This is a genomic window from Mycobacterium sp. JS623, assembly GCF_000328565.1.
Taxonomy (GTDB): domain Bacteria; phylum Actinomycetota; class Actinomycetes; order Mycobacteriales; family Mycobacteriaceae; genus Mycobacterium.
The window spans coordinates 1,247,403-1,471,873 of sequence record NC_019966.1 but is presented as its reverse complement, the minus strand read 5'-3'; the positions used below and the strand labels follow the sequence as shown (position 1 = coordinate 1,471,873).

The 224,471-nt window shown below is 64.9% G+C and carries 226 protein-coding genes, 1 tRNA gene and 4 pseudogenes; 103 read left to right on the top strand and 128 right to left on the bottom strand.

Going from position 1 to position 224,471, the window contains the following annotated elements:
- Window positions 1-197 precede the first annotated feature (197 nt).
- Window positions 198-2,117 (top strand): ABC transporter ATP-binding protein/permease, encoded by a 1,920-nt coding sequence (locus MYCSM_RS07085; RefSeq protein ID WP_015305460.1) that lies wholly within the window; start codon window positions 198-200, stop codon window positions 2,115-2,117.
- A 137-nt stretch (window positions 2,118-2,254) separates the two neighbouring features.
- Here MYCSM_RS07085 and MYCSM_RS07080 read toward each other — a convergent pair whose 3' ends face one another.
- The 5 genes from MYCSM_RS07080 to MYCSM_RS07060 all read right to left on the bottom strand — a co-directional run bounded on the left by MYCSM_RS07080 (window position 2,255) and on the right by MYCSM_RS07060 (window position 6,382).
- Window positions 2,255-2,953 carry a hypothetical protein gene (locus tag MYCSM_RS07080; protein ID WP_015305459.1) on the bottom strand — a complete coding sequence of 233 codons (699 nt, stop codon included), beginning with the start codon at window positions 2,951-2,953 and terminating at the stop codon, window positions 2,255-2,257.
- On the bottom strand, window positions 2,950-3,783 hold the full coding sequence (locus MYCSM_RS07075) for a hypothetical protein (protein WP_015305458.1): 834 nt from the start codon (window positions 3,781-3,783) through the stop codon (window positions 2,950-2,952). The genes MYCSM_RS07080 and MYCSM_RS07075 overlap by 4 nt, the downstream gene beginning before the upstream one ends.
- A gap of 196 nt (window positions 3,784-3,979) precedes the next feature.
- Window positions 3,980-5,290 (bottom strand): GTP cyclohydrolase II RibA, encoded by a 1,311-nt coding sequence (gene ribA / locus MYCSM_RS37040; RefSeq protein WP_198345008.1) that lies wholly within the window; start codon window positions 5,288-5,290, stop codon window positions 3,980-3,982.
- A 79-nt stretch (window positions 5,291-5,369) separates the two neighbouring features.
- Window positions 5,370-5,492 carry a hypothetical protein gene (locus tag MYCSM_RS38695; protein ID WP_257720731.1) on the bottom strand — a complete coding sequence of 41 codons (123 nt, stop codon included), beginning with the start codon at window positions 5,490-5,492 and terminating at the stop codon, window positions 5,370-5,372.
- 182 nt (window positions 5,493-5,674) lie between these two features.
- A complete protein-coding gene (locus tag MYCSM_RS07060; RefSeq protein WP_041311466.1) occupies window positions 5,675-6,382 on the bottom strand; it encodes a CDP-alcohol phosphatidyltransferase family protein in 708 nt (235 codons plus the stop codon).
- 91 nt (window positions 6,383-6,473) lie between these two features.
- Between MYCSM_RS07060 and MYCSM_RS07055 the strand changes: the two genes are divergently transcribed.
- The 4 genes from MYCSM_RS07055 to MYCSM_RS07040 all read left to right on the top strand — a co-directional run bounded on the left by MYCSM_RS07055 (window position 6,474) and on the right by MYCSM_RS07040 (window position 9,324).
- Complete coding sequence (locus MYCSM_RS07055) at window positions 6,474-7,454, top strand: zinc-dependent alcohol dehydrogenase (protein WP_015305455.1); 981 nt, start codon at window positions 6,474-6,476, stop codon at window positions 7,452-7,454.
- 5 nt (window positions 7,455-7,459) lie between these two features.
- On the top strand, window positions 7,460-7,858 hold the full coding sequence (locus tag MYCSM_RS07050; protein ID WP_015305454.1) for a 6-pyruvoyl trahydropterin synthase family protein: 399 nt from the start codon (window positions 7,460-7,462) through the stop codon (window positions 7,856-7,858).
- Window positions 7,855-8,889 carry a glycosyltransferase family 4 protein gene (locus MYCSM_RS07045; protein ID WP_015305453.1) on the top strand — a complete coding sequence of 345 codons (1,035 nt, stop codon included), beginning with the start codon at window positions 7,855-7,857 and terminating at the stop codon, window positions 8,887-8,889. The genes MYCSM_RS07050 and MYCSM_RS07045 overlap by 4 nt, the downstream gene beginning before the upstream one ends.
- A 216-nt stretch (window positions 8,890-9,105) precedes the next feature.
- Entirely contained in the window at window positions 9,106-9,324 is a 219-nt protein-coding gene (locus MYCSM_RS07040) for a hypothetical protein (RefSeq protein WP_157681289.1), read from the top strand.
- Between the two features lie 30 nt (window positions 9,325-9,354).
- On the opposite strand, the gene MYCSM_RS07035 is transcribed toward MYCSM_RS07040, so the two are convergent.
- On the bottom strand, window positions 9,355-10,179 hold the full coding sequence (locus MYCSM_RS07035) for a class I SAM-dependent methyltransferase (RefSeq protein WP_015305451.1): 825 nt from the start codon (window positions 10,177-10,179) through the stop codon (window positions 9,355-9,357).
- Window positions 10,180-10,264: 85 nt separating this feature from the next.
- On the opposite strand from MYCSM_RS07035, the gene MYCSM_RS07030 reads away from it, so the two are divergent.
- Window positions 10,265-10,540: an ATP-binding protein gene (locus tag MYCSM_RS07030; protein ID WP_083906248.1), complete on the top strand. Its 276-nt coding sequence runs from the start codon at window positions 10,265-10,267 to the stop codon at window positions 10,538-10,540.
- Window positions 10,541-11,731: 1,191 nt separating this feature from the next.
- Here MYCSM_RS07030 and MYCSM_RS07025 read toward each other — a convergent pair.
- From MYCSM_RS07025 to MYCSM_RS07015, 3 genes are all read right to left on the bottom strand, one after another.
- A tRNA-Met gene (locus tag MYCSM_RS07025) sits at window positions 11,732-11,808 on the bottom strand.
- A 128-nt stretch (window positions 11,809-11,936) separates the two neighbouring features.
- Window positions 11,937-14,948, bottom strand: coding sequence for a UPF0182 family protein (locus MYCSM_RS07020; RefSeq protein ID WP_083906247.1), 3,012 nt, complete (start codon window positions 14,946-14,948; stop codon window positions 11,937-11,939).
- A gap of 80 nt (window positions 14,949-15,028) precedes the next feature.
- On the bottom strand, window positions 15,029-16,051 hold the full coding sequence (locus MYCSM_RS07015; RefSeq protein ID WP_015305449.1) for a YlbL family protein: 1,023 nt from the start codon (window positions 16,049-16,051) through the stop codon (window positions 15,029-15,031).
- Window positions 16,052-16,127: 76 nt separating this feature from the next.
- On the opposite strand from MYCSM_RS07015, the gene MYCSM_RS07010 reads away from it, so the two are divergent.
- Genes MYCSM_RS07010 through MYCSM_RS07000 form a run of 3 tightly spaced genes read left to right on the top strand, consistent with a single transcriptional unit; the run spans window position 16,128 to window position 19,778 of the window.
- Window positions 16,128-17,519: a zinc-dependent metalloprotease gene (locus MYCSM_RS07010; protein ID WP_015305448.1), complete on the top strand. Its 1,392-nt coding sequence runs from the start codon at window positions 16,128-16,130 to the stop codon at window positions 17,517-17,519.
- Window positions 17,520-17,573: 54 nt separating this feature from the next.
- Window positions 17,574-18,395 carry a hypothetical protein gene (locus MYCSM_RS07005; protein ID WP_015305447.1) on the top strand — a complete coding sequence of 274 codons (822 nt, stop codon included), beginning with the start codon at window positions 17,574-17,576 and terminating at the stop codon, window positions 18,393-18,395.
- Window positions 18,396-18,404: 9 nt separating this feature from the next.
- Window positions 18,405-19,778, top strand: coding sequence for a macrolide-binding ATPase MABP-1 (locus MYCSM_RS07000; protein ID WP_051073874.1), 1,374 nt, complete (start codon window positions 18,405-18,407; stop codon window positions 19,776-19,778).
- Window positions 19,779-19,838: 60 nt separating this feature from the next.
- Here the strand turns inward: MYCSM_RS07000 and MYCSM_RS06995 are convergent, their stop codons facing one another.
- The 3 genes from MYCSM_RS06995 to MYCSM_RS06990 form a co-directional block, all read right to left on the bottom strand.
- The gene (locus MYCSM_RS06995) at window positions 19,839-20,153 is read right to left on the bottom strand and encodes a WhiB family transcriptional regulator (protein WP_051073873.1); all 315 of its coding nucleotides are present in this window, start codon (window positions 20,151-20,153) and stop codon (window positions 19,839-19,841) included.
- A 155-nt stretch (window positions 20,154-20,308) separates the two neighbouring features.
- A complete protein-coding gene (locus tag MYCSM_RS37035) occupies window positions 20,309-20,524 on the bottom strand; it encodes a hypothetical protein (RefSeq protein ID WP_015305444.1) in 216 nt (71 codons plus the stop codon).
- A 135-nt stretch (window positions 20,525-20,659) separates the two neighbouring features.
- The gene (locus MYCSM_RS06990) at window positions 20,660-22,765 is read right to left on the bottom strand and encodes an ATP-dependent DNA helicase UvrD2 (RefSeq protein ID WP_198345007.1); all 2,106 of its coding nucleotides are present in this window, start codon (window positions 22,763-22,765) and stop codon (window positions 20,660-20,662) included.
- Between the two features lie 82 nt (window positions 22,766-22,847).
- Between MYCSM_RS06990 and mrx1 the strand changes: the two genes are divergently transcribed.
- Window positions 22,848-23,096, top strand: coding sequence for a mycoredoxin Mrx1 (gene mrx1 / locus MYCSM_RS06985; protein WP_015305442.1), 249 nt, complete (start codon window positions 22,848-22,850; stop codon window positions 23,094-23,096).
- Here mrx1 and nudC read toward each other — a convergent pair.
- Together nudC and MYCSM_RS06975 are read right to left on the bottom strand one after the other, a co-directional pair.
- Complete coding sequence (gene nudC / locus MYCSM_RS06980) at window positions 23,085-24,023, bottom strand: NAD(+) diphosphatase (protein ID WP_015305441.1); 939 nt, start codon at window positions 24,021-24,023, stop codon at window positions 23,085-23,087. The genes mrx1 and nudC overlap by 12 nt on opposite strands.
- Entirely contained in the window at window positions 24,020-25,123 is a 1,104-nt protein-coding gene (locus tag MYCSM_RS06975) for a potassium channel family protein (RefSeq protein WP_015305440.1), read from the bottom strand. Before MYCSM_RS06975 ends, nudC begins: the two co-directional genes overlap by 4 nt.
- 45 nt (window positions 25,124-25,168) lie before the next feature.
- Between MYCSM_RS06975 and MYCSM_RS06970 the strand changes: the two genes are divergently transcribed.
- The gene (locus tag MYCSM_RS06970; RefSeq protein ID WP_015305439.1) at window positions 25,169-25,564 is read left to right on the top strand and encodes a DoxX family protein; all 396 of its coding nucleotides are present in this window, start codon (window positions 25,169-25,171) and stop codon (window positions 25,562-25,564) included.
- Here MYCSM_RS06970 and MYCSM_RS06965 read toward each other — a convergent pair.
- A complete protein-coding gene (locus tag MYCSM_RS06965; protein ID WP_015305438.1) occupies window positions 25,561-28,785 on the bottom strand; it encodes an ATP-dependent DNA helicase in 3,225 nt (1,074 codons plus the stop codon). The genes MYCSM_RS06970 and MYCSM_RS06965 overlap by 4 nt on opposite strands.
- Window positions 28,782-31,895 carry an ATP-dependent helicase gene (locus MYCSM_RS06960; protein WP_015305437.1) on the bottom strand — a complete coding sequence of 1,038 codons (3,114 nt, stop codon included), beginning with the start codon at window positions 31,893-31,895 and terminating at the stop codon, window positions 28,782-28,784. Before MYCSM_RS06960 ends, MYCSM_RS06965 begins: the two co-directional genes overlap by 4 nt.
- 62 nt (window positions 31,896-31,957) lie before the next feature.
- Between MYCSM_RS06960 and MYCSM_RS06955 the strand changes: the two genes are divergently transcribed.
- Both MYCSM_RS06955 and MYCSM_RS06950 read left to right on the top strand, forming a co-directional pair.
- Entirely contained in the window at window positions 31,958-32,740 is a 783-nt protein-coding gene (locus MYCSM_RS06955; protein WP_015305436.1) for an alpha/beta fold hydrolase, read from the top strand.
- A gap of 1 nt (window position 32,741) precedes the next feature.
- Window positions 32,742-33,038, top strand: coding sequence for an MGMT family protein (locus MYCSM_RS06950; RefSeq protein WP_015305435.1), 297 nt, complete (start codon window positions 32,742-32,744; stop codon window positions 33,036-33,038).
- Window positions 33,039-33,107: 69 nt separating this feature from the next.
- Here the strand turns inward: MYCSM_RS06950 and MYCSM_RS06945 are convergent, their stop codons facing one another.
- The 3 genes from MYCSM_RS06945 to MYCSM_RS06935 all read right to left on the bottom strand — a co-directional run bounded on the left by MYCSM_RS06945 (window position 33,108) and on the right by MYCSM_RS06935 (window position 36,278).
- Window positions 33,108-33,962, bottom strand: a complete 855-nt coding sequence (locus MYCSM_RS06945) for a TIGR02569 family protein (RefSeq protein ID WP_041313411.1) — start codon at window positions 33,960-33,962, stop codon at window positions 33,108-33,110.
- A 36-nt stretch (window positions 33,963-33,998) separates the two neighbouring features.
- A complete protein-coding gene (gene moeZ, locus MYCSM_RS06940; RefSeq protein ID WP_015305433.1) occupies window positions 33,999-35,177 on the bottom strand; it encodes an adenylyltransferase/sulfurtransferase MoeZ in 1,179 nt (392 codons plus the stop codon).
- A gap of 75 nt (window positions 35,178-35,252) precedes the next feature.
- On the bottom strand, window positions 35,253-36,278 hold the full coding sequence (locus MYCSM_RS06935) for a DUF3152 domain-containing protein (protein ID WP_041313408.1): 1,026 nt from the start codon (window positions 36,276-36,278) through the stop codon (window positions 35,253-35,255).
- A 129-nt stretch (window positions 36,279-36,407) separates the two neighbouring features.
- On the opposite strand from MYCSM_RS06935, the gene MYCSM_RS06930 reads away from it, so the two are divergent.
- Window positions 36,408-37,094 carry a TetR/AcrR family transcriptional regulator gene (locus MYCSM_RS06930; RefSeq protein WP_041311460.1) on the top strand — a complete coding sequence of 229 codons (687 nt, stop codon included), beginning with the start codon at window positions 36,408-36,410 and terminating at the stop codon, window positions 37,092-37,094.
- Here the strand turns inward: MYCSM_RS06930 and MYCSM_RS06925 are convergent.
- Complete coding sequence (locus MYCSM_RS06925) at window positions 37,081-37,338, bottom strand: DUF3107 domain-containing protein (protein WP_015305430.1); 258 nt, start codon at window positions 37,336-37,338, stop codon at window positions 37,081-37,083. The two genes, MYCSM_RS06930 and MYCSM_RS06925, sit on opposite strands and share 14 nt — an antisense overlap.
- Window positions 37,339-37,553: 215 nt before the next feature.
- Between MYCSM_RS06925 and MYCSM_RS06920 the strand changes: the two genes are divergently transcribed.
- Window positions 37,554-38,291, top strand: a complete 738-nt coding sequence (locus tag MYCSM_RS06920) for a hypothetical protein (protein WP_015305429.1) — start codon at window positions 37,554-37,556, stop codon at window positions 38,289-38,291.
- Window positions 38,292-38,402: 111 nt separating this feature from the next.
- Here the strand turns inward: MYCSM_RS06920 and MYCSM_RS06915 are convergent, their stop codons facing one another.
- On the bottom strand, window positions 38,403-39,095 hold the full coding sequence (locus tag MYCSM_RS06915; RefSeq protein WP_015305428.1) for a ferritin-like fold-containing protein: 693 nt from the start codon (window positions 39,093-39,095) through the stop codon (window positions 38,403-38,405).
- A gap of 244 nt (window positions 39,096-39,339) precedes the next feature.
- Here MYCSM_RS06915 and MYCSM_RS06910 point away from each other — a divergent pair, with 244 nt between their 5' ends.
- The 3 genes from MYCSM_RS06910 (at window position 39,340) to MYCSM_RS06900 (ending at window position 42,557) form a co-directional block, all read left to right on the top strand.
- A complete protein-coding gene (locus tag MYCSM_RS06910; RefSeq protein WP_015305427.1) occupies window positions 39,340-40,803 on the top strand; it encodes a DEAD/DEAH box helicase in 1,464 nt (487 codons plus the stop codon).
- An 18-nt stretch (window positions 40,804-40,821) separates the two neighbouring features.
- Window positions 40,822-42,033 (top strand): Rv3212 family protein, encoded by a 1,212-nt coding sequence (locus MYCSM_RS06905; protein WP_015305426.1) that lies wholly within the window; start codon window positions 40,822-40,824, stop codon window positions 42,031-42,033.
- 191 nt (window positions 42,034-42,224) lie between these two features.
- Window positions 42,225-42,557: a hypothetical protein gene (locus MYCSM_RS06900; protein ID WP_051073716.1), complete on the top strand. Its 333-nt coding sequence runs from the start codon at window positions 42,225-42,227 to the stop codon at window positions 42,555-42,557.
- On the opposite strand, the gene MYCSM_RS06895 is transcribed toward MYCSM_RS06900, so the two are convergent.
- Together MYCSM_RS06895 and MYCSM_RS06890 are read right to left on the bottom strand one after the other, a co-directional pair.
- Window positions 42,532-43,269: an SDR family NAD(P)-dependent oxidoreductase gene (locus tag MYCSM_RS06895; RefSeq protein ID WP_015305425.1), complete on the bottom strand. Its 738-nt coding sequence runs from the start codon at window positions 43,267-43,269 to the stop codon at window positions 42,532-42,534. The two genes, MYCSM_RS06900 and MYCSM_RS06895, sit on opposite strands and share 26 nt — an antisense overlap.
- Window positions 43,270-43,313: 44 nt before the next feature.
- Window positions 43,314-44,117, bottom strand: a complete 804-nt coding sequence (locus MYCSM_RS06890) for a ParA family protein (protein ID WP_015305424.1) — start codon at window positions 44,115-44,117, stop codon at window positions 43,314-43,316.
- 50 nt (window positions 44,118-44,167) lie between these two features.
- Here MYCSM_RS06890 and MYCSM_RS06885 point away from each other — a divergent pair, with 50 nt between their 5' ends.
- The 3 genes from MYCSM_RS06885 to MYCSM_RS06875 are packed head-to-tail and all read left to right on the top strand — an operon-like array spanning window position 44,168 to window position 46,349.
- Window positions 44,168-44,779 carry an acid phosphatase gene (locus MYCSM_RS06885; protein ID WP_015305423.1) on the top strand — a complete coding sequence of 204 codons (612 nt, stop codon included), beginning with the start codon at window positions 44,168-44,170 and terminating at the stop codon, window positions 44,777-44,779.
- Window positions 44,776-45,873 (top strand): isochorismate synthase, encoded by a 1,098-nt coding sequence (locus tag MYCSM_RS06880; RefSeq protein ID WP_015305422.1) that lies wholly within the window; start codon window positions 44,776-44,778, stop codon window positions 45,871-45,873. Before MYCSM_RS06885 ends, MYCSM_RS06880 begins: the two co-directional genes overlap by 4 nt.
- The gene (locus MYCSM_RS06875) at window positions 45,870-46,349 is read left to right on the top strand and encodes a GNAT family N-acetyltransferase (RefSeq protein WP_015305421.1); all 480 of its coding nucleotides are present in this window, start codon (window positions 45,870-45,872) and stop codon (window positions 46,347-46,349) included. Before MYCSM_RS06880 ends, MYCSM_RS06875 begins: the two co-directional genes overlap by 4 nt.
- Here MYCSM_RS06875 and MYCSM_RS06870 read toward each other — a convergent pair.
- Window positions 46,304-46,729, bottom strand: a complete 426-nt coding sequence (locus tag MYCSM_RS06870; protein ID WP_041311457.1) for a hypothetical protein — start codon at window positions 46,727-46,729, stop codon at window positions 46,304-46,306. The genes MYCSM_RS06875 and MYCSM_RS06870 overlap by 46 nt on opposite strands.
- 39 nt (window positions 46,730-46,768) lie before the next feature.
- Here MYCSM_RS06870 and MYCSM_RS06865 point away from each other — a divergent pair, with 39 nt between their 5' ends.
- Together MYCSM_RS06865 and whiB1 are read left to right on the top strand one after the other, a co-directional pair.
- Window positions 46,769-47,716 carry a diacylglycerol/lipid kinase family protein gene (locus MYCSM_RS06865; RefSeq protein WP_015305419.1) on the top strand — a complete coding sequence of 316 codons (948 nt, stop codon included), beginning with the start codon at window positions 46,769-46,771 and terminating at the stop codon, window positions 47,714-47,716.
- Between the two features lie 258 nt (window positions 47,717-47,974).
- Window positions 47,975-48,229: a transcriptional regulator WhiB1 gene (whiB1, locus tag MYCSM_RS06860; RefSeq protein WP_015305418.1), complete on the top strand. Its 255-nt coding sequence runs from the start codon at window positions 47,975-47,977 to the stop codon at window positions 48,227-48,229.
- A gap of 143 nt (window positions 48,230-48,372) precedes the next feature.
- Here whiB1 and MYCSM_RS06855 read toward each other — a convergent pair whose 3' ends face one another.
- Both MYCSM_RS06855 and MYCSM_RS06850 read right to left on the bottom strand, forming a co-directional pair.
- Window positions 48,373-49,869, bottom strand: coding sequence for a sensor histidine kinase (locus MYCSM_RS06855; protein WP_015305417.1), 1,497 nt, complete (start codon window positions 49,867-49,869; stop codon window positions 48,373-48,375).
- 38 nt (window positions 49,870-49,907) lie between these two features.
- Window positions 49,908-50,123: a biotin/lipoyl-binding carrier protein gene (locus MYCSM_RS06850; RefSeq protein WP_006245864.1), complete on the bottom strand. Its 216-nt coding sequence runs from the start codon at window positions 50,121-50,123 to the stop codon at window positions 49,908-49,910.
- A 148-nt stretch (window positions 50,124-50,271) separates the two neighbouring features.
- Here MYCSM_RS06850 and MYCSM_RS39005 point away from each other — a divergent pair, with 148 nt between their 5' ends.
- The gene (locus tag MYCSM_RS39005; protein WP_006245863.1) at window positions 50,272-50,367 is read left to right on the top strand and encodes a 50S ribosomal protein bL37; all 96 of its coding nucleotides are present in this window, start codon (window positions 50,272-50,274) and stop codon (window positions 50,365-50,367) included.
- Between the two features lie 26 nt (window positions 50,368-50,393).
- Here the strand turns inward: MYCSM_RS39005 and rsrA are convergent, their stop codons facing one another.
- Both rsrA and MYCSM_RS06840 read right to left on the bottom strand, forming a co-directional pair.
- Window positions 50,394-50,699 carry a mycothiol system anti-sigma-R factor gene (gene rsrA, locus MYCSM_RS06845; protein ID WP_015305415.1) on the bottom strand — a complete coding sequence of 102 codons (306 nt, stop codon included), beginning with the start codon at window positions 50,697-50,699 and terminating at the stop codon, window positions 50,394-50,396.
- A complete protein-coding gene (locus tag MYCSM_RS06840) occupies window positions 50,696-51,361 on the bottom strand; it encodes a sigma-70 family RNA polymerase sigma factor (RefSeq protein ID WP_232425787.1) in 666 nt (221 codons plus the stop codon). Before MYCSM_RS06840 ends, rsrA begins: the two co-directional genes overlap by 4 nt.
- Before the next feature lie 198 nt (window positions 51,362-51,559).
- Here MYCSM_RS06840 and ybaK point away from each other — a divergent pair, with 198 nt between their 5' ends.
- Window positions 51,560-52,048: a Cys-tRNA(Pro) deacylase gene (gene ybaK / locus MYCSM_RS06835; protein WP_015305413.1), complete on the top strand. Its 489-nt coding sequence runs from the start codon at window positions 51,560-51,562 to the stop codon at window positions 52,046-52,048.
- A gap of 101 nt (window positions 52,049-52,149) precedes the next feature.
- Window positions 52,150-52,998 carry an SDR family oxidoreductase gene (locus MYCSM_RS06830; protein ID WP_015305412.1) on the top strand — a complete coding sequence of 283 codons (849 nt, stop codon included), beginning with the start codon at window positions 52,150-52,152 and terminating at the stop codon, window positions 52,996-52,998.
- A 30-nt stretch (window positions 52,999-53,028) separates the two neighbouring features.
- On the opposite strand, the gene MYCSM_RS06825 is transcribed toward MYCSM_RS06830, so the two are convergent.
- The 8 genes from MYCSM_RS06825 to MYCSM_RS06790 form a co-directional block, all read right to left on the bottom strand.
- Entirely contained in the window at window positions 53,029-54,192 is a 1,164-nt protein-coding gene (locus tag MYCSM_RS06825) for an NDMA-dependent alcohol dehydrogenase (protein ID WP_015305411.1), read from the bottom strand.
- Window positions 54,189-55,736, bottom strand: coding sequence for an aldehyde dehydrogenase family protein (locus MYCSM_RS06820; RefSeq protein ID WP_015305410.1), 1,548 nt, complete (start codon window positions 55,734-55,736; stop codon window positions 54,189-54,191). The genes MYCSM_RS06825 and MYCSM_RS06820 overlap by 4 nt, the downstream gene beginning before the upstream one ends.
- A 98-nt stretch (window positions 55,737-55,834) precedes the next feature.
- Window positions 55,835-56,119: a hypothetical protein gene (locus tag MYCSM_RS06815; RefSeq protein WP_015305409.1), complete on the bottom strand. Its 285-nt coding sequence runs from the start codon at window positions 56,117-56,119 to the stop codon at window positions 55,835-55,837.
- Window positions 56,079-56,945 carry an oxygenase MpaB family protein gene (locus tag MYCSM_RS06810; RefSeq protein ID WP_041311449.1) on the bottom strand — a complete coding sequence of 289 codons (867 nt, stop codon included), beginning with the start codon at window positions 56,943-56,945 and terminating at the stop codon, window positions 56,079-56,081. Before MYCSM_RS06810 ends, MYCSM_RS06815 begins: the two co-directional genes overlap by 41 nt.
- On the bottom strand, window positions 56,942-57,127 hold the full coding sequence (locus MYCSM_RS06805; protein WP_015305407.1) for a hypothetical protein: 186 nt from the start codon (window positions 57,125-57,127) through the stop codon (window positions 56,942-56,944). The genes MYCSM_RS06810 and MYCSM_RS06805 overlap by 4 nt, the downstream gene beginning before the upstream one ends.
- Before the next feature lie 89 nt (window positions 57,128-57,216).
- Complete coding sequence (locus tag MYCSM_RS06800; protein WP_015305406.1) at window positions 57,217-58,041, bottom strand: enoyl-CoA hydratase/isomerase family protein; 825 nt, start codon at window positions 58,039-58,041, stop codon at window positions 57,217-57,219.
- Window positions 58,038-58,637 carry a TetR/AcrR family transcriptional regulator gene (locus MYCSM_RS06795; RefSeq protein WP_015305405.1) on the bottom strand — a complete coding sequence of 200 codons (600 nt, stop codon included), beginning with the start codon at window positions 58,635-58,637 and terminating at the stop codon, window positions 58,038-58,040. The genes MYCSM_RS06800 and MYCSM_RS06795 overlap by 4 nt, the downstream gene beginning before the upstream one ends.
- A 39-nt stretch (window positions 58,638-58,676) precedes the next feature.
- On the bottom strand, window positions 58,677-59,468 hold the full coding sequence (locus MYCSM_RS06790) for an SOS response-associated peptidase (protein WP_198345006.1): 792 nt from the start codon (window positions 59,466-59,468) through the stop codon (window positions 58,677-58,679).
- Window positions 59,469-59,512: 44 nt separating this feature from the next.
- Here MYCSM_RS06790 and aroA point away from each other — a divergent pair, with 44 nt between their 5' ends.
- Both aroA and rsgA read left to right on the top strand, forming a co-directional pair.
- Window positions 59,513-60,787, top strand: a complete 1,275-nt coding sequence (gene aroA / locus MYCSM_RS06785; protein WP_015305403.1) for a 3-phosphoshikimate 1-carboxyvinyltransferase — start codon at window positions 59,513-59,515, stop codon at window positions 60,785-60,787.
- Window positions 60,784-61,773, top strand: a complete 990-nt coding sequence (gene rsgA, locus MYCSM_RS06780; RefSeq protein WP_015305402.1) for a ribosome small subunit-dependent GTPase A — start codon at window positions 60,784-60,786, stop codon at window positions 61,771-61,773. The genes aroA and rsgA overlap by 4 nt, the downstream gene beginning before the upstream one ends.
- A gap of 45 nt (window positions 61,774-61,818) precedes the next feature.
- Here the strand turns inward: rsgA and MYCSM_RS06775 are convergent, their stop codons facing one another.
- Window positions 61,819-62,058: a hypothetical protein gene (locus MYCSM_RS06775; RefSeq protein ID WP_015305401.1), complete on the bottom strand. Its 240-nt coding sequence runs from the start codon at window positions 62,056-62,058 to the stop codon at window positions 61,819-61,821.
- 233 nt (window positions 62,059-62,291) lie between these two features.
- Here MYCSM_RS06775 and MYCSM_RS38690 point away from each other — a divergent pair, with 233 nt between their 5' ends.
- Complete coding sequence (locus MYCSM_RS38690; RefSeq protein WP_257720730.1) at window positions 62,292-62,417, top strand: hypothetical protein; 126 nt, start codon at window positions 62,292-62,294, stop codon at window positions 62,415-62,417.
- A gap of 139 nt (window positions 62,418-62,556) precedes the next feature.
- Here the strand turns inward: MYCSM_RS38690 and MYCSM_RS06770 are convergent, their stop codons facing one another.
- The 4 genes from MYCSM_RS06770 to MYCSM_RS06755 all read right to left on the bottom strand — a co-directional run bounded on the left by MYCSM_RS06770 (window position 62,557) and on the right by MYCSM_RS06755 (window position 67,032).
- Window positions 62,557-63,786: a fatty acid desaturase family protein gene (locus MYCSM_RS06770; protein ID WP_015305400.1), complete on the bottom strand. Its 1,230-nt coding sequence runs from the start codon at window positions 63,784-63,786 to the stop codon at window positions 62,557-62,559.
- Between the two features lie 69 nt (window positions 63,787-63,855).
- On the bottom strand, window positions 63,856-65,037 hold the full coding sequence (locus MYCSM_RS06765; RefSeq protein WP_083906246.1) for a ferredoxin reductase: 1,182 nt from the start codon (window positions 65,035-65,037) through the stop codon (window positions 63,856-63,858).
- A gap of 71 nt (window positions 65,038-65,108) precedes the next feature.
- Window positions 65,109-65,606 carry a DUF6912 family protein gene (locus MYCSM_RS06760; RefSeq protein ID WP_015305398.1) on the bottom strand — a complete coding sequence of 166 codons (498 nt, stop codon included), beginning with the start codon at window positions 65,604-65,606 and terminating at the stop codon, window positions 65,109-65,111.
- A 16-nt stretch (window positions 65,607-65,622) separates the two neighbouring features.
- Entirely contained in the window at window positions 65,623-67,032 is a 1,410-nt protein-coding gene (locus tag MYCSM_RS06755) for a WS/DGAT/MGAT family O-acyltransferase (protein ID WP_015305397.1), read from the bottom strand.
- A gap of 187 nt (window positions 67,033-67,219) precedes the next feature.
- On the opposite strand from MYCSM_RS06755, the gene MYCSM_RS06750 reads away from it, so the two are divergent.
- On the top strand, window positions 67,220-67,696 hold the full coding sequence (locus MYCSM_RS06750) for an Rv3235 family protein (protein WP_015305396.1): 477 nt from the start codon (window positions 67,220-67,222) through the stop codon (window positions 67,694-67,696).
- A 71-nt stretch (window positions 67,697-67,767) separates the two neighbouring features.
- On the opposite strand, the gene secA is transcribed toward MYCSM_RS06750, so the two are convergent.
- The 10 genes from secA to MYCSM_RS06700 all read right to left on the bottom strand — a co-directional run bounded on the left by secA (window position 67,768) and on the right by MYCSM_RS06700 (window position 78,976).
- Window positions 67,768-70,578, bottom strand: coding sequence for a preprotein translocase subunit SecA (gene secA, locus MYCSM_RS06745; RefSeq protein ID WP_015305395.1), 2,811 nt, complete (start codon window positions 70,576-70,578; stop codon window positions 67,768-67,770).
- 108 nt (window positions 70,579-70,686) lie between these two features.
- Complete coding sequence (gene hpf / locus MYCSM_RS06740) at window positions 70,687-71,334, bottom strand: ribosome hibernation-promoting factor, HPF/YfiA family (protein ID WP_198345054.1); 648 nt, start codon at window positions 71,332-71,334, stop codon at window positions 70,687-70,689.
- Window positions 71,335-71,660: 326 nt separating this feature from the next.
- A complete protein-coding gene (locus MYCSM_RS06735) occupies window positions 71,661-72,290 on the bottom strand; it encodes a ComF family protein (protein ID WP_015305393.1) in 630 nt (209 codons plus the stop codon).
- A gap of 99 nt (window positions 72,291-72,389) precedes the next feature.
- Window positions 72,390-72,851 carry a QcrA and Rieske domain-containing protein gene (locus tag MYCSM_RS06730; protein WP_015305392.1) on the bottom strand — a complete coding sequence of 154 codons (462 nt, stop codon included), beginning with the start codon at window positions 72,849-72,851 and terminating at the stop codon, window positions 72,390-72,392.
- Window positions 72,852-72,865: 14 nt separating this feature from the next.
- Complete coding sequence (locus MYCSM_RS06725) at window positions 72,866-73,438, bottom strand: DUF6529 family protein (protein ID WP_015305391.1); 573 nt, start codon at window positions 73,436-73,438, stop codon at window positions 72,866-72,868.
- The gene (locus tag MYCSM_RS06720; protein WP_015305390.1) at window positions 73,431-74,087 is read right to left on the bottom strand and encodes a hypothetical protein; all 657 of its coding nucleotides are present in this window, start codon (window positions 74,085-74,087) and stop codon (window positions 73,431-73,433) included. The genes MYCSM_RS06725 and MYCSM_RS06720 overlap by 8 nt, the downstream gene beginning before the upstream one ends.
- Window positions 74,088-74,188: 101 nt before the next feature.
- The gene (lpqB, locus tag MYCSM_RS06715; RefSeq protein ID WP_015305389.1) at window positions 74,189-75,946 is read right to left on the bottom strand and encodes an MtrAB system accessory lipoprotein LpqB; all 1,758 of its coding nucleotides are present in this window, start codon (window positions 75,944-75,946) and stop codon (window positions 74,189-74,191) included.
- Entirely contained in the window at window positions 75,943-77,589 is a 1,647-nt protein-coding gene (mtrB, locus tag MYCSM_RS06710) for an MtrAB system histidine kinase MtrB (RefSeq protein WP_015305388.1), read from the bottom strand. Before mtrB ends, lpqB begins: the two co-directional genes overlap by 4 nt.
- Window positions 77,590-77,611: 22 nt before the next feature.
- Window positions 77,612-78,298: a two-component system response regulator MtrA gene (gene mtrA, locus MYCSM_RS06705; RefSeq protein ID WP_011778995.1), complete on the bottom strand. Its 687-nt coding sequence runs from the start codon at window positions 78,296-78,298 to the stop codon at window positions 77,612-77,614.
- 48 nt (window positions 78,299-78,346) lie between these two features.
- Window positions 78,347-78,976 (bottom strand): dTMP kinase, encoded by a 630-nt coding sequence (locus tag MYCSM_RS06700; protein WP_015305387.1) that lies wholly within the window; start codon window positions 78,974-78,976, stop codon window positions 78,347-78,349.
- Between the two features lie 131 nt (window positions 78,977-79,107).
- Here MYCSM_RS06700 and MYCSM_RS06695 point away from each other — a divergent pair, with 131 nt between their 5' ends.
- A complete protein-coding gene (locus tag MYCSM_RS06695) occupies window positions 79,108-79,464 on the top strand; it encodes a heme-binding protein (RefSeq protein WP_015305386.1) in 357 nt (118 codons plus the stop codon).
- A 344-nt stretch (window positions 79,465-79,808) separates the two neighbouring features.
- Here the strand turns inward: MYCSM_RS06695 and MYCSM_RS06690 are convergent, their stop codons facing one another.
- The 7 genes from MYCSM_RS06690 to MYCSM_RS06665 all read right to left on the bottom strand — a co-directional run bounded on the left by MYCSM_RS06690 (window position 79,809) and on the right by MYCSM_RS06665 (window position 85,861).
- The gene (locus MYCSM_RS06690; RefSeq protein WP_015305385.1) at window positions 79,809-80,216 is read right to left on the bottom strand and encodes a hypothetical protein; all 408 of its coding nucleotides are present in this window, start codon (window positions 80,214-80,216) and stop codon (window positions 79,809-79,811) included.
- A gap of 129 nt (window positions 80,217-80,345) precedes the next feature.
- Window positions 80,346-81,827 (bottom strand): adenosylhomocysteinase, encoded by a 1,482-nt coding sequence (ahcY, locus tag MYCSM_RS06685; RefSeq protein WP_015305384.1) that lies wholly within the window; start codon window positions 81,825-81,827, stop codon window positions 80,346-80,348.
- An 80-nt stretch (window positions 81,828-81,907) separates the two neighbouring features.
- Window positions 81,908-82,540, bottom strand: coding sequence for a TetR family transcriptional regulator AlkX (gene alkX / locus MYCSM_RS06680; RefSeq protein ID WP_041313391.1), 633 nt, complete (start codon window positions 82,538-82,540; stop codon window positions 81,908-81,910).
- A 17-nt stretch (window positions 82,541-82,557) separates the two neighbouring features.
- Complete coding sequence (locus MYCSM_RS06675; RefSeq protein WP_015305382.1) at window positions 82,558-82,737, bottom strand: rubredoxin; 180 nt, start codon at window positions 82,735-82,737, stop codon at window positions 82,558-82,560.
- Between the two features lie 83 nt (window positions 82,738-82,820).
- Window positions 82,821-82,982: a rubredoxin gene (locus tag MYCSM_RS35780; RefSeq protein WP_015305381.1), complete on the bottom strand. Its 162-nt coding sequence runs from the start codon at window positions 82,980-82,982 to the stop codon at window positions 82,821-82,823.
- Window positions 82,979-84,208: an alkane 1-monooxygenase gene (locus tag MYCSM_RS06670; RefSeq protein ID WP_041311440.1), complete on the bottom strand. Its 1,230-nt coding sequence runs from the start codon at window positions 84,206-84,208 to the stop codon at window positions 82,979-82,981. The genes MYCSM_RS35780 and MYCSM_RS06670 overlap by 4 nt, the downstream gene beginning before the upstream one ends.
- 174 nt (window positions 84,209-84,382) lie before the next feature.
- Window positions 84,383-85,861, bottom strand: coding sequence for an amino acid permease (locus MYCSM_RS06665; RefSeq protein WP_015305379.1), 1,479 nt, complete (start codon window positions 85,859-85,861; stop codon window positions 84,383-84,385).
- Window positions 85,862-85,917: 56 nt separating this feature from the next.
- On the opposite strand from MYCSM_RS06665, the gene MYCSM_RS06660 reads away from it, so the two are divergent.
- The 4 genes from MYCSM_RS06660 to MYCSM_RS06645 all read left to right on the top strand — a co-directional run bounded on the left by MYCSM_RS06660 (window position 85,918) and on the right by MYCSM_RS06645 (window position 90,568).
- Complete coding sequence (locus tag MYCSM_RS06660) at window positions 85,918-87,291, top strand: NAD(P)/FAD-dependent oxidoreductase (RefSeq protein ID WP_015305378.1); 1,374 nt, start codon at window positions 85,918-85,920, stop codon at window positions 87,289-87,291.
- An 81-nt stretch (window positions 87,292-87,372) separates the two neighbouring features.
- Window positions 87,373-89,286, top strand: coding sequence for an acyl-CoA dehydrogenase family protein (locus MYCSM_RS06655; protein ID WP_015305377.1), 1,914 nt, complete (start codon window positions 87,373-87,375; stop codon window positions 89,284-89,286).
- A 15-nt stretch (window positions 89,287-89,301) separates the two neighbouring features.
- Window positions 89,302-89,604: a hypothetical protein gene (locus tag MYCSM_RS06650; protein ID WP_015305376.1), complete on the top strand. Its 303-nt coding sequence runs from the start codon at window positions 89,302-89,304 to the stop codon at window positions 89,602-89,604.
- Window positions 89,605-89,629: 25 nt separating this feature from the next.
- On the top strand, window positions 89,630-90,568 hold the full coding sequence (locus tag MYCSM_RS06645) for a DUF808 domain-containing protein (protein WP_015305375.1): 939 nt from the start codon (window positions 89,630-89,632) through the stop codon (window positions 90,566-90,568).
- A gap of 87 nt (window positions 90,569-90,655) precedes the next feature.
- Here the strand turns inward: MYCSM_RS06645 and manA are convergent, their stop codons facing one another.
- From manA to MYCSM_RS06630, 3 genes are read right to left on the bottom strand one after another with little or no spacing between them, the layout of a single operon-like run.
- Window positions 90,656-91,882: a mannose-6-phosphate isomerase, class I gene (gene manA, locus MYCSM_RS06640; protein WP_015305374.1), complete on the bottom strand. Its 1,227-nt coding sequence runs from the start codon at window positions 91,880-91,882 to the stop codon at window positions 90,656-90,658.
- A 4-nt stretch (window positions 91,883-91,886) separates the two neighbouring features.
- Window positions 91,887-92,984, bottom strand: a complete 1,098-nt coding sequence (locus MYCSM_RS06635; RefSeq protein ID WP_015305373.1) for a hypothetical protein — start codon at window positions 92,982-92,984, stop codon at window positions 91,887-91,889.
- The gene (locus MYCSM_RS06630; protein WP_015305372.1) at window positions 92,981-94,366 is read right to left on the bottom strand and encodes a phosphomannomutase/phosphoglucomutase; all 1,386 of its coding nucleotides are present in this window, start codon (window positions 94,364-94,366) and stop codon (window positions 92,981-92,983) included. The genes MYCSM_RS06635 and MYCSM_RS06630 overlap by 4 nt, the downstream gene beginning before the upstream one ends.
- A gap of 117 nt (window positions 94,367-94,483) precedes the next feature.
- Here MYCSM_RS06630 and MYCSM_RS06625 point away from each other — a divergent pair, with 117 nt between their 5' ends.
- Complete coding sequence (locus MYCSM_RS06625) at window positions 94,484-95,179, top strand: class I SAM-dependent methyltransferase (protein WP_015305371.1); 696 nt, start codon at window positions 94,484-94,486, stop codon at window positions 95,177-95,179.
- A gap of 12 nt (window positions 95,180-95,191) precedes the next feature.
- Here the strand turns inward: MYCSM_RS06625 and MYCSM_RS06620 are convergent, their stop codons facing one another.
- Window positions 95,192-95,611 carry a DUF3499 domain-containing protein gene (locus MYCSM_RS06620; RefSeq protein ID WP_041313389.1) on the bottom strand — a complete coding sequence of 140 codons (420 nt, stop codon included), beginning with the start codon at window positions 95,609-95,611 and terminating at the stop codon, window positions 95,192-95,194.
- Window positions 95,612-95,741: 130 nt separating this feature from the next.
- On the opposite strand from MYCSM_RS06620, the gene MYCSM_RS06615 reads away from it, so the two are divergent.
- Complete coding sequence (locus tag MYCSM_RS06615) at window positions 95,742-96,164, top strand: metallopeptidase family protein (protein WP_015305369.1); 423 nt, start codon at window positions 95,742-95,744, stop codon at window positions 96,162-96,164.
- Between the two features lie 9 nt (window positions 96,165-96,173).
- Here MYCSM_RS06615 and MYCSM_RS06610 read toward each other — a convergent pair whose 3' ends face one another.
- Window positions 96,174-96,443 (bottom strand): WhiB family transcriptional regulator, encoded by a 270-nt coding sequence (locus MYCSM_RS06610; RefSeq protein WP_198345052.1) that lies wholly within the window; start codon window positions 96,441-96,443, stop codon window positions 96,174-96,176.
- A 425-nt stretch (window positions 96,444-96,868) separates the two neighbouring features.
- On the opposite strand from MYCSM_RS06610, the gene cofD reads away from it, so the two are divergent.
- Genes cofD through MYCSM_RS06595 form a run of 3 tightly spaced genes read left to right on the top strand, consistent with a single transcriptional unit; the run spans window position 96,869 to window position 99,767 of the window.
- Window positions 96,869-97,852: a 2-phospho-L-lactate transferase gene (cofD, locus tag MYCSM_RS06605; protein ID WP_015305367.1), complete on the top strand. Its 984-nt coding sequence runs from the start codon at window positions 96,869-96,871 to the stop codon at window positions 97,850-97,852.
- Complete coding sequence (locus MYCSM_RS06600; RefSeq protein ID WP_015305366.1) at window positions 97,849-99,219, top strand: coenzyme F420-0:L-glutamate ligase; 1,371 nt, start codon at window positions 97,849-97,851, stop codon at window positions 99,217-99,219. Before cofD ends, MYCSM_RS06600 begins: the two co-directional genes overlap by 4 nt.
- Entirely contained in the window at window positions 99,216-99,767 is a 552-nt protein-coding gene (locus tag MYCSM_RS06595) for an NUDIX hydrolase (protein WP_015305365.1), read from the top strand. Before MYCSM_RS06600 ends, MYCSM_RS06595 begins: the two co-directional genes overlap by 4 nt.
- 14 nt (window positions 99,768-99,781) lie before the next feature.
- Here the strand turns inward: MYCSM_RS06595 and MYCSM_RS06590 are convergent, their stop codons facing one another.
- From MYCSM_RS06590 to rfbD, 3 genes are read right to left on the bottom strand one after another with little or no spacing between them, the layout of a single operon-like run.
- A complete protein-coding gene (locus MYCSM_RS06590; RefSeq protein WP_015305364.1) occupies window positions 99,782-100,861 on the bottom strand; it encodes a sugar phosphate nucleotidyltransferase in 1,080 nt (359 codons plus the stop codon).
- Window positions 100,861-101,736 (bottom strand): glycosyltransferase family 2 protein, encoded by an 876-nt coding sequence (locus tag MYCSM_RS06585; protein WP_015305363.1) that lies wholly within the window; start codon window positions 101,734-101,736, stop codon window positions 100,861-100,863. Before MYCSM_RS06585 ends, MYCSM_RS06590 begins: the two co-directional genes overlap by 1 nt.
- A gap of 45 nt (window positions 101,737-101,781) precedes the next feature.
- Window positions 101,782-102,654 (bottom strand): dTDP-4-dehydrorhamnose reductase, encoded by an 873-nt coding sequence (rfbD, locus tag MYCSM_RS06580; RefSeq protein ID WP_015305362.1) that lies wholly within the window; start codon window positions 102,652-102,654, stop codon window positions 101,782-101,784.
- A gap of 67 nt (window positions 102,655-102,721) precedes the next feature.
- Here rfbD and MYCSM_RS06575 point away from each other — a divergent pair, with 67 nt between their 5' ends.
- The 3 genes and pseudogenes from MYCSM_RS06575 to MYCSM_RS39000 form a co-directional block, all read left to right on the top strand.
- Window positions 102,722-104,185, top strand: a complete 1,464-nt coding sequence (locus MYCSM_RS06575; protein WP_015305361.1) for an LCP family protein — start codon at window positions 102,722-102,724, stop codon at window positions 104,183-104,185.
- A complete protein-coding gene (locus tag MYCSM_RS06570) occupies window positions 104,182-104,886 on the top strand; it encodes a TIGR03089 family protein (RefSeq protein WP_085976604.1) in 705 nt (234 codons plus the stop codon). The genes MYCSM_RS06575 and MYCSM_RS06570 overlap by 4 nt, the downstream gene beginning before the upstream one ends.
- A gap of 7 nt (window positions 104,887-104,893) precedes the next feature.
- Window positions 104,894-105,019 (top strand): annotated as a pseudogene (locus tag MYCSM_RS39000) (multicopper oxidase domain-containing protein); the annotation flags it as partial.
- Window positions 105,020-105,046: 27 nt separating this feature from the next.
- On the opposite strand, the gene MYCSM_RS06565 reads toward MYCSM_RS39000, so the two are convergent.
- The 6 genes from MYCSM_RS06565 to MYCSM_RS06540 all read right to left on the bottom strand — a co-directional run bounded on the left by MYCSM_RS06565 (window position 105,047) and on the right by MYCSM_RS06540 (window position 110,793).
- Window positions 105,047-105,754, bottom strand: coding sequence for an SGNH/GDSL hydrolase family protein (locus MYCSM_RS06565; RefSeq protein ID WP_051073715.1), 708 nt, complete (start codon window positions 105,752-105,754; stop codon window positions 105,047-105,049).
- Window positions 105,755-106,096: 342 nt separating this feature from the next.
- Entirely contained in the window at window positions 106,097-106,843 is a 747-nt protein-coding gene (locus MYCSM_RS06560; RefSeq protein ID WP_015305358.1) for a class I SAM-dependent methyltransferase, read from the bottom strand.
- Between the two features lie 111 nt (window positions 106,844-106,954).
- Complete coding sequence (locus tag MYCSM_RS06555; RefSeq protein ID WP_015305357.1) at window positions 106,955-108,268, bottom strand: O-antigen ligase family protein; 1,314 nt, start codon at window positions 108,266-108,268, stop codon at window positions 106,955-106,957.
- Window positions 108,269-108,284: 16 nt separating this feature from the next.
- Complete coding sequence (locus tag MYCSM_RS06550; protein ID WP_015305356.1) at window positions 108,285-109,043, bottom strand: hypothetical protein; 759 nt, start codon at window positions 109,041-109,043, stop codon at window positions 108,285-108,287.
- A complete protein-coding gene (locus MYCSM_RS06545; protein ID WP_015305355.1) occupies window positions 109,040-109,756 on the bottom strand; it encodes an acyltransferase in 717 nt (238 codons plus the stop codon). The genes MYCSM_RS06550 and MYCSM_RS06545 overlap by 4 nt, the downstream gene beginning before the upstream one ends.
- A gap of 38 nt (window positions 109,757-109,794) precedes the next feature.
- Window positions 109,795-110,793, bottom strand: coding sequence for a YveK family protein (locus MYCSM_RS06540; protein WP_257720755.1), 999 nt, complete (start codon window positions 110,791-110,793; stop codon window positions 109,795-109,797).
- A gap of 505 nt (window positions 110,794-111,298) precedes the next feature.
- On the opposite strand from MYCSM_RS06540, the gene MYCSM_RS06535 reads away from it, so the two are divergent.
- The 4 genes from MYCSM_RS06535 to MYCSM_RS06520 all read left to right on the top strand — a co-directional run bounded on the left by MYCSM_RS06535 (window position 111,299) and on the right by MYCSM_RS06520 (window position 114,635).
- Complete coding sequence (locus MYCSM_RS06535) at window positions 111,299-112,030, top strand: class I SAM-dependent methyltransferase (RefSeq protein WP_157681287.1); 732 nt, start codon at window positions 111,299-111,301, stop codon at window positions 112,028-112,030.
- A gap of 110 nt (window positions 112,031-112,140) precedes the next feature.
- Window positions 112,141-112,827, top strand: a complete 687-nt coding sequence (locus MYCSM_RS06530; protein ID WP_015305352.1) for a YveK family protein — start codon at window positions 112,141-112,143, stop codon at window positions 112,825-112,827.
- A gap of 70 nt (window positions 112,828-112,897) precedes the next feature.
- Window positions 112,898-113,899 (top strand): cellulase family glycosylhydrolase, encoded by a 1,002-nt coding sequence (locus MYCSM_RS06525; RefSeq protein ID WP_015305351.1) that lies wholly within the window; start codon window positions 112,898-112,900, stop codon window positions 113,897-113,899.
- Between the two features lie 163 nt (window positions 113,900-114,062).
- A complete protein-coding gene (locus tag MYCSM_RS06520) occupies window positions 114,063-114,635 on the top strand; it encodes a putative colanic acid biosynthesis acetyltransferase (protein WP_015305350.1) in 573 nt (190 codons plus the stop codon).
- Window positions 114,636-114,665: 30 nt separating this feature from the next.
- Here the strand turns inward: MYCSM_RS06520 and MYCSM_RS06515 are convergent, their stop codons facing one another.
- From MYCSM_RS06515 to MYCSM_RS06480, 8 genes are all read right to left on the bottom strand, one after another.
- A complete protein-coding gene (locus tag MYCSM_RS06515; RefSeq protein ID WP_015305349.1) occupies window positions 114,666-115,412 on the bottom strand; it encodes an SGNH/GDSL hydrolase family protein in 747 nt (248 codons plus the stop codon).
- Window positions 115,409-116,638: a lipopolysaccharide biosynthesis protein gene (locus MYCSM_RS37030; protein WP_015305348.1), complete on the bottom strand. Its 1,230-nt coding sequence runs from the start codon at window positions 116,636-116,638 to the stop codon at window positions 115,409-115,411. Before MYCSM_RS37030 ends, MYCSM_RS06515 begins: the two co-directional genes overlap by 4 nt.
- 9 nt (window positions 116,639-116,647) lie before the next feature.
- Window positions 116,648-117,496 (bottom strand): glycosyltransferase, encoded by an 849-nt coding sequence (locus MYCSM_RS06505; RefSeq protein WP_015305347.1) that lies wholly within the window; start codon window positions 117,494-117,496, stop codon window positions 116,648-116,650.
- 19 nt (window positions 117,497-117,515) lie between these two features.
- On the bottom strand, window positions 117,516-118,667 hold the full coding sequence (locus MYCSM_RS06500) for a glycosyltransferase (RefSeq protein WP_015305346.1): 1,152 nt from the start codon (window positions 118,665-118,667) through the stop codon (window positions 117,516-117,518).
- 20 nt (window positions 118,668-118,687) lie between these two features.
- Window positions 118,688-119,980 carry a glycosyltransferase family 4 protein gene (locus tag MYCSM_RS06495; protein WP_015305345.1) on the bottom strand — a complete coding sequence of 431 codons (1,293 nt, stop codon included), beginning with the start codon at window positions 119,978-119,980 and terminating at the stop codon, window positions 118,688-118,690.
- 165 nt (window positions 119,981-120,145) lie between these two features.
- Complete coding sequence (locus MYCSM_RS06490; protein WP_015305344.1) at window positions 120,146-121,315, bottom strand: acyl-CoA dehydrogenase; 1,170 nt, start codon at window positions 121,313-121,315, stop codon at window positions 120,146-120,148.
- A gap of 28 nt (window positions 121,316-121,343) precedes the next feature.
- A complete protein-coding gene (purE, locus tag MYCSM_RS06485) occupies window positions 121,344-121,862 on the bottom strand; it encodes a 5-(carboxyamino)imidazole ribonucleotide mutase (RefSeq protein ID WP_015305343.1) in 519 nt (172 codons plus the stop codon).
- Window positions 121,855-123,072, bottom strand: coding sequence for a 5-(carboxyamino)imidazole ribonucleotide synthase (locus tag MYCSM_RS06480; RefSeq protein ID WP_015305342.1), 1,218 nt, complete (start codon window positions 123,070-123,072; stop codon window positions 121,855-121,857). Before MYCSM_RS06480 ends, purE begins: the two co-directional genes overlap by 8 nt.
- A gap of 127 nt (window positions 123,073-123,199) precedes the next feature.
- On the opposite strand from MYCSM_RS06480, the gene MYCSM_RS06475 reads away from it, so the two are divergent.
- Window positions 123,200-123,883 (top strand): GtrA family protein, encoded by a 684-nt coding sequence (locus MYCSM_RS06475; RefSeq protein ID WP_041311427.1) that lies wholly within the window; start codon window positions 123,200-123,202, stop codon window positions 123,881-123,883.
- Here MYCSM_RS06475 and MYCSM_RS06470 read toward each other — a convergent pair.
- From MYCSM_RS06470 to MYCSM_RS06445, 6 genes are all read right to left on the bottom strand, one after another.
- Window positions 123,814-124,356: a PH domain-containing protein gene (locus tag MYCSM_RS06470; protein WP_015305340.1), complete on the bottom strand. Its 543-nt coding sequence runs from the start codon at window positions 124,354-124,356 to the stop codon at window positions 123,814-123,816. The genes MYCSM_RS06475 and MYCSM_RS06470 overlap by 70 nt on opposite strands.
- Window positions 124,357-124,415: 59 nt before the next feature.
- Window positions 124,416-125,414: a GDP-L-fucose synthase family protein gene (locus tag MYCSM_RS06465; RefSeq protein ID WP_015305339.1), complete on the bottom strand. Its 999-nt coding sequence runs from the start codon at window positions 125,412-125,414 to the stop codon at window positions 124,416-124,418.
- A gap of 25 nt (window positions 125,415-125,439) precedes the next feature.
- Window positions 125,440-126,465 carry a GDP-mannose 4,6-dehydratase gene (gmd, locus tag MYCSM_RS06460; protein WP_015305338.1) on the bottom strand — a complete coding sequence of 342 codons (1,026 nt, stop codon included), beginning with the start codon at window positions 126,463-126,465 and terminating at the stop codon, window positions 125,440-125,442.
- 138 nt (window positions 126,466-126,603) lie between these two features.
- Window positions 126,604-127,521 (bottom strand): NAD-dependent epimerase/dehydratase family protein, encoded by a 918-nt coding sequence (locus MYCSM_RS06455; RefSeq protein ID WP_015305337.1) that lies wholly within the window; start codon window positions 127,519-127,521, stop codon window positions 126,604-126,606.
- A gap of 372 nt (window positions 127,522-127,893) precedes the next feature.
- Window positions 127,894-128,700 carry a biotin--[acetyl-CoA-carboxylase] ligase gene (locus MYCSM_RS06450; RefSeq protein WP_015305336.1) on the bottom strand — a complete coding sequence of 269 codons (807 nt, stop codon included), beginning with the start codon at window positions 128,698-128,700 and terminating at the stop codon, window positions 127,894-127,896.
- Between the two features lie 32 nt (window positions 128,701-128,732).
- Window positions 128,733-130,223, bottom strand: coding sequence for a sugar transferase (locus MYCSM_RS06445; RefSeq protein ID WP_015305335.1), 1,491 nt, complete (start codon window positions 130,221-130,223; stop codon window positions 128,733-128,735).
- 862 nt (window positions 130,224-131,085) lie between these two features.
- Here MYCSM_RS06445 and MYCSM_RS06440 point away from each other — a divergent pair.
- The 4 genes from MYCSM_RS06440 to MYCSM_RS06425 are packed head-to-tail and all read left to right on the top strand — an operon-like array spanning window position 131,086 to window position 133,877.
- Window positions 131,086-131,295, top strand: a complete 210-nt coding sequence (locus tag MYCSM_RS06440) for a hypothetical protein (protein ID WP_015305334.1) — start codon at window positions 131,086-131,088, stop codon at window positions 131,293-131,295.
- A gap of 58 nt (window positions 131,296-131,353) precedes the next feature.
- Window positions 131,354-132,994, top strand: coding sequence for an acyl-CoA carboxylase subunit beta (locus MYCSM_RS06435; RefSeq protein WP_015305333.1), 1,641 nt, complete (start codon window positions 131,354-131,356; stop codon window positions 132,992-132,994).
- On the top strand, window positions 132,991-133,236 hold the full coding sequence (locus MYCSM_RS06430) for an acyl-CoA carboxylase subunit epsilon (RefSeq protein WP_015305332.1): 246 nt from the start codon (window positions 132,991-132,993) through the stop codon (window positions 133,234-133,236). Before MYCSM_RS06435 ends, MYCSM_RS06430 begins: the two co-directional genes overlap by 4 nt.
- Complete coding sequence (locus tag MYCSM_RS06425) at window positions 133,233-133,877, top strand: Maf family protein (RefSeq protein ID WP_015305331.1); 645 nt, start codon at window positions 133,233-133,235, stop codon at window positions 133,875-133,877. Before MYCSM_RS06430 ends, MYCSM_RS06425 begins: the two co-directional genes overlap by 4 nt.
- Window positions 133,878-133,891: 14 nt before the next feature.
- Here MYCSM_RS06425 and MYCSM_RS06420 read toward each other — a convergent pair whose 3' ends face one another.
- Window positions 133,892-134,881 (bottom strand): NAD-dependent epimerase/dehydratase family protein, encoded by a 990-nt coding sequence (locus MYCSM_RS06420; RefSeq protein WP_015305330.1) that lies wholly within the window; start codon window positions 134,879-134,881, stop codon window positions 133,892-133,894.
- A complete protein-coding gene (locus MYCSM_RS06415; protein WP_041313366.1) occupies window positions 134,874-136,217 on the bottom strand; it encodes a nucleotide sugar dehydrogenase in 1,344 nt (447 codons plus the stop codon). The genes MYCSM_RS06420 and MYCSM_RS06415 overlap by 8 nt, the downstream gene beginning before the upstream one ends.
- A gap of 121 nt (window positions 136,218-136,338) precedes the next feature.
- Between MYCSM_RS06415 and MYCSM_RS06410 the strand changes: the two genes are divergently transcribed.
- The 3 genes from MYCSM_RS06410 to MYCSM_RS06400 all read left to right on the top strand — a co-directional run bounded on the left by MYCSM_RS06410 (window position 136,339) and on the right by MYCSM_RS06400 (window position 139,614).
- Entirely contained in the window at window positions 136,339-137,226 is an 888-nt protein-coding gene (locus MYCSM_RS06410) for a sulfurtransferase (RefSeq protein WP_015305328.1), read from the top strand.
- Window positions 137,223-137,639 carry a SufE family protein gene (locus MYCSM_RS06405; RefSeq protein ID WP_015305327.1) on the top strand — a complete coding sequence of 139 codons (417 nt, stop codon included), beginning with the start codon at window positions 137,223-137,225 and terminating at the stop codon, window positions 137,637-137,639. Before MYCSM_RS06410 ends, MYCSM_RS06405 begins: the two co-directional genes overlap by 4 nt.
- 178 nt (window positions 137,640-137,817) lie before the next feature.
- Window positions 137,818-139,614, top strand: coding sequence for an acetyl-CoA carboxylase biotin carboxylase subunit (locus MYCSM_RS06400; RefSeq protein ID WP_015305326.1), 1,797 nt, complete (start codon window positions 137,818-137,820; stop codon window positions 139,612-139,614).
- Window positions 139,615-139,665: 51 nt separating this feature from the next.
- On the opposite strand, the gene MYCSM_RS06395 is transcribed toward MYCSM_RS06400, so the two are convergent.
- Window positions 139,666-140,361: an SDR family oxidoreductase gene (locus MYCSM_RS06395; RefSeq protein ID WP_041311419.1), complete on the bottom strand. Its 696-nt coding sequence runs from the start codon at window positions 140,359-140,361 to the stop codon at window positions 139,666-139,668.
- Between the two features lie 16 nt (window positions 140,362-140,377).
- Here MYCSM_RS06395 and MYCSM_RS06390 point away from each other — a divergent pair, with 16 nt between their 5' ends.
- The 3 genes and pseudogenes from MYCSM_RS06390 to MYCSM_RS06380 all read left to right on the top strand — a co-directional run bounded on the left by MYCSM_RS06390 (window position 140,378) and on the right by MYCSM_RS06380 (window position 142,740).
- Window positions 140,378-140,689 (top strand): hypothetical protein, encoded by a 312-nt coding sequence (locus tag MYCSM_RS06390; protein ID WP_041311417.1) that lies wholly within the window; start codon window positions 140,378-140,380, stop codon window positions 140,687-140,689.
- Between the two features lie 178 nt (window positions 140,690-140,867).
- Window positions 140,868-141,502 (top strand): annotated as a pseudogene (locus MYCSM_RS06385) (bifunctional 4-hydroxy-2-oxoglutarate aldolase/2-dehydro-3-deoxy-phosphogluconate aldolase).
- A 2-nt stretch (window positions 141,503-141,504) separates the two neighbouring features.
- On the top strand, window positions 141,505-142,740 hold the full coding sequence (locus MYCSM_RS06380; protein ID WP_015305324.1) for an alanine racemase: 1,236 nt from the start codon (window positions 141,505-141,507) through the stop codon (window positions 142,738-142,740).
- 282 nt (window positions 142,741-143,022) lie between these two features.
- On the opposite strand, the gene MYCSM_RS06375 is transcribed toward MYCSM_RS06380, so the two are convergent.
- Window positions 143,023-143,565, bottom strand: coding sequence for a nucleotidyltransferase family protein (locus MYCSM_RS06375; RefSeq protein WP_041313363.1), 543 nt, complete (start codon window positions 143,563-143,565; stop codon window positions 143,023-143,025).
- Window positions 143,566-143,841: 276 nt separating this feature from the next.
- Here MYCSM_RS06375 and MYCSM_RS06370 point away from each other — a divergent pair, with 276 nt between their 5' ends.
- On the top strand, window positions 143,842-144,282 hold the full coding sequence (locus MYCSM_RS06370) for an STAS domain-containing protein (RefSeq protein ID WP_015305322.1): 441 nt from the start codon (window positions 143,842-143,844) through the stop codon (window positions 144,280-144,282).
- Here the strand turns inward: MYCSM_RS06370 and MYCSM_RS06365 are convergent.
- On the bottom strand, window positions 144,253-145,041 hold the full coding sequence (locus MYCSM_RS06365; protein ID WP_015305321.1) for an RNA polymerase sigma factor SigF: 789 nt from the start codon (window positions 145,039-145,041) through the stop codon (window positions 144,253-144,255). The two genes, MYCSM_RS06370 and MYCSM_RS06365, sit on opposite strands and share 30 nt — an antisense overlap.
- Window positions 145,038-145,472: an ATP-binding protein gene (locus MYCSM_RS06360; protein ID WP_015305320.1), complete on the bottom strand. Its 435-nt coding sequence runs from the start codon at window positions 145,470-145,472 to the stop codon at window positions 145,038-145,040. Before MYCSM_RS06360 ends, MYCSM_RS06365 begins: the two co-directional genes overlap by 4 nt.
- A 244-nt stretch (window positions 145,473-145,716) precedes the next feature.
- Between MYCSM_RS06360 and MYCSM_RS06355 the strand changes: the two genes are divergently transcribed.
- A complete protein-coding gene (locus MYCSM_RS06355) occupies window positions 145,717-146,733 on the top strand; it encodes a DNA topoisomerase IB (RefSeq protein WP_015305319.1) in 1,017 nt (338 codons plus the stop codon).
- On the opposite strand, the gene MYCSM_RS06350 is transcribed toward MYCSM_RS06355, so the two are convergent.
- Entirely contained in the window at window positions 146,730-147,890 is a 1,161-nt protein-coding gene (locus tag MYCSM_RS06350) for a glycosyltransferase (protein ID WP_015305318.1), read from the bottom strand. The genes MYCSM_RS06355 and MYCSM_RS06350 overlap by 4 nt on opposite strands.
- 179 nt (window positions 147,891-148,069) lie before the next feature.
- Between MYCSM_RS06350 and MYCSM_RS06345 the strand changes: the two genes are divergently transcribed.
- The 4 genes and pseudogenes from MYCSM_RS06345 (at window position 148,070) to mbp1 (ending at window position 149,558) form a co-directional block, all read left to right on the top strand.
- Window positions 148,070-148,276: a hypothetical protein gene (locus tag MYCSM_RS06345; protein WP_015305317.1), complete on the top strand. Its 207-nt coding sequence runs from the start codon at window positions 148,070-148,072 to the stop codon at window positions 148,274-148,276.
- 44 nt (window positions 148,277-148,320) lie between these two features.
- Window positions 148,321-148,772, top strand: a pseudogene (locus MYCSM_RS06340) (SDR family oxidoreductase); the annotation flags it as partial.
- A complete protein-coding gene (locus MYCSM_RS37740; protein WP_232425785.1) occupies window positions 148,773-149,180 on the top strand; it encodes a hypothetical protein in 408 nt (135 codons plus the stop codon).
- A 132-nt stretch (window positions 149,181-149,312) separates the two neighbouring features.
- Complete coding sequence (gene mbp1, locus MYCSM_RS06330) at window positions 149,313-149,558, top strand: microaggregate-binding protein 1 (RefSeq protein ID WP_015305316.1); 246 nt, start codon at window positions 149,313-149,315, stop codon at window positions 149,556-149,558.
- Window positions 149,559-149,613: 55 nt separating this feature from the next.
- Here the strand turns inward: mbp1 and usfY are convergent, their stop codons facing one another.
- The 4 genes and pseudogenes from usfY to MYCSM_RS06315 all read right to left on the bottom strand — a co-directional run bounded on the left by usfY (window position 149,614) and on the right by MYCSM_RS06315 (window position 151,402).
- A complete protein-coding gene (gene usfY, locus MYCSM_RS06325; protein WP_015305315.1) occupies window positions 149,614-149,922 on the bottom strand; it encodes a protein UsfY in 309 nt (102 codons plus the stop codon).
- A 181-nt stretch (window positions 149,923-150,103) separates the two neighbouring features.
- Window positions 150,104-150,198 (bottom strand): annotated as a pseudogene (locus MYCSM_RS38075) (flavodoxin); the annotation flags it as partial.
- Window positions 150,199-150,248: 50 nt separating this feature from the next.
- The gene (locus tag MYCSM_RS06320; protein WP_015305314.1) at window positions 150,249-150,641 is read right to left on the bottom strand and encodes a hypothetical protein; all 393 of its coding nucleotides are present in this window, start codon (window positions 150,639-150,641) and stop codon (window positions 150,249-150,251) included.
- An 80-nt stretch (window positions 150,642-150,721) separates the two neighbouring features.
- Complete coding sequence (locus tag MYCSM_RS06315) at window positions 150,722-151,402, bottom strand: PAS and ANTAR domain-containing protein (protein WP_041311413.1); 681 nt, start codon at window positions 151,400-151,402, stop codon at window positions 150,722-150,724.
- A gap of 72 nt (window positions 151,403-151,474) precedes the next feature.
- Between MYCSM_RS06315 and MYCSM_RS06310 the strand changes: the two genes are divergently transcribed.
- Window positions 151,475-152,041 carry a restriction endonuclease gene (locus MYCSM_RS06310; RefSeq protein ID WP_015305312.1) on the top strand — a complete coding sequence of 189 codons (567 nt, stop codon included), beginning with the start codon at window positions 151,475-151,477 and terminating at the stop codon, window positions 152,039-152,041.
- Here the strand turns inward: MYCSM_RS06310 and lat are convergent.
- Both lat and MYCSM_RS06300 read right to left on the bottom strand, forming a co-directional pair.
- Window positions 152,013-153,350, bottom strand: coding sequence for an L-lysine 6-transaminase (lat, locus tag MYCSM_RS06305; RefSeq protein WP_015305311.1), 1,338 nt, complete (start codon window positions 153,348-153,350; stop codon window positions 152,013-152,015). The genes MYCSM_RS06310 and lat overlap by 29 nt on opposite strands.
- Window positions 153,351-153,399: 49 nt before the next feature.
- Window positions 153,400-153,855 carry an Lrp/AsnC family transcriptional regulator gene (locus tag MYCSM_RS06300; RefSeq protein ID WP_015305310.1) on the bottom strand — a complete coding sequence of 152 codons (456 nt, stop codon included), beginning with the start codon at window positions 153,853-153,855 and terminating at the stop codon, window positions 153,400-153,402.
- 27 nt (window positions 153,856-153,882) lie between these two features.
- On the opposite strand from MYCSM_RS06300, the gene hglS reads away from it, so the two are divergent.
- The 10 genes from hglS (at window position 153,883) to nei2 (ending at window position 168,464) form a co-directional block, all read left to right on the top strand.
- Window positions 153,883-155,097: a 2-oxoadipate dioxygenase/decarboxylase gene (gene hglS, locus MYCSM_RS06295; RefSeq protein ID WP_015305309.1), complete on the top strand. Its 1,215-nt coding sequence runs from the start codon at window positions 153,883-153,885 to the stop codon at window positions 155,095-155,097.
- The gene (gene amaB, locus MYCSM_RS06290; protein WP_015305308.1) at window positions 155,094-156,650 is read left to right on the top strand and encodes an L-piperidine-6-carboxylate dehydrogenase; all 1,557 of its coding nucleotides are present in this window, start codon (window positions 155,094-155,096) and stop codon (window positions 156,648-156,650) included. The genes hglS and amaB overlap by 4 nt, the downstream gene beginning before the upstream one ends.
- Before the next feature lie 89 nt (window positions 156,651-156,739).
- Window positions 156,740-157,153 carry a hypothetical protein gene (locus tag MYCSM_RS06285; RefSeq protein WP_015305307.1) on the top strand — a complete coding sequence of 138 codons (414 nt, stop codon included), beginning with the start codon at window positions 156,740-156,742 and terminating at the stop codon, window positions 157,151-157,153.
- Window positions 157,137-157,880, top strand: coding sequence for a beta-phosphoglucomutase family hydrolase (locus MYCSM_RS06280; RefSeq protein ID WP_015305306.1), 744 nt, complete (start codon window positions 157,137-157,139; stop codon window positions 157,878-157,880). Before MYCSM_RS06285 ends, MYCSM_RS06280 begins: the two co-directional genes overlap by 17 nt.
- A complete protein-coding gene (locus MYCSM_RS06275; RefSeq protein WP_015305305.1) occupies window positions 157,877-160,246 on the top strand; it encodes a glycoside hydrolase family 65 protein in 2,370 nt (789 codons plus the stop codon). The genes MYCSM_RS06280 and MYCSM_RS06275 overlap by 4 nt, the downstream gene beginning before the upstream one ends.
- Before the next feature lie 93 nt (window positions 160,247-160,339).
- Window positions 160,340-160,990, top strand: coding sequence for a TetR/AcrR family transcriptional regulator (locus MYCSM_RS06270; protein WP_015305304.1), 651 nt, complete (start codon window positions 160,340-160,342; stop codon window positions 160,988-160,990).
- Between the two features lie 91 nt (window positions 160,991-161,081).
- Entirely contained in the window at window positions 161,082-165,743 is a 4,662-nt protein-coding gene (locus MYCSM_RS06265) for an ATP-dependent helicase (protein WP_015305303.1), read from the top strand.
- Between the two features lie 23 nt (window positions 165,744-165,766).
- The gene (locus MYCSM_RS06260; protein WP_015305302.1) at window positions 165,767-166,747 is read left to right on the top strand and encodes an NAD(P)H-dependent flavin oxidoreductase; all 981 of its coding nucleotides are present in this window, start codon (window positions 165,767-165,769) and stop codon (window positions 166,745-166,747) included.
- A 1-nt stretch (window position 166,748) separates the two neighbouring features.
- The gene (locus tag MYCSM_RS06255) at window positions 166,749-167,699 is read left to right on the top strand and encodes an SDR family NAD(P)-dependent oxidoreductase (protein WP_015305301.1); all 951 of its coding nucleotides are present in this window, start codon (window positions 166,749-166,751) and stop codon (window positions 167,697-167,699) included.
- Window positions 167,700-167,702: 3 nt separating this feature from the next.
- Window positions 167,703-168,464, top strand: a complete 762-nt coding sequence (gene nei2 / locus MYCSM_RS06250; RefSeq protein WP_015305300.1) for an endonuclease VIII Nei2 — start codon at window positions 167,703-167,705, stop codon at window positions 168,462-168,464.
- Here the strand turns inward: nei2 and MYCSM_RS06245 are convergent.
- On the bottom strand, window positions 168,411-169,571 hold the full coding sequence (locus MYCSM_RS06245) for a fatty acid desaturase family protein (protein ID WP_015305299.1): 1,161 nt from the start codon (window positions 169,569-169,571) through the stop codon (window positions 168,411-168,413). The genes nei2 and MYCSM_RS06245 overlap by 54 nt on opposite strands.
- Window positions 169,572-169,587: 16 nt before the next feature.
- Window positions 169,588-170,655, bottom strand: a complete 1,068-nt coding sequence (locus MYCSM_RS06240) for a ferredoxin reductase (protein ID WP_041311409.1) — start codon at window positions 170,653-170,655, stop codon at window positions 169,588-169,590.
- Window positions 170,656-170,724: 69 nt separating this feature from the next.
- On the opposite strand from MYCSM_RS06240, the gene MYCSM_RS06235 reads away from it, so the two are divergent.
- A complete protein-coding gene (locus MYCSM_RS06235) occupies window positions 170,725-171,408 on the top strand; it encodes a TetR family transcriptional regulator (RefSeq protein WP_015305297.1) in 684 nt (227 codons plus the stop codon).
- A 10-nt stretch (window positions 171,409-171,418) separates the two neighbouring features.
- Entirely contained in the window at window positions 171,419-172,198 is a 780-nt protein-coding gene (locus tag MYCSM_RS06230; RefSeq protein WP_041313352.1) for an enoyl-CoA hydratase/isomerase family protein, read from the top strand.
- Here MYCSM_RS06230 and MYCSM_RS06225 read toward each other — a convergent pair.
- Genes MYCSM_RS06225 through MYCSM_RS06210 form a run of 4 tightly spaced genes read right to left on the bottom strand, consistent with a single transcriptional unit; the run spans window position 172,167 to window position 174,478 of the window.
- Window positions 172,167-172,904 carry an SDR family NAD(P)-dependent oxidoreductase gene (locus MYCSM_RS06225; protein WP_442928523.1) on the bottom strand — a complete coding sequence of 246 codons (738 nt, stop codon included), beginning with the start codon at window positions 172,902-172,904 and terminating at the stop codon, window positions 172,167-172,169. The two genes, MYCSM_RS06230 and MYCSM_RS06225, sit on opposite strands and share 32 nt — an antisense overlap.
- A 38-nt stretch (window positions 172,905-172,942) precedes the next feature.
- Complete coding sequence (locus tag MYCSM_RS06220) at window positions 172,943-173,842, bottom strand: NAD(P)H-binding protein (protein WP_015305294.1); 900 nt, start codon at window positions 173,840-173,842, stop codon at window positions 172,943-172,945.
- Window positions 173,843-173,846: 4 nt separating this feature from the next.
- The gene (locus MYCSM_RS06215) at window positions 173,847-174,230 is read right to left on the bottom strand and encodes a DUF1330 domain-containing protein (RefSeq protein ID WP_015305293.1); all 384 of its coding nucleotides are present in this window, start codon (window positions 174,228-174,230) and stop codon (window positions 173,847-173,849) included.
- Window positions 174,227-174,478 (bottom strand): hypothetical protein, encoded by a 252-nt coding sequence (locus MYCSM_RS06210; RefSeq protein ID WP_015305292.1) that lies wholly within the window; start codon window positions 174,476-174,478, stop codon window positions 174,227-174,229. The genes MYCSM_RS06215 and MYCSM_RS06210 overlap by 4 nt, the downstream gene beginning before the upstream one ends.
- Before the next feature lie 551 nt (window positions 174,479-175,029).
- On the opposite strand from MYCSM_RS06210, the gene MYCSM_RS06205 reads away from it, so the two are divergent.
- Entirely contained in the window at window positions 175,030-176,841 is a 1,812-nt protein-coding gene (locus MYCSM_RS06205; protein WP_041313351.1) for a glycoside hydrolase family 2 protein, read from the top strand.
- On the opposite strand, the gene MYCSM_RS06200 is transcribed toward MYCSM_RS06205, so the two are convergent.
- Genes MYCSM_RS06200 through MYCSM_RS06190 form a run of 3 tightly spaced genes read right to left on the bottom strand, consistent with a single transcriptional unit; the run spans window position 176,807 to window position 180,900 of the window.
- A complete protein-coding gene (locus tag MYCSM_RS06200) occupies window positions 176,807-177,694 on the bottom strand; it encodes a pseudouridine synthase (protein ID WP_015305290.1) in 888 nt (295 codons plus the stop codon). The two genes, MYCSM_RS06205 and MYCSM_RS06200, sit on opposite strands and share 35 nt — an antisense overlap.
- Complete coding sequence (locus MYCSM_RS06195) at window positions 177,691-179,430, bottom strand: glycerol-3-phosphate dehydrogenase/oxidase (RefSeq protein WP_015305289.1); 1,740 nt, start codon at window positions 179,428-179,430, stop codon at window positions 177,691-177,693. Before MYCSM_RS06195 ends, MYCSM_RS06200 begins: the two co-directional genes overlap by 4 nt.
- 54 nt (window positions 179,431-179,484) lie before the next feature.
- Window positions 179,485-180,900, bottom strand: coding sequence for an NAD(P)H-quinone dehydrogenase (locus MYCSM_RS06190; protein WP_015305288.1), 1,416 nt, complete (start codon window positions 180,898-180,900; stop codon window positions 179,485-179,487).
- A 102-nt stretch (window positions 180,901-181,002) separates the two neighbouring features.
- Here MYCSM_RS06190 and MYCSM_RS06185 point away from each other — a divergent pair, with 102 nt between their 5' ends.
- Entirely contained in the window at window positions 181,003-181,479 is a 477-nt protein-coding gene (locus MYCSM_RS06185; protein ID WP_015305287.1) for a gamma-glutamylcyclotransferase, read from the top strand.
- A gap of 65 nt (window positions 181,480-181,544) precedes the next feature.
- Here the strand turns inward: MYCSM_RS06185 and MYCSM_RS06180 are convergent, their stop codons facing one another.
- The 3 genes from MYCSM_RS06180 to MYCSM_RS06170 all read right to left on the bottom strand — a co-directional run bounded on the left by MYCSM_RS06180 (window position 181,545) and on the right by MYCSM_RS06170 (window position 184,913).
- The gene (locus MYCSM_RS06180) at window positions 181,545-182,432 is read right to left on the bottom strand and encodes a hypothetical protein (protein ID WP_041311406.1); all 888 of its coding nucleotides are present in this window, start codon (window positions 182,430-182,432) and stop codon (window positions 181,545-181,547) included.
- Window positions 182,433-182,565: 133 nt separating this feature from the next.
- Window positions 182,566-183,735 carry an amidohydrolase gene (locus MYCSM_RS06175; RefSeq protein WP_015305285.1) on the bottom strand — a complete coding sequence of 390 codons (1,170 nt, stop codon included), beginning with the start codon at window positions 183,733-183,735 and terminating at the stop codon, window positions 182,566-182,568.
- On the bottom strand, window positions 183,732-184,913 hold the full coding sequence (locus MYCSM_RS06170; RefSeq protein ID WP_015305284.1) for a M20 family metallopeptidase: 1,182 nt from the start codon (window positions 184,911-184,913) through the stop codon (window positions 183,732-183,734). The genes MYCSM_RS06175 and MYCSM_RS06170 overlap by 4 nt, the downstream gene beginning before the upstream one ends.
- A gap of 57 nt (window positions 184,914-184,970) precedes the next feature.
- Between MYCSM_RS06170 and MYCSM_RS06165 the strand changes: the two genes are divergently transcribed.
- Window positions 184,971-185,765, top strand: coding sequence for a purine-nucleoside phosphorylase (locus MYCSM_RS06165; protein WP_015305283.1), 795 nt, complete (start codon window positions 184,971-184,973; stop codon window positions 185,763-185,765).
- On the opposite strand, the gene MYCSM_RS06160 is transcribed toward MYCSM_RS06165, so the two are convergent.
- Complete coding sequence (locus MYCSM_RS06160; RefSeq protein WP_015305282.1) at window positions 185,711-186,814, bottom strand: AbrB family transcriptional regulator; 1,104 nt, start codon at window positions 186,812-186,814, stop codon at window positions 185,711-185,713. The genes MYCSM_RS06165 and MYCSM_RS06160 overlap by 55 nt on opposite strands.
- 108 nt (window positions 186,815-186,922) lie before the next feature.
- Here MYCSM_RS06160 and MYCSM_RS06155 point away from each other — a divergent pair, with 108 nt between their 5' ends.
- Together MYCSM_RS06155 and MYCSM_RS06150 are read left to right on the top strand one after the other, a co-directional pair.
- Window positions 186,923-187,375 (top strand): MarR family winged helix-turn-helix transcriptional regulator, encoded by a 453-nt coding sequence (locus tag MYCSM_RS06155; RefSeq protein WP_015305281.1) that lies wholly within the window; start codon window positions 186,923-186,925, stop codon window positions 187,373-187,375.
- A complete protein-coding gene (locus MYCSM_RS06150; protein WP_015305280.1) occupies window positions 187,372-189,027 on the top strand; it encodes a phospho-sugar mutase in 1,656 nt (551 codons plus the stop codon). The genes MYCSM_RS06155 and MYCSM_RS06150 overlap by 4 nt, the downstream gene beginning before the upstream one ends.
- On the opposite strand, the gene upp is transcribed toward MYCSM_RS06150, so the two are convergent.
- Window positions 189,024-189,647 carry a uracil phosphoribosyltransferase gene (gene upp, locus MYCSM_RS06145; protein ID WP_015305279.1) on the bottom strand — a complete coding sequence of 208 codons (624 nt, stop codon included), beginning with the start codon at window positions 189,645-189,647 and terminating at the stop codon, window positions 189,024-189,026. The two genes, MYCSM_RS06150 and upp, sit on opposite strands and share 4 nt — an antisense overlap.
- A gap of 49 nt (window positions 189,648-189,696) precedes the next feature.
- Here upp and MYCSM_RS06140 point away from each other — a divergent pair, with 49 nt between their 5' ends.
- From MYCSM_RS06140 to MYCSM_RS06105, 9 genes are all read left to right on the top strand, one after another.
- Window positions 189,697-189,984, top strand: coding sequence for a type VII secretion target (locus MYCSM_RS06140; RefSeq protein ID WP_015305278.1), 288 nt, complete (start codon window positions 189,697-189,699; stop codon window positions 189,982-189,984).
- Entirely contained in the window at window positions 189,984-191,000 is a 1,017-nt protein-coding gene (locus tag MYCSM_RS06135) for a C40 family peptidase (RefSeq protein ID WP_015305277.1), read from the top strand. The genes MYCSM_RS06140 and MYCSM_RS06135 overlap by 1 nt, the downstream gene beginning before the upstream one ends.
- Window positions 191,001-191,019: 19 nt before the next feature.
- Window positions 191,020-192,468, top strand: a complete 1,449-nt coding sequence (locus MYCSM_RS06130) for a recombinase family protein (protein WP_015305276.1) — start codon at window positions 191,020-191,022, stop codon at window positions 192,466-192,468.
- A 284-nt stretch (window positions 192,469-192,752) separates the two neighbouring features.
- Window positions 192,753-192,926, top strand: coding sequence for a hypothetical protein (locus MYCSM_RS37025; protein ID WP_157681284.1), 174 nt, complete (start codon window positions 192,753-192,755; stop codon window positions 192,924-192,926).
- On the top strand, window positions 192,923-193,222 hold the full coding sequence (locus tag MYCSM_RS06125) for a hypothetical protein (RefSeq protein WP_015305274.1): 300 nt from the start codon (window positions 192,923-192,925) through the stop codon (window positions 193,220-193,222). The genes MYCSM_RS37025 and MYCSM_RS06125 overlap by 4 nt, the downstream gene beginning before the upstream one ends.
- A gap of 96 nt (window positions 193,223-193,318) precedes the next feature.
- Window positions 193,319-194,128, top strand: a complete 810-nt coding sequence (locus MYCSM_RS06120) for a hypothetical protein (protein WP_015305273.1) — start codon at window positions 193,319-193,321, stop codon at window positions 194,126-194,128.
- Window positions 194,129-194,463: 335 nt separating this feature from the next.
- The gene (locus MYCSM_RS06115; RefSeq protein ID WP_015305272.1) at window positions 194,464-194,721 is read left to right on the top strand and encodes a hypothetical protein; all 258 of its coding nucleotides are present in this window, start codon (window positions 194,464-194,466) and stop codon (window positions 194,719-194,721) included.
- A 397-nt stretch (window positions 194,722-195,118) separates the two neighbouring features.
- The gene (locus tag MYCSM_RS06110; protein ID WP_015305270.1) at window positions 195,119-195,403 is read left to right on the top strand and encodes a hypothetical protein; all 285 of its coding nucleotides are present in this window, start codon (window positions 195,119-195,121) and stop codon (window positions 195,401-195,403) included.
- A gap of 259 nt (window positions 195,404-195,662) precedes the next feature.
- Complete coding sequence (locus MYCSM_RS06105; protein WP_051073713.1) at window positions 195,663-196,373, top strand: hypothetical protein; 711 nt, start codon at window positions 195,663-195,665, stop codon at window positions 196,371-196,373.
- Between the two features lie 180 nt (window positions 196,374-196,553).
- On the opposite strand, the gene MYCSM_RS06100 is transcribed toward MYCSM_RS06105, so the two are convergent.
- On the bottom strand, window positions 196,554-197,534 hold the full coding sequence (locus MYCSM_RS06100) for a pentapeptide repeat-containing protein (RefSeq protein ID WP_015305268.1): 981 nt from the start codon (window positions 197,532-197,534) through the stop codon (window positions 196,554-196,556).
- Between the two features lie 597 nt (window positions 197,535-198,131).
- Here MYCSM_RS06100 and MYCSM_RS06090 point away from each other — a divergent pair.
- Window positions 198,132-198,368, top strand: a complete 237-nt coding sequence (locus tag MYCSM_RS06090) for a hypothetical protein (RefSeq protein ID WP_015305266.1) — start codon at window positions 198,132-198,134, stop codon at window positions 198,366-198,368.
- Window positions 198,369-198,395: 27 nt separating this feature from the next.
- On the opposite strand, the gene MYCSM_RS35760 is transcribed toward MYCSM_RS06090, so the two are convergent.
- Together MYCSM_RS35760 and MYCSM_RS37735 are read right to left on the bottom strand one after the other, a co-directional pair.
- Window positions 198,396-198,608 carry a helix-turn-helix domain-containing protein gene (locus tag MYCSM_RS35760; RefSeq protein ID WP_015305265.1) on the bottom strand — a complete coding sequence of 71 codons (213 nt, stop codon included), beginning with the start codon at window positions 198,606-198,608 and terminating at the stop codon, window positions 198,396-198,398.
- Window positions 198,609-200,390: 1,782 nt separating this feature from the next.
- Window positions 200,391-200,552, bottom strand: coding sequence for a hypothetical protein (locus MYCSM_RS37735; RefSeq protein ID WP_198345005.1), 162 nt, complete (start codon window positions 200,550-200,552; stop codon window positions 200,391-200,393).
- Window positions 200,553-200,682: 130 nt separating this feature from the next.
- Between MYCSM_RS37735 and MYCSM_RS06075 the strand changes: the two genes are divergently transcribed.
- On the top strand, window positions 200,683-200,946 hold the full coding sequence (locus MYCSM_RS06075; protein WP_015305261.1) for a hypothetical protein: 264 nt from the start codon (window positions 200,683-200,685) through the stop codon (window positions 200,944-200,946).
- Window positions 200,947-200,972: 26 nt separating this feature from the next.
- Entirely contained in the window at window positions 200,973-201,680 is a 708-nt protein-coding gene (locus tag MYCSM_RS06070; protein ID WP_232425730.1) for a DUF6308 family protein, read from the top strand.
- 34 nt (window positions 201,681-201,714) lie between these two features.
- Here MYCSM_RS06070 and MYCSM_RS06065 read toward each other — a convergent pair whose 3' ends face one another.
- The 6 genes from MYCSM_RS06065 to MYCSM_RS37015 form a co-directional block, all read right to left on the bottom strand.
- Window positions 201,715-202,698: a hypothetical protein gene (locus MYCSM_RS06065; protein ID WP_015305259.1), complete on the bottom strand. Its 984-nt coding sequence runs from the start codon at window positions 202,696-202,698 to the stop codon at window positions 201,715-201,717.
- The gene (locus MYCSM_RS38875) at window positions 202,695-203,240 is read right to left on the bottom strand and encodes a helix-turn-helix transcriptional regulator (RefSeq protein WP_015305258.1); all 546 of its coding nucleotides are present in this window, start codon (window positions 203,238-203,240) and stop codon (window positions 202,695-202,697) included. The genes MYCSM_RS06065 and MYCSM_RS38875 overlap by 4 nt, the downstream gene beginning before the upstream one ends.
- Window positions 203,241-203,398: 158 nt before the next feature.
- Window positions 203,399-203,614 carry an excisionase family DNA-binding protein gene (locus MYCSM_RS06055; RefSeq protein ID WP_015305257.1) on the bottom strand — a complete coding sequence of 72 codons (216 nt, stop codon included), beginning with the start codon at window positions 203,612-203,614 and terminating at the stop codon, window positions 203,399-203,401.
- Window positions 203,611-203,922 (bottom strand): helix-turn-helix domain-containing protein, encoded by a 312-nt coding sequence (locus MYCSM_RS06050; RefSeq protein ID WP_232425729.1) that lies wholly within the window; start codon window positions 203,920-203,922, stop codon window positions 203,611-203,613. The genes MYCSM_RS06055 and MYCSM_RS06050 overlap by 4 nt, the downstream gene beginning before the upstream one ends.
- Window positions 203,923-204,479: 557 nt before the next feature.
- Window positions 204,480-205,403, bottom strand: coding sequence for a hypothetical protein (locus tag MYCSM_RS06045; RefSeq protein ID WP_015305255.1), 924 nt, complete (start codon window positions 205,401-205,403; stop codon window positions 204,480-204,482).
- Window positions 205,400-206,101, bottom strand: a complete 702-nt coding sequence (locus tag MYCSM_RS37015; RefSeq protein WP_015305254.1) for a hypothetical protein — start codon at window positions 206,099-206,101, stop codon at window positions 205,400-205,402. Before MYCSM_RS37015 ends, MYCSM_RS06045 begins: the two co-directional genes overlap by 4 nt.
- Window positions 206,102-206,318: 217 nt before the next feature.
- Between MYCSM_RS37015 and MYCSM_RS06040 the strand changes: the two genes are divergently transcribed.
- On the top strand, window positions 206,319-207,827 hold the full coding sequence (locus MYCSM_RS06040; protein ID WP_015305253.1) for a serine/threonine-protein kinase: 1,509 nt from the start codon (window positions 206,319-206,321) through the stop codon (window positions 207,825-207,827).
- Window positions 207,828-208,015: 188 nt separating this feature from the next.
- Here the strand turns inward: MYCSM_RS06040 and MYCSM_RS06035 are convergent, their stop codons facing one another.
- Entirely contained in the window at window positions 208,016-208,606 is a 591-nt protein-coding gene (locus tag MYCSM_RS06035; protein WP_015305252.1) for a TetR/AcrR family transcriptional regulator, read from the bottom strand.
- 91 nt (window positions 208,607-208,697) lie between these two features.
- Here MYCSM_RS06035 and MYCSM_RS06030 point away from each other — a divergent pair, with 91 nt between their 5' ends.
- From MYCSM_RS06030 to MYCSM_RS06020, 3 genes are all read left to right on the top strand, one after another.
- A complete protein-coding gene (locus MYCSM_RS06030; RefSeq protein WP_015305251.1) occupies window positions 208,698-209,618 on the top strand; it encodes a metal-dependent hydrolase in 921 nt (306 codons plus the stop codon).
- A gap of 9 nt (window positions 209,619-209,627) precedes the next feature.
- Window positions 209,628-210,770: a DUF7802 domain-containing protein gene (locus MYCSM_RS06025; protein ID WP_015305250.1), complete on the top strand. Its 1,143-nt coding sequence runs from the start codon at window positions 209,628-209,630 to the stop codon at window positions 210,768-210,770.
- A 144-nt stretch (window positions 210,771-210,914) separates the two neighbouring features.
- On the top strand, window positions 210,915-211,502 hold the full coding sequence (locus MYCSM_RS06020; RefSeq protein ID WP_015305249.1) for a recombinase family protein: 588 nt from the start codon (window positions 210,915-210,917) through the stop codon (window positions 211,500-211,502).
- Window positions 211,503-211,585: 83 nt separating this feature from the next.
- Here MYCSM_RS06020 and MYCSM_RS06015 read toward each other — a convergent pair whose 3' ends face one another.
- Window positions 211,586-212,974 carry a hypothetical protein gene (locus MYCSM_RS06015; protein ID WP_157681281.1) on the bottom strand — a complete coding sequence of 463 codons (1,389 nt, stop codon included), beginning with the start codon at window positions 212,972-212,974 and terminating at the stop codon, window positions 211,586-211,588.
- Between the two features lie 638 nt (window positions 212,975-213,612).
- On the opposite strand from MYCSM_RS06015, the gene MYCSM_RS35195 reads away from it, so the two are divergent.
- Window positions 213,613-214,347, top strand: coding sequence for a DUF2510 domain-containing protein (locus MYCSM_RS35195; RefSeq protein WP_015305247.1), 735 nt, complete (start codon window positions 213,613-213,615; stop codon window positions 214,345-214,347).
- A gap of 47 nt (window positions 214,348-214,394) precedes the next feature.
- On the opposite strand, the gene MYCSM_RS06005 is transcribed toward MYCSM_RS35195, so the two are convergent.
- The 4 genes from MYCSM_RS06005 to MYCSM_RS35190 all read right to left on the bottom strand — a co-directional run bounded on the left by MYCSM_RS06005 (window position 214,395) and on the right by MYCSM_RS35190 (window position 216,765).
- Window positions 214,395-214,607: a hypothetical protein gene (locus tag MYCSM_RS06005; RefSeq protein ID WP_015305246.1), complete on the bottom strand. Its 213-nt coding sequence runs from the start codon at window positions 214,605-214,607 to the stop codon at window positions 214,395-214,397.
- The gene (locus tag MYCSM_RS06000) at window positions 214,604-215,104 is read right to left on the bottom strand and encodes a hypothetical protein (RefSeq protein WP_015305245.1); all 501 of its coding nucleotides are present in this window, start codon (window positions 215,102-215,104) and stop codon (window positions 214,604-214,606) included. Before MYCSM_RS06000 ends, MYCSM_RS06005 begins: the two co-directional genes overlap by 4 nt.
- 11 nt (window positions 215,105-215,115) lie before the next feature.
- Window positions 215,116-216,213 (bottom strand): GIY-YIG nuclease family protein, encoded by a 1,098-nt coding sequence (locus MYCSM_RS38060; RefSeq protein WP_232425728.1) that lies wholly within the window; start codon window positions 216,211-216,213, stop codon window positions 215,116-215,118.
- Window positions 216,214-216,348: 135 nt separating this feature from the next.
- Window positions 216,349-216,765 (bottom strand): hypothetical protein, encoded by a 417-nt coding sequence (locus MYCSM_RS35190; protein WP_015305243.1) that lies wholly within the window; start codon window positions 216,763-216,765, stop codon window positions 216,349-216,351.
- Between the two features lie 130 nt (window positions 216,766-216,895).
- On the opposite strand from MYCSM_RS35190, the gene MYCSM_RS05980 reads away from it, so the two are divergent.
- From MYCSM_RS05980 to MYCSM_RS05965, 4 genes are read left to right on the top strand one after another with little or no spacing between them, the layout of a single operon-like run.
- Window positions 216,896-218,872, top strand: coding sequence for an N-6 DNA methylase (locus MYCSM_RS05980; RefSeq protein ID WP_015305242.1), 1,977 nt, complete (start codon window positions 216,896-216,898; stop codon window positions 218,870-218,872).
- The gene (locus tag MYCSM_RS35185; RefSeq protein ID WP_015305241.1) at window positions 218,869-220,215 is read left to right on the top strand and encodes a restriction endonuclease subunit S; all 1,347 of its coding nucleotides are present in this window, start codon (window positions 218,869-218,871) and stop codon (window positions 220,213-220,215) included. Before MYCSM_RS05980 ends, MYCSM_RS35185 begins: the two co-directional genes overlap by 4 nt.
- A 2-nt stretch (window positions 220,216-220,217) precedes the next feature.
- On the top strand, window positions 220,218-223,346 hold the full coding sequence (locus MYCSM_RS05970) for a type I restriction endonuclease subunit R (RefSeq protein WP_015305240.1): 3,129 nt from the start codon (window positions 220,218-220,220) through the stop codon (window positions 223,344-223,346).
- Between the two features lie 46 nt (window positions 223,347-223,392).
- A complete protein-coding gene (locus MYCSM_RS05965; RefSeq protein WP_015305239.1) occupies window positions 223,393-224,184 on the top strand; it encodes an HTH domain-containing protein in 792 nt (263 codons plus the stop codon).
- Window positions 224,185-224,471: the final 287 nt, after the last annotated feature.

Genomic DNA, 224,471 nt, shown 5'->3' with positions numbered 1-224,471 from the left:
CAATGAATTCCAATTGCCGCGCTCGCCGCGCTTGTGGAAGGGGGCGCGCGCGGCGTCGTCGGCACCGACGAGCTGGTGCGCCAATTGAATGCGGCGTTCCGCTGAAAGCTGCGCGGCGTCGTCACAGGCAGTCGCTGCGGTAGCTTCGCCGCAGAGTTGCGCAATACGGGAGAACCCTGGGGTAGGAGAAGTCACCGATGAACGATCTGTTTACGTTCTCGATCGACTGGGCGCGCGCGCTGTTCGATTCGGCGATCTGGATCGCCAGGGCGTGGGCGATCGCCGCGGTGTGCACCCTGGTGGTGCTGGTGCTGATTGCGCGCTATACGACGTGGGGCCGGCAGTTCTGGCGCATCACCGGCGCTTACTTCACCGGCCCGCACAGCGTGAAGGTGTGGCTGTGGCTGGCGGCACTGCTGCTGTCGGTGATCGTCGGGGTGCGCCTCAACGTGTTGTTCAGCTATCAGGGCAACGACATGATGTCGGCGGCGCAGGCCGCGTTCACCGGCACCGGCGCAGGCAACGAAGCGGTCAAACAGTCTGGCAAGCACGGCTTTTATACCTCGCTAGGCATCCTCGCGATCCTGGCCACCGTGCATGTCGCTCGCGTCATGCTCGACCTGTTCATGATGCAGCGGTTCATGCTGGCCTGGCGGGTCTGGCTCACCGACCGGCTGACCGGTGACTGGTTGACCGGCCAGGCGTATTACCGCGGGCGCTTCATCGACGACCCGATCGACAACCCTGACCAGCGCATCCAGTCCGATATCGACATCTTCACCGCCGGACTCGGGCCGCAACCCAACACCCCGAACAACACCACGACAAGCACGCTGCTGTTCGGCGCGATCGACGCCGTGGTCTCGGTGATCTCGTTCACCGCGATCCTGTGGCACCTGTCCGGCAACTTGACGGTGTTCGGCGTCACCATGCCCAGGGCGATGTTCTGGATCGGTTTCGCGTACGTCCTCCTCGCGTCCGTCGTCGCATTCTGGATCGGCCGCCCGATCATCTGGCTGAGCTTCAACAACGAGAAGTACAACGCCGCGTTCCGTTACGCGCTGGTGCGGTTGCGGGATGCCGCGGAATCGGTGGCCTTCTACCGCGGCGAAGCCGCGGAGCGGTTGCAGCTGCATCGGCGATTCCAACCGGTGGTGTCGAACTACAAGCGCTACATCAACCGTATGATCCGCTTTTTCGGCTGGAACTTTTCAATCAGCCAGATCATCGTCCTGCCGCCGTGGCTCATTCAGGCGCCTCGGCTATTCGCCGGAGAGATCAAGTTCGGCGACGTCACGCAGTCCGCGACGGCGTTCGCCAACATCCAGAACGGACTGTCGTTCTTCCGCAACGCCTACGACAGCTTCGCCGGCTGGCGCGCGTCGATCATCCGCTTGCACGGGCTGGTGACGGCGAACGAGGAGGGTCGCGCGCTGCCGTCGCTGACCGTCACGCCCAGCAGGGACTGCCTGGTCGAACTCGACGACGTCGAGGTGCGTACGCCGGCCGGCGAGCAGTTGATCCGGCCGCTGGATCTGCGCCTCAACCTTGGGGACACATTGATCATCACCGGCAAGTCGGGCGTCGGTAAGACCACGCTGCTGCGCAGCCTGGCCCAGCTGTGGCCGTACACCACAGGCACCCTGCGCTGCCCCGGCGGCGCCAACGAGACGATGTTCCTGTCGCAGATGCCATATGTACCGCTCGGTGACCTGCGCGCGGTGGTGTCCTACCCCAAGGAACCCGGCGAGATTCCCGACGAGGAACTGCACCGCGTGCTGACCAAGGTGGCGCTGCCGCAGTGCTCACGGCGTCTCTCCGAAGCGGCCGACTGGGCCAAGGTGCTCTCGCCCGGCGAGCAGCAGCGCATCGCGTTCGCGCGCATCCTGTTGACCAAACCCAAGGTGGCATTCCTCGACGAGGCGACATCCGCGCTCGACGAGGGCTTGGAGTTCACGCTGTACGACATGGTGCGCACCGAGCTCCCGGACACCGTCCTGGTCAGTGTCACCCACCGCAGCACTGTCGGCCAGCATCACGAGGAGCATTTGGAACTGCTCGGCGACGGTGAGTGGCGGCTGAGCAGAGTAGAAGGCGGCGAACTCGCCCGCGTCTAATCCCGTCTAACCGCTGATCAGTCTGCGCGGCAAGCACTTTCAGCGCCTCGGAGGTCGGCGTTCAGGCGGTCCGCGATGGCCCGGGCTACCGCTGGACATGGCCAAACTTCGCCACCTCCATCGACACCCAAGCGAAGCTAGTGCCGACCCGCAGTCAGCTCGCGGATGCGCTCGGGGGTGGTGGCCTGTCGATATAGTTCCAATCGCTCTTTATTCCGGGCAGTAGCAGCGTTGTCTTCTGCGGTTAGGGGCGACCCACCAAAACCAGGTCTATGCCAAAGGTGCCAGGCCGGGCCATCGACCCACCGGGTGGGGCCTGCGCACACGTCGAAGGCGATCTTCATCGCCACGTCGTCGTACCAGGCCCCCTCGAAGACCTCGTCCCACTGGCCGATCGCGTCCAGCGTCTCGCGACTGACGACGTTGACGGCGCCGATGCTCTCACCGTTGTCCATGATGGATTCCGGGATGCAGTCGCGGGGCTCGATGTCGTGGGCGCGGACCCGGCCGGAGTCTTCGCGTGTGAGATAGCGGTACTGGATGAACGGCACCACCAGACCCGGGGCCGCTGCCGCCATCGCGATGGCCTGCCGTATCTGGCTGTAGGGCACCAGCATGTCGGCCTCTGCGAAAACGACCACATCCGCACCTACGAACCAGGCGCCGCGGTTGTATGCCTGCGACCTGTTGAACTGTGCGTCTCCCACCCGCCCGTCGTCGCTGAGCCAGACAGGCACATCGCAGCCGTCCCAATGCTCGATGACGCACCTCAGATTGGCCGGGCGCAGTGGGTCATTACCGCGGTCTCTGAAAGGGATGACGATGGCGACGGTCATGCTTCGAGATACTGCTGTCCGATTGCGGCGTAACGCTTCCGCCACAGTGACAACTGAGCATCGGTCAGATGGGCGTGCTGTGGGCCAAATGAAAGATGAGCGGTCAGGAACCCTTGAAAAATCAAGCGCGGCAGCATGTTCACCATGCCCTCATCGCCGATCTTGATTTTCGGGGTGAAGCTGCGGCCCGCGATATCCCCCGGCGATGGTGTCCCGATACGACGCGCAATTTTGCGGAGCATATGCCAGTCATAGCCAATCGTGTTGATTGACAACCAGTCGTGGGTCTTGATGAGTTTAACTGGTTGGCCGACCATTTCGCGCCAGTGCTTGAACATGTAGGTGTGGCTCATCGCGGCGTACTCACCGCTAAGGTGAACATCCAACAACGGCAAGGAAAGGGCCTCGAAGCCGCTCCACAACCCCGGCTCGGTGGGCGTGCACGCCCCGTTGTTAACGACCTTCGCGGTCACCACTGACGCGCGATTGACGTTCACGGCCTCAACAAACTCCCCGAACCTGCCCGTTTCAATGAATACGACGTCATCGTCCACCTTCACGAATAGGTGATCCCGGTACTCGGGGTTGTGAGCGTAGTGACGATATACGGCATTGAACCCCAACCACGGGGGGATGCCAAAATAGTCATTCAAGACGGTGATGCGTTCACCCTCGATGGCTCGCAGGTAAAGGTTGTCGTCGTCATTACGCGACAGATTCCACACGTGATATTGGACATTGGGATGCTCAGTAATGATGCGCCGGACTAGCGGCAGCTGGAGTTCCATGTTCTGCTTGCGGCCGGCGAACACGAACAGAATGACGTTCATCGACGTAATCCGAACAGGCGCGCTGCTCATGCAAATCGGGCCTGGCGCCGACTCGCCGCGACGGTGCCGGTATTCACATCGACCCTGGTGTCCGAATCGCCAAGGGGCTCATAACTTTTCGCCATGAACGTCTCGACGCTCCTACCTGGCACTTCTCGCCGGAAACCGACCCAGGCGTAACATCACCAAAACACACTCAATGGCAACGCGCAACGTCCCACGCAAGCAGGATGTCGTCGTCGAGCACGTATACCGACCGGTCGACAAGCCGGATCCCGTCGACCACGGTGGTGATCCCGAGTGTGCCCACTGCCTCGGTGCCGGCTCCGATTATCGTCGGTGCGATCCCGACCACTAGGCGATCGACGAGGCCGGCACCGAGCATCGACGTGATCACCCGGGCGCCCCCCTCCACGAGGAGCGTGAGCGTGCCAGCCCCCCGCAGTCGGGCCAGGGCGGCAGGAAGGTCGACGCCGCGGGGGCCGGACGGGACGACGTGGACGCGCGCCCCGCGCTCATGCAGGGCGGTCCGCCGGCCGGCCGACGCGCGCCGCGTCGTGATCACTGTGGTGGCCGCGTCCGGGCCGAGGATCTGCGCGGTGGGCGGCAGCCGAAGCGTCGAGTCGAGCACGACCCGCTGGGGCGACGCTCCAGCGACGAGGCGGACGGTCAGGAGTGGGTCGTCCGTCATCACGGTGCCCACGCCGACGAGTACGGCGTCGCACGCGGCCCGCAGCGCGTGCGAGATGCGGCGCTCAGCCTCGCCGCTGATCCATTTGGCATCTCCCGTGGACGTGGCGATGCGTCCATCGAGCGTTTGAGCGAACTTGAGCACGACGTAGGGCCGGTCCTCAGCGGCCCGTACCTCACCGAGCAGAGCGCTCGCGTCGACGGCCGGCTGGGAACCGGATTCCCAGGGTGTCACCGCCAACCCGGTCGGCCCCACATGGTCCATCCTGCGCTCTTTGGTGCGGAGGTAGCCGAGGTTGCGGGCGTGCGGCGCGGTCGGCAGCGGCTCAACCGCCACCACGTCGATTCCCGCGCGCCGCATGCCATCGACTTTCCTCGGGTTGTTCGTCAGCAGCCGCACGGACCGCAGGTCGAGCGCCGACAACACGGCGGCCGCGTTGTCGTAGGTGCGCCCGTCGACCGGCAGGCCGAGACGGAGATTCGCGTCGAGCGTGTCATGGCCCTTGTCCTGCTCGACGTACGTCCGCAGCTTGTTGATCAAGCCGACGCCCCGGCCCTCGTGGCCGGTGGCGTACACGAGCACGCCGCAGTCCTCGGCCGCGATCCGGCGCATGGCCAGCCGCAGCTGTACGCCACAGTCGCACCGCAGCGAGCCGAGCGCGTCGCCGGTGAGGCACTCGGAGTGGAGGCGGACGAGGGCACCGTCCTTTTGCTCCACGTAGCCGCGCACCATGGCCAGGTAGACGTGGTCGGTGGGGCTCTCGAAGGCCCGCACGTCGAATACACCCCACGGCGTGGGCATGGGGACACGCGCCACCTCAGTGAGCATGCAGCAACCGCGCGACGTGCCGTTTCGCCTGCTCACCAGCGACCATAATCAGGAGATGATGCCTTCGTCAGCCGCCGCTGTCGAGTTCGCAGGCCCACGTCAGATCCGAGTCGCCGCCGTCGCGCTGCCCGAGCCGGGGCCGGATGAAGAAGAAGCCAATGCGGGCGCCGCTAACGGCACTTGGTGCCAACCACGCCGAGGACCTTGAGGCGCTCCGATGATGGGATTCGTTCGTACACTTGGGAACTGGTCGGGCACGGCCAGCCGCGGCGATGTCGTGACGCGGTGATGGGTTCCGCGCGCTCAGTGATTCGCCGAGCGCCAAGAACGCCGTTCGGTCGCGACGCGGCGCCGCGATCGCGCCGCCGGATTTCAGAGGGATGCTTTGAGACCGAGAGCCCCCCAGACGCTGCGGCCGAACGACTCAACCAGCAGGCCCAGCGCGACAAGGAGCATCGCGGTGGTCAGGGCATCGGGCAGGATGTCGGCCGCCGCAACGGTCAGCATGACGCCCACGATTGCGGCAACCACCCTTTCCCACTGCCGGGGCCGCAGCGGACCGCGCAGCCACGGCAGCGCCCAACCGGCGGCCACGAACACATACCGGGCCAGACCCATCGCAAGCACCCACCAGCCCGACTCACGTGCGACGTACACGCTCAGGACCATGATCAGGAACGCGTCGACCTCCATGTCGAAGCGCGCCCCGAACGCCGAGGTGGTTTCGGTACGCCGAGCTACCCGGCCGTCGACACCGTCGAGCACCAGCGCCACCGTCGAGAGCGCGACGAGGATCGCGGCAGGTGCCTGGCGCCCGAACGAGTCCACGGTGAGCGCCGCGACCCCACAGGCGAGCACGGCGCGAGCCAGCGTCACCCTGTCGGCCGGCCCCAGTCTGACCAGGCCGTGACGCGTCAGCGCGCGAGCAAGCAGGGCGGCAAGGCCGACTCCGCAGGCGACACCGGCCAACCAGCCCGACGCGTCGAGGCCGGTGGTCGCCGCGAGGACACCAAGCAGCGCGAGCACGCAGACGAAACCGGTGAGCGGGCCGGTCGGGACCCAGCTGCGCACGCGACCCATCCGACGCACCGTGCCTCCGTATCTCAGGGGTACGAACAGTCATACGGTAAGGCGACGCCTCGATTCATCCGGGCGGAACAGGAGGGGACGGGTGCCGACGAAAGCGCGCGCGTTCTGGATCCGCGAACCCGGCCGGGGCGAGATTCGCGCCGTCGCTCTGCCGGAGCCGGGTCCAGGCGAGGTGCTGGTGCGCACCCTGCGGTCCGGGGTGAGCCGGGGCACCGAGGGGCTGGTGTTCCGTGGCGGAGTCCCGCAGAGCCAGTACGACGTGATGCGGGCACCGTTTCAGGAGGGCGACTTCCCCGGCCCGGTGAAGTACGGCTACCTCAACGTCGGCGTCGTCGACCGCGGTCCCGACGAGCTCCGGGGGCGCACCGTCTTCTGTCTCTTCCCCCACCAGACGGCGTACGTCGTGCCGGCCGACGCCGTGACAGTGGTCCCCGATGACGTCCCGCCCGAGCGTGCCGTCCTCGCCGGCACGGTGGAGACTGCGGTCAACGCCCTGTGGGACGCCGCGCCGCTGGTCGGCGATCGGATCACGGTCGTCGGCGCCGGCATGGTCGGGTGCTGCATCGCCCGGCTCGTCGGTGGCGTGCCGGGAACGCAGGTGACGCTCGTCGACGTGGACGACACGCGCGCGCACATCGCGGCCTCCCTCGGAGTCGACTTCGCGCTGCCCGAGGATGCCGTCGGCGGTCAGGACCTGGTGTTCCACGCCAGCGCGACGTCAGCCGGGCTGCAGCTCTCCATGGCGCTGCTCGCCGCGGACCAGACGGTGGTCGACGTCAGCTGGTACGGCGACCAGTCGGTCCAGCTGTCCCTCGGTGGCGCCTTCCACTCCGGACGCCTCGGCATCCGGGCCAGCCAGGTCGGCGACGTCGCGGTGGCCCGGCGCGGACGTCGTACCACCGCTGAGCGGCGCGCGCTCGCGCTAGACCTGCTCCAGGATCCGGCCTTCGACGCGCTGCTCACTGGAGCATCGACGTTCGACGAGCTGCCCGAGGTGATGGCCCGACTGTCCGACGGCCGGCTCCCCGCGGTCTGCCACACGCTGACCTACGACGAAGGGTAGGACCGATGTTCAGCGTCACCGTCCGCGACCACGTGATGATCGCGCACAGCCTCCGCGGCGAGGTGTTCGGTCTCGCGCAGCGCCTGCACGGAGCGACGTACATCGTGGACGCGACCTTCTCCCGGGTCGAGCTCGACTCCGACGACATCGTGGTGGATATCGGCGCGGCCACCGAGGCGCTGCGGGGCGTCCTGGCGGACCTCAACTACCGCAACCTCGACGAGGTGCCGGAGCTCGCGGGCCGCAACACAACCACCGAGGTCCTCGCGAGGCTGATCGCGGACCGGCTCGCCGACCGTGTCGAGAGCGGCGGGCTCGGGGACTCCGCGAGTGGGCTGGCCCGGATCGGGGTGACCCTGCGCGAGTCACACATCGCTTGGGCGAGCTACGAAAGGTCGTTGTGAACGAGGTGCATGTCGTGGTCCCGTGCGGGATCGACGACCCGCGGCGGCCGAGCGGCGGCAACGTGTACGACCGCCGGGTCTGTCGCGGGCTTGCTGCGCTTGGTTGGTCGGTCCACGAGCACACCGTGCCCGGCCAGTGGCCCCGGCCCGACGCGTCGGCCCGGGCGGCCGTTGCTGCGGCGCTGGCCCAAATGCCTTCTGGCTCACTGGTTCTCGTCGACGGCCTGGTTGCGTCGGTGGCGCCCGAGGTGCTGGAGCCGGAAGCAGGCCGGCTGCGCCTCGTCGTGCTCTTGCACATGCCGCGGGCCGAGCCGCGCGAGGCCGCAGCCCTGTCGGCCGCGTCCGCGATTGTGGCCACGAGCGAGTGGACCCGGCGGTGGCTGAGCGACCACTACGCGCTGCCCGGAACTCCCGTGTACGTCGTGCCGCCCGCCGTCGACGTAGCCGAAGTGGCGGCGGGTACCCCGTCTGGCGGGCGGCTGCTCTGCGTCGGAGGCGTCACCCCGCTCAAGGGCCACGACGTCCTGCTCGACGCATTGGCCACGGTCGACGACCCCGCCTGGCAGTGCGTCTGCGTCGGCGCGCTCGACCTCGACCCGGAGTTCGTCGCACGCCTGCGACGGCTGGCCAAGGACAGGGGTCTCGGTGATCGGGTGTGCTTCACTGGCCCGCTCACGGGCGACGAGCTCAACCGCGCGTACGCAGAGGCGGACGCCCTGGTGTTGGCCTCGCGCGCGGAGTCCTACGGCATGGTCGTCACCGAGGCGCTTGCCCGCGGTCTTCCGGTCATCGCCGGGGAGGTCGGTGGTGTACCTGAGGCTCTCGGCCTCGCAGCCGACGGCAGCCGGCCCGGCCTGTTGGTCCCGCCCGGCGACCCGCAGACTCTCGGGCAGACGTTGAGGTGGTGGCTCAGTGAACCCTGGGAGCGCGAGCGGCTCCGCGCGGCGGCCCGGTCCAGGCGACAGAGCCTCCCGGACTGGGCGCAGACCTCGCGCGACCTGTCGGCCGTGCTGTCCCAAGTCGCCGGGTGACCGGATGAACCCGCAGCGAGGTGATCCCCGTGAGACGGTCAGGGCAAACAAAGAGGCGATCGGAGGCGCCGCTATCAGCCGACGCATCTGGGCTTTAGCGCGCCTTGTTTCCCAAGGACTAAACGAGAACACGATGCACCCGAGCGCGGCGACGATCCGTACGCGGTCATGCTGCCGCCGCGGTTCGCTGACGGATTCGGCACCACCCGCGGGTCTATGCCTTCTACCTACTGGCTCGCTGAGGGCCGGGAGCCCTCGCCCTCGGCCTGGCCGGCGGCGGCCGTGTCTGCGGATCTGGAGGTCCCGCCGTTGGTCCGGATGCACGCCGCGTGCGTCACCGGCGACGGCCGCGGGAATGATCGGTCGACTGCGGGCCACAGCGGCGCGCACACGTTGGGCCTCCTGTGCGATGACGTGCTCGATGCCGTGGCGTAGGCCGCGAACTGCCCATCGACTTCCGAGCTGTCATCTCGGCCGCACCAGCAGATCCCGGTGGTGCACGGTGACAGACAGGTGGCCGGCGGATGCCTCGGCTAGGCGCCGCCTTGCGTACGCCGGAGCATGCGCCCGCAGCTCGGGTCGCTGCTCACATGCTGCGGCCAGCCAGCCGGTGAACCAGGCGGCCGCGAGAGCGGCGTGACCGGGGCCGAGCCGCCACGGGCTCGGGCGGACCAGGACTTCGCGGCCCAACCGGGTGAAGCCGTCGACCGCGGCGCCGACCGCGTCGGGACCGAGCAGCTTTCCGGCGCTTGTGGTGCGTCGCTGGTGGGCGTTGAACGCGTCAGTGACGCTTTGATCGAACGGCTCGGCCGGCGTCATCTCGACACGGCCTGTGACGCTGAGGGCGATCAGCACCGGACAATCCGCCCCAGCACAACTGGCGACGAGTCGTGCAAGCTCCTCGGCGGTCATCATGTCCAGCAACGCCGAGGCGGTGATGAGAGCTGCGCCCGCCAGCTCCACAAGCTCCATCCGGGTGATGTCGCGCCGACGAGTCTCCATCGTGACCGGCGTCCCGTCGGGGGCACTATCGGGCGGGTCTACGGCGGCAAGGGTGAGCAGCTCGTCGTCCCTGTCATACATCACCCAGTGTTGGGGTCCTGTAAGCCGCGCCGCGAGCCAGCGGGCCATCGACCCTGTGCCGCAACCGAGGTCGTGGATGGTCACCCCGCCGTGGGTCGGCAGGTACGACCGGACCTTCTCGACGAGCTCGGACGCACGGGCTGCCGCGTCGGCTGGCTCCCGCAGCCTCAGCCACCCGGAGCTGGCCCGGGCGGGTCCGGTCGTCATGTCGCCTCCGCCAACGCGTTACCCCTCATGAGCCGGTTACCTCGCCGCGCAGTGGACCAAACGCCAGCTACGCACTCAAACATCTGTGCGCAACGACACGCCCAACGTTCCTGACCGTCAAACAGCCTTTTTACAGTATTGCCCAGTGCCGCTGCACGCTTTCGACCGCTTCACCGGCGCCGACAGGACGCGCACCACCGGCAGCACCGGCCTCAGCGTGGCTGTCGTCGACACGCTGACCCACCGCAACCAGGGCACCGTCACCGCCCGCGACCACCCCGACCGCGGCGCCGAAGTCAGCATCCAGCTACCCGCGGCACCCTCGCCGCCGACGCGGGAAGAGCGGTTTTCACTTCGTTGAAAACTGGTGTGCCACATGGGCGTGTACTTGGGCAATGTCGAGTCAGGGCGAAAGCTCGAGTGTGAGAACCGGAACTGTGATGGTTGCTTTCATTTTGGCTCCATCAACAGGCGACAGACCGCGGCTGACGGAACACCAACTCGCGCAGCAGCGCGTTCTGACAAGAAGGATGACCCATGGAGCGGGAAACAGGGCGATAGGTCAATCCGGTTTCTCACCCTCGCTACTCGGCGGCAGCAGCGGCGGGACGTGACCGAAATGGTCGGCGGCCATCGCTGCTGCGAAGTACATGATCGCTAACGTCGCGCCGTACTGTGCGCCAACAAAATCGCCGTCGTCAGCGCATTCCAGCGCCTCCCGGCCAGCAGTCCGGGCTAGGGATCGAAATGAGGCCCCCCTGTGGCGATGTCCTGCTCCCACGGGTCGTCTGATGGTTGGTTGGTCATTCTCTGTCCCCGTCTCGGTGCTGAGCGTATTGAATTGCCTCATCGTCGGTGATCAGCCCGTAGCGGGCCAGCAGCTCGACCGGGTTGATGCCGAGATTTCGCGCCGCCGGGATGAGGCGGTCGGCGCGATCAGCTCACCCTTCTTTGCGAGGTCGTAAGTGGAGTGGGCTAACTCCAGAGCTTCGTAGATCTCGCCCTTTGGTCAGTGGCCGGTTGGCCAGGTAGGGCGTCGCGGGCGATGGGATCGGCATCGGGGTCGCAGTCATCGGCTCGGGGCTGGCGTTCTGGCAGGACTTCCCGCTCGAGTACGTGCTGGGTTGGGTTTGGGTGGGCCTTCTTTCAGTTGTTCGCCATGCGCCTAGGAACCTTCGGGAACGGGCGACTCAGAGAGAACTGACACTGACGGTTCGAGGCGTCCGGGCGGACACCGAGCTTCGCGTCCTTGAGGGGCGGGCACCGGTTCCGAACCTGACGAGGAGGTGCACACCGCGCTCGACCGAGCGCGGGCGAATGGATCAACTGCGGCTCCTTCACGAGCGTCGACAACACAAACGAGCCAGCCAGCTCGCTACGGCCGTCCAGCCTGACGTAGCAAATTGCTCTGTTGACTACAACTCGATTCTGCCCTTTCCTACCAGGCTGATTCGAGAGCATGCACGACGATCAGCAAAGGCCGATGTTCCCAAACACGTTCCCAACGGGCATGAAAATGGCCCCAGAGGTTCACCTCTGGGGCCATTTCCGCTGGTAGCGGGGACAGGATTCGAACCTGCGACCTCTGGGTTATGAGCCCAGCGAGCTACCGAGCTGCTCCACCCCGCGTCGGGTAAACGCAAGGTTACCGAAGGCGATGCCCCACTTCCAAATCGCCTGTTGCCGGGCTCGAGCGTGCGCAAATGTCCGCCCTACACGGTGTGTCGAGGGGCAGACACGCACGCTCGGCGTAGTCGTTACTTGGCGGATTGATACTTCTTCATCGCGTCGTCGAGCCTCTGCAGAGCGTCCCCGTACTGAGAGAAGTTGCCGCTCTGCTGGGCCTGTCGCACGTTGTCGAGCGCGGAGTTGACCTCTTGCAGCGCTGCGGCTTTGGCCGCCGACAACTGCACCGCGCTGGCATTCGGCGGCAGCGCGATGGGCGTCGGCACTTCGGGCGCCTGGCCCTGGCTTGGCGGCGGCGCGGCCTGCGGCTGACCGTCGGTGGGCGGCGGGGCGGCGGCCGGCTGCCCGTTCACCGGCCCGGCCGGCGCCGGACCCGTCGCCGTCGCGTCGGCACCCGGACCGAACAGCTCGGTCAGCGCGTCACGCACCGTCGGGCCGTACCCGACGCGGTCGTTGTACATCATCGCGACGCGGATCAACCGTGGATACGACGATGCCGCGTCACTGGCGCCCGGTGACGCGTACACCGGCTCCACGTACAGCAGACCGCCTTGGGCGACGGGCAGCGTCAGCAGATTGCCCCACCGGATCCTGTTCTGGTTGTCGCGGCCGATGACGCCGAGGTCCTGGCTGACCGCCGTGTCCGTCGTGATCGCGTTGTTGGCCAGCTTCGGGCCGTTGACCTGACCCGGGATGGTCAACACGGTGATCTTGCCGTACGTCAACGGGTCCGAGCTCGCGCTGATGTAGGCGGCCAGGAAGTCACGCTGGAACCGGTTCATCGCACTCGTCAGCTGGAACGACGCCGAACTGTCGTTGGACGCAAGGTCTTTGGCGACGATGTAGTACGGCGGCTGGAAGCTGCTCGCGGTCGGGTTGGGATCAAGCGGCACGTCCCAGAAATCCGAGTTGGAGAAGAACGTCACGGGATCGTTCACGTGATACTTCGCCAGCAGCTTGCGCTGCACCTTGAATAGGTCCTCTGGGTAGCGCAGGTGGTTCTGCAACTCGGGCGTGATGTCGCTCTTGGGCTTCACCGTGCCGGGGAACACCTTCATCCACGCTTGCAGCACAGGGTCTTTCTCGTCCTGCGCGTACAGAGTGACCGTGCCGTCGTAGGCGTCGACAGTGGCCTTCACCGAGTTGCGGATATAGGACACCTCTTTGTCGGGCGCCAGGCGGTTGAGCGCCACCTCGTTGGAGTCGAGGGTGGCCGACGACAACGACATCTCCTGCGAATACGGATAGTTGTCCAGCGTGGTGTAGCCGTCGACGATCCACACCATCCGCTTGTTCACGATCGCGGGGTAGACGCTGGTGTCGGTGTCCAGCCACGGCGCCACCGCCTTCACCCGCGCCGACGGGTCACGATTGAACAGGATCTTGCTGTCCGGTCCAATCGGGTTGGGGAACACCAGTTTTCGCTCGGAGAACTTCGCTGCGAACACCGCCCGGGCCAGCCAGTTGCCGATCGGCACTCCGCCCTTGCCGGAATAGGTGTAGTTCTTGGTTTCGGTGTTGGTCTCGTAGTCGTACTCGCGATCGTTGCCGCTCTTGCCGACGATCGCGTAATCATCCGGCGTGCTGGCGATGACGGGGCCGAAATAGACACGCGGCTGATCGAGCGGCGCGGGACCCGGTGAGATCACGCTGCCGTTGGCCCCGACCACGCTGGCCAGGAACTCGGGATAGCCGCCGTTCTGGTTGGGGTCGTTGGCGATTCCGCGCACAGTGTTTGCGGGCGAGGCGATGAACCCGTTGCCGTGGGTGTAGACGAAATGCCGGTTGATCCAGTCGCGCTGGTTGTCGATCAGCCGGTCGGGGTTGAGTTCTCGCGCGGCGACCACATAGTCCCGCAGGTTTCCGTCGGGCCCGTTGTAGCGGTCAATGGAGAGCTGGTCGGGGAAGGTGTAGAAGTTCTTGCCCTGCTGGAACTGCGTGAACGCCGGGCTGACGATGGTCGGATCGAGCAACCGGATATTCGACGTCGTCGCGCGGTCGGCAGCCACCTGCTGTGCGGTCGCCGGCGCATTGCCGCTGTAGTCCCGGGTCGTGACGATGTCGGCCGTCAGCCCGTACGCCTGCCTGGTGGCCGTGATACTTCGGCTGATGTACTCGCTTTCCTTCTGCGCCGCATTGGGTTTCACGTTGATCTGTTCGACGACCAACGGCCAGCCGGCACCCACGATCAGCGAGCTCAGCAGCAGCAGCACCACGCCGATCGCCGGAATGCGCAAGTCCCGCAACACGATTGCAGAGAACACCGCCACCGCGCAGATCACTGCGATCGCCATCAGAATCAGCTTGGCCGGCAGCACCGCATTGATGTCGGTGTAGCCGGCGCCGGTGAACGGCTTGCCCGATCGAGTGTGGCTCAGCAGCGAGTAGCGGTCGAACCAGTACGCGACGGCCTTGAGCAGCATCAACAGGCCCACCAGCGAGATCAGCTGAATGCGCGCCGAGCGGCTCAGCGCCCCGGTTCGGCCGGACAGCCGGATGCCGCCAAAGAGGTAATGGGTCACCAGGTTGGCAATGAACGCGATGAACGTCGCACCGAACAGGTAGCCCAGCAGCAGCCGGTAGAACGGCAGATCGAACGCGTAGAACCCGAGGTCCTTGCCGAACTGCGGGTCAGCGACTCCGAAGCTGCCGCCGTGCAGGAACAGCTGGACGCGATCCCAGTACGTCTGCACAAGGAAGCCCGTGAAGACACCGACGACGATCGGCACACCGATACCGATCAGCCGCAGCCGGGTCATCACCGCGGTGCGATAGCGGGCCACGGGGTCGTTGGGCCCGCTAGTTGGGACGAACACCGGCCGGGTGCGATACGCGATGGCCAGCGCACCGAACACGACGGCGCCCATCACCACGCCTCCCACCAGACCGACGACGATTCTGGTGAGAATCTGGGTGGTGAACACCGAGCGATAGCCCAGCTCCCCGAACCACAGCCAGTCCACGTAGGCGTCGATCATGCGCGGCCCGAAGAGCAACAGCAGCACGACGGCCAGCGCGACCGCGATCAGAATCCGGCTACGTCGTGTCAGCTTCGGCATTCGTGCCGCGGGCCGCATACCCACTCGTCAACTCCAGTCTTGGGTTCTCAAACGTCGACCGACGATGTGGTCCCAACTCTACGCATTCGCCGTCCGGCGACTTCTCAGCAGCGGGGAGGTTCGCCACCAGCAGAAATCGAGTGCAGCGCGTCGACCGCCTGGGTCAGGCTGTCGACCTTGACCAGCTCCAGACCATCCTCGTGCGCCGATTTTGCCTCGTCACAGTTGTCGGCGGGCACCAGGAACACGGTGGCGCCCGCTTCACGCGCGGCCATCATCTTGTGCGTGATGCCGCCGATGGAGCCGACCTTGCCGTCGCTGTCGATGGTTCCGGTGCCTGCGACGAACTTCCCGTCGTTGAGGTCGCCGGTGGTGAGCTTGTCGACGACCGCAAGCGAGAACATCAGCCCGGCCGACGGCCCACCGATGTTGGCGAGGTTGAAATCGATGGAGAACGGCGCCCACGGCGCGTCCAGCACACCGACGCCGAGGTATCCGTAGTCGCGGTCTTTGTTGGAGCCGAGAGTGATCGTGGCGACGCCGGCAGGCGCATTCTTGCGGCGATAGTCCAGGACGATGGTGTCGCCGGGCTTGGTGGCCTTCAGTAACGCCGTGAACTGCTCGAGGTTGGCCACCGGCTTGTTGTTGAACCCGTCGATGGCGTCACCGCGCTGCAGCTTGCCGACCGACGGGCCAGGGTCGCTGACGTTGGCCACCGTCACCGCGGACGGGTACTTCAGATAGCTCAACGCGGCGTACTCGGCGCTGTCCTCGGACCGCTTGAAGTCGGTGTTGTTGGCTTGATCGATCTCGTCCTTCGACTTGTCCGGCGGGTAGACCAGATCGCGCGGCACCAGCTGCTCGCGACCCGACATCCAGAACGTCAGCGCCTCCCCCAGCGTCAGATCGTCGCGCTGACTCACCGTGGTCATGTTCAGATGCCCCGACGTCTTGTGCACGTCGGTGCCCTTGATGTCGACGACCTGTTTACCCTCGACCTCGCCGAGGGTGTCGAACGTCGGCCCCGGCCCGAGCGAGACGAAGGGCACCGTCACCACCCACGCCAGCAGCCCAAACGCCAGCATTGGCACCAAGGCGACCAGCAGCGTAGAAATCCGCCTGTTCACGGCGACCAATCTACGGTTCGCTCTCGGCGTGACCTGCCGAGCCACGCGAACCGGAGCTGGTGAGTACCGTTGAGGCATGGCTGACCTGCCTTTCGGCTTCTCGTCCGGGGATGACTCGGATCCCGATAAGCGCAAGAAGGACCCCGATTCGGGCTCCGATGGGATCGGCGGCTCGGCCGCCGGTGATCCGTTCGGTTTGGGCGGGTCCGAATTCGACATGTCTCAACTCGGGCAGATCTTCAGCAGGCTCGGCGAAATGTTCAGCGGCGCCGGAAACGTGATGACGGGCGGCAAGCAGTCCGGCCCGGTGAATTACGACCTGGCCCGGCAACTGGCGTCGAACTCGATCGGCTTCGTGGCACCGGTGCCCGAGAAGACCAGCGCCGCGATCGCCGACGCTGTGCACCTGGCCGAGACGTGGCTGGACGGAGCGACCGCCCTGCCCGCAGGCACCACCAAGGCCGTCGCATGGACCCCCAACGACTGGATCGACAACACGCTGGAGACGTGGAAGCGACTGTGCGACCCGGTCGCCGAGCAGATTTCGACGGTGTGGGCCTCGGCGCTGCCCGAGGAAGCCAAGAGCATGGCCGGCCCGCTGCTGGCCATGATGTCGCAAATGGGCGGAATGGCGTTCGGCTCGCAGCTCGGCCAGGCGCTGGGCAGGCTCTCACGAGAAGTGTTGACCTCCACCGACATTGGGCTGCCCTTGGGTCCCAAGGGGGTCGCCGCGCTGATGCCGGAGGCCGTCGAGTCGTTGGCAGAGGGCCTCGAGCAGCCGCGCAGCGAGATCCTCACCTTCCTGGCTGCGCGTGAGGCCGCGCATCACCGGTTGTTCAGCCACGTGCCGTGGTTGGCCAGTCAGCTGCTCAACGCTGTCGAGGCGTTCGCCAAGGGCATGAAGATCGACATGAGCGGCATCGAGGATTTCGCGCAAGGCTTCAACCCCGCGTCGCTGACCGATCCCTCGCAGATGGAACAGCTGCTGAGCCAAGGCATGTTCGAACCGAAGGCAACGCCGGAGCAGACCGCGGCGCTGGAGCGGCTCGAGACGCTGCTGGCGCTGATCGAAGGCTGGGTGCAGACCGTCGTCGCCGATGCACTCGGTGACCGGATTCCCGGTACGTCGGCGCTTTCGGAAACGCTGCGCAGGCGTCGCGCCACCGGCGGCCCTGCCGAGCAGACGTTCGCGACGCTGGTCGGGTTGGAATTGCGGCCGCGCAAGCTGCGTGAGGCGGCCGTGCTGTGGGAGCGACTGACGCAGGCCGTCGGCTCCGACGCCCGCGACGCTGTCTGGCAGCACCCCGACCTGTTGCCCAGCGCCGAGGATCTCGACGAGCCCGCCGCTTTCATCGACCGGATGATCGGCGGCGACACCAGTGGCATCGACGACGCCATCGATCAGGCGATCGCCGATATGCAGAAGGATTCCGACAACGGCGACAAGGGCGACGACGCCAAGCAGTAACGCCGCCTGTGGATAACCGGCGGGGCTGTCGCCGCGGCGTGGCAGAGTCGGCGCATGGCGCGCTACACGCTCAATCCCGCGATGCCAGTTCTGTTGCGTCCCGACGGTGTTGTGCAGGTGGGCTGGGATCCGCGGCGCGCGGTGCTGGTGCGGCCGCCAGCCGGGCTGGAGCCGGGTGCCCTGGCCGACCTGCTTCGAACCCTGCAGTCCGGCGCGACGCTGCCAGAGCTTCACGCGCGCTTCGATGTGGATGCGGGTGAACTCGTCGCGTCGCTGATGGACGCCGGGGTGGTGACAGCCGCGATGCGCAGGCGGACGCGGTGCGCGTCGATCCGTATCCATGGCCGTGGTCCGCTATCAGACGTCCTGGCCAGTGCGTTGCGGTGCTCGGGGGCTCGGGTGACGCGGTCGCGCGTCACGCAGGCGCCGCCGCCCGATAAGACGGATCTTGTTGTGCTGTCGGACTTTCTGATGACTGATCCGCGAGTCGTCCGCGATCTGCACACCGTCGGCGTCGCGCATCTGCCGGTGCGACTGCGCGACGGCGCGGGCTTGGTTGGCCCGCTTGTGATTCCAGGGGTGACAAGTTGTTTGGATTGCGCCGATCTACATCGCAGCGACCGCGACGAGGCATGGCCTGCCGTCGCTTCGCAGCTGCGCAACGCAGTCGGCAGTGCCGACCGGGCCACAGTGCTGGCGACGGCTGCGTTGGCGCTCAACCAGATCGACCGGGTGATCCGGGCGGTGCGCGCGGGCTCCGACGTCGGGACATCAGCCGAGCCCCCGCCTGTCCTGGACACCACGCTGGAGTTCGACGTCAACGCCGGCGCGATCATGGCGCGCAGGTGGACACGGCACCCCCAGTGCTGGTGCTGAAAACGTTTGTTGCCAACTCGTTGCAGGGCACTCAGAAACGTCAGGGATGATGGTTTGGTGACAGACATCAAACGGGGTCGGGCCGCGCGCAACGCCAAGCTGGCGAGCTTGCCTGTTGGCATGGCAGGCCGGGCCGCGTTGGGCTTCGGAAAACGGCTGACCGGCACGTCTAAGGACGAGGTCAACGCCGAGTTGATGGACAAGGCCGCCCAGCAGTTGTTCACCGTGCTCGGTGAGCTCAAGGGCGGGGCGATGAAGGTCGGGCAAGCCCTGTCGGTCATGGAGGCCGCGATCCCCGAGCAGTACGGCAAGCCCTACCGCGAGGCGCTGACCAAGCTGCAACGCGAGGCGCCGCCGCTGCCCGCGGCCAAGGTGCACCGCGTGCTGGACGCGCAGTTGGGCACCAAGTGGCGCGAGCGATTTGCCTCGTTCGACGACACACCGGTGGCTTCGGCCAGCATCGGCCAGGTGCACAAGGCGGTGTGGTCGGACGGCCGCGAGGTCGCGGTGAAGATTCAGTACCCAGGCGCCGACGAGGCGCTGCGCGCCGACCTGAAGACCATGAAGCGCATGGTCAGTGTGTTCAAGCAGCTCTCCCCCGGCGCCGATGTGCAGGGTGTGGTCGACGAGTTGATCGAGCGCACCGAGATGGAATTGGACTACCGGCTGGAAGCCGAAAACCAGCGTGCGTTCGCCAAAGCCTATGAGGGACATCCGCATTTCGTCGTGCCGCACATTGTCGCCAGCGCGCCGAAGGTCGTGATCCAGGAGTGGATTGAAGGCATTCCGTTGTCGGTGATCATCCGCGAAGGGACTACCGAGCAGCGAGATCTCATGGGCACCAGGCTTTTTGAGCTGACCTACGATGCACCGCGCCGTCTCGAGATGATGCATGGCGACGCGCATCCCGGGAACTTCATGCTGTTGCCCGGCGACAAGATGGGCGTGATCGACTTCGGCGCGGTCGCTCCGCTGCCCGGCGGCATTCCGGTCGAAATCGGTCTGTCGACGCGTTATGCGCTCAACGACGACTACGAAAACCTGCTGGCGACCATGCAACAGATCGGCTTCGTCCAGAAGGGCGAGCAGGTGTCCAAGCGCGAGATGGACGAAATGATGCGGCAGTACGTGGAACCGCTCGAGGTCGAGGAGTTTCACTACACGCGTAAGTGGCTGCAGAAGATCACCGCCATGAACATGAAGCCGGACCGCGCCGCGGGCCAGATCAAGGCCGCCCGGCAGATGGATCTCCCGGCGAAGTTGGCGATTCCGCTGCGGGTGATCGCTTCCAACGTGGCGATCGCTTGTCAGCTCGATGCGCACATTCCGGTTAGAAGGCTTGCCACCGAACTCATCCCTGGCTTCGCCGAAGAAGCGGCCTGAGTCCGCGAGACATTGTCGCTCAAGTTAATTGACGCCTGAAACGGGAAAACCCGGCAGCGCTTAGGCGGCTGCCGGGCTTTCCACTGTGTTCTTGCGTGGCCGTCCACGCGGGCGCTTACGCGCAATGATCGTGCCGCGCTCGAGGATCTCGCCACCCCAAACGCCCCACGGCTCCTGGCGTTCCAGCGCCGCATCCAGGCACTCGCGGCGGATCGGGCAATCCGCGCACAGCGCCTTGGCGCGCTCGAGGTCAAGCGGGTTCTCTGCGAACCACAAATCGGGGTTACCGACATGACATGGCACCGACAGCATCGGTCTTTCACCGCATGTCTCTGATTCGAAGCTCTTCGCGCGAGCGCTCATCGCCGTCGACATGACTGCACCTTCCTGGTCGTTGGTTTCGTCGGCCATCTGTCTTCTGATGGATCCTTGACCAGGTCTTTCGGTAGTCCGGAATGGCTTCCCAAAAAATTAGGCCACGGATCCTTGACTGCGGGTCCGTGGCCTTTCGGCTTCGTTCGAGGCTCTACCTAGGTGGTGCCTCGATCCACGGACTGTCCAGTCGCGGTAGCGTTGCGACGCTTGCGCTGCGGCGAAATGGCGGCCGCGGCACCCGCACCTGGGTACGCCCAGAAAGCGGGGTGCGGCGTGGCAGCGGCAGCAGCCTCGGCGACGTGAAGGGTGCGCGACATGCCGGCAGCCATAACGTCGACGCCTACGCCGGTTAACGCTTTATTGCTCAACATGATCCGGGCACCCTCCTTTCGACTCGCGGTGTGATCTTGAGGCTAACGGTATCAGCTTCCGCAGACAATCAATTTTTGACCAGCGGTTTTGGCACGATTTTTACGACGATTGGCCGTCTCTGAGATGTCGCCGATCTAGCGGCTCCGGCCTTTCACCATCGCCAGCACGTCCGGGCCGTACTGCTCGAGCTTGCGCGCGCCGATGCCGGGGATCGCGACCAGCCCCGCATCGTCGGTTGGCAGCGTCTCGGCGATGGCGATCAGCGTGTTGTCGGTGAACACCACATAGGCAGGCACGCTCATCTCCTTCGAGGTGCGCAGCCGCCAATCCTTCAGCTGGGCGAGGAGCTCCTCGTCGATGTCGGACGGGCAGGATTCGCAGCGCCGCAGCATGATCGCCGGCGGTGTCGTCAGCGCGCCGTTGCAGACCCGACAGCGTGGTGTGGCACCGCGCGGGCGGCGCGCTCGGTTCGGGGTGGCGTCACTGGGCGACTGCGGGGCGATGCCGTTGAGGAACCGCGACGAACGTCGACTCTGCCGACCGCCCGGCGCCCTGGCCAACGCCCAACTGAGCGCCAAATGCGTTCTGGCCCTTGTGATTCCGACATAAAGTAACCGGCGTTCCTCTTCGACCGGTTCGCTGTCGGGGCCGTGCGCGAGCGCGTGCGAGATGGGCAAAGTGTTGTCGGCAAGCCCAACGAGGAACACCGCATCCCACTCCAGGCCCTTCGCGGCGTGCAGCGACGCCAGCGTGACGCCCTGCACTGTGGGTGGGTGGCGTGCGTCGGCGCGCTGACGCAGTTCGGCCAGCAGTGAGCGAAGGTCCAACGCCGGCCGCAGCGCCACCTCTTCGTCGACGAGTTCGGCAAGCCCGGCGAGCGCCTCCCACCGCTCGCGGGCTCGGGTGCCCGCCGGCGGTTCGGCGGTCAGACCCAGCGGTTCGAGGACGGCGCGCACGATGTCGGGAAGTGCGCCTTCGACGTCTCGTTCGGCCGCGCGCTGCAGCGCCAGCAGCGCCTGGCGGATCTCTTGGCGGCTGAAGAACCCTTCGCCGCCGCGAACCTGGAATGGGACGCCGGCCTCGGTCAGCGCCTCCTCGTAGACCTCGGACTGCGCGTTGATGCGATACAGCACAGCGATTTCGGCGGCCGCGGTGCCCGATTCGATCAGGTTCTTGATCTTCTTGGCCACTGCGTTGGCCTCGGCGACCTCGTCGGGATGCTCGTTGAAGGTCGGGTTGGGTCCAGGGTCGCGCTGGCCGACGAGGTGCAGCTTGCTGCCCGCCATCCGGCCGCGGGCGGCGGCGATGACCCGATTGGCCAGCGACACCACCTGCGGAGTGGACCTGTAGTCACGTTCAAGCCGAACCACCGCGGCGTCGGGAAAGCGCCGTGAGAAGTCGAGTAGATAACGCGGGGTGGCGCCGGTGAACGAGTAGATGGTCTGGTTCGCGTCGCCGACGACGGTGAGGTCGTCGCGGTTGCCGAGCCAGGCGTCGAGCACACGCTGCTGCAGCGGCGTGACGTCCTGGTATTCGTCGACGACAAAGCAGCGGTAGCGGTCGCGGAATTCCTGTGCGACGGCGTCATCGTTTTCGATCGCGGCGGCGGTATGCAGCAGCAGGTCATCGAAATCCAGCAGCGCCATGCCGTCGTGGCGGGCCTTGAGCTTTTCGTATCCGGCGTAGACGGCGGCGATCTTCGCGGCATCGAACGGAATGTCGCGGCCGACCTGCGCAACGGCGGCGCCATAGCCCTCGGGACTAATCAAAGATGCCTTGGCCCATTCGATTTCGCCCGCGAGGTCACGCACGTCATCGGTGCTGGTCGACATCCCCGCCCGGTTGGCAGCCTGCGCGACGACCGAGAACTTCGTGTCGAGCAGCTGCCACCCGGTGTCGCCGACGACGCGCGGCCAGAAGTACGACAGCTGGCGGCGCGCGGCGGCGTGAAACGTCATTGCCTGCACCGAACCCGTGCCCGCACCGTCGTCGAGGGCACGCAACCGGCCGCGCATCTCGCCTGCAGCGCGCGACGTGAACGTCACCGCCAACACCTGCTGGGGTGCGACGTGTCCCGCCGCCACGAGGTGGGCGATGCGGCGGGTGATGGTGCGGGTCTTGCCGGTGCCTGCACCGGCCAGCACGCAGACCGGACCGCGCGGGGCGAGGACTGCTTCGCGCTGTTCGTCGTCGAGGTCAGCGAGGAGTTCGTCACGCGAACTGGGTGCCTCGACCGACATGCGGTCCATCTTGGCAGGGGGCTGTGACATATGCCGGGTGCGGCGCGGGCATGTTGCGGGTATCCGTTACGTTGGACGGCTTATGAGCGCTTTGACCATGTACAGCACCTCATGGTGTGGCTACTGCTTCCGCCTGAAAAAGATTTTGAAGGCGGAGGGCATTTCGTTCGCCGAGGTCGATATCGAAGCCGATCCCGCCGCGGCGCAGTTTGTGGCATCGGTCAATGGCGGCAATCAGACGGTGCCGACGCTGAAGTTCGCGGATGGCTCGACGCTGACCAACCCAAGCGGCGCAGAGGTCAAAGCCAAGCTGGCGAAGCTAGCCAGTTAGTTCTTGCGCTGCCCAGGATTCGATGATCTCCCTGGCGATCGAGATCGACCCGGGCAGCAGCAGCCGCGACGGTGAGTCGCTATTCCAATCGCCGTGCTCGAGCGCTTCTCGCACCTCGGCACGCGTGAACCACGCCGCCTCGGCGATTTCGCCGTCGTTGAAGGAGAACTCCTCGGCCGGGTCGCCCAGCGCGTGGAAGCCGACCATCAGCGAGCGTGGAAAGGGCCACGGTTGGCTGCCCAAATAGCGGATGTCGGTGACCGTCAACCCGATCTCCTCGCGGATCTCGCGGGCCACGCATGCCTCGAACGATTCGCCGGCCTCCACAAAACCGGCCAGCAGTGAGAACAACCGCTCAGGCCAGACGGTCTGCCGGGCCAGTACGGCGCGGTCATGGCCGTCGTGCACCAGACAGATCACGGCCGGGTCGATGCGGGGAAACTCCTCGTGCCCGTTGGTGGCGTTGACGCGTGACCAGCCACCCTTGATCGACTTGGTCGGCGCGCCGTCGACCGCGCTGAACCGCGCATTGTCGTGCCAGTTCAGCAGGGCGGTGGCGGTCGCGACGAGCTGCGCGCTGACGTCGTCGAAAATCTGCCCCGCGCGCCGCAGGTCGAGCACCTCGGTTTCGGCGTGCGGGTCCTCGGGCCCCTCCAGCGCGGCGCGAATCGCCCATACATGCCGGCCGTCGGCGAGGCGGCCCAGAAACACGGCGTTCTCCGGCGGTTTGTCCCCCAGCGCGGCGGCCTTGCCGAGCACCACTTGGCCGGCAGAGATCAGCACTTGATTGCGCCGGTCGACCCGCAGCAGTAGAGCGTCGGGCCATCCGTCGATGGCCGCGTCGACGTCGGTGCGCAGCGCGTCAGCGCGATCGGCGCCGACACGCGACAGCAGCGGGACGTTGCGAAGCTGAAAGCCTGAGGTCATCGTTCGGCTTCCGCGCTGCGGATGTACAGCAGCCGGTCGGTGGACTCGAGCGCATCAACCTCGGGCTCGTCGACCCGCAGCAGCCGACCGTCACGAACGACGCCCAAGACGATGTCGGTCAGGTGCCGTGGTGAACCGCCGACCTCCTTGGTTTCGACCTCACGTTCGGCAAGCGCAAACCCGGCGGCGGGCGTCAGTAGGTCCTCCATCATCTCGACAACACTGGGCGTTTGGATCGCGATTCCCAGCAGCCGACCCGCGGTCTCGGCCGTCACCACCGTCGAGTCGGCACCCGACTGGCGCAGCAGATGCTGGTTTTCTCCTTCTCGGACGGCGGCGATGATCTTGGCCTTGGGCGCGAGCTCCCGGGCGGTCAGGGTGACCAAGACGGCACTGGCGTCGTCGTCGGTCGCGACGATGATCGACTTCGCGTGCTGGGCGCTGGCGAGCCGCAACACCTCGGACTTGGTCGCATTCCCGTGCACGGTGACCAGACCCGCGCTCTTCGCGCGTTCGAGCGCCGTGACGTTCTCGTCGACGACGACGATGTCGGCCGGTGCCACCTCGTCGCCGACCATCGCGGCCACCGCCGTCCTGCCCTTGGTGCCGTATCCGATGACGACGGTGTGGTTGCGCACTCTGCTCCTCCATCGCTGGATCTTCAATGCCTGACGCGACTGGGTGGTCAGCGTCTCGACCGTCGTACCGATCAGGACGATCAGGAATGCGATGCGCAGCGGGGTGATCACCAGAACGTTGACCAGCCTCGCGGACGACGTGATCGGCGTGATGTCGCCGTACCCCGTCGTCGACAACGAGACCGTCGCGTAGTAGAAGCAATCGAGGAACGACAGCTCGCCGCTGCCCTCGGACTGCCCGATTTCGTTGCGCACATCCCGGTATCCGTGGCGGTCCAGATACACGATGAACACCGCGGCGAACAGCGCCAGCAGCGCGTAGACGATTCGGCGGAAAATTCGCTGGCCAGGGCTGACGAACGGCTCGGGGATGCGCAGGATATCGACGAGCGCAGCATCCGGTCGAGAGGTCAGGTTCTCCTCGACGGCCGCCAGCCGACTTCGCAGTTCGCCTTTAGCCACGACAACCCGTCATCGATCCCAGGGGGCGCACGCCACAATGTAACCATGACCTCACCCCCGCCTGAACTGCAGCAGCTTGCCAACCCGACGCCTGTCTACCGTCTGGCGGCGCTCCTGCTGGGCTCAGGTGTCCTGCACTTCGTGATGCCCAAGCCCTACGACGCGATCGTCCCCGTGGAACTGCCGGGCAGCCAGCGGTTGTACACCCAGGCCTCCGGGCTGGCAGAGCTGGCGGTCGGTGGGCTGCTGTTGTCGCCACGCACCCGCAGATTCGGCGCACTGTCGGCGGTCGCGCTGTTCGTCGCCGTGTTCCCGGCGAACGTCAACTTGGTTCGGGTGTGGAAGGACAAGCCGCTCTTCATGCGTCTCGGCGCGATCGCCCGCCTGCCGCTGCAGATTCCGATGATCACCTCCGCGCTGAAGATCTATCGGAACTCCTAGGCCGCCTCGATCAAAGCGATGAGGTCATCGGGGCCGGGCAGCGTGTCCGGGGTGACCGTTCGGCTGGATCGTACGTAATGGAATGCCGCGCGCACCGTCTCGATCGGGCACTTGTGTAGTTGCGCCCACGCCAGCCGGTATACGGCCAGCTGAATTGCCGCATGCCGGTTGGCTTCTGGCGTGTCGAGCGGGTCGCCGGTCTTCCAGTCGACCACCGTGGTGCCGCCGTCGTCGTCGGCGAAGATGGCGTCGATGCGTCCGCGCACCACGCGCCCGCCGATGACCATGTCGAACGGAACCTCCACATCGATGGGCGTGCGGGCTGCCCACGTTGACACTGCGAACGCGGCCTGCAACTCGGCGAGCTCTTCGGCGGCGCCGGCGTCGCGGTCGACGGCCCCGGGCAGATCGTCGAGGTCGAACAGTCGCTCGGCGTGGAAGAAGCGCTGCACCCAGTCGTGAAAAGCGGTGCCCAGTAAGGCGTGTGGGTCAGGCCGGGTCGGCAGCCGACGGCGCAGCCGTTGCGCGACGGCGTCGGGGTCGCGACCGAGCTCGACCAGTGTGCTCACCGACAGCTGTGTCGGCAGAGCCGGGGTGGGCGCGTCGGCCACGCGGTCGCGTTCGGCCAGCAGGGCGTCGACGTCGGCCACCCAGCCGTCGACGTCGTCGGTCTTTGCGGTAAGATCACCCGACATTGCGTGGATCACCATCGCCGCACCGCTGTCCACACGGGTTCGTTGCGTACCGGCCGGATCGGTGGGCCACAGCGCTTCGATTGCCCTGTCGCGCAACGGGTTCGGCGTGCCATCCGGCGGCGCAGGCGCCCAGTGGTCGATGACGCCACACGGATCGCCCGCTGCCTCCGACGTCTCGATGATGTCCTTGAGCTCACAGAGAAAATCGGAGGGACCACGAGGCTTGGCCTCGGACGCGCCCCAATGGTGCCCCGACAGCAGCAGGGTGTCCTCGGCGCGGGTCAGCGCCACATACAGCAGCCGACGCTCCTCATCGATACGCCGCTGTTCGAGGCTGCGCTTGTGATCGGAGATCTTGTCGGACAACCTCTTTCGATCGTTCACGTCCGACGTGTCCAGCACCGGCACGCCAAGCTCGGAGACAGTCGCGCGATCACCGCGCAGCAGCGGCGGCAGATCGCCCGCGTCGGTGAGCCAGGTTCGCGTCGACGCCGTCGACGGGAACACCCTGCCACACAAGTGCGGCACCGCCACGACCTGCCACTCCAGCCCTTTCGCGGCGTGCACGGTGAGGATCTGCACACGGTCCGTCGCGACGGACACCTCGGCAGGCGCCAGCCCGTTCTCCACCTGTTCGGCAGCGTCCAGATATGCCAGCAGCCCCTGCACCGTCGCCCCTGGCCGACCGGCGACATCGGCCACCACGTCGGCGAACGCGTCCAAATGCTCGGTGCCAGACCACCCCGCGGCCACCGGCCTGGCCGCACGAACTTCGGCGTCGAGCCCGAGTACCCGCCGGACCTCGGCGATGAGGTCGGGCAGCGGATGCGTCAGGTGCGCGCGCAGCGCCGTCAGCTCGCGGCCGAGCGCGACGATACGCGGATACCCTGCAACGGAATACGTGTGCGCAGGGCCGGGGTCACAGATCGCATCGGCCAAGCAGGCGGCGTCCGCGTCGGCGGCTGCCTGAGCCACGATCTGCTCGGTGGTCGCCTCGCGCGTCGGCCGGTCATCGAGTTCGACCGCGCGCCGCCACAGCGCGGCGATGTCACGACCGCCGAGCCGCCACCGCGGTCCGGTGAGCACCCGCATCGCGGCTGCCCCTGCCGTCGGGTCCGCGACGAGCCGCAGCATCGCCACCAGATCGGCGACCTCGGGCACCGAAAGAAGTCCGGCCAGACCGACGACCTCGACGGGGACGCCACGCGCGGTCAGTGCGTCCGCCATCGGCGCGGCGTCCGCGTTGCGGCGCACCAGCACGGCTGCGGTTGGTGTAGGGCCGTCAGCACCGTGATACAGCGCCGCGACATGATCTGCGACCCAATCATGTTCGGCGGCAACGTCATTCAGCAAGGCACATCGGATTACGCCGGGCTGGGCGTCGGGCCTGGGCCTCAAGGCGCGCACCGCGACGGAACGCCGCCGCGCCTCGGCGGACACGGCATTGGCCAGATGGAGCGCCCGCGGCGGATTGCGCCAACTGGTCCGCAGTTCCAGGGTGGGCGCCGGGGTGCCGTCGGCGCGCGGGAAGTCGGTGGTGAACCGCGGCAGGTTGGTCGCCGAGGCACCCCGCCAACCGTAGATCGATTGGATCGGATCACCGACCGCGGTCAGCGCGAGGCCGTCGTCGACGCCACGGCCGAACAGTGACGACAGCGCGACGCGTTGGGCGTGCCCGGTGTCTTGGTACTCATCGAGCAGGACCACCCGATACCTTTCGCGCAGCTGCTGGCCGACTTGAGGGAACGCCGAAGCCAGCCGGGCGGCCGAGGCCATCTGCATGCCGAAGTCCATCACCTTCTCGGCCCGCATGCGCGCGTGCAGGGCCTCGATCAGCGGGACCAGTTGCGTGCGTTCGGTTTGGGTGGCCAACATGCGCAGCAGCCACTGGCTGGGTCCGCGGTCGCGTTGAAATGGAGCCGCAGGCAACGTATGCACGAGTCGTTCGAGTTCGACGTGGGTGTCGCGCAGCTGTGCGGTGTCCACGAGATGTTCGGCCAGCTGGCCCGCGAGCCGCAGCACCATCGCCGTGACCGAGGCCGGAGTCTTGTCGGTGTCGAGATGCTCGGGGTGCTCGCACACGACTCGAAATGCCAATTGCCACAACTCTGTTTCGCTGAGCAGCCGGGTGTCGGGCTCGACTGGCAACAGCAGCCCGTGTTCGCGCAGCAGGTTGCCGGCGAACGCATGATAGGTGCTGACGGTCGCGGGGTCGTCGGCTGCGTCGCAACCGCCGGGAACCAGACCGGCGCCTGCCAGCCGTGCCAGCCGCGTACGGACACGTCGCAGCAGCTGACCCGCGGCCTTGCGTGTGAAGGTCAGGCCAAGTACCTCCCCGGGGCGGGCGTAGCCATTCGCCACCAACCACACCACCCTGGCCGCCATGGTTTCCGTCTTGCCCGCACCGGCGCCTGCGATAACCACGAGCGGGCCCGGCGCAGCGGCGATCACCGCCGCCTGCTCGTCGGTAGGCGCGAAAAGGCCGAGCGCAGAGGCCAGTTCGGCCGGGCTGTAGCGCGGGGTCATGACCGCCCACCGGCGATGGCCTGGGCCGGGCACATGGCTCGCACCGGGCAGTGCGCACAGCCGTCGTTGACCCGCGCGACGAAGGTCGGCCCCTGCGTGGCAGCCGCCGCCTGCTGCACCAACTCGAGCCATTCGGCACGCGTGTCGTCTGACTGCGGATCCTGCTCGCGCTCGGTGGCGCCACCCGATCCGGCCTTGCCGAGATAGACCAGCCGACCGCCGCCCGGCGTATCACCCTCTGGCAGTAGCCCTTCCGCGACGGCGAGCTGGTACATCGCAAGCTGGGCGTGACGTTGAGCATCGTCCTTGCTGACCGGTGTCTTGCCGGTCTTGATATCAACCACCACCAACCGGCCTGCCGCGTCGCGCTCGAGCCGGTCCAGGCGCCCACGCACCCGCACCCCGGGACCGACTGTGCCATCGAGGTCGATCTCGGTGCCCACCTCGGTCAGCTCGCCGCGGGTCTGCGCACGCCATTGCGCGAAGGTTGACAGCATCGCGCGATGCCGCGCCAGCTCGTTATCCGAAAACCATTGAGAGTCGAACGGCAGCTTGCTCCAGAGCTTTTCGAGATCGTTGAGCATCTGGGTTTCGGTCCTACCCGGCTCCGCGACGAGCGCATGCAGCAGTGAACCGATCGCCGACCGCACATCGCGTCCATCGGAGCCGCCGTGGCGCTCGAGGAGCCAGCGCAATGGGCAGTCGGTCAGCATCTGCAGCGTCGAGGGTGACAGCGTGACGACGTGATCGTCACCGTCCCACAGCGGTTCGTCGCTGGACAACGGCGTCATGCCGTACCACTGGGCAGGGTCGGCGCCGGTGACACCGGCCTCCGCGAGCCGCGCCAGTTGTGTTGCCGCACATGCCCGTACGGCGTCATCCACGTCATCAGGTGCGGCGCACACGACAGAGCGCAGCCGCCCGACCAGTGCGGGCGGGGCCAGCACCCGCGGGGCATGGATCGGCGCTGGCGGTTCGGGTTCGCTGTCGGTGGCGAGTGCCGCGAGCTCGTAGCAGAACGGCGACGGCAGCATCGACTCGTCGCCGCAGTCGCTGTCGACCGCGGTCACCAGCAGGCGGCTGCGGGCGCGGCCCATGGCGGCGATCAATAGCCTGCGTTCCTCGGCCAGCAACGGCGCCCTGCTCGACAATCCGCGGTCGACCTCCGTCGCGACGCCGTCCATGACGTCGACCAGCTGCTGGGTGCCCAGCACGCCGCCACGGGGAGTCGTGTTCGGCCACAACCCTTCCTGCAATCCCGCGATGACGACGAAATCCCATTCCCTGCCGAGCGCCGCATGGGCGGACAGGACGGCGACCGCGTCGGGTTCGGGCAGTTGCTCGCGGGGGGTCGCGGGCAGTCCCATCGCCTCGACATGGTCGATGAGTCCGCGTAGCGACGCTCCTGTCGTCCGACTCACGTATTGCTCGGCGATGTCGAACAGCGCTGTCACCGCGTCGAGGTCGCGGTCGGCCTGTGCACCCGCGAGGCCGCCGCGTTCGCTTGCGGTCAGCCAGCGCCGCTGCAGGCCGGACCGATGCCATGCCTGCCACAGCGTGTAGCGGGGATCTTGGCCTTCGGCTGCGCTGGCGCGGGCTGCGGCGAGCACGGCGCGCACGCGCCGCAAGGGGCGGCCGAGGTCGGCGGAAAGGCCGTCGGTGTCGTTGTGGAGCGCCGCGACAAGCAGGTCGGTGAACTCCCGCGGCGGCTGGCCGCCGTCGGCTCGGCGCAACGCGCGGCGCAGCTGACGCAGCGACACCGGATCGACCCGGCCGATGGGCCCTGTCAGCAACGACAGCGCCCGCTCGCCGTCGAGCCCACGCTCGGTGGCGTCAAGCACGGTCAGCAGCGCGCGCACCGCAGGCTGGTCGGCCAGAGGAGTGCTGGGCAGCGGGGCGTCCACCGGCACGCCGGCCGATACCAGGGCGCGGGCCAGCGGCGCGCCCAGCCGCGGCACCGACCGCACGATCACCGCCATCCGCGACCACGGCACACCGTCGACCAGGTGGGCGCGGCGCAGGGCGTCGGCGATCAACGCCGACTCCGCATGTGGCGTCGCGGCGATCCGGACATTCAGCGCGCCCGGGAGGTCCGCGGCACTGGTCACCCGCCGCGCCGCACCGGCACCCGGCAGCCGTCGGGCAACCGCGGTGATGGCGTCGGCGATGAGCGGCGCACACCGGAACGACTCGGTCAGGGTGATGGCGGGCTCGTCACCACGCAGCAGCGACGGGTCGGCGCCGCGGTATCCGAACACCGACTGGGTGCTGTCGCCGGCGATGACGGTCAGTTCGGCGCCCGCCGACAGCACGCGAACCAGCCGGGCCGCCTGCGGATCGAGGTGCTGCGCGTCGTCGACGAGTAGCAGCTTGATTCTGGCGCGCTCGGCGGCCAGCAGGTCCGCGTCGGTTGCGAACGCTTCAAGTGCGGCGCCGATGAGTTCGGCTGCTCCCAGCGCGGGCACGGTGGCCTGCGGCGCTGCCATGCCGACGGCGGATCGCAGCAGCATGATCTGCTCGTAGGCCTGCGCGAACTGACCCGCAGCCAGCCATTCGAGGCGCCCGCTGGTGCGCCCGATGCGTTGCAGCGCAACGGGATCCACGCCACGCTCGGTGCAGCGCGACAACAGGTCGCGCAATTCGTTGGCGAATCCGACGGTGCTGAGCGCGGGCCGCAGTTGTCTGGGCCATCCGACCGGTGACGCGTCACCGTCTTCGAGGTCGCCGGCGAGCAGTTCGCGGATGATGCCGTCCTGTTCGGCGCTGGTGATCAGTCGCGGCGGCGGGTCACCGTTGCGCTGTGCCGCCAACCACAGTATCGCGAACGCGTAGGAGTGCAGGGTGCGTACCAACGGTTCCCGGACGACAGCGCGACTGCCCGCCGACAACAACGCCGACGTGATTGCCGCCCGCGCGTGGCTACCAAGCCGGGCCGAACCGGTCAGCAGCAGAACCGATTCGGGATCACTGCCCGCGGCGATGTGGGCGGTCGCGGTCCGAATCAGCAAGGTGCTCTTGCCAGTACCGGCTCCGCCCAGCACGCGCACCACACCGCGCGTCCCTGGTTCGGTGAGGGCGGTGCGGGTCAGTTCGGTCTGCGGTGCGGACATGTTGGCATGACACCACGGGGGTCCGACATTTAGTGTCGCGGGCTGCTGGCAGCATCGACGCTGTGACCGACTTGCTGCACGTGCATCGCTACGGACCGACCCGCCCCCCGCAGATCCTGGCCGTGCATGGCCTGACGGGGCACGGCCTGCGCTGGCAGACGCTGGCGACGAAGCATCTGCCTGAATTCGCGATCGTCGCTCCGGATCTGATCGGACACGGGCGGTCGTCGTGGGCGGCGCCGTGGAGCATCGACGCGAACGTCGACGCGCTGGCCGGGCTACTGGACGCCGAGGCGGAGGGGCCGGTGGTGGTGGTCGGGCATTCATTCGGCGGGGCGATTGCGCTGAATCTGGCTGCGGTACGCCCGGATCTGGTGTCGTCGTTGGTGCTGCTCGATCCCGCGGTCGGGCTGGACGGCGGGTGGATGCGCGACATCGCCGACGAGATGTTCGGCTCGCCGGACTACACCGACCGCGCAGAGGCGCGAGCCGAGAAGGTCAACGGCTCGTGGGGCGAGGTCGACGCCGACGAGCTGGACCGCGAGCTCGACGAGCACCTGATCGACCTGCCGGGCGGGCGCGCAGGATGGCGGCTCAGCATTCCGGCGATGTTGTCGTACTGGAGTGAGCTGGCGCGGCCAGTTCGGTTGCCGCCCTACGGCATACCGATCACATTGGTGCTAGCCACCAAGACGGACCCGCCGTACGTCACCGGGGAATTGCTTGCCGGCCTGCGCGAGCGGCCCGACATCACACTGCTGGAGTTCGACTGCGACCACATGGTGCCACAGGCGCGGCCCGCCGACACTGCGGCGGTGATCCGCAAGCAGCTGGAGCGCGGCTGATATGTCGGCAGTCACCGACGAACAGGTCGAAAACGTGCGTGCGCTGGTCGCGTCGATCCCGGCCGGGCGGGTGTCGACCTATGGCGATATCGCCGATGCGGCCGGGCTGTCCAGCCCGCGCATCGTCGGCTGGATCATGCGGACCGATTCGTCGGATCTGCCGTGGCATCGGGTGATCAGGGCGTCGGGGCGTCCCGCGCCACACCTGACGACGCGACAGCTCGAATTTTTGCGCGCTGAAGGGGTGTTGGCGAGCGACGGCCGGATCAACCTGTCGGAAGTGCGCCACCAGTTCTAGGCGCGCGAACGTGGGTTACCCGCACACTTACGGGCGCCAAAGTGTGCATCGAGCCCACACTCGGCGCCGTTAGAGCACCAGCCGCACCAACGCGGCCGTGCGCGCCAGACCCGGGAACGCCGCCCCCGTCGACCGCGGATGCAGCGCATGCACGGCGAGCCGGAACATCAACGCGCGCAACAACATCTGCGGCCACTCAGGCAGCGGGCTCCAGCGCTCGATCAGCCCATCGTCGGCCTCGCCCCATGACAGCGCGTCGACGACGACCACCCCCGCCGCCCACGACGATGGCCGCCAGTACGGCGTGATATCGGTGATGCCTGGCGCCGCGGTGCCCGCGAAAAGCACTGTGCCGTACAGATCGCCGTGCACCAGCTGGTTGGGGCTCTTCGTCGGCCGGCGCAGCGAGGCCAGCTGCGTGATGAGCTCAACCGAACGCTGACCATCAGGAGAGCCGGGCGACACCCGCGCACCTTGCGGCAGCGAGTGCAGCGGGCGCTCCTCCCATGCCGCGCGGTCGGCGGCGATGAACACGTCGACGTCGGCCCACGGCGCGACGGGCGGCTGGGTCAGAAAGCGGGGCCGTTCCAGCTTGGCCGTCGCTTCATGAAGTCGCACCGCCGCGGAGACCACCTCGTCGTGACGCGGCTCGGGCGTGCCCGCGACGTACGTGTCGGCCCGCCAGCCCGCTACGACATAGCGGCCGTCGGTCGAGCGCACCGGCCGGGCCAGCCGCACACCGTCGACGAACAACGTCTCGCGGACTTTTGCCGACCACGCCGCCCGCGCGTGGTCGGCCACCATCGACAGCACGACCTCACCGCAGCGCCAGCCGCCCTCCCAGGCGGAGCCGAGCGCAACGGGGCGCACACCCATCAATCCGAACGCCGCCAGCACATGATCCGGCGGCGGTTCGGCACTCACCACCTCAGCCTAAGGCGAGGTACGGCAAACCCGGCGTTAGTACATCACCATGTCGGGTTCGAGTTGCTTGCCCCATGCGACGATCCCACCCTGCACATGCATCGCATCGGAGAAACCGGCCTTCTTCACGATGGCGAGCACCTCGGCCGAGCGAACGCCGGTCTTGCAGTAGAACACCGGGGTGCGGTCGACTTGCAGCTTGGCCAACGCCTCGCCGGATTCGAAGGCGCCCTTGGGGATCAGCTCGGCGCCCTCGATGCGGTTGATGTCCCACTCGACCGGTTCGCGAACGTCGATTAACGCCAACGGCTTACCGGAGTCCAGCAGCTCCCGCAGCTCCCGCGGAGTGATCGTCGAGTCGGCAGCCGCCTCGGCCGCCGCTTCGGACACCACACCGCAGAACTCCTCGTAGTCGATCAGCTCGGTGATCTTCGGAGTGGCGGGATCCTTGCGGATCTTGATGGTGCGATACGTCATATCCAGTGCGTCATAGACCATCAGGCGGCCCAGCAGCGGTTCGCCGATGCCGGTGATCAGCTTGATGGCCTCAGTGCCCATCACCGACGCGATCGACGCGCAGAGTATGCCCAGCACACCGCCCTCGGCGCACGACGGCACCATGCCCGGTGGCGGCGGCTCCGGGTACAGGTCGCGGTAGTTCAGGCCTGCCCCGTCGGGCGCGTCCTCCCAAAACACCGAAACCTGACCCTCGAAGCGGTAAATCGACCCCCACACATACGGCTTGCCCGCCAGCACGGCGGCGTCGTTGACCAGATAACGGGTCGCGAAGTTGTCGGTCCCGTCGAGGATCAGGTCGTACTGCCTGAACAGATCGACCGCGTTGTCCGGCTCCAGGCGCAATTCATGCAGCCGCACCTCGACCAGCGGGTTGACCTCGCGGATCGAGTCACGAGCGCTTTCTGCCTTCGACCGGCCGATGTCGGACTGGCCGTGGATGATCTGGCGCTGCAAATTCGACTCGTCGACCACGTCGAACTCGACGATCCCGATGGTGCCCACCCCGGCGGCCGCCAGGTACAGCAGCGTCGGCGAGCCCAGCCCTCCGGCGCCGATGACAAGCACCTTGGCGTTTTTGAGTCGCTTCTGTCCGGCCAACCCAAGGTCCGGGATGATGAGGTGACGGCTATAGCGCTGAACTTCTTCGCGCGTCAGTTCGCCCGCCGGCTCGACCAGCGGCGGCAACGATGTCGACACGAAATCTCCTTGATTGACGGTCAATGCAGTACCCAGCACAACGGTAGTCCGGTTGCGATGCTTCCCGACGCGCTGTCAGGCGATCGGATATGGCCAGGGGTTGAAGCGACAGGTCTTGCCGTCGGGTTTGACCGACTCCGGGTCGAAGCGGGCGGCGTCGTTGTCATTGGTTGCGAACGTCTGCTGCATCATGATCGGCGCAAGGCCGCCGTCCTGCGCGCATCCTTCATGGCGCTGGTAGCCCATGGCGTGACCGATCTCATGATTGATCTGATACTGCCGGTAGGAACCGATGTCACCCTGGAACGGCACCGCGCCGCGCACCCAGCGGGCCTCGTTGAAGAAGACGCGTGGCTGGCCGTCGGAGTACGCGGGGTTGTAGCAGGACGTCTCGATCTGGATGTCGTAGCCGCAGCCTTCTCGCACTGTCATCGGCGAGGTCAGCGATACCCGGAAGTCGGGTTGGCCGCTGTCGATGCGGGTGAACGCGAATTGTGGGTTGTGCGTCCAACTCTTGGGGTTGGCCAGCGTTTCGCTGACCATCCGGGCGAAGCCGTCGTCGCCGCCGAACGACGTGGTGTCGATGCCGTCCTCGATCTCGACGGTGTAGGTGAACGTCTTGGTGGTGCCCTCCCCGACCTTCGGGGTGGTGCCCGGCACGATGTGCCAGGTCTTGGCGCCGGCCTCGGTGAACGGGCCACCCTCGGGCAGTATCCCGGTCGGCAGGTTTACATCGAACTGAGTCAACCCCTTTGGCGGCGCGCCGACGATCTGCGTGCTGGCCACCCCGAGGGTCGGCGGCCCCTGCACCGGTCCCTCTGCCTGCTTGGGCGCGGGTGCGCTGGTTCCGGTGATGGTCTGGTAGACGACGATGCCCGTCACCGCGATCAGCACCGGCAGCGCATAGGCGCGCCATCCGTAGGTATGGATGAAACGGCCAAGCCACGTCTGCTTGCGCGCGCGGCGATGCTCGTCGCGATTGGACCTGACCCGACCGGAGCTCTCAGTGATCGGGTCGCGCTGCGCGCGCAATGGCTCTCGCCACTCGTCACGCAGCACGGGTACGCGACCGCTCCCGCGACGCCCCGGGTCGTAGGTCACCGAAACAGGATGGCACAGTCTGCTGGGCTTGCACTTCCGGCGCGCCACCGCCCCGGGATGCCGTGGATCCGCGAACCCCCAAACAACGGTAGTAATGTCGTTGCGAAACGCATTCAGACGAAGGATGTGATGAGCGATCTCGCCAACACCGCCGCGCGCAGGGGCGCGCAACCGGCCAATGGCGGCGGGGTGACCGGCGTCGGTTCCGGTGCTGGGCGGCGCGGGAACAGGCTGCCCCGCGACGAGCGCCGCGGGCAGTTGCTGGCTGCTGCCAGCGAGGTTTTCGTCGACCGCGGCTACCACGCCGCAGGGATGGACGAGATCGCCGACCGCGCCGGTGTGAGCAAACCCGTTCTGTACCAACACTTCACGTCGAAACTCGAGCTGTATCTGGCCGTGCTGCAGCGGCATGCGGACAATCTGGTTTCTGGCGTGCGCCAGGCGCTACGCACCACCACCGACAACCGCCAGCGAGTGCGGGCGGCCGTGGACGCGTTCTTTGATTTCATCGAGCACGACGGCCAGGGTTACCGGCTGATCTTCGAGAACGACTACGTGACCGAACCTCAGGTGTCCGCGCAGGTCAAGGTGGCCACCGAGGCATGCACCGACGCCGTGTTCGACCTGATCAGCCACGATTCCGGGCTGGAGCCGCACCGCGCGCGAATGATCGCGGTCGGGCTGGTGAGCATCAGCGTCGACTCAGCCCGGTACTGGCTGAACAATGACCGGCCGATCTCCAAGGACGACGCCGTGGAGGGCACGGTGCAGTTCATCTGGGGCGGCCTGTCCCACGTTCCGCTTACCCGCTCTTGACGGCCTCCGAACCAACTGCACCAACGCCGAAGCCGACCCTGCGGATGTCGGCGGCACCGATCTCGACGTAGGCGATCTTCGACGCCTGTACGAGGAAACGACGGCCCTTCTCGTCGGTCAGGGCGAGCACTCCGGAATCCTTGCTGAGCGCATCGGTGATCAACTTCTCGACCTCGCTGGGTGTCTGCGCGCTGTTGAAGTTCAGCTCGCGCGGGCTGTCGGTGACACCGATCTTGACCTCCACGCCTGGACCCTTTCGTTTGTATGTTCCTCGTCAGAAAGGCTAGTGGACGCCCACTGTGTGGGGGTCCCCGGCCACTACGCGAGTAGCGAAACCGACCGGCCCGCGACCGAACCGAGTCCGGACCGTGACCAAAGGCCCAGCGCGTCAACCTCATTCGTCACATACGTCTCGATAGCATCAGGTCCGGCAATGGACGAAACGACCGGGGTAGCTGAATGAACAGGCCATATACCGCACATTCACCGTATTCCTTGACCCCGACCGAACGGATTCGCGGCGATCGCGAGGATGGCGGGGTAACCGTCGATCTCGACCGTGAGCGCTACGACGAATACGACGGTGTCGAGGAGTACGACGACGAGTACGGCGACATCGAGGAGTACTACGAGCCGATCGACCGCCGGTGGATCTGGGTCGCCGGGGTGGCCGGTGCGATTCTGCTCGTCGCCGTGATCTGCACGGTGGTCATCCTCGGCGGTGGCGACAGCGGCTCGGTGTCGACGACGGTCGCGCCGCCGGCCACCACAACCCAGCCGGCCGCCACCTCGGCACCGCGCGCGACCACGTCAGCCGCCCCGCCGGCGGCGACGCTGCCGCCGGAAACCGTCACCACCGTGTCGCCGAGCGCGAGCGCCGCGCCGACCGAAACGCCTGCCGTGGCGGCTCCTGCGCCCGCGGCCGCGCCGAACACGATCACCTACCGGGTGACGGGCAACCGCAATCTGCTGGACCTCGTAACGGTCATCTACACCGATTCGCAGGGCGCGTTGCAGACCGACGTGAACGTGGCGCTGCCGTGGGTCAAGACCGTCGTGCTGGATCCGGGTGTGACGCTGAGTTCGGTCACCGCGACGAGCGTGACAGGTCAGCTGAACTGCAGCATCACCGATGCTTCCGGTACCGCGCTTGCAGTGCAGAACAACAACACGATGATCGCGAACTGCACGAAGTAGGCGGAGGTGGCGGCCGAGTGAGCATCGCAGGCGCCGCCAAGCGCCGAGGAGCGGAGCGAGGCCAGAACCGACCATTAGGCGGAGTGAGGCGGAACCGACCGTCGGATCAGGTCAGGCCAGGCCCAGCTCGCGCATGCGGGTGCTGTGGGTGTGCTGCAGCCGGTCGAAGAACTCGGTCATCTGCTTGAGGCCCTCGCCACTGGACATCACCAGGTCGACGAGCTCGTCGTGGTCGGCCATGACGTACTGAGCCTGAGTGATGGCCTCACCGAGCAGCCGACGCGACCACAGCGCCAGCCGGTGACGCTGCTTCTCGCTGGCCGTCACCGCGGCCTGCACCTCGGCGACCACGAACTGCGAATGCCCTGTCTCCGACAGCACGGCACGTACGACGTCGGCGACCTCGTCGGGCATCGCGTCGGCGATCTCCAGATAGAAGTCGGCGGCCAACGCGTCGCCGACGTAGGTCTTCACGAGAGCTTCCAGCCAGGTGCTCGGCGTTGTCAGCCGGTGGTAGTTCTCCAGCGCCGAGGCGTACTTGGTCATCGCGGGCACCACGTCGACTCCCCTGCGCTCCAACGCATCCCGCAGAACTTCGTAGTGGTTCATCTCCGCGGCGGCCATGCTGGCCATGTTGATTCGGCCGCGCAGGTTCGGCGCCATCCGCGCCTCATCGGTGAGTCGGTAGAACGCTGCCACCTCGCCGTAGGCCAACAGCGCGAAGAGCTCGTTGACGCCGGGATGGCCGGCCGACACGCCCGATGCGGTCTGCTCGGGAGAGGGCGCTGATGGCGTCGAATGCATGAGCCAACTCTAGACGCCGCGCGGCGCACCGACCGCTCGGCAAACCCGGCCAGCTATCATGGGTACAGGCATTGGCACTGACAAGGTCGAAACTGACCGGCCATTACCTAAGAAATGTGCGTGCACGCAGTCGGCCCGCGACCTCAACGCAGGGCCCCGGCCGTAGCTTTGTCGAACTCGTGCGCGCGTGTGGAATCCGCGAGGACTTACGAGGTTCGACCCAGAAAGGCTACGTACCCCAAGCATGACTCATCTCAATCCGAAGTTTGCCGAGCTCGGCGTTCGCGACGAAATAGTGCGCGCACTGGCCGAAGACGGCAAGGAACATCCCTTTGCTATCCAAGAACTGACGCTGCCGCTCGCACTCGCGGGCGACGACTTGATCGGCCAGGCACGCACCGGCATGGGCAAGACCCTGGCCTTCGGCGTGCCGATGCTGCAGCGCATCACCAGCGACGACGAGCGCCCGCTGACGGGTATCCCCCGCGCGCTGGTCGTGGTCCCCACTCGCGAACTCTGTCTGCAGGTGTACGGCGACCTCGCGATGGCCGCGAAGTACCTGACTGCCGCTGACCGCAAGCTGACCGTCACATCGATTTACGGTGGCCGGCCCTACGAGCCGCAGATCGAGGCGCTGCAGAAGGGTGTCGACGTCGTGGTCGGCACGCCGGGGCGTCTGCTCGACCTCGCGCAGCAGGGCCACCTGCAGCTCGGCGGGCTGTCGATGCTGGTGCTCGACGAGGCCGACGAGATGCTCGACCTGGGCTTCCTGCCGGATATCGAGCGGATCCTCAAGCAGATTCCCGACGAGCGGCAGGCCATGCTGTTCTCGGCGACCATGCCGGACCCGATCATCACGCTGGCACGCACGTTCATGAACCAGCCCACGCACATCCGCGCAGAAGCCCCGCATTCTGCGGCCACCCATGACACCACCGAGCAGTTCGCCTACCGCGCCCACGCGCTGGACAAGGTCGAACTGGTCAGCCGAATTCTGCAGGCCAACGGCCGCGGGTCGACGATGATCTTCACCCGCACCAAGCGCACCGCACAGAAGGTCTCCGACGAGCTGGCCGAACGGGGCTTCAAGGTCGGCGCGGTGCATGGTGACCTCGGCCAGGGCGCGCGCGAAAAGGCGCTGAAAGCCTTCCGCACCGGTGACATCGATGTACTCGTCGCCACCGATGTCGCCGCTCGCGGCATCGACATCGACGACATCACCCACGTCATCAACTACCAGATCCCCGAGGACGAGCAGGCCTATGTGCACCGCATCGGTCGCACCGGGCGTGCCGGCAAGACCGGGATCGCGGTCACCCTTGTCGACTGGGATGAGTTGGCCCGCTGGGAAATGATCGACAAGGCGCTGGGACTCGACTGCCCCGACCCCGCCGAGACATACTCCAGCTCTCCTCATCTGTTCGAGGAGCTGGACATCCCTGCCGACGCCACTGGCACCGTCGGCGAACCACGCAAGGCGCCTGCCAAGCGCGCGCCCGCAGACAAGCCCGCCGAGAAGCCCGCCCGCAGCCGGACCCGCAACCGCAGGCGCACCCGCGGCGGCAAGCCGAGCACCGGGCATCCCGAGACATCCGCCCCGCAGGCGGAAGCCGCCGAGGGTGACGTCCCCGCCGCCGACGAGGCGTCGCCGGCACGGCGGCGTCGTCGCCGTCGCCCGCGCAAGGCCACAGCAGCGAACGCCGGCTAGCGGAGGCCCGTCCCACGGATGGTCAAACCCGAACGCCGCACCAAGGCTGACCTGGTGGCGGCCGCGGTGATCGCGGCAGTGGTGGTCGTCGTCGCCGCGCTGATCTGGTTGACCAGTGATGCCAGAGCCACGATCAGCAGGCCTGCGGCGACACCTGCGCCGACGCTGCAGTCCGCGAAAGCGGTACCCCCCGCGTTGCGGCAGCTGTGGACCGCACCGAGCCCGAAGACCACCACGCCGTTGGTGGTCGGCGGCAATGTCATCACCGGCAACGGCCGCGAGGTCGAGGGCCGCGATCCCTCGACTGGAAACACACGGTGGACCTACGCGCGTGACCTCGAGCTGTGCGGCGTCACCTACGTGTACAACTATGCGGTCGCGGTGTATCCCGATGTGCGCGGCTGCGGACAGGTCAGCACGATCGACGCCAAGACCGGCACGCGCGGGCCGAGTCGCACCGCGTACGCCGACCCGGCGGTGAAGCTGTCGTCCGACGGCACGGTCGTGCTGTCGGCCGGGGACAGCCGCCTGGAGATGTGGCGCTCGGACATGGTGCGGATGCTGTCGTACGGCGCGCTCGACGCTCGGATCAAGCCGAGTGTGCCCGCCTCGACGATCTGCAGGCTGGTGTCAGCAGAGTCGAGTTCGACGGCCGTGTCGGTGCTGGAGGCCTGCCCGAAACAGGCCGATCTGCGGCTGACGCTGCTGCGGCCCGCGGATGAAGAAGACACTCCCGACGTGAAATACGTGCCGCAGCCCGGCGTCGCCACCGACTCGGACGCGCGCGTGGTCGCGGTGTCCGACACCACGACGGCGGTTTACGTGCCCACACCGAAGCCGACGATCAACATCGTTGACGAGACCGGCGCGACCGTCGCGAGCACCCTGGTGGCCAAGCCGCCGTCGCCGAACGCGGTGATGTCGCGGGCAGGCGATCTGATCACCTGGTGGACGGGAGACGCCGTAATGGTGTTCTCCGCCAACGGACTTCACTATCGCTACAGCGTCAGCGCGGCGGGCAACAACATCCCGCTCGGCCCCGCGACGATGATGGCCGGCCGGCTGCTGGTCCCCGTCACTGGCGGCTACGACGTGTTCGACCCGGCCACCGGCGCAGGCGTCGAACATATTCCGGTGCAACGGCCGCAGAGTTCCGCTGCGGTGGTGCCCGCGGTGGCCGGGTCGACGATCATCGAGCAGCGCGGCGACCAACTCGTCGCACTGGGTTAGTCAGCGCCGAGCACTCCGGGCATTCGGAGATCACCGGGTGCTCGCAATGGGCGATGTGCGCGAGAAACTTGTCGGCACGTCGAAGGCTGGAAACCTGATGGGTGACAACGGGATAGGTCGCTCCCGTCGGCGGAGTTCGCGACTCACTCGACCTCCGCACGACGGTCACCTACGACCTCGACGGCCCACCGGTGCTGACCTTTAGCCGCAGCCACGACCTGTTCGGTGACGGCTCGGTCTTCGTCGTGGATCTCACCGGGCACACCCCAGGCAGCGTCGGTGTGCTGCTCCATACCGCGGCCGGGCCGGTGCTACTCGCAGGCAAGGCCGCATGGCACACCTACCAGATCGATGACATCCGCCAGAAGTCCAGCTACCCAGGAGGACTCGCCGACGAAGACCGACACGAGGCGTTCCGCACCCTGCACCGGCTGCATGCCGTCAAGGATCGCGTAACGGTAATACCGACGCACGATCCGGGCGCCGCCAAGCGGCTGGTTACCCCGAGTTCGCTTGTGCCTTAGCGCGTTCCGCCCCCGCCAATGCTGCGTACTGCCGCTCCAGTGCCTTGGCCGGACCGCTGCGCCAGCCCCGCGCCATCGACGCCGCCATCGCATCGGGGAAGATGTCGTCTTCGCCGTTCTCCACACCGTCGAAGATGGCGCGCGCGACGGACTCCGGCGACGCTTTCGGCGCGTCCAGGTCGCGCGTCATATCGGTGTCCACGATTCCGGTCAGGACGGCGTGTACGGTCACGCCCTTTTCAGCCAACAGCGTGCGCAGCGACTGCGTCAGTGAGAACGCCGCGGCCTTCGACACCGAGTAGGCGGGGATCAGGGGCAGTGGTGCGAGGGCGTTCACCGACAGGTTGTTGACGACGGCGCCCCGTGACGTGCTCAGCAGCGGCAGGAACGCCTGCGTGACCCGGAAAGTCCCGAACAGGTTGACGTCGAGGTGACGTTGCAAAGTGGCCTGGTCACTGAGGTCGTCGTAGTCGGCGATGCCCGCGTTGTTGATCAGAATGTCGAGCGAGCCGATCTCGGCGACCGCCTGCTGGATCTGCGCCTCATCGGTCACGTCGAGCGGCACCGGTATTGCGTTCGAGTTCGCCACCGGTTTGCGCGTGCCGACATAGACCTTTCTCGCGCCTCTGCTGAGCGCGTCGTCAACGAGCGCGCGGCCGATGCCGCGATTGCCCCCGGTAACCAGAACTGTTTTGTCCGCAATTGTTGTCATGCCTGTTCAGATACGCGGCAGGACCGAGATTCATCGGCGCCGGGTTAGAGCTCAGGTGTGAACGTGGCCAGCGCCTTGCCGTTCTTCCAGTGCTTGAGAAGCGCAGTGGCCAGCTCGCGGTACGCGTGCGCGCCCTTGTTCTTCCGGCCCGCCAGCACCGAGCACCCGGACGCGCTGGCTTCGGCGAACCGAACAGTCCGCGGAATCGGCGGCGCCAGTACCGGCAGCTCGTAGCGATCGGCGACATCGAGCAGCACGTCGCGGCTGTGCGTGGTCCGCGAGTCGTACAGCGTCGGCAGCGCACCCAGCAGCTTGAGGTCCGAGTTGGTGATCTGCTGCACGTCGGTGATGGTGCGCAGGAACTGGCCGACGCCGCGGTGCGCCAACGTCTCACATTGCAGCGGGACGATCACGTCGTCGGCCGCGGTCAGCCCGTTGAGCGTCAGCACGCCAAGCGATGGCGGGCAGTCGATGATCACCACGTCGAAGTTGCCGCCGACCTTGGCCAGCGCGCGTTTGAGCGCATACTCGCGACCAGCCCGCATCAACAGCATCGCCTCGGCGCCCGCCAGGTCGATGTTGGCGGGCAGCAGCGTCATGCCCTCCGTAGTGTCGACCAGCGCCGCGTCGGGTTCGACTTCACCGAGCAACACCTCATGGATCGACACCGCCAGCTTATCGGGGTCCTGGCCCAGCGAGAACGTCAAACATCCCTGGGGATCCAGGTCGACGAGCAGCACCCGTCTGCCCTTCTCCTCCATTGCCGCACCCAACGACGCAACCGTCGTCGTTTTGGCAACCCCACCCTTTTGATTGGCGACCGCAAGTACCCGCGTCACGGTGTTCATCGTTGCACGGGTACCCACAATCAACGGTGTGTGCGGCACAATCGGTCCCCGTGGGCGTTTTGCAGCACCGACTGTTTCTGCTTCGCCATGGCGAGACAGCGTGGTCGAAATCAGGTCAGCACACCAGCCGGACCGAACTCGACCTGACCGAGACCGGTCGCGAGCAGGCAAAGCTGACCGCCGACGCGCTTTCGGTGCTCACCCTCGACAACCCGTTGGTGATCTCCAGCCCGCGGCAGCGGGCGCTCGTCACCGCCGAACTGGCCGGGCTGAAAGTCGACGAGGTGTCTGCCCTGCTGTCCGAATGGGATTACGGCGACTACGAAGGCTTGACCACCAAGCAGATCCAGCAGCAAGTGCCCGACTGGCTGGTCTGGACGCATGGCTGCCCTGGCGGGGAAAGCCTGCAGCAGGTCAGCGACCGGGCCGATGCGGCGATCGCGTACGCGTTGGAGCACATGGAGTCGCGCGATGTGCTGTTCATCGGGCATGGCCACTTCTCGCGCGCGGTGCTGACGCGGTGGGTCGAGCTTCAGATATCCGAAGGGATCAGGTTCGCGATGGTGGCCGCATCGATCGCGGTGTGCGGCTTCGAACACGGTGTGCGCCAGATCAGCGCGCTGGGACTGACGGGCCATCGCCACCCGTGCCTTCCGGCGTGACCCGCGAACCGGCTTTCGTGCTCGCAGGGCGTACCGGAGTTGTGGTCGCCGAGGGCGTGCACACCGCCTTCCCGCGGCTGGCCGACGCCCGGGCCGCGCTCGCATCGCATAGCACACCAATTGTCTTGGGCGCCTTGCCTTTTGACCTCACCAAACCTGCGGCACTGATCCGCCCGCAGGCGGTGCAGTTCACCGAGACGCTGCCCGACTGGCCACTTCGCGAGCTGCCGACGGTGCGGATCACGCAGTCAATGCCCGACCCCGAAGAGCACCGCGCACGCATCGGTGCAGCGCTGCGCCGGCTGCAGGATCCCGCCAGCGGCCTGCACAAGGTCGTATTGGCCAGGGCTCTGCGACTGGCCGCCGATGGACCACTGGATGCCCGCACCATCGTGCACCGACTGGTGGCCAGCGATTCGGCCGCCAACGCATATCTCGTCGACCTCACCGCGGCAGGCGGGGGGTACTCGGGTGCCGCACTGGTCGGCGCGAGCCCCGAGCTTCTTGTTGCGCGGCGTGGCGACCAAGTGACCTGCCGGCCGTTCGCCGGCTCGGCCCCGCGCCTTGCGGACCCGGACGCCGACGAGGCCAGCGGTGCCGCCCTCGCCGCGTCGGCTAAGGATCGCCACGAACACCAGCTCGTGGTCGACGCGATGCGTGACGCGCTCGCCCCCTTCTGCGTCGATCTTCAGATCGCGTCGACGCCGCAGCTGAGCAAGACCGCGGCGGTCTGGCACCTCTACACGCCGATCACCGGCACTTTGCGCGAAAAGTCCACCACCTCACTGGATTTGGCAATTGCATTGCACCCGACGCCCGCGGTTGGCGGAGTTCCAGCCACCGCGGCGGCCGAACTGATCAACGAGCTCGAGGGTGACCGCGGCTTCTACGCAGGCGCGGTCGGCTGGTGCGACCAGCGCGGCGACGGCCGGTGGCTGGTCTCGATCCGCTGCGCGCAGCTGTCGGCGGATCGCCGTACCGCCGACGCGCACTCGGGTGGCGGCATCGTCGTCGAATCCGATCCCGACGACGAAGTCGCGGAAACCACAACGAAATTCAATACCATCCTGTCGGCGCTGGGGGTGCAGCCGTGACCGAACTCATCCGAGTTGTCCAACCGGGCGACGAGACCGAACTGACCGCAATGATCCACGAACTGGCGGAGTTCGAGCGCGCCAGCGCGGACTGCACGGTCACCGAAAGTCAGTTGCGTGACGCACTTTTCGGCGAACACCCGGCGGTCTACGGGCACATCGCGGAGATCGACGGCCAGGCCGCGGCCGGCGCGCTGTGGTTCCGAAACTTCTCCACCTGGGACGGCGTCGCAGGCATCTATCTGGAAGACCTCTTCGTGCGCCCGCAGTTCCGCCGCCGAGGACTGGCCCGAAAGATGTTGGCCACGTTGGCCAAAGTATGCGTCGACGGCGGATACACGCGGCTGTCGTGGGCCGTGCTGGACTGGAACATCAACGCGATCGCGCTCTACGACGCCGTCGGCGGGCGGCCGCAGACCGAGTGGATCACCTACCGAGTATCAGGCCCGGAGTTGTCGGCACTCGCCGGATCCTGAGCGCCCAGCCATTGCAGCGTCGACGGGGTGAACAACAGCACCAGCGTCGCCAGCGCAACGACGCCGATCGGAATCGCGTAGGCCCAGCGTTGTGAGCCGTCGCCCATGTACCACGCCACCGGCAGCAGCAGCAGCTGGGCGAACACCGCAATGCCGCGGCCCCACCGGCGTCCCGTCCATAACGCCCATCCCGCGGCGAGCACCCCCGCGCCCATGATCACGAACCACGCGGCAGTGCCGTATCCGCTGAGCCACGGCTGGTCCTGAACACCGCCAATGTGACGCACCACCAGCACCACCGCTACCCCGACGAGCGCGACACCCTCCAGTGCGACGACCACGGCTGCCTGGCGAACGGTAGATGGGGAGGGAACGATCACGAAGTCGAGCCTAGAGCGTGGCAGATAGGCTCGGACCCCGTGCGCGCCGTGCTGATCGTCAACCCCAACGCGACGTCGACCACGCCTGCGGGCCGCGATCTGCTGGCTCACGCGCTGGAAAGCCGCGTGAAGCTCACCGTCGCCCACACCGACCACCGGGGTCACGCCATCGAGATCGGGCGCGACGCGGCGCGTGAGGGCGTCGACGTGCTGATCGTGCACGGCGGCGATGGCACGGTGAACGAGGTGGTGAACGGGATCCTCGGTGAGGTCGGCCCTGGCGGGGCCGCCCCCGCCGTCGGCGTCGTCCCCGGCGGTTCGGCCAACGTATTCGCCCGCGCACTCGGCATCAGCCCCGACCCGATCGAGGCGACAAACCAGCTTGTCGACCTGCTGTCGGCGTACAAGCGGCACAAGGCGTGGCGCCGCATCGGGTTGATGGACTGCGGTGAGCGGTGGTGCGTATTCACCGCCGGCATGGGCGTGGACGGCGACGTGGTGGCCGCCGTCGAGGCCCAGCGCGACAAGGGCCGCAAGGTGACCGCATCCCGCTACATCCGCGTCGCGGTCAGGGAGATGCTCTCCAGCGCCCGCAAAGAGCCGACGTTGACGCTTCACCTGCCGGACTCAGACCCCGTTCAGGGCGTCCACTTCGCGTTCGTTTCGAACTCGAGCCCGTGGACGTATGCCAACACGCGGCCCGTCTGGACGAATCCGACGACCACATTCGAGACCGGCCTCGGCCTGTTCGCGATCACCAGCATGAACGTCTGGGCCAACCTGGGGCTGGTGCGACAAATGGTGTCCAAGAGGCCGCGTTTGGAGGCCAAGCACCTGATCCGCGTCGACGATCTGTCGTGGGTGCGGGTGACGAGCAGCACGCCAGTGGCGTGTCAGATCGACGGCGACTATCTCGGTCCGAGGCGTTCGATGACGTTCACTGCGGTCTCCGACGCGTTGGCCGTGGTGGCTCCGCCGGCTAGATAACTCTCTGACCTGCGGCAATGACATGCCCCAGGCCGAATCAGGGCGCAGATTGGTTGAGTGTAGTACAAACGAGTAAGGGTTCTGCTAACGACCCTCGTTAGTGAGATTACCCACTTGTTAACTCGCGAGTATTGACATCTGTTCAGCCTGTGAAAGCATCGGAAGCAACAGTGCAGAAACATTTCAAGTGCACGCGTTAACAGCCGAAAAAAATAGCTCGTGCGCCCCGCTGCGCACACAGTAAGGAGATTGGGACCTATGGATTGGCGCCACAAGGCTGTCTGTCGCGACGAGGATCCGGAGCTGTTCTTCCCCGTAGGGAACAGTGGCCCGGCGCTCGCGCAGATCGCTGACGCGAAGCTTGTCTGTAACCGCTGCCCGGTGACCACTGAGTGCCTCACCTGGGCATTGGATTCGGGCCAGGACGCTGGCGTGTGGGGTGGAATGAGCGAGGACGAGCGCCGCGCGCTCAAGCGTCGCAACGCTCGCACCAAGGCGCGCAGCGGAGTCTGACCGCCACCAGCTAAACGAATTTGGCTACGGCCCCGGCAAATTCTGTCGGGGCCGTAACTGTGTGCAAATGCAATTTTCTGAGAAATACGTCACACATAGTGAATTTGCAATATTGGGTCACTGACTGTGACCGCACTGTGCGATTACTGCGCGAGTCGCGCCTTGCGACCGAGCGGCACTCGCAGCACCACGTCCGTGCCGCCGGTCGGCACGTCGTGCATGCCGAGCGAACCGTCCAACTCTGCCGAGACCAGCGTGCGCACGATCTGCAGGCCCAGTCGATCGGACTTCTCCAAGCTGAAGCCGTCGGGCAGCCCTCTGCCGTCGTCGTGCACGACCACGTCGAGCCAGCGCGCTGAGCGCTCGGCGCGGATGGTCACACAGCCGTGCTGCTTGGTGCCGTCGAATGCGTGCTCGATGGCATTTTGAACAAGCTCGGTGATCACCATGATCAACGCCGTGGCGCGATCTGCGTCGAGCACACCGAGGTCGCCGACGCGGTTGATGCGGATCGGCGCGTCCGTATTGTCCGGTGCTGCAACGTCATTCATGATCGGCAAGATACGGTCGATGACCTCGTCGAGGTTGACCTCTTCGTCGACCGACATCGACAGCGCGTCGTGGACAAGCGCGATGGACGACACCCGCCGCACGGATTCGATCAACGCTTCGCGGCCCTCGGCGTTGTTAGTGCGCCTGGCCTGAAGCCGCAGCAGCGCGGCGACCGTTTGTAGATTGTTCTTCACGCGATGGTGGATCTCCCGGATAGTGGCGTCCTTGGACAGCAGCGCGCGGTCGCGGCGCTTCACCTCGGTCACGTCGCGAATCAGCACCGCTGCGCCAACGGCGTTGCCGTGCACCACCAATGGCAGCGTGCGCAGCAGCACGGCCGCTCCGCCGGCGTCGACTTCCATCCGCATGCTCGACCCGCCGGCCAGCGAGTCGCGGACGTGGTTGGCCAGTTCCTGCGCCTCGAACGAATCCCCGATCAACGGCCGAGTGACCGCGACCAGATTGTGGCCCTCGAGTTCGGCGGCCAAACCCATCCGGTGATAGGCCGAGATCGCGTTGGGGCTGGCGAAGGTGACCACGCCTGCCCCGTCGAGCCGGATGAACCCGTCGCCGACGCGGGGGCTAGACCTTGACATCGCGAGATCGCCGACATTGGGGAAGGTGCCTTCGGACAGCATCAGCAACAGGTCGCCCGCGCAGTCAAGGTAGGCACTCTCCAGCGGGCTCGCCTTGCGCGACGCCAGCGCCGTCTGATGCGTCAGCACCGCCACCACGTCGTTCTTATAGCGAACCGGCACGGCTTCAACCTTGAGACCGCCCGAATCATCTTGTCCCGCACCGTTTTCCCGGCCAATCGCACCGGATGCAAATGCAGACGTGACCAACGGCATCTCGTCGGCGTTGTTGACGGTGCCGACCGCGTCGGCAAGCAACACCGTCGGCGCTGTGTTCGGACGAACCTGCGCAACGCACACCAACACACCGTCGTCGCGGCGCACCCACATCAGATAGTCGGCGAACGACAGGTCCGCCAACAGCTGCCACTCGCCCACCAGTGCGTGCAGATGGTCGACGGCATTGCCGGGAAGGACCGTGTGCTCGGCGAGCAGATCACCGAGGGTGGACATCGGGGCTTACTCCGGCGCCGGGCGTAGAACAGCGCGTGTCAGCTGATCACCGCGATGAGGTCGCCGGCCTGGATGACATCGCCAACGGACACACTCACCTTGCTGACGGTGCCCGCGACCTCGGCCAGCACCGGAATCTCCATCTTCATCGACTCCAGCAGCACTAGGGTGTCGCCCTCACCGATCTGGTCGCCCTCGTGAACCACGACCTCGAGCACACTGGCTACGATCTCGGCGCGAACATCCTCGGCCATCTTCACCCCTTTCGGCTGCTCCATGCCGCTCTATCGAACCACAACGCGCGCGTGGCCACCGACGAGCGCTCGCGCGAGGAGCCATTAATCTGCTGTCGCCGGGCCATGAGACAATGGACGCAAGTACAACAACACCGGAGGAATCATCATGGCCAAGCGTGGCCGCAAGAAGCGCGACCGCAAACACTCAAAGGCCAACCACGGAAAGCGGCCAAACGCCGGTTCGAAATCAGTCGGCCGCTAGCCGCGACGGATTATCGCCGGCGCGCGCTAGCCGCGCCGAATGATCGTGGTGCGGCTGATCTCGATCCGCAGCCGCTCGCGTAGCCCTTCGGGCGCCTTCTCACCGCTGCACTTCTTCGCAATCAGCGACTTCACCCGCTCCTCGACGCCGTAGTAGCGCAGGCAGCTCGGGCATTCTTCGAGGTGATGCTTGAGCTTGTCGCGGGTTTCGGCGGTGCATTCGCCGTCCAGCAGGGTCCACACCTCCGCGATCACCGCAGCACACTCAGGGTGCTCGGGATCTACCGGGCCGACCGGCGGGGTCCAGCGCTCTTCAGCGTCACGGCCGCTCATGACGACACCTCCTCGGGTGCGTCGAGCTGCGGTCCGCGGATGAAGCCGCGATCCCTTGCCACGTCGGCCAACAGCTCGCGCAGTTGGCGCCTACCCCGGTGCAGCCGGGACATCACTGTCCCAATCGGCGTATCCATGATCTCGGCGATCTCCTTGTACGGGAAGCCTTCGACGTCGGCGTAGTACACCGCCATCCGGAACTCCTCAGGCAGCGCTTGCAGGGCGTCTTTGATCTCGCTGTCCGGCAGCGCCTCCAGCGCCTCCACCTCAGCCGAGCGCAGGCCGGTCGAGGAGTGCTCAGCGTTGGCGGCCAGCTGCCAGTCGGTGATCTCCTCGGTCGGGTACTCGGCCGGCTGCCGCTGCTTCTTGCGGTAGCTGTTGATGTAGGTGTTGGTCAGGATCCGGTACAGCCACGCCTTCAGGTTGGTGCCCTCGCGGAACGAGCGGAAGCCGGCGTAGGCCTTCACCATGGTTTCCTGCAGCAAGTCCTCGGCGTCCGCGGGGTTGCGCGTCATGCGCAGCGCACCACCGTAGAGCTGGTCGAGAAGCGGGATCGCGTCGCGCTCGAAACGCGCCGTCAGTTCGGCGTCGGTCTCTTCCGGTTTGTCGGGCGCCGACGTCTCTGGCGCAGAATCAGGCGCCGACCCGTCGATGTCGGTCATTGCGGGGAACACCGTCCCTTCCGTTGCGGCGCCACCAAACAGGCCCGGCACGTCGACCGGACGATCCAGGCATATGGCAGGCACCAAAGACCCCTTCCTTCGATCCTAGAGGCTGCAACAGACATCACCCGTTTGCGGGCCGAACTGCATGCAATAACAGCGCGGACGGACGCGATTGTTCCCGCATACGCTGAGCCGGTGGCGCGAGCGGCAACTCCGGCGATCGCGGCTCTGTTAGCCGCCGAAGTCCCCCATCAGGTGCTTCAGTACCGCCACGACCCCGGCAACGAGTCGTTCGGCGAGGAGGCCGTCGATGAGCTTGCACGCGTCGAGGGTGTCGAGCCGTCGCAAGTGTTCAAGACGCTGGTCATCGCGCTGCCCAAGGGTCTGGCCGTCGCGGTGATCCCGGTGCCTTCGAAGCTGTCGTTGAAGGCCGCCGCGGCCGCGTTGGGTGTGCCGAAGGCGACGATGGCCGAGCGGGCCGCCGCCGAGCGGTCCACCGGCTACGTGATCGGTGGGATCTCGCCGTTCGGCCAGCGCAAGTCGTTGCCGACCGTCGTCGATGCTTCCGCGCTGCAGTGGGACCGGGTGCTGTGCAGCGCGGGTAAGCGTGGCTGGGACGTTGCGCTGCATCCGCAGGACCTGATCGGGCTGACGAACGCCGTTACCGCCGATATCCGCGCCTGAGTTTCCGCGAACGTGGGTTACCGGCACGCTTGAGGGCGCGGGTGCGTGCGTTAATCCCACACTCGCGCATTCGGTGGGCGAGCGCGCCCTAGGGTGAGCCCATGTCGCTTTCGCAAAAGACCATGTTCATCTCAGGCGCCAGCCGAGGCATCGGGTTGGCTATCGCCAAGCGCGCGGCCGCCGACGGCGCCAACATCGCGCTGATTGCCAAGACCGCGGAGCCACATCCGAAACTTCCGGGCACGGTGTACACCGCGGCCAAGGAACTCGAGGAGGCCGGCGGGCAGGCGTTGCCGATCGTCGGCGACATCCGCGACGAGGAATCTGTCGCCGCGGCGGTGGCGCAGACCGTCGAGCAGTTCGGCGGCATCGACATGTGCGTCAACAACGCCTCGGCGATCAATCTCGGCTCGATCAAAGAGGTGCCCCTCAAGCGGTTCGACCTGATGAACGGCATCCAGGTGCGTGGCACCTACACCGTGTCGCAGGCCTGCATTCCGCACATGATCGGCCGCGACAACCCCCACATCCTGACGCTGTCGCCGCCGGTTCGGCTGGAGCCCGAATGGCTCAAGCCCACCGCGTACATGATGGCCAAGTACGGAATGTCGTTGTGCGCGTTGGCGATGGCCGAGGAACTACGCGAAGACGGCATCGCCTCCAACACACTGTGGCCGCGCACGCTGGTGGCCACCGCCGCGGTGCAGAACCTACTCGGCGGCGACGAGGCGATGGGCCGGGCGCGTAAGCCCGACGTATACGCCGATGCGGCGTACGCGGTTCTCAACAAGCCCGCCCGCGAGTACACCGGCAACGCCCTGCTGTGTGAGGACGTGCTGCTCGACTCCGGCGTCACCGACCTTTCGGTGTACGACTGCGTGCCCGGCTCCGAACTCGGCGTCGACCTGTGGGTCGACTCCCCGAACCCACCGGGATACACCGGCCCATGACTGCTCGCGCCAGCGCTGCGTGGCGGCGCCTCAGTCGAATTCGATGATGCCGCGGATGTTGCGTCCTTCTAGCATGTCGGTGAAGCCTTCGTTGATTTGATCAAGGCGGTATCGCTTGGTGATCAGCTCGTCGAGCTTGAGATGACCGTTGCGGTACATCGATAGCAGCATCGGCGTGCTCGCGCGCGGGTTCATTCCGCCATAGATCAACCCCTTCAGCGTCTTGCATGAGTGCAGCAGGTCCGCGAGCAGCATCGGTACCATCGCCAGCTCCAACTTTGGCACGGCGGTCATCAAACACGTGCCGCCCTTGCGCGTCAGCATCAATGCCGGGGCGATCATTTCAGCGGCAAGCACACTTGGTGTCAGCACGACCCGATCTGCCATCACTCCTTGAGTGATCTCCTGCACCAGGGGGATGGCCTCCTCGATGGACGGGCTGGTATCCGTCGCACCGAAGAACTTCGCCGTATCTCGTTTGAAGTCAACAGGATCCACCGCAATCACAGAATTGGCTCCTGCCGTCCTGGCACCTTGGACAGCATTGATGCCCACCCCGCCGGTACCGACGATGACGACGTTGTCACCCGGTTGTGTGCCGACCCCGACGGTTCCAGAGCCCCAGCCCGTCGTGACCCCGCACGACACGAGAGAGGCTGCCTCGAGCGGAATCGACTTGTCCAACTTGATGACCGACTCCTCCGCGAGTAGCGCGTACTCGGCGAACGTGCCGAGTTGCATCGACATCAGGTCGTCATCGCCAACGCGGCGGCGCCTGGTGGTCCCGTCGGAAACCATCTCCTTGGCCATCATCATCGCGCCGTTGTCACAAAGGTAGGTCATCCCCGACACACAGAACCGGCATGTCCCACAAGCCGCAATGAACGAGAGAGCAACATGATCGCCGGGTTGCACCGACCGCACACCAGGACCCACCTCCGCGACCACTCCTGCACCTTCGTGGCCACCAAGCAGAGGAAAGGGCTCCGGGGGCGGTGCGCCGGCCGCCTCCATGATGGCCGCGAACTCCGGGGAGGGCACGATGTCGCCCGTCCTGAAGTGATCGTCGGAATGGCAGATTCCGGCGAACGCCATCTTCACCATCACCTCGCCCTCGCGCGGCCCGTCGAGCGTGATCTCCGTGACGTCCCAGTCATGCCCGACATCGCGCAGCACCGCGCCCTGACACTTCATCGCGCACCTCCCCGCGGCTTGAGGCCCAGGCGCCGCACGCCGCGGGCCGCGGTCGCACGCATCAGACCTAGGCCGAACCGGAACTTGCGGCGCGAATACGGGTACCACAGCGGCTCATTCGCCTGGGCCGGAATGCGGGGTGTCGTAATAGCTTGTGCGCGACAGTATTTCAAGATTCCCTCGGCGCCGCCGTTGCGGGCACCGATACCAGAATCCTTCCAGCCGGGCATCGGCACGGCGAACTGGAACCCGTTGGCCATCGCGTCGTTGATGTTGACGGCCCCCGCCTCGATCTTGCGAGCCACCCGTTCAGCCCGTGCCGGGTCGCTGGTCCACACCGTCGCCGAAAGGCCGTAGCGCGAATCGTTGGCCAGCCGGATCGCCTCCTCCTCGTCGGCCACCTTCACCACGGGCAAGGTCGGGCCGAACGTCTCCTCTCTCATGCACGACATCGACTGGTCGACGTCGGCGAGCACTGTCGGCTGAAAGAACGTGCCGACGCCAGTCGGCTTGCCGCCGGTGGTGACGCGTGCTCCCCCGGCCACCGCTTCGTCGACGTGGCGCGCGACGATGTCGCGTTGCGCCGCAGTGGCCATCGCTCCGACGTCGAACCGGTACTTGTCGTCGTCCTGACCCTGGCGCAGGCTGCTCACCTTGTCGGTGAGCTTGGCGACGAATTCGTCATAGATGGGGGCCTCGACGTAGACCCGTTCGATCGACACGCATACCTGGCCGGAGTTTGTCATCCCGCCCCACGCGATGCCGTTGGCCGCGCGCTCGAGATCGGCGTCGGCCAACACGACCGCAGGGTCCTTGCCACCCAGTTCGAGGCTGTACGGGATCAACCGCTCCGCGCACGCCACCGCCACCTTGCGGCCGGTGGCCGTCGAACCGGTGAAGTGGACGTAGTCGGAGTTGGCGATCACGGCGGCGCCGGTTTCGGCATAACCCGTGGTGAGCGCGAGCACCGGTGGCGCGCCGATTTCGGTCCATCCGCGGGCGAATTCGACCGCGCTCAGAGGCGTCACCTCCGACGGCTTGAGCAGCAGGGCGGCGCCTGCGGCCAGCGCGGCGATGCCGTCGAGCGCAGCGTTTGCAAACGGGAAGTTCCACGGGATGATCAGCCCGACGACCGGGTACGGCCGGTACGCGGTGGTCAGGCGCTTGGTCATCATCAGAAGGTTGTGCGGCCTTGGATGGCGATCGCCAAGGAAGGCCTCGGCATTGCGCGCCCAGTAGTCCAGCAGTCCCGCTGTCATGGGCGCTTCGATCGAAGCGTCCGCGCGCACCTTGCCGGTCTCCGATTGCACAACATCGGTGAGGTGTTCGGCGTTGTCGAGGACCCAGTCCTGGAACTTCAACAGCCATGTCTTGCGGCCCCGCGGGCCGAGAGCCTCCCACTCCGGCTGGAACAACCGAAGTTCACGCGCCTTGGCGGCGACGGTGTCGGCCGAATCGTTGGGTACTACGCCGACTACCGTGCCGTCGGCGGGATTGCGCACCTCAATCGTGCTCCGTCGGGTGTCTGGCTGGATCGCGGTCATACGGTGTCCCCCATTTCACGGCGCAGCGGATGTGCGCCGTGAGGTCAGAATCCCATCGGCCGCTCGCCCCGATGTGGGTATTCGCATACTCGTCTCGGTTAGGCGACGCAGACATCGACGCCGAACAGTTCGGCCGGCCAGAAGAATGCGGTCAGCCCGTAGGCCGCGATATCGGAGCCTGCCGGCAGCCGGGTCTGCAGCTGCGTCTCGATCAGCGCGACTTGCTCGGCGCCGAAGAAGGCGAACACCAAGCCGATCACGACATAGGGAATGGCCATCCACAACGCGAACTCGATCATCGCCTCGACGCTGACCCGTCGGCTCAACAATCGACGCAGCACGTCACACCAGCGCTCGTTGGTCACGAACCCGCCGGCGCACATCGGCCAATAGCACGTGACTGCCGCCCTGGCGGATGAAGACTGGCAAGAACCGGTTGACGAAGGCGACGAGTAAGAACAACCATTCGAACTGGCGTTGTTTGAAATCGCTCCACTGCACGCCCATGGCGTCGCGGAACACCGGCGCCAGGAAGCCGACCGTGAGGAACTTCAGCAGCGGTCGAAACGGCAGTGCGAGAACAGGATTGATCATTCGCAGATTCAGTAGATTCTGCAGATAGCCGCGGACGTTGTCGTCGATCGCGACGCGCCGGCATGCGTCGACCCAGTAGGCGTCGAACTCCGCGCGGGTCGGCGGCCACTGGTCCTCGGTGACCTGCAGCGTGGTGCCCAGCGTCCACGCCGATCGGTAGAACTGTTCGGCCTGTTCGGCGGTCATCTCGCCGCGCAACAGCTGATAGGTGTCCTCCAAACCGACGAAAAGGCATGCGGCGACCCACATCTGGAGTTCGCGGTCGAAGGCGTTGTAGCGCACAGGACTGTCGGGAGTGGACTTGACGTGGCGGTGGGCACTGTTGACCGCCTCCTGGAATGCGGCCCGGTCGTCGGGTCTGCCGAGGATTGCGACGGCGAGATACTGAAATGTCGTCCTTGCCCGCTTCCACGGGTGCTTGAGCAGGTTGCCGGAATCCACCTCGCTTTCGGCGACGCCGTAACCCACCTCCGGCCACGACAGTTGCATGACGACGTTGGCCGCGCCGGCGGCGAATGCCCAGAAGTCCATGGCTTCGGCCGCGCTGACCTCGGCGGCCGGATCCCAGCGCGCGGTCCGCCGCCGGATGCTGATGCGGCAATCGGCGAGGTTCATGCCAGGCATGCTGTCGACACCACCTGCGCGGGCCACCACACGATCGCTGCGATGCCGCCAGAGTTGACGAGCGCCCATAGCACTCCGATGGCCAGATACGGCACCGCGAGCATTGCCGCAGTGCCGATCCACTCGGCGACCGTCATCTCAAAGCTCAGGACTCGTCGCAGCGTGGTGAGCATGAGCGATTATGTTAATGATGATTCGGGCAGCCGGGTGTTGATTTGCGATTGTTTGACCGGGTAATTGGGCTCGATGTGAACGGCGGTGCCTACGTCAGCATGGAGCGCACGCTGTCGGCAAATGCGGCGGTGGTGAAGCAGGCGGGTTCGGCGAATTCCTCCAAAGTAATCGCGTCGTTCCAATCGGCATCGGCGGTGGCGCGCAGCAATGGCTTGCTCATCGCAACCGCGTGCGGCGGCAAATCGGCGATGCGCGAACACCATTCGTCGGCGGCGGCCAGCAGGCGGTCATGTTCGACGACCTCCTGCACGAGCCCGAGCCGAAGCGCGGTATCGGCGTCGATGTGGTCGCCGCGCAAGTAATAAGCCAGCGCACCCTGGTAACCCAGCCGGCGGGTGAGCGCCCAGCTGGTGCCGACCTCGGGGATCAAGCCGAGGCGGCCGAACGCGGGCACGATCACCGCGCGGTCACTGGCGACGATGAGGTCACAGGTCAGCGCCCACGCCAGGCCGACACCGGCGGCCGCGCCGTTGAGCGCTGCGATGAAGATGGTGTCCGACCGCGCGATCAGCCTGGCGATGCCGCCGAACTCGCGGCGGATCCACCGCCACACATCGGCGACGCCTTCCGGCTCGCCGAGCGATTCGATGGCCACCTCCATCATCTTCAGGTCACCGCCCGCGCTGAACCCGGGATCGGCGCCGGTGAGCACAATGCTGCGGACGTTGTGGTCGGCATCGAGGGCCTCGAGCGCCCGCCGCAGTTGGCGTACCAGCGGGGCGGACAGCACATTGAGCCGGTCGGATTCGTCGAGCGTGATGACCGCCCGGTCGCCGCGGTGCTCGACGTGCACGCGTTCGGGCGCATCGGGGTCGTCTCCGGACGCCACGATGGTGCGGTACATGGAATTCATTTCGTCTGCTCCTCAATATCGTTGGCGCGCAATACCATCCATGCGGCTGTCGCGAACGTCTCGACCACATCGCGTGGCATCTTGGTGTCACCCCCCGCCACCCAATGGCGGCTGTACTCCTGCGCAGGCCCCAGCCAGAGCGCAGCCGTGACGCCGACGCGCATCGGCCGCAGCGCCCCGTAGGTGTGGTGCGGACGCCACCAATCGCCGACGGCGGCGAAGAAGTCACGATTGGATTCCTGTAGCGCTGCACTGTCGAGCCGGTCGCCGAGCATCAGCCTGGCCTCGCCGCGGTGCCCGGACACCCAGCGCAGGTGATATGCCACGCCGCCGCGAATGCCGCCTTCGGCGGTGTCCTGCTCGCGCAGCATGGCGACGAATCCCGCTTGATACTCGGCCATCAATTGCGCGTAGACGGCGGCGGCGAGAGAGGTCTTGTCCGGGAAATGGTGATACAAGGCGCCGACGCTGACCCCGGCCTCGCGCCGAACCTCGTCGAGCGTGGGCACGAGTGCACCCTCGACCGCGAACCGGCGCCGCGCCACTTGCAGCAGCCGACGCCGGGCGTCTGATGTCCTGGCAGCCGGGCGTGGCACGAGAAATACTCTAACTCTACCGAGAAATCCTCGGTAGAGCTACAGCAGCGTCGCCTGCTCCGGCTCCTGCTCAGCCGGCTCGATCAGCTCGGGACCGTTGTTCCGAATGCTGTTGACCAGCCGCGACACTTCGCGGATCGCGATGCGATCGAGATCGCCGTGGCCGCGCAACAGGCCCTCATCGACGGGCGCGTCGGGATCCAGCCAGCGGTCCCAGTCGTCGCGGCTGATGGTCAACGGCATCCGGTCGTGGATCTCGGCCAGAGGTCCTGCGGCATCGGTGGTGATGATGGTGCAGCTCAGCAGCGGCGGCGATGCTGAAGACGGCGCGCCCGATTTATCGCGGGGCCGCCACGTCGACCACAGGCCCGCCATGAACAACATCTCGCCGTCGCTGCCGTACATGTAGTACGGCGTCTTCGGCGCCTTCTTCCCAGACGCCAGCTCGCCATTGGGCTTCCACTCGTACCAGCCGTCCATCGGAACCAGGCAGCGCTTGTTCTTCGCGGAGTTGCGGAACGCGGGTGAACTGGTGATTTTCTCCGAGCGCGCGTTGATCAGCAGAGGTCCCTTGGTGTCGGGACCGCCGTCCTCAGTGGTCTTGGCCCACGGCGGCACCAGACCCCACCGCATCAACCGCACCCGCCGCGTCGACTCGTCGTCCGGTTCGGTGTGCCGCTTGACGACCGTGCTGATCGTGGTCGTCGGCGCGACGTTGTAATTGGGCCCGGGCGTGTCCTTCTCCTTGGTCGCCGCTGTGCTTTCATCGATGGCCTTGATCTTTTCCGCCAACAGCGCCGGATCGGTGGTTACTGCGAATCGCCCACACATATATCCCATGGTGGCACGCGGAACCGACAGGGCAGGATGTAGCCGTGAGCAACTGGCAGGCACCGTCGACGTCGACCCCTGTGCATGCCACGCTGACAATCCCCGGCTCCAAGTCACTCACCAACCGCGCGCTCGTGCTCGCCGCGCTGGCGACGCCAAACGGGACGTCGACCGTGAGCGGCGCGTTACGCAGCCGCGACACCGATCTGATGATCGGCGCGTTGCAGACACTTGGCGTGGCCATCGATGGCGCGGCCGGCGAGCTGACGGTCAGCGGGGCGATCAGCCCGCAGCCGGAGGCCCGCGTGGACTGTGGACTGGCGGGCACGGTGCTGCGCTTCCTTCCGCCCATTGCGGCGTTGAGCACGCAGACGGTGCTGTTCGACGGTGACGAACAGGCCCGGACCCGCCCGATCGCGCCGCTGCTCGACGCGCTTCGCGGCCTCGGTGTCGATATCGACGGCGATGGCCTGCCGTTCTCGGTGCGTGGAGCCGGACGGGTGGCAGGCGGGACGGTCGAGATCGACGCATCCGCCTCGTCGCAGTTCGTTTCCGGTCTGCTGTTGTCCGGGGCGGCGTTCACCGACGGGCTGACCGTCGTGCACACCGGCGCATCGGTGCCCTCGGCGCCACATATCGCGATGACGGTGTCGATGCTGCGCGACGCAGGCGTGAACGTCGACGACGCCCAGGCCAACCGCTGGCACATCACGTCCGGCCCAATTGCCGCGCGGCACTGGACCATTGAGCCCGACCTCTCCAACGCGGTGCCGTTCCTGGCCGCAGCTGTGGTCAGCGGCGGGAGCGTCAGGGTGGCCGGCTGGCCGCAGACCAGCATCCAACCCGTCGACGACATCTTCGCGATCCTGGAGAAGCTGGGCGCCGTTGTGCATCAAGGCGATTCGTATCTGGAGGTGCAGGGCGCGCCGGCTTACAGCGGCTTCGACGTCGATCTGCACGACGTCGGCGAACTGACGCCCGCGGTCGCAGCGCTTGCGGCCTTAGCCTCGGATGGCGCGGTATCTCAGCTCAGCGGCATCGCGCATCTGCGCGGCCACGAGACCGATCGGCTCGCGGCATTGTCCGCCGAAATCAACCGGCTTGGCGGGCGATGCGAGGAAACGCCCGACGGCCTGCGCATCACCGCACAGCCGTTGCACAGCGGCGTGTGGCAGTCGTATGCCGACCATCGAATGGCGACCGCGGGTGCCATCGTGGGGTTGCGGGTGCCCGGTGTCGAGGTGGAAGACATTGGCACGACGGCCAAGACGCTGCCGGACTTCCCGCAGTTGTGGGCTGACATGCTGGGGGGCGGTTGAGTCCTCGCGAGTACGACGAGTCCGATGTCCGGGTGCGACCCGGCCGGGGCTCGCGGCCGCGAACCAAGACTCGTCCCGACCACGCCGATGCGCAGGAAGCCATGGTGGTCGCTGTTGACCGTGGCCGGTGGGGGTGCGCACTGGGCGGTGACCCTGACCGCCGCGTCACCGCGATGCGGGCCAGGGAACTTGGCCGCACTCCGATTGTCGTCGGCGACGACGTCGACATCGTCGGCGATCTGTCCGGACGACCCGACACGCTGGCGCGCATCGTTCGCCGCGGTGACCGGCGAACGGTGTTGCGGCGCACCGCCGATGACACCGATCCAACCGAACGCGTCGTCGTCGCCAACGCCGATCAACTGCTGATGGTGGTCGCGCTGGCCGACCCGCCACCGCGCACCGGCCTTGTCGAGCGGGCGCTCATTGCGGCGTATGCCGGTGGGCTCGACCCGATCCTGTGCCTGACGAAGACGGATCTGGCGCCGCCGGAACCGTTCGCCGCGCATTTCGCCGATCTCGATCTGACCATCACCACTGCGGGCCGCGATGATCCGCTTGACGCTGTCGCGCCGCTGCTGACAGACAAGGTGACGGTACTGCTGGGCCATTCGGGTGTGGGTAAGTCAACGCTGGTGAATCGTCTTGTGCCGGAAGCTGATCGGGCGACCGGCGAGGTGACCGACATCGGCCGGGGCAGGCACACCTCCACGCAGTCGGTGGCGCTGCCGTTGAGCGTTGGCGGCTGGGTCGTCGACACGCCAGGGATCCGGTCGTTCGGCCTTGCACACATCGAACCCGACGACGTGTTGCTGGCGTTCTCGGATCTGTCGGAGGCGATCAAAGACTGCCCACGCGGGTGCGGGCATATGGGGCCACCCGCCGATCCGGAATGCGCGCTGGACGCGCTGACCGGGCCTGCCGCGGGGCGCGTAGGCGCGGCGCGCCGATTGCTGGCAGTGCTTCGGGAGGCCGCCCAAAACTGAGGCCCTCCCGGGGGGATGGGAGGGCCTCAGCAGCTCGTAGGTATTTCAGGGGCGGTAGCCGGGCTCGAAGTGCTCGATGCGCCATGCGCCGTGATTGCCGTGCCAGCCCGGCATCGCATCGGGTGCGGGGTGAGCCTTGACGCTCGGGGTGTACACGTGGCCGGGGCCGCTCGGCTGCGTGGAGGTGGAGGCGTTCGCCATGCCGGCCATACCGAGGGCGGCGCCGCCGATGATGCCTGCCGAGACAACGGACAGTGCGAATGTGCGTGCGATGTTGATGGTCATTGTGAATTCTCCTGTGTGAGTGGGCTTTTCGGTATCTGCGCCGGTGTGGTCCGGCGATGAATCAAGAATGCCCGCCTCATCGCCCGCTGTATGTCCGGTGATCGGCCGTCTCGGCGGTGGAAACTCGTGTCCCCCGATTGGGGGAACTAGGCCCACGATGGTGAGCCAGGTACCCGCCATCACACCCAACGACGGCGCGAACATCCCGCAGGTGTCTCCCAAATCGGTGACTCATGTCCCCGACGAGTCCCTGCGACGAGCCACGCACAATCAAGGAGATGTTCGGCGAGCAAGTGTCGTCGACGTTCTACCGGCGCCAGCCGGACACCGTCGCGCTGCTATTAGAAGACGCAGGCTGACGCCGTACGCCGGCATGGCGCGTGAACCCAGCGCCGGCGGCATCGAATTTACGCCGCACGCCTACCTGATCGACCGTCGAACATGAGCTTATGCGCGAGATTTCGACGAAATCTCGCGCATAGCTTCACATTCGGCGACCTAGGCCGCTAACGCCCGCTTCTCGCGGCGGCGTGCGCGAACTGCGGCAATGGCCGACTTGAGGCCACGACGCTGACTCGGCTCCAGCTCCGTGAACATCCGCTCGCTGCGGGTCTCGGGAGCATCGTCGGATGTATAACGCAGGTACTTGTCCGGCATTGACAACTTGGCGATCGTTCGCCATGTCTTGCCGTACTGAACCAGGAACGAGCCCGTCGTATACGGCAGGTCGTACTTGTCGCACACCTCGCGCACCCGCAGCGAGATCTCGTAGAGCCGGTTGCTCGGCAGATCCGGATACAGGTGATGCTCGATCTGATGGCACAGGTTGCCGCTCATGAAACGCAGCGCCGGACCGTTCTGGAAGTTCGCGCTGCCAAGCATCTGGCGCAGGTACCACTCGCCCTTGGATTCACCTGCCATGTCGGTCTTGGTGAATTTCTCTGCGCCATCAGGGAAGTGGCCGCAGAAGATCACCGCGTTGGACCAGACGTTGCGAATGATGTTGGCCACCACATTGGCCTTCAGCGTCGACTTGTACGTTGCACCAGGCGACAGCGACGTCAGTGCAGGGTATGCGACGTAGTCCTTGAACACCTGACGGCCGGCCTTCGCCGAGAACTCGCGCAGCCTCAGCATGGTGGCGTCGCGGTCGTCGCGGCCCTTGAACATCCTGCCGAGCTCCAGATGCTGCAACCCGACGCCCCACTCGAACCCGAGCGCAAGCATGGTGTTGAAGACCAGGTTGCCGAGGTTGAACGGCTTCCACTTGTCGTCGCGAGTGACACGCAGCAGGCCGTAGCCCACATCGTCGTCCATGCCGAGGATGTTGGTGTACTTGTGGTGCATGAAGTTGTGGGTGAACCGCCAGTGCTTGGACGCCCCGCTCATGTCCCACTCCCACGTCGTGGAGTGAATCTCGGGATCGTTCATCCAATCCCACTGGCCGTGCATGACGTTGTGGCCGATCTCCATGTTCTCGATGATCTTGGCCACGCCCAGCGTCGCAGTGCCTGCCCACCAGGCGGATCGGCGCGAGCTTGCGGCCAGGATGAGCCGGCCAGCCACCTCGAGAGCGCGTTGGGCGGCGATGGTGCGGCGGATGTATCGCGAGTCGCGCTCGCCGCGGGAGTCCTCGATGTCCTGGCGGATTGCGTCGAGCTCGACTGCCAAGCTTTCGATGTCGGCCTCGGTCAGATGCGCGAATGCCGGTACGTCCGTGATTGCCATTGTTCTGCCTCCCTTCTCGTATCTACGCTACCGTAACCTACGGGTCCGTAGGTTACCAGTCAGTAAAGCTTAAACGTCCAGTACACAATCGCCAGATGCAGCGGAAATGCATGTCTGGATCCGACTCCCCGGCTCATGCTCAACGCCCGTCCGCAGATCGCGGACGTGCCCGTCGACAAGGCTCACGACACATGACTGGCAGATGCCCATTCGACAGCCGAACGGCATCTGTACGCCGACCTTCTCACCGGCATCCATCAGAGGCGTCGCCGCGTCTACGGTGACCGTCTTGCCGCTGCGCGCGAACTCGACCGTGCCGCCCTGCCCATGTCCCGCGGCCTTCGACACCGCGAAGCGCTCCAGATGCAGACGCTCCGCTATGCCGGCGGCCTGCCACACCCGCTCCGCGGCGTTGAGCAGGCCTTCGGGGCCGCAGGCCCAGGTCTGCCGCTGACGCCAGTCGGGCACCTCCTCGCCCAGCCGAGACAGATCGAGGCGGCCGTCGACGCGCGTCGAGCGCATCCGCATCTGGTAGCCGTCATGACTGCGCGCGAGCTCGGCCAGCTCAGAAGCGAACATCACGTCGGATTCCGTTGGGGCCGAATGCAAATGGACGACGTCGGTGATCTGGTCGCGACGAGACAGCGTGCGCAGCATCGACATCACCGGTGTGATGCCGGAGCCGGCGGTGATGAACAGTACGGAGGCCGGAGCCGGATCGGGCATGACGAATTCGCCTCGCGGCGCCGCCAGTCGCACGACGGTCCCCGGCGCCAGCCCGCCGACCAGATGGGTCGACAGAAATCCCTCGGGCATGGCCTTGACCGTGATGGTGATGATGCGCGCGCTGGTCACCGGGGTCGACGTCAACGAATACGATCTCCACCGCCAGCGACCGTCGACCAATACGCCGATCCCGATGTACTGGCCGGGCTGATAGTCGAAGGAGAAACCCCACCCCGGCTTGATGACCAGGGTCGCGGAGTCCTCGGTTTCGCGGCGGACTTCGATTACCCGGCCACGCAGTTCACGCGCCGACCACAACGGGTTCGCGAGTTTCAAGTAGTCGTCAGGCAGCAGCGGCGTGGTGATCCGCTCGGCGAGGGCGCGCGCCGCGTCCCAGCCGCGATGCTTGCCGGCGCCTGCGACGGTGGGCCGCACGGTGTCTGTGAGGACAGCGGCGGGCCTGCTGCTGCTGTATTTTTTGCCCAACGAAAGCTCCTGCCCCAGTTTCAGGATTGCGCTCCCCATCCGGGAAGCACCGGCCCGGGAGACGTAACCTACGGTACCGTAGGTTCGCCGCTTGAGCCAATGGAGCGCCATCACAGCAGCTCGAGAAGGAACGGCAGCTCTTGGGCCGCGTACCAGGCGAGATCGTGGTCTTGCGCGTCGCCCACGACGAACTCGGCGTCCTCATCCCCCAGGTCCGCGGCGTCGACCGCCTCGATCGCAGGCACCACCGCAGCCTCGGCGTCGGCGTTATCGACGTATGCGGCGATCACGTCGTCAAACGCGATCGGCCCCGAGAGCCGCACCACCGAGTCGTCGAGATCCGGACGCGTCGTCACGCCCTCGACGTCGGCGACCACCACTGCTCTGCGCGGCGGCAGATCCGACGTGCCCTCGCCAGCCAGCAGTCGCAGTGAGGCAAGCGCCGCGTCTCGTAGCGCAACGTCGGACAACTCGTCGTCATCCCCTTCGGCGTAAGCCTCACGCAGCGCCGGAGTCAGCGCGAACGCCGTCCCGCTGCGGGCGTGCAGCAGCCGATCGGCGACCAATTGCTGCAGCATCGCCAACGTGGCAGGGACATAGACACGCACGAGGGGAGGTTAACCGCTACTGCGCGGCTTCCAGCAATTCGTCGAGCGATTCCCGCAGCAAAGAGGGAAAGACGTCGACGTCGCTCATCGCGTCGCGGTCGGCGTTGATGCCGAAGTAAAGCGTCCCGTTGTAGGACGTGACTCCGATCGCGAGCACCTGATTGCTCAACAGCGGCGGCACCGCATAGGTCTCCAGCAGCTTGGTGCCCGCGATGTACATCTGCTTCTGGGCGCCCGGCACATTGGTGATCAGCAGGTTGAACTGTCGCGCGGAGAAACTGGTCGCGACGCGAGTTCCCATGGCGTGCAACGTCGGTGGCGCAAAGCCCGACAATGTGACGATGGTCCTGGCGTCGACAAGGCTGGCCGCGGTCGGGTGCGATTCGGTGGCGTGTGAGACCTGCGACAGCCGCACCACAGCGTTGCCCTCCCCCACCGGCAGGTCGACGAGAAACGGCGCCACCTCGCTGATCGCCTGACCGGGGCCGGCGGTGTCGAGATCGGCGTCGGGATAGACCGACATCGGCGCCATCGCGCGCACGGTCGTCGTCGACGTGACTGGCTCACCGCGCGACATCAGCCAGTTCCGTAACGCGCCGGCGACCACCGCGAGCACGATGTCGTTGACATCGCATTCATAGCGCGACCGCACCGTGCGGTAGTCCTCCAACCGATGACTGGCAACCGCGAAGCGTCGGTTGCGCGACACGGTGGTGTTCAACGGACTGTTCGGGGCGGTGCCGCGTGCGAAGGTGCGCGCGACGTCGACGACGCGCCTGCCGACCTCGGCCAGCTGACCGGCGTTGGTCGCCACCTCCGTCACCGCCGACCGCACGGCGCCCAGCTGCTCGGCCGGCCGGGTGATCCACTCGCCGATAGCGCCGAGGACAAGTTGACGGCCGTTGGGCTCACGGCCAGGGATCCAGATGTCCTCGCCGAACTCCGGCGGCTTCTGGGTGGGGTCCGCGATGACGTGGCCCAGGGCCAGCGCCGTCATGCCGTTCACCAACGCCTGGTGTGACTTGGTGTAGATCGCAATGCGGTTGCGGGTCAGGCCCTCGATCAAATACATCTCCCACAGCGGCCGGGACTTGTCCAAGGGCCGCGACCCAAGCCGCGCGATGAGTTCGTGAAGCTGCGCATCGCTGCCCGGGGACGGCAGCGCCGAACGCCGTATGTGATAGGTGATGTCGAAGTCGCCGTCGTCGATCCACACGGGCCGGGCCAGACCCAGCGTCACCTCGCGCACCTTCTGCCGGTAACGCGGAATCTGCGGCAGCCGCTGTTCGACGGTGGCCAGCAGGGTGTCGTAGCTCAGCCCGTTACGCGGTTTGCGCAGGATCGACAGCGTACCGACATACATCGGGGTTGCGGTGTCTTCCAGGTGATAGAACGACGCGTCTGACGCCGACAACCTGGTCACCATCCGGTGCAGCCCCCCTCGCGATTCCGTCGATGTCAATTGCCCCCCGTGCAGGCTATCGGCCAGTTCTGGGTGCGCGCATCACGGGTGCATTCGGCGACATCAGGTGTCGGGACTTCGTGGGATCATGGACGTGTCTGCAACTCTCCAGCAGATGCCTTCTTGTCGCACCGAACGCTGGAGAGCACCGATGACCGCATCCCGGATTCCGTCCCTGTCGTTGACGATGCCGATCATCGACTGCGAACCGCCGGCCGTCGGAATCACGGCGTGCCCGCCGCCCTCACCCGCGGCGCTACACCGCCGCACCAGCAGAGCCCATCGGCCGGTGACGCGTCCGGTGCCGCACGACCCGTTGCCACCCCGGGCTGCGGTGGTGTTCGCCGACGCGGCGCTGCGCCGCGTGCTGGAGGTGGTCGACCGGCGCAGGCCGATCGCACAGCTGCGCCCGCTGGTGGCGCCGGCACTGATCGACACGCTCACCGCGTTGACGCGAGTGCCGCAGACCGCCGCGGCGACATTACAGCGGTCACGTGTGCGCATGGTCGACACCGACGCCGGTGAGCTGTTCGCGACCTACACTCGCGCCCAACGGGTCCGGGCCATCGCAGGGCGGATCGAATGCCGCGACGGCCGCTGGCGAATTGTTGCCTTGCAGCTGGGATGAGGCCGCTAGCGTTTTGCCGGGGGGCGGTAGGAGCGCGGGGGCACCTTCCGCCCGACGATCCTCGAACTGAGCTAGCGCCTGCGCATGCCCTTGGCGGACTTGGCTTGCTGACGTGCGGCCTCGCGCCGCTCACGTCGACTGGTGCCGCCCGTCGGGGCGGCGGGCTTGCCGCCACCGTCGCGTTGCACCTGCGCCGACCCGTCTTCCGACGGCCCCGAGTAGGTCAGCGGCGGCGCGGCGTCTTCAATTCCCTTGGCGCGCAAGCCCGCTGGCCGCTCCTTGGTGGCCACAGCACTGTCCTGCGCCTTGGCGGCGGCCTCGGCGGCGAACTGTGCCAACCCCGACGGCGCGGCGACCGGCGCGACCGTCGGTGCGGGCGCGGCTTCCACCTGGACGTTGAACAGGAAGCCCACCGACTCTTCCTTGAGCCCCTCGAGCATGCCGACGAACATGTCGTAGCCCTCACGCTGATACTCGACCAGCGGATCGCGCTGCGCCATCGCCCGCAGGCCGATGCCCTCCTTGAGATAGTCCATCTCGTAGAGGTGTTCACGCCACTTGCGGTCAAGGACATTGAGCAGCACGTTGCGCTCGAGCTGACGCATGGCGCCCTCGCCGGCAATTTCCTCGAGCTGCTTCTCACGCTCGGCGTACGCGCGCTCGCCGTCCGCGATCAGCGCGTCGAGCAATTCCTCACGGGTCAGCTCGCCGGGCTCGCCCACCGCGTCGGAGTCGATCAGGTCGTGGTGGTCGATGCCAACCGGGTAGAGCTGCTTGAGCGCAGTCCATAACTGCTCGAGATCCCAGTCTTCGGCGTAGCCCTCGGCCGTCGCGCCGTTGACGTAGGCGGTGATGACGTCGGTCAGCATCTTGTGGGCCTGCTCGGCGAGGTTCTCCCCCTCGAGGATCAGGCGACGTTCCTCGTAGATGACCTTGCGCTGCTGGTTCATCACCTCGTCGTACTTGAGGACGTTCTTGCGGACCTCGAAGTTTTGCTGCTCGACCTGGGTCTGAGCACTCTTGATCGCTCGGGTGACCATCTTGGCTTCGATGGGCACGTCATCGGGCAGATTCAACCGGTTGAGCAGCGACTCCAACGTCTCGCCGTTGAACCGTCGCATCAACTCGTCGCCGAGCGACAGGTAGAACCGCGACTCGCCGGGATCGCCCTGGCGGCCCGAGCGACCGCGCAGCTGGTTGTCGATGCGACGCGACTCGTGGCGCTCGGTGCCCAGCACATAGAGGCCACCCGTCGCGATGACGTCCTTGGCCTCCTCGGCCGCCTCTGCCTTGGCTTGCGGCAGCACCTGATGCCAGGCCGCCTCGTACTCTTCGGGCGTCTCGACCGGGTCGAGGCCCTGGGCGCGCAGCTTCTTGTCGGCGAGGAAGTCGACGTTGACGCCGAGCACGATGTCTGTGCCGCGGCCGGCCATGTTGGTGGCCACCGTGATAGCACCCAGCCGGCCGGCCTCGGCGATGATGCCCGCCTCCTGCTCGTGGTACTTCGCGTTGAGCACGTTGTGCGGGATCCGCCGCTTCTGGAACTGGCGCGACAAATACTCGGAACGCTCGACGCTGGTGGTGCCGATCAGGACTGGCTGGCCCTTCTCATACCGCTCGGAGACGTCGTCGACGACCGCGATGTACTTGGCCTCTTCGGTCTTGTAGATCAGGTCGGACTGGTCCTGGCGGATCATTGCCTTGTTGGTGGGAATGCTCACCACACCGAGCTTGTAGATCTCGTGCAACTCGGCGGCTTCGGTCTGAGCGGTGCCGGTCATGCCGGAAAGCTTCTCGTAGAGGCGGAAGTAGTTCTGCAGCGTGATCGTGGCCAGCGTCTGGTTCTCGGCCTTGATCTCGACGTGCTCCTTGGCCTCGATCGCCTGGTGCATGCCTTCGTTGTAGCGGCGGCCGATCAGCACGCGGCCGGTGAACTCGTCGACGATCAGCACCTCGCCGTCGCGGACGATGTAGTCCTTGTCGCGCTGGAAGAGCTCCTTGGCCTTGATGGCGTTGTTGAGGTAGCTGACCAGCGGCGAGTTGGCCGCCTCATAGAGGTTCTCGATGCCCAGCTGATCCTCGACCAGCTCGACACCCAGCTCATGGACGCCGATGGTGCGCTTGCGCAGGTCCACCTCGTAGTGGACGTCCTTTTCCATCAAAGGGGCCAGCCGAGCGAACTCGGTGTACCAGTTCGACGAACCGTCGGCGGGCCCGGAGATGATCAGCGGTGTGCGGGCCTCGTCGATCAGGATCGAGTCGACCTCGTCGACGATCGCGAAGTTGTGCCCGCGCTGCACCAGGTCGGCCAGTGAGTGCGCCATGTTGTCGCGCAGATAGTCGAAGCCGAACTCGTTGTTGGTGCCGTAGGTGATGTCGGCGGCATACGACGCCCTGCGTTCTTCGGGAGTGAGCCCCGACAGGATCACGCCGACATTGAGCCCGAGGAAACGGTGCACGCGGCCCATCCACTCCGCGTCACGTTTGGCCAGATAGTCGTTGACCGTGACGACGTGCACGCCCTTGCCGCTCAATGCGTTGAGATACGACGGCAGCACCGCGGTCAGGGTCTTGCCCTCACCGGTCTTCATCTCGGCGACGTTGCCGAAGTGCAGGGCCGCGCCGCCCATCACCTGGACGTCGAAATGCCGTTGGTCAAGGACGCGCCACGCCGCCTCACGGGCGACGGCGAACGCCTCGGGCAGCAATTCGTCGAGGTCGATGCCGTCGGCTACGCGCTTCTTGAATTCGTCGGTCTTGGCCCGCAGCTCGGCGTCGGAGAGCTTCTCCACATCGTCGGACAGGGTGTTGACATAGTCAGCCACCCCCTTGAGGCGCTTGACCATGCGGCCTTCACCGAGACGGAGCAACTTGTCCAGCACGCGATTTCCTCAATTTTCTCGATAGGTTCGATGGACCTCGGTCCTAATCAGACGAGGTCCATCGTAGGTGACCTGTCGAAATTGCTGGTCGAAGCCGCTGGAAAGCGTCTAGGCGAGCCTGATCAATCCATAGTCGTAGGCGTGCCTGCGGTACACGACGCACGGTTTGTCGCTCTGTTTGTCGTGGAACAGGAAGAAGTCGTGGCCGACGAGCTCCATCTGGGAAAGTGCGTCGTCGACGGTCATAGGCGTCGCCGGATGCTCCTTGGTGCGCACCACGCGGCCGGGCTCGTGATCATCGAGCGCTACCCCGTCGACCTGCAGGTTTTCCTCAGCGGGCGAGGCGGGTGGCTGAAATGAGTCGGGCTCTATCTTGGTGGCTTCCGCCAGCGAGACGGGCCTCTTATCCCCGTAATGGATCTTGCGGCGGTCCTTATGGCGGCGCAGCCGACTCTCGAGCTTGCAGACCGCAGATTCCAGGGCGGCATAGAAGCTGTCGGCGCAGGCCTCGCCGCGCACAACAGGTCCGCGGCCTCGCGCGGTGATCTCTACGTGTTGACAGTTCTTGCGTTGGCGCCGGTTGCGCTCATGGTCTAGTTCGACGTCGAAGAGGTAGATGGTGCGGTCAAATCGTTCCAGTCGGGACAGTTTCTCTGAGACATAGATGCGGAAGTGGTCGGGAACCTCGACGTTGCGGCCCTTGACGACGACCTCAGCGTTGGGCGTTGGTTCGGGCGGCTCGTCCTCGATCACCATCGTTGTGCGGTCTGAGTCCACGGAATGGCTTGACATGCTTGGCAACTCGTTTCTCTACGGAGTCGCACGCTTCGCGTGCCCGGCTTGGGTTTCGGATTACGCGCCGGGGGGCCTGCAGGTCGCTCCGCCCTCCGGCGCAAGGTGTCGAGTACTCACCTCCTACCGCTGGTCGGCGATGCTGGCGCTTCGGGTTGAGCGCCGCCGTGAGGCATTCACGGGTGGTTGTTGCCGACGGTAATCGTGTTCACCCGGTAGTGCCAGTAAATTCGCGGACCCGTTTTCAGTTCTTCACACAGGGTTGATGTGAATCCAAGTCGGCTGCCGCATCAGGCATTGGCAAAGGCAAGCACCGCGGCCACGTGAGCACCGGCGACGTGCAGTACGCGGACCGATTCCGACGCAGTGGCGCCGGTGGTCACGATGTCGTCGACGACGAGTACAGCTCCCTTCAAGGGCTTGATCAGCTTTACCCGGCCCGCGATGTTGCGCTGCCTATCCGCGCCGGACAGGCCGACGGAGTCGCGGACGAAACCCCGAAACCGCAGGGCCTGGATGACGTGGAGACCGGATTGTGGCTTGATGGCCGCCTGAGCAATGCGAGTGACGGGATCGCCGCCGCGGCGGCGGGCCGACGTACGCCGGGTGGGTGCAGGGACGACGGTCAGTGGTGTGTCGATGACGCCCCAGGCGAGCAAGCGATCGATGCCTTGTTCAAGCGCGTGAGCCAGCGGAGCGACAAGGTCGGAGCGGCCATGCTCCTTGACCGCGACGATGGCGTCGCGGCGCGGGCCTGCGTAGCGACCGAGCGAGAGGACGGGCACGCCGGGATCGACGCGCGGGGTGATCAGGTGGGGCTGGTCAGGCTTGACGGCAAGGTCCTGGGCGCAGACGGGGCACCATCGCGTCGATGGGGCCCCGCAGCCGCCGCACTCGAGCGGCAAGACGAGGTCGAGCATGTCCGAAGTGTGGCGGCGGGGTCCGACATCGCCGTCGAGTGTGGGCTTGTGTCACGTCTTTTCGCCGTTTCGTGTGTATCAACTCCACACTCGGCGAGGTCAGCCCAAAACGATCGAGTCTCCCTGCACGCTGATGTTCTCCGCCGGGAGCGGCTTGTCCGCCGGCCCCTTGGCCACTGTGCCGTCAAGATTGAACTTGCTGCCGTGGCACGGGCAATCGATCGTGCCGTCCGCGATCTTGTCCACCGTGCAGCCCTTGTGCGTGCAGGTGGACGAGAATCCCTTGAACACACCCGCAGTCGGTTGGGTCACCACCACCTCGTTGACGATCACGCCCGAGCCCACCGGCACATCGGCTGTCTTGGCGATGACCTTCCCTGCGGGTGCGCCGGAACCACCCGATGCCGACGGCGCGGGCGCGGCCGTCGTCGTGGCGGATTCGCTTGCCGCTTCGGTCTTCTTGCCGTAGGTGCTACACGCGGCGACGATCGCCGTTACTAGACCTAGACCAGCGCCGAGTAGCACCTTCTGCCGCGAGATGGGGAACTCTCCGATGCTCATCTACAACCTTTCCGTTAGAACTTGATGCCGTTGGTGTCGAAGAACCACAGTGCTGACGTCAGCCAGACGTAAACCAGGCCAAAAAACACAAGGCCGCCGGCGACTGGAATCACCCATCCCCGAAGGCCTTTGCGGGTGAGCAAGATCATCTTCGTGACGAATGCGCCGTAAAAGAAGCATCCAAACAGCGAATGGAACAACACCCGGTTGTCGTATCCCTCAAAACCCAAGGCGTACAAGCAGTGCACGGCAACAGGAACACTAACCAGCACCGCCAGTCGCCCCGACCACACATGTGCAGTGCCGATCCACGACGGCGCCTTTCCACCAGGGATCAGCCGGTACATCGCGAATGCGGACGCTAACTGAAATAGTCCCAACACCACGGCGAGCGTCGCTAGCCAAGTCTTGACGGCAAGTCCGCTGGAGAAGCCGGCCAGGTTGATCGAAAAGTACTGCGGCTCATGGACTTTCCCGAACACACCGAGCCCGACGGCAACGAGCGCGCCGAGCCCAACGGCAATCAGTACCGGGAACCCCGACGACCTCGCAGGAACCGCCGTAGTCGGCGCCTCGGCGTCAGACATTGCTGCCTCCCTCAACCCTTATCGCCTTGACCTCGATCCCGTCGATGTTGGCGATGCCGTCGGTGGTTAGCTTCGGTGCGGGTGCGGTTGAATTGTCTTCGCGCCGCTGCACACCGGTCACTCCGCCGCTCGAGTCGACAATCCAACTGTTGCGCACGCCGGCGTTCTCGTAGACATACAGCCCGGCGGGGGGTTGCGCGACGGGCGCGTTGAAGTCCCACTTCTTTTCGCCGATCCACAGCGTGCCGATGATTGCACTACCTTCGAGGTGGCCTTCGAGTCTGCTCGTCTTGTCCTTGCTCGCAAGGCTCACAGCGCCGTTGACGGCACTGCCCCGCAGCCACGACTCGACGGTGCTGCCGTCGCACGCGTAGGCGATGGCCTTGTCGCCATCGACCGTGATCTCCACCGTGATCGTGCCGTTGGCCGTCGGGATCTTGCCGACGTAATCGGCCTTGGCCGGGAACGCCGCCGGCGGCGGTGTGGCCGGCGCTGGGGGCGGAGCCACTGGAGACGCTGCGGCGGTGGTGGACTGGCTGTACGGATTGGCCGGCGGCGCCGACTCCTGCTTGGAAATGTTGACCAGCAATATGCCGGCAGCGAGCACCGCGACGGCTCCGAGAGTCAGTATCGGACCGCGGATTTTCATCATCCCCTCCTGGCTGTTGAGCAAACACCTCTAGCGGTGTTTTGTCTGCACAACGGGCGATGCGAGCGGAAGGTTCAGCGCGATTTAGCGAAACGTTGGAACTAACCCGGTAGCACCGGCAGCGCGTCGGGCATCATCAGCGGCCGCACCTCGGCCCACGCCGGATCGTTGTCCGCCGCGGAGCCGGACAGTTGAAGCACGCCACGCTCGTCGGCGACATAGACCGTGGACGGGTTAGCGGCGACGGTGGTCACCGGCATCAGCAGGTTGCGGCTCGGGCCGTCGGAATTCACGCCGTCGAGGTTGACATAGGAGACCGGGTGCTGGGGGTCGGTGCGGCTCACGACGATGTCGTCGCCGGTGCGCCAGGCCAGCGAGACCGCCGTATTGCCGAGCCCGAAGCCCAGCCGCCGCGGATACGTCAGCGCGTAGCCGCCGCCTGCCGTCTGTTCAACAGCCGCGAGAATCACCTGTCCCTCGATGACCATTGCGGCGCGGGTTCCGTCGCGGGAAAGCTGAAGTTCGGCGATCACACCGGGGAAACGCATCGACACCACGCTGGAGTCGACGGGGATGCGGGCGGGCTGTCCCGACGCGTCCTGAATCGCGCGCACCACGTTGATGCCGTCGACCACCACAAAGATCGCGTCGTCGAGCGCCCAACTCGGCCGCGACAGGGTGCGGCCTTCCATCGCCTGTGTCGCATTGCCGTTCAGCGGGCCGACCCACAACGAGGACGCCATGTCGGGCGCGCCTGGCCGCAGCGTCACGATCGATGCCACTTCTTGCCCGGTGCGGGAAACTGCGGCTGCGGTCTGGCCGGGCATCTGGCCGAACTGTCCGGCCACCCGATTGGCCCGCTGCCCATCCAAGGACACCAGCGATCCGCCGACCAACGCGTGCAGCCCGGCAGCAGCGCCATCGGCCGCGCCGGGATCAGTGGCCGCGACGTCGGAGGTATTCCAGCCGTCGGCGAAGCGGTCGTCCAGCGCCGCGCCGTCGGCATTGATCACGTACGGCCCGTTGATCCCGGCCCGCGCGAGCGTCCAAATGATCTGTGCCGCAAGCAATTGCCTGCTGTGCGGATCTGTCGTCGACAGGTTTTCCAGGTCGACGCGGGCGCCGCCGTAGCCTCGGCCCACACCGGTCTTGCCGCCATCGGCGCGGGTCACCGGGCCACGCAACTTGAGCGGAGGACCGAGCAGGTTTCGCACGGTGTTGCTCATCTCCGGCCGCGGGCCGGCGATCAGCTTGCTGACCATTTCGGTGGCCAGTTGGTCGGAATCGGACACCGCGACGTAGCGGGGGTCGGGTACGACGGTGTGCCCGGTCGGGTCGGCGAAGTAGAGCGTGTTGCGCTTGTAGGTCGACTGAAACTGTTGCCAGTCAAGAAAAACGCCGTTCGGCAGCCGGTCGATGCGCCATCCGCCCGGCGTCTTGACCAGTTCGATCGGACCGGGATCGGGCAGCGCACCCTCACCCGTCTCGAACACGCCAACATCCGAAAGCGAGCCGAGGATGTCGGCGCGCATACTGACCGAAACCCGTTCGGGGCCACGGGTTTCGACGAATACGACGTTGTCGATCAGTAGCGCGCTACCGGCATCGTCCCATGAGCGCGAAGCGGATTCGGTGAGGAACTGCCGCGCCGCGAGATGGCGGTTGGCGGGATCGGCTGTCGCCTTGAGGAATTCACGCAGCAGGATGTCGGGGTCCATGCCCGCGGTCGGCTTGGGCAGGCTCGGAGGTGCGGGGCGGTCGACGGTACCGATGGCCTGCGGCGCGGACGAACTCGGCACCCCGGCACAGCCCGCCAGAACGAACGCCAGCAGCAACAGTGCCGTCAGGACGCGTTTCACGCGTTCTCCGTCGCGGGTTCACGGTCGCGGGTGCGTCGCGGAGCGCGTTCTGGCCCAATGGGTTTCATCGGCAGCGGGCTCGTCGTCACCTTGTGGCCGCGCACCAGCGGCAGCGTGAGCCGGAAGCAGGCGCCCTTGCCCGGTTCGCCCCACGCTTCGAGCCGACCCTGGTGCAGCCGGGCGTCCTCGATGCTGATCGCCAGGCCGAGGCCGGTGCCGCCGGAGCGCCGCACCCGCGAAGGATCTGAACGCCAGAACCGGGAGAACACCAGCTTCTCCTCGCCGGGCCGCAGCCCTACGCCGTAGTCACGAACGGTGACTGCGACGGTGTCCTCGTCGGCGGCCATCCGGATCCGCACCGGCTTGTGCTCGGCGTGGTCGATGGCGTTGGCGATCAGATTGCGCAGGATTCGCTCGACCCGCCGCGGGTCGACCTCGGCGATCACCTCTTCTGCGGGCATGTCTTCGATCAGTTCGATGTCGGCGTCCTGTGCAAGGTGGCCGACGTTGTCCAGCGCGCTCTGCACCGTCGACCGCAGATCGACTGACTCGACCGAAAGCTCGGCGACACCGGCGTCGTGGCGCGAGATTTCGAGCAGATCGTTCAGAAGCGTTTCGAAGCGGTCGAGCTCGTTGACCATCAACTCGGTCGAGCGCCGCAGCGCGGGATCCAGGTCCTCGCTGTGGTCGTAGATCAGGTCGGCGGCCATGCGCACGGTCGTCAGCGGAGTGCGCAGCTCATGGCTGACGTCGGAGGTGAACCTGCGCTGCAGGTTGCCGAACTCCTCGAGCTGGGTGATCTGGCGGTGCAGGCTTTCAGCCATGTCGTTGAACGACACCGCCAGCCGCGCCATGTCGTCCTCACCGCGCACGGGCATGCGCTCGGTGAGGTGGCCCTCGGCGAAGCGTTCGGCGATCCGCGACGCCGACCGCACGGGCAACACGATCTGACGGGCCACCAGCAGCGCGATCGCGGCCAGCAGACCGAGTAGCACCACGCCGCCGGTCAGCATCGTGCCGCGGACAAGCGCGATGGTGGATTCCTCGTTGTTCAGCGGAAAGATCAGGTACAGCTCGAGATTCGCGACGGGCGAGGATGTCGGGCTGCCGATGATCAAAGCGGGGCCGGAGAATCCGTCGGTGTGCACGGTCGCGTACTGGTAGCTGACCTGCCCCGCCTTGACGAAGTCGCGTAGCGCGTTGGGCACCTGCTGCACCGGGCCCGCCGCCGTTGCCGCGCGAGGCCCGTCGCCGGGAACCACCAGAACCGCGTCGAACGTGCCTGCGAGGCCCGCGCCGGTGTCGGCCTTGCGGTCGATCAGGGTGTTGCGCGCCAGCTGCAGGCTGCTATCGAGGGAGCGGGTTTCTTCACCGCCCACGATGCCGCCGACCGTGTTGCGGGCGCGCTCGATCTCTTCGGTGGCGGCGCGGACCTTGACCTCGAGGATGCGATCGGTGATCTGGCTGGTCAGCACGAAACCGAGCACCAAAATGACAGCGAGCGACAGCCCCAGCGTCAACACCACTACCCGCAATTGCAGGGAGCGTTTCCACGCCAGACCCATCGCTCGACTCAGCGCACCGAATCCGCGTAAAAGTGGTGCTGAACGCCGATGGATGCGCCGCCTCGAGCTGAAGATCACGGCCACCGCCGAGCGGTGAATCTCACGGGGGTCCGGCCTTGTATCCCACTCCTCGAACGGTCAGGACCACCTGCGGGTTCTCCGGGTCTTTCTCAACCTTGGCCCGCAAACGTTGGACATGCACGTTTACCAAACGGGTGTCGGCGGGGTGCCGGTATCCCCACACCTGTTCGAGCAGCACATCACGAGTAAACACCTGCCGTGGTTTGCGCGCCAACGCCACCAACAGGTCGAACTCCAGCGGTGTCAGGGAAATCTGCTCACCTTGCCGGGTGACCTTGTGGGCGGGCACGTCGATGTCGATGTCGGCGATCGAGAGCATCTCGGCGGGCTCGTCCTCGTTGCGGCGCAGCCGGGCTCGCACTCGCGCGACAAGTTCCTTGGGCTTGAAAGGCTTCATCACGTAGTCGTCGGCGCCCGACTCGAGGCCGAGCACCACGTCGACGGTGTCGGTCTTGGCTGTCAGCATGACGATCGGCACACCGGAGTCGGCGCGCAGAACGCGGCATACGTCGATGCCGTTCATGCCCGGCAGCATCAGGTCAAGCAACACCAGATCGGGCCGCAGCTCGCGGACCGCCGTGAGAGCCTGCGTGCCGTCGCCGATGACCGCGGTGTCGAAACCTTCGCCGCGCAAGACGATGGTGAGCATCTCGGCCAGCGACGGGTCGTCATCGACAACCAGAATCCTTTGCCTCATGGTGTCCATGGTGGCACCAGATTGCGATAAAACGCTGCTAGCACACCCGCGAGTCGGCTATTGAGCCAGCTCTGCGGCGAGCGTGGCGGCGTTCACGTCGGGTCCGGCGACCAGCCAGCGTCCGCACCACTGCGCGGCTGCCAGTCCGGAGTAGACCTCGCCGGTGCGGCGCTGCAGTCGGTCGTCGCGCTCGTAGGAGTCCTTGGCGCGGTCGGCCTCTTCGTTGGCGCGGCGCTCGGCGCGCTCGGCGGCCAGTTCGGTGGGTACGTCAAGCAGCACCTGCCAGTCGGGCTTCGGCAGGTGCAACCGCTCGTATTCGAGGGCGCGAACCCATTCGACGACCTCGCCGTCGGCGGGTTGGTGCAGGCGCGCGGCGCTGTAGGCGGCGTTGGATGCGACGTAGCGGTCGAGGATCACGACGTCGTAGGCGGCGTTGAGGTGCCCGATCTCGTCGCGGGCACCGCAGCGGTCGAGGGCGAACAGCACAGCCATCGCGTAGACCGACTGCGAGAGGTCGCCGTGCTCGCCGTGCAGCGCTTCGGCCGCGAGGTCGGCTTCCACTGAATGGCCGTAGCGGGGGAACGCCAGTGTCGCGACGGATTTGTGCGCGGCTTCGAACGTCGCGCGCAGCCCGCTGGTGAGCGTGCGCTTGCCGGCGCCGTCGACACCCTCGATGACGATGAGCACGCGGGCAGCCTAACGCGGGCACAGGGCTCTCCCGGTAACGTCGCGTTGCTGTGGACGCAAGCCCAGTCTGCTGTGGAACCGCTTGCAATCCACGCGGCGACACACAGCTTGTGTGCAAACTGTGAGCCATGATGTTGTCTCGCCTCGTCATCGCCGCGTGCACCGGCGCGGGGATCAGTGGGGCGCTGTTGGGTGCCAGCCCGCTCGCCCAAGCCGATCAGGACCCCGCCGCCAACCCGCCGAACTGCAGTGCCGCCGATCTCGAAGGAGTGCGGGCGGGTGTTTCGGCGTCGACGTCGGCATACTTATTCGGTCACCCCGACGTGAACTATTTCTTCACCAGCCTCGAAGGTCTCGCGCGTGAGCAGGTGGCGGCAAAGACCAAGGCCTACTTGAACTCTCATCCCGATGTGAAGGCGGACCTGACCAACATCAGACAACCACTCGTCGATATCAAGGACCGCTGCGGCGCGCCGCCCAACCCGTGACAAACGACCTCTAGAAGTTCAACAGCCGCTCCGAGCCCAGCGATCGTCGCGACAACTAGCGGGGCATTGGCGTTAATCGTCGGCACCAGGACGGCGGCGTTCTTTGGGGCCTGCACCAAACTGCCGTGTTTTCCGACGAATTGGACTCGAGATCTGCGACGAGTTCGATGGAGTCGGCGTCGGGATCAGCGACCCGCAGCCAGTTGGCGAAGCGCTCTTCTGAAAACGCGCCTGCCTCAACAGGATTCATCGTGCCGTTGACGAAGGCGACATCAGATCTCGCCGTTGCGCGGACGTTGCCCCGAAGAGCGAGGGTTATCGGGGAACCTATTCGGAACCGCCGCCTATCCTCCGGCTGCCTGTTGCGCGGCTGCTTTTTGCTGCGCGTCCTGCTCTGCCTGAAGAACGGCTCTCCCCGGAACGGACCCTGCCGAGTACCCGGGTGAATTGGGAGACGCGACATTGGCGTAGCAGTTCAGGAAGACCTCGGCGATCTTGCCTTGGGACTTCCCGAAGCCGTCCACCTTGCTACCTTCCTGAGCGTGGTCGACGACGCACTTGTCGTCCGACGTCTTATCTCCGACCCGGCCAGCGATCTTGACGGTGTAGCCAGCGTCGGTCAGAGTCTTCTGCGCGTCCTTCCACAAACCACCCTCGACGTTCGGAAACGCATGTGCCGTGCCCGTCCCGATCGCGAGATTCCCCACGATGGCGATCGCCGCAGCGCCGACTCCGAGACGAATTCTGTTCACTATGGCTTTGCCTTCCAGTCGGACTGCCGCGGTCGAAAATCCCCACTTCGTGTTTGCCTCAAGACTATAGCCGCTTGCCCCGGTTAGGTCAGCGATTTGCCGGAGCAAGCGATTCTGCTTGCCGCCGGCTCAGTAGCGGTAGTGCTCGGGCTTGTACGGGCCCTCGACGTCGACGTTGATGTACTCCGCCTGCTCCTTGGTGAGCTTGGTCAACGTGCCGCCGAGCGCCTCGACGTGGATGCGCGCCACCTTCTCATCGAGGTGCTTGGCAAGCCGGTACACCGCGTTGTCGTACTCGTCGTTCTTGGTCCACAGCTCGATCTGTGCGATCACCTGGTTGGAGAAACTGTTGCTCATCACGAACGACGGGTGGCCCGTCGCATTGCCCAGGTTCAGCAACCGACCCTCGGAAAGCACGATGATCGACTTGCCGCTATCGAACGTCCACAGGTCAACCTGCGGCTTGATGTTGAGGCGCTTGGCGCCCGAACGTTCAAGTGCCGCAATCTGAATCTCGTCGTCGAAGTGACCAATGTTGCCGAGAATGGCCTGGTCCTTCATCGACTGCATGTGGGCCAGCGTGATGATGTCCTTATTGCCGGTCGCGGTGATGACAATGTCGGCCTCACTGATGCCCTGCTCGACGGTCACCACGTCGAAGCCGTCCATCAGCGCCTGCAGCGCATTGATCGGGTCGATCTCGGTGACGGCCACCCGCGCGCCCTGGCCGGCCAGCGACTCGGCGCAGCCCTTGCCCACGTCGCCGTAGCCACAGATCAGCACCTTCTTGCCGCCGATCAGCACGTCGGTGCCGCGGTTGATGCCGTCGATCAGCGAGTGCCGGGTGCCGTACTTGTTGTCGAACTTGCTCTTCGTCACCGAGTCGTTGACGTTGATCGCCGGGAACGGCAGCTCGCCGGCGGCCTCGAACTGGTAGAGGCGCAGCACACCGGTGGTGGTCTCCTCGGTGACGCCCTTGACCGACTCGGCGATCTTCGACCACTTGGTCTTGTCGGTCTCGAAGCGCTCACGAAGAACGCCAAGGAAGACCTTCCACTCGGTCGGGTCGTCGTCCTCGGCCGGCGGCACCACGCCCGCCTTCTCGTACTGTGCGCCGCGCAGCACCATCATGGTGGCGTCGCCGCCGTCGTCGAGGATCATGTTGGCCGGGTCGCCCGGCCAGGTGAGCATCTGCTCGGCAGCCCACCAGTACTCCTCGAGCGTCTCGCCCTTCCATGCGAACACCGGGGTGCCCTTGGGCTCCTCCGGCGTGCCGTGCGGGCCGACGACGACGGCCGCAGCCGCGTGGTCCTGGGTGGAGAAGATGTTGCACGACGCCCAGCGAACCTCTGCGCCAAGCGCGACGAGGGTCTCGATCAGCACCGCGGTCTGCACGGTCATGTGCAGCGAACCCGAGATCCGGGCGCCCTTGAGCGGCAGCACATCGGCGTTCTCCCGCCGCAGCGCCATCAGTCCGGGCATCTCGTGCTCGGCCAACCGGATCTCCTTGCGGCCGAACTCGGCAAGGGACAGGTCGGCGACCTTGAAGTCGATGCCATTGCGAACATCGGCGGTCAGCCGCTGCCCAGAAACAGTTGGAGCCGTCGTCATCCTTTAATCCCCTTCGTGGGCGCGTCGCATTACTTAGCTTTGTTACATATTAGGCTTGGTTGGCCGGGGCGCCGTCGCCGCTACTGCTGCTCGATCACACCGTAGCGTTCGGCAAACGGCGTCATGAGTCTAGCGAGGTCCCGCGCGACGTCGTGGTCGGCCTCCGGCGGCATCGAGACGTAGCTCATCGCGAGCCTGACGATGGCCCGGGCCAGCACCCCGGAATCCTCTTCGCTGGCGCGCACCCAGCTATTCATGAAGGACTCGGTCAACCGCGCCGAACAGCGCGTGATGATCGGCGCGGAGTCGGTGGTGATCAGCTGCAGCAGGTCGGGCTTCGTGGTGCCCGTCAACAGTGAGATCACCAGCGGGTCGGCCGCCGATTCGGCGAAGAAGTCGCGGAAGCCCTGCAGAAACGCGGCATAGATATCGCCGACGTTGCCGTCGATCGCGTCTTCGATCTGATCCACCAGCCGGTCGGCGAGCCGCAGCGCGTAACCCTGCGCCAGGCCCTGCCGCGACCCGAACTCGTTGTAGATCGTCTGGCGACTGATACCTGCGGCCTTCGCTACATCGGACAGCGTGATCGACGACCAGTCGCGGGTCAGAAGAAGTTCGCGCATGCCGTCCAAAATCGAATCGCGTAGCAGCACCCGGGACGCCTCGGCGTACGGAATGCGCTGCGCGGTTCGGTGGTCGCGCGGGCTAGTCACACGCGCAACCGTAGCGGTCACGAGCGCGCAACCTCCACCATCTCGAAATCGAATTTCGCCGCGCCGCAGTCCGGGCAGCTCCAGTCGTCTGGAATGTCATCCCAGCGGGTGCCTGGCGCGATGCCGTCCTCTGGCCAGCCCTTTGCCTCGTCGTACTCGAATCCGCACTGCACACAGATGAACAACTTGTAGTCCATTGTTTCTCCTCCAGATTGTGTTGACTCTGCGCTGAGGGCGAGGGTTACCCGCACTTCTGCGCCCGAGCGCAGAGTCAACGGAACTAAACGGTTCGGAAGTCGACCTTTTCGCGCACCGCGCAATCGGGGCAGCACCAGTCTTCGGGCATATCGCTCCACGCCGTGCCCGCTGGAAACCCTTCTCGCGGAGCACCTTTCGCCTCGTCGTAGACGTAGTCGCAGCCGGGGCATTGGTACGCGGTCATGCTCGAGCCCTCTGCTCTTCGCGCGAGCGCTCATCGCCGTACTTGTCAAAAACCTTGTCGCGCATCCGCGGGTGCACGTTCACGCGGGTGATGTCGCCGTCATAGTGCTCGAGCACCCGGTGATCCATCACGCGGCGCCACAGCGGCGGGAAGTACGTCAGCCCGATCATCGACGCATAGCCACTCGGCAGGTTCGGTGCACCCTGCATGCTACGCAGCGTCTGGTAGCGCCGGGTCGGGTTGGCATGGTGATCACTGTGCCGCTGCAGGTGATACAGGAACAGGTTGGTCACGATGTGATCGGAGTTCCAACTGTGCACCGGCGCGCACCGCTCGTAGCGTCCGCTGTCAGTCTTCTGCCGCAGCAGGCCGTAGTGCTCGAGATAGTTGACCGTCTCCAGCAGCGTGAAGCCGAAGACCGCGGAGATCACGACGTACGGGATGAGCGCGACGCCGAACACCGCGATCAGCGCGCCGTAGAACACCACCGACATCGCCCACGCGTTGAGCACATCGTTTGACCAGTGCCACGGGCTCTTACCAGCGCGACGCAGCCGCCGGGCTTCCAGCTCCCACGACGACTTCAAGCTGCCAAACACGCTGCGGGGCAAGAACTCCCAGAACGTCTCGCCGAAACGGGCCGACGCGGGATCCTCTGGCGTGGCAACACGGACATGGTGGCCGCGGTTGTGCTCGATGTAGAAGTGGCCGTAGCACGTCTGCGCCAGCGTGATCTTGGACAGCCAGCGTTCGAGTTCGTCCTTCTTATGGCCCATCTCGTGTGCGGTGTTGATGCCCACCCCTCCGAGCACACCCACCGACAGCGCCAAACCGATCTTGGCCGGCCAGCCCAGCCCGCCGTCGAAGCCGAGCCAGCTCAGATCCGACGCGGTGAACAGATAGGCACCCAGGATCACGCTGGCGTACTGGAACGGGATGTAGATGTAGGTGCAGTAGCGGTAGTACCTGTCGTTCTCCAGCCGCTCCATCACCTCATCGGGCGGGTTCTGGCCGTCGGGGCCGAAGCGCAGATCCAGCGCAGGCAACAGGATGTAGAGCAGGATCGGCCCGATCCAGAACGGCACCTGTGCCGTCGCGTGCCAACCCCACTGGTTGAACGCCCACACCAGCGGCAGCATCACGAACAGCGCCGTCGGTGCAATCAGACCCATCAGCCACAGGTAGCGCTTCTTGTCGCGCCACTGGGCGACCTCGATGTCGGACATTTGGGTGGTCACTACATGCCTCCTGAAGTGAGTGCCATCACGTCGTCCAGTTGACTATATAGCCCATTTTGTCGTCTGTCTAGACACAGATGCCTGCTTTGTAAACCGGACTAGCGGCGCGCGACAGCGTTTTGGGCATGAAAAGTGCGCTCAGCGCGACAGATCACGCTGAAGTCACTGAGAAAGTGCCGCCTCCCGGTTGGCGACAGCCGAGTGCCGACGCCCGTAGGACGCGTAGATCACCAGACCGATGGCCATCCACACCAGGAATCGAATCCAGGTGAGCGCGGTCAGGTTCAACATCAGCCACAGGCAGGCGATGATGGCCGCGATCGGCAACCACGGCACCCACGGCGCGCGGAATGCGCGACGCAGATCCGGACGCGTCCGCCGAAGCACAATCACACCCGCCGACACCAACACGAACGCGAAGAGTGTGCCGACGTTGACCATCTCCTCCAGCTTCGACATCGGAAACACCGACGCGGCCAGGGCAACCAGCACGCCGACCAGAACAGTCAGTCGAACCGGTGTGCCGTGTGTACCGGTCTTCGCCAGCTGGTGCGGCGAGAGCCGGTCCCGCGACATCGCGAACAACACCCTGACCTGGCCAAGCATCAACACCATGACGACCGTCGTCAGGCCCGCCAACGCGCCGATGGAGATGACCTTGGCCGCCCACGTCACGCCGTTCGCGGTGAACGCGGTCGCCAGGTTGGCATCCTCACCGGCCTTCTTCAGCTCGGTGTACTTCACCATGCCGGTGAGCACTACAGCGACTGCGACGTAGAGGACGGTCACGATTGCCAGCGTGCCGATGATGCCTCGCGGGACGTCGCGCTGCGGGTTTTTGGTTTCTTCGGCGGTCGTCGCGACGACGTCGAAGCCGATGAACGCGAAAAACACGATCGAAGCGCCTGCCAGCACCCCATACCAGCCATAGTGGCTGCTGCCCGCGCCGCTCAGCATCGAGAACAACGACTGTTCACCCGAACCACCTCCCCCACCGGATTCGGTGGGCGGCACGAACGGCGCGTAATTCGCGGACTTGATGTAGAGGGAGCCGACGACGATCACCAGGACCACCACGCTCACCTTGATGAGCGTGATGACGGCGCTGACGTTGGACGACAGCTTCGTCCCCATCGCCAGCAGAGCGCTCACAATCGCGACGATCAGCAGCGCACCCCAGTCCAGCGTGAAATCACCGATTTCGGTTGTCCCCCCGGAGAATCCGAATACCTCGCCCAGGTAAGTGGACCAGCCCTTAGCGACGACCGCCGCCCCGACGGCGAACTCCAGCACCAGGTCCCAGCCGATGATCCAGGCGATCAGCTCGCCGAAGCTGGCATACGAAAACGTGTAGGCGCTGCCCGCGACGGGCACCGTCGATGCGAACTCGGCGTAGCACAGCGCCGCCAACCCGCAGGTAACGGCGGCGATGACGAACGACACCGAGATCGACGGTCCTGCGATGTCGCCCGCCGTGGACGCAGTGATGGTGAAGATGCCGGCACCGATCACCACCGAGACCCCGAAGACGATCAAGTCCCACCAGGTCAGATCCTTGCGGAGCTTCGTCTCCGGATCGTCGGTGTCGTCGATCGACTGCTCGACGGACTTCGTTCGCCATGCCAACCGCAACCCAGCCATCCGAGTCCCTTCCTCCTGCCGTTTGGCCGGAGGAGTACCCAGTACTGTCGTCATCCATGGGGCGGACTGCCGAGCACGCGATCGTCATCGGGGCCAGCATCGCCGGCCTGTGCGCTGCGCGGGTGCTCTCGGATGTCTACAAGCAGGTCACGGTCTACGAACGTGACGACCTGCCCGAGGGACCGGCCCACCGGTCCGCGGTGCCTCAGGACAGACACGTGCACCTGCTGATGGCCCGCGGCGCCCAGGAGTTCGAGACTCACTTCCCCGGTCTGCTCGACGGGATGGTCGCCGACGGCGTATCGATCCTGGAAAACCGGCCGGACTGCATCCACTTCGGCGCGGCGGGCCATGTGCTCGGCACCCACCATCGGCTGCAGGACGAGTTCACCGCGTACGTGCCCAGCCGAAAGCACCTGGAATGGCAGATCCGACGCCGGGTTGCCGCGATCCCCAACGTCGACATCGTGCACGCCGCCGTCAAAGAACCCCGGTTCGACACCGCACGGCAAACAGTGACGGGAGTGCTGCTCGATTCCGGTGATGCGGTGGACGCCGACCTCGTCGTCGACGCGGCCGGCCGCGGGACCCGGTTGCCAACGTGGTTGGCGCAGTGGGGATTTGAGCGTCCACGCGAAGACGTCGTGCACGTCGGTATCGGCTACGCCACCCATCAAGTCCGCATCCCGGATGGGTTGATCGCCGAAAAGGTCATCGTGGCCGGCGCGTCTCGCGAGCAACCACTGGGGCTCGGCATGCTGCATTACGAGGACGGCACGTGGGGGCTGACCACGTTCGGAGTCGGCAGGGTCGAGCCGCCGCACGACTACGCCGGCATGTGCGCACTCGCCGACGAGATCGTGCCCGCACATGTGTCGGCCGCACTTCGCCAGGGCGAACCGATCGGCGACGTGGCGTTGCACAAGTACCCCGCCAGCCGCTGGCGTCGCTACGACAAGCTCGACCGCTTCCCGGCGGGCATCATCCCGTTCGGTGACGCGGTCGTCAGCTTCAACCCGACCTTCGGTCAGGGCATGACGATGACGTCGCTGCAGACCGGGCATCTGCGCCGGATCCTGCAGACCCCGGGTGTCGACCTGGCCAGCGAGTTCAATCGGGCAGCCGCCAAGACAACGTTCCCCGTGTGGACGATGAACGCCATCGGCGACCTGGTGCTGCACAGGGCCACTGGGCCGACGCCGTGGTGGTATCGCCCTGTGGGTGCACTGTTCGACCAATTCCTGGGTGCCGCCGAAACCGATCCCGTTCTGGCCGAATGGTTTTTGCGTCGGTTCAGCCTGCTGGACAGCCTCTACATGGTGCCGTCCGCGCGGCTGATCGGTCGCACCGTCCGGCACAACATGCGACTGTGGCTGGCCGAGACGCGGCGTCGACCGGCCGTTGCGCCAGCAACCAGCGCAGTTGGCTGACGCCCTCCTTTCCGGTTGGCACTCAGCTCCAGAGGCTATTGGAGTTACTGTCGAGTAGGGCCAACCGTCAGGAGGTCTGCGATGACCGATACTGCAGTCAGCGAAAGACACGCCAGAGAGGTCGCCGAGGGGGCACGGCAGCCGCAGTGGCTTCAGCCCAGCTTCGGCAAGGAACTGTTCCTCGGGAGATTGCGGCTGGATCTGGTCCATCCATACCCCGCAGGCTCGGCAGAAGATAGGGAGCGGGGCGAGGCGTTCCTCGCGAAGTTGAGAGAGTTCTGCGAGTCGCGGGTCGACGCCGCGGTGATCGAACGCGATGCGCAGATCCCGGACGAGGTAATCCTCGGCCTCAAGGAAATCGGCGCGCTCGGCATGAAGATCGACACCGACTACGGCGGGCTCGGCTTGTCACAGGTCTACTACAACAGGGCTCTCGCACTGGTCTGCTCGGCGCACAGCGCGCTGGCCGCACTGCTCTCCGCGCACCAGTCGATCGGGGTACCGCAGCCGATCTCGATGTTCGGCAGCGAGGAGCAGAAGCGAAAGTGGCTGCCGCGCTGCACAAATGAGATCAGCGCGTTTCTGTTGACCGAACCGGATGTCGGCAGTGACCCGGCCCGGCTGCGCACCACCGCGACACCAGATGGCGACGACTATGTGCTCGACGGGGTGAAGCTGTGGACCACCAACGGAGTGATCTCCGACCTGATGGTCGTCATGGCCAAGGTGCCCCGCAGCGAGGACCATCCCGGCGGCATCACCGCATTCGTGGTGGAGGCCGATACCCCCGGCATCGTCGTCGAGAACCGCAACACATTCATGGGGCTACGTGGCATCGAAAACGGTCTCACCCGGCTGACCAACGTGCGGGTGCCCGGCGAAAACCGTATCGGTGAGGAAGGCGACGGACTGCGGATCGCGTTGTCCACGTTGAATGTCGGGCGGCTCTCACTGCCTGCGACATGCAGCGGAGTGGCGAAGTGGTGTTTGTCGATTGCCCGCCAGTGGTCGACCGAACGCGTGCAGTGGGGCAAGCCTGTCGGTGAGCACGACGCGGTGGCAGGCAAGGTGGCGTTCATCGCGGCCACCGCCTACGGGCTTGAGTCGATGGTGGAGCTGGCCAGCGAACTCGTCGACGCCGGCCACACCGACATTCGCATCGAGGCGGCCCTGGCCAAGCTCTACGGCTCCGAGATGTCTTGGCTGATCGCCGACGAGCTGGTGCAGATCCGCGGCGGTCGCGGCTTTGAGACGGCCGAGTCGCTGGCCGCCCGCGGCGAGCGCGGTGTGCCCGCAGAGCAGGTGCTGCGCGACGCGCGCATCAACCGGATCTTCGAGGGCTCAACAGAAATCATGCATCTGCTCATCGCGCGCGAGGCGGTCGATATGCATCTGAGTGTCGCCGGCGACATCATCGACCCCGACGCGGACCTCCGACGCAAGGCGCGGGCGACCGCGAAAGCCGGGCTGTTCTACGCTCGCTGGCTTCCGACCCTGGTTGCCGGAAAGGGGCAATTGCCAACATCATTCGGTGAGTTCGGGTCTCTCGCCACGCATCTGCGCTATGTCGAACGAGCCAGTCGCCGGCTGGCACGCAGCACGTTCTACGCGATGTCGCGGTGGCAGGGCAAGCTGGAATACAAGCAACGGTTTCTTGGCCGGATCGTCGACATCGGTGCCGAACTGTTCGCGATGACGGCTGCCTGCGTCCGCACCCAGCGGGACGGAGTGGACGCCTCGGCCGTCGGACTCGCCGACGCATTCTGCCGTCAGGCGCGAGTGCGGGCCGACCAACGGTTCGACGAACTGTGGCGCAATAGCGACGACACCGACCGCAGCCTGGCACGCGATGTGCTCGGCGGTCAGTACACCTGGCTCGAGGAAGGAATACTCGACAAGTCGATCGAAGGACCGTGGATCTCTCAGGACGGCGGTGTCGAAAAGGTCGATGTGCACCGGTTCATCCGGGCTGCCGCGCGCCGCGACGTAGCGTAATGCGCTGAGGCCACGATGAGCTCACAGATCCGGCCGCTGGAGGACTTGGCGCAGTTCGGCATCGCGTACTGGCTGCCGCCGGGCGGCAGGGACAACGGCGTGTGGGCCGACATCTGGGTAGCGATCGCCGACCTCGAATCGGCTGACGCCAATACGGTTCTCGACCTGTTGGCGAACGCCGATGTCGGTGGCTATGTGGCCGTTCCCGGCGGCAGACGGGCACGCGCTCGCGGTCCGGTCAGCGCTCGGGTGTGGGTCGACGCGATGCAATATGGCGTCGCCGAGGACGTGCTGATCCGGTTCATGCGGGCCAGGTAGCCTTCGGTGCCATGAGGACGACGCGATGAGCGCTGGCCTGTTCGGTCTTCTTGATGACGTCGCAGCTCTGGCCCGGCTGGCGGCCGCCTCGGTCGACGACATCGGCGCCGCCGCTGGACGCGCGACAGCCAACGCTGCGGGTGTCGTGATCGACGACACCGCGGTGACGCCTCAATACGTGCACGGGATCACCGCCGAGCGCGAACTGCCGATGATCAAGCGGATCGCGATCGGGTCACTGCGCAACAAGCTGCTGTTCATCCTGCCCGCGGCGCTGCTGTTGAGCCAGTTCGTGCCGTGGCTGCTGACCCCGATCCTGATGATCGGTGCGACCTACCTGTGCTACGAAGGGGCCGAAAAGGCATGGGGATACCTGCGGGGGCATGACAGCCACGGCGCACCCACTTCGACTGCCGGGCAGGACGCCGAGAAGCAGATGACGGCCGGGGCGATCCGAACCGATTTCATCCTGTCCGCCGAGATTATGGTCATCGCATTGAATGAGGTTGCCGACCAGTCGTTTTGGCCGCGGCTGATCATCTTGGTGGTCGTCGCGATCGTGATCACCGTCGCGGTGTACGGCGTGGTCGGCGCCATTGTGAAGATGGACGACATCGGGCTGAACCTCGCGCAGCGTGAGTCACGCTTCGCGCAGCGGGTCGGCCGCGGCCTCGTCGCCGCGATGCCCAAAGTGCTGTCCACGCTTTCGGCCGTCGGCACCGTCGCGATGCTCTGGGTCGGCGGCCACATTCTGCTGCAGGGCACGGACACGCTGGGCTGGCACGCACCGTACGGCCTTATCCACCACGCCGAAGAATTCGTCCATCACGCCGTGCAGGGCGTCGGCGCCTTACTGGCCTGGCTGCTCAACACCGCGGTGTCAGCGGTGGTCGGCTTGGTCGTCGGAGCCGTCGTTGTCGCGATCGTGCACGTGCTGCCGGTTGGCAAGAAAATCGACCACTGATTCGTCGAGATTGACGCTGGCGCGAAGAAGTGCGAGCGACCAGCACGCTAACGTCGATCTCGGCATCGAGGCGCTAATGAGCCGGCACTAGATCCCGACGGTCGCCCGGAACAACTTCGTCGGCGTCTGCGCGACCAGCCGAATCGGCCCGTCGTCGGCCGCCACCCATGCTGCGGCTCCACGCTCCAGCGTCACCGCGGTGGACTTGGCGTGCACCACGGTCGATCCCTCTGTGCAGAGCAGGATCTGCGGGCCGTCGTGGTTTGTCGGCGCGTCGATTTCGTGGTCGAGGTTCTCGCCGTCGATGCACAACACCGAGACCGCGAACTCAGGCGCAGGCGTGTTGTAGACGAGTTCTGTTCCGTCCCTGGTGATTCGGGGATGAATGACATCGTCGGTGGCCGGCGTGAAATCCAGCACCCGCAGCAACTCCGGCACATCGACGTGTTTGGGAGTGAGCCCGCCGCGTAGCACGTTGTCGGAGTTGGCCATCACTTCGACACCGACGCCGTGCAGATAGGCGTGCAAGTTGCCCGCCGGCAGGTAGATGGCTTCGCCCGCTTTGAGACTGATCCGGTTCAGCAGCAGCGACGCCAGCACACCGGCGTCCCCCGGGTAGCGCTCGCCGAGCTCGAGCACGGTCTTGGCTTCGGCCGCGAACTCCTTCTTGCCCGACCGAAGGTATTGAATGGCGCCCTCGATCACTGCGGGCACCAGCACGTCGAGATCGGGCTGCGGGGCGGTGATCCACGTGGTGAACAACGCGCGAAGGCCGTCGGCGTCGGACTGACCGGACAGCAGGTTGACGAACGGGTCGAGGTCGCTGACCGCCAGCGCGCGCATCAACTCGACGGTGCTGGCCGCCGATCGGAATCCGGCCAGCGCCTCGAATTGCCCTAGCGCGACCAGCAATTCGGGTTTATGACTGCGGTCGCGGTAGTTGCGATTGGCAGCCGTGATGGGGATGCCAAGCTTCTCCTCGCGGGCGAAGCCTTCCAGCGCCTGCTCGGCGCTCGGGTGTGCCTGCAGCGACAGCGGCTCGTCGGCCGCAAGCACTTTCACCAGGAACGGCAGGCAGTCGCCGAAGCGGCCGCGCACCGCAGCACCCAGCTGGCCTTCGGGATCGGTTCGCAGCGTGTCGAGTAGCGAGACCTCGCCCTTGTCGGTCTCCAGCCATGCCGGATCGCCCGGGTGCGCGCCGAACCACAGCTCCGCTTCGGGATGCGCTGTGGGACTTGGCCGTCCAGTGAAATCGGCAATGGCGGTTCGCGAACCCCATGCATAGGTCCGCACCGCTCCCCGTAGCAGGTGCACTCGCTTAACCTCGAACCAGTCGCAGGTAGGTGGCCGTCATCTCCAACCGTACGGCCATCAATGCCAGTTGTTGTTCCGGTCGCCCAGGCGGTGCGACGGCCACCGGCGCGTCCACCATGCCAAGCGCTTCCGGAATGTCCTCGGCGTTTATCACGTCGACGTCATCGAATCCGCTGACCCGCGCGACCACGACCGGCCTCTCGGCGTCGGTGGCCAATACGAAGATGCGCATTCGCCGCGGCAACGGGCCGTCGATCTGTTCGTCGTGAAAGATCGACGCTTCGCGATCGGCGCTGCCCGCGCCGCCCAGATCCGGGCGCAGGCCGACCAACGCATCCCCCAACCCGACCGCTGCCACCGATTGGTGCGCGATCCGCAGCAGGACCGCCGCGGCATGGCGGGCCAATGCGAGCGTGGCCGCGTTGTCGCCCGCCAGCACCACGTCGTGTCCCGACATGCGTTCGGCCAACGCCTTCGCGGGATTGGTGAACAGCTCGCGCCCAGCGCTGTTGCGAAATGCCTCCGCGTCGAGCTCGTCGGCCAGTGCCCCTAGCTCCACTCGCAGCCCAGGATCCACCACCTGCAGAACGGCAAGGCCTGCGGCCAGGTAGCGGACCAGGTTGAAGTCGTCGCGCACCCACAGGCGCGGCGCCAGCGACACCGAGCGACCCGCTGTGGCGTCGCGCAGCGGACCTTCGTTGGGTGCGACGACGGCGATGCGCGCACCGCGGCGCACCCCGGTCGCCGCCGCAGAAACCAGGGCGGGATCGGCGGGGTCGTCACCGGCGAGGATCAAGACGTCGAGCGCGCCGATCCACGGCGGCGCCTCGGATGCGACGACGATCGGCGCGCCTACCGAACCGCCCAGCGTCGCCGACAGCATCGTTCCCGCGGTCTCGGCATTGCCGCGGGCCGCCACCCAGATGACCGTGCGCGGGGGTTGGTCCGACTTCAGCGCATCCAGGTCGCCTTCATCCAGCGCGGCGAAGGTGGCACGCACCTGCGCACCGGCCATCGACGCCGCGCGAAGCAAACCCTCTCGGTCGGCCGCGAGCAGGCCCTCGACATCGTCGAGGTCGATGGCCGCCTGCGTACCATTCACGTGACTGCCTCACTCCTCGAGGCGATTTGAGCCGCGATGAGTCCGACGATCTCGTCGATCTCTTCGGTGGTGCGGGCTTCGACGTTGAGTCGCAGCAACGGCTCGGTGTTCGACATTCGCAAGTTGAACCAGCTGCCATCGCCAAGGTCGACGGTGACGCCGTCGAGATGATCGATCGAGTGGATGCGGGCGGCGAAGGCCTTCAGCACGGCATCGACGCATCCTTCGGCATCGGTGATGGTGAAGTTGATCTCGCCGGAGGCTTCGTAGCGCTGGTAGTCCGCCATCAAATCCGACAGCGGCCGCTTCTGCTCGCCGAGCGCGGCGAGGACATGCAGCGCGGCCAGCATCCCGGAGTCGGCGCCCCAGAAGTCGCGGAAGTAGTAATGCGCGGAGTGTTCGCCACCGAAAATGGCTCCGGTGTCAGCCATCAACGCCTTGATGTAGGAGTGGCCGACGCGCGAACGCACCGGCGTGCCACCCCGCTCGGCAACCAGTTCCGGTACCGCTCGGGAGGTGATCAGGTTGTGGATCACCGTTGCGCCGATCTCTCTGTTCAGTTCCCGGGCAGCAACCAATGCCGTCACCGCCGACGGAGAAACCGGATGCCCCTTTTCATCGACCACGAAACACCGGTCGGCATCGCCATCGAACGCCAACCCGATATCGGCGCCGGTCTCGAGAACGAACGCCTGCAGATCGAGCAGGTTGGCCGGATCCAGCGGGTTGGCCTCGTGATTGGGGAACGTGCCGTCCAATTCGAAAAACAACGGCAGCAGCGTGATTGACGGGATCAGGCCGAGCACCGCCGGCGTGGTGTGGCCGCCCATGCCGTTGCCCGCGTCGACGGCGACGCGCAGCGTGCGCAGCTCCGCCAGATTGACGAGCGACCTTAGGAATTCGCCGTACTCGGCGAGCACATCGCGCTGCGAACTGGTGCCGCGCGGTCCGTCGAACTCCGGCACCCCGGCGATGATGTCCTCGCTGATCTGGGTGAGCCCGGTGTCCTTGCCCACCGGCTTCGCACCGGCGCGACACAGCTTGATGCCGTTGTAAGCGGCGGGATTATGGCTGGCGGTGAACATCGCGCCCGGGCAATCCAGCAGCCCCGAGGCGAAGTACAGCTGGTCGGTCGACGCCAGCCCGATGTTCACGACATCGAGCCCTTGGGCCATCACGCCTTCGGCGAACGCGGCCGCCAGCGTCGGTGAGCTGGCCCGCATATCGTGACCGATCACCACTTGAGATGCACGGTCGCGCACCAACCGTGCGAACGCACCGCCCACGTCGGCGACGAAGTCTTCATCGATTTCCTCGCCGACCAAGCCGCGAACGTCATACGCCTTGATGACGCGGTGTACAGCCGCGGCGGGCCGAGACATGGCGACACTCCTGTAGCGAGACGATGATCGGTCGCAAGCCTAGCCGCACGTCGGCCATACCAGGCCGCGTCGGGTAGTTCGCGCCTCTCGGCGTCGTGCGTGCTAGATTGCCGAAGAATGTCCGAGTCTCCGTATCAGAGTGGCGAGTACCTCGCGAACAACCCTGATTGGCACGCCGAAGATTCGCCGTTCAAGGCGCAGTGGATTGCCGACATTCTCGTCCGTAATCACGTCGCGCCCAAGCACGTCGTCGAAGTCGGCACCGGCTCCGGGGAGATCCTGGTTCAGCTGCGGGACAGCTTCCCTGCAGCGCGGCTGGAAGGCTACGACATTTCACCGCAGGCCCATGCCATCGCGGCTCGCAAGTCGGCCGACCGGTTGACCTTCCATCACGCGGACTACCTGACTTCCGACGGGCCGGCACCGGATGTCGTGATGGCGATCGACGTATTCGAGCACGTCGATGACTACATGGGCTTCCTGCGAGCGATGAAATCCCGCGCGGAGTGGAAGGTGTTCCACATCCCGCTTGATCTGTCCGCTCAGGCGGTGCTGCGCGGCAAACCGTTTGTAACCGCGCGGGAGTCCATCGGGCATCTGCACTATTTCACGAAAGACACCGCGCTTGCCGTGTTGGCCGACTGCGGCTACGAGGTTGTCGATTGGTTCTACACCCACGGAGCAGAAACCCTGCCGCACCGCTCGATTCGAACGAAGATCACGAACATTCCACGGCGGATGATCCGTGCGGTGAACGAGGATTTCGGGGTACGGCTGCTCGGCGGCGCATCGATAATGGTGCTGGCCCGTTGAGGGTCGTTTGCATTAGTCACTAGGGTCTGGCAACACCCGCAGGTGGCCGCGCCTGCGGCCGTTCGACTCGGGTCGTCGGGCAGCGGGCGCCATCAGCGCGCCGCCGTGCACTCCGGTGGCCGGATCGGAAAACCCTGCCGCCACGCCGTTGATCGGCGGAGGGCCGTCGCGCCCTTCACGGACCGCATCGGCCAGCGCCACCAGATCGTCCTCGTCAGGGTGCGTCGGCAGCGGCCCCGCGTGGCGAACCAGCTCCCAGCCGCGCGGCGCGGTGATGCGGCTGGCGTGTGCCACGCACAGGTCCCACGAATGCGGCTCGGACACCGTGGCCAACGGCCCGACGACGGCCGTCGAATCGGAGTAGACGAAGGTCAGCGTCGCGACCGCGTAGTGGGGACACCCGGGCCGGCAGCAGCGACGGGGAACATTCACGAACGAGAGGTTATCGTGCGAAAACGTTGTCAGCCCCCGGACACGCGCAGCCGTCGGGCCCCCGATCTCCAACCGTTACTCTTCGGATGTGGCCGACCGGAATCTACGTGGAGCACGCCGCGGCCGGGAGATGCGTGGCCCGCTGCTTCCGCCGAGCGTGCCGGGCTGGCGCAGCAGGGCCGAGCGGTTCGACATGGCGGTGCTCGAGGCGTACGAACCGATCGAACGGCGATGGCAGGACCGGGTGACGGGACTGGACGTCGCGGTCGACGAGATACCGCGGATTGCCCCGAAGGACCCCGAGTCAGTGCAGTGGCCGCCCGAGGTGGTGGCCGACGGTCCGATCGCACTGGCCCGGTTGATACCGGCGGGGGTGGATGTCCGTGGCAACGCGACGCGCGCGCGAATTGTGTTGTTCCGCAAGCCGATTGAGCGACGGGCTAAGGACACCATCGAACTCGCCGAGCTGCTTCATGAACTCTTGGTGGCTCAGGTGGCGACGTATTTGGGCGTCGAACCTTCCGTCATCGACCCGACTATCGACGACGAATAATCTGTCCGCTTAGATGATCCCGCGCTTGAGGCGGCGACGCTCCCGCTCGGACAGGCCGCCCCAGATGCCGAAGCGCTCGTCGTGAGCTAGCGCGTACTCCAGGCACCGGTCGCGGACCTCGCAACCCAGGCAGATTCGCTTGGCTTCGCGGGTCGAGCCGCCCTTCTCAGGGAAAAATGCCTCGGGGTCGGTTTGAGCGCACAATGCGCGCTCTTGCCATTGATCATCTTCGGTAGTTGCCGGAGCAACTTCATATCTCTCGGGTGAATCGGGCACCAAACTCAATTGAGGACGCGCCGGTACCCCAATCGGTGTCGGTCCGGTAATGGTGTGACGGGTGTCGCCTACTGAGCCGAGAATCCGGTTGTCGAATCGATCGTCGTGACTGGAATCGACCTGCTCATACGCCATGCTCCGCCTCCTCACCTGGTCTCGTAGATCCCCAAAATTTGAGCCCCACTATTTCAATGTGCGGCCACTCTAATTCGAACAAGTGATCGAATCTCGGTCTGCGCCACCGGAACCGGCCGTCCAACCAGGAAATGACACTGGTGTGATTACACACGTGTTAGCTGTCGCGGTCAAGCGCTGGAACAGAAATTCATACCATTCCGTGACACCAATTCGGCGCGTCGTCACATCGGCGTGTCTGTCACACCACCGCGGCGCACGGGCTTTGGGCGCCAACGCCTAGTGTCGGTCACGTGAAGGTCACGGTTCTGGTCGGTGGCGTGGGCGGCGCTCGGTTCCTGTTGGGCGTGCAACGGCTGTTGGGTCTCGGCCGCTTCAGCGACGGGCAGTCAGACAGCGAACTGACCGCGATCGTCAACATCGGCGACGACGCCTGGATGTATGGCGTGCGGATCTGCCCGGACCTCGATACCTGCATGTACACCCTCGGCGGCGGCATCGACCCCGAGCGCGGGTGGGGACGCAGCGACGAAACCTGGCACGCCAAGGAGGAACTCGCGGCCTACGGCGTACAGCCGGACTGGTTCGGCCTGGGCGACCGCGACCTGGCCACCCATTTGGTCCGCAGCCAGATGTTGCGCGCCGGCTATCCGCTCTCGCAAGTGACCGAGGCACTCTGCAGCCGATGGCAGCCAGGCGCGCGGTTGTTGCCCGCGAGTGACGACCGCAGCGAAACGCACGTCGTCATCACCGATCCCGGCGATGGCGAGAAGCGGGCCATCCACTTCGAGGAGTGGTGGGTGCGTTACCGCGCGCAAGTGCCGACGCACAGCTTCGCGTTCGTCGGCGCCGACAAGGCCACCGCGGGGCCCGGCGTCACGGAAGCCATCGAGACCGCAGATGTGGTGCTGCTGGCGCCCTCCAATCCCGTGGTGAGCATCGGCGCGATCCTGGCCGTCCCGGGAATCCGTGGCGCACTGCGCTCGACCACGGCCCGCGTGATCGGCTACTCCCCCATCATCGGCGGAAAGCCGGTGCGCGGCATGGCCGACGAATGCCTCTCGGTGATCGGGGTGGCCAGCACGTCCGAAGCCGTCGGCGGCTACTACGGACCCCGCTCCGGCGTCGGCATCCTCGACGGCTGGTTGATACACGAAGGCGACCTCGCCGACATCGAGGGAGTCGAGGTGAGGTCCGCGCCGCTGCTGATGACCGATCCGCAGGCGACGGCCGACATGGTGCGCGCCGGACTCGTTCTCGCCGGGGTCAAGCCATGACCGATCACGGTTCTGCTCGGCCCAATGTCGGCGACCATGGCACCTCCGGTGCGATCGAGCTGCTCCCGGTGCCCGGACTTCCGGAGTTTCGCCCCGGCGACGATTTGGCGGCCGCCCTTGCGCAAGCCGCCCCGTGGCTGCGCGACAACGACGTAGTGGTCATCACCAGCAAGGTGGTGTCCAAGTGCGAGGGCCGCGTCGTCGACGCCCCGATCGATCCGGAAGAGCGGGATGCACTGCGGCGCAAGCTGATCGACGCCGAGGCCGTGCGCGTGCTCGCACGCAAGGGCCGCACGCTGATCACCGAGAACGCACTTGGGCTGGTGCAGGCCGCCGCCGGGGTGGATGGCTCGAACGTTGACTCCGGCGAGTTGGCGCTGCTGCCAACCGATCCCGACGGCAGCGCAGCGGCGCTGCGGACCACGCTGCGTGATCGCCTCGGCGTCACCGTCGGTGTCGTCATCACCGACACCATGGGCAGGGCCTGGCGCAACGGCCAGACCGACTTCGCGATCGGGGCCGCAGGCCTGACCGTGCTGCACGGCTATGCGGGATCGCAGGACCGGCACGGCAATGATCTGATCGTCACCGAGATCGCTGTCGCCGACGAGATCGCCGCGGCTGCCGATCTGGTCAAGGGCAAGCTGACCGACATCCCCGTGGCGGTGGTGCGCGGACTCACGTTGTCCGACAACGGTTCCAATGCGCGCACGCTGCTGCGGCCCGGCGAAGACGACCTGTTCTGGCTCGGAACCGAGGAAGCGCTCGCCCTTGGCCGCAGTCAGGCGCAGCTGCTGCGCCGATCGGTCCGGCGTTTCAGCGCGGAGCCCGTTGCCCCCGACCTCATCGAAGCAGCCGCCGCCGAGGCCCTCACTGCGCCCGCGCCGCACCACACCCGACCGGTGCGCTTCGTGTGGATGCAGGACCCGCAACGGCGACTGCGACTTCTGGATCGGATGAAGGATCAGTGGCGCGCCGACCTGACGTCAGACGGCCGACCGCCGGACTCTGTCGAGCGTCGCGTCGGCCGGGGTCAAATCCTTTACGACGCACCCGAACTCGTCATCCCATTTATGGTGCCCGACGGTGCGCACACCTATCCCAACGAGAGTAGGACCGCCGCCGAGCACACCATGTTCACGGTCGCGGTCGGCGCGGCCGTGCAGGCGCTGCTGGTGGCGCTGGCAGTACGCGGTGTTGGCAGCTGCTGGATCGGCTCTACGATCTTCGCCGCCGACCTGGTACGCGACGAACTCGAACTACCGGCCGACTGGGAACCGTTGGGCGCCATCGCAATCGGCTACCCGGAAGACCCGTCGGGCCCCCGCGGTCCGGTGGACACCGACGGGCTCCTGGTGCGCAAGTGAGCCTGCACGAATCGGCCGTCGCCGCGCTGACTCATTGGCAGGCGCCCGATCCCGCACAGGACACACTGCGGCACGCGATGCTGGCGTTCCTTGCCGCGCGACCCGACGGCTGCCTGCGCGAGTGTGTGCCTGGCCATGTCACGGGCTCCGCACTTGTCCTCGACCACACCGGAAACCACGCGCTGCTGACGCTGCATCCGCGGTTCGGCCGGTGGCTGCAACTCGGCGGCCACTGTGAGGAGACCGACACCGACATCGTCGCGGCGGCGCTGCGCGAAGCCACCGAGGAATCCGGCATTGACGGCCTCACCATCGAGCCCGAGCCGGCCGCGCTGCACGTTCATCCCGTCACCTGCTCGCTGGGAGTGCCGACGCGTCACCTCGACATGCAGTTCATCGTGCATGCCCCCGCAGACGCCGAAATCGCAATCAGCGACGAGTCGGTGGACCTGCGCTGGTGGCCGCTCGACGAGTTACCAGAGGATTGCGACTTCGGCCTTACCCAGCTGGCGACTTCGGCGCGGAAAAGGTCGCCGAGTGGCCGTTAGCGCGCCGAAATCGCTCAGACGTCGGTGGAGTAGCGGATGCCGCCATCCGGGATGGTGACCCCGGGCCACACCCGCGCCCCGCGCAGCAATTCACAGCGCGCACCGACGTCCGCACCGTCGCCGATTACGCCGTCGCGAATCAACGCACGCGGGCCGATGCGGGCGCCGAAGCCAACTATCGAGCGCTCTATCACTGCGCCCGCGCCAACCCGCACCCCGTCGAAGATCACCGCTCCATCCAAGCGGGCACCCGCGCCGATCTCGGCGCCGCGGCCGACAACCGTGCCGCCGATCAGCAGCGCGCCAGGCGCGACGGCGGCGCCGTCATGCACGAGTTTCTCGCCACGCAGGCCGCCGAGCGCGGGCGATGGCGCGATGCCCCGCACCAGGTCGGCTGAACCTCGCACGAAGTCTTCTGGCGTGCCCATATCGCGCCAGTAGCTCGAGTCGACGTAGCCACACACCCGAAGCCCGTCGGACAGCAGACTGGGGAACACCTCGCGCTCCACCGACAGGGCCCTGCCCTTCGGAATCTGCTCGATCACCTCGCGCTTGAACACATAACAGCCTGCGTTGATCTGGTCGGTCGGCGGATCCTGCGTCTTTTCCAGGAACGCCGTCACTACTCCGTTGGAATCGGTCGGAACGCAGCCGAACGCGCGAGGGTCACCGACGCGCACCAGGTGCAGCGTGACGTCGGCGCCGCTGTCCCCATGCGACTCCAGCAACGCCCGCAAATCCGCGCCCGACAGCACGTCGCCGTTGAACACGAGCGCGGTGTCGTGCAGAAGCTTCCCCGCCACGTTGGCGATGCCGCCGCCCGTCCCGAGCGGCTCGTCTTCGACGACATACTCGATCTGCAGGCCGAGTTTGGATCCGTCACCGAATTCCGATTCGAACACGGCCGCCTTGTACGACGTGCCCAACACGACGTGTTCGATGCCCGCGTCGGCGATTCTGGACAGCAGGTGAGTCAAGAACGGCAGGCCCGCGGTCGGAAGCATCGGTTTGGGCGCCGACAGCGTCAACGGCCGCAGTCGGGTGCCGAGCCCACCGACCAGTACGATCGCGTCCACCTCCGCCGGATTGACCACTACCGCAGTCCTTTCCTCTGCTTGCGCCGGGAATCGCGGACCACCAGGCCCGCACGCGCACCGAGCGCGGCTCTTATCGTCCACCGCAATGGCGCCTGCCACCGCTTCGGATGCCGATCCGCCAGGAAAGTGTAAGTGCTCTTGTGGTGGGCCGCCAAGTTGCGGGCCGGGTCGCGACCCGTGGCGTGGCCCTTGTCGTGCAAAATCTCCGCCGCTGGCACATAAACGTTCTGCCAGCCCGCCTTGCCGAGGCGATCACCCAGGTCCACGTCCTCCATATACATGAAATAGCGCTCGTCGAACCCCGACACCTCATCGAACGCGGAGCGCCGCAGCAACAGACACGATCCGGACAGCCAGCCTACGAGGCGTTCGCTGGGCGCGGTTCGTTCCTGGCGGTACTCAGCCGTCCACGGGTTGGCTTTCCAGAACGGTCCGACGACGGCGTGCATGCCGCCCCGGACCAGGCTGGGCTGGTGGCGCGCCGACGGGTAGATCGAGCCGTCGGGGTCACGGATCAGCGGTCCCAACGCCCCCGCACGTGGCCAGCGTTCGGCGGCCTCCAGCAGCAAGTCGATGCTGCGCGGACCCCACTGCACGTCGGGGTTGGCGACCACCACAAACTCCGACGAGGGCGTGATCTCGGCGACCGCGCGGTTGACGGCGGTGCCGTAACCCAAGTTGCCGCCGGTGTGCAGCAGACGGGCATTCGAGTAGCGCTGCGCCGCTTCTTCCGGCGCGCCGTCCGTTGACCCGTTGTCGGCCATGATCACCGTGACGGGACGCTCGGTGGCGTGCGACAGCGTCGCAAGGAACCGATCGAGGTGCGGGCCGGGTGAATACGTCACCGTGACCACTGTCAGACCGTCGCTCACGCGACTGAAACCGATTCGTCACTCACCAGACCGGCAATCCCTGACTCACGGCGTAGAGGGTAGCGGGCCGGCCGAGGACAGAGCCGCCGCCAACGCATCGCGCCATGGTCGAAGAGGTTTGAGTCCGGCCTGGGTGGATCGGCGCGCGGACAGCGCCGAATAAGCGGGCCGGGGCGCGGGGCGGGGATGGCGGTCGCTGTCGACGGGCTGCACGCGACTCGGATCGGCGCCGACTGCCTCGAAAATCGCTTGCGCCTGTTCGAAGCGGCTGGTCGCGCCCTCGTTAGCGGCATGCAGCACGGGCTCGCGGATCGAGGCGGTGTCGGCCAGCTGCAGCAGCGCCTCGACGAGGTCGCCGACGTATGTCGGCGAACCCACCTGATCGGCCACTACTTCCACCTGACCGTCACCGGCGGCCAGCCGTCGCATCACCGCGGCGAAATCACCACCATCGGCACCCTCATAGACCCAAGCCGTGCGAACGATGTGCGCGTCGGGCATGGCGGCAAGGACCATCAGCTCGCCGGCGAGCTTGGTATGTCCGTACACGCTCAGCGGGCCGGTCTCGTCGTCGATCTCATACGGCCGGCGCTGCGTGCCGGAAAACACATAGTCGGTGGAGATATGGATGAACTGCGCGCCCGCCCTTGCGCAGGCCTGCGCGATGTTCTCCGGCCCGACGGCGTTGATCGCATGCGCCCGTTCCTGGTCCTGCTCGGCCGCGTCGACCTTGGTGTAGGCCGCGCAGTTGATCACGACGTCGCCGGCATCGACGAACCGCTCCGCGGCGGCAGCGACGGTGATGTCCCACTCCGCAGAGGTGAGGGCCAGCACATCGCGTCCCTGCCGTCGAGCCTGCATTGCCAGCCGCCGACCCACCATGCCGGCCGCGCCGGAGATAACGATTCGGTCAGACATGTACTTGAGTCTGGCACGCCGAGCTGCGCTACCCGGTCTGCGCCCGTCTCGCCAGTAGCCTGGTCAGATGCCCGCTCGCCTGTCGCGTGTCATCGCTGTGACGGTGGCCCTGGCCATTGTGGTCGGCACGGGTGTCGCGTGGGGCAAGATCCGGTCATTCGAATCGGGCATCAACCACTTTTCCTCGGTCGCGTTGGGCGAGGGCGGCGCGGACGGCGCGATCGACATCCTGCTGGTCGGCTTGGACAGCCGCACCGACGCGCACGGTAATCCTCTTTCGGCAGAGGAATTGGCAACGCTGCGGGCCGGCGACAACGAGTCCACCAACACCGACACGATCATCCTGGTGCGCATCCCGAACAACGGGAAGTCGGCGACCGCGATCTCGATCCCCCGCGACTCCTACGTGCAGACGCCGGGCGGAAACAAGATGAAGATCAACGGCGTGTACGGCTCGGCCTATTTCGAGAAGAAGACCGAACTCGTCGAACAAAACGGCGTTGACCCGGCGAAGGCCGAACCAGAGGCGATCGAGGCCGGCCGCGAAGCACTGATCAAGACCGTCGCCAAACTCACCGGCGTCACCGTCGACCATTACGCCGAAATCGGCCTGCTCGGTTTCGCGTTGATCACCGACGCTCTCGGCGGGGTCAATGTCTGCCTGAAAGATGCTGTGTACGAACCGCTTTCGGGCGCTGACTTCCCGGCGGGCTGGCAGAAGCTGAACGGTCCGCAGGCGTTGAGCTTTGTTCGGCAGCGTCACGACCTCCCGCGTGGCGACCTGGACCGCGTGACCCGCCAGCAGGCCGTGATGGCCTCGCTGGCGCACGACGTGATCTCCAGCAAGACGCTGTCGAGCCCGTCGACCCTGAATCGCCTCGAGGACGCAGTCCAGCGCTCGGTCGTGCTGTCCGAGGGCTGGGACATCATGGATTTCGTCAAGCAGCTGCAGAAGCTCGCCGCCGGCAGCGTCGCATTCGCGACAATTCCAATCCTCGAAGAGGCCGGATGGAGCGACGACGGAATGCAGAGCGTGGTGCGAGTCGATCCGAATCAGGTGAAGGATTGGGTGGCCAGCCTGCTGCAGGAGCAGGATCAGGGCAAGACCGAGCAATTGGCTTATGCGCCAAGTAAAACCACCGTCGAGGTGGTCAACGACACAGATATCAATGGGCTGGCCGCCGCGGTATCGCAGGTGCTGACCAACAAGGGATTCACCCCGGGCGCCACCGGCAACAACGAGGGCGGTCACGTCACCGGTAGCCAGGTGCAGGCGGCCAAGGCCGATGACCTTGGCGCGCAAGCGGTTTCCAAGGAACTCGGCGGGCTGCCGGTCATCGAGAACGCGTCGGTGTCGCCCGGTTCGGCGCGGGTGGTGCTCTCGGCGGATTACACGGGACCGGGCTCGAGCGGCGTCGATCCGACGCTGACCACCGTCGACCCGGCAGCCGCGGGAACCACCGATTCGGGCCAGCCTGCGCCGTCGCCGATCCTCACTGCGGGCGCTAACGATCCGGCGTGCGTCAACTGAGCACGCTCACATCGGCACTGTTGGATCCGTTGATGGCGGCCGACCCGATGGGCCCGCGGATCACCTATTACGACGATGCCACCGGCGAACGCATCGAGCTGTCGACTGTCACGCTTGCCAACTGGGCCGCCAAGACCGGCAACCTGCTGCGCGACGAGTTGGGTGCGGGACCGGGCAGCCGGGTCGCGGTGCTGCTGCCCGCGCACTGGCAGACCGCTGCCGTGCTCCTCGGAATCTGGTGGATCGGCGCGGAAGCTGTGCTCGATGGCGACGCGGACATTGCGCTGTGCACCGCCGATCGGCTGTCGGACGCAGATGATGCCGTCGGCACCGGCGAGATCGCGGTGCTTTCGCTCGACCCGTTCGGGAAGCCGGTCGCCGACCTGCCCGTCGGCCTGACCGACTACGCGACGGCGGTGCGTGTGCACGGCGACCAGATGTTACCGGAACGCCAGCCGGGGCCGGCGCTAGCCGGACGCTCCGTCGCAGACCTTCTAGCCGCCGCCCAATCCTCTGCTGCTGCACAAGGTTTCACCCGTGGCGACCGCGTGATGTCGACGTCCGGCTGGGCGACAGCCGATGACCTCACTGACAACCTGCTGGCCGTCTTCGCTGTCGGCGCCTCCCTTGTGCAGGTGGCCAACCCCGATGCATCCGCGCTCGACCGTCGCCGTCAGATGGAGAAAGTAACCCGCGGATAGCCGCGCGATGCGACGCAGAAAGCGTCGGACGGCGTCAATTCATCACGGTGGGCACTGGTCGGTGTCAGCGTTTCGAGACGAATTGCCCGGTCGGTGGATCAGCCACTGCCACAGCACCCACCATCTCGAGGCGGGCATGGCCGTTCTTCGTTCAATACGCCTAGATTCCCAGCGCCTGCTTGATGAGCGGCTCGATGTGCTGAGCGAGATAGACGTGTCCGGCGTCGGTGGGATGGACATTGTCGCCGCCGATGAGTTCCGGCGGCCCGTCCCAGAACCATCCCTGGGACAGAGGGTCGACAAACGTCCCACCCACGCGCTGAGCTTCGTCCCGCAGGACGTTTCTGATGCCCAAGAGCTGCTCGGGTACATCCGGGCGCGGCCAGGACGGACCAATCACGAGCAGGGCTGCCTGCGGCGCGATCCGCCGGGCCTCTTCATATGCCGAGCGAGCTGCCGAGGCGACCTCGTCGAGCGACTCAGCGCCATCGTTGGTGCTACCGAAAAACACAATCAAGTCGTCGTGGGGACTAATCACTCGTGCCGCTTCCTCCGGGAACACAGTGGCCTCGAGTCCACGGCGGACGTACCCGGAACCACCCCGCCCGGAGACGTCTGGCGCCACGAGTAGCTGTTGCGACCGCAAGTCGCCCCAGACAAGCTCCGGCCACCCCTGGGGTCCTCGGCCACCGAAGTCACTCCCCGAAGTGGTGGAATCTCCGATGACGGCAATCCGATAGGTTTTAGCGGCCGGCTGCTCAGCAACGATCTCGGGCCGGTCACGGGCAACCGGCGGCGAATCTGTCGCGCCAGCCGCCTGGGCATAGACTCCGGCGATCACGCCGGCGAGCACCGCCAATGTCGCCAAGACCCCCGCGACATTCCAGTAACTGGGGCGCCGAACGCGCGATGAGTCCAGACGTTCAGTTGAGGTTGAGGTCGTCGGGGGCACTTAGAAATCATGCACGAGGGTGCTTTCATACGCAACTGCAAATTAGCCGACTAAACATCCCGCAGCCGTTTAGTACTGCCCGTCGCCGTTTCCTAGCGCGAGCTGTCCATCTAACGAAGCCAGAGTATCCGCTGGCCGGGACCACTATTGCGGCTCACTCCCAGCCCCACAGCCGGCCGTGGAGAAGCCGACGGAGGCGGAAAAATTGGCCGTTGCGCCGACGCATCATCAGCTGAGTGGCAAAGCGGCTTAGCGTAGCTAAGCGGCGTGCGCCCGGATATATACATAAAGGGTGGGCTGCAGCCAACTCGGAAGAACCCTCGCGACCAACATCATCACTCGGAATAGAAACGGCGACCCGAAGTGGTACGCGGGTTCTGGCGAGGTCCGCGCCACAAAGACGTCCGCGGCATGCCCAAATGCCCGCTGTAAAGCCTTCGGCGTGTTGAGCAAATATCGGGTCGGAAAAACGTCCTCGGGCTTGCGAGTGGGCTGGATTTTGCTGAGGGCGGCGACGTGAAACCTGTTGGGTACCAATCGCGCCGCCAGGCCGATATAGCCGGTCTTGTTGGGCGTGGTTGCCGCTATGAGCCCTCCTGGCTTGACCACCCTGAGTAGCTCCTGGACCACCCAATCAGGCTCGCTGACGTGCTCAAATACCGCCCGCGCTATGACGATGTCGAACGAATGGTCGGGGTAAGGGAGCGGCTGGCCAATGGTCACCACTTCGGCGTGATCAACGAACGGATTCTCCAGCACGACCTTGTCGAGGTCACATCCCTCTATATGAGCGCAACTTCCCTGAAGATTGCACAACTCGCGGCGGTACTCGACGGTATCGTCCCAGAGCGATTCACCTCGACCTGCACCGAAATCGAGCACGCGATCAGTCGGCTTTAAAGCGGCACGGATTTGTGTGTAGAAGATGACAGTTCCGTCAATATGGCTGAAGCCATTGACGTGAGCCTCGGGAAAGTACCGGCGCACCAACTCACCATGATTCACCGTGGAGAGTGTATGGGAATTTGAGCGATGCGTCGACCGCTACCCGTTGTCTGTGAACCTCGGGGGTCACCGACCCGCCAGGACACCTACGTCGCTGTATGCTCGGGCCGATCAAATGGCCGCCGTCGACGGGTCTTTGTTTTCGACCTTCTCGCCCACCGGAATACTTGGAACGATCGAAAGATTTTCGTCCAACTCCGGATCCATTGACTCCCTGGGCTCATAAATCATCAGCGGCATAATTGCGGTGAAGGGCAAAATCCCGTAGTAGTACGGGACATATGGCGACTCCAACATGCCGACAGATAATACCGTCGCATAATAAGCGATCAGCCACGGCAATGCGGTACGCGCGGTAGTTAACAGTTGCACAATAATTCCTGCAACAATGACGATGACGCCCCATGCCCCTACCGCGGTGAGCAAGTCAAGCCAGCCGTTGTGTGGCGAATAATTAGCCTGGAAAAGCGCGCTGTCATTGAGTTGCCACCAATATCCGGGGCCGTGGCCGAATACCGGTGCCCGGCGAATCGCCTCGGTGGCCATATCCCAGAGATAACCTCGGTAGCTATCCGTCGAGCCGCTGTAATTCACAAACATGAAACGCAATGACGCCGCGAAGCCGACGACTAGCGCAAGTGTGGCGGCAACCAGACGCGCCCGTATGGTTCGGCAAAGTGAGATGACCACCAATCCCGCGACGCCGACCGCCAAGGCGAACATCGCTGTCCGGCTGCCTGCCAAGAACTGCAGGCCTCCCACTCCCGCCACGACGATGAGCGAACGCCAGGCCGGCAACACCGCGAACGCAAACGGCACGAGCAATGTCGTCGCCATGCCCAACACGTTCCCATTACCAGCGAATGGCGAAGTCAACGCTTCACTGACCAGTCCGCACTTGTCTTGGCGGCATGGTGCCACCACCGCGCTGCTATTGGCGACCGCTCCGATAGTTGTGGCCAGCGCCATCAAAGACAAACTTATTAGCGCACCCACGCCGACGGACCTCAGGGTCACCTTTCGCCACTTCAAGATGACTCCCGCATAAAGGCTAACCGCCAGGCCGAAATTTATGACCTTCGAGAAACCAGATGCCCCGATAGCTACAGCGGCAAATACAATCGAGACTCCGACGAGCGCCGCGGGCAGGCTGATATCGACCTGCTTTTCCCGGAGCGCCGAAAACAATGCGATGGCAGAAACCGCGGCGGCAGGAATGAATTGGAGTGCCGGCGACAAAACGCCGGCCTCGGCAGCATCTGCCCAAAAGAATGGCGCCACACAATAAATGACGATGTACGGCCAAGCGGCCAGCGCCACGATCCAGATCACGATCAGGGTGTCCGCTTCCTTGAGCAGCGGGCGTGGGTCCCAGATTGCGATCGCGATGGCGATCGTGGACGTCACAAGAAGCGCGACGGTCATTGGCTATCCTCTGTTGTCATTGCGCCCACCACGAGCGAATGAGCGGACTGGGCGTGCCCCTGCCCTGCTGGAATATCTCCCATACCCCCCAATTCCCGGAGTATTCCGCGATTCGTTGGTCGGAGACCAGCGCCGTCTTCCCGTCGGGCTGGACGATGCGAACAGTGGGCCCGTCCCGGTATACCTCGTAGCGCAGTGGCTGAAAGAACCGTCTCGTATCGAACACGCCAGCGGCAATGACCTCCAGTTGGCCGTTGGTCGGCCACACTCCCAGTTCCCATTGTTGACGTGTAATCACAAGGTGCACACCGACGTTGGGCCGGGGCGACTTTCCGCTGAATTCGGCTGGCAGTGGTCCGTCGGCGATGATCATCGCCACCACGACGTTTTGGCCAGCTTCAGGAGGCAGCGTGGTGTCGATCCCGATCCGGGTGACCGGCTGAGGGAATTGTTTCTCGAAATAGGTTGCGGCGCTGTCCGATTGGGAGACGCCCTGTGTCATTTCCTGGCCGGCCAGCTTGGGGCCGGCACTCACGTCGCCGACCGTGAGGACCCGGATGCCCGCTCCCACCGGGTCGGCGGGGTCCGCGTCCTTGAAATTCATGGCATAGCCGGCTCCGTCGGAACTCGGCGGGTTGCCATAGGTATACGTCACGTTCGTGAAGGGTGCGCGCTTGGTCGGCAGGTCGGTGTTTCGGAATACCACCAGCAACGCGGCGGCAACGCCCAAGACGAGGACCGCGATGAGCGAGATGATCCGAAGTCCGCTACTCATGACCCGTCCAGCCGAAAGGCAGCATCGTCGAACGGCTTCACGGGCCTCACCACGTCGTCATCTCTGTACCAGTCCAGGTCAGGCAACTCCCGGATGAATTTCGCCGGGACTCCACCGTAAAGCCCGCGCCTGGCGTCGCCGTTTTCCCGCTGCCTCGACATCACGGTGCCAGCGGCGAGAACGGAGTACGGCGGCACAAACGAATCCTTGAGAAGTAGACAGCAGGCACCCGTCATCGCGTACTCCCCCACGGTGACCTTGCCGATGGTGGCACCGGACGCTGCGAGGTCGAATTCGTGGCTCTGAATGATGGTGCGCATCCCCCCCACGGCAGCGTGGTGACCGATGATTACTTGCCCCGAGCAGTCGATGTAGTGCCTGTTCGTGACCAGGCTGATATCACGCATGATGAACAAACCGACCTTGTCGCTGAATTGCTGATAGGCCGGCACCGCGGAGAACTGGTTATAGCGGCCGATGCGCACTCGCGAGCCCAGCTCGACGCGCGCCAGGCCTTTGAACAGGTTGAAGGGATCGACGATGGTGTCGTCACCCACCGAAAAGTTTCCGCAATTCCATACCAAATTTGGCCCGAGGAACGCGTTTTCGCCGATCTCGTTGCCCAACCGGCGCAAGACCCAGGTCTTTAACGCCGAGGATGGCAGTAGCCACGCAAACAGCGAAACGAACACATTTGGCCTCTTACCACCCATCTACGCCAATTCTCCGTCCCATTTGATCCATGCTCTAGCTACCGCTGATACACGATGACCAGCGCGTGGCGCTCACCGTGCTGCTGCAATTCTTCGACGAACGTTTTCGCATCCTGCCATCGCGTAGCGGCGGCCATGACCCCTACCCGCATGTTAGCTCCGGCCACCCCGGCCGCCTTCGAAGTCGACACGGTGCGGCCGGTGGCCAACACAGGGGCCCTGTCGGTAAGCGATCGTTTCAGCATGTCAGCCACCAAATCACCGAGGCGGCGATCCCGACAGACGACCTCAACGTCCTGATCGACCCAGCCCGTTGCCAGGAGCCGCTCGGCGAGCCGATCTGTGTTGATCTTGACCGCCGCGGTCTGTCGAGCGGCTGACCGCTGGCCCGCCGAGAACATCTGCTTGTCGATGGACATCTGCCCCAGGATCGCAACACCACCAATGGTTGAGATTTCGGGCAAATAAGACAACCGGGGGTTCGTGCGGGCACCGTAGACGGCGAGAGCCATTGCGGTCACCGCACCGACGAGCGCCGCATTGATGATGTTCAACGTGGTCCGTGGCTTGTCCGGGCGGGTCGGAAGGTCGGCGTACGCGACCAGTTTCGAGTGAATCGGGGCCTTGCCCTCAAGCTGGGCCGAGGCGGCGCTGAACTCTTGCGCGATGGCGCTGGCGAAATCCGCTGCCAGCGCGGGAGATGGGGCCGAAACGGTTATCTCGATCAACGAGGTGTCTTTCGGCGATCCCACCGTCAAATTGTCAGCGAGTTCCTTTGACGACGCGGGCAATCCGTGAGACGTGATCGCTCGGTCGAGCAGGCTCACGCTGGTGAGAAGTGTCCGGTAATTCTCTACCCGTCGCTGGGTGAGATAGGACGTTGCCAGCTCATCGAACGTCCCTCCACCGCGCTGCGCGATGACCATGACCCGTGCGGTGGCGGAATACGAGGGGGGCTGAATAAGCGAATATATGAGCCCAACCAGCGCACCGAGGATCAGTGCAACCGCCACAGCCTCTAGGTTATGGAGCAGCACCCGAGCGAGTACGCTCCGTCGCACGCCTCACCTCCCGACAAAGTTTTCTTCCATTGAGCACAGCAGGTGTCACAGTGTATTGGTTTCACTTCGCTGAAGCCCCGCGGCGCTCGACAAGACCCGCCGCGCGGCCTACCCAAACGGACTGCATGACCGTGTATGACGGCCGCGTTCAGCGTCGTCACCGTGGAAATCCTACACATTCAATTTGCCAGCACCAGGGCTTCCGGTACCACAGGCGCGCTTGCCGCTGGTAGGGCTTGCTGGCGGGACCGACATCGGTAATGGATTGCCAACCACCGAATCAGTAGTGCTAGATCGATAGTTATAACTTTGCTGTTGGAAGCGCAACTGGGGCCACGACGCCCGTCATCGCATGTTGCTGCGGTCAAAGCAGCTTCGACCGCGGAGGCTTGCTTTTGTGCTTTCGCGGCAGTTCGGCTCTTGTTCGGAACCGCGCGTGTTAGCGTCTGTGAACCATTGGCCGACTAGCTGGAGCGAAACCGTGGCTGTTTCCTACGAGAAGCAAACCGTAGCAAATCCCAATCCGATTGCGCGGTTCGCCCATCGCGAGCGGATGAAGAAGTCCGTAGGTTTTGTGAAGCCATATTTAACCGGCTCGGCGACTCTCTCGGATTATGGGTGCGGACCCGGCCTGTTCCTCCACAATCTCGCCGCTGAGATCAAGGCTTCTCAGCCCGACGTCAAATTGTTGGGCTATGACCCGTATATGCCGGCACAATACGACGACTTCGAGGTCGTCGCCGATTCCGCGTCCATCGGCGACAGCTCAGTCAGTATTCTCACCGCGTTCGAGGTGTGCGAGCATTTGACGGCGCCTGAAACTGAGGAGTTCATCGAATTCGCTACCCGAGTATTGCGGCCGGACGGCAAACTCTTGATATCGGTGCCCATTGAGATGGGACCGATACTCCTACTGAAGGAGGGAAGCCGCGCCATTCTGCACCGCCGGAAGCCGGCGACCCCGCTCGCGGAGCTTTTGCGCGCGGCGTTTCTGGGCCGGCCGGCCACCAGAGCTACGGACATCAAATCCTCCCACCGCGGCTACGATTGGCGTGTCACGGCAAAGAGATTCTCGGACAGCTTTCGGACCGAGCGTGTCGAGTTCTCGCCATTACCGATTAAGAAATGGTTCCTCCAGAGCCAGGTGTTCATGCTATTCGGCACGCCGTCGACTGACAATCTTCCACGCTCCACCGCTGACGACGAGGCCTAGCAAGCTTCTTCACGGCCGCGAACTGTGCCCCGGACTGGGCGTTCGTTCTGCCTTCGTGACCCCCATGACCGCTCGGCGGGAAGTTTGCGGAGCTGCGATATAGTCTGCGAATGGATTTTATTCGGCGTTACTTGGTGCTGTTGATTCTGGCTACCGTCGTCGGCTTGGGGATCGCCGCGCTCTACAGCTGGAGTCGTCCCGAGGCGTATCGAGCGACGACGCGATTGTTCTTCACCACTAACGCTGCCGACCTGAATGATGTCTATCAAGGCACTTTGGCCGGTCAACAACGCGTCAAGACCTATGAGGTGTTGGCGTCGGATCCAAAGGTTCTGCGTGAGGCCATCACCCGCTCGGGTCAATCGGTCAGCGTCAGCACGCTTTCCAAGAATCTGCATGTCGACGTCCCCCCCGGGACAATCATCATGGACATCGGCGTCGACAACGCGGACCCCGGTACCGCAGCGGCGTTGGCCAACGGTGTCTCGGACCAGCTGATCGCGCTCGTGGGCGAATTGGAACGGCCGCTTGGCGGTGGACCGCCGCCGGTGGTTCTCTCTGTGGTCGAGCGAGCCACCCCGGATGCGAAGGCGTCGTCGAAGCTGAACGTGGTCTACCTCGGCATCGGGGCAGCCGCCGGCTTGGCCGCTGGCTTCGTGATCGCGTTCGTGATCAGCGCTGTTCGCAGCGGCCGTGAGCGCCAAGGAAAGCCGACTCCGCCGAAACCCCCAACCTCGGCGCAGGGGATGGACGACGACGCCGTAACTAAGGTGAACGTGGCCAGCGGCCACGGCTGAGAACTTGTACCACAACGGAAACCGGAGGACTGGCCGCAGGGTTCTTGCGGTTAGCTGCATCGTCGCCTTGATGGCGGCGATGCCGGTTTCCGCCTCGGCGCCGCGTACTCCGACAGCTGACGCGGCCACCACCGCACCGTTCGGGGTGGCCAGTTTGGCCACCATGATCGGCGGCCCGCCTGCCAATTACCGAGACGACGCGGCAGCCATCCGCAACCTCGGAGCCAGCTGGGTCCGAGTCGTAGTTCAGTGGCACAAGCTCGAGTGGAACCGCGGAAGTTATGACTGGGCCGCGGTCGACAATGCGATACAGGCGGCGTCGGCACACAGCCTCAACATTCTTGTGCTGATCACTGGGCCGGCGCCGCTTTGGGCCCAGGCTCCTGGGACCGAGATCACCGCGAACGGCAACCCGCCTGCAGACCCGGCAACCTTCGGAAACATCACCCGACTAATTGCCGAGCGCTACAAGAAATCGGTCCGTACCTGGGAAATATGGAACGAGCCCAACGTCCCGGAGTACTTCGTGCCGGTGAACGTGCCGCGCTACGCCGCCCTCCTTCGGGCGGCCTACTCGAGCATCCATGCCGTCCAACCGGACGCGAATGTGATGTCGGGCGGATTGTCGTCCAACTGGCATGGCGTTAACCCCGCCGATTTCGTTCGCCAACTTTACGACGCAGGTGCAGGCGACAGCTTCGACTCCGTCGGTGTGCACCCATACACGTTCCCTTACCCGATCACCGAGGACCCGGCCGGCCGCGGCGCATCGATAATGAATATTTACAATGTGATGTCGACGCATGGTCAATCCAATAAGAAGATTTGGCTCACTGAATACGGTCAAGCAACGGGCACCAACCCCGCGGCGGTGTCCGAACAGCGCCAGGCGGCAATCCTGGTCGATTTCCTGGATCGCGCCAGTGCCATTTCATTCTTGGGACCATCATTTCTGTTCACCACCAAGGATTTGAGTTCGGATAAAGCGAATCTCGACTTCAACTTCGGGCTCTACAGAATGGACTACAGCCCGAAACCGGTCGTCTCCGCGATCCAAGCGCTGAACAGATAGCTGTGCGCGCCTCGGGCCGGCGTCGAGCGTGCGGCGGGCATCGCAGACCTGGCTCAGTCGGATCCTATGAGAACGCCGTGCCCCGGGCCGAGCGGCGCGCTGCTACCATACCCGAGAAATTCGTCCGCAGATCTGCCCGCCACCATTCGAGTAAAGCATCCCAGTGATAATTCCTCCCCAGCCCGGCGAATCAGTGTCACCCGGTTCCCGATTCGCGTTACGCAATTTCAGCGGCGCCGGCTACGACAAGGGTCGGCCCGCCGTCATCCAGGTGTTGTGGATGATGGCATCTCATTGGTTGACGATGCATTGGTGGTGCCCGAACTCTTTACGCATCATCGTATTGAGGTTCTTTGGCGCAAAGATCGGCAAGGGCGTTCTGATCCGCTATAACGTGAAGATCCACTGGCCGTGGAAATTGCAGATCGGCGACCACAGCTGGTTGGGCGAGGAGTGCTGGATCCTGAACTTGGAGAACGTCACCATCGGCTCGAACACGTGCATTTCTCAGCAGGCGCTGATTTGCACCGGTAGCCATGACCGGCAAAGTGCGTCCTTCGAGTTCGACAATGCGCCGATCGAGATCGGCGATTCGGTGTGGATCGCAACTCGCGCGACTGTTCTGCGAGGTGTCAGCGTCGCGGACGGTGCGACGATCGGGGCTTGCGCCCTCGTCACCAAGGATGTGCCGGCCGGTGCGACCCTTTACCAGCCGCGGGTCCAAGGCGACGGCTAGCCGCGCTCACCGTGGGTGACGTCTGTCGTTTCACGGCGTCGGAGTTGCCAGGGCCCGCGCCGCATCGGCCAGCCGGTCGGCCAGTCGCGCGGCAATCGCCTGATGTCCTGCGTTGGTCACATGGTTGCCGTCCGGTGCCATGTATTCAGGGTGATTGGTGAACCAGTCTTCCTTGATCGGGCTGATGAACTCGACGCCGTTATCGGCCGCCGCCGCAGCTAGCGCGTCGTCCAACGCCAGCATCGGCACCGAAGGCGGCTCGGGCCTCACCCAGATCGGGCCGACCATAATGATTTTCGCTGCGGGCGCTATCTCTCTGATTGTGCCGACGGTGGCTGTCACTTCTGCGCCCAACGACTCGACGGCGGTGATGTCATGAGCACCGCCGAACAAAACGACCAAATCGGTGTCCGGGTTCACCCTCCGCGTGACTTCGCGACTGAAAGTTGTGAAAGGCGGCCCGAGGTCGGTGTATGCCGCCGGCCCCTCCGAGGAGCGCACGTACATGTCGATCCCGGCCTGCCCAAGCGACCGGCGCAGTTGTCCCGTCCAGTTTTTGACGCCGATGCCGCCATACGGTGACTGCGCGGTCAGGCCATCGCTGATGATGACGGCCTGCAGAGCGGTCGACTCGACTCTCGGTGTCGCAGTGTCGTTTGCCTGCCCCGCGGAATCGAGCGGATCCGGCGCTTCGGTCGCGCAGCCGGCTACCCCTACCAGAATCAGGAGCAAAATCGCTTGCAGGATCGGACCTGTGACATTCCGAATTCCTGTCATCGGGTCACCGTAGCATGTCGGATATGGCGCGCTGAGTACGCAATTCCCGTTAGAACCAGTATTTCCGCGACGATCGGCGCAGTCCCCAGCAACCATATCGGCCCTAACGCGGCGAAGCTCGCCAGAAGTATCAAGGCCACGACGCCCCCGCAGACGATGCATGCCGTCACGTAGTGGGGATGCCCTGCGGCAATTAGCGACGCGGCGAAGCTTTGCGAGCACGTGGAGAGCCCTGCTGCCACAACCATTCCCGCCACCAGCGGGGCGGCCGCTGCATAACTGGGACCGGCAATCGCGGTAACGACGATGCCGGCGGGCCACGCGACGATGAGCGCAAGAGCAGCGTAGCCGAAACTCAATTTCAAGACGGTGCCGTACAGTCTCCCGAACCCGGGTGTGCCCAATCGCCTTGCCAGCTCCGGAATCACGACAGTCACCACGGAAGCGGGCAGGAGCGTCATGGGACCGGTGACCTTCGACGCCATGGCGAAAAGTCCGACCACCGTCGTGCTGGCTATGGCGGCAACCACGGGTGCCTGCAGCTGGGCCAGCACACCGGACATGGTCAGCCCCCACCACCGGAACGAACCGCGCAGCGCCGCGCGTAGGTCACCCGTCGCCCCTCGCACCGACCACACCGGGGCAATCACCCCGATGAGCTGGGTGGTCGCGAAGGCGGCGGCCACCACAGGGAAGTACGCAGGCCGATGTGTCACCAGCAATACCACCACCGTCAGGCACGGCACAATGCGCTGAGTGGTTACGAGCCAGCTTGCGCTGTGATGGTGGCCAAGCCCGGCGAGGTGGTTTTGGGCGTACATCTGGAGCGCATCGCCACTGGCCCAAATGATTCCGGCCAATATCGGGGCGGGCAGGCCCAATACCGCCGAACCGGCCAACATCACGGTGGTCACGCTGAGGTTGCATCCGGTGTGCAACAAATACAGCCCGCGGGTAAGACTGGCCGAGTCAGGTTCCGCTGCGGACCGCAACACACGCTGTGGGGCTCCGAAGCCAAACACGATGAGCGCCACCGCCGTTACGGCACCGGCCACCATGAATTGGCCGAACTCGCTCACGGGCGAGATACGTGCCAGCAGGAGCAGCGTGAGACCGAAGGCAACCGAGCTCGCGATGCGCGCCGAGACCCGCCACACCGCACTGGTCAGCACACGCGGTTGGCGCGCTACGGCCTCCTCGGCCTCTATCGGTTCCACCTGTGCCATTGCGCGTGGCTACCGCATGTACGCGAGCCGCCGCCGCTTCACATTTCGATATTGCTGCGAAAGTCGAAGCCGGAACCCCGGAATAACCGCCAACATCAACGCGGCCCCTACGAGCCCGCACAACTTCTCCACCGGCGCGTCGGCATATTCCATCCGCGAACGATACGATTCGGCGACGAACTCCTTCCAGCGGTTGGCGCTCTTGGAGCCTTCGTGGAACCGGAGGCAGCCGATCGCCGCAGGCACCTGCTGCTGCTTCAGTTGCGACTCGGCAATCCGGAACTGCAACTCGAAATCCATTACGCACTGCAGTTCTGTCCGCAAGCCGCCTAGTTCGCGCAGCAGATCGGCGGGCATGACGATCGAACCCGAAAACGAAGTGATTCCGCCAAGCAGCAGACGGCGCTTGGTCATCGGCCGGCCGTCGTAGGCCTCCACCGTTGTTCCGTCGGCCCGCAGCAATTTGCAGGCTCCGTAGAACAGATCGGCCTCCGGATGGGCCACAATGGCCTCACGTAGCGCGTCAAGCGCACCGGGCACCAATACGTCATCCGAGTTCAGCCAAATGGTCCACGACGGCTTTGCCCGCGCCAACGCCTTGTTCAGCGCGTCCGACTGACCCAAATCCGGCTCGATCACTGCCTTGACGCGGCTGTCGGCTGCCTGGAACTCGGCGATGAGGTCCTGAGTGCCATCGGTAGAACCCGCGTCTTGGATCAGGATCTCGTCCTCGGGGCCCATCTGGTCCAGCGCACTGCGCATCGTCGTTTCGAAGAACGGGGCGGGATTGTAGGAGGGCACAAGAATGCTGAAAACGGGCTTAGGCTTGACAGATCCACGGGTGATCTCATCAGTCATGGTCGTCGATCTTCCTTCTCTAGTGATCGCTGGTGTGAATGGTGGATCGATAATTGTGTTCGAGGGTTTCCGCCACGTGGTTCATGCTGAACCGCTGACGTACAGCGTCAAGAGACCGCTTACCCATTTGTTCGGCCAACTCCGGCGCAGCCAACAGGCGGCGCATCGCGTCGGCCAACGCTTCGGTGGACTCGTTGGGAATGACGATTCCGCAGTCGTAATCCTTCACGACATCGGCGAGGCCGTTGCTCTCGGTCACGATGACCGGTCGCCCCTCCGCCATTGCCTCGATCAATGACATCGGGAACGGCTCGTTGACCGAAGGCAGCACATAGACGTACGCGTCTGCAAGCTTCGCCGCGCTCTTGTCCGGCGCCACCGGCCCGACCCACTGCAGAGCGTCGGCGGCGTCGGGATGGCGCTCGGCGAACCCGGAGATGATCGACGTCACTGCTGGTCCCTCACCCTCGTCGGGCCCGACGAGGGTGAACGTCGCCTCCGCGCCCGCACTGAGCAGCTGCACCGCTGCCCGCGCGAAGTCGACGGCGCGTTTGCGCGGGTGCAACCTCGCCAGGAACAGAAACTCACGATTAGATGCTCCCGCGCGCCCGACGTGGGCCGCCGCTTCTGGAATACCGTTGGGCAGCACGTCAATTCGCCGATCCGATCCGACCAACGCAGTCAGGATGTGCTGTTCCTCGTTGCTCAGCGCGAATAGTGAGTGCGCGTCGCGCAAGACCCGGATTGTGGCCACCGAGTCCACGATCTTGTGCAGCGGGCTTTCTTTCGGCACCACCATTCCGTGCGTTTGCAAGACATACGGGATGTTCCGGCGGCGTGCCAGCGCGGCCGCAGGGAGGGTGATGCCGTCTCGGGCCAGGTGAATGTGGACGACGTCGAAATCGGCCACGTGCTGGTCGAGCCAGCGCAACATGGTCGGCGACGCAAGGTAGGTCATGGTGTTGGGCCGGCCGAATCGGCGGGTCTGGAACAAGCGCACGGGTGTACCGCGCAAAGAGGTGGGCCCTGCCGGGAAGCCGTGGGCGCCGCCGACGAGCAAAGTGTCATGACCCCGTTCGCGCAATGCTTCACACTGGTTCATCGCGACGGTCGTCGGACCCCCGAAGGCGCCGGTATTGGAAATCAACGTAACGATTTGCAGGATTCTCAACTCGAACGGCCGCCTTCGAATCAATCTGCAGCCGTGAGCTGGGGCGCCAGCGCGACGACATCGGCGAGCCAATCGGAGATGGCCTTTATCGTGGCATCGCGATCGAAATTCGACTGGATGAACTCGCGACCCGCGGCCCCCATCTCCTGCAATTTTGTCGTGTCGCGCGCGGCGGCCACAATGTCCTGCAGAAGTCTTGACGGGTTTCCGGCAGGCACCACCACACCCGCCTGTGAATGGCGAACGTCGTCGGCGGTAATTCCATTTGGATCGACAGCGGCGACCACCGGCCGCCCTGCGCTGAAATAGCTCAGCACCTTGCTGGGCACACACATCTCCGATAGACCGGGGATCTGATTGACCAGCAACATGTCGGCAGCGCGCAGGGCATAACCGAATTTGTCGGTCTCGAGGACATCGACAAATCTGATCGACTCGACGCCCTGCGCGAGTCGTTGAAGCCGAGGGCGCTGTATCCCGTCGCCGAGTAGGACGAAGGTGACATTGTCCGCGCCGTTGTCCGCAAGCTTTGCCGCCTGCACGACATTGTCCAAACCCTGCTTCGTTCCCATGCTTCCGGCATGTACGACGACGATGTGGTCGGAAAGTTCCTCCCAGCCAAGGGTTCTCAACGCTTCGTCGCGCTCAGCGGCAGGTATCGGCTCTTGGCGAGACCAGTTCCGGAACACCCTTACCTTGTCGGGGTCGACACCGAGCTGGTCGACGATATGGGCGCGGAATCGGTCGTGAATCACTGCCAGTGCAGACGCATTGCGAAATACGCGGGCTTCGAGCCAGGTCGCGACGCGCGCAGCAAGGGTGTTTCCACCCTTCGTTTCCGTCATCCCCAGCCCATACAGATCCTGGACCCAGATCACCAGCGGCAATTTGCGTCGGCGCAGTTTTTCACCCAGTTGAATCATCAACACCGCCAGCAGCGGCGGGCTCACGCAAAAGATCAGGTCGATGCCGGGCCGCCGTGCCATCGCAACGCGGATGCCAAAACCGATCTCCATGATCGAGCGGTGCACAAACGACGCGCGGTTCGGAATATAGTGACGCTTGCGCGTTATCGCGATCCCCTCCGAAGCGGACGCCGCGTCGTGTCCCGAATAGTCCGTCATAGGCCGCCACTGGGGATAGTGCGGGTGGCCGGCCATTACACCAACGCGATGACCGTTTTCTGCGAACCCGCGGGCAATATCCGCGGCAAACGGACCAATTCCGGTGGCTTCGGGCGAATAGTTCAGCGCGACGACTTCGATACTGATCGACCTGTCTGGCAATACCTTCCCCGTCGCGTCAGTGCGCACTTAGCCATGAAGCCATGTCGTGCACTCCCCGGCTACTGCTATTTAATCAACTTCGGTGCGCCGATTCTGCGGTCAAACAGTACCGCACGCCGCCGTGGCTGGCAAAGTCGAGATGACTGGTGATCGTCGGCCGGGCCGGGGCCTTACACGTGCTTCCAGCGACGCTCAGCGCAGCAGCGACCGCGACATTACCACCCGTTGAATTTGATTGGTGCCCTCGTATATTTGCGTAATTTTGGCGTCGCGCATGAACCGCTCCACAGGGAAGTCGACGGTGTAGCCGTAGCCACCGAACAACTGCACCGCGTCAGTGGTGACCTCCATGGCGACGTCGGAGGCAAAGCACTTCGACGCCGAAGCGAGAAACCCCAGTCCCGATTCGCCCCGCTCCGCCCGCGCAGCGGAGGTGTACACCATCAGCCTGGCCGCCTCCACCTTCATCGCCATATCGGCAAGCATGAATTGGACACCTTGGAAGTCAGCGATGCGCTTACCGAACTGCTTCCGCTCCTTGACGTAGTCGATGGCGGCATCGAGGGCGCCCTGGGCGATCCCGACGGCCTGCGCGCCGATCGTCGGACGGGTGTGGTCGAGCGTTTGCAGCGCGGTCTTGAAGCCGGTGCCGGGCTCTCCAATGATGCGCTCCCCCGAGATCCGGCATTCCTCGAAATACAACTCGGTCGTCGGCGATCCCTTGATGCCCATCTTGCGTTCTTTCGGGCCGACGGTGAATCCCTCGTCGTCGGCGTGCACCATGAACGCCGAGATGCCGTTCGCGCCCTTGTCGGGGTCGGTCACCGCCATCACGGTGTACCAGGTCGATCGGCCGCCGTTGGAGATCCAACACTTCGTCCCGTTGAGCACCCAGTCGTCACCATCGGCGCGGGCCCGGGTACGCATCGACGCCGCGTCGCTGCCCGCCTCGCGTTCGGACAGCGCGTACGAGGCCATCGCCTCACCGGAAGCGACCGACGGAAGGACCGTCTTTTTCAGTTCGTCGCCACCCTGCAGGATCAAACCCGTCGTGCCGAGCTTGTTGCAGATCGGGATCATCGACGAGGACGCGCAGACGCGCGCCACCTCCTCGATCACCATGCACGCCGCGACCGAGTCGCCGCCCTGACCGCCGTACTCCTCGGGCACGTGGATCGCCGAGAACCCCGCCGCGTTGAGCGCCTTCAGCGCTTCGTCGGGGTACCGACTGTCTTCGTCGACAGCGGCGGCGTGCGGTGCGATCTCTTTCTCGCACAGATCGCGCAGCACGGCACGGAGCGCGAGGTGCTCATCGGCGAGCTTGAACAGATCAAAGTCAGGGTTACCTGCGAAACCAGCCATCACGACTCCTTGCTACTCGCGAGTAACTTTACTCCTGGCTGCTATTGCCGAGTAATCGGTGCCGTAGCGCTGCGTCCTTGTCCGCGACCATCGCCTCCAGGTCGCGCTGAAACGCCTCCATCCGCTCGCGCAGTTTCGCGTCCGCAGCCCCCAGCATGCGCACGGCAAGCAAGCCCGCGTTGCGTGCGCCGCCGATCGACACCGTGGCCACCGGAACCCCGGCGGGCATTTGCACTATCGACAGCAACGAATCCAGACCGTCCAAGCTGGCGAGCGGCACCGGGACGCCTACCACTGGCAGCGGGGTGGCCGATGCGACCATGCCAGGCAGGTGCGCCGCGCCTCCGGCACCCGCGATGATCACCTCGAGACCGCGCGCTGCGGCGGTTCGCGCGTAGTCCAGCATTCGTTCCGGTGTGCGGTGCGCCGAGACGACGCCGACTTCGAACCGTACGTCGAATTCGGCCAACGCCTCGGCGGCGGCCTCCATCACCGACCAGTCAGAGTCGCTGCCCATGATCAGGCCGACGCGCGGTCGTTCAGCCATGCACATCCCATCCGTCGGTCCATTCGGCGTGCGACAACCAGTGTGCCGCCCGCTCTGCACGCTCCCGCTGCCCCGAGACGTACGTCGGGTCGTCCGGCGAGCCTGCCGGGCCGCCGAGGATGTTGACGTGTCCGATCTTTCGGCCGGGGCGCTCGTCCTTGCCGTACAGATGCACCCTAGCGTCGGGCATTCGGGCGAACAGGTGATGGAGCCGCTCGTCCATCCTCACCGCCGGCGGCTCCGCGGCACCCAGCACGTTGGCCATCACCGTCAGCGGCACAATCGGCGTGGTGTCACCGAGTGGATAGTCCAGTACGGCGCGAAGGTGCTGCTCGAACTGGCTGGTGGTTGCTCCGTCCATCGTCCAATGACCTGAATTGTGCGGCCGCATCGCCAACTCGTTGACCAGCAGCTCGCCGTCGATGGTTTCGAACAACTCGACGGCAAGCACCCCGACGACGCCCAGGTCATCGGCCAGCCGAAGCGCCAGTTGCTGCGCTTCTGCTCCAACTGCCGGCGCCAGGCCGGGGGCCGGGGCCAGCACCAGCACACATATGCCGTCGTGTTGCACGGTCTGCACGACCGGCCACGCCGCGCCCTGACCGAACTGTGACCGTGCCACCAGTGCCGACAATTCCCGTCGCATCGCGACGCGCTCTTCCAGCAGCACCGGGACCTTGTCGGCCAGGTATCCGCCGACGACGTCGCGGGCTTGCGCGAGGCTCTCGGTCAGCATCACCCCTCGCCCGTCGTAGCCGCCACGCACCGTCTTGACGACGAGCGGGCCGTCGAGGCGCCGAGCGAAGGCGTCGACGTCGTCGAGGCGTTCGACCGCGGTGAACCGCGGAACAGGTGCACCCAACGTGTGCAGACGACGGCGCATGATCAATTTGTCCTGCGCATGAACCAACGCCCCAGGCGGCGGAGCGACGGTCGAGCCGTCCGCGATCAGCTTTTCCAGCAGCGCCGTCGGCACGTGCTCGTGGTCGAAGGTCACCACGGTGGCCCCTGCGGCGGCGCGGCGCAGCGCGTCGAGGTCGTCATGCGAGCCGAGCACCACGTCCGGAGTCACCAGGGCGGCCGGATCGTCGGGGCTGACCGCAAGCACCCGCAGCGACTGTCCGAGCGCGATCGCGGCCTGATGCGTCATTCTCGCCAGCTGACCGCCGCCGATCATCGCGACGATGGGTGTTTCCGGCACGGGACACATCGTGTCATGGCACCACCGGTGGTCCACATCACATTCCCGTGAAGACTGCCGCGTTGACCGGCGGGGATACCCTGGCGTGGCGCAGGGATTGGGCGGGGCATCGGCTGTTTACGTACACTGCCGTGTTGTGTCCTTCACCGACGCGACAATCGCGCGCCTGCCGAGGTTTATCCGGCCCGTGGCCGAGCAGCACCACGAGCTGATCAAGTTCGCGATCGTCGGTGCCACCACGTTCGTCATCGACTCCGCGCTGTTCTACACGCTCAAGCTCACGATCCTGGAGCCAAAGCCGGTGACCGCCAAGGTCATCTCCGGCATCGTCGCGGTCATCGCGTCCTACATACTGAACCGCGAATGGAGTTTCCGTGACCGCGGCGGTCGCGAACGGCACCATGAGGCACTGCTGTTCTTCATGTTCAGCGGTGTTGGCGTGCTGCTGAGCATGGCTCCGCTGTGGGTGTCGAGCTATGTGTTCGAGCTGCGCGTACCGCAGGTCAGCCTGACCGCCGAGAACATCGCCGACTTCATCGCCGCCTACATCATCGGAAACCTGCTGCAGATGGCGTTCAGGTTCTGGGCATTTCGACGCTGGGTGTTCCCCGAAGAATTCGGACACAATCCCGACACGGCGCTCGAGTCGACGTTCACCGCCGGCGGGATTGCCGAGGCCCTCGAAGATGCGCACGGCGCGTCCAACGTCACGTGGTTGCGCCAGTCGGCGAGGCGGCGACGCGGTCGCGATCAGCCCCGCGGTGATCGCGGGGAACGGCTGTCGGACTCCTCGGAACCGAGGGTGTCGAAGACTTCGTGATACAGCAGTGAGTGGACCCGCTCCACTCGCGGGATGTCCTCGAATTCGAGGGGGTCCTGAGAAGCGGACTCGATGATCAAAGTCCCGGTCCGCAGCATCCGGTCGAAAAGTCCGTGCCGGAACTCGACGCTGTTGATCCGGGCCAGCGGAATATCGATGCCGGTGCGGGTGAGCAGTCCGTGCCGGAACATCACCCGCCGGTCCGTGATGACGAAATGCGTGGTCCACCAGGTGAGGAATGGCCACAGCGTCAACCACCCGACGGCCACCACCCAGATCACGGCGATCACCGCGAAAAGAACCGTCTTGGCCGTGTTGTCCCAATCGGTCTGCTGCACGACGGCCGCCAGAAACGCGGCCAGCGCGCTGGCCACGACCAGCACGAGAACGGCCGATATCAGGCGCTTCCAATGCGGGTGCCTGTGCAGCACCACGTGCTCATCGCCAGCCAGTACGTTGTCGGGATAGCCCACGCTGCGACTTTACCCAGATTGGCCAGTCGATTCGGGTCGCTTCGCCATGGCCTGCCCCCTCAGCCGCGCAGCGCCGCGCGGTTTGCGCGATACCACTCGACCGTGGATGCGACGCCGGAGGCCAGGTCGATCGACGAACTCCAGCCGGTGCTGTTCAACAGTCCGACGTCGAGCAGTTTGCGTGGCGTGCCGTCCGGTTTGGTGGTGTCCCACTCGATGGTCCCGTTGTATCCGACAGCCTCGGCGACGATGCCGGAGATTTCGGCGATGGAGTGGTCGACGCCGGTGCCGACGTTCACCTGAGACGGCCCGTTGTAGCAATCGAGTAGGTGCAGACACGCCGAGGCCATGTCGTCAACATGCATCAGTTCGCGCCGCGGCGTGCCCGTTCCCCAGTTGGTCACGCTCGGCACCGCGGTCGCGCGGGCCTCATCGAAGCGACGTATCAGCGCAGGAAGCACGTGTGAGCCCGAGGGCGAGAAGTTGTCCCGGGGACCGTACAGGTTGGTCGGCATCGCCGAAATCCACGGCAGCCCATGCTGTCTGCGCACAGATTGGACCTGGATGATGCCTGCGATCTTGGCGATCGCGTATGCATCATTGGTCTTTTCGAGAAGCCCTGTCAGCAACGCACTTTCAGGTATCGGCTGCGGCGCGAATTTCGGGTAGATGCATGACGATCCGAGGAAGAGCAGCCGGGTGACACCATGGCGGAGCGCGGCATCCATGACGTTGACCTGGATCTGCAGATTCTCGGAAATGAAATCCGCGGGCAACGTCGAGTTGGCAAGTATGCCACCGACTTTTGCCGCGGCCAGCACGACCACGGCGGGCCGCTCCGCGGCGAAGAACTCGAACACCGCGTCGCGATCGCGCAGATCCAACTCCGACGAAGTGCGACCAATTACGTGCTCAAAACCCTTGGCATGCAATAGTTCCCAGATCGCCGATCCGACCAGGCCGCGATGACCAGCGACGTATATCGATGCACCGCGATCGATTGGTGAAACGGCGCCTGACGCGTCGTCTGCGTTTTCCGTTGGCTGCGACGATGTCACCCGAGCTCCGTTCTGTTATCTGTCGTCACTGCCAGCCGGCGACGGCTGGCTTGTCGATCCACGGCTTGCCCTCACACTGCAGCGCCGCAATATCGGCCTCCACCATGATGCGGGCCAGCTCGGGAGTGCGCACGGACGGCGTCCAACTCAGGTTGCGCTCGGCCTTCGACGCGTCGCCGATCAATACGTCGACTTCGGAGGGGCGCAGGTATCGCTCGTCGAAGCGGACGTATTCCTGCCAGTCCAGGTCGGCGTAGGAGAAGGCGAACTGCAAGAAATCGCGAACGGTGTACCCGTCACCGGTGGCCAGCACGTAGTCGTCGGGTTCGTCGGCCTGCAGCATGCGCCAGATGCCCTCAACGTACTCGGGCGCGTAGCCCCAGTCGCGAATCGCGTCCAGGTTGCCCATGTACAGAGTGTTCTCGAGGCCGGCCTTGATGCGCGCGACTGCGCGCGTGATCTTCCTGGTCACGAAGGTTTCACCGCGGCGGGGCGACTCGTGGTTGAACAGGATGCCGTTGACAGCGAACAGCCCGTAGGACTCTCGGTAGTTCTTCGTGATCCAGAACGAGTACACCTTGGCCACACCGTATGGCGACCGCGGATAAAACGGCGTGTTCTCGTCCTGGGGCGGGGGCGACGCGCCCAGCATCTCGGAACTGGAAGCTTGGTAGAACCGGCAGTCGACGCCGGCCAACCGCACCGCCTCCAGCAATCGGACAGAACCGAGGCCTGTGGTGTCGCCGGTCTGGGCAGGCTCGTCGAACGAGACCCGGACATGCGACTGCGCGGCCATGTTGTACACCTCGTCCGGATCGATCGAGGCGAGCAGGGTGACCAGTCGCGAGCCATCGGACAGATCGCCGAAATGCAGGAACAACCTCGCGTCGGGATCGTGCGGATCCTCGTAGATATGGTCGATGCGCGAAGTGTTGAACGTCGACGCTCGCCGGATCAGGCCGTGTACCTCATAGCCTTTGCTGAGTAACAGCTCGGCCAAGTAGGAACCATCCTGCCCGGTGATCCCGGTTATCAACGCTCGTTTCGGCATATCCCGTCCTAAATCCGGTCGGTAACGTTAGCTGGTCCCCCGAACGCTACAGCAAGTCACATACGCCGACCGCTCCGAGCGCACTTGGGCGCAATTGTCCGCGGCGTTTGGCGTAGCCCTGCAGATGCGGGAGAAAGATCAGTCTCCGACAGATTCTTCCGATTTCACAACGGAATCGAGAAACGCGCGCAGAGTTTCTCGAGGCCGCCAGCCTGTGACCGACCGCAGCTTTTCACCGTTTCCGGACGACTTCTCCAGATGGCCCGGGTCTTTGTTGGAGCGGTCAGTCAGCAGGGATCGATTCGAACTGGCTTCACACAGTTCGAGCACCTGCAGGACCGAGTACACTTCCTCGGCCGAGATATTGAAAATGTCTCCGAGTTGGACTTTCGGCTCGAATAGCAGGCGAATCAGCGCGTCGCATGTGTCTTGCACAGAGACCCAGTCGCGGGTCTGACTGCCGTCGCCGACGAGCTCGAACTTTTCATCGCGGTGAATCGCCTGAAGGATTCTGGGGATCAACCTGTTGGCTTGTTGACCGTGTCCGTAATTGTTGAACAAGCGGCACACGACGGTCGGTATCGACTGGTGGTCTATCGCGGACAATGCGATATGCTCCTGGGCCAGTTTGCTTGCCGCATACGGAGTTCGAGGTTTTGGAAGATCGGTTTCGACCGCGGGCCTTGGCGTGTTGCCATAAACCTCGCACGAGGATACCGACAGAAAACGCTTAATTGATCTGTGCTGGCCAAGCGCTTGGATCAAGTTGCTGGTAGCAAGCACATTGTCGCGGATGTAAATGTCGGGTCGGGCCAACGAGAAATGAACATCGGATCGTGCCGCTAGATGTACGACGTAATCAATCGGCCCCACCGCCTGCAATGTCTGAAAGACATGAGTGTCGGCGAGGTCGCACACTATCCGCTGATGGCAGCCCGGCATATCGAAATCCCGGTCCAGTCCGACTAGCACGGCCTCGGGAACCGCTCTGGCTAACGCTTTGGCAAAATGACGCCCAACGAAGCCGGCGGCACCCGTGATGAGTATCGTCGTCATTTCTTCGCGCCTCCCCTAAGGGGTTCTCTTGCCTGGCCGGATGGATGAATCGCGTTTCGCTGAATGTGCATTCGGCCGACGGCCGGTCCGCCCGCGCACTGCCGGCATAGCTCGACATGGCGCACTCCCGGTTGTAGCCCGTGCAGGCGTCAAAAGCTTGTCAGGCGACACCATATGGCGCTTCTCCTCGGTTAGCTCCTCTGAGCGCTGTAGGCGGCGAAGGTCCATGGCCACCCGTAATAGTGGGGGCGTCTGTTAGACATGCTCAGCGCTCGTCGGGACGTCTCGAAATAATACATCGGAGTAAATATTCTCGCATTTCAATGCAAACTTCGCCAGGCGGCCCCCGTTGTCATTCCGGCCCTGTGAACGTCATCGCGCTGGGCGGAGGTGGACAACGTCACCGGCGGAGACGGTGACCACGTCGCCGTCGCTATTGATCGTCAGCCGACCCTGCGGGTCAATCGACTCCGCCTTGCCGACTAGCGAACGCTGGCCGGGCAGTTCGACGCGCACGTCGGAACCAAGGGTGAGGCTGCGTGCCCGGTAATCGTCCGCCAACCGAGGGTCGGCCGTGCGCCAGTCATCGATTCGAGCCCGCAACTCGAGCAACAGTCGGCGGACCAACGCGTTGCGATCGGCTTTCACTCCGAGTTCGAGCAGCGAGGTAGCAGCCGGCTCGCCGACCTCGTCGGCACGCAGGCTCACGTTGAGCCCGACCCCGACGACGATCGTCGACCTCGGCACCGCCACTTCAGCCAGTATGCCGGCGAGTTTGCGGTCACCGACGAGAACGTCGTTCGGCCACTTCAACCCGGCCTCGATTCTGCACACCGCTGCCACGGCATCGACAACGGCGACCCCGGTCGCCAGCGGTAGCCAGCCCCAGGCGTCCGGATTCACGTCGGTCGCTCCTATCCCCACCGACATGAGGACTTGGGCGTGCGGCACCGCCGACCACACCCGGCCGATTCGGCCACGGCCTGCGGTCTGATGCTCGGCTATGAGGACGGCGCCCGCCACGTCCTTCCCCGCGGCGGCGCGCGCGAGTAGATCGGCGTTTGTGGAGCCGGTCTTCTCCACGACCGTCAGTTCACGCCAGGGAGAATCGGTTGCAATGAAATCCGCGTGTAGCGTCGCGACGTCAAGAGGTCGCCGTAAGGGGTCCCCGACTGCCATGGGCAAATTGTCGACCCTGACGGCTGGATGGACTAGTAGGCACCAGTACCGCTGAATACTGCCCGGACCGTCTTCGCCGCGATGAGCAGGTCGCTGATCATCGACCAGTTCTCGACATACGACAGGTCCAGCCGGACAAAGTCATCCCAGCTGAGGTCCGATCGCCCACTGATCTGCCACAGACCCGTGATACCCGGCCGGACCAGCAGGCGCCTGCGCACCCGATCGTCGTATGCCTCAACCTCCGATGGCAGCGGGGGCCGCGGTCCCACGACGCTCATCTCGCGGCGCAGCACGTTGACGAACTGGGGCAGCTCATCGATGCTGTACCGGCGGAGAAATCGCCCGACGGGGGTGACCCTGGGGTCGCGGCGCATTTTGAAAATGACTCCACCCTCGACCTCGTTCAGCTCCGCTAGTTGAGGCCGTTGCGCATCCGCGCCCTCCACCATTGTGCGGATCTTTAGCATGCTGAATGGGTTGCCATCCATCCCGATGCGGTCGGATTTGTAAAAGATCGGACCTTTACTCGTAAGCTTCACCGCCACGGCCGCAGCAACCAATATGGGCAGCGCAAGCGACAAAACCATGATCGAGAAGCAAACATCGAAGGCGCGCTTCTCAAACCGCTTGGCACCGTCGTACTGCGGCTTGTCCACGTGAATCAGCGGCAAGTCAGCGACCGGTCGCATCGTCAATCGGGGACCCGCGAGACCGACCATCCCCGGCGAGACCACAAGATCGATGTCGAGCTTTTCCAGCTGCCACGACAAGTCGCCGATCTCGTGCGGTTCGAGCCGGTCGGTGGCCGTCAGTGCGACTGTGTCGGCGCCGCACGCCTCGATGATCTCCACCAGGTCGTCATTGTGCGTGTACACGGGCACACCGTCGGCGGTATGCGGCGGCCTTCCGGGTTGACTCTGGCCTGGGTGGCAGACGCCCACTACCTCGTAGCCGTACTCGGGTGTGCGGGCCAGTGACCGTACGAGACCGAGTGCCGGGCCCGGCGCACCGACAATCAACACCGACGTGAGGCACTGCCTGCGCCGGCGCTGGCCGGCGACGACCTGACGGGCCATTCGCCGGCTGGCCAGCAGGCCGATGAGCCCGAGCGGCAATGCAATTGCGAGGTAGCCCCTGGCGAAATCCAGCCTGAACAAAAGCGCAAAGATCGCAATCGCACCGAATGCGGAGAAGGTGGCTGCTGCCACTCGGCGATACTCTTCGGGGCCGGCGCCGAGGATCCGCGGCTCCCGGGCACGATAGATCGTCAAGAAAAGCACCCAGATGGAGACCACGGCCGCAGGCGTCGCCCAATATCGCCAGTCGAGGAATTCCGCGCCGACACCGGGCACAGCACCGAACCGCAACCACTGCCCGGCAACCACAGCCGCCATAACCACACCGGTGTCACTGAACCGCAGTACCAGCTCGTACCGGCGTTGCCAGACCCGCCTCGACGCGGCAGGTCGCCGCTGCAACTCGGCATGAGCCGGAGTGTTCAGGTCGATTGCTGTCGACATCCGTTAGGCACCGTTCCACTGAGAGGAGTGTATGGGGTCCAGCAAGCATCGCACGGCTGACGCCGTTGTGTGAAGTGAAAAGAGCGCAAACTTTATTTGTTTTCTCGATCTGGGCCTCGGCGAAGAATTTGGATGCGCTCCCGAAGCGGTTCCGCGGGTGCACTCAACAGGCCGAGCCGAGGACAGCGACATTGTCTATTCACGCATCCCAGGTCGTAGGACATTCTGACGGTGTGACCCCTGCGTAACCCGTCCGAAGCGTAGCAAGCGGGGTCCCAAGGTCGCACGGCAACTGGGGCGTCATATGGTGAGCCGGCGCCGGAAGTTGGCGCCCCGTGAAATGGTTGGCGCCAGGCTTATAGATTCCTTCCAGTTACCTGAACTCGCGCATTATCACGTTGACCCAGAAAACACGACAGTGACAAGCTCGGCAGCGCGGTATCGCCGTCCTGGGCCCGCGTGGCGGCCGTGAGGACGAGGCCACGCCAGGCTTAGCGGCGATGGGCCCGAGCCGCGGATGGGCGCGACCTTCGCGCGAACACGCCGCCGTAGTGACGATTTGCCGACCGCTCCGGCAAATTTTGCGTATAGCAGGCGAGCACGCTGTCGGCCGCACGCTGACGCCGTGCAGAAATCGATAAGCGCAATTACCCATACGGAGGTCGTCGACGTGAAAAGGCTTCTCGTCCTTGCCGGGGCGGGACTGGTATGTGCGACGGCGAGCGTGGGGTTGTCTGTTGGTGGCGTCGCGGCCGCCGCGCCAAACCTCACCGGCGCGCTCTAATAGATGCGAAATCGAAGTTCGCTGCGGCAGGCTTGACGCCGATCATCAAGACACGCGTCGGTGACAGGGTGCGCGACGATGACTGCGCGGGTGGACTGGATGCAGGACGCCCCGGGCGTCAAGGGCACCGTTTTCGTGTACCTGAACTGCTACGCGAACGTGGCCTCCAACGTCGGGCCGGGGTATTCGGTTCAGACCCCGCAAGGCAATGCCGCCAAGGACGCCCAGGACCAGGCAGCCGCGAAGCAACAACAGCAGCTTGAACAGGCCGGCACGCCCGGCCAGTAGGCGAACCCAGTCGACCACCCGCGACCTCCCCCAAGGCTTGTCGATAGCATCGACGACCATGACGAGCGTTTCCGACCACAGGGCTGAGGCCGCCTCCGAACACGAGGTCGACATCCATACGACCGCGGGTAAATTGGCCGATCTTCGCAAGCGAACAAAAGAGACCCTGCACCCTGTCGGCGAGGCCGCAGTAGAAAAAACCCACGCCAAGGGCAAACTGACGGCGCGCGAGCGCATCCTCGCCCTGCTGGACGAGGACTCCTTTGTCGAACTCGACGCACTGGCGCGGCACCGCAGCACCAACTTCGGCCTGCAGGAGAACCGGCCGCTTGGCGACGGCGTGGTCACCGGGTACGGCACGATCGACGGCCGCGACGTCTGCATCTTCAGCCAGGACGCCACGGTGTTCGGCGGCAGCCTCGGTGAGGTGTACGGCGAGAAGATCGTCAAGGTGCAGGAGCTGGCTATCAAGACTGGCCGCCCATTGATCGGCATCAACGACGGCGCTGGCGCCCGCATCCAGGAGGGCGTGGTCTCACTTGGCTTGTACAGCAACATCTTCCACAACAACATCCTTGCCTCAGGCGTTATCCCGCAGATCTCGTTGATCATGGGCGCCGCGGCCGGTGGCCACGTCTACTCCCCCGCGCTGACCGACTTCGTCATCATGGTCGACCAGACCAGCCAGATGTTCATCACAGGTCCGGACGTCATCAAGACGGTCACCGGCGAAGAGGTGACGATGGAGGAACTCGGCGGCGCACACACCCACATGGCCAAGTCCGGTCTCGCGCACTACGTCGCGTCCGGCGAGCAGGACGCCTTCGAGTACGTCCGCGAGTTGCTCAGCTACCTTCCGAGCAACAACTACTCCGATCCGCCTCGGTACCCGGTGCCCGTGCCGACCGGCGCAATCGAGGAGAACCTCACCGACGAGGACCTCGAGCTAGACACGCTGATCCCGGATTCGCCTAACCAGCCGTACGATATGCACGAGGTCATCACCCGCATCCTTGACGACGACGAATTCCTGGAAGTCCAGGCCGGTTACGCAACGAACATCATCGTCGGTTATGGCCGGGTGGAGGGCCGGCCCGTGGGAATCGTCGCCAACCAGCCCACCCAATTCGCCGGTTGCCTGGACATCAATGCCTCGGAGAAGGCGGCCCGCTTCATCCGGACCTGCGATTGCTTCAACATCCCGATAGTCATGCTCGTCGACGTACCCGGCTTCCTGCCCGGCACCGATCAGGAGTACAACGGCATCATCCGGCGCGGAGCCAAGCTGCTGTACGCCTACGGCGAGGCCACCGTCGCCAAGGTCACCGTGATCACGCGCAAGGCCTATGGCGGCGCCTACTGCGTCATGGGTTCGAAGGAAATGGGCGCCGATGTCAACGTCGCGTGGCCGACCGCCCAGATCGCGGTCATGGGCGCATCCGGCGCCGTCGGGTTCGTTTACCGCCAGCAGCTCAAGGAAGCCGCCAAGGAAGGCAAGGATGTCGACGCGCTGCGCCTCGAGCTGCAGCAGGACTACGAAGACACCCTCGTCAACCCGTACATCGCCGCCGAACGCGGCTACGTCGACGCGGTGATTCCGCCGTCGCACACCCGTGGCTATGTGGCCACGGCGCTGCGGCTGTTGGAGCGCAAGATCACTCAGATTCCGCCGAAGAAGCACGGGAACATTCCATTGTGACGACGAACGAAGAAACCCAGAATCCACAGGCGCACGATCCGCACATCAAGGTGCTGCGGGGCGAGCCGACCGCGGAAGAGCTGGCCGCGCTGATCGCCGTGCTGGGCACCGGGTCGGGCGCGCCCGCCGAGCCGCGCGAGGCCGAGCAGAACTTGTGGGGCCATCCGGTGGACCGGCTGCGCTATACCACCTTCAGTTGGCAGCGGGTCACCCTGCTGGAACGGACACACATGCGGAAATGACGCGCGTGGTACTCGCGTCTGCCTCACCTGGCCGTCGTAAGGTATTGCGCCAGGCGGGAATTGATCCGCTCGTCATCGTCTCGGGGGTGGACGAGGATGCCGTCGTCGCGGGGCTTGACCCGGACGCCGCGCCAGGCGACGTGACGACGGCGTTGGCCGCGGCGAAGGCCGACGCGGTAGCTCACGGGCTGGATCCGGCGGTCGCCGCCGATTGCGTTGTGATCGGCTGTGATTCGATGCTGTACCGCGACGGTCAGCTATTGGGCAAGCCGGCGTCGGCGGACGCGGCCCGCCGCGGCTGGCAGCAGATGGCCGGCAAGTCCGGTCAGCTTTACACCGGACATTGCGTGATCCGCCTGCGCGACAACGCGATTACCTATCGCGCCGCCGACGCGGTATGTACCACGGTTAATTTCGGCGTTCCGTCGTCCGCCGACATCGATGCGTACGTCGAATTGGGCGAGCCGCTGGCGGTGGCTGGCGGCTTCACGCTCGACGGGTTGGGCGGCTGGTTCATCGACGGGGTGAGCGGCGATCCGTCGTCGGTCATCGGCATCGGCCTGCCGCTGATGCGGCGGCTCCTCGGACACTCGGGCCTATCGATCTCGGATCTGTGGGCGGCCAACCCGGTCATTTCATAACCGCCGCCGGGCCGTTACATCAGCTCGTTGGCAGGCACATCGTCGCGATGCGCCTGGTACCACGCCACCGTGCGTTCGAGCCCATCATCGAGGCCGACCGCGGGCGAATACCCGAGCCGGCGCATCTTGTTGATGTCGGGGCAGCGACGTGGTGTCCCACCCGCGGCGGCCGGGCCGGGACGAATCTCCAGATCCACGCCGACCGCCTTGCCGACGCGCTCGGCAAGGTCTCGGATCGAGACCTCCTCGTCATTGCCGACGTGATAGATCTCGCGGTGGCCACCGTTGGCGTACATGGTCAGGATGCCGGTCACGACGTCATCGACGTAGCAGAACGCCCTGGTTTCGCTGCCGTCGCCCTGAATGTCGAAAGGCACTGTGCCACCAGATGATTCGTCGCGGGCCGCCAACGCTCGCATCGTGAACTGAGGTATCACGTGCTTCCAGCCCATGTCGGGGCCGTAGACGTTGTGCGGCCGGAACACCTGCACTTGCCGATAGTGGTCCTTGGCGTAGTTGAACGCGATCAGCTCGCTGACGATCTTCGAGCCACCGTAGGAATACCTGGGGTTCAGACTGTCTGGCAGCATCAGCGGGATCGTCTCGGGGGTCGGTACGACCGCAGGCGTCTGGTAGACCTCGGCGGTGGACGCCACCACCAGGTCCGGCACCCCGGCCCGCCGGCCCGCGTTGACAACCGCCAGCGCACCGCGCAGCCCCACGTCGAGCACGAGTTCTGGCCGCTTGTAAAAGTTTTCGGTGCCGTTGATGGCCGCCAGGTGCATGACCACGTCTGCACCGTCGAATGCACGCACCAGCACGTCTTCGTCGCGTACGTCGCACGTGAACAGCTCGACGTCATCGGCCACCCCGGCGAACCGACTGGCGTCCCCGCGGACCATGGTGTCCACCACCGCGACGTTCCAGCCGTCCGTCACCAGCCGTGTGACCAGGTGCCCACCGATGAAGCCACCGCCGCCGGTGACCACCACCCGCCTAGTCATCGGCCGTCATAAACCCGCTGTTGCCGACCGAAAAGTATGAGTCACCGAGCTCGGACTGCGGCAGGTGTCCGAAATGGTTCCAGTAGTCGAATACGAACCCGTTCGGCGCGATGAATTCGGCGATCGTTCGTGGCGCGAAGGCGCCCAGCGCGGGGTGGTTGTTGGCGATGACGACGACGGACGCGCCGCTGACCGCATCGCCGATACGGCTGAATATGCGCTCGTCGGGGAACGCGGCAGCCAGCGTCTCGGAGGCGATCACCGGGTCGAAAATCCCGAACTCCGCATCCGGATGCGCCTTCTTGAGCGCGTCGAGGACCTTGACCGACATCGAGCCCCGCAGATCATCGGTCGCGGGCACACCCTTGAATGCCATGCCAAGCAAGCTGATCCGCAGTGGTGAGGCAAGGTTGCGCCGCGCGACCTCCTTGCTGATGAAGCTCACCGTCTCCTCCGGTTGGCGTTCGTTGACGAGCCGGCCGGCTGCCGACACTTCCAAATCGATGCCGCGGCTACGCGCGCTGAACATGAGGATGTGCGGATCTTTCTCCAGGCACGGTCCGCCGACCAGGCCGGGCAGCGCAACGTTGGTGCGCCGGTAGCCCAGCTTCCCCGATGTGATCACCTCATGAGCGTTCACACCGAACGCATCGCAGAGGCGGGCCACCTCGTTGGCGAACGCGAACTGCACGTCGCGATACGTATTGTCGACGAGCTTGACGATCTCGGCGGCCTCGAGGGTGGACAGTTGCACGACCGAGCTGGTGAGGCGGCGGAAAATCGCCGCCGCCCGATCAGCAACGGCCGGGTCGTCGGCGCCGATGATCTGCGGCAGCTCACGCAACTCCTGCAGGGCGTTGCCCTCGAGAGTGCGCTCCGGACACATCGCCAGGCTGAATTGCTTGCCGGTGTCGGCCAGGATGGGCCCGACGATCTTGCGCGTCGTCTCGACCATCACGGTCGAACGCAGAATCACCAGGGCGCCGTCGCGCATATTGGCGGCCACCTCACGGGCCGCGTGCTGGATCATGTCGACCCGGGGCGTACCTTCGCTGGAGAGCGGGGTACCGACGGTGATGATGTAGGTGTCGCAGTGCGAATCCTGCTCGAACCTCCCAGTCGCTACCAGGTTTCCGGACCTGATGACGCGGCCGAGGGCGTCGCCGAGACCCGCCTCGGAGAAATGCGGGATGCCATTGTTGGTGAGCTCGACCAACTCTGGGCGCGCCTCAACGCCGAGCACTCGGTGCCCCGCCTCCGCCAGCACCGTGGCCAAGGTAAGCCCGACAAAACCCAATCCCACAATGCCGACGTCGTACTTTGCTGGGTCAGCCATCATTGTCCATGTTCCTCGCGTCTGGGAGTTTGCGACGACAAGCGTTGAGGATACGTTGCCGCGCAAGTCTGCGTGTGGTTGGCGCGTGCTGTTTCCCGCGCCGCCTGGGTAGGCTCGTGGTGTGCCGCTGCCTGCCGATCCCAATCCTGCCCTGCAGTCATATGCCCATCCCGAGCGTCTGGTAACCGCCGACTGGCTGTCCGGGAACCTGGGCCGCCCAGGGCTTGCCATCGTCGAGTCCGACGAGGACGTGTTGCTCTATGACACCGGCCACATTCCCGGCGCGGTGAAGATCGACTGGCACACCGACCTCAACGATCCGCACGTCCGCGATTACATCAACGGTGAGCAGTTCGCCGAGCTGATGAACCGCAAGGGCATCACCCGCGACGACACCGTCGTCATTTACGGCGACAAGAGCAATTGGTGGGCGGCCTACGCGCTGTGGGTGTTCACGTTGTTCGGTCATCCCGATGTGCGGCTGCTCGACGGCGGGCGCGACCTGTGGATCTCCGACGGCCGCGATACCACGCTGGACGTGCCGTCCAAGGAGACCTCCGGCTACCCCGTCGTCGACCGCGACGACGCCCCGATTCGCGCGTTCAAGGACGACGTCCTCGGGATCCTCGGCGAGCAGCCGTTGATCGATGTGCGCTCGCCGCAGGAGTACACCGGCGAGCGCACACACATGCCCGACTATCCCGAAGAAGGCGCGCTGCGTGGTGGCCACATCCCCACAGCACGTTCCATCCCGTGGGGTAAGGCCGCTCAGGACAACGGCAAGTTCCGCAGCCGCGACGAGCTCAACGAGCTGTACGGGTTCCTGGAGCCCGACGACAAGACCGTCGTCTACTGCCGCATCGGCGAGCGGTCGAGCCACACCTGGTTCGTGCTGACGCATCTGCTCGGCAAGCCAGGCGTGCGCAACTATGACGGTTCGTGGACCGAGTGGGGGAACGCCGTGCGCGTCCCCGTCGCGGTCGGGGAAGAGCCAGGCAAGGCGCCATGAGTATGCCGGCAGCGCTGGCCGAGGTCGTATCGGACTTCCAGGAAGTTCAGGGACAGGACAAGCTCGCCCTGCTGTTGGAGTTCGCCAACGAATTGCCCGCGCTGCCAGCCGATCTCGAGGAAGCGGCGATGGAGCCGGTGCCCGAATGCCAGTCGCCGCTTTTCCTTCACGTCGACGCGGCCGACCGCGACGAGGTGCGGCTGTACTTCAGCGCCCCGGCCGAAGCCCCGACCACGCGCGGCTTCGCCGCCATCCTGGCCGCAGGCCTCGACAAACAGTCAGCCGACGACATCCTCGCCGTGCCCGACGACTTCTACTCCGATCTCGGCCTGGCGAAACTGATCAGCCCGCTGCGACTGCGTGGCATGTCGGCGATGCTGGCGCGGGTAAAAAAGCGGCTGCGAGACAACTAGCCACCAGACACATTGGCGTCGGCGATCTTGGGCGGCCGATAGGACGAGGGAGCTACCGGCTCAGCCCCTACTGACCGGTAAGGGAACCGGCCGGACGCGCGGCACAGAGCGCCCCTTAAACTGCGAGGCGCTACATTCTTAAAGACGTTTCTTAGAGAACATGCCATCAGGAGGCGAAGTGCCTAGTCACGCCAGCTCGAAGATCTCCAAGGTGCTCGTCGCCAACCGTGGGGAGATCGCGGTCCGGGTGATCCGGGCGGCCAAGGATGCCGGGCTGACGAGCGTCGCCGTGTACGCCGAGCCTGACGCCGACGCACCTCACGTGCGGCTCGCCGACGAAGCCTTCGCGCTTGGCGGCCAGACCTCCGCGGAGTCCTACCTCGACTTCGCCAAGCTGCTCGACGCGGCCGAGAAGTCCGGCGCCAACGCGATCCACCCCGGCTACGGATTCCTTTCGGAGAACGCCGATTTCGCGCAGGCGGTGCTCGACGCCGGGCTGATCTGGATCGGACCGAGCCCGCAGTCGATCCGCGACCTCGGCGACAAGGTGACCGCCCGCCACATCGCGGCGCGCGCCCAGGCGCCGCTGGTGCCCGGCACCCCGGACCCGGTGAAGAACGCCGACGAGGTCGTCGCGTTTGCCAAGGAGTACGGCGTTCCGATCGCGATCAAGGCCGCGTTCGGCGGCGGCGGCCGCGGCATGAAGGTGGCCCGCACCATCGAGGAGATCCCCGAGCTGTTCGACTCGGCGACCCGTGAGGCTGTTGCGGCGTTCGGTCGCGGCGAATGCTTCGTCGAGCGATACCTCGACAAGCCACGCCACGTCGAGGCCCAGGTCATCGCCGACCAGCACGGCAATGTCGTCGTCGCAGGCACCCGCGACTGCTCGCTGCAGCGCCGGTTCCAGAAGCTTGTCGAAGAAGCGCCTGCGCCGTTCCTGACCGACGCGCAGCGCAAGGAGATCCACGAGTCGGCCAAGCGCATCTGCAAGGAAGCCGGCTACTACGGCGCAGGCACCGTCGAATACCTGGTCGGCCAGGACGGGCTGATCTCCTTCCTCGAGGTCAACACCCGTCTGCAGGTCGAGCATCCGGTGACCGAGGAGACCGCGGGCATCGACCTGGTGCTTCAGCAGTTCAAGATCGCCAACGGCGAGACCCTGGACATCACCGAAGACCCGACGCCGCGCGGACACGCCATCGAGTTCCGGATCAATGGCGAAGACGCAGGCCGTGGCTTCCTGCCCGCGCCCGGCCCGGTGACCAAGTTCGAGCCGCCGAGCGGCCCGGGCGTGCGACTGGACTCCGGCGTGGAGAGCGGCTCGGTGATCGGCGGCCAGTTCGACTCGATGCTGGCCAAGCTGATCGTGTACGGCGCGACTCGCGGCGAGGCGTTGGCCCGGTCCCGCCGGGCCCTTGCCGAGTTCAACGTCGAGGGCCTCGCGACCGTCATCCCCTTCCACCGCGCGATCGTGTCCGACCCGGCGTTCATCGGTGATGACGACGGCTTCACCGTGCACACCCGCTGGATCGAGACGGAGTGGGACAACACCGTCGAGCCGTTCACCGGTGGCGATCCGATCGAAGAAGAGGACACCATCCCGCGGCAGACCGTCGTGGTCGAGGTCGGTGGCCGCAGGCTCGAGGTGTCGCTGCCCGGCGACCTCGCGATCGGCAACGGCGGTGCGCCCGCTGCGGGCGGCGTCGTGCGCAAGAAGCCCAAGCCCCGCAAGCGTGGTGCACACTCCGGCGCTGCCGCGTCCGGCGACGCGGTGACCGCGCCGATGCAGGGCACCGTCGTGAAGGTGGCCGTCGAGGAGGGCCAGCAGGTGTCGGCGGGCGATCTCGTGGTGGTGCTCGAGGCGATGAAAATGGAGAACCCCGTCACCGCCCACAAGGACGGCACCATCACCGGCCTGGCCGTCGAGGCCGGCGCCGCGATCACTCAAGGAACGGTGCTCGCCGAGATCAAGTGATTTCGGCGCGCCGACGGACGCTGAGCGGGCGGCAGCGCGCCGAAATCGCAATCAGTCTGGGGTCACCAGGCTGCGTTCGGCCAGCTTCGTACCGAAGTACTGCGCATCGGGGTCGATGACGACCTCCTTGTCCTCGCCCCGGCGCGCCAACGTGTCGCGGGCCATCTGCTCGAACGAGATCTTCTGTGGCCCACCGATATTCACGACGCCGTTGAGAGGCTCGGCGACGGCCGCGCGGGCGACGGAGTTGGCGACGTCGGCGGCGGCGATCGGTTGAATCAACGCGTCCGGTACCCGCACCTGATCCTCGTCGGCCATCGAATCCGTGATGGCGTCGGTGAATTCGGCGAATTGCGTCGCCCGCACGATCGTGTATGGCAGGCCCGATTCGGTGATGATCTTCTCCTGCACCACCTTTGCCCGCAGGTAGCCGCTATCTGGTAACGCGTCGACACCGACGATCGACAGCGCGACGTAGTGGCCGACGTTGGCGCGCGCCGCCACAACCACCAGGTTGGTGGTCGACTTCTTGAAGAACTCCATCACGGGATCGTCCTCGAACGACGGCGAATTGACGACGTCGACGAGCACGTCGGCGCCGCTGAGCGCCTCGGCAACGCCCGCGCCGGTCAGCACGTCGACGCCCGATCCGCGCGACGCAGCGACCACGTCGTGGCCCTCGGCGGTGAGGAGGTCGACGACCTTGGAGCCAATGAGACCGCTCGCCCCGATAACTGTGATCTTCATGCCTACCATCAGACGCGTGGAGGCCGTCGAAATCAATGCAGGTGCTTGGTATTTGCGTGCGCTTCGAGCGGATGACCGCATCGATGACCGACCGGCGCTGGCAGAACTGGGTGAGACGGACCCCGACTACGTGGCGCGGCGCAGCGCCCAATGGGGGTCGGACGCAACCTACTCGTGGGCGGTCTGCGAGCCGACGACGGGCGAACTGCTCGCAGAGGTCACGCTGCAGCCGGCCACCGGGTTGATCGGCCTCCGGCCACGGCCCGGCCATGCCGAAGCTGCCGAGGCCGCCGGCGACGCCGTGCGCCGGTTCGCCGAGAGCCTGTGACAACCGCGCCTACGCTTAGCGGTGCAGCCGGCAGCAGCGCTGGATCCCGAACTCGTCCGCGAGATGACGAACGGGATGCGCAGCCTGGCCCACGACGGTATGACCTTGGTGGTGCTCACCCGTTCGATAACCCCCAGCATCCCAAGACGATCCAGTTCCTGAGCAAGGTGACAGATCAGTGAGCGCGGCCGCGCTGCAAGTGATCGCCGAGGATCGCGCGGTCACCGTCGTGCGCGTGTCGCAACCATTCGATGTCGCTTCTCTGGTCACGGCACTGGCCACTGGCGGGCTTCGTGCGGTCGAGCTCGCGTTGACGACACCGGGCGTCCTGGCACACCTCGCCGGCGCAACCATCGACAATGCTGCGGTGGTCGGGGTGGGGACGGTGCTGACGGCCGAGGACGCCGGCACCCCAATCAATGCAGGCGCGCAGTTTCTGGTCACACCCGCGGTCCGTGAGTCCGTCGCTCAGGTCGCCGGGCCCCGCAACGTCCCTGTCATCATGGCGCCTACACCCCAACGGAAGTGTTGGCGGCGGTGGACCTAGGAGCGGCAGCCATCAAGATCTTCCCCGCCCGCGCCGCGGGACCCGACTACGTCCGCGACCTCCACGGTCCGTTCCCGGGGCTTGCACTGAATCCCTCGGGAGGCATCAACGCCGGAATCGCCGCTTCCTATCTGGACGCGGGGGCCATGGCGGTCACTGCCGGGACCGACGTCGTCGCGCCGGATCTGGTGGAGGCGGCGAGCGGGGCGGCGATCGCCGACAGGGCCAGAGGTTTCGTCACGGCCATCAGCGGACAAGGGAGCTAGCGATGGATCCGATACTTCTCAACGATCTCAGGTACACCGTGGTGGGCCCGCAGCACAAATCGCTGCCGCCGACGGCATGGGGCTTGACCGTCGACGAATTCTTGGCCACCACACCGCATCTGTCCCAATTCGCCACGCCGCTACTGACATTGGACGAAACCGGCTTGAGCCACAACATCAGTGCCACGGCGCGATGGGCGTCCGAGCGCAATATGCTGCTCGCGCCACACGGGAAGACCACCATGGCGCCGCAGTTGTGGCGGCGCCAGCTCGAGGCGGGGGCGTGGGCGATCACCTTGGCTACCCCGTGGCAGGCCCAGCTCGCACGACGCTTCGGGGTCGGCCGCATCATGCTCGCCAATGCGGTGGTCGACGCGGCCAACTTGACGTGGCTGACCGACGAATTGAGCAGGGATCCCGATTTTGAGTTCTATTGCTGGGCCGACTCGGTGACGACGGTCGAGTTGATGACCAGCGTGCTCGACAAGGCCCCCCGCCCCGTCGCCGTGCTCATCGAACTCGGCTTCCCGGGTGGGCGCTGCGGCGCGCGCACCATCGACGAGGCCGTTGCGGTCGCCGAAGCCATCGCGCAGGCGCCGAATCTGACGCTGGCCGGCGTCGCCGGCTATGAAGGCGCCCTGGGCCACGACCGCTCCCCCGGCGCGCTGACCCGCATCACGACCTACCTTGACGACCTCGCCGGGCTGTACGGCCGACTGCAACATCTGCTGCCGGCCGGACCGCTTCTGACCGCCGGTGGCAGCGCTTACCCCGACCTCGTCGCCGAGCGGTTCGCAAACGCGGCTGCGAACGGCGCCACGGTGGTGCTGCGATCCGGCGCCTACATCACCCACGACGACGGGTTCTATGCCCACATCTCACCCTTCGCCGACAGTGTGCAGCCGCACAATCCCGTGCACCTGCAGACCGCGATCCACGGCTGGGCGCGGGTGATCTCCACGCCCGAGCCCGAGCTGGCCCTGCTTGACGCCGGCAAGCGCGATCTGCCGTACGACGAGGGTCTGCCGGTCGTCGGCCACCATCCGGTCGCCGCGATGAACGACCAGCACACCTTCGTCCGTGGTGCGCAAGCCAGGTCCATGCGCATCGGCGACATCGTGCGCCTCGGCCTGTCGCACCCGTGCACCGCGTTCGACAAGTGGCGACTGATTCCGGTGATCGCCGACTACACCCAGCCCGATCCACCCGTGGTCGACCTCGTCCACACGTTCTTCTGACCGATGCCCCACATCACTTGCGTCGGTGAAGCTCTGATCGTCCTTTCGGCCCACCACGGACCGCTGGAAAACGTGGAAACCTTCATCCGGGGCGCCGGGGGGCCGAAGTCAATGTCGCGACTACCGTTGCGGCGCTGGGTATTTCGGCCGCTGGCGATCTGCCCCGCGGAGAATCGCGAATGCTGTGCTACCGGAATGGATCTGCCGATGCCCCGCTCGCCGACGAGGACCTGCAGACGCAGCGCGCTCAGCGAGTTCCCCGCGCTGGCGGTGGTCAGCCCCCTAAGGCGTGTCGATGTCCCGACCGGACGCCAGGTCGGCACAATCGACCGCGACCACGTCCGTGCGCCCGCTCAGGAACGGCCGGGCACCCTCGTCGCCGCGAAGCCCGGCCAACAACTCCGGCCAGTGCTCGCGCGCAATGACGACGGGATGCCCGGGCCTGCCACCGTACTGGGCGCGGGCCAGCCCGGACGCCGAGGACCGCGCGGCGTCGAGCACCCGCCGCACCGCCGCCGCGCTGACGTCGGGGGTATCGACCGCGTGCAACACAGCAAAAGAAGCGTCGACGGCATTGATGCCCGCGCGCACCGACGCGCTGAGCCCGTCCTCCCAGTCCGATGCGATCACCGCACGCGCGGGCTCAGGCACGCCGACCTGCGCGGCGCCCAACACCACGACGACGTCGTCGCAGCCCCCATCAGTCAGCGCGGCGATGCAGGCCCGCAGCCACCGTCCGCCCTCGGCACGCACTTTTGGCATGCCGTAGCGAGTACCGGCCCCGGCGGCCAGCAACACACCGGCCGCGGTGCCGCTGTTCTGCATGTGAACAGTGTGAAACATCAGTGGCCCGCCGGAGTAGCCGACCGTCCGTACGGTTTCCGCCCTGAGCTGGGCGGACGAAAAACCTGCTAGATCGATTGCGACATGATCACCGTTCGGCGTAGGGTCGAATGAGGTTGAGTTCACAGCCAGCGGGAAGCGTCAGACGACGCGCAGGGTAGAGAAACCCGCCTTGTAGCGAGGCTTTGAGGACGCAGGGCCTAATTTAATTTGACGTGACCACAGTACGAATCACGTATTCCCACTGATGGAGTCACAATGTCTACCCCCCATGCCCGTCCGGGTTCTCCGGACTCTCTAATCGAACCCGCCGATTGCCACACGGCGCATTTCGCCACCCGGTGGCTGCAACCATCGATGGCGGTGATCACCGCGCATGGCGAGCTCGATGCGGCGAACGCACAACAGTTCGTCGACTACGCGTTGCGGCACGCCGCACACACCGACCGCCTGGTCTTGGACCTGTCCGGCGTGGACTTCTTTGGCACCGCGGGCTTTTCCGCGTTGCACACACTGAACGTCCGCTGCGCCGCCGACAAGATCGAGTGGGCCATGGCGCCCAGCCCAGCGGTCAGCCGGCTGATGCGGATCTGCGATCCGGATTCAACGCTGCCCATTTGCGATGGCGTTGATGCGGCACTCGCCGCTGTGCAGGATGAGCCCCGCAAATTACTGCAACTGGTCCCTAAGTCGCGCTAGGGATTTCGCCAACAAACGGGAGACGTGCATCTGCGAGATGCCGACCCGCTCGGCGATCTGCGTCTGCGTCAACGATTCGAAGAACCGCAACAGCAGCACGGTCCGTTCCCGCTCCGGCAACGCAGCGAGCAAGGGCCGCAACGCTTCTCGGTTCTCGATCTGATCCAGACCAAGATCGACGTCGCCGAGCGTGTCGGCAATCGCAGGTGCATCTTCGTTACCACTGCCGCCGCTGTCGATCGATAGCGTGTTGTAAGAGCTGCCCGCGACCAGGCCCTCGATCACCTCGTCACGGTCCATGTCCAGCTCGGCGGCCAGTTCCGAGGCTGTCGGCGCGCGGCCAAGCCGCTGGGAAAGCTCGGCCGTCGCCGCGCCCAGCCTCAGATGAAGTTCCTTGAGCCGACGCGGCACCTTGACCGACCAACTGTTGTCGCGAAAGTGCCTGCGAACCTCACCCATGATGGTCGGCACCGCGAACGAAACGAAGTCCGACCCGGCGTTGACATCGAATCGGATCACCGCATTGACCAGACCGACGCGTGCCACCTGCACGAGATCGTCGCGCGGTTCGCCGCGGCCGTCGAATCTGCGAGCGATGTGATCGGCCAGCGGGAGGCAGCGCTCGACGATCCGGTCGCGCTGGCGCTGGAACTGCGCCGACGAATCGGGCAGTACTTCGAGTTCGCGGAACATGGCAGCGACGTCCGCGTATTCAGAGTTCGATCGTGAGGACGAACCCTGGGCCGACGAGGGGGTCACTGCAGCGAACTCGCTCGCCTTGCCGTCATGGAGATTCCGAATACTCGTTCGTCCTCGGGACCCTGCCCGTCTTGAAAGGTGCGTACGTCATCGGTGAGTGAGCTCAACACGTGCCAACTGAAGCTGCCCTGGGCGAGGATGTCGGGGCTCTTACATGTCGCCGACGCGTGGATCACCACGGCGTCGTCTTGTGGATCCACCACCAGCAGGAGCATGGAGTTCGGAACGGCCGATCGGATCAGCCGGGTGCAGGCTTCGTCGACTGCGAGTCGTAGATCGGAGACGGCGTCGAAATCGAGGTCTTCAAACGTCCCCGCGGCGGCGACCAAGGTACGCAGCACAGCCAGGTTCTCCAGCTTGGCCGCGACCCTGAGTTCGACCGCCCGGGCGCTGCGCTGCTGCCCATTATCGGTGTGGGCGTCATGGGCCATGTGACCTCCCGGCAATTTCCTCGCGACACTACCCCAGGTCGAATCCCAGCTACCCACCGGCGGTCCGCCGACCTGTCACGGCTGACGTGTGGCAACGACGGCGGCGGGGTAATCCCCCGCCATGGAGGAAATTGTCCTGGCGGCGATGATGCAGTGACGCCAATGACACGCAATCAGACACGGCCGTACAAGTCCTCTTCACCATGGTGGGTGTTCAATACCCCGCTCAGGTCGCTCGTCAAACATGCGACTTCGCCGTAGCGCGGTCCGCGGCCCGGGGATACGCCGGGTGGGCCGCGGCAAGGGCTTCTCCTACGAAGATCAGGACGGCGTACCAATCACCGACGCGGCCACGCTGCAGCGCATCAAAGACCTCGTGATCCCGCCTGCGTGGAAGAAGGTATGGATCTGCCCCTATCCGAACGGCCACATTCAGGCCGTCGGAACCGACGCCGCCGGCCGACGCCAGTACCTGTATCACCAGCAATGGCAGCAGGAACGCAACGAGGAAAAGTTCGACCGGGTACTCGAGATGTCGGCGGCGCTGCCCGAGATGCGCCGACGCATCGCCGCCGATCTGCGCGGCCGGGGTCTGGGCCGCGACCGAGTGCTCGCCCTGGCACTGCACCTCCTCGATCTCGGTTACTTCCGTGCAGGCGGCGAACAGTACGCAGAGGAACACAACTCGTATGGCATCGCCACGCTGCGCTGCGAGCACATCGAACTGCAGAAGCAGGCCGTGGAGTTCGACTACCCGGCCAAAAGCGGGGTACGCCGGACGTTACTCATCGACGACCCCGAGGTGATCCGCTCGGTGCGGGCATTGATGCGGGACAGGCCCAGGTCCGACCGACTACTGGTGTGCCGCAACGGTTCTGACCACATCGACCTGCATGCCGAAGACCTCAACGCACGGTTCAAGGAGCTCGTCGGAGACGAGTACACGGTCAAGGACCTGCGCACCTGGCATGGCACGGTGCTCGGCGCCGCGGCGTTCGTCGACGCGGACCCGCCGGTCAACAAAACCGTGATCAAACGGGTCGAATCCGCCGTCATGAAAGAGGTCGCCGAAGAGCTTGGCAACACACCGGCGGTAGCCCGGTCGTCCTATGTCGACCCCCGGGTGGTCGACGGATATGAGGCCGGCCTCACGATCGCAGCAGGCGCGCGCCGAGCCGAGCGCACCCGCGAGCCCGCTGCGCGACAGGCCGTCCTGGAGAGCAGCACCGCGCGGCTGATCCGCAAGGTGGCCAAGGGCTAGCCGGTGGCGGCTTTCGGCTTGTGGCCGCCTTTCGATATCGACGCTTGATAGAGGCGGGCGGTGTCCGAAGCGATCCGCTCCCAGCTATAGCGGGCCACTGTGCGGTCACGTCCGGCGGCCCCCAGGCTGCGCCGCAGGAATGAGTTCACCAGCAGCATGTTCATCAGGCCCGCGAATCGCCTCGGGTCTTGGTGCGCAACCAGATAGCCAGTCACGTCATCGACAACGATGTCGGGCGACGCGCCCACCGCGGAAGCGACCACGGGAACGCCGCAGGCCATCGCCTTCAGCGCAACGACCCCGGACGAGTCGTGCCTTGGCGTGCACGCGACCACATCTGCGGAGCGCAGCAACGCCGGCAATTCGGCGGCTGTGGCGGCGCCGTGGAGTCGTAGCCTGTCGGCGACCCCCAACCGGGCGGCCAGATCGCGCAATCTACATGCCTCCGCGTCGGATTGGCCTGCGTCGGCCTCACCGATGATGACGAATTCGGCACCAGGGATGTACGGCAGCGCCTTAATCACTGTGTCGAACCCGTTGTCCGGCACCAGCTCTCCGACGCTGAGCACGCGGGGCGCGTCGCTTCGCGGTGCCAGTGGCCCGCCGGGTGTGCACACGTTGACGTCAACGCCGGACGGAACCATGGCCGTGCCTTCTCGTGGCCTGCCCATCCGGATCAGCTTGAATGCTTCGGCGGTGCAGTTCGCGGAGACCTCTGTCGCGGTCCTGGCCAGCTTCGCCTCGAACCGGCGTCTGGGCTCCTCTGTGCCAAGGCCGTGAAATCTCAACACTGTGGGCAGCCGCAATCGCTGGGCCGCAAGCTCTGTCGCAATGCCCGACGTCCAGAAGTGGGCATGCGCGATATCGTGCCCGCTGGTGGCCCAGTGCTCGGCCAGGTACTGGGCGAAGGGCCCCATCGCAGCCAGCAGTTCGTCGTCATCAAGCGGCCGTGGCGGGCCGGCAGGCACGTGAATCACGTTGTAGCCCTGCGGTGTTTCGACACACTCGGGCTGATCGGGATCGTCACGACGGGTGTACACCATCACTCGGTGTCCCTGGCGGGCAAGTGCTGCGGACAACTCTGCAATATGCGCACTCTGCTCGCCTGCGTCGGCAGGCAGCGGGCTCGACTGCATCGAGACCATCGCCACATTCACCGGCGCGTCAGCTACTGAAAGAGCTACCGAAAGAGACACACACGCGATTACCCCAGCCATTTGGTGAGCAAACGGTGCGGACCTTCGACTGTTCGCAATCTGGATTCACAGGTTCGCATTCGGGATCAAAGGTGGGCCGCAGCAGTTTTCGCCGCGATTGCACGGGGTATTCCGTCCGGATGCAACACAGCGAGCACCTTCCCGACGACGTCCCCGTTGCCGACGCCGTAGAGCAACAGCGGACGGCCAGCGAACCGATTCCCGACGAAGAGGCCTCGGCCGAACCTCCATCCGATGCGCCGCTAGAGGCGCCCGACGCAGACTGGCAGGAGCAACTCGAAGCCGTCGAGCTGGACCCGGAGTTCGATGAGGTCGACCGGCCGTGACGGAGCCGGATGGCGTCATTCCCTATCCGGGGCGCACGTCCGAGATGGCGCAAAAGCCACGCGACGAGATGCGCGACTACGTCGGCCGCGACCTCTTGACTGGTAAGTGCGCGCTGATCACCGGTGGTGACTCCGGCATCGGCCGCGCAGTTGCGGTGGCGTTCGCGAAGGAGGGCGCCGACGTCGCGATCGCCTGCTGATCGACTACTCCGCGACCAAGGGTGCGGTATTGGCGCTGACATATTCCCTAGCTCAATCGCTCGCGGATCGCCGCATCCGTGTCAACTGTGTCGCTCCGCGACCCGTCTGGACACCTCTGATTCCGGCGACCATGGATGCTGAACGAGTTGAATCATTCGGCGGGCACACGCCTTTCGGGCGGGCGGCGCAACCCGACGAAATCGCGCCATCGTATGTATTTTTCGGGGCGGGGCAATTGTCGTCCTACTACAGCGGCGAGGTGCTTGCTCCCATCGGGGGTGAGACGCTTCCAGGCTTGACTGGAGAAGCGGTGGCACAACGAGGCGAGCGCCTGCGGCGGTGGGAGCACATCCCGGGGGCCGACATGCAGCTGAGTAGGTTCCTTGGCCTGCAAGTCATCGACCGGGCGCAGCATCGGGTGGGCACCGTCGTCGATGTCCGGCTCGAAATGGCCGGCGATCCCGCACGCCCCGGCCGCACCTCAGGTAGTGGGCTGGTGATCAGCCCGCGGACCAAGTCCTCGTCCCTGGGGTACGAACGCTCTGGCGCCGACGCGCCTGTGATGCTTGCCTCACTATTCCGGTGGTGGCATCGAGGAACGTTCGTCGCCGCCTGGGGCGACGTGGCCCGCGCGGGACCTGACCAGGTCAGGGTGCGCGCTGGATACACCTGCCACTCGGCGGTGCTGCGCGACGCACATTGAGTGCCACGTTTAGGCCACGGGGCCCTTCGGGAACCCTGTCACCGCGTGGGGAGATTCCCCTCGTGCGGCCCGAAAGGGCTTCACGCTCAAGAAGTGGGCAACGACCGATTCCAGCCACGCGGAAAGGTAAGCATGACCGACAAGAAGAACACCGGTCCTGAAGAAGGCATCAAGGGCGTCGTCGAGGACGTCAAGGGCAAGGCCAAGGAAGCGGTCGGCACTGTGACGGGCCGTGACGACATGGTCCGCGAGGGCAAGGCTCAGCAGGACAAGGCCGACGCTCAGCAGGACGTCGCGAAGAAGGAAGCGCAGGCCGATTCGGCTCGCGCAGGCGCCAAGGCCGCCGAGAAGCGCCAAGAGGCGGAGCAGCGGCCGTAACAGCTCGGTAGAAAGGGCCCAGCCGGAAGACCGGCTGGGCCCTTTTCTTGTGTCGTCAACTACTTGGGCGCTGCCGATGCGCGTCGGGATGCTCTGCGTACCAACGCTCTTCGATGCGACGCACCCGTAGATGCTCGATGGCCAGCCACGCCGACCCGAGGATGAAGCCAGCGGCGGACAGTGATGACAGTGTCAGGCCGACGTCATGGTGGCCGGTGGCGAACGCCGCAAGGCACGACACGAAAAGCACCAGGGCAACGCCGATCACGATGAGCCCCGGCATAATTTTGTTGTCCTTCATCGACTCACCGGCGTGCGGCCGCGTTGTCCTCGCGTGGTCGACAGGATCCTTCGGGCCTTTCATCGGTACTCCTCTCTCGGCATACCTCCGCCCGCCAAACAAGGGGCTGATTTCAAAGGTAGAACTACCCGACACCGTTTTGTGGAAAACCGCCGCGGAAACCTGGCCTCAGTGATATGGCGGATGCTGCGCGCCGCGCGCATCACGGTTGCTGGATGCACCGCGTTGCGGTCGGCCGCGGCACCGGAAGTCCGGCGTCATCGGTGTTCGACAGGTCGGCGCCGAGGCGCTCGAGCACACGCTGCGCGATGCTGGACGGATGGCGACCCAAATCGGGGTGGCACGCACGAGAATGTCGGAGTCCAAAATGGTTTCGCGACTTTGGGGAACTATCCGCCAAACACAGCGGGGCCGGCCACGGCAGGCATGCTCATGGTCAGCACCAGCAGCATCACCGTGAACAGGAACCAGCCTGCGCCCTGCCACGCCCACCACGTCTGGTGGCTGCGCCACGCCTGATACGTCCGGACAAAGGACCGCAAACCGCCGACCAGCAGAATGACCGGCGCACCGATGGCGAGCAGGGTGCGCTGGGGTACACCACACGCTGCGGTGTCCGCTGTTGCGCCATCGCAGGTGCTGACCCACAAGACTGCGGTGACGAGATACCCCACCGCAACGAGGGCGACGACGACAGCAAAGCGCACAGCCGCGCGGACGTTGGTGTCGTCCCGCCGCAACTCGTCCTGCCGCACGTGGTTGGGACTATGAGAGACAGCCACTATCCGCACTCCCGAATTCGCTGCTAGAACGCCCGCAATCAGATGCCGACAGAATTCCCTGTCCGCGGAGCGAATAAACGTCAGGATTCGACGCGCAGATGCGCGGTCAACAGCAACCTGTCGTAGACCGCGCGGGCCGGCAACATCTCGTCATAGGGAAGGTCGAGGAAGTCCCTGGTGATTTGCTCGGCGAGCGCACGCAGCTTGGTGTTGGTTTCCTGAGATCGCCATTTCAGCAGCTCAAACGCGGAGTCGGCGCTGATGCGGTAGATCACCATGAGCATGCCCTTGGCCTGCTCGATGCCGCTGCGGGCCTCAGCGATCTCGGCCACCGCCTCCGAGAGGCTCTCGTGATGGACCTCGTGAATCGCGGGTGTCACGTCGACATAAAAGCCGTGCGTGCCGATGACCTCGCCTGCGTCGTCGAAATTCTGGTCGCCGACCACGACCACGTGGTGAACATTTCCTTGGGTGTCGATGATGCGATGCCGGGTCGAGAACGCCCCGGCCGTGCGCCGGATCTCATCCAGAGTCGCGGCGACCTGTCCGTAGTCGTCTGGATGTTTGTGCGACAGCACCAGGTCCGTGGTCGGATGCGCTGTCCCGGGCTCGTAACCATGCATGCGTTCGACCTGGGGCGACCATTCCCAGCGTTCGTCAGCGAAGTAGAAGCGGAACCAACCGATGCGCTGGGGTTCTCCCCCCGCCAGAGCCTGCTCGAGGGGCATCCGCCCCTCGAGATCGGTCAGTTCATCTGTCATGGTGCGAGATTAACCCGGCTAACAACAGCGCAGCATCCAAGCCGATTCACCAGTTCGTTATCCGGACAGGCGATGTCGGGGCTCAGACCTACCATTCGAGACGTGAGGTTGAAGGGGTATGTCGTGACGGGCGTCGTATCGGGGGTCGCCGCATACCTTCTCGGCGCCTCCCCGCTGTGGAGCCTCGCGATTGGCGCCCTGGGGCCTGCAGTACTGGCGGCGCTGCCCCACTTCGTTCGTGGCGCACTTGTCGGTCTTGGCACCCGCGACGACGTAGCCGCCGAGATGTCAGGGGTGGAGTTCGAAGACTACGTCGCTCGGGTGGTTCGATCCTGCGGCGTGCCCGTGATCATGACATCGGTGACGGGCGACTGGGGGGTCGACATCATCGTCGGCCGACGGCCGAACCGCCTTGCGATTCAATGCAAGCGGCAGGCCCGGCCGGTCGGCACCAGTGCCATTCAGGAGGTGGTCGCGGGTGCGCCCATGCAGGATTGCGCCAAGACCATGGTGGTGACCAACCACGAATTCACGCCTGCGGCACGCAAACTCGCGGAGTTGCATGGCTGCGAGCTCGTCGGCCGAACCGAACTGACTCGGCTGCGGTCGACTATTCGCCGGCTGACCGCATCTGCGTGAGCACCTTGCGTACCGCCGCAACGGCGATGTCGACCTCGTCACGTGACACCGTCAGCGCCGGCCGGAAGCGCACGCTGTCGGGGCCGCTGGCCAGCATGATGACGCGGCGATCCCACAGCCGACGTATCAACTCGTCGCGCTCCCCGCCGCTCGACAGGCTGAACGCACACATCAACCCGCGGCCGCGCACGTCGAGCACCGATGCCGGAAACTCCGCTGCGAGGCCCTCGAGTCGGTCGAGCAGGTAGCGGCCCGCCCCGGCGGCCCGTACCAACAAATCTTCGGCCTCGATGGTCTCCAGGATGCGGCGGGACCGCACCATGTCGACCAGGTTGCCGCCCCAGGTGGAGTTGATGCGCGAGCTGACAGCGAATACGTTGTCGCGCACCTCATCGACCCGGCGGCCCGCCATGATGCCGCACACCTGCGTCTTCTTGCCGAAGGCCACGACGTCTGGCGCGACGCCCAATTGCTGGTAGGCCCAAGGAGTTCCGGTCAGCCCGCAGCCGGTCTGCACCTCGTCGAAGATGAGCAGCGCATCGAACTCGTCGCACAGCTCCCGCATCGCCGCGAAGAACTGCGGACGGAAGTGGCGGTCGCCACCTTCGCCCTGGATCGGCTCGGCGATGAAGCAGGCGATGTCGTGAGGATGCGCCTCGAACGCGGCGCGCGCCTGTCGCAGCGTCTCGCCTTCGACGGCATCCATATCGGCTCCAGGCCTGATGTAGGGCGCGTCGATGCGGGGCCAGTCGAACTTCGGGAAGCGCGCCACCTTGTTGGGGTCGGTGTTGGTCAGCGACAGCGTGTAGCCGCTGCGGCCGTGGAACGCACCGCGCAGGTGCAACACCATGGTGCCGAGATCGGGACCTCTACCGTGCGCCTCGTTGTGTCGGCTCTTCCAGTCGAACGCCACCTTCAGAGCGTTCTCGACGGCGAGCGCGCCACCATCGACGAAGAACAGGTGCGGCAGTGCGGGATCACCGAGCACGCGGGCGAACGTGTCGACGAAGCGGGCCATCGGCACGCTGTACACGTCCGAATTGCTTGGTTTGTTCACCGCGGCCTGCGCGAGTTCGGTGCGGAAGTCCTCGTCATCGGCAAGTGCCGGGTGGTTCATGCCCAGCGCGGAGGACGCGAAGAACGTGAACATGTCGAGGTAGCGGTCGCCCGTGCGGGCGTCCACCAGGTACGAGCCCGATGACCGGTCGATGTCGAGGACGAAGTCCAGCCCATCGGCCAGGATGCTGCGGGCCAGCACGTCGCGGACGTCGTCGGGACGCAGGACGGCAGGTGTCAGGACGGCAGTCATGCACCCATCTTAACAAACTATTTACGGCGTAAAGACTATCTGACCGTAACTATTCCGGCACATAGTCGCGTCCAGCGTAAAAAGTCTGTAAGATGATCGTGCTTCGAGTCCGCACGTTTGCCGCCGTCCGGATCCGTTGCAGCAAGTCTTCGAGCGCCCGCGCCGACTCGACACGCACGAGCAGGACGTAGCTCTCTTCGCCTGCCACCGAGTAACACGACTCGATTTCCTCGATGTGTTCGAGCCGGGCGGGCGCATCATCGGGTTGGGAAGGATCGAGGGGAGTGATGGCCACGAACGCCGAGAGCATGTGCCCGACCGCTTCGGGGTTGAGCCGGGCCGAATACCCGGTCACCACGCCACGCGACTCCAGCCGGCGCACCCGGGACTGGACGGCCGACACCGACAGTCCCGCCACCGTCGCCAGGTGGGCCAGCGTGGCCCGGCCGTCGGCGACCAACTCTCGCGCCAGGATGCGGTCGATCTCATCGAGCGGTTCGCCCATGGGCGCACTGTATCCAAGGCGGCAAGTGTGACGAGCCGACGCTGCGATTTTTGGGAGATCTGGCAGCTGCGGGCCGAATTCGCGGCAGCGCTTTCGCGACTGTATGGCGCCGAGGTGCCTGCCTACACCACACTCGTCGACGTCAGCGCCGAAGTGAACCGCGAGCTGGGCGCATCCGATCGAGTGACTGCCGAACGCCACGGCGCGATTCGCGTCGGCAGCATTGGCGAACTCGCCGACGTCGCCGACCTGTTCGCCGCGTTCGGGATGCATCCCGTCGGCTTCTACGACTTGCGCGATGCGGCATCACCGGTTCCCGTCGTGTCCACCGCGTTTCGGCCAATCGACACAGAGCAGTTGGCCCGCAACCCGTTCCGGGTGTTCGCGTCGATGCTGGCGACGGCCGACGCGCGGTTCTTCTCCCCCGACCTGCGCGACCGGGTCGAGCGGTTCATCAGTGCGCGGCAGTTGTTCGACCCGGCACTGATCGCCGAGGCGCGTCGGATCGCTGCCGACGGCGGGGCAGACCAGGCGCGCGCCGAGGGGTTCGTGGCCGAGGCGGTATCCGTTTTCGCATTGTCCCGTGAGCCGATCGACCGCGGCTGGCACGACGAGCTTGCACGCGTGTCCGCGGTGGCGGCAGACATCGCCGGTGTGCGCAGCACGCACATCAACCACCTGACTCCGCGCGTGCTCGATATCGACGAGCTGTACGGGCGGATGACGGCCCGCGGCATCACGATGATCGATGCCATCCAGGGCCCGCCCGCCTGCGACGGTCCCGATGTGTTGTTGCGCCAGACGTCATTTCGTGCGCTGGCCGAGCCGCGGCGCTTCCGCGAGGCCGACGGCACAGTCGTCGACGGCACGCTGCGGGTGCGCTTCGGTGAGGTCGAGGCGCGCGGCGTTGCGCTGACCCCGAAGGGACGGCAACGCTACGACGCCGCGATGGGCACCCCGGACCCTGCCGCGGCGTGGGCGGACTACTTCCCCGCCACCCACGAGGCGATGGCGGCCGCCGGACTGGCGTACTACCACGGCGGCGATCCGACGAAACCCGTTGTCTACGAGGACTTCCTGCCTGCCTCCGCGGCGGGCATCTTCCGGTCGAATCTCGATACCGACACCAAGGCCGCCGAGGCGGCAGATAATTCGGAGTACAGCCTGCCCTGGCTCGCAGCCCGGCTCGGACACCACATCCATGACCCATACGAGCTCTACGAGAAAGTCGCATCACAATGACCACCGCTCAGACATCCAAGCTTCCGACCGCCGAGAACCTGCGCGCCCAAGCGCGTGACGCGCTGAGCGCGGTCGGCTCACGCGCATCGCTTGGCGAGCCGGGCGGCCACGGCTTGCAGGCCAGCACACCGGTCACCGGAGAGGTGCTGTTCACCGTCGCCGAGTCCACGCCCGAACAGGCCGGCGCCGCGATAGCTGAAGCGGCGCAAGCGTTTACGACTTGGCGTACGACGCCCGCGCCGGTCCGGGGCGCGCTGGTGGCCCGGCTCGGCGAGCTACTCGTCGAGCACAAGGCCGATCTCGCCACGCTCGTCACGATCGAGGCGGGCAAGATCACCTCCGAGGCCCTTGGCGAAGTGCAGGAAATGATCGACATCTGCGAGTTCGCGGTCGGTCTGTCGCGCCAGCTGTACGGCAAGACCATCGCATCCGAGCGGCCGGGCCACCGCCTCATGGAGACCTGGCATCCGCTGGGTGTCGTCGGTGTGATCACCGCGTTCAACTTCCCCGTCGCCGTGTGGGCGTGGAACACCGCGATCGCGTTGGTGTGCGGTGACACCGTGGTGTGGAAGCCCTCGGAGCTGACGCCGCTGACCGCGTTGGCATGCCAGGCGCTGATCGAGCGGGCCGCTGATGACGTTGGCGCGCCGCCAGAAGTCAGCCGGCTGGTACAAGGCGGCCGCGGGGTCGGCGAGATGCTGGTCGACGATCCGCGGGTGGCGCTGCTGAGCGCGACCGGGTCGGTGCGGATGGGCCAGCAGATCGGGCCGCGGGTGGCGCAGCGGTTCGGCAAGGTGCTGCTCGAGCTGGGCGGCAACAACGCCGCGATCGTCACGCCGTCGGCCGATCTGGACCTCGCGGTGCGGGGCATCGTGTTCTCGGCAGCGGGCACCGCAGGTCAGCGCTGTACGACGCTGCGCAGGTTGATCGTGCATTCCTCGATCGCCGACGAGTTGGTCGATCGGATCGTGAACGCCTACCGGCAGCTGCCGGTCGGCGACCCGTCGTCCGACGGCACGCTGGTGGGTCCACTGATTCACGAGACCGCGTACCGCGACATGGTGCGCGCTCTGGAGCAGGCCCGCGCGGACGGCGGCGCGGTGGTCGGCGGCGAGCGCCGGATACTCGACGATGAGGCCGGCGACACGTCTTCGTTTTACGTGGCGCCCGCGGTGGTGCGGATGCCGTCGCAGACGGCTGTGGTGCACTCTGAGACGTTCGCGCCGATTCTCTACGTGCTGACCTATGACGACCTCGATGAAGCCATTGCGTTGAACAACGCTGTGCCGCAAGGTCTTTCGTCGGCTATCTTCACGCTTGACGTGCGGGAGGCGGAGCGCTTCATGGCGGCCGACGGGTCGGACTGCGGCATCGCCAACGTCAACATCGGCACATCGGGAGCAGAGATCGGCGGCGCGTTCGGCGGCGAGAAGCAGACCGGCGGCGGCCGTGAGTCAGGTTCGGATGCGTGGAAGGCCTACATGCGGCGCGCCACCAATACCGTCAATTACTCGTCAGAGCTGCCACTGGCCCAAGGCGTGCACTTCGGATAGATCCCGCCCCGTGCTAACCAGAATGCCGCTCGCCGACGGGCACCAGCCGCAGGCGTTTTGATGTCAGGTGCTCGGGTCACTCTACGACCATGCGAAACCATAATTCGCGCGTAATTGCACTGGTCGGCGTGGTGGTCGCCGCGCTGGCGGCCGCCGTTCTGGTGATGCCCGCTGCACGCCAACTCGGCCCTGCGAGCGGGATGTTGACGGCGGCGGCAATCATCGGGATACCAGTCCTTCTGGTACTAGCGGTCACGGGCGCCCCGCACTACGGGGTGCTCACCAGCTCCGTGATCGCCGTCGCCATAGCGGTCATCACCTGCGTTGTCTCGTGGGTCATCGCTGCCCTCGCGTTCGCCACCGCACTGTCTGGCTCGGCGACCGGACTGTTGCTGGCCGTTGTGCTGTTTGGTGGTCCAGCGCTGTGCGTGCTGATCCTTGGACTGCTGGCGCTGCGCGTCGTGCACCCCAGCATCAGCAGGGACAATGCTCGGCTTGCCTGACGGCGTCCGCGCCTGCCTCTTCGACCTCGACGGGGTGCTGACCGACACGGCGAGCGTGCACAAGAAGGCGTGGAAGGCGATGTTCGATTCGTACCTGCGCGAGCGGGCGGATCGGACCGGAGAACCGTTCGTCGAGTTCGACATCGCAGACGACTACCTCAACTACGTCGATGGCAAGAAGCGTGAGGACGGCGTGCGGACCTTCCTCTCGTCCCGCGACATCACACTGCCCGACGGCGATCCCGACGACGACCCGTCGGCGGAAACGGTGAACGGGTTGGGCAACCGGAAGAACGAGTTGTTCCACCAGACCATCCGCGAAGACGGCGTCACAGTGTTCGAGGGATCGCGCCGCTACCTAGAGGCGGTCGCCGACGCGCACCTCGCCGTCGCCGTGGTGTCGTCCAGCGCCAACACCCATGAGGTGCTTGAGGTGACGGGCCTCGACAAATTCGTTCAGCAGCGAGTGGACGGCGTGACAATGCGCGAGGAACACATCGAAGGCAAGCCGGCCCCCGACTCATTCCTGCGGGCCGGCCAGTTGCTCGGCGTTGAGCCCGCCGAAGCCGCGGTCTTCGAAGACGCACTGGCCGGTGTCGAGGCAGGCAAGCGGGGTAACTTCGGCTGCGTCGTCGGCGTCGACCGTGTCGGTCAAGCAGAAGCGTTGCGCCGCAACGGCGCGAGCATCGTCGTGACCGACCTGGCCGAATTGCTGCCGAACCGATGATCACCGAACAGACCTTCCCCGTCGAGCCGTGGTGCGTGCGCGAGACCACGCTCGACCTCAAGCTGCTCGCACAATCCGAGTCAGTGTTCGCGTTGTCCAACGGCCACATCGGGCTGCGCGGCAACCTCGACGAGGGCGAGCCGTACGGGCTGCCAGGCACCTACCTCAACTCGTTCTACGAGACGCGCCCCCTGCCGTACGCGGAAGCGGGATACAGCTATCCGGAGGACGGCCAATCAGTCGTCGATGTCACCAACGGCAAGATCCTCCGACTGCTCGTTGACGATGAACCGTTCGATGTCCGGTACGGCGAACTCGAAGACCATGAACGGGTGCTTGATCTGCGCGCAGGCACGCTCACCCGAAACGTGTGCTGGACCTCCCCTGCTGGCAAGCGGATCCGGCTTACCACCACGCGGCTGGTGTCGCTGGCACAACGGAGTGTGGCCGCCATCGAATACGTCGTCGAGGCCGTCGACGACTTCTCGCGCATGACTGTGCAATCCGAGCTCGTCGCCAACGAGGACCAGCCGAAGCCGTCGGCCGATCCGCGCGTTGCCGCGATGTTGCTCAATCCGTTGGAGCCGGTACAGCACGACTCCGAAAAGCAGGGTGCGCTGCTGGTGCACCGCACCAGGAGCAGCCGGTTGATGATGGCTGCGGCGATGAAACATCAGATCGACGTGCCGGGCCGCGTCGAGGTGGACACCACGGCCGGCGAGGACTGGGCACGGACGACCGTCATCTGCGGTCTGCGTCCCGGTCAGAAGTTGCGCATCGTCAAGTTCCTCGCCTACGGATGGTCGAGCCTGCGTTCGCGACCCGCGCTGCGCGATCAGGTGCTTGGCGCTGTCGCCGGCGCCGAGTATTGCGGGTGGGACGGCCTGCTCAAGGCGCAGCGTGACTTTCTGGACGAGTTCTGGGACTCCGCCGACGTGGAAGTCGAGGGCGACGCCGACTGCCAGCAGGCTGTGCGCTTCGGCCTGTTTCATGTGCTGCAGGCCAGCGCGCGTGCCGAGCGCCGCGCGATTCCCGGCAAGGGCCTGACAGGCACCGGCTACGACGGCCACACCTTCTGGGACACCGAGGGTTTCGTTCTTCCGGTGCTCACCTACACCGCCCCATATGCCGCGGCCGATGCGTTGCGATGGCGTGCCTCGACTCTTGACCTCGCCCGTGAGCGCGCCGCGGAACTAAATCTCGCGGGGGCCGCGTTCCCGTGGCGGACCATCCGCGGACAGGAGTGCTCGGCATACTGGCCCGCGGGCACCGCGGCCTGGCACATCAACGCCGACATCGCGATGGCCTTCGAGCGGTATCGCGTTGTCACGGGCGATGATTCGCTGGAGGCCGACTGCGGGTTGACGGTGCTGGTGGAAACCGCGCGGCTGTGGATGTCGTTGGGCCATCACGATCGGCACGGGGTGTGGCATCTCGACGGCGTCACCGGTCCCGACGAGTACACGGCAGTGGTACGCGACAACGTCTTCACCAATTTGATGGCGGCACATAATCTTCGGACAGCGGTCGAGGCCTGCAATCGACATCCCGAGGCGGCCGTGGAATTGGGGGTTGGGTCGGAGGAGACCGCTGCGTGGCGAGATGCCGCCGCCGCGGCGCACATTCCCTACGACAAGGAACTGGGCATCCATCAACAGTGCGACGGGTTCACCACCCTGCGCGAATGGAACTTCACCGAGAACACGTCGTATCCGCTGCTTCTGTATGAGCCCTACGTCCGGCTGTATCCGTCGCAGGTGGTCAAGCAGGCCGATCTCGCGCTGGCGATGCACTGGCGCAGCCACGAGTTCACGGCCGAGCAGAAGGCCCATAACGTCGACTACTACGAGCGGCGCACCACCAGGGACTCGTCGCTGTCCGCGTGCACGCAGGCAGTCATGTGCGCCGAGGTGGGGCATCTCGAGCTGGCTCACGACTACCTCTACGAGGCGGCGTTGATCGACCTGCGCGACCTGCACCACAACACCCGCGACGGGCTGCACATGGCGTCGCTCGCAGGGGCGTGGACGGCATTGGTTGCCGGGTTCGGCGGCCTGAGAGACGACGACGGCGAACTCGCACTCGACCCACAGCTACCCCACGGCATATCGCGAATGCGATTTCGGCTGCGCTGGAGGAATTTCCGATTGACGGTCGACGTCGACCACGACGAGGTGACCTACACGCTGCGCGACGGGCCGAACGAGGAGCTGACGATTCGCCACGCCGGCGAGAAGCTTGACCTGCACACCGATTCGCCGACGACCGTCGCCGTACGGCACCGCAAGGCGCTGTTGCCAACGCCATCACAACCGCCTGGGCGCGCACCGATTCGCCGACCGACCCTTGGCAAGTCGTTCGAGTAAAACGTGTTGCGCTCGTCTTCGGCGCGGCGGACCTTGAGTTTCGGTTAACGGGCATCAACCCCCTGTTAGACAGGTGTCAACTAAGCTGGGGCCATGGCTGAGTCCCGACGTCGGCTGTCGCCCGACGACCGTCGCAACGAACTGCTGGCGTTGGGTGCGCAAGTCTTCGGCGAGCGGCCGTACGACGAGGTGCGCATCGACGAGATCGCCGAGCGGGCCGGGGTGTCGCGGGCACTGATGTACCACTACTTCCCCGACAAGCGGACGTTCTTCGCCGCGGTGATACGTGCCGAGGGTGACCGGCTGTTCGAGGCCACCAGCACCCCGCCGGAGCCGGGGCTCAGCCTGTTCGCACAGGTCCGCGAGGGCGTGTTGGCTTATGTGCGGTACGACGAGGAGCATCCGCACGGCGCATGGGCCGCGTATGTCGGCAACGGCAGCTCAGACCCGGTGCTGCGGGGAATCGAAGACGTCGACAACGACCGGCAGGCCAACCGGATCATTGAGCGCATCACCGACGCGGTCGGCGGAACGATGGATTCCAAGGTCGAACGCGACCTGCGGGTCACCATCTACGGCTGGCTGGCGTTCACATTCGAGATGTGCCGTCAGCGGCTGATCGATCCGTCGATCGATGCCGACTATGTCGGCGACTGCTGCGCACACGCGTTACTGGATGCGATCGGGCGGGTACCGGGCATCCCGTCCGCGTTGAGCGAAGCCGTCGCACCCGAGCATCGCTGATCTGGCGATTTCGGCGCGGTTAGCGTCGCTCAACCGACGGTTTCCGCGCCGAAATCGCGGACTTGTCGGTGCCGCACGGCACCATGGCTAGATGACCTCTGACCCGCTCAAGCGCTTCAGCGCGCTGACCCGGGAGTGGTTCACGGGCACCTTCGCCGAACCCACTCCAGCGCAGGCTCAAGCGTGGTCAGCCATCGCTGACGGCGACAACACGCTCGTCATCGCGCCCACCGGGTCCGGCAAGACGCTGGCCGCGTTCCTGTGGGCCATCGACCGGCTCGCCTCGTCAGAGCCCAGGCCGGCGAAGGCCGGCACCCGCGTGCTGTACGTATCGCCGCTGAAGGCGCTTGCCGTCGACGTCGAACGCAACCTTCGCACCCCGCTCACCGGGGTCGCCCGCGTCGCCGAGCGTCGCGGAGTCCCCGCACCCGACATCAGTGTGGGGGTCCGCTCCGGCGACACTCCCCCGGCGCAACGCCGCACGCTGATCACGAATCCGCCCGACATCCTGATCACCACGCCGGAGTCGCTGTTCCTGATGCTGACCTCCGCGGCCCGCGAAACGCTGGCCGAGGTGCAGACGGTCATCGTGGACGAGGTGCATGCCGTCGCGGGCACCAAACGCGGCGCGCATCTGGCCCTGTCGCTGGAGCGGCTCGACCAGATCCTGGCCACGCCCGCTCAGCGCATCGGGCTGTCGGCCACCGTCCGTCCGGCCGAGGAAGTCGCGCGATTCCTTTCGGGGCAGGCGAGGACGACGATCGTCGCGCCGCCCGCGGCCAAGACCTTCGACCTGTCGGTTCAGGTACCGGTCCCCGACATGGCCAACTTGGAGAACAACTCCATCTGGCCGGATGTCGAGGCGCGCATCGTCGACCTGATCGAGGCGCACCGCAGCTCGATCGTGTTCGCCAACTCGCGACGACTGGCCGAGCGACTTACCTCGCGGCTCAACGAGATTCACGCCGAACGCATGGGCATCGAGCTGCCGGAAGGGCGCAACCCCCAGGTCGGCGGCGGCTCGCCGGCGCAACTGATGGCCAGCGGTCAGTCCCACGGCGCACCCACGCTGTTGGCCCGCGCGCACCACGGCTCGGTCAGCAAGGAGCAACGCGCCCTCGTGGAGGACGACCTCAAGAGCGGGCGGCTACGCGCGGTGGTCGCGACGTCCAGCCTCGAGCTGGGCATAGACATGGGCGCGGTCGACTTGGTGATCCAGGTCGAGGCGCCGCCGTCGGTGGCCAGCGGATTGCAGCGCATCGGCCGCGCGGGGCACCAGGTTGGCGAAATCTCCCAGGGCGTGCTGTTTCCCAAGCACCGCACCGACCTGATCGGGTGCGCGGTCACGGTGAAGCGGATGCTGGCCGGCGAGATCGAGACCATGCATGTGCCGACGAATCCGCTCGACGTGCTGGCGCAACACACGGTAGCGGCCTGCGCGCTGGAGCCCATCGACGCCGATCGCTGGTTCGACGCGGTGCGTCGCAGCGCGCCGTTCGCGACGTTGCCGCGCAGCGCATTTGAGGCGACGCTGGACCTGCTGTCCGGCAAGTACCCGTCCACCGAGTTCGCCGAACTGCGGCCGCGGCTGGTGTATGACCGGGATGCGGGCACTCTGACGGCGCGCCCGGGTGCGCAGCGGTTGGCGGTGACGTCCGGCGGCGCGATCCCGGACCGCGGCCTGTTCACCGTCTACCTCGCCACCGACTCCGAAAAGCCCTCTCGGGTAGGTGAACTCGACGAGGAGATGGTCTACGAATCCCGACCGGGTGACGTGATCTCGCTTGGCGCGACCAGCTGGCGCATCACCGAGATCACCCATGATCGGGTGCTGGTCATCCCGGCGCCGGGCCAGCCCGCGCGGCTGCCATTCTGGAAGGGCGACGGTGTCGGCAGGCCCGCAGAGTTGGGCGCGGCCGTCGGCGCGTTCACGGGTGAGCTGGCACGGCTCGGACGCGACGAATTCGTCGAGCGTTGCCGGGCAATGGGTTTCGACGAGTTCGCCTCCAACAATCTGTGGCAGCTGCTCGACGACCAGCGCCAGGCGACGGGCACGGTGCCCAGCGATAGCACACTTCTTGTCGAGCGGTTCCGCGACGAACTCGGCGACTGGCGAGTGATCCTGCACTCCCCCTACGGGCTTCGGGTGCACGGACCGCTCGCACTGGCTGTATCGCGACGGCTGCGCGAACGCTACGGCATCGACGAGAAACCGACCGCGTCCGACGACGGCATCATCGTTCGGCTGCCGGACACCGAGGACGCCGCACCCGGGGCCGACCTGTTCGTGTTCGACACCGACGAGATCGAACCGATCGTCACCGCGGAGGTGGGCGGCTCGGCGTTGTTCGCTTCACGATTCCGCGAATGTGCCGCCCGCGCACTGCTTTTGCCACGTCGACATCCCGGCAAACGGTCGCCGCTGTGGCATCAGCGCCAACGGGCCGCGCAGCTGCTCGACGTCGCCCGCAAGTATCCGGACTTCCCGATCGTGCTGGAAGCGGTCCGCGAATGTCTGCAGGACGTCTACGATGTGCCCGCGCTCACCGAGTTGATGCACCGGGTGGCGCAGCGGCGGCTGCGGGTGGTCGAAGTGGAGACCGCTACCCCGTCACCATTCGCGGCGTCATTGTTGTTCGGCTACGTCGGCGCATTCATGTACGAGGGCGACAGCCCGCTCGCCGAGCGGCGCGCCGCCGCACTGTCACTGGACAGCGTGCTGCTGGCGGAGCTGTTGGGCCGGGTCGAGTTGCGCGAGCTGCTCGATCCACAGGTCATCGCGACCACCACACAACAACTGCAGCATCTGAGCTCCGACCGGCTAGCCCGCGACGCGGAGGGCATCGCGGATCTGCTGCGGGTGCTCGGCCCCCTGACCGAAGACGAGATCGCCCAGCGCTGCACGACAACCGAGGTGGGCGGCTGGCTGGACGGCCTGCTAGCCGCAAAGCGGGCGGTCAGGGTGTCGTTCGCCGACCAAACCTGGTGGGCCGCAGTCGAAGACATCGGTCTGCTGCGCGACGGCGTCGGTGTCGCTGTGCCGGTGGGGGTGCCGGCAGCGTTCACCGAATCGGTCGACGACCCGCTCGGCGAATTACTCGGCAGATACGCCCGTACGCACGGACCGTTCACCACTCACGACGCCGCGGCCCGCTTCGGGCTCGGGCTGCGGGTGACCGCGGATGTGCTGGGCCGCATGGCCATCGACGGCAGACTGATCCGCGGTGAGTTCACCGATTCTGCGGATGGCGAGCAATGGTGTGACGCAGACGTTTTGAAGATTTTGCGGCGCCGGTCACTGGCCGCGCTGCGAGCGCAGGTCGAGCCGGTCAGCACCGCTGCATACGGACGCTTCCTGCCGTCGTGGCAGCACGTCGGCTCGCACAATTCGGGCATCGACGGTCTAGCCGCCGTGATCGAACAGTTGGCCGGGGTACCGATTCCGGCGTCCGCGGTCGAATCGCTGGTGTTCGGGCAGCGGGTGCGCGACTACCAGCCGTCGATGCTCGACGAGCTACTTGCCTCCGGTGAGGTCACGTGGTCGGGGGTGGGTCAGATCGGCGGTGGGGACGGCTGGATCGCGTTCCATCCCGCCGAGTCGGCGCCGTTGACGCTGGCCGCGCCGACAGAGATCGAGTTCACCGACACTCATCGGTCGATCTTGGAAACACTCGGCGGCGGCGGCGCGTACTTCTTCCGTCAGCTTGCCGATGGCCCGATTGCCGGCTCAGCCGGCGGAGGCCAGATTGCCGGCTCAGCCGGCGGTGGCCCGATTGCCGGCTCAGCCGGCGGAGGCCAGATTGCCGGCTCAGCCGGCGGAGGCCAGATTGCCGGCTCAGCCGGCGGTGGCGACACCGAACAGTTCAAACAGGCGCTCTGGGAACTGATTTGGGCGGGCTGGGTCACCGGCGACACCTTCGCGCCGATGCGCGCGATGCTGGTCGGCACGCGACGGTCCACCGGCCGGCGCGGAACACCGGCACATCGGCAACGGCAGCGTCCGCCGCGGTTGAGCCGCTACAGCGTCGCGCACGCGCAGGCCCGCAGCTCCGATCCGACGGTGGCTGGCCGATGGTCGGCGCTGCCCACGGCCGAGCCGGAGTCGACGGTGCGCGCGCATTTCCAGGCCGAGTTGTTGCTCAGCCGGTACGGCGTGCTGACCAAGGGCGCGGTGGGCGCCGAGGAGGTGCCTGGCGGCTTCGCGATGCTGTACAAGGTGCTGACCGCTTTCGAGGATGCGGGCCGATGCCAGCGCGGTTACTTCGTCGAGTCGCTGGGCGGGGCGCAATTCGCGGTCGCGTCGACGGTCGACCGGCTGCGGTCCTACCTCGACGGCGTCGACCCGGAGCGCCGCGAATACCACGCGGTCGTGCTGGCCGCCGCCGATCCCGCCAACCCGTACGGCGCCGCGCTGCCGTGGCCGTCGCGCAAGGTGGCCGAGGAGGACGTGTCGCATCGGCCGGGTCGCAAGGCGGGTGCGCTGGTCGCCCTCGTCGACGGCGAACTGGCATGGTTCCTCGAGCGTGGCGGGCGATCGCTGTTGAGTTTCACCGCCGACACCGACGCGCACGCCGCGGCCGCAGCGGCGTTGGCCGATCTCGTGAGCGCCGGGCACATCGGCCCGCTGCTCGTCGAGAAGGTCAATGGCGTTCCGGTGTTGGAGTGGGTCGCCGAAGGCGAGCGCGCGGCAGTGCAGGACGCGTTGATCGGAGCCGGGTTCGCGCGCACCCCCAGGGGCCTACGTCTGCGCTGACGTCGGCGCCTACAGTTCGGGACATGGCCCTCCGTACGGCGTTGACGACGATGTTCGGAATCGACCACCCGATCGTGCTTGCCCCGATGGGCAGTGTGGCCGGTGGAGCGCTCGCGGCGGCCGTGTCGGAAGGTGGCGGGCTCGGGCTGCTCGGCGCTGGCCGCGGCGGCCTGAACTGGCTCGCGCGCGAGTGTGCGATCGCCGAGGCAGCGACCGCGAAGCCGTGGGGCATCGGATTTTTGACGTGGGCGATCGGCCCCGAAGCCGTCGAGGCAGCGATCCAACGATCCCCGGCGGCCATCATGCTGTCGTTCGGAGATCCAACCCCGTTTGCCGAAACGATCCTGACCGCAGGCATTCCACTGATGGTGCAGGTCACCGATATGGATGAGGCGCGACGCGCGCTGGATGTCGGCGCGAACGTCGTTGTGGCACAAGGCGGTGAGGCCGGCGGCCACGGTGGCGGTCGCGCGACACTGCCGTTCGTGCCCGCTGTGGTCGACATTGCCGGCGGGACACCGGTGCTCGCCGCAGGCGGGATTGCCGACGGCCGCGGATTGGCGGCGGCGCTGATGCTCGGGGCTGCGGGCGCCCTGATGGGTACCCGGTTCGAGGCCACCGATGAGGCGCTGCTCGATGCCGAGGAAGCAAAGGCGATCATGGCGGCGGGGGCCTCCGACACGGTCCGCGGCCGCGTCCTTGACATCGCCACCGAGGCCGGGTGGCCTGCCCGCTATCCCGCGAGAACGCTGCGTAACCGGTTCACCCACGCATGGGACGGCAAGGAATCCGAGCTCGAATCCGATGAAAGCGCGCTTGCCGAGTTCCGCGCCGCTGCCGACCGCGGCGACCGCGACTACCTGCCGATCTGGGCCGGCGAAGCCGTCGATCTGGTCAACGAGCTGGACTCCGCGAGCGCATTGGTCGCCCGCATCGCGCAGCAGGCCGAGGACGTGATCACAGCTGCCGGGAACACCGTCCAGCAGCCACAGGTTGGCCACTGACATGAGCCCTGACTTGATCACGACACCCTTCGGTTTCTCCTCGACGGCCGCGGAGGTCATCGCCGGCGTCGACCTATCCGATAAACGGGCCATCGTCACCGGCGCGTCGTCGGGAATCGGCGTCGAAACCGCGCGGGCACTGGCCGCCGCCGGGGCGGCGGTCACGCTGGCCGTCCGCAACACCGAGACCGGTGAGCGGGTCGCCGCCGACATTCGCGAAAGCACCGGCAACACCGCGGTCACCGTCGCCGCCCTGGAACTATCGGATCTCGCCAGCGTCAACGCGTTCATCTCTGCGTGGACCAGACCGCTTGACATCTTGGTCAACAACGCCGGCGTGATGGCGATCCAAGAGCTGACAATCTCTGCAAGCGGCCACGAAATGCAGTTCGCGACAAATCATCTCGGCCACTTCGCGCTGGCGCTCGGGCTGCATGATGCACTGGCGGCGGCCCCCTCCGCGCGGATTGTGTCGGTGAGCTCTGGTGGGCACCTGCGTTCACCTGTGGTGTTCGACGACATCGACTACGCATTTCGCGATTACGACCCGTTCGGCGCCTACGGTCAGTCGAAGACCGCCAATGTGCTGTTCGCCGTCGAGGCCACCCGCCGGTGGGCGTCGAACGGGATCGTCGCCAACGCCCTGATGCCGGGCGGAATCGCCACCCCGCTGCAGCGACACCTGCCCGCGCACTACGCCGCTGACGCCCTCGAGGCGTTTCGGGCGGCGGGCACGGACTTCAAGACGGTCGAGCAAGGCGCGGCAACGTCGGTGCTGCTGGCCGCCTCCCCCTTGGTGGAAGGTGTCGGCGGGCGCTACTTCGAGAACTGCAACGAAGCGGTGCGGGTCGAGCGCCGCGGCGGGCCAGGCACGGGCGGGGTCGCGCCGTATGCCCTGGACGCGGCCAATGCTGAACGACTGTGGGAACTTTCGCTGACGTGGGTCCAATGACGCATGCCTGAGGGCGACACCGTCTGGCACACCGCCACGATCTTGCGCGATGCGTTGGCAGGCAAGACGCTGACCCGATGCGACGTCCGGGTGCCCAAGTACGCGACTGTCGACCTGACCGGCCAGGTGGTCGACGAGGTGATCAGCCGCGGCAAGCATCTGTTCATCCGGGTCGGCACAGCCAGCATCCATTCGGACCTGAAGATGGAGGGCAGTTGGAAGGTCAACCCGGTCAGCAAGCCGAGCCGGGCAGGCTATCGGATCCGGATCATTCTGGAAACGGCTGACTTTCAGGCAGCTGGCATCGATCTGGGCGTACTCGAAGTACTCGAGCGCGACCACGACATGGACGTCGTCGCCCATCTGGGCCCCGACCTTCTTGGCGACGACTGGGATCCGCAGGTCGCGGCGGTCAACCTGGTGGCCGAGCCCGACCGCCCGCTGTCCGAGACGCTGCTCGACCAGCGGGTGATGGCTGGTGTCGGAAACGTCTTCTGCAACGAACTGTGCTTCGTCACCGGGCACCTGCCCACCGCTGCGGTCAGCCAGGTCAAGGACCCGCTGCGGATAGTACAGCGGGCCCGAGACATGCTGTGGCTGAACCGCTCTCGGTGGAATCGCACGACCACCGGCAATACCCGCCACGGCCAAGAGTTGTGGGTCTACGGCCGCGGCGGGCTACCCTGCCGACGCTGCGGCACGCCGATCGAGTCAGACAACAGTGGCGACCGCATCTGCTACTGGTGCCCGGTCTGCCAGACCTGAGGGCAGCGCCAGCTTGATGATCTTGCGGACCACCGTCGCGAACTGCTTCGGCAGCGGACCCGTGTTGTACGGGACGCCGTAGCGCCCGCAAACCTCGCGGACCTCTTCGGAGATTTCTGCGTGGCGGTGCGCCGGGATGTCGGGGAACAGATGGTGCTCGATCTGGAATGACAGGTTGCCGCTCAGGATGTGAAAGAGCTTGCCGCCGGTCAGGTTTGCCGATCCGAGGATCTGGCGGAAGTACCACATCCCGCGGGTCTCGGCCTTGGTCTCCTCGATGGAGAACTCCTGGACGTCCTCGGGGAAGTGACCGCAGAAGATGATCATGTACGACCAGACGTTGCGGATCAGGTTGGCTGTCAGGTTGCCCGCCAACACCCACGGCGCGAACGGACCGGCCAGCAGCGGGAACGCCACATAATCCTTCAGCGTCTGCCGCTTGGTCTTGCGCCAAATCCCTTCGAGGATCTCGCGCTTGTCGGCGATCGAAATCTCACCCGCGCGGATCCGCTCGGTTTCGAGCTCGTGCAGCGCAACGCCATACTGGAACAGCACCATCAACAGGAATGCGTAGATCGGGTTGCCGAGGAAGTACGGCCGCCACTTCTGGTCCTCACTCATCCGCAGGATGCCGTAACCGATGTCGCGGTCCATCCCGACGATGTTGGTGTAGGTGTGGTGCATGTAGTTGTGCGAGTGGCGCCACTGATCACCCGGGCACGCGGTGTCCCATTCGAACCCGCGGCTGGAGATCGCCGGATCGCCCATCCAGTCGTACTGGCCGTGCATCACGTTGTGACCGATCTCCATATTGTCGATGATTTTCGACAGGCCGAGCATCGCCGTGCCAGCCAGCCAGAACGGCGGGAAGATACCGCCGAACAGCAGCGCACGGCCGCCGACCTCAAGCGCCCGTTGGGCCTTGATGATTCGGCGGATGTAGGTCGCGTCGCGCTCACCTAGATCGGCGATCACGCGTTCCTTCAGTGCATCGAGCTCACGGCCGAACGCCTCGGCCTGCTCGGGGGTCATGCTGACGGTCTTGCCGCCGACGGTCTTGCTGATCGTCTTGGGGGCGGGAGCGGTGGCTGTGGTGGTGACAGTCATGGCGAACTCCTTTCGGTTAAAGGGCGATGTCGACGTCGCCGACGGGGACGGTCACGCAGATCTGTACGTCCTCCTGCTCGGCACTCGACACCGTTCCGGTGATGAGGTTGCGGACCACGCCGGTGGTTTTGCGACGGGTACAGCTGTGGCAGATGCCCATTCGGCAGCCACTTTCAGGCGTGAGTCCCGCGGCTTCGGCCTGCTCGAGTAGCGGCCTGCCGTCGTCAGTCACCTCGACCCCGCTGTCGGCGAAGGTAACGCTGCCGCCTGACGCCTGTGCTGACGTGTCGAAAACCGGCGGAACGAAGCTCTCAGCGCGCACGTTTGGGCAGTGCTCGCGGACGGCGTCGACCAAAGCCGCCGGGCCGCAGACGAACACGGCGTCGGCGTCTGGCATCGCCGCCGCCAGATGATCGGGCCCGAACCGGCCCTCAAGATCGGAACCGGCGGTCGAGCGGGTGTAGCCGTGCAAGACCTTGACGCCGGACATGGCGTCAAGCTCGTCTCGGTAGCAGGCTTCGTCAACCGAACGCGCGTAGTGGATGAAAGCCACCTCGCGGTCGGAGCCTTCAGCACGCATGGTGCGCAACATCGACATCACCGGGGTGATGCCGCTGCCGCCGGAGACGAACAGGATGCGTTGCGGCCTGGTGGCGGGGAGTACGAAGTCCCCGCCCACGGCGTCGAGTCCGACGACCATGCCGGGCCGCGCGTGCTCGTAGAGGTAGGTGGAGACCAGTCCGCCGTCGTGGCGGCCAACGGTCAGCTCGATGTACGGCGCGCCCTCGGCGCTGGCCGGTGAGTAGGGCCGGGTGCGGCGACGGCCGTCGATCTCGACGGTGAGGTTGATGTGCTGTCCGGCGCGAAAGCCGGTGAACGCCCGGTTGGGCTCGAGAGTCAGGGTGACGCTGCGCGGGGTCTGGCGGCGGACCGCAACGATCTTGGCCCGGGCGTCTCCCGTGGTCCAAGTCGCGGCGACAAGTTCGGTGTACCGGTCCACGCCGTGGGGCCCAGTCAGCAGGTCGACCAGCGGTGACCTGAGCACCCTGTCCCGCAGCCTCGGGGTCAAAGTTTGAGTGAACATGTGTACACTGTGCGGCACGCCACCGGAATCCGTCAACCGATTCGAGCAGGTTGTGGTAGGTTTCACATAGTGAACAGTCGTACGCCCAGTTCACGAACGAGTAGATCGAGTCGTTCGAGTAAATCGCGCTCCCGCGACACCCTGTCGCGCGAGGAGCGCAAAGAAGCCACTCGCCGCGCCATCGTCGCGGCGGCGCTGAGGCTGCTCGAGGACCGCAGCTTCGCCGCGCTGAGCCTGCGCGAAGTCACGCGAGAGGCCGGCATCGTGCCCGCGGCGTTCTATCGGCATTTCGAGTCGATGGAGGCGCTCGGGCTGGTGTTGATCGACGAGTCGTTCCGCAGACTGCGCGACATGCTGCGCTCTGCACGGGCCGGCAAACTCGACCCCAACCGCGTCATCGAATCCACCGTCGACATCCTCATCGACAGCTTCAACGAAGATCGCGAGCACTGGCGGTTCATCGGCCGCGAACGCTCCAGCGGTGTGACGGTGTTGCGGTACGCGATCCGCACCGAAATTCGGTTGATCACTTCGGAATTGGCGATCGACCTAGCCCGGTTTCCAGGGCTGAACACCTGGAGCAGCGAGGATCTCAACATCCTGGCCAGCCTGTTCGTCAACGCGATGATCGTGATCGCCGAGGCCACCGAGGACGCCAACGACCAGGCGGCCATCGATGAGATCAAGCGCACCGCGGTCAAGCAGCTGCGGATGATCGCCGTTGGCGTCAGCGGGTGGCGCAGCGAGGTTTAACGTGAGGCGCATGCCGCACCTCGAATTGACTTCCCCGCGTCCCGATATCGCCGTGCTCACCCTGAACCGGCCCGAGAAGCTCAACGCGCTGAACTACGAGCTCGTCGAGGAACTGCATGCCGCGCTTGACGGCATCGCGGCCGACAACGACTGCCGCGTCGTGGTGCTGACGGGCGCGGGGCGGGGTTTTTGTTCGGGTCTCGATCTGTCCGACCCGAATCCATCGCAGGCGGGCGGGGGCACGGAGTTTCCGCGGTCCGGCATGCGCTGGCAGGAACTCATCGCGAACCTCACTGCGAAGATTTACCGGCTGCGGCAGCCGGTGATCGCAGCGGTCAACGGGCCCGCCTACGGTGGCGGGTTCGGCATAGCGCTGGCATGCGACATCCGGATCGCCTCCGAGTCGGCGCGGTTCTGCACGCAGTTCATCAAGCTCGGCATCGGCGGCTGCGACATCGGCGTGAGCTACACGTTGCCCCGCATCATCGGCGCCGGACCGGCATTCGACTTGATCCTGACGGCACGCGCCGTCGACGCCGACGAGGCGCTGCGGCTTGGCATTGTCTCGCGGTTGTCGGACTCAGTGGTCGACGACGCACTGGACATCGCCGAAACACTCTGTGGTTACGGCAAATTCGGCGTCGAGTCCACCAAGCAGGTGATGTGGGCGAATCTCGACGCCGGCAGCCTCGAGTCGGCGCTGCACCTGGAGAACCGCAGCCAGATCCTGGCCGGGGCGGGCGGGCTGATCGGCGAGGCTAGCGAGGCGTTCCGCCACCGTCAGCGATGATCACCTGCCCGGTGATGTAGCTGCCTGCGTCCGACGTCAACAGCAGTGCGGCGCCGACCATTTCATCGGGCGAGGCCAACCGCTTCATCAGCGTGCCGCCCTTCATGTACTCGATCGCCTCAGGTGGGTTGTTGCGCATCATGTCGGTGTCGACGGGACCCGGCGCCAGCGCGTTGACCCTGATGCCGTGCGCGACGTACGCGGCGGACATCGATCGTGTGAACGAGAGAAGCGCCGCCTTGCCCGCCGCGTACATAGACACCTGCGGCGCGAACTGGAATGCGCCCGTCGACACCATGTTCAGCACGGCCGCGTGCGAGCTCGCCTGCAGATGAGGCAACGCATGCTGCACCAAGAACACGGGCCCGCGCAGGTTCACCTCATACGACTTCGACCACGCGTCAACGGTCATCTCTCCGAGCGGTTGCGCGAGCGCATTGGCGGCGTTGTTGACCACTACATCGATGCCGCCGAACTCGTCGACGGTCAGCTGCACCAGGGCGCCCAGAGAGTCGACGTCGCCGAGGTGTGTCGGCACCCCAATCGCCTCGCCGCCGAGCCCGCGCAAGTGTTCGGCGGCCTGATCGCACGCGTCGGGTTTGCGACTCGCGACTACGACGCGAGCGCCGGCCAGCACGAAACCCTCCGCCAGGGCGAGGCCGATTCCTCTGGTACCGCCCGTGACGACGACGGTACGGCCGGTCATGTCGAACAGACGCTGAAAGGCTTCGCGATTCACGCCGCTCAGTAGAACAGATCCGGATTCGACGCCACGTACTGCTCGACGGTTTGTGCGGCCTGGCCGGTGATCTGCTCGACGTCGTCGGTGCGACGGTCGTAGCGTCCTTCGCGATGTAACCGCGCCATCGTGGCGATGTGCTGGTTGACATGGTCGGGCAGACCCACCGGCGTGAGCACCCGACGCTCCCATTCGTCCAGGACCAGATCTTCGGCGGTGATCGGCCGGTTCAGCGCGCGACTGTAATGCTCTGCCAGGCCGTTGATGTCGAGCACCTCGGGACCGGTCAGCTCATATACCTCGCCGATCCGGCCGTCGGGGTGGCGCAGCAGGGCAACCACCACGCGGGCGACGTCGTCGGCGGAGATCGGCGAAGTTCGCCCGGTGCCGAAGGGCAGCGCGAGAACGCCGCGTTCGTGGACAGCTTGTTTCGCCAGAGAGGTGAACAACGGGTTGTCAAGGAAAGTCGTTGGCCTGACGTGGATTACGGGCAGGCCGGACCAGTTGAGGACGTGCTCGGCCAGCCAGTGCAGGCGATGTTGGTTGGATTCGCCGGTGCCGGTGAGCGTCATCTGCGACACCGTCATCTGGGACATGTTCACGATGACGTCGACCTCTCCACGCTCCAATGCCACCGCGCACACCTCGGTGGTGGCGCGCAGATAGTCCGGGGACACGCTCATGTTGAAGAACATCCGACGCACACCGATCATCGCGTCGACGATGTCGCGGGCACTGGTCAGGTCGCCGACGATCACGTCGGCGCCCGTCGCACGCAATTGGTCGGCGCGCTCGTCGTCGCGCCGCACCATGGCGCGCACTTGCTCTCCATCGTCGAGCAGCTGCTGCACGACACGGCGGCTGACGCTGCCGATGCCACCACCGGCGCCTGTGATCAGGTACATGGCGTTACTCGGCGCGGGACCAGATCGAGGTTGCGATGAGGTCGCCGCGGTCCAGCCCAGCCGCGCGATGTTGGTGGACCTTGAGGTATTCCTCGTTGGTCACCATGTCGAGGAACGCGGCCGGTGACGGATACTCGACCACGATAATGGCGTCCCACCAAGGCTTTTCGCCGTCGCCGATGACGACCGTCGGTGCGTCGCCCGCATAACGGACGGTGCCGCCGACGCGCTGCAGGTGTGGCGTGACCTCTTGGATGTACCGGATGTAACTCTGTCTGCCGCCGTCGTCCTTGAACTGCAGCAGGTTGATCATCACGACGGGTTCGTCGGCCGGCCGCGCGACCAGTGCCGCGATCTGTTCCGGCGTCGGCTCAAGCGATGCACTCATCCGATGCAGCCGCTCACGTTGATCCGGCGGCCGGCGTTCACACAGACGTTGACATTCGGTGCCGGCGGTGGAGGCGGCGGAGCGTACAGCGCATCGTTGAGTTCCGAGAACGGATCCGCGCACCCGCTGACGTCGACGTACCTGCCGCCGACCGAACCGCATACCGACGCGTGCGCCGTCGGTATAGCGGGCAGCATCAGGCCGGCAACGGACAGTACGGCGGCGCTGAGTATCGAGCACCTACTCATGTTGAGCTCCTTCGCCTCCTCAGCGCTCATCCTGCCCGCAGCGCTGACCCGACACCGGCCGATTCACGATTACCCGAAACTACGGCGAAAACTTGCGGAGACGTATATATTTTGCTCCCTAGGCAAGCATCGCGCCGCCTGCTCGCGTGAAGCGGCACCCGCGGTACTAGCGCGCAGACTTCCGATTGCTCATTGTTTCATTGACTTCGCGCGTTGCCACTTGGGATTCCCAGTCCTCGCACATGATGAAAAGTTCTTGTGCGACGCGTATTTGGTTTCTGGCGATCTTGATCGCGGCTAGGCTAGATTTGCCATCGGCAATTGCACCGTTTCCATCTGTTTCGACACCGTTCGTCGGGAAACCACAGGATTCCCACGTCACTGACGGGCTCGTTGCGTTTGCTGTATAGAACCGGTATGCGGCCAGGCGGGGGCACGCGCCGCACTTCCGGGTTGTCCCGGCTTCAACCTTGGGGGTTACTGCTGTGCGCTGCAATCGCGTGTGGGTCGGCCGTTTCGCGGCGGCGGCGTGCGCCCTGTTAGCTGTCTTCATGACGGGTAACGCGCCTGCCAACGCGGTGGTGTCATGGCACCCGAAGGCGGCGCCGTTGTCGACACCGTGGACTCACCTGGTCGGACCTGACAACGCGCTGCCCGACTACCCGCGCCCGCAGATGGCGCGAACGAATTGGCTGAACCTTAACGGGGTGTGGAGTTATACCGGCCGCCCCGACGGAAACGCGACCCCGCCGTCGCCCAACGATTACACCGAGCAGATCTTGGTCCCGTACCCCACGGAGTCGGCGCTATCCGGTGTCCAGCGCCACGACGAGCAGATGTGGTATCGCAAGGTCTTCAAGCTGCCGAGTTCCTGGCTCGGCCGACACGTGCTGCTGCACTTCGGCGCGGTCGACCAGATCGCCACCGTGTGGGTGAACAACCAGGAAGTGGCCCACCACGAAGGCGGGTACACCGAGTTCAGCGCGGACATCACCAAGGCGCTGCGCTGGCCGGGGCCGCAAGAGATCATCGTGCGGGTCGACGACCGCAACGAAACCAACCCGTTTCCCGTCGGCAAGCAGCGCAACAGTCCGAGCGGACTGTTCTACACCGGCTCATCGGGCATTTGGCAGACGGTGTGGATCGAGCCGGTGCGCGCCGCGCATGTCGAGAAGCTCGACATCGCCACGGATCTGACGAGTCTGACCGTCACGCCGAGAGTTTCGGGGGCCCGAAACGAGCGCGCCATGGTGATGGTCTCAGCACCGGGTCGCGGTGTGGTGTCGATCAGGTCCGGCAAACCGGGCCAGCCGATCCGTCTCTTGATACCGAATGCACGGCCGTGGTCGCCCGACGATCCGTATCTCTACGACGTCAAGGTCGGGCTGCTGAGCCCGTCAGGGAAGCTGATCGACGAGGTTTCCAGCTATGCCGGATTGCGCACGATCGGCACCGTCAAGGATGCGAAAGGCAAGCCCCGCATCGCGTTGAACGGGAAGGTCACGTTCCTGCATGGCCCCTTGGATCAGGGGTACTGGCCCGACGGGCTCTACACCGCACCGACCGATGCCGCCTTGAAGTTCGACCTCGAGCAGATCAAGAAGCTGGGAATGAACTTCGTTCGCAAGCACGGCAAGGTGGAACCGGCGCGCTGGTACTACTGGGCCGACAAACTCGGTCTGATGGTGTGGCAGGACATGCCATCGCTGTACGTGTCGCTCGATATCCCGACCGGACCACTTCCGGATCCGCCTCCTGTGACGAAGGGGAATTTCGAGCGGGAGTTGTTCGCGATGATCGATCAGCTGCGCAGTGTCACGTCGATCGTCGGCTGGGTGCCGTTCAACGAAGGCTGGGCCGAATACGACACGGCCAGGATCACCAAGGCGGTGAAGGCGGCAGACCCGACGCGCCTGGTCGACGCGAACAGCGGGGCCAACTGCTGCAAATCGCGTCCCGACAGCCACGCCGGCGACATCTGGGACGACCACACCTATGTCGGTCCTGGCCGTCCGGTGCTGCCCGACCCACTCGACCCGCGGGTCACGGTGGACGGCGAATACGGTGGCCTCGGACTGGTGCTCGATAAGAACCGGTGGCCTGGACGGCCCGAGGCCTACGAGATGACGGATAGCCAGGCGCGACTGACACAGCGATACATCGAGGTCAGTCAGGACCTCGAACAGTTCATTCGCGGAGCCAACCTGTCGGGCGCGATCTACACCCAGACGACCGACGTCGAAAACGAGGTCAACGGATTCCTGAGCTACGACCGGCGGGTGGTCAAGATGGACATTGCGGCAGTCGCCGACCGGAATCGCGCGGTGATCACAGCGGGGACGGAGTCGGCCGACCGTCGGTGACCAGCGTGCTTCTGCTGACGAACTCGCGGTGATCGCCACCGATGGGATCCGTGAACGCGAGGCGGTGCGCCAGCAGCTGCAAGGGTTGCGAGAAGTCGTCCGGTGCCACGTCCGTCACGTCCGGATACAACGGATCTCCAAAGATCGGCAGCCCTAGCGACGCCATGTGCACCCGTAACTGATGCGTGCGCCCGGTTCGCGGCGTCAGCCGATACAGGCCGCCGCCGAGGTGTTCGATCAGCGTCTCGGCGTTCGGTTCGCCCGGTTCCTCCACGGCCTGTAACTGGCCTCGCCGCTTGATAATTCGGCTGCGAACCGTCAGCGGGAACTCTAGATCCGAACGAACCGATGCCCGCGCCAGATACGTCTTGCGCACCTCACCGCGCGCGAACATCGCCTGATACGCCCCCCTGATCTCACGCCGCACCGTCAACAACAGCACGCCGGCGGTCAACCGGTCCAGCCGATGCGCCGGCGACAGCTCCGGTAGGTCGAGCTCACGCCGCAACCGCACCACTGCCGTCTGCGCCACATGCCGGCCCCGCGGCATCGTCGCCAGGAAATGCGGCTTGTCCACCACGACGATGTCGTCATCGCGATACAGCACCGGAATGTCGAACGCCACCGGCACCTCGTCGCGCAGCTCGCGATAGAAGTAGACGTGCGCGCCAGCAGGCAACACCGTCGTCGGGGTCACCACAGTGCCGTCGGGCAGAACTACTTCTCCTGCAAGGACTTTGGCCGCAGCATCGGCGCCCCACCGCGCGCGGAACTCGTCCGCCACCAGTCCACCGCGCAACCGTACCCGCGCCGGGCCAAGGCCATCGCGCACCGGCAGCGGAGCAGGTCTCAATTAAGCGGCACCGGCTCGAGGATTTCGGCGCGCGCTTCGGGCGCCGCCGCCCGCAATGCATCGGCGGACTCATCGTCAGGCTGTTGCTGCGACCGGACCTCGGCATCGACCCGCGCGCAGTAAGTCGCAACCTCGCGGTCGATGTCCTCGGCGCTCCAACCCAGCACGGGCGCAACGACTTCGGCAACCTCACGCGCACAGTCGACGCCTCGGTGCGGGTATTCGATCGAGATTCGCATGCGGCGCGCCAGGATGTCCTCGAGATGCAGCGCACCCTCGGCCGCCGCCGCGTACCACGCCTCCACCTTGAGATACACCGGCGCCTCGGTGATCGGCGTCAGCAGCTCCGGCCTGCCCTTGGCGAGTGCGAGCACTTCACCGATCAGCGATCCGTACCGGTCCAGGAGGTGGCGCACCCGGTACGGGTGCAAGTTGTAATGCGAACCGACACTTTCGGTTTGGTTCACCAGCGCGAAGTACCCGTCGGCGCCCATGAGCGGCACCTTCTCGGTGATCGACGGCGCAACGCGGGCGGGAATGAACTCGGCAGCGGCGTCGATCGCGTCGGAGCCCATCACCCGGTAGGTGGTGTACTTGCCACCGGCAATGGCCACGAGACCCGGAGCAGGCACAGCCACCGCGTGCTCACGTGACAGCTTGGACGTCTCTTCGCTCTCCCCTGCCAGCAGGGGCCGCAGGCCCGCATAGACACCGTCGATGTCGTCATGCGTCAACGGCGTTGCGAGCACGGTGTTCACGTGCCCGAGGAGGTAGTCGATGTCGGCCTTGGTGGCCGCGGGGTGCGCCAGGTCGAGGTTCCAGTCGGTGTCGGTGGTGCCGATGATCCAGTGCGTGCCCCAGGGAATGACGAACAGCACCGACTTCTCGGTGCGCAGGATGATCGCGACCTCGCTGACGATGCGGTCGCGTGGCACGACGATGTGCACGCCCTTCGACGCTCGCACCCGGAACCGGCCGCGCTGCTTGGACAGCGCCTGGATCTCGTCGGTCCACACGCCGGTGGCGTTGACCACGACATGGCCGCGCACCTCGGTCACGTCACCGTTCTCGGAGTCGCGTACACGAACTCCGATTACGCGGTCGCCCTCGCGTAGCAGCGCCACCACCTGCGTGGAAGTTCGGACGACAGCGCCGTAGTGGGCCGCCGTGCGGGCCACCGTCATCGTGTGGCGAGCGTCGTCGACCACGGTGTCGTAGTAGCGGATACCGCCGATAAGCGAGCTGCGCTTGAGTCCCGGCGTCAGCCGCAGCGCGCCCGCGCGGGTCAAATGCTTTTGCGCTGGAACGGATTTCGCGCCGCCCAACTGGTCGTAGAGAAAGATTCCCGCCGCGATGTACGGCCGCTCCCACCACCGATGGGTCAGCGGAAACAAAAACTGCAGCGGCTTGACCAGATGTGGGGCAAGTGTTGTGAGCGAGAGTTCGCGTTCGTGCAGCGCTTCACGTACCAGACCGAACTCGAGCTGTTCGAGGTAGCGCAGCCCGCCGTGGAACATCTTCGAGCTGCGGCTCGACGTGCCGGAGGCGAAGTCGCGGGCCTCGACGAGCGCCACCTTCAGCCCGCGGGTCGCGGCGTCAAGGGCGGCACCGGCGCCGACGACGCCGCCACCTATCACAACGACGTCGAATTGCTCGCTGCCGAGCCGCTGCCAGGCCTGTTTCCGCTGCTCCGGGCCCAGCAACGTCTCGCCGTCGGCCGAGATCACGTCGCTCACTCGAATGGATCCTTGTTACTCGTCGGTACGGTTTCCATTCACAGGCTACTGGGGTTAGTCCAAATCGTCGTGTGCCATCAGCCGTCGCGCCGCCTCGACGATGGAGCCGGACAGCGAGGGATACACCGACAACGTCTGCGCCAGGTCTGTGACCGTGAGGTTGTTCTGCACCGACAGCGCGATCGGCAAGATCAGCTCCGAGGCGATCGGTGCGACCACGACGCCACCGATCACCACGCCGGTCGCCGGCCGGCAGAAGATCTTCACAAAACCAAGCCGTAGCAGCGACATCTTGGCTCTGGCGTTGGTGTTGAGCGGCAACATCAGGGTGCGCGCGGCCACCGTGCCGTCGTCGATCCGCGACTGCGGCACGCCGACGGCGGCGATCTCCGGCCTGGTGAACACCGCCGCCGCGACCGTCCGCAGCCGGATCGGGCTGACCGCCTCCCCCAGCGCGTGATACATCGCGATGCGGCCCTGCATGGCGGCCACCGATGCCAGCGGCAGTAGTCCCGTGCAGTCGCCGGCCGCATAGATGCCCGACGCCGTGGTCCGCGACACTCGGTCGACGCTCAGATAGTTGCCCGCTCCGAGCTCGATGCCGACCTTCTCCAGGCCCAGCCCTGAGGTGTTGGGCACCGAACCGACCGTCATCAACGCATGGCTGCCTTCGACCGTGCGCCCGTCGGCCATCGTCACCAGCACGCCGTCGGACGTCCGCAGCACCGAGTCGGCACGCGCGTTTTTCACCAGCCTGACGCCGCGTTCGGCGAACGCCTCCTCCAGTACCGCGGCGGCGTCGGAGTCCTCGTGCGGGAGGATCTGGTCCCGGCTGGCCACCACGGTCACCGGCACACCGAGTTCGGTGTAGGCGTTACAGAACTCGGCGCCGGTGACGCCGGAGCCGACGATGATCAGGTGCTTGGGCAGCTCGTGCAGGTCATAAAGCTGGCGCCAGTTCAGGATTCGTTCGCCGTCGGGCACCGCGTTGGGCAGCACACGCGGGCTGGCGCCAGTGGCGATCAGCACGACGTCGGCCTTCAGTGTGGCGACCCTGCCGTCGACAGTCGTCACCTTGACCCGATGCTGCGCCAACCCCGAAGCGTCGTCGACCAGTTCACCGCGGCCCTGCACCACGTTGACGCCCGCGCGCAGCAGTTGATGACCGATATCGGTGGACTGCGACTTCGCCAGTGTCTTCACCCGATTGTGGATCTGGTCCAGCGAGATCTTGGCGTCCTCGATCGCGATGTCGAACCCGAGCGGCGACGCGCGGCGCAGCTCGGTGCGCACCCCGGTCGACGCGATCAACGTCTTCGAGGGCACGCAGTCCCACAGCACGCAGGCGCCACCGATGCCGTCGGAGTCGACGACGGTGACCTCGGCCACCTCCCGACCCCGGGCGGCCGCGACGAGCGCCGCCTCATAGCCGGCGGGGCCGCCGCCGATGATCACGATGCGCGTTGCCACGGCACAAACCTAGCCAAGCGTGGCGTTGATCGCGCACCCGATTCCCGTGTCGCATCGGCCCGGCCCTCCGAATCCGGTCAGCGAAGCCTTAGGCTTTCCCCCGTGCCGCTATACGCCGCGTACGGATCGAACATGCATCCGGAGCAGATGCAGGAGCGCGCTCCCCATTCACCGATGGCGGGAACGGGGTGGCTGCACGGCTGGCGGCTGACATTCGGTGGCGAGGACATCGGTTGGGACGGCGCACTGGCCACCGTCGTACAGGATCCGGATTCGAAGGTCTTCGTAGTGCTCTATGACATGACTCGAGAAGACGAGAAAAACCTCGACCGCTGGGAAGGCTCAGAACTCGGCATCCACAAGAAGATCCGATGTCGGGTAGAGCGCACGTCGTCGGACACGACGACCGATCCTGTGCTCGCATGGCTGTACGTCGTGGACGCGTGGGAGGGTGGCATCCCGTCGGCGCGCTACCTCGGCGTTATGGCTGATGCCGCCGAAATCGCCGGTGCGCCAGCGGAATACGTCCACGATCTGCGGACCCGCCCGGCGCGCAACATCGGGCCGGGCACGTCGTAACTTTCTACGCCGAGCGACCGTGTCTGTACGCGACACGCCGGTGTTTGTTGGCAATTTGCGGTCACTCACGCTGCACGAGCGACGCGTAGTTGCCTGTCGATCCGCCCAACGAACTCCCATGCCCGGTATCTAACGTCTTCGAACACGATCGGGATGACGGTCCACCGGATGTCCAGCAGAGCTCCTTGACGCCTGCGGTCGCTGCGCATTGCGTCGGGGCCGCTGTGAAAGTCGACCCCCTCGTATTCCACTGCCACGCGTTCTTCAGGCCACGCAAAATCAACGCGTCGGTGCTCACCATTGCCATCGATGAGCTCGTATTGCAGTACCGGCGTCGGTAAACCTCCGTCAATCATGGCAAGTCGCGCCTCGCTCTCCATCGGCGATTCAGCTAGGCCATCGGCCAGCGGAATCAGGTCGCGGACCGCGACGATTCCACGCCGTCCCGACTGTTGTGCGGCCGAACGCCACAATTCGACCCGCCGACAGGTTCCGCTGCGTAGCGCCGCGTCCAACGTCGCCAAGGCACGAGGCCTCCGGAGGCTGCGAGCGACTTCGACTGCCGTCCAGGCGGGCGCCGTGGCCAGGCGTTCACCCACCTTGACGAGCGGCGCGCCGTCGCGCCGATGCACAACTAGTCCGTCCGTTGAGCGCAGTCGAGATCCTGGCGGACTGAGTACGTGAAGATCGCGCGGCTCTTCCGTGTCGAATCCGTGCAGCGCGGCCGCAGTGCCCAGGCAGACCGCGACCTCGGTGCCGCAGGAGAAGTCCAAGCCACGCAATCGCGCAAAGTCATCAGCCTCGCCGCGACAGTAGATGCCTGGCCACAACCGTTCCAGCACACCGTAATTCACCTGCGCCTCAAAGCCGCGTCTCGTCAGGTAGTTCAATATTTGGCCACTGCTCGCTATCCCACGTTGACGGTCAAAGAGGGCCTCGAGCTCTGGATGCATGCCTCAGATAGTCACTGGCGCATCGACGCAACGGTAGACGCTCACGGCGAGCCTGTGGATAACCACTGCCGAGCGACCGCGGATTGCCAGCACACGGCGGCGTGTCGTGTACCGACACGGTCGCTCGCGGTGATTAAAAAACGGCGGCTTGGTCGATGATGTTGACGAGCACGCGAACCCCCACCGCCAGCGACCGCTCGTCGAGATCGAACGTGGGCTGATGGAGGTCGAGCTGCGGACCGCGGCCCGACCACACACCGAGCCGCGCCATCGCGCCGGGCACCTCCTCGAGATACCACGAGAAGTCCTCGCCACCGCCGGACTGGCGAGTGTCGCACAGCACGTCGGAGCCGACCTCCTCGATCGCGTGGGTGAGGATGCGTGTCGAGATCTCCTCGTTGACCACCGGCGGCACCCCGCGGCGGTAGAGCAGGCTGTGCTCGATGCCCAGCGGGGCCATTAGCGACGAAACAGTCTCGCGCACAATCGATTCCAGCGAATCCCAGGTATCGCGGCTGGCAGTGCGGATGGTGCCGGCCAGCGTGCCGGTCTGCGGGATCGCGTTGGCGGCCACGCCCGCATTCACTGCGCCCCACACCATCACCGTTCCGTTGCGCGGGTCGATGCGGCGCGACAGCACTCCGGGCACACCGGTGATGAGCGTGCCGAGCCCGTACACCAGGTCTCCGGTCAGGTGCGGTCGCGACGTGTGCCCGCCATGGGACTGCAGCGTCACCTCGAGTTGATCGGCCGCCGACGTGATCGGGCCCGGCCGCACCGCGACCTTGCCGACCGGCAGCCGCGGGTCGCAATGCAGCGCGAAGATACGCGACACCCCGGTCAGCGCACCGGCCGCGATCGCGTCGATCGCACCGCCCGGCATCAGCTCCTCGGCCGCCTGGAAGATCAGCCGCACGCCGACCGGCAGCTCGGGCACAGACGCCAGCGCCAGCGCCGCGCCCAGCAGGACCGCGGTGTGCGCGTCGTGGCCGCAGGCGTGCGCGACGTTGGGCACCACCGACGCATACGGCGCACCCGTGCGCTCGGCCATCGGCAGCGCATCCATATCGGCCCGCAACGCGATCCGTGGCCCGTGCTCCGGCCCGAAGTCACAGGTCAGCCCCGTACCGCCGGGCAGCACCTTCGGGTTGAGGCCCGCGTCCGCCAGATGCGACGCGACGAATTGAGTGGTCGCAAATTCCTGACGGCCCAGCTCCGGATGCGCGTGAATGTGCCTGCGCCACGCGACCATGTCGTCGTAGTGGGCATCCAGCCACAGTTCGGTGGCTTCGGGCAGGCTCATGACGCCCGCCTCGCGTGCAATTCCAGCACCCGCTCCCGCTCAGCAGGTGTTTCGGCCAGGCTGACGACGGTCCTGGCGAGCATGATCGCGCCCTCGATCACAGCCTTATCGGCACTCGGCCCCGCCGCGGCCGCGGTGAACGCCGGCTGGTGAATGGACGCGCCACCGGCCTCGACGCCGACGATCGGGTGGATGCCGGGCATCACCTGTGTGACGTTGCCCATGTCGGTGCTGCCCAGCGGCAGCGTGTGCTCGACGTTCTCGGCCACCGGGTTGCGACCCATCCGCACCATCTCGTCCCGGAACACCGAAGACAGCCACGGGTCGGGCGCCAACTCCGCATACGCGGGCGCCGTCTCGGTCACGGTGTGCGTGCAGCCAGTCCCGACGGAACCCGCCGCGAAGCAGCCGGCCATCTTGTCCTCGAGGTCGTGCAGCGACTCGGAGTTCACGGCGCGCATCGTGTAGAGCAGCTCGGCCCGCGCGGGAATGACGTTGGTGGCCTGCCCGCCGTCGGTGACGATGCCGTGCATCATCTGGCCCGGCACCAGATGCTGTCTCAGCAGACCGATGGCCACCTGCGCGACGGTGACCGCGTCGGCGGCATTGACGCCAAGATACGGCGCGACGGCGGCATGCGATTCCTTGCCGGTGTAGCGCACCGTCAGCTCAGACAGCGCCAACGAGCGCGCGGCCGCAATATCGATGGGACCGGGATGCAGCATCACCGTCGCCGCGATGTCGTCGAACGTTCCGGCCTTGAGCAGCAACGCTTTTCCGCCACCGGCCTCTTCGGCGGGAGTACCGATCAGCGCCACGGTCAGGCCCAGCTCGTCGGCCACCTCCGCCAACGCCAGCGCCGTTCCGACAGCCGAAGCGGCGATGATGTTGTGACCGCAGGCATGTCCGATGTCGGGCAGTGCGTCGTACTCGGCGCAGATGCCGACGACAAGTGGCCCACTGCCGAAGTCGGCGCGAAACGCGGTGTCCAAGCCGCCGGCCGACGCGGTGATCTGGAATCCGCGCTCGGCGACCAATGTTTGCGTCTTGGCGCAGCTGCGGTGTTCGGCGAAGGCGAGTTCCGGCTCGGCGTGAATCGAGTGCGACAGCTCCACCAGATCGCCGCTGCGTCGCTTGACGGCGTCTTCGACGCTTATCGACGCGGTGGCGGTGGGCATCTCAGCAGTATCTCACTGTCCCGACGACTAGCTGGTCGACGGCTAAGCTCGCAAACCGTGACAAGCCCGGCAGCGGCTGCGCAGGAAGCGGCGCGCGCCATTGACGAGCGCACCGGCGTCGACGCGCATGACGTCGCCGTCATCCTCGGTTCGGGCTGGGCGCCGGCCGTGGCGCAACTGGGCGATCCGGTGGCCGTGGTGCCGATGGCCGAGCTGCCGGGGTTCGTCGCACCGACGGCCGAGGGGCATGGCGGAGAGGTGCTGTCGCTGCACGTCGGCCCCCACCGGGTATTGGTTTTCGTCGGCCGCATCCACGCCTACGAGGGACACGACTTGCGCCATGTCGTGCATCCGGTGCGCGCTGCGTGCGCCGCGGGCGTCGGCACCGTCTTACTGACCAACGCGGCGGGCGGACTGCGTACCGACTACACCGTCGGCCAGCCCGTCCTGATCAGCGACCACCTCAACCTCACCGCGCGGTCCCCCTTGGTCGGGGCGCAATTCGCGGACTTGACCGACGCGTACTCGTCGCGGCTGCGGACCCTGGCTCGCGAAATTGATCCGACACTGGCCGAGGGCGTCTACGCGTGCCTGCCGGGACCGCATTATGAGACGCCTGCCGAGATCCGGATGCTGCGCACACTCGGGGCGGACCTGGTCGGCATGTCCACCGTGCACGAAACCATCGCGGCCCGCGCCGCGGGTGCGCAGGTGCTGGCGGTGTCGCTGGTGACGAACCTGGCGGCCGGCATGACGGGCCAGCCGCTGAGCCACGACGAAGTACTCGAGGCGGGCCGTCAGTCCGCGACGCGGATGGGCTCCCTGCTCGGCGCGGTGATCGCGCGGGTCTGACGTCCGAACCGCTTACTCATCCACACCACGCTGCGCGCCATCAGCGGCGCGGCGAACAACATCAGAAGGATGCGCACCACCTGCGCAGCGATGATGAACGTGACGTTTGAGCCGGTTTCGGCGGCGGTCGCGAGCACTGCATACACGCCGCCGGGACTGGTGGCGAGGTAACCCTCCAGCGGTGTCAGCCCGGTGAAGCGCGCCAACAGCACACCGAGGCCGGCTGTCGCGACGCCGAGCGCGACGATCAGGCCGATTGCGGCGGGCAGCATGCGACCGATGGCGCGCAGCGACTCGGCGGTGAATGCCAGCCCCGCCTGCCAACCGATCACCATGTAGCCGACCTGCACGAGCACCATCGGCACGGCCAGGCCAAACGACAGCCCGGACAGTTCCAGTGCGACGGTCAACGCCATCGGCCCGAGCAGTCCCGCACCCGGCAGCCGGATCAACTTGCCGACCATCGCGCCGACAAACACCAGCACAATCAGCATGCTGACACTCAAATACCAAGGGGCTGAATCTGTTTCAGCCACTGAAGCGACGCCGCGTGACTTGTCGGCGTGATAGACGAGCGTCACCACGACGGGCATCGACGCGGTCACCAGGGCGACGCGCAGGTACTGCACGACGGAGACGACGCGGTCGTCACCGCCGAGTTCACGGGCGATCGCCACCAAGCCCGATGCGCCGCCGGCCACCAGTGCCAGCGATCCGGTCAGCGGGCTGACGTCACGGTGCAAGCCGAGCAACGCCCCGGCGACGATGCTGAGCAGCAGGGTGGCGACGGCGATCGCCACCACGATCGGCCAGTCGTTTCCCAGCGCCCCGACAGAGTGCTGGTGGACCATCGTCCCGATGTAGACACCCAGCACGCCCTGCGCGGCCACCCCGGCCCTCCGCGGTATCCGGGCGGGCGCCAGTGACGCCAGCGCAAGCACGACCCCGACAGCGAGTGCGGCGAACAGTGCGGCCGACGGCACATCGACGCGGGTGAGCGGGACCGTCACAGCGACGGTCACTGCTATCAGCGAGGCCCACCTGAGCATCCGTCGCATCCACCCCATATTGATTACAAGTATGCCCTTGCTATTGTGGCCGACGCAACATGCAGTGATACGCGTGACATACAGAATTTGCCAAGGTATACCTTGGTTATGACGCGCATTGACTCCCCAGCAACCGAACTGCGGGAATCGATCATGGCGGTGGCAAGGCAGATGCGCAGGCGCCGACCCGACCACGGCCTGACGTTGAGCCAGATGGAGCTGCTCAGTGAGATCAGCCGTGCCGCAGTCACCACTCCGGCCGAACTCGCGAACCTATTGCACGTACGGGTGCAGTCACTGACCGACAGCATCAACGAACTGGTTAGCCGCGACCTCGTCGTGCGTCGACCCGACGAAGCGGATCGGCGGCGCCAGCTCATCGAGCTCACGGACGCCGGTACCGCGCTGCTGGACGCCGACCGCGCCGAACGAGATGCCTGGTTACACGCGACCATGCGCGACAACCTGACATCGTTGGAATTCGACCTGCTGATGCTCGTGGCCCCCGTGCTCCGCAAGCTGGCTTACTTCGACGCGAAAGCGGGCACACTGGCGCTATGACTTCGTCGCCGCGCCAGGCGAGTATGGTGCCGCCGTCGGTCGCGCAGGAGTGGATCTCTCACGACCCTGATCCCCAGACCGCGGCGGAGCTGGCGGCGCTCAGCGAAGAGGAGCTCGAGGAGCGCTTTGCCCAGTCGCTGAGGTTCGGAACTGCGGGCTTGCGCGGGCCGCTGCGTGGCGGGCCGAGCGGAATGAACCTGGCCGTCGTTCTGCGGACCACGTGGGCGGTCGCCAAGGTGCTCAAGGATCACGGCATGGCCGGCAAGCCGGTGGTAGTGGGGCGGGACACGCGCCACGGATCCGAGGACTTCGCCCTCGCCGCAGCGGAAGTCCTTGCCGCCGAGGGCTTTGTAGTGACGTTGATGTTCGTCGCGGTGCCTACACCGGTGGTGGCGTTCGCCGTGCGTCACAACCGCGCGGCCGCGGGCATCCAGATCACCGCCTCGCACAACCCGTCCTCGGACAACGGCTACAAGGTGTATTTCGACGGCGGGTTTCCGATCGTTCCGCCGATCGATGAAGAGATCGAACGGGCCGTCGCGGTAGCGCCGCATGCCGACGAGATTCCCCGTGGACATGTCACGCCGTCAGGTGTTGACGCGGTTCAGCACTACATCGACCGCACCGCGCACGTCCGGCACACTCACGGGTCTGTGCGGGTGGCGTTGACGCCGCTGCACGGCGTCGGCGGCGAGTTCGCGATGGACGCGCTGGTGCACGCTGGCTTTCGCGACATCCACGTCGTCGAAGACCAATTCGCACCCGATCCCGACTTTCCCACCGTCGCCTTCCCGAATCCGGAGGAGCCCGGCGCTGTCGACGCCCTGCTGAGGCTGGCAGCAGAGGTCGACGCCGAGGTCGCAATCGCGCTTGACCCCGACGCCGACCGATGTGCTGTGGGGATACCGACCGCGCAGGGTTGGCGCATGCTCTCGGGGGACGAAACTGGTTGGCTGCTAGGCGATTACATTCTCTCGCAAATCGATCCCGGTCCCGTCTCGGAAGGCATTGCGGTGGCCAGCTCCGTGGTGTCGTCGCGCATGCTGGCCACTATCGCCAAGGACCACGGCGCAAGGCACATCGAGACCCTGACCGGATTCAAGTGGTTGGCGAGAGCCGATGTCGACTTGGCCGGCTGCACGCTCGTCTATGCCTACGAAGAGGCGATCGGTCACTGCGTCGACCCGGCCGCGGTCCGCGACAAGGATGGCATCAGCGCGATGGTGTTGGTCTGCGATCTTGTTGCCGCGCTGCGGGATCAGGGCCGAACAGTGCTTGACGCACTCGATGAGCTAGCCCGGCGCCACGGGGTGCACACCACCACAGCAGTATCGCGACGGGTGGCGGACGTCGACGAGGCCGAAGCGGTGATGGCCCGGCTTCGCGCGACACCGCCGGATCGATTGGCCGGCTTCGAGGTGACGGCGACCGACTTGCTCCATGCGCCGGGACACCTGCGCAGCGATGCGCTGGTGATGTTCGGCGGTAGCGGTGAGAACTGGGTGAGGATGGTGGTCAGGCCATCGGGCACCGAGCCAAAAGTCAAGTGCTACATCGAGGTTCGATGTGCGCATGCGAGCGGCCTCGAGGAGACGCGCGCCAGGGCACGGGCGATCCAGGACGAGCTGGTGTCCGTCGCGCAGCAGTTCTAATGCGGGCCGAACTGCCGATCACCGGCGTCGCCGAGACCCGGCACGATATAGGCGATGTCGTTGAGCCGCTCATCGACCGTGGCGGTGAACAGGCGCAGGTTCGGCGCGATTTTCTCCAGCGCCGCAATGCCTTCGGGCGCACAGACGACGCAGATGGCCGTGATATCGGCGGCGTTGCGCGAGTGCAGCAGGCCTATGGTGTGCGCCATCGAGCCGCCGGTGGCCAGCATTGGGTCAAGCACCATCACGGGGTGTGTGCTCAAGTCATCGGGCAGCGACTCCAAATACGGTGTGGGCTCGTGGGTTTCCTCGTCACGCGCCACCCCGACGAAACCGACGCGCGCCTCCGGAATCAACGCGTGCGCCTGATCGACCATGCCCAGACCAGCGCGAAGCACAGGCACCAGCAGCGGCGGATTGGCCAACCGGCATCCTGTGGTCTCCGCCAGCGGCGTTCGCACCGGGATGGTTTCGCAGGCGATATCGCGCGTCGCCTCGTACACGAGCATCAGCGTCAGGTCTCGTAGCGCGGCACGGAACGCCGCGTTGTCGGTGCGCTCGTCGCGCAGGGTGGTCAGCCGTGCGGCGGCCAGCGGGTGGTCGACGACGCGCACATCCATGCGCCGACAGTAGTGGAACCGAACGGCCGCCGCGGCCGTCCTAACACCCATGTTCGCCGATACGGATGTCATCCGCGCCCTCGGCGCGGCACACGCTGAGCACGCGGCCGAGCTCGCCTCTGTCGCTGCGACCCTGTCCTCGATGCCCGACGGGACGCTCGGTCCGGTCGGTGCCCGCTTCGTGGCGGCGCTGGCGGAGGCCACCGGCGAGGCGTCACGTTCGGTGACCACGCTGGCCGACCGCTTGACGGCCGGATGTCACACGGCGCACGCGTCGGCGGCCGCGTATGAGAGCGCCGACGAACGCGCCGGGACCCAGGTGTCCGGGGTGTACTGATGCCGAGTGCCCTGGTCGCGGCACTGGCAGCGCCCATCCACGAGGTGCAGGCGCTCGTTGGCCCCGGATGGTCGAGCGATCCATTTGGTGCAGCGCACAACACGCTCGCCGGCATCGCGGCGGCCTCACAGCGGGCGTGGAGCCAGGCCGAGATGAACTGGTCCGGCACCGCATCGGATGCGGCGGCCGAGTTCGCTGCGACGACGATCGCCGCGGCCAATGCGCTGGCGCAGAGAGTGGGCGAGCTGGGGGCGACGGCCCAAAACGCGAGTGCCGCGGTGGCCCGCGCGCGTGAGCGACTAGGGACGATCGTCGAGGAATTCGAGGCTCGCGCTGCTGCGCTCGAGCCATACCTGGACTCGCCCGGCGGCGTCGAAGGGCTGATGGCCGAGGCGCGGCGGTCACTCGAAGAGGCCGTCGCGGTCGTCGAGGAGCTTCGGTCCGACTTGGACGGTCACGCCGCCGCACTCAGCGCACCGGCGGCCCCGTCCTCGCCCGCCGCGACGACGCCCGCAGGCATGGGCAGTGCGTCGATGCCGTCGATGCCGTCGCTGGGCTCTGGATTCGGCGGCAGTGCGCCGATGAGCCCGATGTCGGGGATGGGCGGAGCGCCTGGTCCGGATGGCGCGGATGATCTGGCGAGGTTTGCCTCACATGACGCGCCGTTGCCCGACGCCGCGGCATTCGGCGACGGCTTCGCTGTCCGATTGCCGGATGGCAGCACGGCATTGGCGCCAAACGCGGTGGCCGCCAGCGCGGTTCGGCATGCGCTGACCCAGCTCGGAGTGCCCTACCAGTGGGGCGGCACCGCTCCGGGAGTCGGCCTGGATTGCAGCGGGCTGACACAGTGGGCGTATCACGAAGCGGGACTGAACATCCCGCGACTCGCACAGGAACAGGACATCGGTGCTGCGGTTAATGCCGGCTCATTGCGGCCGGGCGACCTCGCGGTCTGGGACGGCCACGTCGCCATGATCGTCGGAAACGGCACGATGATCGAGACTAGGTATCAATAACGGTGCCTATACTGCAGAGATGCGCGCGATCGTCTACTGTCGGGTTTCCAGTGATCAGACCGGCGAGTTTCGCTCCGTTGAGAGCCAGGAGGAAGAATGCCGTGCGGTCTGCGCACGCAAGGGCTGGGATGTCGCCGAGGTCCTCGTCGACAACGATCGCGGCGCTTCGAGGTTCTCGACCAAAGATCGCCCGGAGTGGCGCAAGCTGTCGAACATCCTGGAGGAGGGCGACGTCCTCGTCATGTGGGAGGCATCGCGTGCACAACGCGACGTCGCGCGCTATGTCGAGCTGCGTGACCTCCTCGCCGAACGCGGTGCATTGTGGAGCTACTCCGGAAAGCTCTACGACGTGTCGAGAGGTGACGACCGTTTCAACACCGGACTCGATGCCCTACTTGCCGAACGCGAGGCTGAGCAGATCCGAGAGCGCGTGCTACGGGGCAAGCGCGCCGCCGCGCTCAAGGGTCTCCCCGGCGGGCGACCGGCATGGGGCTACAAGTGCGAGAGGGACCACACCGGGCGCACGACGGGGTGGGTCATCGACGAAGAGGCCGAGCCCCTTGTCCGGGAGGTCTTCGAGCGCGTGCTGGCGGGCGAGTCGCTGTGGGCAATCACGCGCGACTTCACGGCACGTGGCATCCAGCCCCCGCAGTTGCAGAAGAATGCCCGCAAGGACTGGAAGCCTCAGTCGCTGCGGGTGACGATCTCTTCGCCGACGTACGCGGGATGGCGTCAACACCGAGGCCAGCTGCTGCTCGACAACGAAGGCAACCGCGTCCGGGGTCGGTGGCGGCCATACATCACTGACGCCCAACACGAGCGGCTGCTGGCCATCTTCAGCGCCCCAGCCAGGAAGACGACGACGCACCGAGGGCGCGAGCCTCGCCATCTGCTGACTGGTATCGCTAAGTGTGGGATCTGCGGGGCAGTCATGCGCTATTCGGATGCGCCGAGTAGCCGTGCGAGGGCCGCGCGCTACCTATGCGAGAAGCGGACGTGTGTCGGTAGGCGGGCCGATGCCGTAGACCTTCTGGTCGAGGAGACAATCCTTGAACGGATGGAGCGCCCCGATGCCATCAAGCTTTTCGCCCAGGCGGGTAACGATGCCCTGACACAGGCCCTGGAGTTGGCCGACACCTTGCGTAAGCGCCTAGCGGGCTTCGTCGATCAGGCTGCAGACGGCAAGATCTCCCCCGCGTCTCTCGCGACGATCGAGGCCAAGCTGCGGCCCCAGATCGATGCCGCTGAGGCCAACGCACGCGCCACAGTCACCTCGCCGCTGGTGGCCAGGCTTGCCGGTCCCGATGCTCGCCAGACGTGGGCGCGCGACTTCACAATCATCGATCGCCGGACCGTCGTGGCCTCGCTGCTCGATATCAAAATCAAGAAGGTCCACCATGGGAACACCCAGAGGTTCGATCCTCGTGACATCGACGTCATCTGGAAGACAGCGCAGGTCAGCGCGTAGATTCAACTCACTAAGGGCACCTGACTATAGGCGGACTATAGGCTGAAAGTCACACGCGCCCAATTGATTCCGCGCAATTGGGCCTTGTGCTCGTAAATCGAGCAGGTGTAGTGTCCGCGCTTGGAACACCTGGAAACGGTGGACCAGATCATCGAGGCCTTCACATGCCCGGTCGGCACTCGATGGCGTGATTCCGAGGACCGAGGCGAATGAGTTCACTTCGCCCCTGTCCGGTCTGACCTCGGAGTCACCCAGTGCGTACTCTTTCCTCGCGGCATGCCAGCGTGGCCGCTCTCAAGCGCCACCGTGCCGCTGACGACCCTGAACTCCTCTCCGCCAGCGTGCAGCTACGCGAAGAGGTCCTTGTCCGTGCCGTTGAGAAGGCACTCGAAAAGTCTCCTCCCCTCACCGAGGCTGTGCGACAGCGCATCGTTGGCCTGCTGGCGGTCGCTCAATGACGCCCGAGACCATCGAAGCAATCCGCAAGCGCGCCACGGAGTTGGCTGACGCGGCTCCTCCATTCACCACCGAACAGGCTGCACTTCTGGTGAGCCTGTTTCGGCGGTACTCGACTCCGGCCACGGAGGCCTCAGTAGGCGCACAGGTCGGCGACAAAGTGCCGCCGCGAGATATGAGGGCAAGTGCCCCAACCACATCGCAGGCTCGGGCCTGCACCCGAGGCACCCGCGACATTGGTCCGATCAACACGATCGAGGAGGCCAAGAGCGCTGTAGCAGCACTTATTTCAGCCTGATATGAGAAGGAGACCCTGGCCGAGACCAGGGCCTCCGTTACCAACTTGGAAACACCCAAAACTCCATTGAAGAACCACCAACAAGGAGCTACCGCAATGGTATCCAACAAGACCCAGCACGAGAAGCCTGATTCCGAGGCAATCCGGATGGTCCTAGATCAAGCCCTTGGCCAGGTGAAGGCCACCACGTTTACCGTGCTGTACACCATCGGCCAGCTAGTCCAGAAGACTCCAGGCAGTCCGATCACTATGGCCAAGATCTCCATGGTCTGTGGTGTCGGGGAAAGGACGACCAAGGCTGCCGTGAAGGAACTTCATAAGGCCCTGATCCTCGACATCATCGAGACACCCAAGGGCAATGTCTTCGAGTTCATCTCACCTGCAACAGATCCGGACAGATCTAGACATCTCCAGGTCCACGATGACCATGAGATCCCGGCGATCTCCCGGATCGAGAGGGGTGCAAATTTTTCCGGTACCACTAGTGAGTCATATAGAAGTACAGAACAAGACAGGTCTATTACTAGGTCTCTTGAACAAGTACCTGGAGTAACTAAGAGTGCTCCGGAAACACGCTCCCAACGACCTGGTCGACTCAACATCTTCAGCCCCGAGATCCAGGACCTGGTGGACCACTTCGAGTCTCTGGTGCTACCTCATGCCAAGCAGAGGATCACGGCCCGACGTCGGGCTAAGTGGTATTCCTCGGTGATCTATCTGGTCTTCACCCGGAAGCGTCCCCTGGCGGAGATCCACTCAGTCTTCGACTGGCTCTTCACCGACTGGCACGGATACCTGCCCATCTGGATGCCCAGGGAAGAGGAACGCAAGATCACCCGCGTGGCTCAGATCTCGCGGAACTACGACTCGATCCTGGAAATCATGAGTCGGAAGGAACCGGCCTGAATGAGAAGCACTCGAAGCACTAAGAGCGTCATCGAGAACCTCGATCCTGCTACGGCCCTCCTCGGTGGTGCTCCAGGGTTCAAGGGCGCGGCCTGTGGGGGCGAGTGGCGACTTTTCGTCCCACCTGAACCTGGAGAGTCCCGAGACGAAGTCCGCACGCGCTACAAGGCCGCACAGCGCATCTGCCGGTCCTGTGTAGTCCTGCAGCAGTGTGAGGACTGGTTTGAGTCGCTTGCGGCTCAGGACGGCTGGCGACCTGGCGGAGTCGTTGCGGCTCAGGTGCGAAGTTATTCTCCGGGCAGGCGCAGCCGCGACGACGACCAGGAGGCTGCAGCATGACACGGCGTAAGTACCGGTCGCTCGCCGAACGGCTCGGCCAGACAGCGATCACGAGTCAGGCGGTCCTGGACGCGCAACGAGTCCGTTGCGATGCCTTCATTGATGTCATGGTCGACGTCGCCAGGATCTCCAGTTTGTGGCCGAGGCCAGAGTCCACCGAATTGGCCCTGAGCGACCCGCAGACCGATCAGAAGAGTGCCGGGCAGCAGAGTCCCGTCCCCGGGAACAGTGACAGGAAATGGCGCTATGACTAAAACGAATAGAGGTAGCACCAGTGGTCGCAGGCACACCAGCGAGCTGAGTGACCAACAGCTACTGGCCTCAGCGTGGGCGCAGCTGCACAACAAGCCCAAGACGGATAGCAGTGGCTGTTTCCGTGCGAGATACCCAGGAACTTGCCCACGCTGTGAGAAGCGCATCGCCGTGGGCCAGGAGATCCACTGGGTGGTCCAGTTCGGTGGCTATGTGCACCGAGGGTGCAAGACAAAGGCTCCAGTTCTAGAAGGCGGAAAACCCCACATCGTCACCGTGCGCAGGGTCTCCATGGCCACCAACGTCTGCCGGGACTGCAACACCGAGCACGCGGGCGAGTGCTGGTGACCTGGGTTAGGTGGACTGAGATGGCAAAAACAACTACCAGGAGGTCGAATCATGCTGTCTGACAACAATGAGAACAAGGTCTGGGTGCACCTCTACGGCGGCGAGCAGGACGGCTTCCGCCGTAGGATCGACTTCGACGGTTATCCGCCGAAGCGGTTCTTGATCTGGCACATCGATGAATCACCCTTCGTAGAAACTGCCGCCGACGAGCAGCGCGAGCTGCTGGTGGAGAAGCTCGCCACACTGGCGTACGAATACGTCGATGATGTAGAGGTTTTGGGTGAGCGCGAACTTCGCTACAGGCGTGCAGAGCTAGCCGACAAGACCGCCAGCTGATCGACGCCGCTAGCAGTTCCCGTAGCTATCACTGGGGGCCAGCGGAACATCCTCCGCCAGCCTCTATGTCGCGGTTCAGCTAGCGCTGGATCGATACGCATGGATTGTCCGCGAAGTGCCGAGAAGTACCGCACAAAGCCTTGGATTCGCCGGTACTGCCCTGTGAAACAGCGCCTCTCGTTCTCTAAAGGGTGAGCCAGCCGTGCACGCGAGTCGAGAAGGAGAAGCGATGTTTCTATCGGAGGCAGCTGCCCACTCTATGAAGGAGACGGCTAAGTCGATGGAGTTGATCCCGCACAACAGCTTTCATCTAGAGCCGCGCTGCCGGGTATGCCGTAACGACCGTGTGCGCCAGAAGGTCAACGACTTGCTGGCAACCGGTGCTAGTTACGCATTGATCGTGCGCACTCTGGACGACGACAACGCCCCGCTCGACACGTGTGATCGGGTGACAATTGATTCGGTGCGCAACCACTGTGCACGGCACTTTCCTGTCCAGAATGTCGCCCAGTCCACATACCGGGAGATCCTCGAACGGCGTGCTCGGGAGAACGAGGTCGACTTCATTGAGGGCGTGGCGATTGCGATCACCCCGATGGCGTTTTTTGAGACCGTCATGGCTAGAAGCTATGAGGCACTTGTTGACTCGCACACCACCGTCGATGTCAGCACCGGCATCATCGCCGCGAGCCGACTTCAGTCGATCCTCGATGCCCGCGCCGGACAACCTGACTTGCTTGAAATTAGGGTTCAGCTGAACAGGATCATCGAGGCGGTGCGTTCAACGGTGCCCGAACCGATGTGGGCTGACATCTCCCGCAAGCTTGACGCATCAACTCATGCGGAACATGCCGCTGAGGTCGACGACTTCTACGACCAGAATGACGATGACGAGTATTCGATCCACGCTCCTGATGTCGCAGAGTTCGACGACGACCTCGATGACAGCGACTTCTCTTGGTTGCGCTGAAAGTCTTCGACAGCGCGAGAAGCACGCCGCCGACCCGACGTACGTCCATCGTTTATTAGCAGACCTGTTGCGAGATCGGGTACGTAGGAGCATCACGGACACCGCCCCGGCTGTCGCCGTAACGGCGCACAGTGCGAGTTCGCAAGGCGCGATCGAATCGTTATGAAACCAAAGCGGGACTCAAACCTTGGGTACGCCAACCGGCCTCACGCTGGTCGGACGTTCGTCTTTCCGTACTTCTCGCGCTCCTTGGCTCGTAACCTGCGCGGCGTCCCAGCCGTCAGGCCATTTCGTGGTGCTGTCGAACACTGCACCCGCTATGGTCACTAGGTCCTCGACCTCGCCATCGTCGTTCGCACGGAAGAATCGAGCGCCGGTGAAGTCAGTTCCTCGCAAGTTGCAATGATCGAGTCTGGCTCCCGAGAGGTCGGCGTTGGTGAAGGTCGCTCTCGCGAATGATGATCCGTTAAAGTCGGCATCCTTCAACCAAGCGCCAGACAGGTCCGAGTCCGAGACGATGTAGCCTTGGCGATGGCCGAGAAGGGTCACTTTGCGCAGATCGAGGCCTCGGAAGCGAAGAGCATCGATCCCGTGCCATAGGTACGTATGCCTTCCGAGGACATCGAAAGCCGCCTGCACGTCGGGACGCCACTGGCGGAGATTTTGACCACTGTCGGCCAACAGTTCTGTTCCTAGCCTCGGCCGAGGTGGCTTGGGATCCGTAAGCGAGCTGTTCTCGCGGATGAAATTGATTAGAACCTCGACAACAACTCGTCGGTGTTCCTTCGAGAGTTCGGTCAGCTGACCGAGAGCGTAGATACCCCCGGTTCTCAAGCTTGATGACTCCGCACCGAGATTCGTTAGAGACTTATCGAAGAGATCAAGATGGAAGTCTGCACGCGCGGCTCTCCGTGAGTTCGCGAATTGTGTCCATGCCAGGACCGCTCCCGAAAAGAGAACGAATCCGCCGCCAAATTGGATGACCGCGGTCCGATTTGCGCTCTGGACTTGGAGCCGAGCTGTGTGGACGTCAATCCACTCCTTGTCGGTCAGAGTCCGTTGCTTCAGCTGGTTATCGTCGAGCGGAGGCGACCACAGCAAGGGAAGCTGCCAGACAGCGATGAAGAACGCTGCGCCCACCGCCGCTGCGGTAATGGCCACCAGAATCCAGGGCCAAACCTTACCGAGTATTCGGCGAGGCAACCGATTGGTAGCGGTCCTTTTTCTCATCACCCACCGATCGTGTAGCGGCGGCCACGTGTGCCGTCCCCGGCACAGTACCGCGATCTGGAACAGCAACAGGTCGACATCGAAGTCCGCTCACAGCGACCGCAGACGAATCTGTCCAAGGGGTTCAAGACGTCTCATTTACCCGGCGAACCGTCGCCACCGCGTGGCTCACGCAGTGCCCGGTGCGCCTCATTGCGCGGTCTTCACGGTGATGCTTGTGTATCGAGTCGCGGCAAGTCCACACGCCGGTGCGGAATCCGGAACTCCACACAGCCGTTGTCATCACCGACAAGCGCTAATGCGAAAGGTACGACGGACTCGGGGAACACGATGGTCGACCAGTACCGCATTAGCGACACAGGCGAGGTACTGTCACGCGGCGAGTTGTGTCAGCGTTTGAATGCTGAGCTGGACTCGATGGACCCCGAAACTCGCGCCGTCAACTGCAAGGGCACCGTGGACGAATTGATCGTCGATTCGGCGCTCGTGGGCGTCTATGAGCCCGTTGACGACGAAGACAGCGAGTAAATGCCGAGCAGCGAACAGGATAGGCGGCTACGCGCCCAACTTGCTGCCGAACTCGGCTACATCCCCGCCACCCTGGGTCCCGACGAGATCGAACGGCACCGTCAGCTCAACGCGGCTGCCGATTGCACGCTGAGCCAGGAGCGGATCCTGCGGAAGTACGCGCATCTACGCGAAGAGAAGCTCCGCACCGAGATCGAGGTTGCTGGGCGCAGTGAGGTCACCGACCTGTACAAGTGAAGGAGAGGCAATCAGGTCAACGCGAAGCTATTCGTCAAGGAGCGTTCGAGGATCGACTCCGAGGAAGTCGGCGATCTTCTCTAGGGTTTGCAGTGTCAGATTTCGCTCGCCACCCTCGACGGAACTGAAGTAAGTCCGATGGACACCCATCTGATCAGCGAAGGCTTCTTGGCTATACCCTTGCTCCACGCGATGTCGGCGCAGGTTGCGCCCCACGATCCGCTGCAGCTGGCCTTCCACGTCGCCAGCTACGATTCCGGCCCGCTACTTGAGGGTCTACAGACTTATGAGTAGCGTCCTGGTGGGTTGGGAGTTGCTGGAAGTTCTCACCATGAGCGAATCAAGCGTGACTTAGCGGCGAATATGAGCAGTGCACTGATCGTGACGCTTGTCGTCCTAGGTTTCCTCGTTGTGCTTGCGATCCCTGCGGCGGTTTTCGTGCTCGTCAGGGGCGACCAGGAAGCGGCGTCGCACCCATTGGCAAAGAAGGCACCGCCTCTCCACAAGGCAGCGACGAACACTCCGTCACGTTCGAGTGCGAAGCCGCCACCTCGACGAGCCGTGGCAACTACGACCTTCGCGTTGAGAGATGGTGGCTGGGCAAAGGTGATTGCTGCTGGAGACGACCGGCTCGGACAGATCGGGGTCATTGACGCTTTATTGGACGAAGACGACGGCATTGATGTCTTCCTGCGGTTCGCCGATGCTGCAGACCTGTATGCGTATCGGCGCGACGAGGTCGTCGCTGTCGTAGGCCTGCCGCCAATTACATCGGCAGCGAACCCCGAAGCTCGGCGTCCACAGACCCAGAAGCCGCCCGCGACGCCGTCTCGGTCACCTCGTACGCCGGTTGCCAAGTCACCCGTACGGAAGACGACAAGTGGTAAGCCGGTACAGGCCACTAAGGCTGTTTCGTCAGAGACCGCACGCTCCAAACCGGCAGGACCGACTGCGACAGTGCCTCTGACTGCGCAGTCGTCCTCGCCTCCTGCAGCACCAGGGCCAGCGACGTCACCTCGGCCCGTGTCGAACGCTGCACGCAATGCCTGGGCCAATGAGGGGCGGCCCCCAGGGCGAAATCCGGTCCAGAACCCGATCGAGTACTGGCATGGACTGCCGGTTGCGGGCCGAGTCGCCGTCGTAGCTGTTCCCGTGGCCGTTCTGGCGGCGATCATCGCAGCGGTCACAGGGCTGGGTTCCCGCGACGAAGGGAGGTCGTCGCCATCGTCAAGTCCCGAGGAATGGCGGGCCAGCGTTTGTGATTCTGGCGCTGCGGGAAACTTGAACTCCCTGGTGGAGGGAATCGACGCATCCGACCTGTACGTATGCTCATCAGCGAACCCCGACGCTGGTGCCGTGTACGTCGCCAGCGGCAGGTACTCGTCACGCGACCAATTGCAGTACTACCTCCAGAACTACTCAGCGTTCCGGGACAACGCATACGCCACTGCACCGGCGACGAACGGCGGAATCTGGGCCTTCATTGCGTTCGTTGACGGCATTGGCAAGGGAAGCCCAACGGTCGCCTTAGAGCCGCTGAGGCGGTTCGGGTTCGAAATCCACGGGGCTGCTGCACCGTCGCCTCAGCAAGGTTCCCGCAGCACCACGTCATCCGCCGTGGCGCAGCCCTCCCCGACGGCGCCCCTACTGCCGAGCATGACTCAAACCCCAATCCCGACCGCCACGGTCGGAACGGTAACGGCTTTTACCCGCATCGACTGGGCGGGCACCCGATGCATCGAACTCCGGTCAGCTCGATCAAACAATCCCACCCAGTGGGGGTCGGGCACTGTCTGCTCTGACAACGGAAGCTGGGAATACTCAGAACATCCCGTTTCCGGCAACCTTGTGGGAGGCGATCCCGTCATGGGTGATGCCACCTGGATATCCTGCAAGCTCTACCTCAACGGCAAACTGAACTTCTCAGCTCGGGCTAACGCCGGTGACGGCACTGACGTCAACTGCCTACGGAAGTTGAATTGAGGCTTCGAGAAGCCCGGGAACCCTCGTCGTCGACCACACTTATCGGCGAATGGGTTTCAGTTCCTGGTCCAACTCCCTGACGGCCTCGGCGAGTGCGGTCAGGCCCTCGGCGAGGAGCTTGGTCGTCGGATTCTCGGTCGACCTAGAGACTTCCCTGAACTTGTTGGATGCACTAGCGGCCCAGGACGCTGCGTTGCTCATGGGCGGCAACATATCGGCGTGCACCGACACCTCGGTGAGCGACGCCTCCCTGCTATGTCGGTGTTGCCGTCTATCGTCCTGGCGTGCGACCGAGGCGACGTGATGTGGCGTGTAGAGATCAGGTGGTTACATGACTGAGCGATCCACAGCTCAGCTCTGGATAGCCGCTCGACGGCTGACTTCGGCCTTTCACTCCTTGGCTGCCGACAACTTCTTGGAGATTGTGGACGAGATCGATGGTGCGGACGGCTGGAGGTCTGTCGCCTTTGCCCTCAACGGCGACGTTGCCTCGCTCGCCTACGAAATCCACGGCGACCAGACGCAGCAATGGCTAGACCAGCGGGTCTTACAGATGCTCGAACGCAGCGAGAATCGTCGAGACAATTCGGACTAGCGAACGGTGGCAGGACGTGTCTGTCAATGTCGATTGCTAAGTTGCTGCAATCCATGGACGGCAGAAGGGGCAATGCAATGGGCTTGGGGACTTACCTGGAATGGCGTCAACGATGGCCAGAGCTTCTTGTTAGTCGTCAAACAGACGAAGCTGTCGACCTACTGCGGCGGTACTACGCCACCTTCGACGGTGGAAAGCCGCGCTATACCGGTTCTCGGTTCGAAGCGTTCGCCGCTTTGAACAACGAGCCTGACGTACTTGGGCCAGCGGACTTTGTGGCTGTCTCGATGCTTAGTGTGAACGTTCCACCGCAGGCAGCCATCAGGCTTGTAGGACCGGATGCCAATCAAGTGACAATGCTCCTGAAGCAGATTCCCGCCGACTGCGACATTGTCGATGCTGATCCAGAATCTCTGGGTGCGGATTCTGCGGCGGGTCAACTTTGGGATCTGCTCAGGGGGGCGAAGGACGGGGTTGGTAGAACCACGACAAGTAAGCTCATGGCGGTAAAGCGGCCCCGGCTGTTCCCAATCTGGGACAGTTTTGTCGAACAGGCGACCGGGCTGGGAACCTCGGACTATTGGCGACATTTCCAGACCGTGCTTGTCGCCGAAGATCGAGCCGTTTGGAACTGGTTGAACCAGTTGCGGTCTGAGGTATCGGACGTACCGGCTGAGGTATCGCCGCTTCGCATTCTCGACGTGCTTCTGTGGATGTCCGTCGAGGGTGGGTGATACCGGCTTGCGATCGAGCGTGAGTTCCGGTCGATCACGCCTCAGGTGGAAGCCCTTCGATCTGCTCTCGCAGTTCCGCGGCTTCGGTCTCTAGTTTCCGCAGCCGCCGTTCCAGCGTTTTGCGAGGCGGCGGTGTGGGTTTTGGCACGGCCCGTTTATTCGCGAGCCAGCCGACGCGCTGGTAGGCGGTGATGGTGCGGATGCATGCACATGCATGGCATCGCGTGAACGGCGCGGGATCGGGATGCTTCTCGGCGTACATCCGCCGCCAATAAGCCTCCTCGTCAGGATCACCCTTCGCGAGAACCTCAAGGACTTCATCCAGCGGTCGCCGCTTGTCGTTATTGCGGTGAGCGGGGCCGTCTTTGGGGTTCCATCCGGGCGCAGTGTGCTCCTGCTCGAAGTGACCACAGCTCAGCACAACATCCCAGACCGCGTACTCCCGGGCACCTCTGATCGTCTCGTCGTCTATCTCCAATTGCTCACTGACATAGAGGTTGTCGCGGAGGCGGACCCAGTCAACGATGTCGCGGACCGGACCGCCATGCGACCGATACTTCGTGCACTTCGGGTTGTGACACATGAACTGACCGTCCTGCAGGCGTGCCTTGCCGTAGATACCGGGCTGCTCGGGTTTGGCGGGGAGGTCGGTGCCCACCACTTTGGCGCGGGCCGCCTCAACGGCGTGCGTATTCGCCCGCTCCTCGGCGTCACGGATCTCGCGCTCCGAAGGCTTCACGTGACCGAAATAGTACGTCTGGGTTAGCTCGCCCAGCCTCTCCACCTTGTCGGCGGGCTTGTCGGTGTGATGACGGGTGAGGGCATCGCGCACGCAGCCGCAGTCGAGCTGAATACGCCACTGATAGGTCTTCTCCGGTTCGGAGTAGTGGACGTCGAACAGGAAGCTGGCGACCGGTCCCTTAACAGAGTTGCGGCGGCGCAGGTCTTCCCATTGCGCAATCAGCTGGTCACGGGGAATCGGGGTGCCAGGCAGCTTGCGTTGGACGAGTGCGGTCATCGTGCCTCCTTCAGCCACGCATCGACCTCGCTGCGGCGGTACAGCACTCGCCGCCCCAGCTTGATCGACGGCGGCCCACCTGACCCGATGTGCCGCCAGTACCGAAGGGTGCCGACCGAGAGGCGGGTCATGGCGGCGACGTCGGTGACAGTGAGCAGCTCGCCGTCGGATTGCGTGGTGCTAGCCGCTGTTGTTGTCCGCGTTGGCTTCTGAGTTCCCTGGATCAGTACCGCTTCGGCGATGGCGAGCAGCGCGTAGGTGCTGGCTAGCTTCCAGGGCGCGGTGTGATCTGGGTCGATCCGGTCGGCTGCCTCGACCGCATTCTTGAACCAGTCTGCTGCCCCGACGGGAGATGGTTCGGTGCGTCCGTCGACATCAGCCAGCCACTGCTCGACGTCTTCGCGGCGGTACAGCGTGCGGGTACCAGCCTTGATCGTTTTGGGTCCCTGACCGCTTTGCCGCCAATAGCTCAACGTGTGCACCGATATTCCGGTGAGCTGGGCGACTTCTGCAGCGGTTAGGTTACCGACGCCCAGTCGCACTCGGGCGTCGGTGGGTTCAAGGAACTTTACGCAATCGCAACCTGGTGCCGCACATGATGATCCGCCCGGTCGTCCTCCCCCGCCGCCATGGTGCACGCTCGCGAAGTGACCGCAGCGCGCGCAGCGGGCCATCGCCTTGATTGAGCCGGTGTCACCGCTCACGACGTGCGCCGTTTCCGCACTCGCGGCGGCGCATTCAGAGGTCGCATCAACTGCTCGTCAACTTCGTTCAGATCGACACGGATCGTGCGACGCGACTTGCCCATTCGGTATCCCGTCAGGTCACCGTCTGCGATCAATCGGCGGACCGTGCGATCACTGACCTGTAGGTATTCCGCAGTCTCCGCGATGGTGATATAGCGCCGCCGTGTCACGACGGTCTCCGGATTGGGACACAGCCCAGCTTCAGCAGCGAGTCCCGGTCGATGCGGATAGCCCTGCCCGACCCGATGCGCCGGGCGTCGAGTTGCTCGTGCGCGATCATCTGACGGATGAGGTGCAGGCTCACTTGGTAGTAGGTCGCAGCCTGTTTAAGGGTCACCCAGCGCGGCACCTCCTCATCCGGGACGGTGGACGGACCGCAAATCTCAAGGACTGATCTTCGCTCGACTCGGATCAACCGACCCCATGGCGCAGCACCGCCCCGGACGCCGATGCGGCGGATCTCCAGCTCCGGCAGCATTTTGTAGTAAACCTCGGTTCGGTCTACCCCAAAGTGTTGCGCCACTTGAGCAATGGTCATCCACGGCGGAAGTGCGTTCACGGCTCGCGAATCTTGTTGAGACACTTAGGGCAGAGTGGCGCTGAGGGTTCCTTCGGTTGACCACAGGTCTCGCAGATTAGCTTGCGCCGTAGCCGCGCTGCCGCTGACTTCAGTGCCAGCCGCTGCATATGAGCCTTGCGTGCCCACTCAGCGCGCTTTGCACGCTCATCAGGCGTCAGGACGCCGTCCGGATCAACCTCGCGCTCGAACCGGTCCAGCGCGGCCTTGCGGGCTGGCCAGGTCCGTGCTGCTCGGTCCTCAGTTCTGGCCCAGGACTCGTACGCGCCTATTCGGCCACGAAGAGTGCGCATCTGCGAGGTTTCATCCGAACCCGGCACCGGTCAGATGCTAGGTGCCGCAGGAATATACGATTCAACTCAAAGGTGACATCGGCTTGACGTACCGGTAACCACCCCGTCGCCATGTAGCGGCGACGCGCGTGTGCACGACGCAGATGTGAAGCTCCTAGAGAGACATCAATCATTGCCGTACTCAGGACCCTCGAAATATGCGACGTCCTCGTCGGTGCCTTCGACAATGAAGATCGTCTCGATGCCAGCATGCTCGACGAGTTCAGGCCGATCGAGGATCAAGCCGCAGTTGGAGCAGCTGAAGTATTCGGCGTAGACACTGACCTGTACCGAGTACTCCCACTCGTCTTCCTCGACCTGCACTCCTTCGATGTCGCGATCGTGGACCTCTTCACCCTCGACTAAGCCCAACTCACCACAGGCCGGGCAGGGATGGCCGTCGCTGCGCGGCATGCCTGCGGAGAGGTCGGCTCCCGGAGACCACTTTCTGGCGATCCGGGCGGGCAAGGTCCCAGCCCTATGCTGCGAAAGTCGTACCTTGGCCTGTTCGATCAGCATCTCGGTGCGGTGCTCGACATTCTTTCGATTCTGAACGAGATAGCTTTCGACCACTGGTTCTCTGTCGGGGGCGACCAGATCCGCGATGTCGCGTTCAACAGCATTGTTCAGAATGATCGCCTGACGCCAAAACAGTGGCCACCAAGCCGGTTCGGGGATCGAGGTGAAACCCGGCATCGCGCCATGCAGGTAGTCGTTTCGTGCGCTTGTCAGCTTCATCGCCTCATCCGCATTAAAGGGACGAAAGGCGCGTTGGCACCGAATGAAGACGGTCTTCGCACGCACGGAAATGAACTGAGCGTCGCCTTCGATGAGTCCCATTGCGATGAGGAGATTCGTACCTTCCTCGGTCGGTTCGGCAATCAGAACCGGGGACGTGCGCGCAAGAGCCGCCTTCCCAAGCAGTTCGAGCGCGAGTGTTGCCCAAAGTGCCCGCTCATCGAATGAGCGGCCCTCCTGCTCGTCCATAGCGCGATTTAGGAACATCTTCGCTTTGAGCCAGAGGGCATCGTGGTCGTAGGGGGCACTCATGACAGCTTGACCGCGGACATGCCCGCTGGCTTACTCGGCAGTCGGTTCACGCGAAGGGCGATTCTTCGCAGCGTCCGCTCAGTTTCATCCGATGCATCACCACGAGCGTGAAGAACGTGACGGTTGGATACAGCGAGAACCAGACCGGGCTTTACCCATGAGAATGCGACTGCGCTTTCCAGCTTCGTGGCGAAAAATGCCGCGACTCTTTGTGCCCGCGCATCTGCCGGTTCCATGCATCCCGGGTCGTACCGAACGTGACCGGCTTCGAAGACAGTTGCTAGAAAGGTAGATCTACCTGCACGAACCGTAAATAGGCCGTGGCGAAGGTCGTGGATCAGCGCGCGTGCATCAATGTCCGAGCGAAAGCGCCAGAGAAGCGTCGGGACCATGCTGACTGAGTCCGAGGACAGGAGGATATAGTCCGGCGGATCACGGTGGTGTGCCCCGTCTGTGTGAAGAGGTTGAGCACCTACTCCGTAGCTGGCGCTTAATGAGCGTTCGTGCGCTTCGTCGACTGTCCGAGGTTCCAGCAGCGAAATCTCCGGTCCCGACGGCCGGTCACGAATGAGTCTGTACTGAGAAATGCGTGCTTCTTGGATCAGGCGTTCCAGTGGAACCTCGGCAGTACTCGACCAGCCATGCTCTTGCGCTTCAGTAAGCAGCTCGACAAGCTTGTTCATCACCACCAATTCCATCAGGCTGTCCGCTGCTCCGGTACTCAATCACACAACCACGGTGCGACGTTCTCACGCACTCGGCCTGTCGCCGAACAAACGAGCTTCTGCATCTCTAAAGTCGTCGCACAAGCCGCATAGTGTCTTCTGCTAGCACGATTGCCAATCCGCGGTTGCTAGCCCGCACCCAGCTGCAGTAAGTATCAAAGACGTCGATTGCAGCGGCTAGCATGCGCCCATGTCGCTGCAGATCGGCGAGACCTTCGCCGGGTATCGAATACTGCGGTTGCTGGGGTCTGGCGGGATGGGCGAGGTTTACCTCGTCCAGCACCCACGCCTGCCCCGCCACGACGCCCTCAAAGTTCTTCGCCCCGACGTCTCCAGCGACACCTCGTTCCGAGAGAGGTTCATCCGCGAAGCCGAACTGGCTGCTGGCCTACGCCACCCTCACATCATCGCTATCCATGACCGAGGGGAACAGGACGGCCAACTCTGGATCGCGATGGATTACATCGATGGCACCGATGCAGCCCAACTGATCGAACAGCGCTACCCCGCAGGGATGCCCACAGAACTCGCCCTCCCCCTCATCACTGCCGTCGCCAGTGCGCTCGACTACGCACACAAGAAGGGGTTGCTTCACCGAGACGTAAAGCCCGCCAACATCATCGTCACCGATCCCGACAGCGATGATCGCCAGGTCTTCCTCGCCGACTTCGGTATCGCTCGACTACTCGATGACACGAGCGGCATCACTACGACCAATATGACTGTGGGCACAGTGGCGTACGCCGCCCCCGAGCAACTCATGGGCGAGCCGATGGACGGGCGAGCCGACCAGTACGCCTTGGCGGCTACGGCTTATCACCTCCTAACAGGTTCGCAGTTGTTCCCACACTCCAATCCAGCCGTCGTGATCAGCCGCCACCTCAACACGACCCCACCTTCGCTGAGCAACCGTCGTCGAGATTGTGCGGGACTTGACGCCGTGCTGCAGTTAGCCCTGGCTAAAAGTCCGCTGGATCGGTTCCCGTCGTGTTCGGCGTTCGCACGGGCATTGAGTGATAAGTCCCCTGGACAGGGAGCAGCGTCCGCAAACGCTACTACTCGGGCGGCCCCGCAATCACGCAGGTCCGCGCCCACGTCAACTGCGAGCTCGCCCGCAGACGCACAAGGCATCGGATCGCGGCATGCCTGGGTCGTCCTGGGCAGCGTCGCGGCGATCATCCTGTTGGTCGGCGTTGTCGTGCTCGTGTGGCGACCTTGGCAGCACCCGCAATCAAATACCACCGTCAGCTCGCCGAGCGCTATACCGACAACATCCACTCCGACGAGCACTACGACTGCACTCGCGCCATCACCTGCAGCCCCACCAGCGGTGAGCGTCACGGCAGCGCCGACAACAACGACCGACCAGATCGAAAGCGGCCCGGCACTTGGCGACGAGTGCAACGACTGGATGAAGTTTGCCACCGACGCCAACGGGCACGACCTGCTGTGCGGCAGCGTACCTCCGGCTAAGACGATGACATGGCTGTCCACGGAGACCGGCCCGTTCGTCGCGGCGGCGCACGCGCCCCAAGTTGGCAAGACCGGCAGCCCCTGCAACGAACCGCCATACACCTTCGGGCGGTCCAGCGACGGCTACTCAGTGTGGTGTTATAGCGGTTCGCGGGCCCTGATGCCCGGACTCCGATGGCTGAATACCCCCGACGAGAGGCCGGTGTGGGCTGTGTACAGCCCATAATCCGAAGTGGTCCGACCAGATCGAAGCGGGCTTCCCAGAACTGAACCATGTCTCGAAAGAGACGACATACGAGAGTCTGAAAAGTTGGTCTCGGAGCCACCGTGAACGCGACAGACCCCTCGCGGATGGGTGATACCTACGAGGACGAGCGCACCGACGCATGGTGAAAACAACTTCGTCGCGCCACGTTAGGTGAGGGCCGGTCCGATCCAGCGGCGCAGGTAAGCACGCAGGTCAGCACTCGACCGGGGCGGGTCTGGCGGTGCGATGACCATCGACTGGATGATGCGAAGGAGGAACTCGACTAGTTCGTCGATGGTGTCGTCGTCGTAACCGAGTGCGGTCCAGTCGATTTGAGTGCGTTGAAGGATGGCGCGACAACGTTTGATCTCGGTGGACGTCAACATGCTCCGGCTGAACATGTTGGATCGGTCATTGGCCAGCAGCAGCACCAACTGCGGTTCGCGTGGCAGTCGTTCGATGATGTAGGCGACCACTTCGACCAGTTGCCCAGTGACGTCCAAGTCCGCAGTGATGTTCTCGACCTGCGTGATGAAGCTTCCCAGCGCGACTTCGGCGACGGCGGTAAACAGCTCCTCGGTTCCGGCGAAGTAGCGGTAGACGGTGCGGCGCGTGATGCCGAGCGCGTCGGCGACATCAGACACCGTGGTCTGTGCCGCCCCGCGCCGGTCCACGATGCGCAGCGCGGTGTCGATGATCCGCTTGCGGGCCTCTGTGTCGTCAGCAGGTGGTGCGCCCGCCCAGCCCTTGCGTCCCATATGCGCCTTGACTCTTTCCGCCGGATGAGCCAAGAATACACACATAACACAGAGATGAGCATTGTGTGTAATGACTTGCCGATGGAGCATCATGTCTGATCTTGAAGTGCGTCGCCCCAAGTTCAACTTCACCGAGGACGTGCCGTGGGAGTGGAACCCCCACAACCCCGCGTTCTCCTTCTTCATGAACGCCACGTCGATCATCGCGATCTGCTTCGAGCAGATGATCGTGGCCGCCGTGCAGGAGGCCAAGCCGCTGATCACCGACCCCGAGGTGGCAACGGAGGCGACGGCTTTCCTGCGCCAAGAAGCTCAACACTCCAGCACGCACCGCAAGCACGTCAACGCACTGATCAAGGGTTACCCCGGTCTTCAGCAGACACTCGATGCCGCCATCGCCAGCTTCGATGACCTCACCGCGACCAGGTCGCTGAAGTTCCGCCTGGCCTACATCGCCGATCTGGAGGCAACTTTTACACCCAGCTTCAAGATGATGCTCGACAACGAAGCGACCCTCTTCCGGCCCGGTGATGACCGGGTGGCCTCCCTGTTCATGTGGCATTTCGTCGAGGAAGTCGAGCACCGCAGTTCAGCACTGGTGATCTATGACGCCGTGGTCGGCAAGTCCTGGTATCGGATTAGGGCACTCTCCGGTGTGATCAAGCATCTGATGGGCGTGATGGCGATCATCGCCGACGGCGTGAACGCTCACGTTCCCGAAACGGACCGCAAGGTCGATGCCCGCACGCTGCTGCCCACCTTCGGTCTGCGACAGACCCTTGGACGGAAGATCCGGCTCGCCGGCAAACGCTCAGCCCCGACGACGCCTACAGCGTTCTCATCGGTGCCGCGCAAGGAAATTCTCGTCGCTGCTGGCCGGGTGTTGTTGAGCCAGACGCCCTTCCATAACCCGGCACATGAACCGCTGCCGGAGTTCGCCGACCGCTGGTTTGAGCGGTGGGAGCGCGGCGGGGACGTCACGCACTGGTACACCGGCGAACTCGCAGGCTGAGGAAGGCCGATGGCTGCTCAGTGCACCACCACCTTCGATCACCTCGCCCAACGGCTCGGCAACTTCACCTGCCAGGACGCGCCCGCGTTCATTGACCTGCGCAACCCATTTGGATTGTCGAACTGGACATTGCCGGTGCTGGAACTGCTGATGGTCACCGGAGCCGTACTCGCATTGGCGCACTCGATCCGCCGACTGCGCCGCGACGGCGACCCGACCAACCTGGCGCTGTGGTTCGCCACCGTCATCTACCTGTTCGTTGTGGAAATCCCGTTGTACTTCCCGAATGTCTTCGGCATCGAAGGCCAGCTCGGTGTCGTGTTCGCGCACAACGCCTTCACCGTGCAGTTCCTGTTCGAACGGCTACCGCTCTACATCATCGCGCTGTATCCGGCGATGGTCACGCTGGCTTACGAGATTGTCCGCAGCCTCGGGGTGTTCCGGGACCGGGGCATCATCGTGGGCGCGATCTGCGTCGGCTTCATCCACCACTGCCTGTACGAAGTGTTCGACCAACTCGGCCCCCAATTGCGGTGGTGGGCCTGGAACAGCGACAACCCGATCAACCACCCAATGCTGGCGTCGGTGCCCATGACTAGTGTGTTCATCTTCGCCACACTCGGCCCGATAGTCGTCACCGTGTTGGTTCTGCTGCTGCTTCGCGGAAACACCAACCGCACAGATTCTTCCAAAGCGTGGAACCTTATGTGGCGCACCGTCGTCGCCGGAGCACTGGTGCCCCTCGGCGTCGCCATCCTGAGCATCCCCTCATCGCTGTTCGGCGGCGTCCACCCCGACACCACCGCCCAGGCCGTCATTTTCTCGGTAGAACTCGGCGTGGTCGCCCTGATCGCGGTACCCGTGCTCGTCCAGCAGTGGTCACGCAACCGCAGGGACCCTACCGCGATGACTCCGAACGCATTTGTCCGCATCTTCGGCCCCGTCTATCTCCTCGTTCTTGCGGTGCTGTGGGTCAGCGCATTTCCGCAGTACATCCGAGCATCTGACGGCATCACCGCCGACGGCACTCCTATCGGGAACCTGCCGTACGCCACGGCGTCATTTCTCGTCACCGCGCTGGCCGTCTACAGCGTCAGCACCGCGACGAGGACCCGACGAGCCGACATAACCCACGAACAAGCCCTGAGGTAGGCCAAAGAAGATCAGCCATGTCTCGAATATGACCACATATGAGACAGCGCAAGCCATCTCATGGTGGGGGGCAAAACGCGACGTGGAGGTGTCTCAAAAGTTAGTGTCGGAAATAGTTGTCTCACAACGAGTGTTGCTGACTTTATGAGTCACACCGACACCGAGCAGCGCGGCACACGCATCGGCTACACCCGCGTCTCGACGGTGTCACAGACGCTTGATCAACAGAATGCGGCACTAACGGCTGCCAGCGTCACTAAGACGTTCTCCGACACCATGTCTGGTGCGCGTGACGATCGCCCCGGTCTGGCGGCCCTCATGGCTTACGTCCGCACCAGTGACACGGTCGTGGTGTGGAAGCTCGATAGGTTAGGCAGAAACCTGTGGCACATCCTTCAAACCGTCAAGGAACTGACGGAGCGCGGTGTCACCCTGGTTTCGGTCACCGACGGGATCGATTCCTCAACTGCCGCAGGCAGAATGATGATCGGCGTACTGGGGTCCCTCGCTGAGTACGAGCGCGAGCTGACCAAGGAGCGAACCGCACTGAAGCGGGCAGCATCTCGCGCCAGCGGCACCAGGTTCGGTCGACCTCGTAAGGTCAACGACGCCGATCATATTGCAACCGCCAGAAAGATGAAGGCCGACGGGCACAATGGCAAGGACATCGCCAAGTACCTCGGGGTCAGCCGGGCGACACTATACCGGTACCTTGCCGACGACGCTGCTTAAGCTTCGGCGGGGACGATACTGGCTTCGCCCCGGCGGGAGCTGGGCACCAACAGCCAGGAGTCCTGCAAGGTTCACGCTGGTACCTAGCTTCTCTCGTTGTGGAGCACAGAGTCATCTGTCGGCACGGCACACGCGCCGGTGCCCGTGAGATCCTCCCGAATTTCGTAGCCGATCATGTAGTTATCCGTTGCGCCGCAGAGAGATCGGGTAGGCGCGTCATCTCCCGAGACTTCGTTAAGCAGTGCGGCTGTGAGCAGGATGCGGGCGCTCTCAACCAGCAGGCCAATTTCGCGACTGTCATGCTGTTTGGTGGGATCATGCCGAAGTTCGTCGTATCGGTCCCAGAGCAGACGAGACCACTTCGCTGAGTCACCCACAAAAGATTCGAAGTGCTGGCCGACGTGACGCGCCAGGATTCCAGATTTAGTATCGGACTTGGAAGATCTCGTGGCCCAACCGTGGTTCTCCTTTTTGTGAAAGTTGACCCAGTAAGCAATCGCTGCGCAGATGTCGAGCAAATTGCTCTGTCCCGCAGCGAATCTCGCCACCCGATGTCGTGATGTCAGAGGAACAACAGCACGCGGATGTGTGCTCGCGATGTCGTACCACCGCTTGAATCCGTCTACTCCACCCAGTGTTTCGTAGCGGACTTGCGGGAACGACGTGCTTGGCCCTGCTTGCTTTGCCGCAACGGGCATTTCCATTAGTCGCTCTGACCATAGCTTGGCGTTTGAGGTGGGGTGGGGGTCGTGCAGATCGAGCCTTACGTACCCGCCGTCAGCGCGGGCGAAGCCGTCCCAGCACAAGCTGAGCAGGTCTTGAATACGGGTGAGGGCGAGAAGATGGTCCCGCCAATCCGCTGGTTCCCTGGTGACCGAGCTGATCGACAAGGGCGTAAATACCTGCTGATCGTCCGAGGGTCCGGACACCTCGAAATGAGTCGACACCTCGATGGTGTGTGAGTCCGAGAATTGCGTCACCTGGTCGGGCGCGGCCTTGATGGTCAGGATTATCTCGGTCGGGCGGTTAAACGTGTCATGCTTCGTTTCCACCGTCGATCCGGTGATGTTTGACCAGTGCTCTAGTCCCGGAAAATATGCCGCCATCTCGTACATGCGAGACGACTGGAGATCTTCAGCGGGAAACCCTACCGCGATGGCACGGGAAAAATAGTGTCTGCTTGAAGCTTTTGAAGCGCCGATACGGCTCACGCCGCCGATGCGGCTGATGTCGAACGCGAGGGTGCCTCCCACCTCCGACACGGCTAAGACGGACTCAGGTACATGCCTTTGTGCCTCCAGTGACCCGAGGCCGTCACCCAGCGGCAAAGGGGCAAGCACGGACACCTTCGCCCGGTTGTCCGATCTTGCGATGTGACCGCCATACTGTCGTGTCTGCCAGTCGTCGTCTCCGAAAAACGGCCAGACGTACGCAACTGCCCCCGCCAGCGTGTCCGCAATGAGCTGATCCAAGACATCTCCCAAGTTCGTTAGCGACCGCGACCGAACCATCTGGTGCAGCCGTTTAACCCATCAAGCCCACCATGATGGATGACACCCCCGACATGGTGCAGCACGGATCAAACGAGCCGTTCGGCCTTCGAACGACTTCTACCGCGCTGTCTCGATTGCGTTCAGTGCAACCGATCCCTGCACATCCAAAGCGGGGGGCTGGAAGCTCTCGGCGCTCGTCTGCGACCGGCCCGCCGGTTTCGAAACTGATCCGTGCCGCGAGTTTCGGCGGCGACTTCGCTGTCGATCGTGCTGTCGCCGCATAGCCGCAACGGTCGATGACACGGGGCTACTTTGGCTGTGCGAGAAGTTGTTTCCCCTCGACGAGGTCCACAACCGAGTCCAGATCGCTGACGCCATAGATATGTCCCAAAGCCCTCTGCAGTTGTGAAGGGCGATGCCCTTGCCCACGTAGCGGTCGTAACCGCGACTCACGACACTCGCGGAGGCAATCACCTCAAATCATCACGATGGATGCGACCGAAGCAGCTAGCAACAGCAATGCGCCCGTCACACTAGTCATGTCGTTTCTATGAAGGAGACGAGATGAACGAACGCCATCGACCCGGCCTTGTGGTCGCTGAGGGATTCCAGCGGTAATGCCAGCATGTGCCAGCGGCCACAAGAACCCCGACGGCCACCATTTCTGTGGGCAATGTGGTGCCGCGCTGCCCACAGACGACGAAACCAAGCACAACGTTGCCGTCGACCCAGCGCTCTGGCTGGAGCTTCCGGAAAGTCAGGGCTTCCTGCGCAGAACCACGTTCAAGTTCGGAAACGATGAGACGCCTCCAGCACCGCCACCCGGCTGGTACCCCGACCCGAGCGGCGGGCCGGGTCTGATGTACTGGGATGGACGTAGATGGGCCGAGCGGGCGGCCTCGTCGCAGTCGCCTACAACTGCGCGGTCCTGGAAGGTGTTGGCCATCATCGGCTTGGCGGTCTTCCTGCTGGTCGGCGGATGGTTCGTCTTGGCCGTGTCGCAGTCACGTCACGACAGCACTTCGCGCGTGACCCCAACGAGGACAACACCGACGCTGACACCGGACAAGAAGTTCGTAATAGACATGGACGACAACTTCCAAGACGAGTTGAATCCGGACCCGAACACGAGCTTGTGGGACTGGCGCAATTACACCGAGGAAATTGCTCATACGGGCCATGACATCTGTGCCTACCTGGGGTCACACACCTATGAAGAGACCGCCCAGAAGTTCAAGTTCGACTTGGGGTTCCGGTACCCGAGCTACCCGAGCGATAGCGACGCCAGGGCGTTCGTGAACATTGCGATCGACGATTTGTGCCCGCAGTACGCCAACATGAAACCGAGGTGACGCGCGCCTGAGCAAGGCCAAGGGCAGTCAGATACATGACCGAATCACTATGGATCGACTTTATCCACCTGGGATGCAAAGCCCATCAAGACGTACTCGGTCTCCATCACGTCGCGCATCGCAGTCCCACGCGCTGCTATGCAGCCGGTTTGGCTCCTGGTGTCCAGCACCTCGATGATCTCGACGGTTGCGAGCGATTCCACGGATGCCTTATCGATCGCGCGACCAATCCTTCCCCGCCATAGCTCGACCGAAGTCATGAACATTGACCACCGTGACGAGTCCAGGCCCATTCGCAATCAGGGTCTGTGCATAGCGCCGCTTCGAGTTTCAGTTCGCGCTCGTAGGAGTCCTTAGCGCCTTGGGCTTTCGCTGCCTTCATTGGGATGTCAGGGTTGACGGTTCTGAACTTCGCTATCACTGTCTCCACATAGTGCCGGATGTCGGCGGTGAGGTCGTCGTCCAACACGTAGCGGTAGTGGTGAGCCTGGATAGCCGCCGTCTCGCGGCCATCGTTCTTCTCACTGACCACGACGCGGATGGTCCCGTGCTTCATCTTTCGGGCGTGAGTTAACAACCAGGCAGCATAGTCGGTCTTGATGCCCAACCGTTCCGCGAGAAGTTTGGGGTCGGTGCCGCCCTCTTCCAAAAACCCTACGGCTCTACCGAATTGGTGATCGCCTGCCATTTCATGCTGCGCCAATTCAGCCCATACTTCCGGCGTCGGCGGCAAGACTTCGTCGAGACCTGGATTCACAAAATCCCCTTCTAGGCCGCGCACGATCGCGCTGGTGCGGCTGCTATCCCGACCACGATGTTGTGGCCGAAAGCCGGGTCAATGGTCTTGTGCATGCCCAGTTCGGTAATCCTGCCGTCGCGTGGATGCCAAGGCCGATTTTCTGAGGGGTCACGCCCTAAGAGCGGTTCCAGCGCATCGATCGTGGGCTTCCACAGCTCTAGCCAATTCCGTTGGGGGCCAACGACGAACGCAAGCTCTAGACGGACAGGTCCCGCTGGTAGCTCTGCTGCGTCAGCCACCGCAGCGTAGATCTGATGCTTGTACTCCGGATTCTTCGCCGACGGTGCTCCTACAAATATCGCGTCACCTGACTGAGAAGACACCTCCCGCGCGGCTTCAATCCGCACGAACGACTTTTCGCTGTGTTGCTTCGTGCACCAAACCGACACCAGCCCAGGATCTCTTAAGCGATAGGCAAGGGGGTAAGCGTAGTTGTCGAGGTCCGCCATGTTGAGCAGATCCCGTCCAGTTGGCAGACCGACATCCAGACGTAGCGCCCAAGGCCCGTCTACCCGCAAGTCTGCGATCAGTGTTTCGGTCTCATCGAGATATGCCCGCAGTCGAACCTGGTCTGGATCGTCGGCTTTGTTCCACGACGCCAACCGAGGCGCGAACCTCAGCTGCTGGCTCTCGCATTCAGGACGGGCATACCAGCGCATCGGCGGCACTTCAGTGAGCTGGTCTGAGTGCAGAGCTTTAGGCGTCAAGTTGTACCCAACCGCCGGATCGTTCGAGCGGTGCTCGCGGATTAGTTTGATCTCCATTGCGCGCACTTCGGCGTCGGTGGCGGTTTCCGATTCCCACAGAATCTGCTTGCGTACAGTCAAGTCAAGGCGATGCTCAGCAAGGTCAGCGGCTATGCGCTCCTTCGCGCTCGGGCTGCCGAAGTACGAAATCGAGCCGGTCAGATCCATCCCGACGTAGATCTTCCCGTTGGGATAGGTGATCTTGTACACCTGCTTGTTGCGCCCCACCATGCGGCAAAGGTTAATGGCGAACACCGACAGATGAGCACTCTCGGGACCCCCTCGCGGCGGCAGCCGCGAATGAACAGGGTTCTTGACCACACTGGGTCAACAACGGCGAAGCCAATGGCCGACTGGCACACCGGCAGGGAACGTCTTAAGGCATCTCGATCAGAAGGGCGACGCCTTTGTGCACAGGCACAACGCCACCTGCCGGATGCCGGGTTCACGACGCGATCAGAATACGACACCCTGCAACGCGAAGAACGTATCCGAATCGGTAGCAGCGAGGAGACGTCGACCGTCACTCAGCTTCATGATGAACGTCGTTACCTTGCGCTTGCCGCCAGCCACGGCCCCGACGATGACCCCGCCGACCGGCCCGAGATACCAACCGGTCGCGACAGCAATTCCGATTGCTCGACCGTATCGCCTGACTTCGTCCCTCGACGTGACCGTCAGCTCAGTAACCATCTCTGGTGTCAGCTCCTCGAATCGGTAGCCAACTTCGCCCTCTGCCGGAGGTGTACCAAGCCTTACCGTCGATCCGTCAACGATTAACCGCGTCCGGGCCGGGAAGTCGCCACCATGTACGGTCAGCTCGTCGGCGTAAGGGATGAGCCGAAGCGGACCTTTGCGCGGAATCTCAGGCATTCGATCACCATAATCTCGCGGCCCGACGCACAGATCGGACGGCACAACGCTCGTATACCTGCTAACTATCACGCGGTCGCGGTAATTTCCACAATGCCTGGTTATTGAACCGACGGGAGATCCCAACCGCATGACGCAGACCAACGCAAATCTAATCTGGAAGATCGCCGATCTGCTGCGCGGGCCGTATCAGCCCAACCAGTACGGGGACGTGATCTTGCCATTCACGATCCTGCGGCGGCTGGACTGCATTCTGGAACCGACGAAGGCTGAGGTGCTCGCCGAGTACAAGAAGATCGCTTCGACCAAGGTCGACCCCGACGTCATGCTGAAGGCCAAGTTCAAGCTGCCCTTCTACAACATCTCCCGCTGGAGCTTCGCCTCCCTTATCAGCGACCCTGAGGGCGTCGCCGACAACTTGGTCGACTACATCGAGCACTTCTCCCGAAATGTGCGCGATGTGTTCGACGGCTTCCGCATGATGGACCAAATCGCGGACTTGGCGAAGTCGGATCGCCTGTACCTGATCGTTAAGGAATTTGCCGCCGTCGATCTGCACCCGAAGGTCATTTCTGGCCACGCCATGGGGCATATCTTCGAAGAACTCATCCGTAAGTTCGCAGAGTCCAACTCCACCCAGGCTGGCGATCACTTCACCCCACGTGAAGTCATCGAGCTGATGGTTGACATTTTGTTCCAGACCCAAGACGACGTCCTGACCAAACCCGGCACCGTGCGCACCATCTACGATCCGGCAGCCGGGACCGGCGGCATGCTGTCGACGGCCTATGACCACCTCGTGGAGATGAACCCGAAGGCCCGTCCGGTGCTTTTCGGGCAGGACATCAACCCGCGCTCCTATGCGCTGTGCAAATCGGACATGATCATCAAGGGCCAAGACGTCGACAACATCTACCTCGGCGACACCCTGACTGATGATGGGTTCCGCACCAAGCACTTCGACTTCCTGCTGTCGAATCCCCCGTTCGGGGTGGCCTGGAACACGCAGCAGAAGATGGTCAGCGACGAGTACGAGCAGCGCGGCTTCGCCGGACGCTTCGGCCCCGGCCTCCCCCGGGTGTCGGATGGGTCGCTGCTGTTTCTGCTGCACCTGATCTCGAAGATGCAACCCGTCAAGAGTGGAGAGGGCGGTAGCCGCTTGGCAATCGTCCTCAATGGCTCGCCGTTGTTCACCGGCGGAGCCGGGTCCGGGGAGTCGAACATCCGGCAGTGGATCATCGAGAACGACCTGCTCGACGCGATCATCGCGTTGCCACCCGACATGTTCTACAACACCGGCATTTCGACCTACATCTGGATCTTGGACAACAACAAACCCTCCAAACGCAAGGGCAAGGTGCAGCTCATAAACGCCGTCGACATGTTCGGCAAGATGCGCAAGTCACTCGGCGCGAAACGCAAGGAGCTGCGCCAGAAGGATATTCAGCGGATCTGCCACCTTTACGACGGCTTCCGCAATGAACACGGCACGGACGAACACCCCGCCGTCTCGAAGGTCATCAAGGGCGAGGAGTTCGGCTACTCCACCATCACCGTCGAGCGGCCCCTACAACTCCGGTTCACCCCCACCGAGGACAAGATCGAAGAAGTCCTGGCCCAGAAGAGCATCGACAAACTCAAGGACGGTGAGAAGACAGCCATCCGCAAGGCCCTCACGGGACTGATCGGATGGGAGTGGAAGGACCGCGACGAGTTCATCACCGAACTCAAAGATGCACTGCGCAAGGTTGGGTTGACGAAACCGCCTGCGCCGCTGGTCAAGACGATCTGGTCGACAATCGGCGCGCACGACGACGACGCCGTCATCGTCACCGACTCCAAAGGCAACCCCGAACCAGATTCGGCGCTGCGTGACACCGAGAATGTCCCATTAACCGAAGACATCAACGAGTACTTCGCCCGCGAAGTCTTACCCCATGTGCCCGACGCCTGGATCGACTATGACAAGACCAAAATCGGCTACGAGATCCCGTTTACCCGGCACTTCTACCGCTATGTGCCCCCCAGGCCGTTGGAGAGGATTCAGAAAGATCTCCGCGTCCTCGTGGGTGAGATTCAGGCCATGCTGGCTGAGGTGGGCGCGTGACCTGGCCCGTGTACCCGAGGTACCGCAGTTCGGGCGTGCCCTGGCTTGGCGATGTACCAGAGACTTGGCCGGTGATGCCAGTGAAGCGCCGTTTCAGCGTCACCGTTGGAAAGATGCTGAACGCGGGCGCGACCACTGACCAGGGCGAAACGGTGCCCTATCTCCGTGCTGGGAATGTGCAACCAAATGGCCTCGACCTAGACGAAGTGAAGTACATCAAGCTGACGGCGTCGGAACGGAGGAATCTCGATCTCCGCAAAGGTGATCTCGTTGTAGTGGAAGGGGGAGCCGGGTACGGGCGCTCCGCTTACCTTCACGAGGAATTATCCGGCTGGTCCTTTCAGAATCACATCTTGCGAGTGCGCCCCACATCTGGCGACTCGAACAAATTCCTGGACTTCGTTGTCCGAAGCTTGAACTCAATGGGCCATATCGCTTCGCTAAGTAACCATGCGACAATTCCCAGCCTCTCTTCAGAACAGTTGAGCCGCATACTGATCCCACTTCCCGATACCGCCACCCAAAATGCGGTCGTCGACTTCCTCGACGACGAAACGGCCAAGATCGATGCGCTGATCGCCAAGCAGGAACAGCTCATCGCCACCCTGCGCGAGGACCGCACCGCCACCATCACCCACGCCGTCACCAAGGGACTCGACCCGAATGTCGAAATGCGAGATACCGGGATTGAGTGGCTTGGCGAGATGCCCTACCAATGGACGCCTCTTCGGTTGAAGAACGTCATCCAGTCGGCGGAGTCGGGGACGAGCGTCAACGCTGGCGACTGGCCTGCTGACGCCGAGGAAATCGGCGTCCTGAAGACCAGCTGCGTGTCCGCTGGGTGGTTCAACCCTGCCGCAAACAAGACGGTCGTCGACAGCGGCGAAATCGGTCGCGTCACTTGCCCAGTGCGCGCAGATACACTCATCGTGAACCGCGCAAATACCCCGCTCTTGGTCGGGTCAGCCGGATATGTGGACAAGGAGTTCAAGAACATTTACCTGTCCGACAAGTTGTGGCAGGTGCGGTTCAGGGGCGCACTGGCTCGGTTCATCCACTTCTGGACGCGGACAAAGGTATATCGGTCACAAATTGCCGCCATGTGTGTAGGCGCAAGCTCCAGCATGCAGAACCTCGCGATGGTTGACTTCCGCAACGTTGCGCTTGCGCTGCCATCACTCGACGAGCAGGTGGCCATTGTGAATCACCTCGCTGATCGCACCAGCACAATCGACGAATTGATCGCGAAGTCCAACGAGGTCATCGAGGCCCTAAGTGAATACCGTTCAGCACTGATCACTGATGCCGTCACGGGCAAGATTGACGTGCGGGAGGCGGCGTAGCGGTGGCGCAGCAGCATCATGAATCCTCGTTCGAGGTGGAGATCTGCCAGAATCTGGCCGAGCACGGCTGGCTCTATTCGCATACGGATGCGGGGTACGACCGTGAGCTGGCTCTGTTCCCCGACGACGTCTTCGGTTGGCTGGCCGACACGCAACCGGAACAGTTGGCGAAGCGGGTCAAGCCTGAGCTGACGGGTGAAGCGTTGGAGAAATCTCAGCGGGGTGTGCTGGCCACGTTAGTCAAGGCGTTGGGAGCTGATCCGAAGGCGAACGGTGGCACGTTGTCGGTGCTGCGGCGTGGGTTCAAGGACCTCAACGCACAGTTCCAGATGTGCCAGTTCCGGCCCAACACTTCACTGAATGAGGCCACCGCCAAGAAGTACCACGCCGTGCGGTTGCGGGTGATGCGCCAGGTGCACTACTCGACCCAGAACAGCAACAGCATCGACCTAGTTTGCTTCGTCAATGGCATTCCCGTGGCCACCGCTGAGTTGAAGACCGACTTGAGTCAGCAGAACATCACCGACGCGGTGCTGCAGTACAAGGGTCATCGGCTGCCGAAGGGAGAACCGTTGCTGCAGTTCGGCTCTCGGGCGCTTGTGCATTTCGCCGTATCCAATAGCGAGGTGCAGATGACCACCAAGCTCGCGGGCAAGGACACGGTGTTCCTGCCGTTTAACCGGGGCAACGATGGCCACGCGGGAAATCCTCCAAATCCGCACGGCTCACGCACGGCGTACCTGTGGCAGACGATCCTGCAGCGCGATACCTGGCTCGACATCCTCGGACGCTTCATGCATCTACAGGTCGACGAGAACATCGATCCTGTCTCGAACAAGAAGGTCCGCAAGCAGACAATGCTGTTCCCGCGCTTCCATCAATGGGAGGCAGTGACAAACCTGGTCCGGGCGGCTCACAATCAGGGACCAGGCCAGCGGTACTTGATTCAGCACTCAGCGGGCAGCGGAAAAACAAACTCGATCTCGTGGCTCACGCACCGGTTATCAGTGCTGCATGATGACGCCAACAAGCCGGTGTTCGACTCGGTCATTGTGATCACCGACCGCAACGTGCTCGACGCTCAGTTACAGGAAGCGATCCGCCAAATCGACCGCACCCCAGGCGTAGTCGCCCACATCGCTGGACTGGGTGGCGCAAAGTCCCAGGAGCTGGCCGACGCCCTCCAGGGTGGTACGAAGATAATCATCGTCACCATCCAGACCTTTCCCCACGCCTTGGAACTGATCCGAACCCAGGCTGATCTGAAAGGTAAGAACTTCGCGATCATCGCCGACGAGGCGCACTCGTCCCAAGCGGGAGAAGCATCAAAGCGGCTCAAAGCGGCGCTGACAGAGGCAGAGCTGGACGATCTGGCCGACGGCGGCGCTGTGGATGCGGAGGACGTATTGGCAGCGGAGATGGCCGCACGGGCGGAGTCGAAGAACTTGTCGTTCTTTGCTTTCACCGCCACCCCGAAGGCTAAGACCCTGGAACTGTTCGGGCACAAGGGCATCGACGGCACGCCGCACCCGTTTCACCTCTACTCCATGCAGCAGGCCATCGAGGAGGGCTTCATCCTCGATGTGCTACGCAACTACACCCCTTACAGTACGGCGTTCAGGCTCACTCACAACGGTCAGACCTACGAGACCGAAGACACCAAGGGCTTGGGGACCATTGAAGTCTCTAGCCATCCCAGTCGGGATTTGGTCGACAAGAGCGCGGCAATCAAGTCGGTCATGAATTGGGTGAAATTGCATCCCACCAACATCGCCCAGAAGGTGCAGATCATCATTGAGCACTTCCGGGAGAACGTGGTCTGGAGGCTCGACGGGCAGGCCAAGGCGATGGTGGTCACCTCATCGCGTAAGGCAGCGGTGCGCTACAAGGTGGCATTCGACAAGTACGTCAAGGATCACGGCATCACCAACGTCAAGGTCCTGGTGGCCTTCTCGGGTGAGATCACCGACGAGGAATCCGGAATGGAGAAGGTCACCGAGACCTCGTCCCTGATGAATCCGGGGTTGAAGGGGCGCGACCTACGGGATGCTTTTGCTACCGACGAGTTCAACGTCATGTTGGTGGCCAATAAGTTCCAGACAGGCTTCGACCAACCGCTGCTCGTGGCGATGTATGTCGACAAACGTCTTTCAGGGGTGGCGGCGGTGCAGACCCTGTCCCGGCTGAATCGGATCGCCCCCAGTAAGGATCAGACGTTCGTCGTGGACTTCGCCAACACCGCCCAGGACATCGTGGAGGCATTCGAGCCGTACTACGAGGCCACCACCCTAGCCGACGTCACCGACCCGAACATCGTGCACGAGACCATGAACAAGCTCGATGCTGCAGGGATATACCAAGAGTCAGAGATCGAGGGCCTGGTTGCCGACTACCTGACCTACGCGAAACAGCCCCACAAAGGCCACGAGGCACTCAACAAGTGGGTCACCCCAGCACGGGACCGCTTCCGAGACCGCGAACGTGCGGCAGTGGACCACGAGGACAAGCTCGCCCTGGATGAATTGCAGGTCTTCCGCAAGGATGTTGGCACCTTTCTGCGTCAGTACGACTTTCTCTCACAGATCGTCAACTACGAGGACACGGCACTGGAAAAGTTGTCCATTTACTTAAGACACTTAGAACCGGTGATCACCATCGAGCGGCTCAACCACGAGATCGACCTATCAACAGTAGATTTCGATTACCTTGCTCAACACAAACAAGAGACCATCGCGGGCAAGCTCACCGGAGATGTGCCACTCCAACCGGCCAAGGAGTCAGGTACCGGCACCGCCCGCGATCCCGAGCTAGTGGCTCTCGAAGACGTCATCGCCCAAATCAATGACCTGTTCTCCGGTGATCACCCCGATTCGAGTGTGCGCAGCGTCGTCACCCATGTGAAGGACAGGCTCGAAGAGAGCGAGACCCTGCAGCAGCAGGCGCAGAACAACTCGTTGGCCCAGTTCTCAGCCAGCCCCGATCTGCAGAACGAGTTCGTCGGCGCGGTGATCGGGGCCATGGAATCCCACAGTGATCTATCCACGCAGATTCTCAACAACTCCGAGATCTCACAGAAGCTCATGGGAGAACTAGTCCCTCTCGTCTATAAGGCGCTTCAGGCGACGGGATGAGTGCCGCCGCGATGGATTACAACGCGAGTCAGCGAGGAGGTGAGCGATGGCCGACATGCCCTGGCGCGAGGCGATATTGACTGCGCTTCAAGACAGCGGAACGGCGATGCACTACGCCGAAATCGCCCAAGCGATCATCGACAGCGGGTATCGGGTCAATGTCGGTGCTACGCCTGCTGCGACCGTGTCAGCCAATCTATCCGGGTTAACACGCGGCGGTAAGAAGTCTGCGGTCGTCAAGGTGGAGCGCGGCGTGTACGCGCTTCGTGAGACACGAACGAAGTTTGTACAGGAGGGCGTTGACGATGCGGATGAGGCTGCTGAAGATGCCCGGGAAATGGGCCTCATCAACGCCTTCGGGATGTTCTGGGATCGAGATGCTGTGTCGTGGAGCACGAGGAGGCCACGCCTGCTGGGCGTGCAGCAGTCCGGCAGTGCGCCAGTGGATTTCGCCGCCCAAGTAGGGGTGTACGTCCTCTATGACGGGAGCCGCGCCATTTATGTTGGGAGGGTGACTGACCGTCACATGGGACTGCGCCTATTCGAACACACAAGAGACCGCCTATCGGGTCGGTGGAACCGTTTCTCATGGTTCGGAGTCCGAGGCGTGCGCGCCAACGGCGAGTTGACACCAATACCCACCGTTGAAATCGGCGTCACGAGTCTCATAGCAACTATGGAGGCTCTCCTCATTGAAGGCCTAGAGCCACCGCAGAATCGACGACAAGGCGAGGGTTTCAATGCTGTGGAGTTCATCCAGGAGCCAGACCCGGAAGTTTTACGTGAGCGGGACCGCCGTGTGCTCGCTCAGTTGTCGCAGAATGTTGGACTGAGGTGATGGTTTGCTCGAGTTACGACGTCGGCGATGCACCGTGAGATCGCTGCGTTGAAGCGGGTCTCCTGAGCGGTTGTGGTGCGCTCGCGTTAGCGATGACCCTTCCCAAGGCTCGGTAGCCCTCCGCTGGCGGCACGGACGCTACGACTGTTGTTTTCGCTGCTCTCTTCGCGTGGCTTGCGATCAGCGACGGCGTTTGTCACTCCGAAGCGCCCCGAGCCTTGGCACCTATGGTCCCTTCTGTCGTTGTGCGGCGGCATGAACTCGCAGTCGAGATTGCGCCGACACAC

What these genes read in the sequence shown, in the direction of transcription:
- MYCSM_RS06375 (WP_041313363.1), bottom strand. Translation starts at nt 143,565, where the DNA reads ATGCAGAACAGCGGCACCGCGGCCGGTGTGTTGCTGGCCGCCGGGGCC.
- MYCSM_RS07050 (WP_015305454.1), top strand. Translation starts at nt 7,460, where the DNA reads ATGTTCAGCGTCACCGTCCGCGACCACGTGATGATCGCGCACAGCCTC.
- MYCSM_RS06765 (WP_083906246.1), bottom strand. Translation starts at nt 65,037, where the DNA reads ATGGGGAGCGCAATCCTGAAACTGGGGCAGGAGCTTTCGTTGGGCAAA.
- MYCSM_RS06225 (WP_442928523.1), bottom strand. Translation starts at nt 172,904, where the DNA reads ATGACCGGCCGTACCGTCGTCGTCACGGGCGGTACCAGAGGAATCGGC.
- MYCSM_RS06995 (WP_051073873.1), bottom strand. Translation starts at nt 20,153, where the DNA reads ATGTCGACGGCGATGAGCGCTCGCGCGAAGAGCTTCGAATCAGAGACA.
- MYCSM_RS06910 (WP_015305427.1), top strand. Translation starts at nt 39,340, where the DNA reads ATGACTCATCTCAATCCGAAGTTTGCCGAGCTCGGCGTTCGCGACGAA.
- MYCSM_RS05965 (WP_015305239.1), top strand. Translation starts at nt 223,393, where the DNA reads ATGGCCGACATGCCCTGGCGCGAGGCGATATTGACTGCGCTTCAAGAC.
- MYCSM_RS06905 (WP_015305426.1), top strand. Translation starts at nt 40,822, where the DNA reads ATGGTCAAACCCGAACGCCGCACCAAGGCTGACCTGGTGGCGGCCGCG.
- MYCSM_RS06270 (WP_015305304.1), top strand. Translation starts at nt 160,340, where the DNA reads ATGGCTGAGTCCCGACGTCGGCTGTCGCCCGACGACCGTCGCAACGAA.
- MYCSM_RS06070 (WP_232425730.1), top strand. Translation starts at nt 200,973, where the DNA reads ATGTCGATTGCTAAGTTGCTGCAATCCATGGACGGCAGAAGGGGCAAT.
- MYCSM_RS06420 (WP_015305330.1), bottom strand. Translation starts at nt 134,881, where the DNA reads ATGACTAGGCGGGTGGTGGTCACCGGCGGCGGTGGCTTCATCGGTGGG.
- MYCSM_RS37030 (WP_015305348.1), bottom strand. Translation starts at nt 116,638, where the DNA reads ATGGCACAGGTGGAACCGATAGAGGCCGAGGAGGCCGTAGCGCGCCAA.
- MYCSM_RS37735 (WP_198345005.1), bottom strand. Translation starts at nt 200,552, where the DNA reads ATGAGCAACGCAGCGTCCTGGGCCGCTAGTGCATCCAACAAGTTCAGG.
- MYCSM_RS06310 (WP_015305312.1), top strand. Translation starts at nt 151,475, where the DNA reads ATGTCGGGGCTCAGACCTACCATTCGAGACGTGAGGTTGAAGGGGTAT.
- MYCSM_RS06345 (WP_015305317.1), top strand. Translation starts at nt 148,070, where the DNA reads ATGCAACACAGCGAGCACCTTCCCGACGACGTCCCCGTTGCCGACGCC.
- nudC (WP_015305441.1), bottom strand. Translation starts at nt 24,023, where the DNA reads ATGACCTCAGGCTTTCAGCTTCGCAACGTCCCGCTGCTGTCGCGTGTC.
- hpf (WP_198345054.1), bottom strand. Translation starts at nt 71,334, where the DNA reads ATGGTGATCGAGGACGAGCCGCCCGAACCAACGCCCAACGCTGAGGTC.
- MYCSM_RS06830 (WP_015305412.1), top strand. Translation starts at nt 52,150, where the DNA reads ATGTCGCTTTCGCAAAAGACCATGTTCATCTCAGGCGCCAGCCGAGGC.
- MYCSM_RS06555 (WP_015305357.1), bottom strand. Translation starts at nt 108,268, where the DNA reads ATGACCGTCGCGCTTCTTGTGACGTCCACGATCGCCATCGCGATCGCA.
- MYCSM_RS06300 (WP_015305310.1), bottom strand. Translation starts at nt 153,855, where the DNA reads ATGGGCGAACCGCTCGATGAGATCGACCGCATCCTGGCGCGAGAGTTG.
- MYCSM_RS06840 (WP_232425787.1), bottom strand. Translation starts at nt 51,361, where the DNA reads ATGACCGACATCGACGGGTCGGCGCCTGATTCTGCGCCAGAGACGTCG.
- whiB1 (WP_015305418.1), top strand. Translation starts at nt 47,975, where the DNA reads ATGGATTGGCGCCACAAGGCTGTCTGTCGCGACGAGGATCCGGAGCTG.
- MYCSM_RS06075 (WP_015305261.1), top strand. Translation starts at nt 200,683, where the DNA reads ATGACTGAGCGATCCACAGCTCAGCTCTGGATAGCCGCTCGACGGCTG.
- MYCSM_RS06965 (WP_015305438.1), bottom strand. Translation starts at nt 28,785, where the DNA reads ATGACCCCGCGCTACAGCCCGGCCGAACTGGCCTCTGCGCTCGGCCTT.
- MYCSM_RS07010 (WP_015305448.1), top strand. Translation starts at nt 16,128, where the DNA reads ATGGCTGACCTGCCTTTCGGCTTCTCGTCCGGGGATGACTCGGATCCC.
- MYCSM_RS06435 (WP_015305333.1), top strand. Translation starts at nt 131,354, where the DNA reads ATGACGAGCGTTTCCGACCACAGGGCTGAGGCCGCCTCCGAACACGAG.
- MYCSM_RS06515 (WP_015305349.1), bottom strand. Translation starts at nt 115,412, where the DNA reads ATGACAGGAATTCGGAATGTCACAGGTCCGATCCTGCAAGCGATTTTG.
- MYCSM_RS07075 (WP_015305458.1), bottom strand. Translation starts at nt 3,783, where the DNA reads ATGAACGTCATTCTGTTCGTGTTCGCCGGCCGCAAGCAGAACATGGAA.
- MYCSM_RS06265 (WP_015305303.1), top strand. Translation starts at nt 161,082, where the DNA reads ATGACCTCTGACCCGCTCAAGCGCTTCAGCGCGCTGACCCGGGAGTGG.
- MYCSM_RS06280 (WP_015305306.1), top strand. Translation starts at nt 157,137, where the DNA reads ATGCTCGGCTTGCCTGACGGCGTCCGCGCCTGCCTCTTCGACCTCGAC.
- MYCSM_RS06655 (WP_015305377.1), top strand. Translation starts at nt 87,373, where the DNA reads ATGACCGATACTGCAGTCAGCGAAAGACACGCCAGAGAGGTCGCCGAG.
- MYCSM_RS07035 (WP_015305451.1), bottom strand. Translation starts at nt 10,179, where the DNA reads ATGACGACCGGACCCGCCCGGGCCAGCTCCGGGTGGCTGAGGCTGCGG.
- MYCSM_RS05980 (WP_015305242.1), top strand. Translation starts at nt 216,896, where the DNA reads ATGACGCAGACCAACGCAAATCTAATCTGGAAGATCGCCGATCTGCTG.
- MYCSM_RS06440 (WP_015305334.1), top strand. Translation starts at nt 131,086, where the DNA reads ATGACTGCGCGGGTGGACTGGATGCAGGACGCCCCGGGCGTCAAGGGC.
- purE (WP_015305343.1), bottom strand. Translation starts at nt 121,862, where the DNA reads ATGGCTGAACGACCGCGCGTCGGCCTGATCATGGGCAGCGACTCTGAC.
- MYCSM_RS06170 (WP_015305284.1), bottom strand. Translation starts at nt 184,913, where the DNA reads ATGCCCACCGCCACCGCGTCGATAAGCGTCGAAGACGCCGTCAAGCGA.
- MYCSM_RS06675 (WP_015305382.1), bottom strand. Translation starts at nt 82,737, where the DNA reads ATGGACTACAAGTTGTTCATCTGTGTGCAGTGCGGATTCGAGTACGAC.
- MYCSM_RS06895 (WP_015305425.1), bottom strand. Translation starts at nt 43,269, where the DNA reads ATGACAACAATTGCGGACAAAACAGTTCTGGTTACCGGGGGCAATCGC.
- MYCSM_RS06035 (WP_015305252.1), bottom strand. Translation starts at nt 208,606, where the DNA reads ATGGGACGCAAGGGCTGGGCGGGCGCACCACCTGCTGACGACACAGAG.
- MYCSM_RS37035 (WP_015305444.1), bottom strand. Translation starts at nt 20,524, where the DNA reads ATGTTGAGCAATAAAGCGTTAACCGGCGTAGGCGTCGACGTTATGGCT.
- MYCSM_RS06720 (WP_015305390.1), bottom strand. Translation starts at nt 74,087, where the DNA reads ATGAAAATCCGCGGTCCGATACTGACTCTCGGAGCCGTCGCGGTGCTC.
- MYCSM_RS06850 (WP_006245864.1), bottom strand. Translation starts at nt 50,123, where the DNA reads ATGGCCGAGGATGTTCGCGCCGAGATCGTAGCCAGTGTGCTCGAGGTC.
- MYCSM_RS06240 (WP_041311409.1), bottom strand. Translation starts at nt 170,655, where the DNA reads ATGTTCACTCAAACTTTGACCCCGAGGCTGCGGGACAGGGTGCTCAGG.
- MYCSM_RS35190 (WP_015305243.1), bottom strand. Translation starts at nt 216,765, where the DNA reads ATGCCTGAGATTCCGCGCAAAGGTCCGCTTCGGCTCATCCCTTACGCC.
- MYCSM_RS06160 (WP_015305282.1), bottom strand. Translation starts at nt 186,814, where the DNA reads ATGCTCAGGTGGGCCTCGCTGATAGCAGTGACCGTCGCTGTGACGGTC.
- MYCSM_RS06155 (WP_015305281.1), top strand. Translation starts at nt 186,923, where the DNA reads ATGACGCGCATTGACTCCCCAGCAACCGAACTGCGGGAATCGATCATG.
- MYCSM_RS07005 (WP_015305447.1), top strand. Translation starts at nt 17,574, where the DNA reads ATGGCGCGCTACACGCTCAATCCCGCGATGCCAGTTCTGTTGCGTCCC.
- MYCSM_RS06960 (WP_015305437.1), bottom strand. Translation starts at nt 31,895, where the DNA reads ATGTCCGCACCGCAGACCGAACTGACCCGCACCGCCCTCACCGAACCA.
- MYCSM_RS06665 (WP_015305379.1), bottom strand. Translation starts at nt 85,861, where the DNA reads ATGGCTGGGTTGCGGTTGGCATGGCGAACGAAGTCCGTCGAGCAGTCG.
- MYCSM_RS06550 (WP_015305356.1), bottom strand. Translation starts at nt 109,043, where the DNA reads ATGAGTAGCGGACTTCGGATCATCTCGCTCATCGCGGTCCTCGTCTTG.
- MYCSM_RS06255 (WP_015305301.1), top strand. Translation starts at nt 166,749, where the DNA reads ATGAGCCCTGACTTGATCACGACACCCTTCGGTTTCTCCTCGACGGCC.
- MYCSM_RS38690 (WP_257720730.1), top strand. Translation starts at nt 62,292, where the DNA reads ATGTCCCCGACGAGTCCCTGCGACGAGCCACGCACAATCAAGGAGATG.
- MYCSM_RS06245 (WP_015305299.1), bottom strand. Translation starts at nt 169,571, where the DNA reads ATGACTGTCACCACCACAGCCACCGCTCCCGCCCCCAAGACGATCAGC.
- ahcY (WP_015305384.1), bottom strand. Translation starts at nt 81,827, where the DNA reads ATGACGACGGCTCCAACTGTTTCTGGGCAGCGGCTGACCGCCGATGTT.
- MYCSM_RS06810 (WP_041311449.1), bottom strand. Translation starts at nt 56,945, where the DNA reads ATGAACCTCGCCGATTGCCGCATCAGCATCCGGCGGCGGACCGCGCGC.
- MYCSM_RS06275 (WP_015305305.1), top strand. Translation starts at nt 157,877, where the DNA reads ATGATCACCGAACAGACCTTCCCCGTCGAGCCGTGGTGCGTGCGCGAG.
- lat (WP_015305311.1), bottom strand. Translation starts at nt 153,350, where the DNA reads ATGACTGCCGTCCTGACACCTGCCGTCCTGCGTCCCGACGACGTCCGC.
- MYCSM_RS06425 (WP_015305331.1), top strand. Translation starts at nt 133,233, where the DNA reads ATGACGCGCGTGGTACTCGCGTCTGCCTCACCTGGCCGTCGTAAGGTA.
- nei2 (WP_015305300.1), top strand. Translation starts at nt 167,703, where the DNA reads ATGCCTGAGGGCGACACCGTCTGGCACACCGCCACGATCTTGCGCGAT.
- MYCSM_RS06125 (WP_015305274.1), top strand. Translation starts at nt 192,923, where the DNA reads ATGACGCCCGAGACCATCGAAGCAATCCGCAAGCGCGCCACGGAGTTG.
- MYCSM_RS06450 (WP_015305336.1), bottom strand. Translation starts at nt 128,700, where the DNA reads ATGGCAGTCGGGGACCCCTTACGGCGACCTCTTGACGTCGCGACGCTA.
- MYCSM_RS06455 (WP_015305337.1), bottom strand. Translation starts at nt 127,521, where the DNA reads ATGACGACGATACTCATCACGGGTGCCGCCGGCTTCGTTGGGCGTCAT.
- rfbD (WP_015305362.1), bottom strand. Translation starts at nt 102,654, where the DNA reads ATGTCTGACCGAATCGTTATCTCCGGCGCGGCCGGCATGGTGGGTCGG.
- rsrA (WP_015305415.1), bottom strand. Translation starts at nt 50,699, where the DNA reads ATGAGCGGCCGTGACGCTGAAGAGCGCTGGACCCCGCCGGTCGGCCCG.
- MYCSM_RS06775 (WP_015305401.1), bottom strand. Translation starts at nt 62,058, where the DNA reads ATGACCATCAACATCGCACGCACATTCGCACTGTCCGTTGTCTCGGCA.
- MYCSM_RS06130 (WP_015305276.1), top strand. Translation starts at nt 191,020, where the DNA reads ATGCGCGCGATCGTCTACTGTCGGGTTTCCAGTGATCAGACCGGCGAG.
- MYCSM_RS06110 (WP_015305270.1), top strand. Translation starts at nt 195,119, where the DNA reads ATGCTGTCTGACAACAATGAGAACAAGGTCTGGGTGCACCTCTACGGC.
- MYCSM_RS06990 (WP_198345007.1), bottom strand. Translation starts at nt 22,765, where the DNA reads ATGTCGGTCGAGGCACCCAGTTCGCGTGACGAACTCCTCGCTGACCTC.
- MYCSM_RS06285 (WP_015305307.1), top strand. Translation starts at nt 156,740, where the DNA reads ATGCGAAACCATAATTCGCGCGTAATTGCACTGGTCGGCGTGGTGGTC.
- upp (WP_015305279.1), bottom strand. Translation starts at nt 189,647, where the DNA reads ATGGATGTGCGCGTCGTCGACCACCCGCTGGCCGCCGCACGGCTGACC.
- MYCSM_RS06615 (WP_015305369.1), top strand. Translation starts at nt 95,742, where the DNA reads ATGCGTGGCCCGCTGCTTCCGCCGAGCGTGCCGGGCTGGCGCAGCAGG.
- MYCSM_RS06050 (WP_232425729.1), bottom strand. Translation starts at nt 203,922, where the DNA reads ATGCTGCCGGAGCTGGAGATCCGCCGCATCGGCGTCCGGGGCGGTGCT.
- MYCSM_RS06525 (WP_015305351.1), top strand. Translation starts at nt 112,898, where the DNA reads ATGGCGGCGATGCCGGTTTCCGCCTCGGCGCCGCGTACTCCGACAGCT.
- MYCSM_RS06030 (WP_015305251.1), top strand. Translation starts at nt 208,698, where the DNA reads ATGTCTGATCTTGAAGTGCGTCGCCCCAAGTTCAACTTCACCGAGGAC.
- MYCSM_RS06770 (WP_015305400.1), bottom strand. Translation starts at nt 63,786, where the DNA reads ATGGCAATCACGGACGTACCGGCATTCGCGCATCTGACCGAGGCCGAC.
- MYCSM_RS35780 (WP_015305381.1), bottom strand. Translation starts at nt 82,982, where the DNA reads ATGACCGCGTACCAATGCCCCGGCTGCGACTACGTCTACGACGAGGCG.
- MYCSM_RS06220 (WP_015305294.1), bottom strand. Translation starts at nt 173,842, where the DNA reads ATGTACCTGATCACAGGCGCCGGTGGTGGCATCGGCAGCGTCAGCCGC.
- MYCSM_RS06530 (WP_015305352.1), top strand. Translation starts at nt 112,141, where the DNA reads ATGGATTTTATTCGGCGTTACTTGGTGCTGTTGATTCTGGCTACCGTC.
- gmd (WP_015305338.1), bottom strand. Translation starts at nt 126,465, where the DNA reads ATGCCGAAACGAGCGTTGATAACCGGGATCACCGGGCAGGATGGTTCC.
- MYCSM_RS06670 (WP_041311440.1), bottom strand. Translation starts at nt 84,208, where the DNA reads ATGTCCGACATCGAGGTCGCCCAGTGGCGCGACAAGAAGCGCTACCTG.
- MYCSM_RS07080 (WP_015305459.1), bottom strand. Translation starts at nt 2,953, where the DNA reads ATGACCGTCGCCATCGTCATCCCTTTCAGAGACCGCGGTAATGACCCA.
- MYCSM_RS06735 (WP_015305393.1), bottom strand. Translation starts at nt 72,290, where the DNA reads ATGCTCGACCTCGTCTTGCCGCTCGAGTGCGGCGGCTGCGGGGCCCCA.
- MYCSM_RS35195 (WP_015305247.1), top strand. Translation starts at nt 213,613, where the DNA reads ATGCCAGCATGTGCCAGCGGCCACAAGAACCCCGACGGCCACCATTTC.
- MYCSM_RS06380 (WP_015305324.1), top strand. Translation starts at nt 141,505, where the DNA reads ATGGATCCGATACTTCTCAACGATCTCAGGTACACCGTGGTGGGCCCG.
- MYCSM_RS06600 (WP_015305366.1), top strand. Translation starts at nt 97,849, where the DNA reads ATGACCGATCACGGTTCTGCTCGGCCCAATGTCGGCGACCATGGCACC.
- MYCSM_RS06695 (WP_015305386.1), top strand. Translation starts at nt 79,108, where the DNA reads ATGTTGTCTCGCCTCGTCATCGCCGCGTGCACCGGCGCGGGGATCAGT.
- MYCSM_RS06730 (WP_015305392.1), bottom strand. Translation starts at nt 72,851, where the DNA reads ATGAGCATCGGAGAGTTCCCCATCTCGCGGCAGAAGGTGCTACTCGGC.
- MYCSM_RS06150 (WP_015305280.1), top strand. Translation starts at nt 187,372, where the DNA reads ATGACTTCGTCGCCGCGCCAGGCGAGTATGGTGCCGCCGTCGGTCGCG.
- MYCSM_RS06065 (WP_015305259.1), bottom strand. Translation starts at nt 202,698, where the DNA reads ATGACCGCACTCGTCCAACGCAAGCTGCCTGGCACCCCGATTCCCCGT.
- MYCSM_RS06825 (WP_015305411.1), bottom strand. Translation starts at nt 54,192, where the DNA reads ATGAAGTGTCAGGGCGCGGTGCTGCGCGATGTCGGGCATGACTGGGAC.
- mbp1 (WP_015305316.1), top strand. Translation starts at nt 149,313, where the DNA reads ATGACCGACAAGAAGAACACCGGTCCTGAAGAAGGCATCAAGGGCGTC.
- MYCSM_RS06805 (WP_015305407.1), bottom strand. Translation starts at nt 57,127, where the DNA reads ATGCTCACCACGCTGCGACGAGTCCTGAGCTTTGAGATGACGGTCGCC.
- MYCSM_RS06020 (WP_015305249.1), top strand. Translation starts at nt 210,915, where the DNA reads ATGAGTCACACCGACACCGAGCAGCGCGGCACACGCATCGGCTACACC.
- MYCSM_RS06950 (WP_015305435.1), top strand. Translation starts at nt 32,742, where the DNA reads ATGTCGGCAGTCACCGACGAACAGGTCGAAAACGTGCGTGCGCTGGTC.
- MYCSM_RS06645 (WP_015305375.1), top strand. Translation starts at nt 89,630, where the DNA reads ATGAGCGCTGGCCTGTTCGGTCTTCTTGATGACGTCGCAGCTCTGGCC.
- MYCSM_RS06505 (WP_015305347.1), bottom strand. Translation starts at nt 117,496, where the DNA reads ATGACTGATGAGATCACCCGTGGATCTGTCAAGCCTAAGCCCGTTTTC.
- MYCSM_RS06625 (WP_015305371.1), top strand. Translation starts at nt 94,484, where the DNA reads ATGTCCGAGTCTCCGTATCAGAGTGGCGAGTACCTCGCGAACAACCCT.
- MYCSM_RS06045 (WP_015305255.1), bottom strand. Translation starts at nt 205,403, where the DNA reads ATGAGTGCCCCCTACGACCACGATGCCCTCTGGCTCAAAGCGAAGATG.
- MYCSM_RS06750 (WP_015305396.1), top strand. Translation starts at nt 67,220, where the DNA reads ATGACCGCATCCCGGATTCCGTCCCTGTCGTTGACGATGCCGATCATC.
- amaB (WP_015305308.1), top strand. Translation starts at nt 155,094, where the DNA reads ATGACCACCGCTCAGACATCCAAGCTTCCGACCGCCGAGAACCTGCGC.
- MYCSM_RS06890 (WP_015305424.1), bottom strand. Translation starts at nt 44,117, where the DNA reads ATGAACACCGTGACGCGGGTACTTGCGGTCGCCAATCAAAAGGGTGGG.
- MYCSM_RS06490 (WP_015305344.1), bottom strand. Translation starts at nt 121,315, where the DNA reads ATGGCTGGTTTCGCAGGTAACCCTGACTTTGATCTGTTCAAGCTCGCC.
- MYCSM_RS06480 (WP_015305342.1), bottom strand. Translation starts at nt 123,072, where the DNA reads ATGTGTCCCGTGCCGGAAACACCCATCGTCGCGATGATCGGCGGCGGT.
- MYCSM_RS06725 (WP_015305391.1), bottom strand. Translation starts at nt 73,438, where the DNA reads ATGTCTGACGCCGAGGCGCCGACTACGGCGGTTCCTGCGAGGTCGTCG.
- MYCSM_RS06970 (WP_015305439.1), top strand. Translation starts at nt 25,169, where the DNA reads ATGACCTCACCCCCGCCTGAACTGCAGCAGCTTGCCAACCCGACGCCT.
- MYCSM_RS06630 (WP_015305372.1), bottom strand. Translation starts at nt 94,366, where the DNA reads ATGTCTCGGCCCGCCGCGGCTGTACACCGCGTCATCAAGGCGTATGAC.
- MYCSM_RS06105 (WP_051073713.1), top strand. Translation starts at nt 195,663, where the DNA reads ATGAAGGAGACGGCTAAGTCGATGGAGTTGATCCCGCACAACAGCTTT.
- MYCSM_RS06800 (WP_015305406.1), bottom strand. Translation starts at nt 58,041, where the DNA reads ATGAATTCCATGTACCGCACCATCGTGGCGTCCGGAGACGACCCCGAT.
- MYCSM_RS06260 (WP_015305302.1), top strand. Translation starts at nt 165,767, where the DNA reads ATGGCCCTCCGTACGGCGTTGACGACGATGTTCGGAATCGACCACCCG.
- MYCSM_RS06175 (WP_015305285.1), bottom strand. Translation starts at nt 183,735, where the DNA reads ATGAGCCTGCCCGAAGCCACCGAACTGTGGCTGGATGCCCACTACGAC.
- MYCSM_RS06790 (WP_198345006.1), bottom strand. Translation starts at nt 59,468, where the DNA reads ATGTGTGGGCGATTCGCAGTAACCACCGATCCGGCGCTGTTGGCGGAA.
- MYCSM_RS06040 (WP_015305253.1), top strand. Translation starts at nt 206,319, where the DNA reads ATGTCGCTGCAGATCGGCGAGACCTTCGCCGGGTATCGAATACTGCGG.
- MYCSM_RS06180 (WP_041311406.1), bottom strand. Translation starts at nt 182,432, where the DNA reads ATGCATCCAGAGCTCGAGGCCCTCTTTGACCGTCAACGTGGGATAGCG.
- MYCSM_RS06395 (WP_041311419.1), bottom strand. Translation starts at nt 140,361, where the DNA reads ATGAAGATCACAGTTATCGGGGCGAGCGGTCTCATTGGCTCCAAGGTC.
- MYCSM_RS06930 (WP_041311460.1), top strand. Translation starts at nt 36,408, where the DNA reads ATGAGCGATCTCGCCAACACCGCCGCGCGCAGGGGCGCGCAACCGGCC.
- MYCSM_RS06660 (WP_015305378.1), top strand. Translation starts at nt 85,918, where the DNA reads ATGGGGCGGACTGCCGAGCACGCGATCGTCATCGGGGCCAGCATCGCC.
- MYCSM_RS06415 (WP_041313366.1), bottom strand. Translation starts at nt 136,217, where the DNA reads ATGGCTGACCCAGCAAAGTACGACGTCGGCATTGTGGGATTGGGTTTT.
- MYCSM_RS06205 (WP_041313351.1), top strand. Translation starts at nt 175,030, where the DNA reads ATGACGGGTAACGCGCCTGCCAACGCGGTGGTGTCATGGCACCCGAAG.
- MYCSM_RS06370 (WP_015305322.1), top strand. Translation starts at nt 143,842, where the DNA reads ATGTCTACCCCCCATGCCCGTCCGGGTTCTCCGGACTCTCTAATCGAA.
- usfY (WP_015305315.1), bottom strand. Translation starts at nt 149,922, where the DNA reads ATGAAAGGCCCGAAGGATCCTGTCGACCACGCGAGGACAACGCGGCCG.
- MYCSM_RS06915 (WP_015305428.1), bottom strand. Translation starts at nt 39,095, where the DNA reads ATGCATTCGACGCCATCAGCGCCCTCTCCCGAGCAGACCGCATCGGGC.
- MYCSM_RS06090 (WP_015305266.1), top strand. Translation starts at nt 198,132, where the DNA reads ATGCCGAGCAGCGAACAGGATAGGCGGCTACGCGCCCAACTTGCTGCC.
- MYCSM_RS06005 (WP_015305246.1), bottom strand. Translation starts at nt 214,607, where the DNA reads ATGACTTCGGTCGAGCTATGGCGGGGAAGGATTGGTCGCGCGATCGAT.
- MYCSM_RS06140 (WP_015305278.1), top strand. Translation starts at nt 189,697, where the DNA reads ATGTTCGCCGATACGGATGTCATCCGCGCCCTCGGCGCGGCACACGCT.
- MYCSM_RS06355 (WP_015305319.1), top strand. Translation starts at nt 145,717, where the DNA reads ATGCGACTTCGCCGTAGCGCGGTCCGCGGCCCGGGGATACGCCGGGTG.
- MYCSM_RS06135 (WP_015305277.1), top strand. Translation starts at nt 189,984, where the DNA reads ATGCCGAGTGCCCTGGTCGCGGCACTGGCAGCGCCCATCCACGAGGTG.
- MYCSM_RS06575 (WP_015305361.1), top strand. Translation starts at nt 102,722, where the DNA reads ATGCCCGCTCGCCTGTCGCGTGTCATCGCTGTGACGGTGGCCCTGGCC.
- MYCSM_RS06545 (WP_015305355.1), bottom strand. Translation starts at nt 109,756, where the DNA reads ATGGGTGGTAAGAGGCCAAATGTGTTCGTTTCGCTGTTTGCGTGGCTA.
- MYCSM_RS06120 (WP_015305273.1), top strand. Translation starts at nt 193,319, where the DNA reads ATGGTATCCAACAAGACCCAGCACGAGAAGCCTGATTCCGAGGCAATC.
- MYCSM_RS39005 (WP_006245863.1), top strand. Translation starts at nt 50,272, where the DNA reads ATGGCCAAGCGTGGCCGCAAGAAGCGCGACCGCAAACACTCAAAGGCC.
- MYCSM_RS06650 (WP_015305376.1), top strand. Translation starts at nt 89,302, where the DNA reads ATGAGCTCACAGATCCGGCCGCTGGAGGACTTGGCGCAGTTCGGCATC.
- MYCSM_RS06215 (WP_015305293.1), bottom strand. Translation starts at nt 174,230, where the DNA reads ATGAGTGCATCGCTTGAGCCGACGCCGGAACAGATCGCGGCACTGGTC.
- MYCSM_RS06115 (WP_015305272.1), top strand. Translation starts at nt 194,464, where the DNA reads ATGACACGGCGTAAGTACCGGTCGCTCGCCGAACGGCTCGGCCAGACA.
- MYCSM_RS06315 (WP_041311413.1), bottom strand. Translation starts at nt 151,402, where the DNA reads ATGACAGATGAACTGACCGATCTCGAGGGGCGGATGCCCCTCGAGCAG.
- MYCSM_RS06230 (WP_041313352.1), top strand. Translation starts at nt 171,419, where the DNA reads ATGCCGCACCTCGAATTGACTTCCCCGCGTCCCGATATCGCCGTGCTC.
- MYCSM_RS07040 (WP_157681289.1), top strand. Translation starts at nt 9,106, where the DNA reads ATGCCTTCTACCTACTGGCTCGCTGAGGGCCGGGAGCCCTCGCCCTCG.
- MYCSM_RS06855 (WP_015305417.1), bottom strand. Translation starts at nt 49,869, where the DNA reads ATGTCCACCCTCGGTGATCTGCTCGCCGAGCACACGGTCCTTCCCGGC.
- MYCSM_RS07085 (WP_015305460.1), top strand. Translation starts at nt 198, where the DNA reads ATGAACGATCTGTTTACGTTCTCGATCGACTGGGCGCGCGCGCTGTTC.
- MYCSM_RS06445 (WP_015305335.1), bottom strand. Translation starts at nt 130,223, where the DNA reads ATGTCGACAGCAATCGACCTGAACACTCCGGCTCATGCCGAGTTGCAG.
- MYCSM_RS06210 (WP_015305292.1), bottom strand. Translation starts at nt 174,478, where the DNA reads ATGAGTAGGTGCTCGATACTCAGCGCCGCCGTACTGTCCGTTGCCGGC.
- MYCSM_RS06025 (WP_015305250.1), top strand. Translation starts at nt 209,628, where the DNA reads ATGGCTGCTCAGTGCACCACCACCTTCGATCACCTCGCCCAACGGCTC.
- mtrA (WP_011778995.1), bottom strand. Translation starts at nt 78,298, where the DNA reads ATGGACACCATGAGGCAAAGGATTCTGGTTGTCGATGACGACCCGTCG.
- MYCSM_RS37015 (WP_015305254.1), bottom strand. Translation starts at nt 206,101, where the DNA reads ATGGAATTGGTGGTGATGAACAAGCTTGTCGAGCTGCTTACTGAAGCG.
- MYCSM_RS07060 (WP_041311466.1), bottom strand. Translation starts at nt 6,382, where the DNA reads ATGGGTCGCGTGCGCAGCTGGGTCCCGACCGGCCCGCTCACCGGTTTC.
- MYCSM_RS06920 (WP_015305429.1), top strand. Translation starts at nt 37,554, where the DNA reads ATGAACAGGCCATATACCGCACATTCACCGTATTCCTTGACCCCGACC.
- MYCSM_RS06360 (WP_015305320.1), bottom strand. Translation starts at nt 145,472, where the DNA reads ATGGCCCATGACGCCCACACCGATAATGGGCAGCAGCGCAGCGCCCGG.
- MYCSM_RS06755 (WP_015305397.1), bottom strand. Translation starts at nt 67,032, where the DNA reads ATGGTGACCAGGTTGTCGGCGTCAGACGCGTCGTTCTATCACCTGGAA.
- MYCSM_RS06820 (WP_015305410.1), bottom strand. Translation starts at nt 55,736, where the DNA reads ATGACCGCGATCCAGCCAGACACCCGACGGAGCACGATTGAGGTGCGC.
- MYCSM_RS06405 (WP_015305327.1), top strand. Translation starts at nt 137,223, where the DNA reads ATGAGTATGCCGGCAGCGCTGGCCGAGGTCGTATCGGACTTCCAGGAA.
- MYCSM_RS06815 (WP_015305409.1), bottom strand. Translation starts at nt 56,119, where the DNA reads ATGTGCGCCGGCGGGTTCGTGACCAACGAGCGCTGGTGTGACGTGCTG.
- mrx1 (WP_015305442.1), top strand. Translation starts at nt 22,848, where the DNA reads ATGAGCGCTTTGACCATGTACAGCACCTCATGGTGTGGCTACTGCTTC.